Annotated in this window: 214 protein-coding genes, 9 tRNA genes, 1 other RNA gene and 1 pseudogene (1 of these 225 only partly in view); 114 read left to right on the forward strand and 111 right to left on the reverse strand. The window is 67.7% G+C overall.

The genetic code is table 11. The features are described from left to right. Positions 1 to 41 precede the first annotated feature (41 nt). Positions 42 to 416 carry a GntR family transcriptional regulator gene (locus tag B3611_RS07025; RefSeq protein ID WP_291314373.1) on the reverse strand — a complete coding sequence of 125 codons (375 nt, stop codon included), beginning with the start codon at positions 414 to 416 and terminating at the stop codon, positions 42 to 44. 217 nt (positions 417 to 633) lie between these two features. Here B3611_RS07025 and B3611_RS07030 point away from each other — a divergent pair, with 217 nt between their 5' ends. Then, on the forward strand, positions 634 to 1950 hold the full coding sequence (locus B3611_RS07030; RefSeq protein WP_291314374.1) for an NYN domain-containing protein: 1317 nt from the start codon (positions 634 to 636) through the stop codon (positions 1948 to 1950). A 49-nt stretch (positions 1951 to 1999) separates the two neighbouring features. Here the strand turns inward: B3611_RS07030 and B3611_RS07035 are convergent, their stop codons facing one another. After that, positions 2000 to 2908, reverse strand: coding sequence for a PspA/IM30 family protein (locus tag B3611_RS07035; RefSeq protein WP_291314375.1), 909 nt, complete (start codon positions 2906 to 2908; stop codon positions 2000 to 2002). 99 nt (positions 2909 to 3007) lie between these two features. Beyond that, the gene (locus tag B3611_RS07040) at positions 3008 to 3418 is read right to left on the reverse strand and encodes a thioredoxin family protein (RefSeq protein WP_291314376.1); all 411 of its coding nucleotides are present in this window, start codon (positions 3416 to 3418) and stop codon (positions 3008 to 3010) included. A 141-nt stretch (positions 3419 to 3559) separates the two neighbouring features. On the opposite strand from B3611_RS07040, the gene B3611_RS07045 reads away from it, so the two are divergent. The 4 genes from B3611_RS07045 to B3611_RS07060 all read left to right on the forward strand — a co-directional run bounded on the left by B3611_RS07045 (position 3560) and on the right by B3611_RS07060 (position 7792). After that, the gene (locus B3611_RS07045; RefSeq protein ID WP_291314377.1) at positions 3560 to 3772 is read left to right on the forward strand and encodes a copper chaperone; all 213 of its coding nucleotides are present in this window, start codon (positions 3560 to 3562) and stop codon (positions 3770 to 3772) included. A 57-nt stretch (positions 3773 to 3829) separates the two neighbouring features. Beyond that, positions 3830 to 4030 (forward strand): heavy-metal-associated domain-containing protein, encoded by a 201-nt coding sequence (locus B3611_RS07050; RefSeq protein WP_291314378.1) that lies wholly within the window; start codon positions 3830 to 3832, stop codon positions 4028 to 4030. A gap of 93 nt (positions 4031 to 4123) precedes the next feature. Continuing rightward, positions 4124 to 6403: a heavy metal translocating P-type ATPase gene (locus tag B3611_RS07055; protein WP_291314379.1), complete on the forward strand. Its 2280-nt coding sequence runs from the start codon at positions 4124 to 4126 to the stop codon at positions 6401 to 6403. A 51-nt stretch (positions 6404 to 6454) separates the two neighbouring features. Next, the gene (locus B3611_RS07060) at positions 6455 to 7792 is read left to right on the forward strand and encodes an MFS transporter (protein WP_291314380.1); all 1338 of its coding nucleotides are present in this window, start codon (positions 6455 to 6457) and stop codon (positions 7790 to 7792) included. Between the two features lie 28 nt (positions 7793 to 7820). On the opposite strand, the gene dnaB is transcribed toward B3611_RS07060, so the two are convergent. The 8 genes from dnaB to B3611_RS07100 all read right to left on the reverse strand — a co-directional run bounded on the left by dnaB (position 7821) and on the right by B3611_RS07100 (position 15709). Then, positions 7821 to 9281, reverse strand: coding sequence for a replicative DNA helicase (gene dnaB, locus B3611_RS07065; protein ID WP_291314381.1), 1461 nt, complete (start codon positions 9279 to 9281; stop codon positions 7821 to 7823). A 287-nt stretch (positions 9282 to 9568) separates the two neighbouring features. Beyond that, positions 9569 to 10021: a 50S ribosomal protein L9 gene (gene rplI / locus B3611_RS07070; RefSeq protein ID WP_291314382.1), complete on the reverse strand. Its 453-nt coding sequence runs from the start codon at positions 10019 to 10021 to the stop codon at positions 9569 to 9571. Between the two features lie 48 nt (positions 10022 to 10069). After that, positions 10070 to 10654 (reverse strand): single-stranded DNA-binding protein, encoded by a 585-nt coding sequence (locus B3611_RS07075; RefSeq protein WP_291314383.1) that lies wholly within the window; start codon positions 10652 to 10654, stop codon positions 10070 to 10072. A gap of 56 nt (positions 10655 to 10710) precedes the next feature. Then, a complete protein-coding gene (gene rpsF / locus B3611_RS07080; RefSeq protein ID WP_291314384.1) occupies positions 10711 to 11007 on the reverse strand; it encodes a 30S ribosomal protein S6 in 297 nt (98 codons plus the stop codon). A gap of 157 nt (positions 11008 to 11164) precedes the next feature. Continuing rightward, positions 11165 to 11359, reverse strand: a complete 195-nt coding sequence (locus tag B3611_RS07085) for a hypothetical protein (protein WP_291314385.1) — start codon at positions 11357 to 11359, stop codon at positions 11165 to 11167. After that, positions 11356 to 12741 carry a glycosyltransferase family 87 protein gene (locus tag B3611_RS07090; RefSeq protein ID WP_291314578.1) on the reverse strand — a complete coding sequence of 462 codons (1386 nt, stop codon included), beginning with the start codon at positions 12739 to 12741 and terminating at the stop codon, positions 11356 to 11358. Before B3611_RS07090 ends, B3611_RS07085 begins: the two co-directional genes overlap by 4 nt. Positions 12742 to 12897: 156 nt before the next feature. After that, positions 12898 to 15114, reverse strand: coding sequence for a transglycosylase domain-containing protein (locus tag B3611_RS07095; RefSeq protein WP_414646318.1), 2217 nt, complete (start codon positions 15112 to 15114; stop codon positions 12898 to 12900). Between the two features lie 232 nt (positions 15115 to 15346). Next, positions 15347 to 15709 carry a DUF5318 family protein gene (locus tag B3611_RS07100; RefSeq protein WP_414646315.1) on the reverse strand — a complete coding sequence of 121 codons (363 nt, stop codon included), beginning with the start codon at positions 15707 to 15709 and terminating at the stop codon, positions 15347 to 15349. Positions 15710 to 15897: 188 nt separating this feature from the next. On the opposite strand from B3611_RS07100, the gene B3611_RS07105 reads away from it, so the two are divergent. Genes B3611_RS07105 through B3611_RS07115 form a run of 3 tightly spaced genes read left to right on the forward strand, consistent with a single transcriptional unit; the run spans position 15898 to position 17815 of the window. Continuing rightward, positions 15898 to 16311, forward strand: a complete 414-nt coding sequence (locus tag B3611_RS07105; RefSeq protein ID WP_291314580.1) for a MarR family winged helix-turn-helix transcriptional regulator — start codon at positions 15898 to 15900, stop codon at positions 16309 to 16311. Between the two features lie 49 nt (positions 16312 to 16360). Then, positions 16361 to 17335, forward strand: coding sequence for a universal stress protein (locus B3611_RS07110; RefSeq protein WP_291314387.1), 975 nt, complete (start codon positions 16361 to 16363; stop codon positions 17333 to 17335). A 9-nt stretch (positions 17336 to 17344) separates the two neighbouring features. Beyond that, the gene (locus B3611_RS07115) at positions 17345 to 17815 is read left to right on the forward strand and encodes a hypothetical protein (RefSeq protein WP_291314388.1); all 471 of its coding nucleotides are present in this window, start codon (positions 17345 to 17347) and stop codon (positions 17813 to 17815) included. A 3-nt stretch (positions 17816 to 17818) separates the two neighbouring features. Here the strand turns inward: B3611_RS07115 and B3611_RS07120 are convergent, their stop codons facing one another. The 4 genes from B3611_RS07120 to B3611_RS07135 all read right to left on the reverse strand — a co-directional run bounded on the left by B3611_RS07120 (position 17819) and on the right by B3611_RS07135 (position 23514). Further along, positions 17819 to 18700 (reverse strand): rhodanese-related sulfurtransferase, encoded by an 882-nt coding sequence (locus tag B3611_RS07120; RefSeq protein ID WP_291314389.1) that lies wholly within the window; start codon positions 18698 to 18700, stop codon positions 17819 to 17821. A 24-nt stretch (positions 18701 to 18724) separates the two neighbouring features. Then, positions 18725 to 19603: a 3-hydroxyacyl-CoA dehydrogenase gene (locus tag B3611_RS07125; RefSeq protein WP_291314390.1), complete on the reverse strand. Its 879-nt coding sequence runs from the start codon at positions 19601 to 19603 to the stop codon at positions 18725 to 18727. Between the two features lie 105 nt (positions 19604 to 19708). Then, on the reverse strand, positions 19709 to 21202 hold the full coding sequence (locus B3611_RS07130; RefSeq protein WP_291314391.1) for a DUF1846 domain-containing protein: 1494 nt from the start codon (positions 21200 to 21202) through the stop codon (positions 19709 to 19711). Between the two features lie 116 nt (positions 21203 to 21318). Continuing rightward, positions 21319 to 23514 carry a malate synthase G gene (locus B3611_RS07135; RefSeq protein ID WP_291314392.1) on the reverse strand — a complete coding sequence of 732 codons (2196 nt, stop codon included), beginning with the start codon at positions 23512 to 23514 and terminating at the stop codon, positions 21319 to 21321. Between the two features lie 495 nt (positions 23515 to 24009). Here B3611_RS07135 and aceA point away from each other — a divergent pair, with 495 nt between their 5' ends. The 5 genes from aceA to B3611_RS07160 all read left to right on the forward strand — a co-directional run bounded on the left by aceA (position 24010) and on the right by B3611_RS07160 (position 29588). After that, positions 24010 to 25305 (forward strand): isocitrate lyase, encoded by a 1296-nt coding sequence (gene aceA, locus B3611_RS07140; protein ID WP_291314393.1) that lies wholly within the window; start codon positions 24010 to 24012, stop codon positions 25303 to 25305. A gap of 190 nt (positions 25306 to 25495) precedes the next feature. After that, positions 25496 to 25981: a ribonuclease E activity regulator RraA gene (rraA, locus tag B3611_RS07145; protein WP_291314394.1), complete on the forward strand. Its 486-nt coding sequence runs from the start codon at positions 25496 to 25498 to the stop codon at positions 25979 to 25981. An 18-nt stretch (positions 25982 to 25999) separates the two neighbouring features. Next, entirely contained in the window at positions 26000 to 26794 is a 795-nt protein-coding gene (locus B3611_RS07150; RefSeq protein ID WP_291314395.1) for an Fpg/Nei family DNA glycosylase, read from the forward strand. A gap of 39 nt (positions 26795 to 26833) precedes the next feature. Continuing rightward, entirely contained in the window at positions 26834 to 28378 is a 1545-nt protein-coding gene (locus B3611_RS07155) for a bifunctional ADP-dependent NAD(P)H-hydrate dehydratase/NAD(P)H-hydrate epimerase (RefSeq protein WP_291314396.1), read from the forward strand. Positions 28379 to 28466: 88 nt separating this feature from the next. After that, positions 28467 to 29588 (forward strand): MFS transporter, encoded by a 1122-nt coding sequence (locus tag B3611_RS07160; protein ID WP_291314581.1) that lies wholly within the window; start codon positions 28467 to 28469, stop codon positions 29586 to 29588. A gap of 10 nt (positions 29589 to 29598) precedes the next feature. Here B3611_RS07160 and B3611_RS07165 read toward each other — a convergent pair whose 3' ends face one another. From B3611_RS07165 to B3611_RS07175, 3 genes are all read right to left on the reverse strand, one after another. Further along, entirely contained in the window at positions 29599 to 31068 is a 1470-nt protein-coding gene (locus tag B3611_RS07165) for a gluconokinase (protein ID WP_291314582.1), read from the reverse strand. 145 nt (positions 31069 to 31213) lie between these two features. Beyond that, on the reverse strand, positions 31214 to 31873 hold the full coding sequence (locus B3611_RS07170; protein ID WP_291314397.1) for an ABC transporter ATP-binding protein: 660 nt from the start codon (positions 31871 to 31873) through the stop codon (positions 31214 to 31216). Continuing rightward, positions 31874 to 32845: an ABC transporter permease gene (locus B3611_RS07175; RefSeq protein WP_291314398.1), complete on the reverse strand. Its 972-nt coding sequence runs from the start codon at positions 32843 to 32845 to the stop codon at positions 31874 to 31876. It abuts the gene before it with no gap. A 122-nt stretch (positions 32846 to 32967) separates the two neighbouring features. Here B3611_RS07175 and B3611_RS07180 point away from each other — a divergent pair, with 122 nt between their 5' ends. Genes B3611_RS07180 through B3611_RS07190 form a run of 3 tightly spaced genes read left to right on the forward strand, consistent with a single transcriptional unit; the run spans position 32968 to position 35616 of the window. Further along, a complete protein-coding gene (locus B3611_RS07180; RefSeq protein ID WP_291314399.1) occupies positions 32968 to 34092 on the forward strand; it encodes a sensor histidine kinase in 1125 nt (374 codons plus the stop codon). Then, positions 34089 to 34688, forward strand: coding sequence for a response regulator (locus tag B3611_RS07185; protein WP_291314400.1), 600 nt, complete (start codon positions 34089 to 34091; stop codon positions 34686 to 34688). Before B3611_RS07180 ends, B3611_RS07185 begins: the two co-directional genes overlap by 4 nt. A 19-nt stretch (positions 34689 to 34707) precedes the next feature. Continuing rightward, positions 34708 to 35616, forward strand: coding sequence for a ribokinase (locus B3611_RS07190; protein WP_291314401.1), 909 nt, complete (start codon positions 34708 to 34710; stop codon positions 35614 to 35616). 112 nt (positions 35617 to 35728) lie between these two features. On the opposite strand, the gene B3611_RS07195 is transcribed toward B3611_RS07190, so the two are convergent. Next, a complete protein-coding gene (locus tag B3611_RS07195) occupies positions 35729 to 36928 on the reverse strand; it encodes a multidrug effflux MFS transporter (protein ID WP_291314402.1) in 1200 nt (399 codons plus the stop codon). A gap of 45 nt (positions 36929 to 36973) precedes the next feature. On the opposite strand from B3611_RS07195, the gene B3611_RS07200 reads away from it, so the two are divergent. Further along, the gene (locus B3611_RS07200; protein ID WP_291314403.1) at positions 36974 to 38047 is read left to right on the forward strand and encodes a pirin family protein; all 1074 of its coding nucleotides are present in this window, start codon (positions 36974 to 36976) and stop codon (positions 38045 to 38047) included. Here B3611_RS07200 and B3611_RS07205 read toward each other — a convergent pair. After that, positions 38044 to 38919 (reverse strand): LysR family transcriptional regulator, encoded by an 876-nt coding sequence (locus tag B3611_RS07205; RefSeq protein ID WP_291314404.1) that lies wholly within the window; start codon positions 38917 to 38919, stop codon positions 38044 to 38046. The genes B3611_RS07200 and B3611_RS07205 overlap by 4 nt on opposite strands. A gap of 121 nt (positions 38920 to 39040) precedes the next feature. On the opposite strand from B3611_RS07205, the pseudogene B3611_RS10180 reads away from it, so the two are divergent. The 3 genes and pseudogenes from B3611_RS10180 to B3611_RS07215 form a co-directional block, all read left to right on the forward strand. Continuing rightward, positions 39041 to 39571: pseudogene (locus tag B3611_RS10180) on the forward strand (hypothetical protein); the annotation flags it as partial. 115 nt (positions 39572 to 39686) lie between these two features. Further along, the gene (locus tag B3611_RS10185; RefSeq protein ID WP_414646319.1) at positions 39687 to 39935 is read left to right on the forward strand and encodes a hypothetical protein; all 249 of its coding nucleotides are present in this window, start codon (positions 39687 to 39689) and stop codon (positions 39933 to 39935) included. A 73-nt stretch (positions 39936 to 40008) separates the two neighbouring features. Next, positions 40009 to 41337 carry an IS1096 element passenger TnpR family protein gene (locus B3611_RS07215; RefSeq protein ID WP_291314406.1) on the forward strand — a complete coding sequence of 443 codons (1329 nt, stop codon included), beginning with the start codon at positions 40009 to 40011 and terminating at the stop codon, positions 41335 to 41337. On the opposite strand, the gene B3611_RS07220 is transcribed toward B3611_RS07215, so the two are convergent. The 6 genes from B3611_RS07220 to B3611_RS07245 form a co-directional block, all read right to left on the reverse strand. Further along, positions 41311 to 41655, reverse strand: coding sequence for a DUF202 domain-containing protein (locus tag B3611_RS07220; RefSeq protein ID WP_291314407.1), 345 nt, complete (start codon positions 41653 to 41655; stop codon positions 41311 to 41313). The genes B3611_RS07215 and B3611_RS07220 overlap by 27 nt on opposite strands. Beyond that, complete coding sequence (locus tag B3611_RS07225) at positions 41656 to 42033, reverse strand: YidH family protein (protein WP_291314408.1); 378 nt, start codon at positions 42031 to 42033, stop codon at positions 41656 to 41658. It abuts the gene before it with no gap. Between the two features lie 29 nt (positions 42034 to 42062). Further along, positions 42063 to 42548, reverse strand: coding sequence for a VanZ family protein (locus B3611_RS07230; protein ID WP_291314409.1), 486 nt, complete (start codon positions 42546 to 42548; stop codon positions 42063 to 42065). A 96-nt stretch (positions 42549 to 42644) separates the two neighbouring features. Continuing rightward, positions 42645 to 43541 (reverse strand): 3-hydroxyacyl-CoA dehydrogenase NAD-binding domain-containing protein, encoded by an 897-nt coding sequence (locus tag B3611_RS07235; protein WP_291314410.1) that lies wholly within the window; start codon positions 43539 to 43541, stop codon positions 42645 to 42647. After that, positions 43538 to 45217 (reverse strand): AMP-binding protein, encoded by a 1680-nt coding sequence (locus B3611_RS07240; RefSeq protein WP_349676591.1) that lies wholly within the window; start codon positions 45215 to 45217, stop codon positions 43538 to 43540. The genes B3611_RS07235 and B3611_RS07240 overlap by 4 nt, the downstream gene beginning before the upstream one ends. Before the next feature lie 40 nt (positions 45218 to 45257). Next, on the reverse strand, positions 45258 to 46238 hold the full coding sequence (locus B3611_RS07245; protein ID WP_291314411.1) for a GDSL-type esterase/lipase family protein: 981 nt from the start codon (positions 46236 to 46238) through the stop codon (positions 45258 to 45260). Between the two features lie 225 nt (positions 46239 to 46463). On the opposite strand from B3611_RS07245, the gene B3611_RS07250 reads away from it, so the two are divergent. Further along, a complete protein-coding gene (locus B3611_RS07250; RefSeq protein WP_291314412.1) occupies positions 46464 to 46883 on the forward strand; it encodes a hypothetical protein in 420 nt (139 codons plus the stop codon). Positions 46884 to 46924: 41 nt separating this feature from the next. Then, positions 46925 to 47899: an acryloyl-CoA reductase gene (locus tag B3611_RS07255; protein WP_291314413.1), complete on the forward strand. Its 975-nt coding sequence runs from the start codon at positions 46925 to 46927 to the stop codon at positions 47897 to 47899. Between the two features lie 43 nt (positions 47900 to 47942). On the opposite strand, the gene B3611_RS07260 is transcribed toward B3611_RS07255, so the two are convergent. The 5 genes from B3611_RS07260 to B3611_RS07280 form a co-directional block, all read right to left on the reverse strand. Beyond that, the gene (locus tag B3611_RS07260) at positions 47943 to 49028 is read right to left on the reverse strand and encodes a hypothetical protein (protein ID WP_291314414.1); all 1086 of its coding nucleotides are present in this window, start codon (positions 49026 to 49028) and stop codon (positions 47943 to 47945) included. A gap of 79 nt (positions 49029 to 49107) precedes the next feature. Next, on the reverse strand, positions 49108 to 49626 hold the full coding sequence (locus B3611_RS07265) for a VanZ family protein (RefSeq protein ID WP_291314415.1): 519 nt from the start codon (positions 49624 to 49626) through the stop codon (positions 49108 to 49110). Further along, complete coding sequence (gene leuS, locus B3611_RS07270; RefSeq protein ID WP_291314416.1) at positions 49626 to 52466, reverse strand: leucine--tRNA ligase; 2841 nt, start codon at positions 52464 to 52466, stop codon at positions 49626 to 49628. Before leuS ends, B3611_RS07265 begins: the two co-directional genes overlap by 1 nt. 55 nt (positions 52467 to 52521) lie before the next feature. Next, positions 52522 to 53061 (reverse strand): gluconokinase, encoded by a 540-nt coding sequence (locus tag B3611_RS07275; protein ID WP_291314417.1) that lies wholly within the window; start codon positions 53059 to 53061, stop codon positions 52522 to 52524. A 79-nt stretch (positions 53062 to 53140) separates the two neighbouring features. Then, positions 53141 to 54865 carry a dihydroxyacetone kinase family protein gene (locus tag B3611_RS07280; protein ID WP_291314418.1) on the reverse strand — a complete coding sequence of 575 codons (1725 nt, stop codon included), beginning with the start codon at positions 54863 to 54865 and terminating at the stop codon, positions 53141 to 53143. A 176-nt stretch (positions 54866 to 55041) separates the two neighbouring features. On the opposite strand from B3611_RS07280, the gene B3611_RS07285 reads away from it, so the two are divergent. Next, complete coding sequence (locus B3611_RS07285; protein WP_291314419.1) at positions 55042 to 56172, forward strand: glycerol dehydrogenase; 1131 nt, start codon at positions 55042 to 55044, stop codon at positions 56170 to 56172. An 80-nt stretch (positions 56173 to 56252) separates the two neighbouring features. Beyond that, positions 56253 to 56663 carry a YbaN family protein gene (locus tag B3611_RS07290; RefSeq protein WP_291314420.1) on the forward strand — a complete coding sequence of 137 codons (411 nt, stop codon included), beginning with the start codon at positions 56253 to 56255 and terminating at the stop codon, positions 56661 to 56663. Between the two features lie 49 nt (positions 56664 to 56712). Here B3611_RS07290 and B3611_RS07295 read toward each other — a convergent pair whose 3' ends face one another. After that, a complete protein-coding gene (locus tag B3611_RS07295; protein WP_291314421.1) occupies positions 56713 to 57390 on the reverse strand; it encodes a TetR/AcrR family transcriptional regulator in 678 nt (225 codons plus the stop codon). Positions 57391 to 57496: 106 nt separating this feature from the next. Here B3611_RS07295 and B3611_RS07300 point away from each other — a divergent pair, with 106 nt between their 5' ends. From B3611_RS07300 to B3611_RS07315, 4 genes are all read left to right on the forward strand, one after another. Continuing rightward, entirely contained in the window at positions 57497 to 58972 is a 1476-nt protein-coding gene (locus B3611_RS07300; RefSeq protein WP_291314422.1) for a flavin monoamine oxidase family protein, read from the forward strand. Between the two features lie 2 nt (positions 58973 to 58974). After that, positions 58975 to 59871 carry a universal stress protein gene (locus B3611_RS07305; protein WP_291314423.1) on the forward strand — a complete coding sequence of 299 codons (897 nt, stop codon included), beginning with the start codon at positions 58975 to 58977 and terminating at the stop codon, positions 59869 to 59871. Between the two features lie 47 nt (positions 59872 to 59918). After that, entirely contained in the window at positions 59919 to 61514 is a 1596-nt protein-coding gene (locus B3611_RS07310) for an APC family permease (RefSeq protein WP_291314424.1), read from the forward strand. A 64-nt stretch (positions 61515 to 61578) separates the two neighbouring features. Further along, entirely contained in the window at positions 61579 to 62952 is a 1374-nt protein-coding gene (locus tag B3611_RS07315; protein WP_291314425.1) for an NAD-dependent succinate-semialdehyde dehydrogenase, read from the forward strand. 82 nt (positions 62953 to 63034) lie between these two features. Here B3611_RS07315 and B3611_RS07320 read toward each other — a convergent pair whose 3' ends face one another. The 3 genes from B3611_RS07320 to gabT are packed head-to-tail and all read right to left on the reverse strand — an operon-like array spanning position 63035 to position 67074. Next, positions 63035 to 64291, reverse strand: a complete 1257-nt coding sequence (locus B3611_RS07320) for an aromatic amino acid transport family protein (protein WP_291314426.1) — start codon at positions 64289 to 64291, stop codon at positions 63035 to 63037. 35 nt (positions 64292 to 64326) lie between these two features. Further along, on the reverse strand, positions 64327 to 65760 hold the full coding sequence (locus B3611_RS07325; protein ID WP_291314427.1) for an NAD-dependent succinate-semialdehyde dehydrogenase: 1434 nt from the start codon (positions 65758 to 65760) through the stop codon (positions 64327 to 64329). Beyond that, positions 65761 to 67074 carry a 4-aminobutyrate--2-oxoglutarate transaminase gene (gene gabT / locus B3611_RS07330; RefSeq protein ID WP_291314428.1) on the reverse strand — a complete coding sequence of 438 codons (1314 nt, stop codon included), beginning with the start codon at positions 67072 to 67074 and terminating at the stop codon, positions 65761 to 65763. Between the two features lie 118 nt (positions 67075 to 67192). On the opposite strand from gabT, the gene B3611_RS07335 reads away from it, so the two are divergent. Further along, on the forward strand, positions 67193 to 68647 hold the full coding sequence (locus B3611_RS07335) for a PucR family transcriptional regulator (protein ID WP_291314429.1): 1455 nt from the start codon (positions 67193 to 67195) through the stop codon (positions 68645 to 68647). Between the two features lie 40 nt (positions 68648 to 68687). Here B3611_RS07335 and B3611_RS07340 read toward each other — a convergent pair whose 3' ends face one another. Beyond that, positions 68688 to 68882, reverse strand: a complete 195-nt coding sequence (locus B3611_RS07340; RefSeq protein WP_291314430.1) for a YegP family protein — start codon at positions 68880 to 68882, stop codon at positions 68688 to 68690. Between the two features lie 193 nt (positions 68883 to 69075). On the opposite strand from B3611_RS07340, the gene B3611_RS07345 reads away from it, so the two are divergent. After that, positions 69076 to 69828: an amidohydrolase family protein gene (locus B3611_RS07345; RefSeq protein ID WP_291314431.1), complete on the forward strand. Its 753-nt coding sequence runs from the start codon at positions 69076 to 69078 to the stop codon at positions 69826 to 69828. A gap of 127 nt (positions 69829 to 69955) precedes the next feature. Then, positions 69956 to 70603 (forward strand): lipocalin family protein, encoded by a 648-nt coding sequence (locus B3611_RS07350; protein WP_291314432.1) that lies wholly within the window; start codon positions 69956 to 69958, stop codon positions 70601 to 70603. 5 nt (positions 70604 to 70608) lie between these two features. Here the strand turns inward: B3611_RS07350 and B3611_RS07355 are convergent, their stop codons facing one another. Beyond that, on the reverse strand, positions 70609 to 71199 hold the full coding sequence (locus B3611_RS07355; RefSeq protein ID WP_291314433.1) for a sugar O-acetyltransferase: 591 nt from the start codon (positions 71197 to 71199) through the stop codon (positions 70609 to 70611). Between the two features lie 80 nt (positions 71200 to 71279). On the opposite strand from B3611_RS07355, the gene dcuC reads away from it, so the two are divergent. Both dcuC and B3611_RS07365 read left to right on the forward strand, forming a co-directional pair. Then, a complete protein-coding gene (dcuC, locus tag B3611_RS07360) occupies positions 71280 to 72692 on the forward strand; it encodes a C4-dicarboxylate transporter DcuC (RefSeq protein WP_291314434.1) in 1413 nt (470 codons plus the stop codon). A gap of 229 nt (positions 72693 to 72921) precedes the next feature. Beyond that, on the forward strand, positions 72922 to 74688 hold the full coding sequence (locus B3611_RS07365; protein WP_291314435.1) for an ATP-binding protein: 1767 nt from the start codon (positions 72922 to 72924) through the stop codon (positions 74686 to 74688). Between the two features lie 68 nt (positions 74689 to 74756). On the opposite strand, the gene B3611_RS07370 is transcribed toward B3611_RS07365, so the two are convergent. The 8 genes from B3611_RS07370 to B3611_RS07405 form a co-directional block, all read right to left on the reverse strand. Then, positions 74757 to 75980 (reverse strand): amidohydrolase, encoded by a 1224-nt coding sequence (locus B3611_RS07370; protein WP_291314436.1) that lies wholly within the window; start codon positions 75978 to 75980, stop codon positions 74757 to 74759. Between the two features lie 393 nt (positions 75981 to 76373). Then, entirely contained in the window at positions 76374 to 77288 is a 915-nt protein-coding gene (locus B3611_RS07375; RefSeq protein WP_291314437.1) for a restriction endonuclease, read from the reverse strand. Positions 77289 to 77359: 71 nt separating this feature from the next. Continuing rightward, entirely contained in the window at positions 77360 to 79246 is a 1887-nt protein-coding gene (locus B3611_RS07380; RefSeq protein WP_291314438.1) for a DNA/RNA helicase domain-containing protein, read from the reverse strand. Between the two features lie 39 nt (positions 79247 to 79285). Continuing rightward, positions 79286 to 81163, reverse strand: coding sequence for a DUF2075 domain-containing protein (locus B3611_RS07385; protein WP_291314439.1), 1878 nt, complete (start codon positions 81161 to 81163; stop codon positions 79286 to 79288). 188 nt (positions 81164 to 81351) lie between these two features. After that, entirely contained in the window at positions 81352 to 82329 is a 978-nt protein-coding gene (locus B3611_RS07390; protein WP_291314440.1) for an NAD(P)-binding domain-containing protein, read from the reverse strand. A gap of 10 nt (positions 82330 to 82339) precedes the next feature. Further along, complete coding sequence (locus B3611_RS07395) at positions 82340 to 83461, reverse strand: MFS transporter (protein WP_291314441.1); 1122 nt, start codon at positions 83459 to 83461, stop codon at positions 82340 to 82342. Between the two features lie 49 nt (positions 83462 to 83510). Further along, positions 83511 to 84947: a DUF5129 domain-containing protein gene (locus tag B3611_RS07400; protein ID WP_291314442.1), complete on the reverse strand. Its 1437-nt coding sequence runs from the start codon at positions 84945 to 84947 to the stop codon at positions 83511 to 83513. A gap of 19 nt (positions 84948 to 84966) precedes the next feature. Next, positions 84967 to 85680 (reverse strand): hypothetical protein, encoded by a 714-nt coding sequence (locus B3611_RS07405; RefSeq protein ID WP_291314443.1) that lies wholly within the window; start codon positions 85678 to 85680, stop codon positions 84967 to 84969. A gap of 142 nt (positions 85681 to 85822) precedes the next feature. Between B3611_RS07405 and B3611_RS07410 the strand changes: the two genes are divergently transcribed. The 3 genes from B3611_RS07410 (at position 85823) to B3611_RS07420 (ending at position 88741) form a co-directional block, all read left to right on the forward strand. Then, the gene (locus B3611_RS07410) at positions 85823 to 86959 is read left to right on the forward strand and encodes an ABC transporter ATP-binding protein (RefSeq protein ID WP_291314444.1); all 1137 of its coding nucleotides are present in this window, start codon (positions 85823 to 85825) and stop codon (positions 86957 to 86959) included. 130 nt (positions 86960 to 87089) lie between these two features. Next, positions 87090 to 88226: a DUF262 domain-containing protein gene (locus B3611_RS07415; RefSeq protein WP_291314445.1), complete on the forward strand. Its 1137-nt coding sequence runs from the start codon at positions 87090 to 87092 to the stop codon at positions 88224 to 88226. Continuing rightward, positions 88223 to 88741 carry a HEPN domain-containing protein gene (locus B3611_RS07420; RefSeq protein ID WP_291314446.1) on the forward strand — a complete coding sequence of 173 codons (519 nt, stop codon included), beginning with the start codon at positions 88223 to 88225 and terminating at the stop codon, positions 88739 to 88741. Before B3611_RS07415 ends, B3611_RS07420 begins: the two co-directional genes overlap by 4 nt. A 108-nt stretch (positions 88742 to 88849) precedes the next feature. On the opposite strand, the gene B3611_RS07425 is transcribed toward B3611_RS07420, so the two are convergent. Beyond that, positions 88850 to 90070: a dicarboxylate/amino acid:cation symporter gene (locus B3611_RS07425; protein WP_291314447.1), complete on the reverse strand. Its 1221-nt coding sequence runs from the start codon at positions 90068 to 90070 to the stop codon at positions 88850 to 88852. 201 nt (positions 90071 to 90271) lie between these two features. Between B3611_RS07425 and B3611_RS07430 the strand changes: the two genes are divergently transcribed. The 10 genes from B3611_RS07430 to B3611_RS07475 all read left to right on the forward strand — a co-directional run bounded on the left by B3611_RS07430 (position 90272) and on the right by B3611_RS07475 (position 99529). Further along, entirely contained in the window at positions 90272 to 90727 is a 456-nt protein-coding gene (locus B3611_RS07430) for an SdpI family protein (RefSeq protein ID WP_291314448.1), read from the forward strand. A gap of 301 nt (positions 90728 to 91028) precedes the next feature. Then, on the forward strand, positions 91029 to 92573 hold the full coding sequence (locus tag B3611_RS07435) for an anthranilate synthase component 1 (protein WP_291314449.1): 1545 nt from the start codon (positions 91029 to 91031) through the stop codon (positions 92571 to 92573). Beyond that, complete coding sequence (locus B3611_RS07440; RefSeq protein WP_291314450.1) at positions 92570 to 93199, forward strand: glutamine amidotransferase-related protein; 630 nt, start codon at positions 92570 to 92572, stop codon at positions 93197 to 93199. Before B3611_RS07435 ends, B3611_RS07440 begins: the two co-directional genes overlap by 4 nt. Next, on the forward strand, positions 93199 to 94227 hold the full coding sequence (gene trpD / locus B3611_RS07445) for an anthranilate phosphoribosyltransferase (protein WP_291314451.1): 1029 nt from the start codon (positions 93199 to 93201) through the stop codon (positions 94225 to 94227). Before B3611_RS07440 ends, trpD begins: the two co-directional genes overlap by 1 nt. Then, entirely contained in the window at positions 94214 to 95632 is a 1419-nt protein-coding gene (trpCF, locus tag B3611_RS07450; protein ID WP_291314584.1) for a bifunctional indole-3-glycerol-phosphate synthase TrpC/phosphoribosylanthranilate isomerase TrpF, read from the forward strand. The genes trpD and trpCF overlap by 14 nt, the downstream gene beginning before the upstream one ends. A gap of 16 nt (positions 95633 to 95648) precedes the next feature. Further along, positions 95649 to 96893 carry a tryptophan synthase subunit beta gene (gene trpB / locus B3611_RS07455; RefSeq protein ID WP_291314452.1) on the forward strand — a complete coding sequence of 415 codons (1245 nt, stop codon included), beginning with the start codon at positions 95649 to 95651 and terminating at the stop codon, positions 96891 to 96893. 2 nt (positions 96894 to 96895) lie between these two features. Beyond that, a complete protein-coding gene (gene trpA, locus B3611_RS07460; protein WP_291314453.1) occupies positions 96896 to 97738 on the forward strand; it encodes a tryptophan synthase subunit alpha in 843 nt (280 codons plus the stop codon). A 55-nt stretch (positions 97739 to 97793) separates the two neighbouring features. Beyond that, on the forward strand, positions 97794 to 98168 hold the full coding sequence (locus tag B3611_RS07465; protein ID WP_291314454.1) for a Rieske (2Fe-2S) protein: 375 nt from the start codon (positions 97794 to 97796) through the stop codon (positions 98166 to 98168). A 63-nt stretch (positions 98169 to 98231) separates the two neighbouring features. Then, entirely contained in the window at positions 98232 to 99206 is a 975-nt protein-coding gene (locus B3611_RS07470; protein ID WP_291314455.1) for a bile acid:sodium symporter family protein, read from the forward strand. 14 nt (positions 99207 to 99220) lie between these two features. Beyond that, positions 99221 to 99529: a hypothetical protein gene (locus B3611_RS07475; protein ID WP_414646316.1), complete on the forward strand. Its 309-nt coding sequence runs from the start codon at positions 99221 to 99223 to the stop codon at positions 99527 to 99529. Positions 99530 to 99578: 49 nt separating this feature from the next. Here the strand turns inward: B3611_RS07475 and B3611_RS07480 are convergent, their stop codons facing one another. From B3611_RS07480 to B3611_RS07495, 4 genes are read right to left on the reverse strand one after another with little or no spacing between them, the layout of a single operon-like run. Next, the gene (locus tag B3611_RS07480) at positions 99579 to 99917 is read right to left on the reverse strand and encodes a branched-chain amino acid transporter permease (RefSeq protein ID WP_291314457.1); all 339 of its coding nucleotides are present in this window, start codon (positions 99915 to 99917) and stop codon (positions 99579 to 99581) included. After that, complete coding sequence (locus tag B3611_RS07485; RefSeq protein ID WP_291314458.1) at positions 99917 to 100657, reverse strand: AzlC family ABC transporter permease; 741 nt, start codon at positions 100655 to 100657, stop codon at positions 99917 to 99919. Before B3611_RS07485 ends, B3611_RS07480 begins: the two co-directional genes overlap by 1 nt. Then, the gene (locus tag B3611_RS07490; RefSeq protein ID WP_291314459.1) at positions 100658 to 101266 is read right to left on the reverse strand and encodes a YqgE/AlgH family protein; all 609 of its coding nucleotides are present in this window, start codon (positions 101264 to 101266) and stop codon (positions 100658 to 100660) included. Then, positions 101259 to 102677, reverse strand: a complete 1419-nt coding sequence (locus tag B3611_RS07495; protein ID WP_291314585.1) for a CCA tRNA nucleotidyltransferase — start codon at positions 102675 to 102677, stop codon at positions 101259 to 101261. The genes B3611_RS07490 and B3611_RS07495 overlap by 8 nt, the downstream gene beginning before the upstream one ends. 162 nt (positions 102678 to 102839) lie before the next feature. Here B3611_RS07495 and B3611_RS07500 point away from each other — a divergent pair, with 162 nt between their 5' ends. The 7 genes from B3611_RS07500 to B3611_RS07530 all read left to right on the forward strand — a co-directional run bounded on the left by B3611_RS07500 (position 102840) and on the right by B3611_RS07530 (position 113381). Further along, complete coding sequence (locus tag B3611_RS07500; protein ID WP_291314460.1) at positions 102840 to 103829, forward strand: NUDIX hydrolase; 990 nt, start codon at positions 102840 to 102842, stop codon at positions 103827 to 103829. Next, the gene (locus tag B3611_RS07505; RefSeq protein ID WP_291314461.1) at positions 103826 to 106423 is read left to right on the forward strand and encodes a hypothetical protein; all 2598 of its coding nucleotides are present in this window, start codon (positions 103826 to 103828) and stop codon (positions 106421 to 106423) included. Before B3611_RS07500 ends, B3611_RS07505 begins: the two co-directional genes overlap by 4 nt. A 13-nt stretch (positions 106424 to 106436) precedes the next feature. After that, complete coding sequence (locus B3611_RS07510; protein WP_291314462.1) at positions 106437 to 109868, forward strand: murein biosynthesis integral membrane protein MurJ; 3432 nt, start codon at positions 106437 to 106439, stop codon at positions 109866 to 109868. A gap of 111 nt (positions 109869 to 109979) precedes the next feature. Then, on the forward strand, positions 109980 to 110567 hold the full coding sequence (locus tag B3611_RS07515; protein WP_291314463.1) for a sigma-70 family RNA polymerase sigma factor: 588 nt from the start codon (positions 109980 to 109982) through the stop codon (positions 110565 to 110567). 90 nt (positions 110568 to 110657) lie between these two features. Further along, complete coding sequence (gene trxB, locus B3611_RS07520; protein WP_291314464.1) at positions 110658 to 111686, forward strand: thioredoxin-disulfide reductase; 1029 nt, start codon at positions 110658 to 110660, stop codon at positions 111684 to 111686. A gap of 110 nt (positions 111687 to 111796) precedes the next feature. Next, entirely contained in the window at positions 111797 to 112120 is a 324-nt protein-coding gene (gene trxA, locus B3611_RS07525; protein ID WP_291314465.1) for a thioredoxin, read from the forward strand. Positions 112121 to 112196: 76 nt separating this feature from the next. Further along, entirely contained in the window at positions 112197 to 113381 is a 1185-nt protein-coding gene (locus B3611_RS07530) for an N-acetylmuramoyl-L-alanine amidase (RefSeq protein WP_291314466.1), read from the forward strand. 22 nt (positions 113382 to 113403) lie between these two features. Here B3611_RS07530 and B3611_RS07535 read toward each other — a convergent pair whose 3' ends face one another. The 9 genes from B3611_RS07535 to rpmH all read right to left on the reverse strand — a co-directional run bounded on the left by B3611_RS07535 (position 113404) and on the right by rpmH (position 120473). Continuing rightward, a complete protein-coding gene (locus B3611_RS07535; RefSeq protein ID WP_291314467.1) occupies positions 113404 to 114735 on the reverse strand; it encodes an RNA-binding domain-containing protein in 1332 nt (443 codons plus the stop codon). A gap of 58 nt (positions 114736 to 114793) precedes the next feature. Continuing rightward, positions 114794 to 115420 carry a hypothetical protein gene (locus B3611_RS07540; RefSeq protein WP_291314468.1) on the reverse strand — a complete coding sequence of 209 codons (627 nt, stop codon included), beginning with the start codon at positions 115418 to 115420 and terminating at the stop codon, positions 114794 to 114796. Positions 115421 to 115457: 37 nt separating this feature from the next. Then, a complete protein-coding gene (locus tag B3611_RS07545; protein ID WP_291314469.1) occupies positions 115458 to 116561 on the reverse strand; it encodes a ParB/RepB/Spo0J family partition protein in 1104 nt (367 codons plus the stop codon). A gap of 2 nt (positions 116562 to 116563) precedes the next feature. Then, positions 116564 to 117625, reverse strand: coding sequence for a ParA family protein (locus tag B3611_RS07550; RefSeq protein ID WP_291314470.1), 1062 nt, complete (start codon positions 117623 to 117625; stop codon positions 116564 to 116566). 102 nt (positions 117626 to 117727) lie between these two features. Beyond that, the gene (gene rsmG / locus B3611_RS07555; RefSeq protein WP_291314471.1) at positions 117728 to 118390 is read right to left on the reverse strand and encodes a 16S rRNA (guanine(527)-N(7))-methyltransferase RsmG; all 663 of its coding nucleotides are present in this window, start codon (positions 118388 to 118390) and stop codon (positions 117728 to 117730) included. 205 nt (positions 118391 to 118595) lie between these two features. Next, complete coding sequence (gene yidC, locus B3611_RS07560) at positions 118596 to 119573, reverse strand: membrane protein insertase YidC (RefSeq protein ID WP_291314472.1); 978 nt, start codon at positions 119571 to 119573, stop codon at positions 118596 to 118598. Next, entirely contained in the window at positions 119567 to 119917 is a 351-nt protein-coding gene (yidD, locus tag B3611_RS07565) for a membrane protein insertion efficiency factor YidD (protein WP_291314473.1), read from the reverse strand. The genes yidC and yidD overlap by 7 nt, the downstream gene beginning before the upstream one ends. Continuing rightward, positions 119917 to 120303: a ribonuclease P protein component gene (rnpA, locus tag B3611_RS07570; protein WP_291314474.1), complete on the reverse strand. Its 387-nt coding sequence runs from the start codon at positions 120301 to 120303 to the stop codon at positions 119917 to 119919. The genes yidD and rnpA overlap by 1 nt, the downstream gene beginning before the upstream one ends. 32 nt (positions 120304 to 120335) lie before the next feature. Continuing rightward, positions 120336 to 120473: a 50S ribosomal protein L34 gene (gene rpmH, locus B3611_RS07575; RefSeq protein ID WP_019193581.1), complete on the reverse strand. Its 138-nt coding sequence runs from the start codon at positions 120471 to 120473 to the stop codon at positions 120336 to 120338. Positions 120474 to 121356: 883 nt separating this feature from the next. Here rpmH and dnaA point away from each other — a divergent pair. From dnaA to B3611_RS07605, 6 genes are all read left to right on the forward strand, one after another. Then, a complete protein-coding gene (dnaA, locus tag B3611_RS07580; RefSeq protein WP_291314475.1) occupies positions 121357 to 123006 on the forward strand; it encodes a chromosomal replication initiator protein DnaA in 1650 nt (549 codons plus the stop codon). Positions 123007 to 123602: 596 nt separating this feature from the next. Continuing rightward, positions 123603 to 124790, forward strand: a complete 1188-nt coding sequence (gene dnaN, locus B3611_RS07585) for a DNA polymerase III subunit beta (protein WP_291314476.1) — start codon at positions 123603 to 123605, stop codon at positions 124788 to 124790. Positions 124791 to 124811: 21 nt separating this feature from the next. After that, positions 124812 to 125984, forward strand: a complete 1173-nt coding sequence (gene recF, locus B3611_RS07590) for a DNA replication/repair protein RecF (protein ID WP_291314477.1) — start codon at positions 124812 to 124814, stop codon at positions 125982 to 125984. Further along, entirely contained in the window at positions 125977 to 126579 is a 603-nt protein-coding gene (locus B3611_RS07595) for a DciA family protein (protein WP_291314478.1), read from the forward strand. The genes recF and B3611_RS07595 overlap by 8 nt, the downstream gene beginning before the upstream one ends. 132 nt (positions 126580 to 126711) lie before the next feature. Continuing rightward, positions 126712 to 128775 (forward strand): DNA topoisomerase (ATP-hydrolyzing) subunit B, encoded by a 2064-nt coding sequence (gene gyrB / locus B3611_RS07600; protein WP_291314479.1) that lies wholly within the window; start codon positions 126712 to 126714, stop codon positions 128773 to 128775. A gap of 77 nt (positions 128776 to 128852) precedes the next feature. After that, on the forward strand, positions 128853 to 129746 hold the full coding sequence (locus B3611_RS07605) for an alpha/beta fold hydrolase (protein WP_291314480.1): 894 nt from the start codon (positions 128853 to 128855) through the stop codon (positions 129744 to 129746). On the opposite strand, the gene B3611_RS07610 is transcribed toward B3611_RS07605, so the two are convergent. The 3 genes from B3611_RS07610 to B3611_RS07620 all read right to left on the reverse strand — a co-directional run bounded on the left by B3611_RS07610 (position 129747) and on the right by B3611_RS07620 (position 130881). Further along, on the reverse strand, positions 129747 to 130184 hold the full coding sequence (locus B3611_RS07610) for a DUF6918 family protein (RefSeq protein WP_291314481.1): 438 nt from the start codon (positions 130182 to 130184) through the stop codon (positions 129747 to 129749). A gap of 215 nt (positions 130185 to 130399) precedes the next feature. Then, positions 130400 to 130669: a TetR family transcriptional regulator gene (locus tag B3611_RS07615; protein ID WP_291314482.1), complete on the reverse strand. Its 270-nt coding sequence runs from the start codon at positions 130667 to 130669 to the stop codon at positions 130400 to 130402. Continuing rightward, the gene (locus B3611_RS07620; RefSeq protein WP_291314483.1) at positions 130666 to 130881 is read right to left on the reverse strand and encodes a CopG family transcriptional regulator; all 216 of its coding nucleotides are present in this window, start codon (positions 130879 to 130881) and stop codon (positions 130666 to 130668) included. The genes B3611_RS07615 and B3611_RS07620 overlap by 4 nt, the downstream gene beginning before the upstream one ends. A gap of 79 nt (positions 130882 to 130960) precedes the next feature. On the opposite strand from B3611_RS07620, the gene gyrA reads away from it, so the two are divergent. The 5 genes from gyrA (at position 130961) to B3611_RS07645 (ending at position 135469) form a co-directional block, all read left to right on the forward strand. Next, positions 130961 to 133642 carry a DNA gyrase subunit A gene (gyrA, locus tag B3611_RS07625; protein ID WP_291314484.1) on the forward strand — a complete coding sequence of 894 codons (2682 nt, stop codon included), beginning with the start codon at positions 130961 to 130963 and terminating at the stop codon, positions 133640 to 133642. 2 nt (positions 133643 to 133644) lie between these two features. Next, the gene (locus B3611_RS07630; RefSeq protein WP_291314485.1) at positions 133645 to 133989 is read left to right on the forward strand and encodes a DUF3566 domain-containing protein; all 345 of its coding nucleotides are present in this window, start codon (positions 133645 to 133647) and stop codon (positions 133987 to 133989) included. 82 nt (positions 133990 to 134071) lie between these two features. After that, positions 134072 to 134148: transfer RNA gene (locus B3611_RS07635), tRNA-Ile, on the forward strand. Position 134149: 1 nt separating this feature from the next. Next, positions 134150 to 134222: transfer RNA gene (locus B3611_RS07640), tRNA-Ala, on the forward strand. Positions 134223 to 134368: 146 nt separating this feature from the next. After that, positions 134369 to 135469: a saccharopine dehydrogenase family protein gene (locus B3611_RS07645; RefSeq protein WP_291314486.1), complete on the forward strand. Its 1101-nt coding sequence runs from the start codon at positions 134369 to 134371 to the stop codon at positions 135467 to 135469. Between the two features lie 105 nt (positions 135470 to 135574). On the opposite strand, the gene B3611_RS07650 is transcribed toward B3611_RS07645, so the two are convergent. Further along, positions 135575 to 136036 carry a DoxX family membrane protein gene (locus B3611_RS07650; protein ID WP_291314487.1) on the reverse strand — a complete coding sequence of 154 codons (462 nt, stop codon included), beginning with the start codon at positions 136034 to 136036 and terminating at the stop codon, positions 135575 to 135577. Positions 136037 to 136117: 81 nt separating this feature from the next. Further along, positions 136118 to 136795, reverse strand: a complete 678-nt coding sequence (locus B3611_RS07655; RefSeq protein WP_291314488.1) for a hypothetical protein — start codon at positions 136793 to 136795, stop codon at positions 136118 to 136120. Positions 136796 to 136929: 134 nt separating this feature from the next. On the opposite strand from B3611_RS07655, the gene B3611_RS07660 reads away from it, so the two are divergent. After that, positions 136930 to 137454: a peptidylprolyl isomerase gene (locus B3611_RS07660; protein ID WP_291314489.1), complete on the forward strand. Its 525-nt coding sequence runs from the start codon at positions 136930 to 136932 to the stop codon at positions 137452 to 137454. 54 nt (positions 137455 to 137508) lie between these two features. After that, positions 137509 to 138159: a rhomboid family intramembrane serine protease gene (locus tag B3611_RS07665; RefSeq protein ID WP_291314490.1), complete on the forward strand. Its 651-nt coding sequence runs from the start codon at positions 137509 to 137511 to the stop codon at positions 138157 to 138159. Positions 138160 to 138585: 426 nt separating this feature from the next. Here B3611_RS07665 and crgA read toward each other — a convergent pair whose 3' ends face one another. From crgA to B3611_RS07705, 8 genes are all read right to left on the reverse strand, one after another. Continuing rightward, the gene (gene crgA, locus B3611_RS07670; protein ID WP_291314491.1) at positions 138586 to 138858 is read right to left on the reverse strand and encodes a cell division protein CrgA; all 273 of its coding nucleotides are present in this window, start codon (positions 138856 to 138858) and stop codon (positions 138586 to 138588) included. A gap of 133 nt (positions 138859 to 138991) precedes the next feature. Next, positions 138992 to 140998 (reverse strand): Stk1 family PASTA domain-containing Ser/Thr kinase, encoded by a 2007-nt coding sequence (gene pknB / locus B3611_RS07675; protein WP_291314492.1) that lies wholly within the window; start codon positions 140996 to 140998, stop codon positions 138992 to 138994. Further along, positions 140995 to 142530 (reverse strand): protein kinase domain-containing protein, encoded by a 1536-nt coding sequence (locus B3611_RS07680; protein WP_291314493.1) that lies wholly within the window; start codon positions 142528 to 142530, stop codon positions 140995 to 140997. Before B3611_RS07680 ends, pknB begins: the two co-directional genes overlap by 4 nt. After that, a complete protein-coding gene (locus B3611_RS07685; protein WP_291314494.1) occupies positions 142531 to 143964 on the reverse strand; it encodes a penicillin-binding transpeptidase domain-containing protein in 1434 nt (477 codons plus the stop codon). It lies immediately after the preceding gene. After that, positions 143961 to 145316: an FtsW/RodA/SpoVE family cell cycle protein gene (locus tag B3611_RS07690; RefSeq protein ID WP_291314495.1), complete on the reverse strand. Its 1356-nt coding sequence runs from the start codon at positions 145314 to 145316 to the stop codon at positions 143961 to 143963. The genes B3611_RS07685 and B3611_RS07690 overlap by 4 nt, the downstream gene beginning before the upstream one ends. A 1-nt stretch (position 145317) precedes the next feature. Beyond that, positions 145318 to 146751 (reverse strand): PP2C family protein-serine/threonine phosphatase, encoded by a 1434-nt coding sequence (locus tag B3611_RS07695; protein ID WP_291314496.1) that lies wholly within the window; start codon positions 146749 to 146751, stop codon positions 145318 to 145320. Continuing rightward, on the reverse strand, positions 146748 to 147194 hold the full coding sequence (locus tag B3611_RS07700; protein WP_291314497.1) for an FHA domain-containing protein FhaB/FipA: 447 nt from the start codon (positions 147192 to 147194) through the stop codon (positions 146748 to 146750). The genes B3611_RS07695 and B3611_RS07700 overlap by 4 nt, the downstream gene beginning before the upstream one ends. 8 nt (positions 147195 to 147202) lie before the next feature. Further along, a complete protein-coding gene (locus B3611_RS07705) occupies positions 147203 to 148111 on the reverse strand; it encodes a DUF3662 and FHA domain-containing protein (protein ID WP_291314498.1) in 909 nt (302 codons plus the stop codon). Between the two features lie 193 nt (positions 148112 to 148304). On the opposite strand from B3611_RS07705, the gene B3611_RS07710 reads away from it, so the two are divergent. After that, a tRNA-Leu gene (locus tag B3611_RS07710) sits at positions 148305 to 148388 on the forward strand. Between the two features lie 65 nt (positions 148389 to 148453). On the opposite strand, the gene B3611_RS07715 is transcribed toward B3611_RS07710, so the two are convergent. After that, positions 148454 to 149248, reverse strand: coding sequence for a heme peroxidase (locus B3611_RS07715; protein WP_291314586.1), 795 nt, complete (start codon positions 149246 to 149248; stop codon positions 148454 to 148456). 211 nt (positions 149249 to 149459) lie between these two features. Between B3611_RS07715 and B3611_RS07720 the strand changes: the two genes are divergently transcribed. Next, complete coding sequence (locus B3611_RS07720; protein ID WP_291314499.1) at positions 149460 to 149888, forward strand: YbjN domain-containing protein; 429 nt, start codon at positions 149460 to 149462, stop codon at positions 149886 to 149888. Positions 149889 to 149891: 3 nt separating this feature from the next. Further along, complete coding sequence (locus tag B3611_RS07725; RefSeq protein ID WP_291314500.1) at positions 149892 to 150335, forward strand: hypothetical protein; 444 nt, start codon at positions 149892 to 149894, stop codon at positions 150333 to 150335. Positions 150336 to 150435: 100 nt separating this feature from the next. Here the strand turns inward: B3611_RS07725 and B3611_RS07730 are convergent, their stop codons facing one another. Beyond that, positions 150436 to 150861 (reverse strand): DoxX family protein, encoded by a 426-nt coding sequence (locus B3611_RS07730; protein ID WP_291314501.1) that lies wholly within the window; start codon positions 150859 to 150861, stop codon positions 150436 to 150438. Between the two features lie 29 nt (positions 150862 to 150890). Next, a complete protein-coding gene (locus B3611_RS07735; RefSeq protein ID WP_291314502.1) occupies positions 150891 to 152066 on the reverse strand; it encodes a zinc-dependent alcohol dehydrogenase in 1176 nt (391 codons plus the stop codon). A 198-nt stretch (positions 152067 to 152264) separates the two neighbouring features. Between B3611_RS07735 and B3611_RS07740 the strand changes: the two genes are divergently transcribed. From B3611_RS07740 to B3611_RS07755, 4 genes are all read left to right on the forward strand, one after another. Beyond that, positions 152265 to 152744 (forward strand): transporter substrate-binding domain-containing protein, encoded by a 480-nt coding sequence (locus B3611_RS07740; protein WP_291314503.1) that lies wholly within the window; start codon positions 152265 to 152267, stop codon positions 152742 to 152744. Next, positions 152744 to 153733, forward strand: coding sequence for a cation diffusion facilitator family transporter (locus B3611_RS07745; RefSeq protein ID WP_291314504.1), 990 nt, complete (start codon positions 152744 to 152746; stop codon positions 153731 to 153733). The genes B3611_RS07740 and B3611_RS07745 overlap by 1 nt, the downstream gene beginning before the upstream one ends. 125 nt (positions 153734 to 153858) lie before the next feature. Continuing rightward, the gene (locus B3611_RS07750) at positions 153859 to 154785 is read left to right on the forward strand and encodes a S66 family peptidase (RefSeq protein WP_291314505.1); all 927 of its coding nucleotides are present in this window, start codon (positions 153859 to 153861) and stop codon (positions 154783 to 154785) included. After that, a complete protein-coding gene (locus B3611_RS07755) occupies positions 154786 to 156210 on the forward strand; it encodes an MFS transporter (protein ID WP_291314506.1) in 1425 nt (474 codons plus the stop codon). 102 nt (positions 156211 to 156312) lie between these two features. Here B3611_RS07755 and B3611_RS07760 read toward each other — a convergent pair whose 3' ends face one another. Further along, complete coding sequence (locus B3611_RS07760) at positions 156313 to 156435, reverse strand: hypothetical protein (protein ID WP_291314507.1); 123 nt, start codon at positions 156433 to 156435, stop codon at positions 156313 to 156315. A 406-nt stretch (positions 156436 to 156841) separates the two neighbouring features. Here B3611_RS07760 and B3611_RS07765 point away from each other — a divergent pair, with 406 nt between their 5' ends. Continuing rightward, entirely contained in the window at positions 156842 to 157195 is a 354-nt protein-coding gene (locus B3611_RS07765; RefSeq protein ID WP_291314508.1) for a phosphatase PAP2 family protein, read from the forward strand. A 124-nt stretch (positions 157196 to 157319) separates the two neighbouring features. On the opposite strand, the gene B3611_RS07770 is transcribed toward B3611_RS07765, so the two are convergent. The 3 genes from B3611_RS07770 to B3611_RS07780 all read right to left on the reverse strand — a co-directional run bounded on the left by B3611_RS07770 (position 157320) and on the right by B3611_RS07780 (position 158724). After that, complete coding sequence (locus B3611_RS07770; protein WP_291314509.1) at positions 157320 to 157559, reverse strand: winged helix-turn-helix domain-containing protein; 240 nt, start codon at positions 157557 to 157559, stop codon at positions 157320 to 157322. 153 nt (positions 157560 to 157712) lie between these two features. After that, the gene (locus tag B3611_RS07775) at positions 157713 to 157958 is read right to left on the reverse strand and encodes a hypothetical protein (RefSeq protein ID WP_291314510.1); all 246 of its coding nucleotides are present in this window, start codon (positions 157956 to 157958) and stop codon (positions 157713 to 157715) included. Then, positions 157939 to 158724, reverse strand: a complete 786-nt coding sequence (locus tag B3611_RS07780) for a sensor histidine kinase (protein WP_291314511.1) — start codon at positions 158722 to 158724, stop codon at positions 157939 to 157941. The genes B3611_RS07775 and B3611_RS07780 overlap by 20 nt, the downstream gene beginning before the upstream one ends. Before the next feature lie 180 nt (positions 158725 to 158904). Between B3611_RS07780 and B3611_RS07785 the strand changes: the two genes are divergently transcribed. Continuing rightward, positions 158905 to 159549, forward strand: coding sequence for a DedA family protein (locus tag B3611_RS07785; protein ID WP_291314512.1), 645 nt, complete (start codon positions 158905 to 158907; stop codon positions 159547 to 159549). On the opposite strand, the gene B3611_RS07790 is transcribed toward B3611_RS07785, so the two are convergent. The 4 genes from B3611_RS07790 to B3611_RS07805 form a co-directional block, all read right to left on the reverse strand. Further along, positions 159546 to 160556 (reverse strand): hypothetical protein, encoded by a 1011-nt coding sequence (locus B3611_RS07790; protein WP_291314513.1) that lies wholly within the window; start codon positions 160554 to 160556, stop codon positions 159546 to 159548. The genes B3611_RS07785 and B3611_RS07790 overlap by 4 nt on opposite strands. A gap of 62 nt (positions 160557 to 160618) precedes the next feature. After that, positions 160619 to 162181, reverse strand: coding sequence for a hypothetical protein (locus tag B3611_RS07795; protein ID WP_291314514.1), 1563 nt, complete (start codon positions 162179 to 162181; stop codon positions 160619 to 160621). A 50-nt stretch (positions 162182 to 162231) separates the two neighbouring features. Next, complete coding sequence (locus tag B3611_RS07800) at positions 162232 to 162813, reverse strand: CAP domain-containing protein (protein WP_291314515.1); 582 nt, start codon at positions 162811 to 162813, stop codon at positions 162232 to 162234. A gap of 99 nt (positions 162814 to 162912) precedes the next feature. Further along, positions 162913 to 164178: a hypothetical protein gene (locus B3611_RS07805; RefSeq protein WP_291314516.1), complete on the reverse strand. Its 1266-nt coding sequence runs from the start codon at positions 164176 to 164178 to the stop codon at positions 162913 to 162915. Between the two features lie 130 nt (positions 164179 to 164308). On the opposite strand from B3611_RS07805, the gene B3611_RS07810 reads away from it, so the two are divergent. Continuing rightward, positions 164309 to 165940 (forward strand): glutaminase, encoded by a 1632-nt coding sequence (locus B3611_RS07810; protein WP_291314517.1) that lies wholly within the window; start codon positions 164309 to 164311, stop codon positions 165938 to 165940. Between the two features lie 30 nt (positions 165941 to 165970). On the opposite strand, the gene B3611_RS07815 is transcribed toward B3611_RS07810, so the two are convergent. Together B3611_RS07815 and B3611_RS07820 are read right to left on the reverse strand one after the other, a co-directional pair. Beyond that, positions 165971 to 166459 carry a hypothetical protein gene (locus B3611_RS07815; protein ID WP_291314518.1) on the reverse strand — a complete coding sequence of 163 codons (489 nt, stop codon included), beginning with the start codon at positions 166457 to 166459 and terminating at the stop codon, positions 165971 to 165973. Between the two features lie 4 nt (positions 166460 to 166463). After that, positions 166464 to 166673 (reverse strand): helix-turn-helix transcriptional regulator, encoded by a 210-nt coding sequence (locus tag B3611_RS07820; RefSeq protein WP_291314519.1) that lies wholly within the window; start codon positions 166671 to 166673, stop codon positions 166464 to 166466. Positions 166674 to 166853: 180 nt separating this feature from the next. Between B3611_RS07820 and B3611_RS07825 the strand changes: the two genes are divergently transcribed. After that, on the forward strand, positions 166854 to 168023 hold the full coding sequence (locus tag B3611_RS07825) for an alpha-amylase family protein (protein WP_291314520.1): 1170 nt from the start codon (positions 166854 to 166856) through the stop codon (positions 168021 to 168023). Positions 168024 to 168029: 6 nt separating this feature from the next. Here the strand turns inward: B3611_RS07825 and B3611_RS07830 are convergent, their stop codons facing one another. Then, positions 168030 to 169364, reverse strand: coding sequence for a M20/M25/M40 family metallo-hydrolase (locus B3611_RS07830; RefSeq protein WP_291314521.1), 1335 nt, complete (start codon positions 169362 to 169364; stop codon positions 168030 to 168032). 100 nt (positions 169365 to 169464) lie between these two features. On the opposite strand from B3611_RS07830, the gene bioB reads away from it, so the two are divergent. From bioB to B3611_RS07850, 4 genes are all read left to right on the forward strand, one after another. Next, a complete protein-coding gene (bioB, locus tag B3611_RS07835; RefSeq protein WP_291314522.1) occupies positions 169465 to 170508 on the forward strand; it encodes a biotin synthase BioB in 1044 nt (347 codons plus the stop codon). 4 nt (positions 170509 to 170512) lie between these two features. After that, positions 170513 to 170716, forward strand: coding sequence for a hypothetical protein (locus B3611_RS07840; RefSeq protein ID WP_291314523.1), 204 nt, complete (start codon positions 170513 to 170515; stop codon positions 170714 to 170716). Positions 170717 to 170817: 101 nt separating this feature from the next. Next, complete coding sequence (locus tag B3611_RS07845) at positions 170818 to 171084, forward strand: toxin HicA (protein WP_291314524.1); 267 nt, start codon at positions 170818 to 170820, stop codon at positions 171082 to 171084. A gap of 5 nt (positions 171085 to 171089) precedes the next feature. Then, on the forward strand, positions 171090 to 171416 hold the full coding sequence (locus B3611_RS07850; protein WP_291314525.1) for a type II toxin-antitoxin system HicB family antitoxin: 327 nt from the start codon (positions 171090 to 171092) through the stop codon (positions 171414 to 171416). Between the two features lie 60 nt (positions 171417 to 171476). Here the strand turns inward: B3611_RS07850 and trhA are convergent, their stop codons facing one another. Both trhA and B3611_RS07860 read right to left on the reverse strand, forming a co-directional pair. Next, entirely contained in the window at positions 171477 to 172199 is a 723-nt protein-coding gene (gene trhA / locus B3611_RS07855) for a PAQR family membrane homeostasis protein TrhA (RefSeq protein WP_291314526.1), read from the reverse strand. A 94-nt stretch (positions 172200 to 172293) separates the two neighbouring features. Next, on the reverse strand, positions 172294 to 173289 hold the full coding sequence (locus B3611_RS07860) for an App1 family protein (RefSeq protein WP_291314527.1): 996 nt from the start codon (positions 173287 to 173289) through the stop codon (positions 172294 to 172296). 59 nt (positions 173290 to 173348) lie between these two features. On the opposite strand from B3611_RS07860, the gene amn reads away from it, so the two are divergent. Together amn and B3611_RS07870 are read left to right on the forward strand one after the other, a co-directional pair. Beyond that, a complete protein-coding gene (gene amn / locus B3611_RS07865; protein ID WP_291314528.1) occupies positions 173349 to 174752 on the forward strand; it encodes an AMP nucleosidase in 1404 nt (467 codons plus the stop codon). A gap of 3 nt (positions 174753 to 174755) precedes the next feature. Beyond that, positions 174756 to 175700: a Sir2 family NAD-dependent protein deacetylase gene (locus B3611_RS07870; RefSeq protein ID WP_291314529.1), complete on the forward strand. Its 945-nt coding sequence runs from the start codon at positions 174756 to 174758 to the stop codon at positions 175698 to 175700. On the opposite strand, the gene B3611_RS07875 is transcribed toward B3611_RS07870, so the two are convergent. Further along, positions 175697 to 176983 (reverse strand): dicarboxylate/amino acid:cation symporter, encoded by a 1287-nt coding sequence (locus B3611_RS07875; RefSeq protein ID WP_291314530.1) that lies wholly within the window; start codon positions 176981 to 176983, stop codon positions 175697 to 175699. The two genes, B3611_RS07870 and B3611_RS07875, sit on opposite strands and share 4 nt — an antisense overlap. 184 nt (positions 176984 to 177167) lie before the next feature. Here B3611_RS07875 and B3611_RS07880 point away from each other — a divergent pair, with 184 nt between their 5' ends. After that, the gene (locus B3611_RS07880; RefSeq protein WP_291314531.1) at positions 177168 to 177692 is read left to right on the forward strand and encodes a gamma carbonic anhydrase family protein; all 525 of its coding nucleotides are present in this window, start codon (positions 177168 to 177170) and stop codon (positions 177690 to 177692) included. On the opposite strand, the gene B3611_RS07885 is transcribed toward B3611_RS07880, so the two are convergent. After that, positions 177648 to 178724 (reverse strand): ROK family transcriptional regulator, encoded by a 1077-nt coding sequence (locus B3611_RS07885; protein WP_291314532.1) that lies wholly within the window; start codon positions 178722 to 178724, stop codon positions 177648 to 177650. The genes B3611_RS07880 and B3611_RS07885 overlap by 45 nt on opposite strands. Before the next feature lie 202 nt (positions 178725 to 178926). Further along, positions 178927 to 179652, reverse strand: coding sequence for an LppP/LprE family lipoprotein (locus tag B3611_RS07890; RefSeq protein ID WP_291314533.1), 726 nt, complete (start codon positions 179650 to 179652; stop codon positions 178927 to 178929). Between the two features lie 340 nt (positions 179653 to 179992). Between B3611_RS07890 and B3611_RS07895 the strand changes: the two genes are divergently transcribed. After that, the gene (locus B3611_RS07895; RefSeq protein WP_291314534.1) at positions 179993 to 181696 is read left to right on the forward strand and encodes a DUF885 domain-containing protein; all 1704 of its coding nucleotides are present in this window, start codon (positions 179993 to 179995) and stop codon (positions 181694 to 181696) included. A gap of 6 nt (positions 181697 to 181702) precedes the next feature. Here B3611_RS07895 and B3611_RS07900 read toward each other — a convergent pair whose 3' ends face one another. Then, positions 181703 to 182725 (reverse strand): AbrB family transcriptional regulator, encoded by a 1023-nt coding sequence (locus B3611_RS07900; protein ID WP_291314535.1) that lies wholly within the window; start codon positions 182723 to 182725, stop codon positions 181703 to 181705. A gap of 72 nt (positions 182726 to 182797) precedes the next feature. Here B3611_RS07900 and B3611_RS07905 point away from each other — a divergent pair, with 72 nt between their 5' ends. Together B3611_RS07905 and B3611_RS07910 are read left to right on the forward strand one after the other, a co-directional pair. Further along, positions 182798 to 183559 (forward strand): TSUP family transporter, encoded by a 762-nt coding sequence (locus tag B3611_RS07905; protein WP_291314536.1) that lies wholly within the window; start codon positions 182798 to 182800, stop codon positions 183557 to 183559. A gap of 36 nt (positions 183560 to 183595) precedes the next feature. Then, positions 183596 to 184174, forward strand: a complete 579-nt coding sequence (locus B3611_RS07910) for a TetR/AcrR family transcriptional regulator (RefSeq protein WP_291314537.1) — start codon at positions 183596 to 183598, stop codon at positions 184172 to 184174. A gap of 6 nt (positions 184175 to 184180) precedes the next feature. On the opposite strand, the gene B3611_RS07915 is transcribed toward B3611_RS07910, so the two are convergent. Then, positions 184181 to 185620 (reverse strand): basic amino acid/polyamine antiporter, encoded by a 1440-nt coding sequence (locus tag B3611_RS07915; protein WP_291314538.1) that lies wholly within the window; start codon positions 185618 to 185620, stop codon positions 184181 to 184183. A 125-nt stretch (positions 185621 to 185745) separates the two neighbouring features. On the opposite strand from B3611_RS07915, the gene B3611_RS07920 reads away from it, so the two are divergent. Both B3611_RS07920 and B3611_RS07925 read left to right on the forward strand, forming a co-directional pair. Further along, positions 185746 to 188106 carry an MMPL family transporter gene (locus B3611_RS07920; RefSeq protein WP_291314539.1) on the forward strand — a complete coding sequence of 787 codons (2361 nt, stop codon included), beginning with the start codon at positions 185746 to 185748 and terminating at the stop codon, positions 188104 to 188106. Continuing rightward, a complete protein-coding gene (locus B3611_RS07925) occupies positions 188103 to 188801 on the forward strand; it encodes a TetR/AcrR family transcriptional regulator (RefSeq protein WP_291314540.1) in 699 nt (232 codons plus the stop codon). The genes B3611_RS07920 and B3611_RS07925 overlap by 4 nt, the downstream gene beginning before the upstream one ends. A gap of 3 nt (positions 188802 to 188804) precedes the next feature. Here the strand turns inward: B3611_RS07925 and B3611_RS07930 are convergent, their stop codons facing one another. Further along, the gene (locus tag B3611_RS07930) at positions 188805 to 191051 is read right to left on the reverse strand and encodes an ATP-dependent RNA helicase (protein WP_291314541.1); all 2247 of its coding nucleotides are present in this window, start codon (positions 191049 to 191051) and stop codon (positions 188805 to 188807) included. Positions 191052 to 191132: 81 nt separating this feature from the next. Between B3611_RS07930 and thpR the strand changes: the two genes are divergently transcribed. Beyond that, complete coding sequence (gene thpR, locus B3611_RS07935) at positions 191133 to 191660, forward strand: RNA 2',3'-cyclic phosphodiesterase (RefSeq protein WP_291314542.1); 528 nt, start codon at positions 191133 to 191135, stop codon at positions 191658 to 191660. A 191-nt stretch (positions 191661 to 191851) separates the two neighbouring features. Here thpR and B3611_RS07940 read toward each other — a convergent pair whose 3' ends face one another. After that, the gene (locus B3611_RS07940; protein ID WP_291314543.1) at positions 191852 to 192019 is read right to left on the reverse strand and encodes a hypothetical protein; all 168 of its coding nucleotides are present in this window, start codon (positions 192017 to 192019) and stop codon (positions 191852 to 191854) included. 23 nt (positions 192020 to 192042) lie between these two features. On the opposite strand from B3611_RS07940, the gene B3611_RS07945 reads away from it, so the two are divergent. The 6 genes from B3611_RS07945 to B3611_RS07970 are packed head-to-tail and all read left to right on the forward strand — an operon-like array spanning position 192043 to position 196163. After that, positions 192043 to 192690: an alpha-ketoglutarate-dependent dioxygenase AlkB gene (locus B3611_RS07945; protein WP_291314544.1), complete on the forward strand. Its 648-nt coding sequence runs from the start codon at positions 192043 to 192045 to the stop codon at positions 192688 to 192690. 10 nt (positions 192691 to 192700) lie between these two features. Next, positions 192701 to 193408 carry an SDR family oxidoreductase gene (locus B3611_RS07950; protein ID WP_291314545.1) on the forward strand — a complete coding sequence of 236 codons (708 nt, stop codon included), beginning with the start codon at positions 192701 to 192703 and terminating at the stop codon, positions 193406 to 193408. Between the two features lie 28 nt (positions 193409 to 193436). Further along, positions 193437 to 193718 (forward strand): RNA-binding S4 domain-containing protein, encoded by a 282-nt coding sequence (locus tag B3611_RS07955; RefSeq protein WP_291314546.1) that lies wholly within the window; start codon positions 193437 to 193439, stop codon positions 193716 to 193718. Continuing rightward, a complete protein-coding gene (locus B3611_RS07960) occupies positions 193719 to 194504 on the forward strand; it encodes a VOC family protein (RefSeq protein WP_291314547.1) in 786 nt (261 codons plus the stop codon). 18 nt (positions 194505 to 194522) lie between these two features. Further along, positions 194523 to 195296, forward strand: coding sequence for a hypothetical protein (locus B3611_RS07965; RefSeq protein WP_291314548.1), 774 nt, complete (start codon positions 194523 to 194525; stop codon positions 195294 to 195296). A gap of 15 nt (positions 195297 to 195311) precedes the next feature. After that, entirely contained in the window at positions 195312 to 196163 is an 852-nt protein-coding gene (locus tag B3611_RS07970) for a hypothetical protein (protein ID WP_291314549.1), read from the forward strand. Here B3611_RS07970 and B3611_RS07975 read toward each other — a convergent pair. The 7 genes from B3611_RS07975 to B3611_RS08005 form a co-directional block, all read right to left on the reverse strand. After that, on the reverse strand, positions 196160 to 196852 hold the full coding sequence (locus B3611_RS07975; RefSeq protein WP_291314550.1) for an alpha/beta hydrolase: 693 nt from the start codon (positions 196850 to 196852) through the stop codon (positions 196160 to 196162). The genes B3611_RS07970 and B3611_RS07975 overlap by 4 nt on opposite strands. After that, positions 196849 to 198756 carry a M13 family metallopeptidase gene (locus B3611_RS07980; RefSeq protein ID WP_291314551.1) on the reverse strand — a complete coding sequence of 636 codons (1908 nt, stop codon included), beginning with the start codon at positions 198754 to 198756 and terminating at the stop codon, positions 196849 to 196851. The genes B3611_RS07975 and B3611_RS07980 overlap by 4 nt, the downstream gene beginning before the upstream one ends. Before the next feature lie 133 nt (positions 198757 to 198889). Continuing rightward, on the reverse strand, positions 198890 to 202336 hold the full coding sequence (locus B3611_RS07985; RefSeq protein WP_291314552.1) for an arabinosyltransferase domain-containing protein: 3447 nt from the start codon (positions 202334 to 202336) through the stop codon (positions 198890 to 198892). A gap of 23 nt (positions 202337 to 202359) precedes the next feature. Next, positions 202360 to 204351 carry an arabinofuranosyltransferase gene (locus tag B3611_RS07990; RefSeq protein ID WP_291314553.1) on the reverse strand — a complete coding sequence of 664 codons (1992 nt, stop codon included), beginning with the start codon at positions 204349 to 204351 and terminating at the stop codon, positions 202360 to 202362. A 45-nt stretch (positions 204352 to 204396) separates the two neighbouring features. After that, on the reverse strand, positions 204397 to 205161 hold the full coding sequence (locus B3611_RS07995; RefSeq protein WP_291314554.1) for a decaprenylphospho-beta-D-erythro-pentofuranosid-2-ulose 2-reductase: 765 nt from the start codon (positions 205159 to 205161) through the stop codon (positions 204397 to 204399). Positions 205162 to 205173: 12 nt separating this feature from the next. Beyond that, entirely contained in the window at positions 205174 to 206589 is a 1416-nt protein-coding gene (locus B3611_RS08000; protein ID WP_291314555.1) for an FAD-binding oxidoreductase, read from the reverse strand. A gap of 134 nt (positions 206590 to 206723) precedes the next feature. Then, on the reverse strand, positions 206724 to 206960 hold the full coding sequence (locus tag B3611_RS08005; RefSeq protein ID WP_291314556.1) for a hypothetical protein: 237 nt from the start codon (positions 206958 to 206960) through the stop codon (positions 206724 to 206726). Positions 206961 to 206997: 37 nt separating this feature from the next. Here B3611_RS08005 and B3611_RS08010 point away from each other — a divergent pair, with 37 nt between their 5' ends. Genes B3611_RS08010 through B3611_RS08020 form a run of 3 tightly spaced genes read left to right on the forward strand, consistent with a single transcriptional unit; the run spans position 206998 to position 208912 of the window. Continuing rightward, entirely contained in the window at positions 206998 to 207528 is a 531-nt protein-coding gene (locus tag B3611_RS08010; protein ID WP_291314557.1) for a hypothetical protein, read from the forward strand. 50 nt (positions 207529 to 207578) lie between these two features. After that, positions 207579 to 208445, forward strand: a complete 867-nt coding sequence (locus tag B3611_RS08015; RefSeq protein WP_291314558.1) for a hypothetical protein — start codon at positions 207579 to 207581, stop codon at positions 208443 to 208445. An 11-nt stretch (positions 208446 to 208456) separates the two neighbouring features. Further along, positions 208457 to 208912 (forward strand): GtrA family protein, encoded by a 456-nt coding sequence (locus B3611_RS08020; RefSeq protein ID WP_291314559.1) that lies wholly within the window; start codon positions 208457 to 208459, stop codon positions 208910 to 208912. A 4-nt stretch (positions 208913 to 208916) separates the two neighbouring features. Here B3611_RS08020 and B3611_RS08025 read toward each other — a convergent pair whose 3' ends face one another. The 3 genes from B3611_RS08025 to B3611_RS08035 are packed head-to-tail and all read right to left on the reverse strand — an operon-like array spanning position 208917 to position 211575. After that, positions 208917 to 209843, reverse strand: coding sequence for a glycosyltransferase (locus B3611_RS08025; protein WP_291314560.1), 927 nt, complete (start codon positions 209841 to 209843; stop codon positions 208917 to 208919). Between the two features lie 39 nt (positions 209844 to 209882). Beyond that, complete coding sequence (locus B3611_RS08030) at positions 209883 to 210668, reverse strand: ABC transporter ATP-binding protein (RefSeq protein WP_291314561.1); 786 nt, start codon at positions 210666 to 210668, stop codon at positions 209883 to 209885. A gap of 13 nt (positions 210669 to 210681) precedes the next feature. Continuing rightward, positions 210682 to 211575: an ABC transporter permease gene (locus B3611_RS08035; RefSeq protein ID WP_291314562.1), complete on the reverse strand. Its 894-nt coding sequence runs from the start codon at positions 211573 to 211575 to the stop codon at positions 210682 to 210684. A gap of 255 nt (positions 211576 to 211830) precedes the next feature. Here B3611_RS08035 and B3611_RS08040 point away from each other — a divergent pair, with 255 nt between their 5' ends. Next, a complete protein-coding gene (locus B3611_RS08040; RefSeq protein WP_291314563.1) occupies positions 211831 to 213072 on the forward strand; it encodes an aminotransferase class V-fold PLP-dependent enzyme in 1242 nt (413 codons plus the stop codon). An 8-nt stretch (positions 213073 to 213080) separates the two neighbouring features. Here the strand turns inward: B3611_RS08040 and B3611_RS08045 are convergent, their stop codons facing one another. Continuing rightward, positions 213081 to 214037, reverse strand: a complete 957-nt coding sequence (locus tag B3611_RS08045) for an NAD(P)H-quinone oxidoreductase (protein WP_291314564.1) — start codon at positions 214035 to 214037, stop codon at positions 213081 to 213083. A 51-nt stretch (positions 214038 to 214088) separates the two neighbouring features. Between B3611_RS08045 and B3611_RS08050 the strand changes: the two genes are divergently transcribed. After that, positions 214089 to 214176: transfer RNA gene (locus tag B3611_RS08050), tRNA-Ser, on the forward strand. Between the two features lie 345 nt (positions 214177 to 214521). Here the strand turns inward: B3611_RS08050 and B3611_RS08055 are convergent. After that, complete coding sequence (locus tag B3611_RS08055) at positions 214522 to 215652, reverse strand: alanine--glyoxylate aminotransferase family protein (RefSeq protein ID WP_291314565.1); 1131 nt, start codon at positions 215650 to 215652, stop codon at positions 214522 to 214524. Between the two features lie 47 nt (positions 215653 to 215699). Continuing rightward, the gene (locus B3611_RS08060; protein ID WP_291314566.1) at positions 215700 to 216212 is read right to left on the reverse strand and encodes a hypothetical protein; all 513 of its coding nucleotides are present in this window, start codon (positions 216210 to 216212) and stop codon (positions 215700 to 215702) included. A 102-nt stretch (positions 216213 to 216314) separates the two neighbouring features. Between B3611_RS08060 and B3611_RS08065 the strand changes: the two genes are divergently transcribed. The 4 genes from B3611_RS08065 (at position 216315) to B3611_RS08080 (ending at position 218060) form a co-directional block, all read left to right on the forward strand. Beyond that, positions 216315 to 216406: transfer RNA gene (locus B3611_RS08065), tRNA-Ser, on the forward strand. A gap of 1 nt (position 216407) precedes the next feature. Further along, a tRNA-Arg gene (locus tag B3611_RS08070) sits at positions 216408 to 216483 on the forward strand. Positions 216484 to 216565: 82 nt separating this feature from the next. Continuing rightward, positions 216566 to 217918 (forward strand): magnesium transporter, encoded by a 1353-nt coding sequence (gene mgtE, locus B3611_RS08075; protein WP_414646317.1) that lies wholly within the window; start codon positions 216566 to 216568, stop codon positions 217916 to 217918. Between the two features lie 69 nt (positions 217919 to 217987). After that, a tRNA-Arg gene (locus B3611_RS08080) sits at positions 217988 to 218060 on the forward strand. Between the two features lie 154 nt (positions 218061 to 218214). On the opposite strand, the gene B3611_RS08085 is transcribed toward B3611_RS08080, so the two are convergent. Next, a complete protein-coding gene (locus B3611_RS08085; RefSeq protein ID WP_291314567.1) occupies positions 218215 to 219273 on the reverse strand; it encodes a prephenate dehydrogenase in 1059 nt (352 codons plus the stop codon). 39 nt (positions 219274 to 219312) lie between these two features. On the opposite strand from B3611_RS08085, the gene B3611_RS08090 reads away from it, so the two are divergent. From B3611_RS08090 to tgt, 6 genes are all read left to right on the forward strand, one after another. Next, positions 219313 to 219795 (forward strand): tRNA adenosine deaminase-associated protein, encoded by a 483-nt coding sequence (locus B3611_RS08090; RefSeq protein WP_291314568.1) that lies wholly within the window; start codon positions 219313 to 219315, stop codon positions 219793 to 219795. 42 nt (positions 219796 to 219837) lie between these two features. Further along, a complete protein-coding gene (locus B3611_RS08095; RefSeq protein ID WP_291314588.1) occupies positions 219838 to 220266 on the forward strand; it encodes a nucleoside deaminase in 429 nt (142 codons plus the stop codon). An 88-nt stretch (positions 220267 to 220354) separates the two neighbouring features. Further along, positions 220355 to 220564 (forward strand): CsbD family protein, encoded by a 210-nt coding sequence (locus tag B3611_RS08100; RefSeq protein ID WP_291314569.1) that lies wholly within the window; start codon positions 220355 to 220357, stop codon positions 220562 to 220564. Positions 220565 to 220603: 39 nt separating this feature from the next. Continuing rightward, positions 220604 to 220691: transfer RNA gene (locus B3611_RS08105), tRNA-Ser, on the forward strand. A gap of 117 nt (positions 220692 to 220808) precedes the next feature. Beyond that, positions 220809 to 223277: an MMPL family transporter gene (locus B3611_RS08110; protein WP_291314570.1), complete on the forward strand. Its 2469-nt coding sequence runs from the start codon at positions 220809 to 220811 to the stop codon at positions 223275 to 223277. Positions 223278 to 223279: 2 nt separating this feature from the next. Beyond that, complete coding sequence (tgt, locus tag B3611_RS08115) at positions 223280 to 224539, forward strand: tRNA guanosine(34) transglycosylase Tgt (protein ID WP_291314571.1); 1260 nt, start codon at positions 223280 to 223282, stop codon at positions 224537 to 224539. On the opposite strand, the gene B3611_RS08120 is transcribed toward tgt, so the two are convergent. After that, positions 224515 to 225177: a queuosine precursor transporter gene (locus B3611_RS08120; protein WP_291314572.1), complete on the reverse strand. Its 663-nt coding sequence runs from the start codon at positions 225175 to 225177 to the stop codon at positions 224515 to 224517. The genes tgt and B3611_RS08120 overlap by 25 nt on opposite strands. 18 nt (positions 225178 to 225195) lie before the next feature. Between B3611_RS08120 and gluQRS the strand changes: the two genes are divergently transcribed. Beyond that, a complete protein-coding gene (gene gluQRS / locus B3611_RS08125; protein WP_291314573.1) occupies positions 225196 to 226089 on the forward strand; it encodes a tRNA glutamyl-Q(34) synthetase GluQRS in 894 nt (297 codons plus the stop codon). 42 nt (positions 226090 to 226131) lie between these two features. Here gluQRS and B3611_RS08130 read toward each other — a convergent pair. Continuing rightward, a tRNA-Ser gene (locus B3611_RS08130) sits at positions 226132 to 226220 on the reverse strand. A 125-nt stretch (positions 226221 to 226345) separates the two neighbouring features. Here B3611_RS08130 and ffs point away from each other — a divergent pair. Together ffs and B3611_RS08140 are read left to right on the forward strand one after the other, a co-directional pair. Beyond that, positions 226346 to 226442, forward strand: an RNA gene (gene ffs, locus B3611_RS08135) — signal recognition particle sRNA small type. A gap of 108 nt (positions 226443 to 226550) precedes the next feature. Then, positions 226551 to 227346 carry the 5' portion of an aminotransferase class I/II-fold pyridoxal phosphate-dependent enzyme gene (locus B3611_RS08140; protein ID WP_291314574.1) on the forward strand. 488 nt of this gene lie beyond the right edge of the window, so the window shows 796 of its 1284 coding nt (coding positions 1–796); the start codon lies at positions 226551 to 226553; its stop codon lies beyond the right edge, outside the window.

The following is a 227346-nucleotide window of genomic DNA, read 5'->3' on the forward strand; positions in this document are numbered from 1 at the left end:
ACACAAATCCCCAGGAAAACACGCATAAACACCCCCTTCTTTCAGCGGTACATTCCCCTGCTTTCCGCCACCCTCTGGATCAGGTCGTGGAGTGAATCCCGGTCGTATCCGAGGCGCAGGGCCTCGTCGACAAGCGGGGCCACGAAGGCGGCCGGGAGGGCTTCCCTTCTTTCGGCGATGATGATCGCCTTTGCGTCGGGGGTTACGAAGGTGCCGATCCCCCGCCGGGTGCGGAGGATGCCGGCGTCGACAAGCAATGCGAGGCCCTTACGGGCCGTGGCTGGGTTGATGTCGTGGAACTCGGCAAGCTCGTTGGTTGACGGCGCGCGCTCACCGGGGCCGAGGACCCCGTCGATGATGAGATCCTGGACGAAGCGGGCGACCTGGGAGAAGAGGGGTTCCACTGCCGGCTTCATCTCCACTCCCATCGATGGTTCGTTACATATGTAATCAACTATACAAGTGGTTTGGGAACGCACCCGGTGATTCAACCGTTGAAACTGGTACAGGTGCCCCGCCGCGGACGAAGCGTGCTGCTCACGGCGGCCTCCGTGACTAACGGTGCGGAAGTAGTGCACACTAGGGGTGCCCAACGAAAATTTTTAGAAATAGAAGATACGGATTATAGGAGCCATGCTTGAACGCACACTCGTGTTCGTCGACACCTCATACCTGCTGGCCAGCTTTTACAACTCCTGGTCAATCGGCGCACGATCCCAATTAGAAATTGACCTCCCGGAGGTCGTGGCCACTCTCCGGGAAATGGTCACCAACCAACTCGACCAACCCCTCCACCGTCAGTACTGGTACGACGGGATCCCCGAATCCGGCCCCCACCGCTATCAGCGTGCCCTGCGCACCTGCGACGGCGTGCAGCTCCGGACCGGCCAGCTCATCGAGTGGGGCGAGCGCCGCACCCAGAAGGGCGTGGACACCCGCCTCGTCGCCGATGTCGTGGTCAACGCCATGCGCGGCCAGTTCAGCGACTTCGTCCTCGTCACCGGTGATGCCGACATGATCCCGGGCGTCGAGGAGGCCGCCAACAACGGGGTGCGTGTGCACCTCTACGGCTTCGGGTGGGATTCCATGTCCGCCGCCCTCCGCCACGCCTGCGACACCACCACGATCCTGGACCCGCGGGAGGACTTCGCCGACGCGATGCAGCTGCAGGTGCTCGAGGGGCCTCTGCCGCCGAGCATCCGGGAGCGCCCGCTCGGCGATGCCGAGCCCATCGGCTTGGACGAGGGACCTGCCCCGGTGCCTTACGGCGACCCGCTCAGGCCGGAGGACCTGCCGTCATGCGAATCCCCCGGCACGAAGCGGGGGGCCACCGAATCCGCTCCGGTTCCGGAGCGTCGGAGCCCGCATGTCGCGGGGCAGACGGTGCGTTCTTCCGCTCCCTCAGATGCGGCGGAGGATACTTCGATCCCTACACAACCCGCGCGACCCGGGTCGGAGATCCGCCACGCGGAGCGAGAGGAGTTCATCCCCGAGGAGGAGGATGATCCCAGCGAGGTGGAAGTGGAGGTCAACCAGCACACGACGACTCCCGTGCCCGGGTCAGACCCGGCCCCGGGTTCCGAACCCCGGACAGGAGCACCGAAACCAACGCCCAAGCCCTCGATGATGGCGCCCCGGCGCAAACTGCGCTCGCGCTACGTCCCCCTTCCCGAGGAAGTGTGGACATCGGCCGGGTTCCAGACCCCCTACGACGTGGGCAGGCAGTACGCCACGTGGTGGTACGAGAACGCCGCCTCATCTGAGCAGCGGGACAAGGCTCACATGCTCTCGGGTGGCGGCCTTCCCCCCGAGATAGACAGGCCTCTCCTTCAGTTCGCCTGCGAGACGCTCCACGAATACACGCTGAGTGAGAACCAGCGTGTCAACCTGCGCGACGGTTTCCACTCCGGGATCCGCGGGGTGCTCATCAACATCCGCACTTCCAACTAGCGAGGCGGGCCGGGGAATGGTTCCTCCGGCCCGCCTCTTTATGCGCCCGCTACTTCTCGGGAGCGGGGGTCTCGGGGGCGTCGTCACGCGTGTCGCCCTCGTCCCCGATGTACGCCTCGGCCTCGGCAAGCGCGTCGTTGACGCCGCCGTTCGCCGGCGCTTCGGTCTTCGTGGTTTCCTCGGGGGCCTCCTCAATCTCGGCCGGCGCGTCTTGCGCCGCCTCCAGCTCCCCGGTGGCCCCAGCCATGGACGCCCGGATCTCCGCCAGGCGGTTGGACGCGGCGACATCCGTGCCGGCAGACTCGATCTCCGCCATGCGGTCGGTCATCGAACCCTGCGCGAGCTCCTGGGCACCAAGGGCGTTCGCGTAACGACGCTCAATCTTCTCGCGCACCCCGTCGAGCGTCGGGACGTTGTCGTTGCCGCCGTTCTGGGTGATCGAACCCATGGTCTGGGCCGTCTGCTCCTGCATCTTGGCTTGGTCGATCTGACGCTCCAGCTTGGAGACCTCGTTGAGCTGCTCCTGCAGCCGGGCCTCGGACTGCTTCTGCTGGCGCTGCGCCTCGCCCGCCGCCTGCTCAGCCGCGGCGTAGGCGGCCTTCGTCTGCTCCAGCTCCTGCTCCACCGACACCAGCTGGCTGGCGATGACCTCGGCGGTGGTGTTGAACTGCTGGGCCTTTTCATTGTCCCCCGCGGCCGCCGCCTTGTCGGCCGCCTGGATGGCGGTGCGCGCCTTGTTCTGCAGATCCTGCTGGGACTTGAGCAGCCGGTCCATCTTCATCTGCAGCTGGTTGCGGTTGCCGATGATGCTCGCCGCCTGGTTCGTGATCTCCTGGTGGCGCCGCTTGGCTTCGGCGACGGCCTGCTGGACCTGGACCTTCGGATCGGCGTTCTCGTCGATCTTGGTGTCGAAGGATTGCATGAGGTATTTCCAGCCCTTGTTGAACGGGTTCGGCATGGGGCGTCCTTTCGTAAAAGCGGTCTGTGACGCCCGAGTTTACGTAAAAAAACGCCCACCTTTCGGGTGGGCGTGTGCCGGAGGGGCTGGCGCGACCGGTTACTCGCCCTGCGCCTGCTGGCCCTGCTGCTTCTGCTCCTGGTCCAGGGCCTGGTTCTGCTCGGAGATCTGCCGGCGGACGTCATCCATGTCCAGGTCCTTGACCTGCTTGATCAGGTCGTCGAAGGCGGCGGGGGGCAGGGCACCTGCGTTGCGGAAGACCATGATGCCGTCGCGGAACGCCATGAGGGTCGGGATCGCCTGGATCTCCAGCGCGGCGGACAGCTGCTGGTTGGCCTCGGTGTCCAGCTTGGCGAAGGTCACGTCGGTGTGGTCCTTGGACGCGGCCTCGTACGTGGGCGCGAAGGCCTTGCAGGGGCCGCACCAGTCGGCCCAGGCGTCGACGAAAACAATCCCGTCGGCGGTGACGGTCTGCTCGAAGGTGTCTTCGGTGACATTGATGGTGCTCATGTGGTGGCTCCCTAACTTCGTTTTTGTGCTGTCTGTTAGCTTGTCTGTGGGTTCCAACAGTACCAAGGGCCGCATCATTCCCAGGGTGCGAAGCCGGGCTCTGGCACCGGATGGCCCGAGGCAGGACACGAGGTGAGGACTATGCGGAAGAACTACCAGATCAGCGGAACATTCAGCGAGGTTGCGGTGGACTCCCTCGTGGACGAAATCAGCGTCCTGCCCGGAACGCAGGGTGTCGAGGTGGATGCCGAGCGGGGCATCATGGCCGTCACCGGGGAAAATCTCTCGGACGCGCAGATCCTCGACGCCGCCGAGGCTGCCGGTTTCACGCTGGGCGGTGACCTGGCACTCTAGCCGCGCCCGGCCACCCGCCCCGCGTACTATGGGCCGCACCGAGCGAAAGGAGACACCATGGCAACGCGCCAGTTCAACGTCGAGGGAATGACCTGCGAGCACTGCGAGGCGAGCGTGAGGGAGGAGATCTCCGCCATCGACGGAGTCACCGACGTCACCGCCGACCATAAAACGGGCCTGGTGGAGGTCACCGGCGAGGGCTTCTCGGGCGAAGAGGTGTCCAAGGCCGTCAACGAGGCCGGTTACAAACTGGCCTAACGCGGTCCCCCTTCCCGCCGCTTTGCGGCGGGTTCTTTTTTGCCCGCCCGGCACCCCTGTTCTTATACCCCCCGGGGGTATAGAGTAGGCCCCATGACCACCTCCGCCACCACACAGAAGCTTCCCGCAAGCATCGAGCACCTGGAGCTCGGCGTCACGGGCATGACCTGCACCTCGTGCTCCGCCCGGGTGCAGCGCAAGCTGAACAGGGTGGACGGCGTAGAGGCGGCGGTGAACTACTCCACCGAGACCGCCACCGTGGACTACGACCCCGCGCGCACCACCCCCGACGACCTCATCAGAGTCATCCGCGGGGCCGGGTACGATGCCTTCCCGTTATCGCCCGCGCAGCCCGGCGATGCCGCGGACTCCGCGGTGGGCACGGACGCCGCCCGCGAGCGCGAGACTTCCCGCCTGAAGCACACCGCCGCGTGGTCCGCGCTGGTGTCCCTTCCCGTCCTCCTGGTCTCCATGGTCCCCTCCTGGCAGTTCACCAACTGGCAGTGGGCCGCCTTCGCCGCGACGACCCTGGTCTACTTCTCCGCGGGGTCGGTGTTCCACCGCGCGACCCTGGTCAACCTGCGCCACGGCGCGACGACGATGGACACCCTCATCACGATGGGTACCACCGCCGCCTACCTCTGGTCGGTCCGGGCCCTGTTCCTCGGGACGGCCGGCACGCCCGGAATGCGGATGACCATGAGCCTTGTACCCACCCACGCCCGCATGGACGAGGTGTACCTGGAGACGGTCTGCGTGGTGATCACCTTTCTGCTCCTAGGCAGGTGGTTCGAATCGAAGGCGAGGGGGCAGAGCTCCCGCGCGCTTCGCGAGCTGCTGGACATGGGTGCCCGGGACGCGACCGTGCTGCGGGAGGGTCACGAGGTCCGCATCCCGATTTCGCAGGTGGAGGTCGGGGACACCTTCGTCGTCCGCCCCGGTGAAAAGGTGGCCACCGACGGGACGGTCCTTTCCGGGCGCTCCGCGGTTGACGAATCCATGCTCACTGGGGAGTCCGTGCCCCGGGAGGTCGCGGAGGGCGCGTCCGTCACCGGGGCGACGCTGAACACCTCCGGGCGGCTCGTCGTGGAGGCCACCCGCGTCGGGTCCAACACGACCCTGGCCCAGATGGGCCGGCTGGTGAAGGACGCCCAGGCCGGCAAGGCCCCCGTGGAACGCCTCGTCGACCGCGTCTCTCGGGTGTTCGTCCCGGCGGTCATCGCGGTCTCCGTTCTCAGTCTGGCCGTGCACCTCGCGCTCGGCCACGGGCCAGCCGCGTCCTTCGCCGCGGCCGTGGCGGTTCTCATCATCGCCTGCCCCTGCGCGCTCGGTCTGGCCACCCCCACCGCCATTCTGGTCGGGACGGGACGCGGTGCCCAGATGGGCCTGTTGATCAAGGGCCCCGAGGTCCTCGAGTCCACCCGCGAGGTGGACACGATCGTGCTGGACAAGACCGGCACCGTGACCACCGGCGAAATGAGCGTCGACGCTGTGGAGGCTGCTCCCGGGTACTCCCGCGGGGAGCTGCTCGCCCTCGCTGCGGCCGTCGAGGCCGGTTCCGAGCACCCCGTAGCCCGCGCCGTGGTCCGCGCCGCGGATGAGGCGGGAAGCCCGGTCCCCCCGGCAGAGGCGTTCTCCAGCGACCCGGGGATCGGCGTCTCGGCGGTTGTGCGGGGACGCACGGTGCGCGTCGGCCGCCCGGTCGGGGAGCCGGGAACCGGCGGTACCCTGCGCCGCGCCGTCACGCGCGCCGAGGAAAACGGCGCGACCCCGGTGGCAGTGAGCGTCGATGGCCGTGATGCCGGTGTGATCACCGTCCGCGACACCGTCAAACCAGATTCCGGCGCCGCTGTCTCCGAGCTGCGCCGCCTCGGGCTCACACCTCACCTGCTCACCGGAGACAACCGGGGGGCCGCCCGGGCCGTCGCCCGGGAGGTGGGCATCGAGCCGGAGAATGTGACGGCGGGGGTTCTGCCGGAGCAGAAGGTGGACGTCGTCAAGCGGTTGCAGGCCGGGGGAAGGCGCGTGGCGATGGTCGGCGACGGGGTCAACGACGCTGCAGCGCTCGCCCAGGCCGACCTCGGAATGGCGATGGGCGCCGGCACCGACGTGGCCATCGAGGTCTCCGACATCACCCTGATGAACAACTCTCTCACCTCGGCCGTCGACGCGATCCGGCTCTCCCGGCGCACCCTGGCGACCATCCGGGGGAACCTGTTCTGGGCGTTCGCCTACAACGTCGTGCTCATCCCCGTTGCCGCGGCGGGGTTGCTCAACCCACTGCTCGCGGGGATCGCCATGACCTTCTCCTCCGTGTTCGTGGTCTCCAACTCGCTGCGGCTGCGCGGCTTCCGCTCCCGCTTCTCCGGATAGATCCAGCTCATAGCGCTCGCGGACGGGGGCGCGGCTGTACGATTCCTGTCTATGCAGAAGCCTCTCTCCCCCGATCACGCCCCCACAGCGGGGCTGACGCGCACCGAGCGCCTCGACCGCCTTCCCGTCACCCCGAAGCACCGCCGGCTCCTCCTCGGTTCCGGCATCGGCTGGGCCCTCGACGCGATGGACATCGGCCTGGTGTCCTTCATCATCGCCGCGCTCGCCGTGCACTGGCACCTGGACAAGACGACTACCTCGTGGATCGCCTCAGTGGGCTTCATCGGAATGGCCATCGGCGCCTCCCTGGCGGGTCTTTTGGCCGACAAGATCGGGCGGCGCCAAGTCTTCTCCGCGACGCTGCTCGTCTACGGTCTGGCCACGGGCGCGTCAGCGCTCGCTGGTTCCGTCGCCGTGCTGCTGATCTTCCGGTTCATCACCGGGCTCGGGCTCGGCGGGGAGCTCCCGGTTGCCTCCACGCTGGTCAGCGAGTTCTCTCCCCGCCGCGTGCGTGGGCGAATGGTCGTGCTCCTCGAGGCTTTCTGGGCCGTGGGGTGGATTCTCGCCGCGCTGATTGGCACCTTCGTGGTCGCGCGCGGCGACGACGGCTGGCGCTGGGCCCTCGCCCTCGGGGCGGTGCCGGCGCTCTACGCCATCTTCGTGCGCCGCGGCCTGCCCGAGTCGGTACGTTTCCTCGAATCCCGGGGCCGCCACGACGAGGCGGAGGAGATCGTCCGCTCCTTCGAGGCGGAGGCCTCACCCGAGCTTTACGACGACTCCCCCGCCGCCCCCCACACCCCCAGCCGCGGCGGGCTGTGGGGCCCGGACCTGCGCCGGCGCACCCTCGCCTTCTGGGCGGTGTGGTTCTGCGTCTCACTGGCCTACTACGGGGCGTTCACCTGGATCCCCTCGCTGCTGGTGGGGCAGGGCTTCACGCTGGTGAAATCCTTCACCTTCACGCTCATCATCACCCTGGCCCAGCTGCCCGGGTACGCCGCGGCCGCGTGGATCATCGAGGTCTGGGGCCGGCGCGTGACCCTCACCGTCTTCCTCGCCGGGTCCGCCGTGTCCGCTTTCCTCTACGGGATGTCCGGGGCGGAATGGCAGATCATCGCCGCGGGCTGCCTGCTGTCCTTCTTCAACCTCGGCGCGTGGGGTGCCCTCTACGCCATCGGGCCCGAGCTCTACCCCACCTCGATCCGCGCCACCGGCACCGGCGCCGGCGCGAGCTTCGGGCGCATCGGCTCCATCATCGCGCCGCTCGTGGTTCCCCCCATCCTGGCGTTCGGCGGAAGGGAGGCCGTCTTCGGCCTCTTCGCCGCGGCCTTCGCCCTGGCCTGCGCGGCCGCGTTCACGCTGCCCGAGCAGCGCGGCGCCGCGATGGATTGACAGGACTGGCGGGTCGCGGCGGGCTGGGCTACCCGTGCGCCATGTTGACGAAGCGCGAGTAATGGAGCTGGTGGGCCACAGAGATCGTGTCGATGGGCCCGCCGCGGTGCTTGGCCACGATGATGTCGGCCTCACCGGCACGCTCGTCGTCGCGGTCCTGCGAATCGGGGCGGTAGAGCAGGAACACCATGTCGGCATCCTGCTCGAGCGAGCCCGATTCGCGCAGGTCAGCGAGCTGCGGGCGCTTGTCGGTGCGGGCTTCGGGGCCACGGTTGAGCTGGGAGATGGCGATGACCGGCACTTCGAGCTCCTTAGCCAGCAGCTTGAGTTGGCGGGAGAACTCCGAGACCTCCTGCTGGCGCGACTCCACCTTGCGCCCGGAGCTCATCAGCTGCAGGTAGTCCAGCACGATGAGGTCGAGCCCGTGGGTCTGCTTCAGCTTGCGCGCCTTGGAGCGGATCTCCATCATCGTGAGGTTCGGCGAGTCGTCGATGAACAGGGGCGCGTCCTGGATCTCGGTGAGCCTCTGCGTGAGCTTTTCCCAGTCCCCCTCCTGCATCTGGCCGGAGCGCATGGCGGACAGCTTGATCTCCGTCTCCGCCGAGAGCATGCGCATGATGATCTCCGAGGCGCTCATCTCGAGGGAGAAGATCACGGAGGTCTTGCCGTTGGTGATCGAGCAGGAACGCATGAAGTCGAGGGCCAGCGTGGACTTGCCGACGCCCGGACGCGCCGCGATGATCACCATCTGCCCCGCGTGCAGGCCGTTGGTGAGGTTGTCGAGGTCGATGAAACCCGTGGGCACGCCGCGCTCGAGCCCGCCGCCGGACTCGATGAGGGCGAGCTCGTCGATGGTCGGCTTGAGCAGGTCCGACAGGGCGCGGTAGTCCTCTCCGGCCTGCTTCTTCGAGACGCCGAAGACCTCCTGCTGGGCGCGGTCGACGATCTGCTCGACCTCCATGCCCTCCTCGCCCTCGTAGCCGTACTGGACCACGCGGGTGCCCGCGTTGACCAGCTGGCGCAGGATGGACTTCTCCTCCACGATCTCCGCGTAGTAGCGCGCGTTGGCGGCGGTGGGCACCTCGGAGATGAGGGTGTGCAGGTAGGGCGCCCCGCCGACGCGCTCGAGCTCGTTGAGCCGGTCGAGGCGGCCGGCGACGATGAGAACGTCGATGTCGCTGCCCTGCGCGAACAGGTCCAGAACCGCCCGGTAGATGAGCTGGTGGGAGGGGAAGTAGAAGTCCTCGGGGCTCAGCGAGTCGACGACATCCACGACGGTGTCGGGGCTGAGCAGCATCGCACCCAGCACACCGCGCTCCGCGCGCTCGTCGTGCGGCGGCTGCCGGTACTCCCTCAGGTCGTCGCGGCCCTTATTGAAGTTGCTGTAGCGGGTGGACCCGCTTCCCCGGCCCGGGCCGTCGTCGGGCTCGGGCGGCGGGACGTAGCCATCCACATCATCGAAACTCGCGGCCCCGGTTTCACCGGCCATGGTTGCCTCCCTCTACATCGGACTTCATCGTACAGCGGCCACTGTCCGAGGCCGCCCCGTGCCCAAATGAGCGCCTGCAAATGAGCGTCAGTCTGGTGAACCGCCACCGGGTGGCCACGCAGTACCAGACTGGCGCTCTTTTACGGGCGCTCATTTGGGGCGGGCAGCACCGGAAACAAAAGGCGCGGCCCCCACTCCTCACAAGTGGGGGCCGCGCCGAAAGCTGTTGTCGTTGGACCTAGTCTTGCGCGGGACCAGCGGGTCCCGGCTAGGTCGCCGCAGGTGCCTTAGGCGCCCACGACCTCGAAGTTCACCTTGCCCTCCACGTCATCGTGGAGGTTCACCTTCACCTGGTATCCACCGGTCTTGGTGATGAGGCCCTTGGGCACATCGATGCGGCGCTTGTCCAGGGACGGGCCGCCGGCGGCCTTGACCGCGTCGGCGATGTCACCCGGCTTCACGGAGCCGAACAGCTTGCCCGCCTCGGAGGCGCGGACCTTGACGCTGACGCCGGTCAGCTGGTCGAGCTGGTCGCGCAGCTCCTTCGCGTGGTCCATGTCGCGCACCTGACGCTCAGCCTGAGCGCGCTTGATATCTTCGATCTGCTTCTCTGCGCCGCGGGTGGCCGGAATGGCGAGTCCGCGCGGAAGCAGGAAGTTACGTCCGTAGCCGCCCTTGACCTCGACAACATCGCCGGGCTCGCCAAGGTTATCAACGGCAGCGGTGAGGATCAGCTTCATGAATCCTAACCTTCCTAAAGTTGAAAAATTCTGGTGTGTTGAAAACGTTTAGAACGGGGGCTCGTCGTCCATGCCGCCGAAACCGCCGGCGGGGGGAGCGGAATTCCACGGATCATTCTGGGGCTGCTGGTTGCCGCCCTGGCTGCCCTGCTGGGGGCGCGACTGCTGTCCGCCGCCGAAACCGCCCTGGTTGCCACCGAAGTCGCCCTGGGAACGGTTCTGCTGCCCGCCGCCGTATCCGCCCTGGCCACCCTGGCCGCCCTCACGCGGCGTGCGGCTGACGGATGCGGTGGCGTACTTCAGGGACGGGCCAACCTCGTCGACCTCGACCTCGAAAACGGTGCGGTTCTCGCCCTCGCGGGTCTGGTAGGAGCGCTGCTTCAGTCGGCCGTTGACGATGACGCGCATGCCCTTGGACAGGGACTCGGCGACGTTCTCCGCCGCCTGGCGCCACACGTTGCAGGTCAAGAACAGGGCCTCGCCGTCCTCCCACTGGTTGGTGTCACGGTTGAACGTGCGCGGGGTGGACGCGATGCGGAAATTCGCCACTGCGGCACCGCTGGGGGTGAAGCGCAGCTCCGGGTCGGCAACCAGGTTGCCGACGACGGTGATGGGGGTATCTCCTTGTGCCATGCTCTTTTACCTTCCTCGCAGAACGCTCGAATCTGTGGAAACGAGCCTATCCGTTCTTACTTGTCGGTGCGCAGAACCTTGGTGCGCAGGATGTTGTCGTTCAGGCTCAGAACACGGTCGAGCTCGGCCACGGTGTCGGCCTCGCACTCGAGGTTGACGACGGCGTAGACGCCCTCTTCCTTCTTGTTGATCGGGTACGCAAGACGGCGCTTGCCCCACACATCAACCTTCTCTACCGTGCCGTTCTCCTTGCGGACAATCTCGAGGAACTTGTCCAGGGACGGGGCAACGGTGCGTTCATCCTGCTGGGGATCGAGGATGATCATTACTTCGTAGTGACGCACGGACCTCATCACCTCCTATGGTCTAAATGATTATGGTTCGGCCACCGCACTGTGCGGTGGCAGGAGGGTCGTTGCGTCAAGCAACCTCACCAGCGTACCCCACCCGGTTGACGGGGCAAAATGCTTATCGGCGCCCCACCAGCACCTTCTCCCACCTCTGCAGCGGCTACTGGCCGGCGTTGGGCACAGCGATGAACACCGCGATGAAAACCGGGATGATCGTGATGAAGATGAAGGCGGCGATACCGAGGCCGAGGGCGAGGGGGATGTTGCGCCGGCGGGTGGTGGCCAGGAAGGACGCGGCGATGAGCGCGAAGCCGATCACGATGGAGACGATGCCGACGATGGTCGAGGTTGTCACTGCTTTCCTCCTGCCCCGCCCGCGGGGGCGTCGGCAAGCGGTTCCCTCCACTCGTCGGGTGTGCTCGCGAGCGGGTCGTGGCCAAAGTGCGCGTCGGCGACCTTGTCGCGGCGGCGGCCGAGAATCTGCTGGACGACGAGGACCATCATCGCGACGATGAGCGCATCGCGGGCGATGATGACCACGTTGAGGAACTCCCCCGGCACACCCTTGTTCTCCACACCGAGCAGGTACCACATGATGACGGGCCACACCATCATGTCGACCGTCATCCAGGTGAGCAGGAGCCGCCAGTTGGGCAGGGCGAGGACGGCGGGAATGACGAGCCAAAGCGAGTACTGCGGGCTCCACACCTTGTTGAAGAGCAGGAAGAATCCGACCGTGAGGAAGAGGATTTCCGCGATCCGCGGTGTGCGCGGGGCCCGCAGGCCCAGCACCAGCGTGAAGAGGCAGCCGCCGAGGAAGAGAAGGAGCGAGACGGTGTTGAGGGTGGTCGGGGTCTGGCCGGGCGCGTCGAAACCCGTCCACCCCGTGATGCGGGCGGTGACCGCGTAGATGGTGGTCCACTCCCAGCTGCGCTCGGTGTTGAGGCGGTTGAACTCTCCCCAGGCATCCGGGTCGCGCAGGTAGACGGGCGCGTTCACGACGATCCATGACACCGCGGCCGCCCCGGCCATCTTGAGGAAGGGCCCCCACTCGCGCTTGCGGATCGCCAGTGTGAGATAGGCACCGAGTGCGAACAGCGGCCACAACTTGAAGGCGGTGCCCAAGCCGATCATCACCCCGGCCAGCCAGAACTTCCGATTGCGCGCGGCCAGCAGCGCGACGACGAGGAAGAAGACGGAGGGGATGTCCCAGTTGGTGAACGCGTGCATGATCAGCAGCGGGCTTCCCACCACGAGCAGGGTGTCCCAGACGCGGTTCCCCGTCAACTCGGCGACCATGCGCGCGGTGGCCACCCACAGAACCGACATGGTCAGGGCGGTGACGTAGAAGTACCACCCGACGTCGGGCAGGACCCGGTCGGCGAGGAAGTAGGTGTGGCGGGCGATGAGGGCCATCAGGTTCTGGAACATCCCGGCGAGCACCGGGTACTCCATGTACCGGGTGACCCCGCCCTCCACCCAGGAGTAGTCGTAGACGAACCCCGGGTGATCGAGTCCCCGGCCACCGTACAGGGGGACGATGTCGTTGTAGCAGAACGAGGTGTACTGGCGGCTGCCCGACCAGTTCAGGCGCAGTACGCCGTTCTCGTCCGCGGCGCCGTCGGCACAGTTCGCCTTCGACAGGGCCCCGAGGAAGAGGAAGGTCCAGGCGACGGCGAGGATGGAGCGCAGGGGTGTCCAGAACCGGCTGCGGCCGATTGCGGCGAAGCGGCCCATGGGCCCGCCGAGGAACTCGACCCATCCGCGCGCGACGGGTTCCGTCCGCCCCGGCTGGACCCGCTGCGCGGGCTCGGGCCAGGGTGTGGCGGGCCGGGGGTTTTTCCGCCCGCCGGCCGCGGCATCCGCGGCGGGGACCTGCGCTCGCGTCACGTTCTATCCCCCGATCAAATTACCGATCGCGTTCAACGCGTCCTGCACCGGTGGTGGCGCGGGCGCCGGGGCCGGGGCGGCCGGAGCGGGGGCCTGGCCCCCGGTGCCGGTGCCGGTGCCGGTCGGTGTCGTGCCGCCACCGGTGGTGGCCCCGTAGCCGGTCCCCGTGCCGTAACCGGAGGAGCCTGTGCTGTAGCTGTAGGAGCCGCCGAGACCGGTGCCGCCCTTGTAGGGGTTGATGCCCCAGTACACCGGGGACGCATCCGGGAAGCTCTTGAAATCCTGGCCGTCCAGGGCGGTGTCCAGGACGTCCTTCCAGATCCGGGCCGGCGTGTTGGAGCCGAACATGTTTCCGCCCCACTCGTTGAAGATCGGGCTGGTGTTGTCCGCGGTGCCGACCCACACGGCGAGGGCGAGCTGCGGGGTGGAGCCGACCATCCACGCGTCCTTGTTGTTGCCGGTGTTGCCCATCTGCGCGGTACCGGTCTTGCCCGCCGCCGGGCGCCCGCCAGCGAGGGTGGCGTTAGAGTAGGGCACGACCGTCTGCATCGCCTGCAGCACGTTATCCGCCACCTGCTCGGACACCCGGCGCTCCCTGTACTCGGGGTCGACCTGGTAGAGCACGTTGCCGCGGCTGTCGACCACCTTGTCCACGAAGTGGGTCGGCTTGTAGACACCGCGGTTGGTCAGCGTGGCCATCGCGGTGGCCATGTCGATCACGCGGGACTGGTACTGGCCGAGCACGATGCCCTCGTAGGGCTGGCCGCCGTTCTCGCGCAGGGTCATCGGAATGCCGGGGATGGACTTGGCCACACCGAGCGCGTGGGCCATATCCGCGGTGTCCTGGGTGCCGTTTGCCAGCTCGTCCTGGATACGCATGAACGCGGTGTTGGAGGAGGTTCGGGTGGCCTCGGTCATGGAGACCATTCTGCCGCCGCCGCCGTCCCAGTTGGTCACGCTGATGTTGCCGGGCAGCGTCACCGGCGAGGAGTCGAACATCGCGGTCAGCGGGATGCCCTGCTGGAGCGCTGCCGCAAGGGCGAAGATCTTGAAGGTCGAACCCGTCTGCAGCCCGGCGTTGGCGTAGTCCCAGCCGCTGGCCTCGTCACCGCCGTAGTAGGCGCGCACCGCGCCGGAGTTCGGTTCCACGGCGACGACCGCGGAACGGGCGTCGTCCTGGAGGTTGGCCAGCCGGGCGTCGGCAATGCGCTCGACGTCGCCCTGGGTGTTGGGGTCGACCGTGGTGGTGATCTGCAGACCGCGGTTGGTCAGGTCGTCCTCCGTGATGCCGATGCGCTGCAGCTCCGCCATGACCTGGTTCTTGATCAGGCCGTTGGGGCCGGTCGCCTCGGTGTAGGCGGAGTAGCCCTGGGGGTCGCGGGTCTCGGGGTAGACAAGGGTTGCCCGCTGCTCCGGGGTCATCTTGCCCATCTCGACCAGACCGTCCATGACGTAATCCCAGCGGGCGCGGGAGGCGTCCGGGTTGGTCCACGGGTCAAGCTGGCTGGGCAACTGGATGGAGGCGGCGAGGACGCCGCCCTCCTCCGGGGTGAGCTCGCTGGCGGGTTTGTCGAAGAAGGCGTGCGCCGCCGCCTCGATGCCGTACGCGTTGCGCCCGAAGTAGACGGTGTTGAGGTAGGCGTTGAGGATGTCCTGCTTGCTCCAGGAGTTGGTCATTTTGATGGAGTAGACAAGCTCCTTCGCCTTGCGCTCGTAGGAGTGCTCGTTGCCCACCAGCGCGTTCTTCACGTACTGCTGGGTAATGGTCGAGCCACCGCCGGCAGAGGAGTTGCCGGTGAGCTGGCCCAGCATGGCGCGGCCGAAACCGGTGAAGGAGAAACCGGAGTTGGTCCAGAACTCGCGGTCCTCCGCGGCCAGAACAGCGTTCTGCACCTCGGGCGGAACCTGCTCCAGCGGAATCTGCACGCGGTTTCCCTCCGCGGGAACGACGCGGGCGAGCTCGGTCTGGCCATCGTTGAAGTAGAGGTTGGACACCTGCGCGGCATCTATCTCCCCGGGCTGGGGGATGTCCGCCCGCGCGTACGCCCAACCGAACCACGCCAACGGAATAGCGGCCAGAAGCAGGAGCCCCAGGAGCGCGGCAAGGAGCCACTGCATCGCGCGGCTGCGCGGCATGCGGGCGCGGACGGTGCTCCCGCGGGAGGGTCGGGCCGGCGCATCCGCGGTGCCGCCCGGGCGCTCATCCCCGGCGTCCGCCACTTCGCCGGCCTCCCCTGTGGCGCGTGCGGTGGAGGAGGAACCCTCGCTGGTGGTGCGGGCATCGTCGTCGCGGCCCGCCGCGGTGCGGTCATCTTTGTTTGTCACGAAATATCCCTGCGTCGTCCCTGCATCGTCGCAGCGCGCCCTCCCCGCCCTTGCCTCCCAAGGCGGGAAGAGCGCGGGACGCGCATGCTGGATTACTAGGTGATACCCTACTTCCTCTGACGCTGAATCATACTACTGGTGACGCTGTGACTTCCCTCAGCAGATGGTTCCACCTGCAGTGCACGCACACCTCCACCGTGTGGACGGTGATCGGCCCGACTTCCCCGACCAGCGCGTCGATCTCCTCCTCGCTGCGCGCGGTGCCCGAACGACGGCCGAGGTTGTCCCCGTAGACCCACGCGACCACACTCATCTCCCGCCCGCACACCGGGCACGGCCGGTCGGACGGGACCCCGTGGTAACGGGCGGCGGCGCGCAGCAGAAAGTCCGCGTCGCACAGCTCGTCGGCGGGCACGCGCCCCCGCATGTATTCGCGCAGCGTGGCGCGCCTTTCCCACTCATGGGAAATCTCGCAGTCGTAGGCAAACATCAGGCCCATCTTACCGGTGCAGCGCCATGTTCTCCCCACACGGAGTGGTGGTAACATTGCGGCTTAGTTTTGCAATGATAAGAAGGTAAAGAATGACCGACGCAGCAGACTCCCCCACCTCCGCCCACTCCGCAGACGGGTCGGCCGCCCCCGACCCGCACGCCATCGCCGAGCGCATCCGCCCGGCCATGACCAGCCTGTACGTCACCTACTTCCGCATCGCGGAGCATTCCGACCTGACGGGGCCGCAGCTGTCCATCATGGCCCGCCTCGAAGCCGACGGCCCGTCGCGCATCAGCAGGATCGCGGAGGCCGAGGGTGTGCGCATGCCGACGGCCTCCAACACGGTGAATCAGCTGGAGAAGCGCGGTCTGGTCCGCCGCGCCCGCGATGAGGCGGACCGCCGGGGCGTGAGCGTGGAGCTGACGGAGAAGGGCCGGGAGGAGCTCGCCCGCGTGGGCGACGAGCGCACGGACTACCTCGCCGACATGATCCGCACCCTCGATCCCGAGCAGCTGCGCAAGGCCGACGACCTCGTCGACGTGATCAACGCGCTCGCTGATGCCTACGTCAACGCTCCCGTTTCCGGAAAACGCGATTAAAAGGCGATAATGAACGGGATCTAAGTCCCCTACCCCCTTCACCTATCGCATGACTTCCGAACCTTCCCGCCCCGGGCGGCCCTTCGAACCGGCCACCTACACCCCGGAGCGGCCCCTGCGCATCGTCGTCGGCTGGGACAAGTCCGGCAGCGACGGCATCGAGCTCGCCGCGTGGTTCGGTAAGTCCCTTCCCATATCCGTCAGCGTCATCTCCGCCGCCCCGCGCACGTGGAAGAAGCCCATCTCCCGGAAGAAGCACGAAAAGTGGCTGAAAGCGGAGACGGAGAAGTTCACCCGTCTCGCCGACGGCGTTCTCAAGGAGCATCTTCCCCGCTCGCAGTGGGCCGCGGAGCACTGCACGCTCATCGACGCCCAGGATGAGGCGGCCGCCCTCACCGAGGCCGCCAAGCGGTTGAGCGCCGACATCATCTTCCTGGGCTCGGCCGCGAAACTGAAGAAGGCCCGCTTTTTGGCCTCCTCGGTCGCGGAGGCGATCATGCACTCCTCACCCCTCCCCCTGGGCCTGGCACCCAAGGGCCTGAAGCTGTCGAAGAAGGGGATCACGCGGATCAACTACGTCTTCCTCCGCCCGGACCGCGGCCAGGACACCTCAGGACTTCGTGCCGCGGCCCGTCTCGCCGCCCGTCTGGGCGTCCCGCTGCGCCTCGTCTCCCTGTCCCCGGAACTCCCCGGTGAAGCCGTCTTTGATGCCGCGATCGGCTCCCCCGAGGAGGTCGCCGACTGGCACGAGGCCTCCCTGTCGCTCCTCGACCTCGCGCGGGACGAAGTCTTCGCGGCCACCGCCTCCGAGGCATCCGCGCCCTTGGAGGTGGAGACCTGCCTGGCCAACGGCAGCGGGTGGAAGAAGGCCACCGCCTGCCTGAAGTGGAAGAAGGGGGACTTGATCTGCCTCGGTTCCCACCCCGCCGCGCCCCACCGGAGGGTTCTGGTGGGGTCGCGAGCGAGCGAGTTCCTGCGCTTCGCCCCCGCTCCGGTGGTGATTTATCCCCGGGTGGACGCATAAGCTGGAGCCATGCGCGACCACCCCGAGAACGACCTGCACACCGAGGCCGACCACTACAACCGCCCGCGCCCGGAGCCACGCAGCTTCGACGAGCTCGCCGACCAGCCCGATCCGCTGGAGGAGGCAAGGCGGAACCATCGCTCGACGCGCCAGGCTTTGCTGTACGCCGCGGCAACGGTCGCGGTGACGGCGCTCGTTGGGTTCCTCACCGCGTTCATCACCCGCAGCCAGGGAGGGCCGCTGTGCGACGCGGGCGAGGCGGCCTGGCTCTGCTCCTCCGGTTCGCGGACGTGGTGGGCCGTGGTGAACTCGATCCCCCCGGTGGTCATGCTCCTCGGCTGCGCGGTGATCATGGTGCGCAAGCTCAACCGCTACGAGCGCTGGATGCCCTGGATGGGCATCTTCTGGCTGCCGATCGTTCCTTTCACCATGTGGTGGCTGACCATCACGGTGGGCATCATCGCCCACGACACCGTGTAGGACCTAGCCGGCCGCGCACTCCGCGCAGCGCGGCTCCCGCTCCCGGCAGGCCTCGCAGCTGAGGTACTGCTCCCGGCACTCCGGCTCGTTGGCACAGTTGTAGAACTGGTTCGTTGCTTCGCCGCAGTGGACGCAGTGGCCGAGCTGCACGAAGTTCGGATCCCCGGGGGCCCCGAACTCAGTGTGCATGCGCTTGTCAAAGACGTAGAGCGAGCCCTCCCACAGCCCCTCGTTGGCGAACTTTTCGCCGTAGCGGACAATGCCCCCGTCGAGTTGGTAGACATCCTTGAAGCCGCGGTTTTTCATCAGGCTGGACAGCACCTCGCAGCGGATCCCGCCGGTGCAGTAGGAGATGACGGGACGGTCCTTCATCCAGTCGTACTTGCCGCTCTCCAGCTCGGCTATGAAGTCGTGGGTGGTCTCCACGTCGGGCACGACGGCGTTCCTGAACCGACCGATCTGCGCCTCCCTGGCGTTGCGCCCGTCGAAGAAGACGGCGTCGGGGTGGGCGTCGACAAGCTCGTTGACCTGTTCCGGGGTGAGGTGCGTGCCCCCGCCGACGACCCCGTTTTCGTCGACCTTGACCTCCTCTGGCGCACCGAATGCGACAACTTCGTCGCGCGCCTTGACGCTCAGTTTGGGGAAGTCCCCCGCCCCTCCCTCCGACCACTTAAACTCCATGCCGCGGAAGTATTCCCGAGTCCTGCGGGCGTAGGTCTTGCAGGCGGTGATGTCGCCGCCGACGGTGCCATTGATGCCGTGGGGCGAAACAATGATCCTCCCGCGCAATCCCAGCCCCTCGCAGAGGTCGCGCTGCCAGAGTCGCACGGCCTCCGGGTCCGCGACGGGCTGGAACTTATAGTACAGGAGGATCTTGCTGGTCATACCCAGCATTCTAGGTCAGGGGCGTTAGTCGACCCGCTGGCCCTTCTCGTTGTAGGTGAAGAAGCCGCGGCCGACCTCCATGCCGATGCGGCCCTCGGCGATCATTCCGGAGGCGATTTCCTGGAACTTCAGCACCCATGGTTCAGGGCTAGGCTTGAGCTGGCTGACGGCGAGCACCGTGCGCAAACCAACGCTGTCCATGACCTCGAATGGGCCGCGGGGTGCACCGGTGGAGTTACGCCAGTCCCGGTCCACTTCCACGGGCTCGGCAATATCGTTCGCCAGCAGGAACTGACCGGCCTCCAGGAACGGAACGAGCAGGGTGTTCAGGATGTAACCCGGCTGCTCCTTCTTCAGCTTGACCGGAACCATGCCGATGTTCTCGGCGAATTCAGCGACGACGTCCACGTACTCCGGGTTGGTGGAAGCCTGTGGCATAACCTCGGCAGTGTTTCTCAGCCAGATGTGGTTGGCGAAGTGCAGGGCGAGGAAGCGCTGGGGGTCGCCGGTTGATTCGGCGAAGAGGCTCGGCAGGAGCGTGGAGGTGTTGGTGGCGAAGATGGCGTCGGCCGGGGCGGCCTTGCCCGCGCGCTCCCAGACATCCTTCTTGATCTCCAGCTTCTCCGGGACGGCCTCGATGATGAGGTCGGCCTCACGCACCGCGTCCTCGAGGTCCGAGGTCAGCCGGAGGCGCGTGCGGGCATCCGCCATGGAGTCCTCGGTGACGTCCGGCAGCTCCGCGACCATCTGGCCCCCGAAGGTGTCGAAGCGCTTCGAGGCGGCCTGGAGGGCCTCGTCGTTGATGTCCCACGAGACAACGTTGAAGTCGTGGTTTGCGGTCACTAGCGCGATCTGGGCACCCAGCACGCCGGCACCCAGCACGGTCACATTCTTGATAGCCATAAGCCCGACTATAGGCCCGCCAATAGGTTTTCGCCGGGTGGGCACGAGCGGCCCCGGGGCCGGGGGCCGGTCCGGGGCCGCTGCGGGCGGGGGCGAATCCCCGGGTCAGCGCTTGTGGTACAGCGCCTTCTTCCAGTACTTCGGCTCGGAGGTCACCATCACTCCGAGGTTGCGGAAGATGCCCTCGTCCACCGATCCGAGGATGGTGGTCGCGTGTGCGTCGCAGCCGCGCAGCTGCGGCAGCTGCTCCAGGGCGCGCGCGGCGTCCGGGTTGTCGGCCGCGGAGGCGGACAGCGCAATGAGGACCTCGTCGGTGTGCAGGCGCGGGTTGGACGAACCCAGGTACTTCGTCTTCAGCGACTGGATCGGTTCGATCGATGCCGGGGAAAGGAGGTGCACGTCGTCCGGGATGCCGGCAAGCAGCTTGAGCGCGTTGAGCAGCACCGCAGCCGAAGGGCCGAGGAGGTCGGAGGTCTTCCCGGTGACGATGCGACCGTCGGGAAGCTCAAGGGCGACGCCCGGCTTGCCGCTCTGCTCCGCGACCTCGAGGGCGGGCTTGACGACGACCCGGTCCTCGACGCTGCACTCCGCCTTGCGCATCACCGTGGAGATGCGGTCGGAGATGGTGGAGTCCGCGTCGGTGCGGCGCTCGTCGACAAGCGCCTTGTAGTAACGGCGGATGATCTCCTGCTTCGACGCGTGGCGGCAGGCCTCGTCATCCGAGATGCAGTACCCCGCCATGTTCACGCCCATGTCCGTGGGCGACTGGTAGGGGTCCTCCCCCGTGACCTCGCGCAACAGCGCCTTGAGCAGCGGGAAGACCTCGATGTCGCGGTTGTAGCTGGTGACCTGCTTGCCGTAGGCCTCCAGGTGGTAGCTGTCGATGACGTTGATGTCGTCGAGGTCGGCGGTGGCGGCTTCGTAGGCCAGGTTCACCGGGTGGCTCAGCGGCAGGTTCCAGATCGGGAAGGTCTCGAACTTGGCGTAACCGGTCGGGATGCCGCGCTTGTGCTCGTGGTAGATCTGCGACAGGCAGGTGGCCAGCTTGCCGGAGCCGGGGCCCGGGGCGGTCATGACGATCAGGTCTCGGGTGGTCTCGGCGTACTCGTTGAGCCCGAGGCCCTGCTCCGAGACGATGAGCGAGGTGTCGTTGGGGTAGCCGGGGATGACGCGGTGGCGCGCCACCTTCAGTCCCAGGCGGTGCAACCTGTCGATGAACGCCTCCACCTGGGGGGTGCCGTCCTCGACCTGGGTGACCACGACGTTCTCGACGAGGAAACCGAGCTCGCGGAACGCGTCGACGAGCCGTAGGACATCGTCTTCGTAGGTGATGCCGAGGTCGGCGCGGACCTTCTGGCGAAGGATGTCACCGGCGTTGACGCACACCATGATCTCGACTTCATCCTTGATGCGCTCGAGCATGGCGATCTTGTTGTCGGGCGTGAACCCGGGCAGGATGCGGGAGGCGTGGTGGTCGTCGAAGAGCTTGCCTCCCATCTCCAGGTAGAGCTTGCCGCCGATCTCGTTGCGCCGTGCACTGATGTGCTCCGACTGCATCTCGATGTACTTCTCGCGGTCGAATCCAGTGGTATACGGCATGGGGCCTTCCTTTCGCGTGCGAACGAAGAAAGTCTAGCGCGCCCGCGCCGGAATTCACCGGCGCGGGCGCGCTACCAAAAGGCTTCTAACCTACCCCCAGGATTCGCACGGAAGTTCTACAGGTTGTGGGCCTGCTTGAACTCGCGGCGGCGGGCGTGGAGGATCGGCTCGGTGTAACCGGAGGGCGAGGACGTCCCCTGGAAGATCAGGTCCTTCGCCGCCTGGAAGCCGATGGAGCGGTCGTAGTCGGCGGCCATCGGCAGGTAGTTGGCATCGCCCGCGTTCTGCTCATCGACGACCTTGGCCATGCGCTTCAGCGACTCCAGCACCTCATCCTCCGAAACCACGCCGTGGGTGATCCAGTTGGCGAGGATCTGGGAGGAGATGCGCAGGGTGGCGCGGTCCTCCATCAGGTCGACGTTGTGGATGTCCGGCACCTTGGAGCAGCCGACACCCTGCTCGACCCAGCGGACCACGTAGCCGAGGATGGACTGGCAGTTGTTGTCCAGCTCCTCTCGCTTTTCCTCGTCCGACCAGGTGTCGCCGTCGGCCACGGGCACGGTGAGCAGGTCCGCCAGGGAGTCGCGGCGGCCCGCGGTGCGCAGCTCCTCCTGGACGGCGGCGACGTCCACCAGGTGGTAGTGCGTGGCGTGCAGGGTCGCGCCGGTCGGCGAGGGTACCCACGCGGTGTTCGCGCCCTCCTTCGGCTGGCCGATCTTCTTCTCCACCATGGCGGCCATGTGCTCGGTCTCCGCCCACATGCCCTTGCCGATCTGCGCGCGGCCCGGAAGGCCGTGCTCGATGCCGGCGTCCACGTTGTTGTTCTCGTAGGCCTGCTTCCACGGCGCGGTCTGCAGGTCCGCCTTGCGCACGAAGGGGCCGGCGTACATGGAGGTGTGGATCTCATCGCCCGTGCGGTCGAGGAAGCCCGTGTTGATGAACACCAGGCGATCGGCCGCATTGGCGATGCAGGCATCGAGGTTGACGGAGGTGCGGCGCTCCTCGTCCATTACGCCGACCTTGACGGTGTGGCGCGGCAGGCCGAGGATCTCCTCCACGCGGTCGAAGATCTCGTTGGTGAAGGCGACCTCGTCCGGGCCGTGCTGCTTCGGCTTCACGATGTACATGGAGCCCGTGCGGGAGTTGCGGTGCGGGTTGTTCTCGCGCAGGCCCGGGATGGCGGCCGCGGCGGTGATGAGGGCGTCTAGAAGCCCCTCGGGGACCTCCTCCCCGTCGACGAGGATGGCGGGGGTGGTCATGAGGTGCCCGACGTTGCGGCACAGCATCATGGCGCGGCCGTGGAGGCGCACCTCGCCGCCCTCGCGCGAGGTGTAGACGAGGTCGTCGGCCTGCTTGCGCTCGAAGCTCTTCTCCCCCTTGGAGACGGTTTCGGAGATGTCACCCCTGTTCAGGCCGAACCAGGTGGCGTACGCGGCGGCCTTATCGGCACCGTCGACGGCCGCCGCGGAGTCCTCGAAGTCCATGATGGAGCTCACGGCGGATTCGAGCAGAACGTCCTTGACGTGGGCCTTGTCCGTCTTTCCCACGGGGTGCTCCGCGTCGATCTGGATGATGACGTGCAGGCCGTTGTTCCGCAGTACGATGCCCTCGGGGGCGTCCTGGGAGCCCTGGAAGCCGACGTACTGGGCCGGGCCCTTCAGCCCGTGCTCGGAGCCGGCCACGGTGGCCTTCAGCTCGCCGTCGGCCACGGAGTACTTATCGACGTCCGCGTGGCTGGCACCCTCGAGCGGGACCGCCTTATCCAGGAAGTCGCGGGCCCAGGCAATGACCTTGTCGCCGCGCACCGGGTTGTAGCTGGTGCCCGGCTCGGCGCCGCCCTCCTCGGAGATGACGTCGGTGCCGTAGAGGGCGTCGTAGAGCGAGCCGTAGCGAGCGTTGGCGGCGTTGATGGCGAAGCGGGCGTTGGTGATGGGCACCACCAGCTGCGGGCCGGCGACCTCGGCGAACTCGGAGTCGACGTTCTCGGTGCGGATCTGCGCGTCGCGCGGCTGATCCACCAGGTAGCCGATCTCGCGGAGGAACTTCTCGTGCTCGGCCGGGTCGGGCTGGCCCGGGTTGGCGCGGTAGTAGTCGTCCATCTGCTTCTGGAATTCGTCGCGGCGCGCGAGGAGCTCCCTGTTCTTCGGGGTGAGGTCCGCGAAGTACTTCGCGGCGCTCTCCCAGAAGGTGTCGGCGTCGAGGCCGATCTCGGGGAGGAGCTCGTTGGTGACGAACTCGTGGAGCGGCTGGGCCACCTTAAGGCCGGCCACCTCAACGCGTTCCGTGCGGTCTTCGAAGTGAGGTGTGGTCATAGGACACAATCCTTTCGGTGAGGGTGTTTCGGTTTCGGCCCAGCCCCGCTGTTCCCGCCGGGGCGGGTGGGGGACGTCGCCAAGCACCACCTGTGTTAGGTGGGCTCCTGCGATTGAGATTAGTGATGGCGGTCACGGAAGTAAACGGATTTCTCAATCAACCCCGCCCGGTTACCCCCTTGCGCCACATTTTCGCGCGCTGAATTCCCGACTTTTTACCCCTTCTACCCCCTCGCGCTCTCGCCGGGTTTGCAAAGAAATGGCACACGAGCAGGCACGGAGTGTGTCATTGCCCACAAAAGCACTTCATTTTTATTTGCAAAATTAGCAATTGCTTGCCGCCCCCCCGCGCGAAACCTTGCAACCGGAAGGTATTGACGTACTGCGGGTCCGTAGCGATACTGGCAACTATCGCCAAGACATCGTGGCGTAATTCACACCGATGAATCTAAGTGCATCCACGCACGGCAGTCCACCGAAAGGGGCTAGTTCACTATGACGACCAACACCGGCAAGGCACGCACCGCCGCGGAAATCCAGAAGGATTGGGACGAGAACCCCCGCTGGGCAGGCATCAAGCGCGAGTACACCGCCGAGCAGGTCGAGGCACTGCAGGGCACCGTCGTCGAGGAGCACACCCTCGCGAAGCGCGGCGCCGAGATCCTCTGGGAGGGCGTCTCCAAGGGCGACGGCAGCTACATCCACGCCCTCGGTGCGCTGACCGGCAACCAGGCCGTCCAGCAGGTCCGCGGCGGCCTCCAGGCCGTCTACCTCTCCGGCTGGCAGGTCGCCGGCGACGCCAACCTGGCGGGCCACACCTACCCGGACCAGTCCCTGTACCCGGCGAACTCCGTGCCGAACGTCGTGCGCCGCATCAACAACGCACTGCTGCGCGCCGACGAGATCGCCCGCGTCGAGGGTGACACCTCCGTGGACAACTGGGTCGTTCCGATCGTCGCCGACGGCGAGGCCGGCTTCGGCGGCGCCCTCAACGTCTACGAGCTGCAGAAGGCCATGATCGCCGCAGGCGCCGCCGGCACCCACTGGGAGGACCAGCTGGCCTCCGAAAAGAAGTGCGGCCACCTTGGCGGCAAGGTGCTCATCCCCACCCAGCAGCACATCCGCACCCTGACCTCCGCACGCCTGGCCGCCGACGTGGCCAACACCCCGACGGTGGTCATCGCCCGCACCGACGCCGAGGCCGCCACCCTCATCACCTCCGACGTGGACGAGCGCGACCAGCAGTTCCTCACCGGCGAGAAGTCCGCCGAGGGCTACTACTACGTCAAGAACGGCATCGAGCCCTGCATCGCCCGCGCGAAGTCCTACGCCCCCTACGCGGACATGATCTGGATGGAGACCGGCACCCCGGACCTCGAGCTGGCCAAGAAGTTCGCCGAGGGCGTCAAGTCCGAGTTCCCGGACCAGCTGCTGTCCTACAACTGCTCCCCGTCCTTCAACTGGTCCAAGCACCTCTCCCCGGAGGAGATCGCGAAGTTCCAGAAGGAGCTTGGCGCGATGGGCTTCACCTTCCAGTTCATCACCCTGGCCGGCTTCCACGCCCTCAACTACGGCATGTTCGATCTGGCCCACGGCTACGCACGCGAGGGCATGTCCGCCTTCGTCGACCTGCAGAACCGCGAGTTCAAGGCTGCCGAGGAGCGCGGCTTCACCGCCGTGAAGCACCAGCGCGAGGTCGGTGCCGGTTACTTCGACCGCATCGCCACCACCGTGGACCCGAACACCTCCACCGCGGCTCTGAAGGGCTCCACCGAGGAGTCCCAGTTCTAAAGGTTCCAAGGACCGGCTCCAACGCTTGACGACGGCGCGCCCGCCGTGGCGTCGTCAAGCGGGCGACCGGGTGACCGGGCACCGCGCGAGGGGAAACCTGCAGTTCGGGTTTCCCCTTTTCTCGTACCCGGGTCCGTGCCCCCCACCTCGACCATCGACGCTCACGAGGAGAAATCTCATGCCTTCCTGCATGGCGACAGCAGACATCGCCGACCTGTACGGCGACCAGGAGCAGCTGGCCAGCTGCGACACCCAGTTCAACAACTACGGCGGCAACACGGCGTTCTGCGGTGAGATCGTCACCATCACCTGTTTCCAGGACAACGGCCTGGTCAAGAAGACCCTCAACTCCCCCGGCCAGGGCAAGGTCCTGGTCGTGGACGGCCACGAGGGTCTGCACACCGCGCTGATGGGTGACATGATCGCCCAGGCCGGAGTGGACAACGGATGGGCCGGGGTGGTCATCAACGGCGCGATCCGCGACTCCGCCGCCGTGGCGAAGATGCCCTTCGGCTGTAAGGCGCTGGGCACGAACCCGCGCAAGTCCGCCAAGGACGGCGCGGGCACCCTCAACGCCCGCGTGGTCATCGGCGGGGTGGAGTTCCACCCGGGGCACTTCCTCTACGCCGACGAGGACGGCATCGTGGTCACCCCGGAACCCATCGACCACGACTAGGCGGTTTATGGTGGGGATATGCCCGAAGGACACGTCCTCCACCGCCTCGCCCGCGAGCTGAACGAGCGCTACCGCGACACGCCCCTGGAGATCACCTCGCCCCAGGGGCGTTTCAACGTCTCCCCCATCGCCGACGCGTCCCTGGTGCGCGCCGAGGCCTTCGGCAAACACCTCTTCCTCACCTTCGGCACCGGCCACACCGTCTACATCCACCTCGGGCTGATCGGCTCCCTGCGCTTCGAACCCGCCGCCGAGCTGCGGGGGCAGATCCGCCTCCGCCTCAGCAACGGCACCGAGGCCGCGAACCTGCGCGGGCCGCAGTCCTGCCGCCACGTCTCCCCCGCCGAGGTCCAGGCAATCCTCGACCGCACCGGTGAGGACCCGCTGCGTGACGACGCCCACCCCGACGCGCTCTGGGAGCGGGTCCACGCCTCCGGGCGCGCCATCGGTTCGCTCATGATGGACCAGCACCTCTTCGCCGGCGTGGGCAACATCTACCGCGCGGAGACCCTCTTCCGCCAGGGAGTCTCCCCCTTCGTGCGCGGCGACCGGCTCAGCCGGGAGGAATTCGACGCGCTGTGGGCCGACCTCGTCCAGCTCATGGACTACGGGCGGGAGCACGGGCGCATCGACACCGTGCGGGAGGAACACTCGCCGGTTGCGATGGGCCGCGACCCGCGCGCGGACGACCATGGTGGCGAGGTTTACGTCTACCGCCGCGCGGGCGAGCCCTGCCACGTGTGCGGGGTCCCGGTCGCCGTGCGCAAGGTGGAGGGCCGCAACCTCTTCTGGTGTCCCGGCTGTCAGGAGTGATCCCCGCGGGGACGGAGGCCGCGCGGGTAGCATGACACCATGTCTGACCCCATTTTCGAGGCACACACGGCCGCGCGGATCCGGGCGGCGGAAGCGCCGCTCCTGGACGCGCAGGATTCCCACGACGAACTGATGAAGTCCGCGGCCCACGCGGTCTTTCTCGCCGCCGAGTCCATGCTGGGTGCCCCCGGTAGCGTTCTGATTCTGGCGGGCAAGGGCGGCAACGGGGGCGACGCCCTCTACGCCGGCGCGGAGCTCGCCATGGCCGGCCACCGGGTGGATGCCTGGTGCGTTTTCGGCGGCGCGCACTCCCCCGCCCTCGAGGTATTCCGCACCGCGGGCGGCACCGTCCTCGACGCCGCTCCGGAGGACGCCGGCGCCTGGGACCTGACCATCGACGGCATACTCGGCCTGGGCGGGGCGGGCGGCCTGCCCGCCGAGCTCGGCCGGGTGTGCGGTACGGCCCGCACGGTGCTGGCCGTCGACGTTCCCAGCGGCGTGGATGCCGACACCGGCGAGGCCGGCGACGTGCACGTCACCGCGGACGCCACCGTGACCTTCGGCGGTTGGCGCCTGGCCCACGCCCTGGCCCCCGAGTGCGGGACGCAGCTGCTCGCGGAGATCGGCCTGGGCGGGCGCACCCTCGACGCGGAACTGTCCCGCACCGAACCGGCCGCCCACGTTTCCCGCGCGTCCGGTTTCTCCGGGGTCGACTGGCCCCCCGAGCTGCGCTGGCTCGAGCCGTTGCGCAGCGGCTCCCTCGAGCCCGGCGCGCGCGACGACAAGTACACCGGCGGGGTCGTCGGCATCCGCGCCGGCAGCGACATGTACCCCGGCGCGCCGATCCTGTGCACCGCGGGCGCGGTGACGGCCACCCCCGCGATGGTGCGCTACACTGGGCCGCAGGCCGTGGAGGTCGTCCGCGCCCACCCCGAGGTCATCGCCGCCGAGGCGCTGGAGGAGACCGGCCGGGTGCAGGCCTGGGTGTTCGGCCCCGGTGCGGGCACCGACGGGGCCGCCGCGGGCGAGTTGGCGTGGCTGCTCGCCCGGGAGGAGCCCCTGCTCGTCGATGCCGACGGGCTTACGCTCCTGGCCGAGCACGAGGACCTCCGCGACGCCCTTCGGGAGCGCACGGCTTTCACCGTCCTCACGCCCCACGACGGGGAGGCGGGCCGCCTGCGCAAGGCGGTCGGCGTGGAGGAGTCGGACCGTCTCACCGAGGCCCGGAAGCTCGCTGATCAGCTGCAATGCACCATCCTGCGCAAGGGCCGCGCGAGTATCGTTGCGCCGCCCAACGGTGGGATCCCCTGGATCGTTGATGCCGGGAACTCCTGGGCCGCGACCCCTGGCTCGGGCGACGTGCTCGCCGGAATCGCCGGTGCCCGTCTGGCTCGGGTCGCCGACGGGCTGGACGGGGAGACGGCGGCGCGGGAGATCGCCCGGGCGGTCACCGTCCACGCCCTGGCGGCCAAGCTCGCGGCGGGGACCCGGTTCGGGGAGGCGGCGACGTCGGCAAGCGATATTGCGGCCCACGTCCGGGAGGCGAGCGCCTGGCTCACGGCGGGCGTGACTGAGCGGGCGTGACTGAACTGGTGTGAGCGGGCCGGCGCGCGGGGTTTAGGTTGTCTCTGTGACCCAACAGCAGACCTTCCCCGCCCTCCGCCTGGCCGCGATGAGCTTCGCGGCCTTCGTGTACGTCACCTACGAGATGTTCGCCGTGGGCCTGATCACCCCGATGGCCGCGGATCTGGGGGTGACGGAGGGGAGGATCGGACTGCTGACGACGGCCTACGCCGGCGTAGTCGCCCTCGTGACCATTCCGCTGGTGGCGTGGACGCGCGGGTGGGACCGCAAACCCGTCTTCACCGCGACGCTGTTCTTCCTGCTTGCCGGGGTGGCGCTCCAGGCGACGGCCGTGAACTACGCCATGCTCGCCGCGGCGCGCATCATCGCCGCGCTGACGCACGGGCTGTTCTGGTCGCTGGTCAATCCCATGGCGGCGCGCCTGGTGCCAGCGGGGCAGACGGGCAGGGCGATCGCTGTGGTCTCCCTGGGTTCAACCATGGCGCTGGTGCTCGGCTCGCCCGCCATGACCTTCATCGGCGGGCTGGCGGGGTGGAGGGTCTCCACCTGGGTGCTGGGGGCGGCGGTACTCGCTTCCCTGGCGCTGCTCGTTCCCACGCTGCCTTCCATGCCCGCCGTGGAGCCGGACACCGGAGCGGACGCGGGCCAGCGCCGCTCCGCGATGGTGTCCCTGGTGGTGTTCCTCACCCTGGCCGTGACCGCGGCCTTCACCACCTACACGTACCTGGGGCTCATCATCGAGGTCACCTCCGGGCGCGGTCTGGTGGCGGCGGGGCTGTCGCTCTACGGGGTCTTCGGCATCCTCGGAGTGCTGCTCGCCGGCCGGCGCGTGGACGCCCGCATGCTGCGGCTCAACGCGTTCCCGCAGTTCATGATGATTGTGGCGGCCGCCGCAGGCCTGGCCGCGCTTGCCGCCTCCGGCCCGGCGGCGGTGGTGCTGACGCTGCTGCTCGTGGGGGTCTTCGGCATCGGCGAGGGGGCCCTGCCCACCGTGGCCACCACGCTCTTCCTCTTCGCCGGGCGCGCGAACCAGGACCGTGCCTCCGCGATCTACGTGGTCACCTTCCAGGTGGGCATCGCCGCCGGTTCCGCGCTCGGCGCCCTCGCGGTCGATTCCGGCCACCTGCCGGGCACCCTCATCGCCTCAGCTATCCTCGCCGCCGCGGCAGGCGCCACGCTGGCGCTGTGGACGCGGCCGCTGCTGCGCTGACGGGTCCCGGCTAGACGAGTTTGGCGTAGAACTCGCCGAAATCCACCCGCAGATTCTCGAAGTACCCCTGGTGCTCCGAGACCGGCTGCACGGCCTCGCCGAAGGGCGGCTCTGCCCGGGCACCGCCCGGCTCCAGCTGCTCCAGCGCGATGAGCGCGGTGCCGCGAAGGGTGGTGCGCTTCATCTCCAGGGGGACGACGGCCACGTCCGTGGCGTCGGCGAGGGGATAGAGCCACTCCGGGTAGTCCGCGGTGACGCGCCCGGAGGCCACCACCCGCTCGGGCTTCGCGCCGGCCTCCGTGAGCTGGTCCAGCACGCGGTCGTAGGAGAGCGCGATGCCGTCGATGATGCCGCGCCACAGCTCCAGCGGCCCCGTCGAATCCGTCACGCGCGTGAAGCTCGCCGTCGCGCCCGTCGCCCAGCCCGTGGCGCGCTCGCCCGAGAAGAAGGGCAGCACGAACGGCGCGTTGGACGGGGGAGTGCGCAGCATCTCCTCCAAGTCCCGCTTTTCGACGCCCACCAGCACGTTCTCGGCCCACGTCACGGCGCGCCCGACGTCGTTGAGCGCCCCGCCGAGGATGGCGCTGTCGCGTGCGATGCGGTAGCACCACAGCCCGTGCGGGATTTCCTCCGGCACCTCGCGGACGATCACGCGCGCCGCGCCCGAGGTCGACGCCGCGACCGCCACGGCGGTCTCGTCGACCCCGCCGACCCCGACGTTGGAGGCCCACCCGTCCGGCACGCAGTGGAACCAGGGAACGCGGATGAGCGCCTCCCACGGGGTGGATTCCGGCGTGGCGGGCTCGTCGGGGCAGCGCAGGGTTTGGAACATGCCGGCCGGGGTGCCGGCCGCGGCGAGGATGTCGGCGTCGAGCTCGCCGGTGTGCGCGTCACAGATGCCGGACCACGCGGCCATGGACACCGCAAGGCCCTCGATGCCCGCCAGGCGCATGTAGACGTACTCGCCGATGGTCATGACCTTGGCCGCCCGCTCCCACTCCGGCAGGGTCCGCGCCCAGAGCAGGCGCGACGGGTGGTAGCTCGGGTGCAGGCGCACGCCCGTGCGCTGGTGGTAGGTGGTCTCATCCACGCCCGTGCGCACCAGCTGCTCGACAAACGAGCGGCTGCGTGAGTCCGCATAGGTCGCGCAGGGGGTCAGGGCGTCACCGTGGGCGTCGACAAGCAGGAAGCTGGAGGCGAAGGAGTCCATCGCGACGGCATTGATGGGGAGGTTCTCGCGGGCAGCGAGGTCGACGATCCCCGAGATGATTTCCCGGCATTCTTCGACGACCTGGTCGGCATCAATGGTGCTCTCGCCACCGGGGGAGACCCTGAACTCGTGGGCGACGCGCTGCTTGGAGCCCTTGACGGGGCACCCGGAGGCGTCGTAGAGCCCGCCGCGGCTGGCGGTGCTGCCCACGTCGAGGGCGAGGACGTACGGTCCGCGCGACTCACCGGGGCGGACGGACATCGTAGGCATTTTCCGTGCGGTGCTCACGCCTGCCCAGTGTATCGGGGCGGTGCGGCGGTCCTTCCCGGGGCGTGGGGCGGCGGGGAACAGGCAGGCGGAGCAGCGAAAACGGCGGAAACCACCGGAAGGGGTTTCCGCCGTCGTGGCGCGGGGCTTACACGCGCGCGGGTTCGCGGAGGTTGGTGACGTGGCCGTCCTTGACCTCCACGACATCGTCCTCCGAGGAGATGAGGGAGCGGTCGTGGGTGACGAAGGCACCGGCGATGTTGTTCTCGGTCACCAGGTTGCGCAGGAGGGAGACGATCTCGTGGGAGCGGTCGGAGTCGAGAGCCGCGGTGGGCTCGTCGGCGAGGATGAGCGAGGGCTCGCCCATCAGCGCGCGGGCGATGCCGACGCGCTGGCGCTGACCGCCGGAGAGCTGCTGCATCTTGCGGTCCCCGAGGCCGCCGAGCCCCACGGTGTCCAGGAGGCGGTCGGCGCGGTCCCTGCGGGGCTTGATGCCGCGGATGTGGTCGGTGACCAGGAGCTGGTCGCGCACGTTGAGGGAGCCGATGAGGTTGGCCTGCTGGAAGATCATGCCGATCTTGTTCAGGCGCACCTCGTCGTTGACGCGCTCGCCGTCGACGGTGATCTCGCCGGAGTCGGGGGTGAGCAGGCCGGCGGCCGCCGAGAGCAGCGTGGACTTGCCGGAACCGGACTCGCCGACGATGAAGGTGAGCCGGCCGGGCTGCGCCTCGAAGTTGATGCTGTCGAGGGCGGTGAGGCGGTCCTCGCCGTCCGGGAAGGTGACGGTGACGTTGTTCATGGTGAGCATTTAGGCGATACCTCCGAGGGCGAGCTGCGGTTCAACGTTGGTGATGGAGCGGGTAGCCAGCCAGGCGCCCGCCATGCCGAGGACCCAGAGGATCAGCGGCGGACCGACGATGGAGAGGACGCTGAGGCTGAAGGGGGCGAACTTGGCGGCTGCGAGGCCCAGGCCGAGGGCGACGAGGGCACCGGCGGCGACACCGACGAGGAGGATGATGGCCGCCTGGCCAAGCGCGTCCTTACGCAGGTAGGAGTTCGAGGCGCCGATGGCCTTGAGGATGGCCAGGTCGCGGGTGCGCTGGATCGTCCACACAGTGAGAAAGGCGACGGTGACCAGCGCGGCGATGGCGTAGAGAAAGCCCTGGATCATCTTCAGGGAACCCTGCTCGGACCCGTAGGCGGGGAGGCCGGAGAAGGACTTCTTCAGGGGCATGCCCGAATCGTCGGTGTTGAGCAGCACGGTTCCTTCGGCGTCGGTGTGCACCGCCTTCTGCCACGTCGCGGTGGGGACCCAGATGACGGGGGAGTGGGAGTAGTAGAGGTCGTCGGTAAGCGAGCCGACGCTAATCGACGCCCCGCCGATCGTCACCTCATCGCCCTCGCTGACCCCGAGGGCGCGGGAGGCGACGGCCGTGTCGCCGAGCTTCTCGCCGCCCGGGAGGACGGTGCCCTCCGGCAGGCCGAGCACCGCGACGGACTCGTCACTGCCGTCGGCCTTCTGCATGAGTGTCTGGCCGGTGCCGAGCGGGGTGGAGCCCTCGCGCGCATCGACGCGGGAGGTGGTGTACGACGGGTCACTCTGGTGCTGGAACGTCACCGACGTCGGGTCAAGCGCCTCGAGGGCGGACGTGTTTTGTTTACCAAGACCGGCGGTAAGCCCGGTGAGCATCACGACGAGCAGCGTGATGAGCCCGACCACGCCCACAATCAAGCTGAAGCGCCCCTTGGCGGCTGTGATTTCCCTGATTCCTACGAACATGAGTCAATTGTGGCCCTGACCTGGGTCTGATCACATCGGGTGCGCGGTTGAACCTCCCGTCAACCGATCGGTTGATCGGGACCCCACCGGCAGGCGCGGACGCCCCGCTAGGTTGGGTAAGCGTGAAGCAAACCAGCCGCATCCTCATCTTTCTCCGCGTGAGCCTCCACGTGCTGGTGGCTCTTCTGCTCGCCATCGGCATAGCCGGTGTGTGGCGGACACCCGGCGTCCTGGCCCTGGCCGCCCTGTTCGCCGCGGTGTACATGGCCGGCACGGTGTGGCACAACGAGGGACGCCCCTACTCCCGGCGGCTGGCCTGGGTGTGGCTGGCGCTCGTGTGTGTGACGTGGGTGGCGCTGGCATCGCTCTCCCCGGTATTCGTGTGGCTGGAGTTCCCTCTGGTCATCCTCACCATCTACCTTTTGCCCATCGGCCCCGGCCTGGCGGTCTCGGCGCTCATCCTCGCCTTCACCCTCTCGATCACATGGCCGCTGAACGGCCCGGGGGGAATCATCGGGCCGAGCATCGGCACCGCCCTGGCGGTGTTCATCGTGCTGTCCTACAAGGCGCTGCGCGGCGAGGCGGAACACTACAAGGAGCTCGCCCACAAACTTCAGGCGGCGCAACTGGAACTGGCCGCCGCCGAGCACGAGGCCGGGGTGAGCCAGGAGCGCACCCGGCTCTCGCGCGAGGTGCACGACACGATGGCGCAGGGTCTGAGCTCGATCGTCCTGCTCGGCCGCGCGCTGGACAAGCAGATCACCGACGAGTCCGCGCGGCGCACCCTGGACATCATCCGGCAGACCGCGTCCGACAACCTCGCCGAAGCGCGGCGTTTCGTGGCGGTCAACGCAGGTCCGCGCGAACCGCTCCCGGACCGGCTGGCCGGCTTGGCGCGGTCGGCGGAGGAGCGGCAGCGGGCGTTGGGGGCGCAGCTGAGCGTGCGCGTCAGCGCCGCGGACGTGGCGGAACCGGCGGCGTCGATATGCGAGCGCGTGGTGCGCGAGGGTCTGAGCAACGTGGTGAAGCACGCCAACGCCACCGAGGCTGTGGTGACCGTGGATATGCTGGGCGACGTCGTCACCGTCGATGTCTTCGACAACGGTCGCGGCATCAGCGGACCCGAGGGCTTCGGGCTGCGGGGGCTGCGGGCGCGCGTGGAGGAGGCGGGCGGCGAACTCTCGGTGGAGGGCAACGTCCTCGCCGCGACCATCCCCCTGAAGGAACCCCGAAGGAGCGCTGAATGATCCGCGTCATGCTCATCGACGACCACCCCGTCGTCCGCGCCGGTCTGCGCGCCGTGCTCGACTCCTTCGGCGACATGGAGGTCGTCGCAGAGGGCGCGTCCGGTGACGTGGAGGTGCCGGGTGATGTGGACGTGGTGGTCACCGACATCCAGATGCCCGGCGCCGACGGCATCGAGGTCACGCGCCGCCTCGCGGCCGCGGGCGGGCCCCCGGTGCTCATCCTCACCACCTACGACACCCAGGCCGACGTCGTCGCCGCCGTGGAGGCCGGGGCGCTGGGTTACCTGCTCAAGGACGCCCCGGAGCAGGAGCTTCACGACGCCGTCGTGTCCGCCTCACGCCGCGAGCGCGTCCTCTCACCCCAGGTCGCGGGCGTGTTAGCCGAGCGGGTGATGCGCCCGGAGGAGGCCTTGTCCGCCCGCGAGATCGAGATCCTCCAGGCACTGCAGACCGGTGCCTCGAACCGGGAGATCGCCAAGCGGCTCTTCATCTCGGAGGCGACGGTGAAGACGCACCTCATCCACATCTACTCCAAGCTGGGCGTGGACAACCGCACGGCGGCCGTCGACAAGGCCCGCGAACGGCACATCATCTGAACGCGGTTATCCTGGGGACATGGGCACAGTAACCGTAGTCGGCTCGATCAACGCAGACCTTTCCGTGCTGGTGGAACGCCACCCCCTGCCCGGTGAGACGCTCCTGGGCACCGACGGGGGAATCTCCGCCGGTGGAAAGGGCGCCAACCAGGCTGTGGCGGCGGCCCTGCTGGGGTCCGAGGTGCGCATGGTGGGCGCGGTTGGCGACGACGCTTACGCCGGTGCCGCGCTCGAGCACCTCCGCGCCTCCGGCGTGGACCTGCGCACCGTGGAGGTGGTCCCGGGGGCGAGCGGCCTGGCCGTCATCACCGTCTCCCACGACGGGGAGAACACGATCATCGTCGTGCCCGGTGCGAACTCGGCCGTGGACGGGGGCTACGTCGCGGGGCACTCCGACGTGGTCGCGGACGCCGACGTGGTCCTGCTGCAGGGCGAGATCCCGGCCAGCGGCTTCTCCGCCGCGGTGAAGGCGGCGACCGGGCGCGTGGTGGTCAACCTCGCCCCCGTGGTCCCGGTGCCGCTCGAGGACCTGCTCGAGGCCAACCCCCTGGTGGCCAACGAGCACGAGGCGGGCCTGGTCCTGGAGATGCTGGGCGCGCCCGTTGCGGCCGGGGCCTCGGAGGAGGAGATGGCGTCCGAACTGGTCAAACGCGGTTTCCCGTCGGTGGTGGTCACCCGCGGCGCGCGCGGGGCCGTGGTGGCCGACGGTGCGGACGGGGTCGTCGCCGTGGAGACGCCCGCCGTGGAGGCCGTGGACTCCACCGGCGCCGGCGACGCCTTCGTAGGGGCGCTGGTGCACCGGCTCGCGGAGGGCGACACCCTGCTCACGGCCGCGGAGTACGCGGCGCGCGTGGGCGCGTTCGCCGCCACCCGGCGCGGGGCGCAGACCTCCTACCCGAGCGCGGTGGACGGGCTGCCCACGGTCTGAGGCTTGTTGTCGGGTGCCTTTCCGCGCAAATGAGCGCCCATAAATGCGCGCCAGTCTGGTGAATCCGAAGTGCCGAACAAAAACCACCAGACTGGCGCTCATTTATGGGCGCTCATTTGGAATCATCCCCCGTCAGCACCGTCACCGCCACCAGGGCCACCGCCGCGCACCCCATGACCGACAGCGACATGGTCTGTATGTGGTTCGCCCCCAGACCAACGACCGGGGCCGCGGTGCCGCCGACGACGAACTGGAAGAACCCCATCGCCCCGTTGCCCGCCCCGGAGCCGATGTCCCGGATGGTTTCCACGCCCAGGGAGGTCGCGTTGGCCACGATGAACCCGGCCATGAGCGAAAGCAGCGCCAGCACCGGCACCACCAGCACCAGCGGTGGGTGCCCCTGGGACAGCGCGAACAGCCCGATGCCCGCGAGCAGGTCCACCGCCAGCGCGGCGCGCAGCAGCGAGCGGGGGTGGAAGCGCCCCACCGCACGCATGTTCACCGCGTTGGAGAGGGGGATGAGCAGCGCCATCGAGCCGAAGAGCACGGCGTAGAGGGTGGGGGAGGCCCCAAGCTGGGACTGCAGGACCAGCGGCGACGCAGAGATGTAGGAGAACAGTGAACCGAAGCCGAGGCCGGAGGCGAGCATGTAGCCGATGAAGGCGGGGCGGCGCAGGCAGCGGCCGATGCGGGGGAAGAGGCCCCGGAGCGCGCGGTCGGAGCGTCGGGAAGCGGGGAGCGTCTCCCTGAGAACGGTGAGCCCGATGAAGAACTGGGCCACGTTGATGATGGCGAGGACCCAGAACACACCCCGCCACCCGAAGGCGGGCAGGAGGATGCCGCCCAGGACGGGGGCGATGGTGGGGGCAAAGCCCGTGATCGCCATCAGCCCGGAGAAGGCGCGCGCGGCGGCGCGTCCACACGCGACGTCGGGGATGACCGCCCTGGCCACCACCATCGCCGTGCCGCCGGCCAGCCCCTCGACAAGGCGGGCGGCGATGAGCAGGTGGATCGTGGGAGCCACCGCGCAGAGCACCGAGGCGACGAGGAACACCGCGGAGGAGACGAGGATGGGCTGTTTGCGGCCGGTGGAGTCGGAGATGGCGCCGAACAGCAAGTTGCCCACCGCCATCCCCACCATGAAGGCGGTGATGGTCAGCTGCGCCATGGCCGGGGTCGTGCCGAGGTCCTCGGTGAGGGCGGGCAGGCCGGGCAGGTACATGTCGATGCCCAGGGGAGCGGCGGCGGTCAGCAGGGCGAGGGCGAGGAGGAGCCCACCGGAAAGGGTGTTCACCTGTCCATTCGTAGCCATGCCAACAACCAAAGGCAACATGCACGCGGCGTGTACCCTTGCCCCATGAGCAACACCGAGGCCCACCCCGCGGAGCTCGTGCTCGCCGACGGCGGTTGCGCCCGCCCGGCCACCCCCTGCCCGGGCGCGGACGTGGAGATCATCACCCCGCGCGACGTTCCCCTCGGTGGACCCCGCGCGATGACCGTGCACCGCACCCTGCCGCAGCGCCAGCGCACGATGATCGGCGCGTGGTGCTTCGCGGACTACTACGGCCCCGATGATGTCACCGCCACCGGTGGCATGGACGTCGCCCCGCATCCGCACACGGGGCTGCAGACGCTGTCGTGGCTGTTCGAGGGGGAGATCCGCCACGTCGACTCGGAGGGCAACACGCGCCTCATCGAGGCGGGCGAGGCCAACCTCATGACCGCGGGCGACGGTATCGCCCACTCCGAGACCTCCACGGATGCCACCTCCACGCTCCACGGTGTCCAGCTCTGGATCGCCCTGCCCGAATCCGCCCGCCGCACCGCCCCTCCCGGCCTCGCACACTTCACGCCCGAGCCCTTCCGGCTCACGGGCCTGAAGCCGCCGGCCTCCGCCGGCGAGGCGCGCGTCTTCGCGGGCACCCTCTTCGGCCGCACCAGCCCCCTGACCACCCACACCCCGCTCGTCGGAGCGGAGCTGCGCGTCGCCCCGGGGCAGGAGTTCGTCATGTGGGTGGACACCTCCTTCGAGCACGGTCTGCTTGTCGACGCCCCCGGCCTGCAGCTGGAGGGCATCGACATCCCCGCCCGCGCCATCGGCTACACGGGCGTGGGGGAGCAGACCCTCACGGTGACCAACACCACCGACCGGGAGATCCGCGCCATCCTCCTCGGTGGCGAGCCCTTTACCGAGGAGATCCTCATGTGGTGGAACTTCGTGGCGCGCGACTACGCGGAGATCGAGCAGGCCCGCGCGGACTGGCAGGGGCGCCCCCGCCGCTTTGGGGAGGTCGAGGGGTACGTGGGCCGCGGCGGACCCGGCCGCAACGCCGAGGGTCAGGGCTGGCTCCCCGCCCCCGAGCTGCCTCACGCGCGGATCAGGCCGCGGCACAACCCCGCGCCCACCGCCCGGCCGGACGCGGGAGCCTAGGCACCGGCGATCGTGATAAGGGCCCGGGCCTCGGCACCGGGTTCGCTGCCGCGGCGCCACACCGCGCGCAGCTCACGGGCGAATGTGAGGGTGTCCACCTCCACCAGCTTGCCCAGCTTGAGGTGGTCGGCGACGGCACCGCGGGCGATCACGCCGGGCGCGCCGAGGGCCACGATCCCGGCGCGCTGCGAGGCGAGGGAGCCGAACTCCCCGGCCGGCTCCGCCAGTTCCCCGAGGGCCGTTTCCACCACGTCGCGCGTCCCCGATCCGTGCTCGCGCATCACGAGGGGAGTGTCGCGCAGCTCCCGCTCGCTCACCCGGCGGGTCGCCCAGCCGTGGCCGGGCGGAACCACCACGATGAGCTCGTCGGTGCCCACGGGGGCGGCCGCCAGGTCGCGGGGTGTGTCCCCGCCCTCCACGAAGCCGATGTCGGCCTCCCCGGAGGAGACCGCCGCGCGCACGCCGTCGGAGTTCTCCTGGATCATGCGCAGGTGGACGGCGGGGAAGCGGAGGTGAAAAGTGGCGGCCCAGCCGGGGTAGTGCAGCTCCGCGACGGTATTGGAGGCGGCGACGCGCAGCTCGCCGAGGGTGCCGGGTTCCGCCAGGGCGCGGGCGGTGGTGAGGAGGCCGGAGGCGGCCCGGGAAAGCGCCGGGAGGGCGTCGAGAAGCGCGGCACCCTCGGGCGTGGGCGTGATGCCGTAAGGGGAGCGGGTGAAAACGCGGACGCCGAGGGCGCGCTCGGCACGGGTGATGCGCGCCGACATCGTCTGCTGCTGGGTGGCGGCCTCCCGCGCGGCCGCGGAGATGGAGCCTGTGCGGGCCGCGATGGCGAGGGCTTGGAGCTCCTCCCACGCAGGTAAGCGGGGGTACATGTGGTGATTGTACCCCCTACGCCTTCCACCGGTAGCCCCACCGGGCCAGCGCGGCGATAGCGTTTCCCGCATGACGCGCACCTCCCTTCCCGCACCCGGGCCGGCCTGGGCCGGCACCCTCATGGGCACCTCCATTGCCGCCACGCTGACGCACGCCCACGGCGTGCCCGTGCTGCCGTGGTTCTTTGGTGTGGTGGCGCTGGGGATCCTTGCCGCCATCACGGGCGGGTGGCTGCGGCACCGCGAACCCGGCTTCACGCAGAACGCGATGGGCCCGTGGGGCATGGTCTCGATGGGCGTGCTGGCGTGCGGGTCCGCGTGGACGGCCCTGACCGGTTCGGACGTGCCGCAGATGACGGGATTTGCGGTGGGCGCCCCGCTCGCGCTCGTCGTGGCGGCGAACCAGCTGCGCGGCTTCTCGGGGGCGCCGGCCTTCCCGTGGGGGCTGGCGCTGGTGGCCCCGAACGTCGCGGCCACGACTGCCGGCCAGCTCGCCGCGCACGGGCACGGGGAGGCGTTCCGGTGGTTCGGAATCTTCTGCTTCGTCCTGGCTCTGTTCACCGCGGTCCCCGTTTTCCTGCGCTGCTACCTCGCCGTTTTCCGCCGGGAGACGGAGCTTCCGTTCCCCATGGCGGGGACGGCCTGGATCCCGGTGGGCGTGCTCGGCCAGTCCACCGCGGCGGCGCAACTNNCCTCAACTGCTGTTCGGCAGCGGCGCCGCCACCGCCTGCGGGTGCGTCCTGCTCGCGGCGGCCCTGCCGGCCGCGCTGTGGGCGGCCGCCCGGTTCTACCCGGCGGTGGCCGCCTGGGCGAGCTACACCCCCGGGTGGTGGTCGTCGACGTTCCCCATCGGGACGGTGTCCCTGGGCTCGCACCTCATGGCCGGGGTAACCGGGTGGGGTTGGTTGGATGGGGTGTCGCGCGTCTGCCTCACCGTGCTGGTGGCCAACTGGCTCATCTGCGCGGTGCGCTTCGCCTGGTGGCTGCGCGAGCCGGGGCTCACCCGCGCCGAGTGAGACTGCCCTCCTGTGCGGCGGCCGGTCCTGCGGTCGCCCTGCGCGCAGCCGCCTGACCAGTATTGTTTAGGCCATGATCGTGTCGCTTCTCATGACAGTCGAAGAATCCCGGCCGCTGATGTCTCGACTCGTCAACGTGGAGGATTCGATGCACTTGGGGGAGCTTTCGCAGGTCATCGACGCCGCTTTCGGCTTTTCGGGCACCGAGAGCCACCTCTACATGGGCCCCGGGACCCGGGGCTCCCAGCGCGAGGTCTACACCGCCCTCCCCGGTCCCGGGGAGCGTCCGGAGGGTGGCATCACCGTCGCGCAGGTGCGGGAGCTGACCTACGTCTACGACCCCAACGCCGACTGGAACATCCACCTCGAGGTACTCGGCAGCTCGCGCCTCGACGGCCCCACGCCGCTGCTTATCGACGCCCTCGGCCCCGACGTCGTCGAAGCCTGCAACGGCCCGGCCATGATGAGCCGCTTCCACGCGGAGGCGCGCCGCATCACCGCCGGCCTCGACCCCGACATGGACGTCGCCCCACTGCTGCTGAGCTTCCTGCCGGTGATGAGCCCGGAGCGCCTGCTGCAGCGCCTCTCCCAGGCGGACCAGGTGACCGTGAGCGAGCGGATCAGCTTCGTGGCGGAGGACCTCTTCCTCGACTCCGCCGACTCCATGGCCGAGGACCCGCGCGGCCCCCGGTTCGCCGCGGAATTCGAGGACTTCCTCGATGCCCGCCCCGACCTGCGCGATGTCCTCTCCCTCGACCCCAACCCGGAGCGCAACCCCACGCTCATCGCCGCCATGGCCGAGTTTTTCGAGGGCGCGCTTGGCGACGCCCCGGTGGACGCCGCGGGGGAAAGCGACTCCATCGGCGATGCCCTCGCCGCCGTCATCCACAAGGTGATCACGCAACCGGGCGGGCACGTCCGGCTCACCCCCTCCGGGGCGCTGCCGTCGCGGGTGGTCGCCTCCCTCGCCGCCGAGCTGGGCCTCGGGTCCGTCCTGCCCCGGCAGCGGGAGGGTACCGTGCCGGGGCTGACAACCATCCGCCGCGTGCTCACCGCGGCCGGCCTGCTGGAGGAGGTGGATGGCTGGCTGGAGGTCACCGACTCCGGGTTCGCGCTGGCTGGGGGCTCCCGCGGGGTTGCGGGCCTGGACGAGGCACTGCGTACCGGGTTCGAGAAGGTGCTCGGGAAGGGGCGCTGGGGGGCCGTCGTGAAGTGGGTGGCGGCGGACCACGGACTCATCTCCGTCGGCCCGCAGGCGGTTCCGCGCGACATGGATTCCGTCTGCACCCTGCTCAGGGCGACCGGGATCGTGGAGGAGGTGCCCGGGGAGGGCCTACGCCTCACCCCCGGCGGGGAGCGGTTCATCCGGCGGGCGCTATTGGCCCACGAGAACGAGGTATAGGCCGATCCCGCCGAGCGCCAGCATCATCGCCGTGGTGAGCGCGACGGCACCGGCGTTCGCCTCCGCGCGCCCACGGTCCAGGGCGTGGGCCCGGGTGCGGTAGATGCCCCTGTTCAGGGAGATGATGCCCACGCCCAGGGCCGCCAGCAGCGCGATTGCCGTGAGCACCACCGCCGGGTAGGAGGCGGACCAGCGGAGGAGGGTCATCGATGCAACCAGCATGGCCAGCGCCGTGCGCGTCCACGCGAGCGACGTGCGCTCCGGCTGGAGGCCGGCGTCCGCCACCGGAATGGGCGGGCGGCGCGGGCTGCGGCCCATCTACCGCAGCCCCAAGAAGACGACCACCGCGGCAATGAAGATGCCGATGCCGAGCAGCGGCGCGATCGCGGGGGCGGGGAGGGGGTCCGAGTGGCGCATGGCGCGCTCGATGCGCACCCAGCGGACCAGGGCGCCGAGCGAGATGGCCATGGACGTGAGGATCACGACGGCCGCGGCCGCGGTGCGCAGCTCCGGCCGGATCCCCGGCACCGCAAGGGCCTCCAGCGCGATGCCACCGGCGAGGAACGCCAGCGACGTGCGCGTCCAGGCGAGGAAGGTGCGCTCGTTGGCCAGGGTGAAGCGGGGATCGGGCTCCTCGCCGTCGGGGAAGACCGACCGGGTGAACCAGCTACGCTCCGGGCCACTGCGTTGAGACATGGTTGCCCAGTTTAACGGGGGTGCACCTCTCACCGGAGCTGGCGCAGCCACAAACCGGTGAAACCCGCAACGATGACGAGAGAGCCGAGAGCGAGCACCCTCGCCACCTTCCGGTGTTCGCGCTCCAGGTAGCGCGCACTGGCCCACCCGCCCAGGGCGGCACCGAGGGTGTTGAACATGAGGTCATCCACGTCCGAATACCCCGAGGCCGTGAGGTACTGCGTGACCTCCACCAGCGCGCTCAGCGCGAACCCGAGGGGGATCGCGCGCCGCCGGGCGAGGAAACCCACCGGGGCGAAGAGAGCGACGTTGCCGAAAAAGTTGAGCCAGGGGCCGTACCAGATGCGGGGCCGGTAGAACTCCTCCAGGGGTATCAGGCGCACCTGGCGCAGGGCCTGGACGGGCTCGCTCCACAGCGGCCTTCCGTCGACGTGCGCCTTGCCGATGGTGATGCAGAAGACGGCGGCGAGGACCAGTATCCACGCCACCGACTCCGAACTTTCCCGTCCTCGCACCGCACCGACCTTAACCGGGGGCCCTGTCGGGCGGGTGTGTGGGCACTGGGAGGTTGGTGACTGCACTTCCCGGCTCGGGCCGGAACTCAGGTGTATTTACTGGGTTCCGTCGAGATGCCACGCCGGGTTCGGACCGACGATGTCACCGTTGGCGTCGTAAAGGTAGAAGCCAACGCCATCGCTCATTCCGGAGCGGCCCTGTTCGATCTCCGAGGCGAATTTAGCCCCCAGCGCCCGCAATTTCTCGTCCGGGTTAGCCATGAGGGTATGAGTGACAACCTTGAAACCAACGATATCGATCGCTTGAAACGGCCCGTAGGACGAGCTGGTGGAGATGCGCCACACATTGTCGATGTCCTCGGGATTCGCGTAACCGCCGGTAAGCAGTCTGAGGCCGGAATCTATGAAGGGAATGAGCATCGAGTTGAGGAGGTAGCCCCGAAGCGGGTTTTTGATGACGACGGGAACCATCCCGAGGTCTCGGGCGATGACCTCACCCTTCTGGAGAAGCCCCCCGCTGGTGTTCTCGCTTCCCATAATCTCGACGATATTCATCTTCCAGATCATGTTGCCGAAGTGCATTGCTGTCAGGCGGGATGGGTCGGTCATGAGGGCCGAGATCTCAGTGGGCAGAAGAGTGGAGGAGTTGGTGAAAAAGAGGGACCCGGCCGGGGCGGCTTTTTCAACCTGCTTGAAGAGCTCCTGCTTCACCGCCAGATCCTCCACGGCGGACTCAATGACAATGTCCGCACCTTGCACGGCCGCGTCGAGGTCACCGGTTCGGTTCACGGCACCCAGCCGCACATCGAATTCCGCTACGTCAAAGCCCTCGAAGAACTTCGCGTACTCCCCTGTCACCCATCGGCAGTACTTGTCGAAGGATTCGAAGTTATTGCGGTGGTTGTACACCGTAACGTCGAAACCGTGGTTTACAGCTTGTGCTGCGATCTGCGTTGCCAGAAGGCCGGAGCCAATGATGGATAGCTTGGTCACTGGGAAACGTCCGTCGCTTTCTCGTCGGTGGGGTCCGGAAGATGTCTTGGGACGACCTTCCCGGCGTCGTTGCGGGGCAATTCCTCCATGCACACGATGTGGTCGAGCGCCGCGAAATCGCTGACAGCGTTGACGATCTTCGCGTTGATTTCATCCCGGTCGATATCGCTGTTGGGCACGACGTATGCGGTCAATTTCGCCATCAGGTCGCTTTGCTCCCCCATGACATAGACATCGTCGACCTCGGGGAGGGTGTAAAGGAATTCCTCGATCACGCGCGGGTAGATGTTTTCCCCGCCCCGAATCACCATGTCATCCGCGCGGCCACCGATGTAGAGGCGCCCGTTGTGGTCAATGTGCCCTTTGTCACCGGTGGAGAGCATCCCGTCGACGACGTGCGACGAGTCCTTGTCGGAGAGGAATCCCATCGAGGTCATAGAGTTGGAGGAGAAGATGACTCCGGTGCGGCCGGGAGGCAGTGGCTCACCGTCCTCGGAGAGGATGGCCAACCGAACGCCCGGCCCCGGCTGGCCCGCGGTTGTCGGGTCCTCCGCCATGTCTTTGGCCGTGGCGATGCTGATCTGGCCGTGCTCGGTAGAGCCGTAGAAGTTGTGCACGACGGGATCTCCGCTACCGAAGTACTTGTTGAGCTCGATCACCAGCTCCGGGGGAATGGCGTTGCCCGCAGACACAATGAACCGCACAGATGAGGTGTCCAGGCTTTCGCGCTTTACCGTCTCAAGCATCTGCCGGAGGTAGACGGCTGCGGAGATGATGCCCGTCACCTGGTACTTCACCACGTCGTCGATCTCGCGGTCTGCATCGATCCACCGGTGGGTGATAAGGGTGGATCCGTTCGCGACGGCGATCTGCAGGTTCAGCCAACCCCACGCGTGGAACATGGACACCGACAGCTGCAGGACATCACCCGAGCGGAAGGGGATCTTCTCCAGAATCCCGCCCAGGACCTTGGGGGTCCGGGGAACCGGGAGCACCACTGCTTTGGGGACCCCGCGGGTTCCCGAGGACATGATGACGGTCGGTTTCTGCTTCGGGCGCCGCGGAAGGGCCACGTGCCGCAACTCACCGGATCCCCGCTTGATTAGTTCGGTGACCGTTGTCCTATCTGAGTCGGGCCCGGACCACTCCGCAGCCACCACGAGGTTATCGACGTCAAGCTGCTCGATAACTTCTGTGAACTCCGCATCCACGAAGGTGACGTTGCTCGGGTATTCCACTGAGATGTCGCGGAGCTGTGAGAGTGAGGATGCCGGGTTGAGAATCTGGATCTGCACGCCCAGGTACGATCCCGCGATCATTGCGAGCAGCATGTGATGGCTGTTGCGGGTAATGAGGGCGATCGATTCCACCTCCCCGCCATCACCTGCCTGCAAGGTGCGAAGGCTCCGCGCCAGGGCTCGGCCTTGATCCCTCATCTCCGTGAACGTGAGCGCACCGGAGTCGTCGATGATTGCAGTGCGATTGGGAAAGGACCCCGCACTGGTTTCCACAAGGGAAGCCAGGGAAATCCCGAGCTTTCCCATCGTACGCACCCGATCCAGGGATTCCCTGGGACCGGACTTGCGGAGCACCCCCGCCTGAGCAAGGGGTTTGAGGGATTTGACCATCTGGTCAATTTGGGTGCCGACCGGAACATGGGTGTTGTGTTTGCGCATGGTGAAACCCGCCCATTTCTAGGAGTAGGTGGAAACGTGGTTAGAAAGTGGCTGCAATCACGTTTGCAGCATGGTTGACACCCCAGTGCGTCATGTGAACCGGGAGGTTGTAACCGGTGCGGTTGGTGGTATCGATAACACCCGCGATCATGCGGCTGTCGTCCGGGGCACACTCCCCGGAGCCTGCGGTGGCATCGCGGAGGTTTGCGAAGACCACGTTTTCACCGGACCGGCGGGCCGCGAGCTCGGCGGCCCAGTCGTGGATGTTGACCTCTGCGTCACGGATCCAGAATGCGGGAATGCCCACGTCACCCGGGAGCACCTCCACGTGGACGAGGCACTGCTCGGCGGTCTCGGTCTTGGAGATCGTCGGGTAGTCGGCGACGGTGATCCTTGCATTCGGCGCGGCCGCCTTAATGCGATCAATTGCAGAGTTCATCGCGTTGTCCCAGAGCACCTTCTGCTCCGCGTAGCGGGCACCGAGGTTGTTGTAGGTGTTGGGCAAGCCATCCTGAACCACCTTTCCCAGCAGCCAGCTGTAGGAGTCGTTGAAGCCGAACTGAATGACGACATTCGAGGTGTTCGCGTCCAGGGCCCCATCGGCGAGGGCATTGTTAATTTCCCCGTGCAACGTCATGGACTGACCGTTGGGAGCGTAAGCGAGAGCACCGGGGCAGGAGTAGTCCCGCACCTCGAGCCCCTTCATCTGACCCATTTGCCGGGGAGCGTTGGTGGGCGACTGTCCACAACCGTGGCGTGTGAACTGGTTGAGCGGTGCCGCAACTGGATTGTCCAGGGGAACACCCGCCCTTTCCGCCTCAAGCCGGACCCGGCTACCGACCGCCTCGGCGGGAAGAGGGTTGGAGAGGTAGGAATCACCGAACGTCACGAGGTTTCGCCCCTCCGCTGCGTCTGCGGGGGTCGCGGTGACGATGCCACCAGTGGCAGCGATGGCGAAAGCAGCTACTGCGGAGCAAACAGACTTACGGAAGTTGTGCCCTCGGTGCCTCAGGTTCGGCATGGTTTTCCTTTCAAAATACAAAATGCACCTACGGTGCAGTTCTCTTAGACGTTGACCTCACTGGCGCGGCGCGGCCGTTCTCCCGCGTGCCACCGAGTTTGGATTACATAGGATATCGAAGTGAATTTCCTTTTCGTTACCTGTGGAGAGAAACTTACTTAAACGCCACAGTTTGGTCAAGCAAAGTTCCTGCAGTTGATTTTGCGCTCCAATACACTCGGAGCCATGACCGCCCCGCGCGTAATCCGCACCCACGCCACCGCCGCCGTCGCCCTCGCGGCCGCGTGGCTCGCCGCCGCGCTCATCCTCTCCGGTACCCCCTCGGTGCCGTTCAGGGCCTTCAACGGCGTCCTGATAGCGATCGGTTCTCTCGCCGTGATGGCCTCGCTGCTTAGCGTGATCGCGTACTGGCGCGCCCGCCGCTCGGACGGGGCAGCGTCGGGTGGGATTCTTTTCGTGGTGTCCGCGCTCTGTCTCATTGCTTCCTGGGGCTCCAGCGTCATCGGGTGGGCCGAGGAATTCCGCGCCGGGATGTCCCTGCCCATCATCAACCTGTTATTCCTGCTCCTGCCGGTGGGTGTCATCCTCTCGCTTGCCGCGGCGTGGAGGGCCGCGCCCTCCTCTTCGGCACCCGGGCGTTCCTGACACCCACCCCACCCCGAACCGCCGCACGTACCCTGGGGCACATGGCTCACAACACAACTCTCATCGTCACCGACTCCGGCCCCGATCTCGTCGAGGCCGCTCCCGAGCACGCGGGCGAGGGTGACACCCTCATCCAGGTCAGCCACTCCTCCGTGAACTACAAGGACGCGATGGCCCTCGACGGCAACCGCGGGGTACTACGCGAGCTGCCCACCGTTCCCGGCATCGACGCCGTCGGCACCGTCGTTTCCTCCCCCTCGCTCGCCGAGGGCACGCTTGTCACCGTCAACGGCTGGGGCATCGGCGAGCGCCGCCACGGCGGGTTCACCCCCCAGATGCGGATCGACGCCTCGAAAATCACGCCGGTTCCCCCGCTTTTCGACGCCCCCACAGCAGCCGCCATCGGCACCGCCGGCTACACCGCGGCACTGTCCGTCGCGGGCCTGGAGCGGGCACTGTACCCGTCGGAAAGCGGGCGCGGCCCGGTTCTGGTGACGGGCTCGACCGGCGGCGTGGGCTCCATCGCGTTACAGCTCCTGGCGGCGCGCGGTTTCGAGGTGCACGCCCTGACCGGGCGGGCCGAAGAGCACGGCGAATGGCTGCGTTCGCTGGGCGCTGCGCAGATCGTGGACCGCCAGGAGCTCGCCGAGGCGGGCAAGCCGCTGCAGAAGGCGCGCTACGCCGGTGTGGTGGACACGCTGGGTTCCGTACCGCTGGCCAACGCGCTCTCCCAGCTCGAGTGGGGCGGCGTGGCCACGGCCTGCGGGATGGCGGCGGGCAACGATCTGCCCGCAAGTGTCCTGCCGTTCATCCTGCGCGGGGTGCAGCTGGTCGGGATCAACTCGGTGGATGCGCCGAACTCGCTTCGCGACGAGGCGTGGAACCTCCTGGCCGAGTCCCTCGACGTGGAGGCCCTCCGCCGCGCGACGCGCACCGTCTCCCTCGAGGGGGCGATCGACGCGGGCAGGGAGCTGCTGAACGGCTCCGGCCACGGGCGCACCGTCGTGGAAATCTAGGCCCTCCGGGTAAACGAAAAGCNNGCTTTCTCGTGTTCCGGGGTTAGTTCTCCGTGGGGACGGGGCCGCCGGACACCTGGCGGTAGGCGAAGGCCGTCGCCAGCAGCGAGGCGGGCGCGACCACGATCAGGCCGAGGCCGAAGATCAGAAGGCCGACCACGGAGACGACGAGGCTGATGAGGGAGAACAGCAGCAGCTGGCCGTAGTTGCGCGCGCCGGCGGAAAAGCCCTCGCCGATCGAGCCGCTGAAGTCCGCGGCGTTGTCCGCCGCGTACCAGGCGGGGAAGACGAAGAGCGGCCCGACGAAGAACATCACCAGCGAGGTCAGGCCGATGATCTTGGCCACGGGACCGAGGACCGCGAGCATCGCGTCCATGTCCTCGTCGGACAGGTTTTCCGTGTCGGGGAGATCCAGGCCGTCGAGCGTCGCGGCGAGCGAATCCCCGAAGAGCATCATCGAGAGGAAGAAGACGACGATGCCGATCAGCACCGCGATGGCCCCGGTGGCGATGAGCGTCCCCAGCGTCACGCCGTAGCGCGGCGCGCTGAAGCCCGTGAAGTTCCAGCGCTTCTTCAGGGTGCTCATCAGGGCGAAGGAGTAGAGCACCGGGTAGAGGAAGAGGAGCGCGAAGCTCGCGAGGTTGCCCAGCAGCGGGACAAGGAGGGAGAGCAGCCCCAGGCCGAACACCATGACGAGGCCGTAGGTGATCCACACCTTCGGGTTGGCGAAGGTGGCCCTGAATCCGAAGCCCCACGCCTGCATGGCGTTCATCTTGCCGGTGCCCTTGTGGTGGTACCAGCCGTTCGTGGCGGGGTCGTTCACCGGGTGCGGCTGCATGCCGTCCCCGTACGTCCCGTCGACGAGCCGGGTGCCGTGGTAAGCGAGGGCGCCCTCACCCGGGTACGCACCCTGCTGCGCTGCGGCGTAACCGTCGGCCCCGTAGTAACCGGGGGACGCGTACCCGTCACCGCCGAAACCGTACGGCTGCTGGCCATAGGGCTCCTGGCCGTACGGCTGCTGGGCGTAGAGTTCCTGGCCGTACCCACCCTGCCCGTGGGCGTTGCCGGGGTTGTTGAAGTTCGGGTCGTCCTCCGGGTGGCCGGATCCCCCGTTGTAGCGACTAGTCATGTGTTTTACCTTTGTGCGACAGCATGGACACTCCGATGGTATCAGCGCGTCCAACCCCCGGCCGGGGTGTTTGCCCCGCTCAGTAAACCTCGCGGACCTTGGATGGGTCGCCGAGGCGCTCCCCCGCGAGCACGAGCCCCGCGAAGACGAGGGCGACGGCGTAGCCCAGGGTCACCCACAGCGGGTGGAGGCGGGGGCCAGTGAGCTTGGCGACGCCCACCCCCAGCGCCGCCCCCAGCGTGTTCATGATCAGGTCGTCGATGTCGCTGAGCCCGAGGGCGAAGACGTACTGGCCCACCTCCATGGCCAGGCTGAACAGGGCCGCGAAGGCGATGGCCCACCCGGCGCGCCCGAAGACCACCCAGGCCAGAATGCCGACGGGGACGAAGAAGGCGATGTTGCCGCCGTACCCGAAGACGGGTGCGAAGACGGACTGGGCGTCCGCGAGCTCGTGGAAGGGCACGAGCGAGAGCCCGCGGCGCGACTGGTTCGCGGGGTCCCAGAGGTAGCCGATGCGGTAGAAGGACTTGAGCATGGTCAGCGCCACGACCACGCAGCCGTAGGCCGCGAGTGACCCGGCCGCGGCGCCCCTGGGCATTACTTGACCACCAGGTTGACCATGCGGCCCGGGACCACGATCACCTTGACCACGTTCTTGCCGTCGGTGAGCTCGGCCACGCGGGCGTCGCCAAGCGCGAGCTTCTCGATGTCCTCCTTGGAGGCGTCTGCGGGCACGTTGACGCGGGCGCGGACCTTGCCGCTGATCTGAACGGGGATCTCGACGGTGTCGTCGACGAGCAGAGCCGGGTCGAAGGAGGGGAAGGGCTCGAAGGTGACGGTGTCCGCGTGGCCGAGCTTGCGCCACAGCTCCTCCGCGATGTGCGGGGCGAGCGGGGAGACCATCTGCACCAGCGGCTCGACGGCGGCGCGGGGGACGGTGCCGGAGTACGTCTTGGTCAGGTAGTTGACGTACTCGATGAGCTTGGCCACCACGGTGTTGTCGCGCAGGTTCTCGTAGTCCTCGCGCACGCCGGCGATGGTGCGGTGCAGCTGCTTGGCGTCCTCGGCGGAGAGCTCGGCATCCGCCGCGCGGATCTCCCCGGTCTCCTCGTCGACCACCAGGCGCCAGAGGCGCTGCAGGAAGCGGTGCGCCCCGACGACGTCCTTGGTGGCCCAGGGCCGCGAGGTGTCCAGGGGGCCCATGGCCATCTCGTAGACGCGGAGGGTGTCGGCGCCGTAGTCGTGGGCGATGTCGTCGGGAGCGACGGCGTTCTTCAGGGACTTGCCCATCTTGCCGTACTCCTGGCTGACCTCCTCGCCGTCGTGGAAGAACTTGCCGTCCTTTTCCTCCACCTCGGCGGCCGGGACGTACACGCCGCGCGAATCGGTGTAGGCGAAGGCCTGGATGTAACCCTGGTTGTAGAGGCGGCGGTAGGGCTCCGGGGAGGTGACGAATCCGAGGTCGAAGAGCACCTTGTGCCAAAAACGCGAGTAGAGCAGGTGCAGCACCGCGTGCTCGACGCCGCCGACGTAGAGGTCGACGCCGCCCGGGTCGTTGGCGGAGCGCGGGCCCGTCCAGTAGCGCTCGTTCTCGATGTTGCAGAACTCGTCGTTGTTGGTCGGATCGATGTAACGCAGCTGGTACCAGGAGGACCCTGCCCACTGCGGCATGACGTTGGTGTCGCGCCAGTACTTCTTCGTGCCCTCACCGAGGTCCAGCTCCACCTCAACCCAGTCGGTGACCTTGGCCAGCGGGGGAGCGGGCTCGGAGTCCGCGTCGTCCGGGTCGTGGGAGACGGGGTTGTAGTCCTCCACCTGCGGCAGCTCGACGGGCAGCATGTCCTCGGGCAGGCTGTGGGCCTGGCCGTTCTCGTCGTAGACGATGGGGAAGGGCTCGCCCCAGTAGCGCTGGCGGGCGAAGAGCCAGTCGCGCAGCTTGTACTGGACCTTCTCCACACCGGCTTCCTCCTCGGCAAGCCAAGCGATCGCCTTCTCGATCGCCTCCTCCTTGCCCAGGCCGTTCAGGTCCAGGCCGGAGGCGTTAGCGGAGTTGATGTGGGGCCCGTCGCCGGTGAAGGCGGCCTCGGTGGTGTCCCCACCCTCAAGGACGGGGACGACGGGCAGGCCGAAGGCGGTGGCGAACTCGTGGTCGCGCTCGTCGTGGGCAGGCACGGCCATGATCGCGCCGGTGCCGTAGCCGGTGAGCACGTAGTCGGCGATGAAGACCGGCACCTTGTCGCCGTTGACGGGGTTCGTGGCCCAGGAGCCGAGGAACACGCCCGTCTTTTCCTTGTTCTCCTGGCGCTCCACGTCGGACTTCGCGGCGATGGAGGCGCGGTAGGCGGCCACGGCGGCGGCCGGGGTGTCCTCCCCGCCGGTCCAGCGCGCGTCGACGCCCCCGGGGTACGCGTCGGCGACTAGTGCGTCGACAAGCTCGTGCTCGGGGGCGAGCACGACGTAGGACGCACCGAAGAGCGTGTCCGGGCGGGTGGTGAAGACCTCGATGTCGCCGGCGTTCGTGCCGAAGGCGACCTGCGCGCCGCGCGAGCGGCCGATCCAGTTGCGCTGCATGGACTTGACCTTCTCCGGCCAGTCGAGAAGCTCGAGGTCGTCGAGGAGGCGGTCCGAGTAGGCGGTGATGCGCATCATCCACTGGCGCAGGCGCTTGCGGAAGACGGGGTAGTTGCCGCGCTCGGAGCGCCCGTCGGCGGTGACCTCCTCGTTGGCCAGCACGGTGCCCAGGCCGGGGCACCAATTGACCATTGAGTCGGAGAGGTAGACCAGGCGGAACTCGTCGATCGCCCTGTGCTTTTCCTCGGTGGTCAGCGAGAGGAAGGGGCGACCGTCCTTGCAGGTGCGCGCGCCCGTCATGAGCTCGCGGACGAGGTCCTCGATCGGGCGGGCCTTCTGCAGGTCCTCGTCGAACCAGGCGTTGTAGATCTGCAGGAAGATCCACTGGGTCCAGCGGTAGAACTCGGGGTCGGTGGTGGCCACGGAGCGGCGGCGGTCGTGGCCCAGGCCCAGCAGGTCGAGCTGGCGCCGCATGTTCGCGATGTTGGCCTCGGTGGTCGTGCGCGGGTGCGTGCCGGTCTGGATGGCGTACTGCTCGGCGGGCAGGCCGAAGGCGTCATAGCCCAGGGTGTGCAGGACGTTCTTGCCCAGCATGCGGTTGTAGCGCGCGAACACGTCCGTGGCGATGTAACCCAGCGGGTGACCGACGTGCAGGCCGGCACCCGAGGGGTAGGGGAACATGTCCTGGACGTTGAGCTTGTCCTCCGGGAGGGGCTCACCGGTGGCAAGGTCCCCGACCGGGTTCGGGGCGTTGAAGGTGCCGTGGTCAGCCCAGTAGCGCTGCCACTTCTGCTCGATCTCGTTGGCCAGCTCCGCGGTGTAGCGGTGCGCTGGCGCCCCGGCGCCGTTCGTCCTCGCGTTAGTCATGGTTAGACAGTGTAGTGGGGCGCCGGGTGGGCCGGACACGCCCGCCGGGGGCGGGCTAGCCGATCGCCGCGGCGTCCCGGCTCCGGGTGGCTGCCGGCACCACGGCCTCCGTCTCCCGCAGCCACTGCGCGGCGTCGCGCACGATCTTCTGCACCGGGTCGGCGACGTCGAAGGCCCGGCCGAACTCGTCCTGCTGAAGCGGCTGGAGGGTGGCGAACTGGCTCTCCAGCAGCGCCGGGGGCATGAAGTGGCCGGGGCGGTGGAGCATGCGCTCGTAGAGCAGCTCGAAGGAGCCTGTGAGGTGCACGAACGCGACATCCGGGCAGTAGAGGCGGATGAGGTCGCGGTAGGACCGCTTGAGGGCGGAGCACCCGATCACGAGCCCGCCCGGCGCGGCCGCCAGGTGCTGGCCCACGGCTTTGAGCCAGGGCGCTCGGTCGGCGTCGTCAAGCGGCTGGCCCGACGCCATCTTCTCCACGTTCTCGCGCGGGTGGAGGTCGTCACCGTCGAGGAAATCCATCCCCAGGGCGGCCGCGAGCGCCATGCCCACGGTGGTCTTGCCGCAGCCGGACACCCCCATGACAACGATGTTCATTGTGGCTCTCCTATGTGTCGGAAGGTGATTACCCCCCACCCTAATAGCCGGTCACATTTATTTGAATAGTTATTTCCGATTAGCGGGGGGAGGCACCCCCGAACTGACGGAAGGAATCCACACCCCCCGAACCGCCGAAGAGCCACGTCACCAGGATCGCGCCGGGGTCCGGGACGTCCTTCGTCGAATCCCCCAGGTAGGAGGCCCGTCCCTTGCGCGCCGAGAGCTCGCGGGTTGCCCGCACTCCCTCCTCCGCCGCCTCGCGCGCCGCGGCCAGGGCGTCCTCCACCGGGGCGGAGGCATCAAGCTTTGCGACGGCCTGCGCCGCCGGGTACAGGGCATCCACCATCGTCTTGTCGCCGTACTCCGCCCCGCCCAGCTCATGGATCGCCTCGTAGGCGTTGCCCAGGCCCGCGGCGAGGGAGCCGGTGGCTAGGTTTCCCTCGGCGGCGTTGGACAGCTCCGTGAACAACGTGCCGAACACCGCGCCCGACGTTCCCCCCGAGCGCACCAGGCAGCGGTGCGCCAGGCCTTCGAGCACATCGTGATCCGCCCCGTGCAGCGGGAGGTCGATATCGCCGAAGGCGGCGTGGATGTTGGCGCCGAAGTCCCCGTCACCGGCAACGCGGTCGAGCTCCGTGAGGTCATCCACGCCCGCCTGTGCCCGGCGGATGAAGTCGCTCAGCCAGGTGTTGTCCGCGCCATCTGCGGGGAGTTTGTCCTCGAAGCTCATCTCCGCCGGGGCGTAGGCGGACTCCACCCCGATGACGGTGGGCCAGGCCGGGGCGGAGGTGGGGGCGTTGAGAAGCTCGGCGATCTCGTCGTTGCACCGCGCGAGGGTGAGGGAGACCCCGTGCATGTTCACTGAGGTGACGAAGGTGCCGTTGAGGCTGCGGCGCACGCGGATGCCGCGCTCGGCCAGCCAAGTGAGCACCTCGCCGAAGATGAGGTGGATCTCGAGCAGCGTCGTCCCGCCGAGGCCGTTGGTCAGGCAAACGACCTCGTCACCGTCGGACAGTCCAAGGGCCTCGACGATGCGCGGGAGGATGGCCTCGACGATGTCGCGGGCGGATGTGATCTTCTCGCGGGCCACGCCGCGCTCGCCGTGGATGCCCACGCCAACCTCCATGTCCCCGCTGTCGAGGTCGAAGGTGTCCCGGCCCGAGGTGGGCAGGTAACCCGGCGCGAGGGCGACGGCCATGCTGCGGGAGTTGTCGGCGACCCACTGGGCAATCGCGCGCACGCCCTCGAGGTCATCGCCGCGCTGGGCAGCGGCACCGGCAACCTTCTCCACCAGGATGGTGGCTGCGGTGCCGCGGCGGCCCGGTCCGTCGTCGTTGCCGGTGCCCTCGGTCTCGGTGGCGATGTCCTCCTTGACCACCACCGTCGCGGTCTCCACCTCGGGGTTCATCCTCCGGGCGACGGAGAAGTTCATCACGTCGCCGGTGTAGTTCTTCACCACGTGCAGCACGCCGCGGCCCTGGTCCGCCCACTTCGTCGCCTCCGCGATCTGGACGGCGTTGGGGGAGGTGAACAGGTGCCCCGGGCAGGCCGCCGCGAGCATTCCGCGGCCGATGAATCCGCTGTGCATCGGCTCGTGGCCCGATCCGCCGCCCGAGATGACGGCCACCGCGGGATCTCCATCGGCGGTGACGACGGGGGAGGCCTGGTGGATGAAACCGGAGGGGTTCCACTCGGCATCCGGGTGGGCGGCGACGGTTCCCCCGATCGCCTCCGCGGAGAAGTCGTGGGGTGCGTTGCGGAAGGAGCGGAGGGACGGGGAGGACTGTGCTGGCTCGGACATGGGACCCACGGTAGTGAAACGCACCACCGACTTTCACCGCCCTCCGTTCAGGGGCCCCTCAACCTACGGTTCCACCCCCGCGGGCAGTAACGCTCCTACGGTGGGCTGGGACGCGGGGCGCCACGCAGGCGGCACCCCCGACGGACCATTGCCGCCAACCACAAGGGAGGACCTCCATGACCACGAGCCACACCCAGGACAAGATGTACACGGGCCCCTCGCGCTACGTGCAGGGCATCGACCTCATCGACCGGGCCGCGCACTACCTGGCGCCGCTCGGTTCGGTACCGCTCATCATCGCGGACGAGGTCGTGTGGGGCATTGCCGGTGAAAAGCTCCAGGCCAGCCTGCGCCGCGACGGCATGGAGGCCACCCACCAGGTCTTCGGCGGCGAGGCGTCCATGAACGAGATCGCCCGCATCGCCGAGAGCGCGGGGGAGGGGGACACCGACGTCATCATCGGCCTCGGTGGTGGCAAGACCATCGACACCGCCCGCGCGGTGGCGGACAGGATGGGCGCGCCCGTGGCCATCTTCCCCACAGCCGTCTCCGCCGATGCCCCCACGGCACGCGTTTCCGTCATCTACACCGACGAGGGCGTGTTCGATTCCTACCTTTTCTACGACCGCAACCCCGATCTCGTCGCCGTGGACACCCGCGTGATTGCCAACGCACCGGTTAACACCCTGCGCTCCGGACTCGGCGACGCGCTGGCCACCCTCGTCGAGGCGCGCGCCGTGAACAGGGCCGACGGGCGCCGAATGGATGATTCCTCCCGCCCCACCCTCGCGGGCCTGGCGCTGGCCGAGAAGTGCGAGGAGGTCCTCTTCGCCTACGCCCACCAGGCGCTCAAGGACAATGAGGAGCACATCGTGTCCCCGGCGCTGGAGGCGATCTGCGAGGCGAACACGTTGCTTTCCGGGCTGGGCTTTGAAAACGGTGGCCTGGCCGCGGTCCACGCAATCCACAACGGCTTCACCGCCCTGAAGGGCGACATCCACCACATGTCCCACGGTGAGAAGGTCGCCTTCGGCGTCGGCGTGCAGCTCATGCTCACCGCCGCCCCGCGCGAGGAGGCGGACCGCTACTTCGGCTTCCTGCAGTCCGTCGGGCTCCCGACCACCCTGGAGGAGATGCACCTGGCGGACGCCACCGAGGAGGACCTGTACAAGATCGCCGAGCTCGCGTGCTCCAGCGAGGAAACCCTGAAGCAGATGCCGGGTGAGCACACGCCGACCGACGTCGTCCAGGCGATCCGCGCGGCGGACCGCTACGCCCGGTCCTTCCGGGAGCGTGACGCCCGGTAGCATCCGCGGGCGGGTCCCGGATACTTTGGCAAGGCTGCCCTTACTTTCCGGGGGCGAGCCGTGTACGGTGAACGGCAATCATGAGATACCTCCACATCGCAGCCGGCATCCTCGCCGTGACCCTCGGAGCCCTGGGAGCCGTGCTCCCGCTCGTCCCGGCCACCCCATTCCTCCTGGCCGCGCTGTTCTTCTTCACGCGCAGCTCCCCGGCGCTGGAGCACAAGCTGCTGCACCACTCCGTCTTCGGCGAGTACATCACCGACTACTACATCGGCGAGCTCAGCCGGGCGCGCAAGGTGCAGATCATCGGCCTGATGTGGACCTCGATGATCATCTCGATGTTCATCGTGGGCAAGCTGTGGTTCGTGCTCATGCTCACCACCATCGCGGTCGGGGTTGCGATCCACATCGCGCTGCTCAAGCCCAACCCGGCCAGGGCGGCGAAGTTCCGCCAGCGATACGGCCGCACGCTTTACGACGTCCCCGCCTAACCCGCCGGAGGCGTAAGCCCCCGCAGCCGCCAAATCCCCCCCGCCACCGCTACGCCCCGAGGATTCCCCCGACGAGGAGCTGCAGCCCCCATTCGAACGGCGGGTCGGCGTAGGGGTTGACCCCTCCCCCGGAGTCATGTCCGCGCCGTCGGGAGAGCGCCTCGCGCAACCCGGGGGCCTCCACCCCCTCCGATGCCCCACCCTCCGGGACGGCGAAGATATCCGCGGGAGCTCGTACGTCGTACGCGGAGCCGAAGATGAAGGACTCCAACGCCACAACCGCGTCGATGGCCCTGTCGGGGGCCACTCCGGCTGAGAGCAGCACCTGCACGACGAGTTCGTACATCTCCACGGTTTCCCGCGCCCCGAAAATGGGCATGGTGGCAATCTGCTCGATGAGAGGGGTATGGCGGGAGAACACATCCCGGTAGGAGCGCGCCCACTCCAGGAGGGCGGCGCGGGCACTCGTGCCACCCCGCAGACAGGCCGCCAACGGGCGTGTGTCCACCTGCGCCATCAGGGCATCCTCGACGAGGTAGAGCAGCTCCTCCTTTCCGGACACGTGGTTGTACAGCGCGCTCGGGGCGACTCCCAGGTTGCGGGCAACGGCAGACATCGTCAGCTTCCCGTAGCCCGCCTCCGCGACGATCGCCAGCGCCGCATCCGCAATTTTCCGGGGGGTGACCACCGCTTTCGGGGGCCGCCCCCGGGACCGTTGCTGAGCCATTGATGTTTACCCCGTATCTCCCAGACGAAAAAGCATGTATTGTGACCCACAACGCATAATGAATATCGTTCATTTTGCATCACGAACAAACCCGAAGGAGTCGGATATGGTCCAGAAACTCGAACGTGACGTAGTGATTGTAGGCGCGGGCCCGGCCGGGCTCATGGCCGCCCGCACCCTCAAGAAGCATGGACTGTCGGTGGCCGTGCTGGAGGCGCGCGACCGCGTGGGCGGACGTACCTGGAACGGCAAGGTCCGTGATGCCGACGGCAATGAGCACTTCATTGAGCTGGGCGGCCAGTGGATCTCCCCGGATCAGACCCGCCTGACGGAACTCGTCGATGAACTGGGGCTCAGTACCTTCCAGCGCTACCGCCAAGGCACCTCGATCTACGTTTCCCCGGACGGCACCCGACACGAGTACGAGGGCACCACCTTCCCCGCCTCCGAGACCACCATCGCCGAGATGGCCAAGCTCACCGAAACCCTTGACACCCTCGCTGCAGAGATTGACCCATCCGCCCCGTGGGAGCACCCCCGCGCCCACGAGCTCGACAAGGTCTCCTTCCGCTCCTGGCTCGAGGAGCTTTCCGACGACCCGGAGGCCATCGACAACATTTCCATTTACGTTGCCTCCGGCATGCTGACCAAGCCCTCCTACACGTTCTCGGCGCTTCAGGCCCTCCTCATGGCGGCCTCCGCCGGGTCCTTCAGCAACCTCGTCGACGAGGACTTCATCCTGGACCGCCGCGTCGTGGGTGGCATGCAGTCGGTCTCCCTGACCATGGCGAAAGAACTCGGTGAAGATGTCTTCCTCTCCAACCCCGTCCGTTCAATCGACTGGGCACAGCCGGATGCGTCGACCGGCGACGAGCTCAACAACGTGAGGGCGGATGTCCGCAACGGCGTTCCACACAACGGGGAGGCGGGTGATGTAACTGTCCACACCGACGAACTCGAGGTGCGCGGTCGATTCGTGGTGCTTGCCGTTCCACCGAACCTCTACAGCCGTATCAGCTACAACCCGCCGCTGCCGCGCGAGCAGCACGTCGCGCACCAGCACATTTCGATGGGTCTGGTGATCAAGGTCCACGCTGTGTACGAAACCCCGTTCTGGCGCGAGGAGGGTCTCTCGGGCACCGGCTTCGGCGGGGGCCGCCTGGTCCAGGAGGTCTATGACAACACCAATTACATGGAGGAGGGTGAGGATCCGTACGGCACCCTCGTCGGTTTCGTCTCCGACGTGTACGCGGAGCAGATGTGGGCCCTCGACCCGGAGGAGCGCAAGGCTGCCATCCTCGATGCAATGGCTGACTACCTCGGCCCCAAGACGAAGGAGCCCATCGCCTTCTATCTCTCCGACATGGCGGCCGAGGAATGGACTCGCGGCGCCTACGCCACGAGCTACGACCTCGGGGGCCTCTCCCGCTGGGGCCACCTCCAGAACATGCCGACGGGCCCGATCTACTACGCCTGCTCCGACATCGCCGGAGTGGGCTACCAGCACGTGGACGGCGCCATCCGCATGGGTGAGACGGTTGCGCTGCAGATCGCCTCGCGCGCCGCGGGGAAGCAGGCCTAGTCATGGCGGAGAAGACGCACGGTTCGGTTCCCTCCGGCCGTATCCTGGTCTCCTACATCGCCACCGACGGCGGCATTGACGCGCTGCGGCTCGCGGTGGCCTTGGCGAAGGGCCGCGGCCTGGCCATCGACATTGTGATGGCCATGACGGGTCGCGATGCCACCCCGGGCCTGTACCCGCACGACCGCGGCTACCACTCCATTCTGGAGCAGCAGGTCGCTGGGTGGCTCAAGGACGCCCGCGCGGAGATACCGGCCGGTATCGGGGTAACGACCCGTGTCGCTACGGGGGATTCCGTCCCGGACATCATCGTCGCCCAGGCGACGGAGCTGGGAAGCACCATCGTCGTGGTGGGTTCGCAGGGCGGGGGCATCTTCAAACGGCTTAGTCTCGGAAACGTGGTCAACACGCTGCTGCACAGCTGCCCGGTGCCGCTCGCCATCGCGCCCCGGGGTTACAACCACCCCGGCCCGGTGGAGCGGATCACCGTGATGTTCGGAACGCGCCCCGGCGCGACGGACATCATCTCGCTCGGTCTCGAGCGCGCCGAACAGCGTGGCGTCCCGCTCCGCTTCGTCTCCCTGAACATCAAGAACGAGCAGCCGGACGCGTCCGATGCGATCGCCGCCATCGAGCGCACCGCCAGCCCGGAGCTCGCCGAACAGGCACGCGCGCTCGTTCGCGCCGGCAGGGCCACCGCAGAGGTGGTTTCCGCCTCCTCCATTGAAGAGGCGACGGGCTCCCTCGACTGGCTGCCCGGGGAAGTCGCGCACATGGGTTCCTCACGCGTGGCACCGGAGGGTCGGCTTTTCCTCGGGACCACGGCCACCCAGATCGTGCGTTACATCCCCGTTCCGGCGATCGTCATTCCCAACGGGTACATGCACCGTGCCCGCTAACACCCGCCATCGGCCGACTACATCACCCCACAGGAGGTGAAACGCTCATGAGCAGTTCCGCTACGCACCCCGCGACAGGCGGGGATCCGACACTCGGTGAACACACCGCCCCGGTCGAGGGCGTCACCGCCGGCATCTCGGCGTCCAAGGGCCTGCAGGCAGGAAGCGTCGGCCTCATCGGGGCCGTCGTCATCGGGGTCAGCTGCATTGCCCCCACGTACACCCTGACCTCGGGGCTCGGCCCCACCATCTCCGCGGTGGGGCAGCACGTGCCCGCCATCCTCATCCTGGGATTCATCCCAATGCTTTTGGTTGCCTTCGCCTACCGGGAGCTCAACAACGCGGTGCCCGACTCCGGCACGAGCTTCACCTGGGCCACCAAGGCCTTCGGGCCCTACGTGGGATGGATGGGGGGTTGGGGTCTGATCACCGCGACCATCCTCGTCCTGTCCAACCTTGCGGCGGTGGCGGTGGATTTCTTCTACCTGCTGCTGGCGCAGATTCTCCGGCGCCCGGATATCGCGGACTGGACTTCGAACCTGTGGATCAACATTCCCACCACGATCGTGTTCCTCGCGATCGCGGCGTGGATCGCGTTCCGCGGCATGGATTCCACCAAAAACCTGCAGTACGTCCTGGTGACGCTGCAGATCGTCGCCGTGGTCGTCTTCGACGCGGTGGCCCTCCACCGGGCCTACAACGGCCAGGGCTTTGATTTCACCCCGTTCTCGTTCAGCTGGTTCAACCCCTTTGGGGTGGGCAGCTTCTCATTGGTCGCCGCGGGCATCTCGCTCTCCATCTTCATGTTCTGGGGATGGGACGTCACCCTGACCATGAACGAGGAGACGACTGACCCCGAGCGCACTCCGGGCCGCGCCGCCACGATCACGGTTCTCATCATCATTGCCCTCTACATCCTTACGGCCGTCTCCATCGTCGTATGGGCGGGCACGGGTGACACCGGGCTCGGGGCGGGCAACCCGGACAACCAGGAGTCGATTTTCGCCGCTCTGTCCTACCCGGTGCTGGGGCCGTTTGCCTTCCTCATCTACTTTGCCGTGCTGGCCAGCTCCTTCGCCTCCCTGCAGTCGACGATGGTCGGCCCGGCGCGCACCCTCCTCGCGATGGGCCACTACAGGGCGCTGCCACCGGCCTTCGCGAAGATCTCCCCGCGCTACCTCACTCCGAGCACGGCCACGATCGCCTCCGCGATCGCAGCGGGGGCGTTTTACACCGTTACCCGCCTCGTCTCGGAAAACGCGTTGTGGGACACAATCACCGCGCTGGGTCTGATGATCTGCTTCTACTACGGGATCACCGCGGTGGCCTGCATCTGGTATTTCCGTGACGACCTCTTCTCGAGCGCACGCAACATTCTCTTCCGCTTCGTCTGCCCCGCCCTGGGCGGCGGGTTCCTACTCGCGATGTTTGCTGTCACGGCCATCGATTCACTCGATCCGAGCTACGGTTCCGGCTCCTCCATCCTCGGCGTGGGCTCTGTCTTCGTGCTGGGTATGGGCATCCTCGGCCTGGGCCTCGCTCTCATGATGTTCACCCGCGTCGCCCACCCGGAGTTCTTCCGCGGCGAGACGCTGCCCCGCAACACCTCGTCGCGCGACCGCCAGACCCCGCTCGTCGACTAGAACCCCCGCCCTCATCCCGGGGACGTAGCATCGAATCAGAACCAAACCGCAAAGGAGAAACACAATGTCTCTTGAGTACCGCGTTCAAAACCCCGCGACCGACGAGGTCGTGGAAACGTTCGAGCAGGACTCGGACCAGGACATCCAGGGGGTCATCGCCAAGGCCGTCTCGGCTTTCGACGAGTGGTCCTCGCGTTCCCTCGAGGAACGGGGCCAAGCCCTCAACCGCCTCGCCCAGCTCTTTCGGGACAACAAGGAGGAGCTGGCGAAGACCTCCTGCCTCGAGATGGGCAAGCCCCTCCGCGAGATGATCGAGGAGGCTGAGTTCTCCGCTGACATCATCCAGTACTACGCGGACAACGGCACCGAATTTGCCAAGGACCAGCCGATCTCCACCCCCGATGGTGAAGCCGTGATCCGTCGCAAGCCCATCGGGCCGCTGGTGGGGATCATGCCGTGGAACTTTCCCTACTATCAGGTCGCGCGCTTTATCGGGCCGAACCTGATGCTGGGCAACACGATCATCCTCAAGCACGCGGAAATCTGCCCGCGCAGTGCGCTGGCCGTCGAAAAGCTCGTGCTCGAAGCCGGTATTCCCGAGGGTGTCTACAACAACGTTTTCGCGGGACACGACCAGATCGCGGATATCATTGCGGATGAGCGCATCCAGGGCGTGTCGCTGACGGGCTCCGAGCGCGCCGGGTCCGCCATCGCGGCGCAGGCGGGCACCCACCTCAAAAAGGCGGTTCTCGAGCTCGGTGGCACGGACCCGTACATCGTGCTCGATACCGACGATGTCGCCGCTGCGGCGAAGCAGGCGTGGGACGTGCGGATGGTCAACACCGGCCAGGCGTGCAACTCGAACAAGCGCCTGATCGTCATGGATGACATCTACGACGAGTTCGTCGCGGAGCTCGTGAAGCTGGCGGAGGGCATGAAGCCGACCACGTGGGACGCGTACTCGGAGGGAACCTACTGCCCGCTGTCCTCGCGCAGCGCTGCGGAGAACCTCCGCTCGCAGCTCGACGACGCCGTCGCCGCCGGGGCCAACCTCCGCGTCGGCGGGGAGCTCGCCGACAAGGGTGCGTACATTTCCCCGGCTGTGATCACCGACATCCCGCGCGGCAGCGAATCCTTCTACCAGGAATTCTTCGGCCCGGTCGCAGAGGTGTACCGCGTCAGCAACGACGAGGAGGCCGCCGAGCTGGCGAACGACTCGCGCTACGGGCTCGGCGGCGCCGTGTTCGCGCAGGACGAGGCGCGTGCGCGGGCCGTCGCGGACAAGCTCCAGGTGGGTATGGCCAACGTGAACACCCCGGCGGGGGAGGGTGCCGAGCTACCCTTCGGTGGCGTGAAGCGTTCCGGTTACGGTCGCGAGCTTGGCCCCCTGGGCATGGACGAGTTCGTGAACAAGCAGCTTTACTACGTGGCTAAGTAACCGGAAAACAGCCCGGATAAACAAACTCCCCCTCGCCCAATAACCGGGTGAGGGGGAGTTTCTCCGTCGGGGGAGCGGGTGTTTACTGCCACCCGGCGGGCACGATGCCGAGGATCGTGCCCACGGAGTAGAGGCCCGCCAGACCGTAGGCGATGATGATGAGCCACTGCACCACGGGGTGCGACGTCCAGCCCACGGTCCACGCCGGTTCGCGCTCGCCCCGCTTGCGGGAGATATTGAGCAGGAGGACGGGAACGATGGACATGATCACGCCCGCGATGCCGCCCGCGTAGCTCAGCGCCGAGACGAAGCCGCCGAGGCCGGCGAAGGAAATGGCGAGCGGAATGAGCACCGTGATGGCGACGGCGACACCCCGTTGCCATCCGTGCTGGGGCCAGTGGCAGATGTCCAGTACGTTGCGCATCGTTGTGTACCCGATAGCCATGAATGAGGTGAACATGGCCAGGAGGGCGAAGATGTTCGCCATGTAGTAGGCCGCGCTGCCGAGCTCCTCGCCCCACGAGATAGTGACCACCTCGGAAACGTTTTCACCGAGCAGGCCCAGGGCGGCGAACGGAACGAGCGCCAGGGTGAAACCTGTGATGGCCATGCCCGCGATGATGGACTTGGAGATGGCGGCGGTGTGTTCGCGCTCCATCCCTCGGGCGAGCTCGGGAACCACGTACTGCGCCATGAACGTAAACACCGCCAGGTTCATGATCGGGATGATGAAGTACGGGTTGAGAACCCAAATATTGCTCAGCGAGATGCCCGGGCCGACAAACGTCCACCCGCACAGGATGAGGATGATCGCGGCCATCGCGGCAGTGATGAGCATTTCGGAGATACCCGTGGCCTCCAGGCCCTTGTACATGATGAAGGTTCCGAGGGCGAAGAAAACCAGCGTTCCCACCATGGGCGGGAGACCCACCAGATTGTTCAGCAGCTGCCCCGACCCCGCCGCGTAGGCGATCAGGGCCCCGGTGCCGTTGACCATGATGGCCGCGAAGACGGCCCACCTGCCCCAGTTGCCCAGGTACTGCTCGGCCAGGCCGGACAGCTGGAGGGGCCGCCTGGTGCGCAGTGACACCTCGGCCACGTAGAGCATCGAGATGGTCGTGAGGACCCCCGCGATGATGAGGGCGAGAAGAAGGGCGAGGAACCCGCCGTTGCGGCCCGCATAGGGCAAGCTCAGGATCCCGGCCCCGATGTTGGTGCCGAAGATGAGCGCGACGCCCTGAAGCGGGGTGATGCTACCCTCCGTGTCCCCGCTGTTCGCTCCGTCCCCGCCGCCCGAGGCGGGCGGCACAGTCGCGGCGCGGTCATGGATTGTGGTCATGGTGAACCGTCCTTTTCCGTGTGTCCGTGAATCAACTACAGCGCCACGTAGCGCACGTCGAGGTACTCCTCGATTCCTTCGCTTCCGCCCTCGCGGCCGAACCCGGACTGTTTCACGCCGCCGAAGGGCGCGGCGGCATCCGAGATCACCCCACGGTTGATACCCACCATGCCGGCCGTTAGCTCGCGTGCGAATCGCCGGCAGGTATGGACGTTCTCGCTGAATCCGTAGGCTGCGAGGCCGAATTCGGTGTCGTTCGCCATCGCGATGCCCTCGTCAAGGTCCGCGAACGTGGTGACGGTGGCGACGGGGCCGAAGATCTCCTCATGCAGGATCCGCGCACCCGCAGGGACATCGGCCAGAACCGTGGCGGGGTAGAAGTACCCCGCGCCCTCGGGAACGCACCCGCCGGTGAGCACTTTTGCCCCGCCGTCGCGCGCCTCGTCCACCAGCTGGGCAATCCGGTCGCGCTGCCGGGCGGTGATGACGGGACCGAGGGTTGTACCCTCGTCAAGGCCGTGCCCCATTCGCACGGCGGACATCGCGTCCGCCAAGCGGCGGGTGAATTCCCCCGCAAGCGCCTCATGCACCAGGAAACGGTTCGCGGCGATGCACGCCTCCCCACTGTTGCGCATCTTCGCCTGCATCGCGCAAGCGAGCACGAGGTCGAGGTCCGCATCCGCGTCCACGACGAACGGGGCATTGCCGCCCAGCTCCATGGAGGTGCGCAGGAGGTTGTTTGCCGACTGGCGCACGAGAAGCTTCCCGACGTCCGTCGAACCCGTAAAGGTGATCTTGCGCAGCCTGGGGTCCGCCATGAGCACGGTCGACAACCCGGCCGCGTCGGTGGTGGGCAGGATCTGCACCAGGTCGCGCGGTGCCCCCACCCTGTCGAGGACATCGGCGATGATCTTGCCCAAGAGGAGCATGGTCAGCGGCGTTTCCTCCGCGGGCTTGACCAGAACGGGGCACCCCGCGGCCATGGCCGGCGCGATCTTGCGTGTGGCCATGGCCAGGGGGAAGTTCCACGGGGTAACGGCCAGAACGGGCCCCACAGGGGTGCGCGTGACCAGAATGTCACCCGCACCCGACGGGGAGGAGGACACCCGGCCGGGCAGGCGGACAGCCTCCTCCGCGAACCAGCGGAAGTACTCGGCACCGTAAACGACCTCACCCCGCGCTTCGGCGAGGGGCTTGCCCATCTCGAGGGTCATGGTGCGGGCGAAGTCGTCGGAGCGGGCGGTCACGGCCTCGAACACCGCGCGCAGCACCTCCGCACGCTCGCGGTGGGTGAAGCGGGCCCACTCTTCCTGCGCGGCGACCGCACGGCCCAGGGCATCGAGCCATTCCGCCTCTCCCGTGTCCCGCACCCGGGCGATGGTTTCCTCCGTGGCGGGATCGAGAACGTCGAAAAGCGGGCCCCCGTCGGACGCTGGGATATCGGAGGGGAGGGTGTCGGAAAGGATCATTTAGGCGAGCTTCTCCTTGATGGCGCCGGTGAGGATCTCCAGCCCCTCGACGAGGAGGTTCTCGGGGATGACCAGCGAGGGGAGAAGGCGGATGACGTTGCCGTCCATGCCGCAGGTGAGTATGAGCACGCCCTGCGCCTTGCAGGCGGCGGCGACGTCGGCGGTCACGGCGGCATCTGCAAGCTCGACGGCGACCATCGCGCCGCGGCCGCGAACCTCCCGCACGCCCTCGAGCTCGAGGAGGGGTTCGAGGTGGCTGCGGACGATGCCCTCGATCTCCCGGGCCCGGCCAGGCAGATCGTGGGCCTGCATCTCTTCGATGGCGGCGAGCGAGGCGGCACAGGCGACCGGGTTGCCGCCGTAGGTGCCGCCGAGGGCGCCGGCGATGGGGGCGTCCATGATTTCGGCCCGGCCGGTGACGGCGGACAGCGGCATACCACCGGCGATCCCCTTGGCGGTGGTGACAACGTCGGGGACGACACCCTCGTGGTTCACCGAGAACCACTCACCGGTGCGGCAGAAGCCCGCCTGGATTTCGTCGGCGACGAAAACGACGTCGTTGTCGCGGCACCACTTCGCGATTGCGGGGAGGAACCCGTCGGCGGGGACGATGAAACCACCCTCGCCCTGAATCGGCTCGATGACCACGCAGGCGAGGTTTTCCGCACCCACCTGCTGCTCCAGGACCTTGATCGAGCGCTCCGCGGCCTCCTGGCCGGACAGGCCGTCGCGCAGCGGGTAGGAGCCGGGCACGTGGTAGATGTCCGAGGCGAAGGGGCCGAACTTGGTCTTGTAGGGCTTGTTCTTCGCCGTCATCGCCATGGTGAGGTTGGTGCGGCCGTGGTAGCTGCGGTCGAAGACCGCCACGGCGGGTTTCCCGGTGTAGGAGCGGGCGACCTTCACGGCGTTCTCCACCGCCTCGGCACCGGAGTTGAACAGAGCGGATTTCTTCTCGTGGTCGCCCGGGGTGAGCTCGTTGAGCTTCTCGCACACGGCAACGTAGGACTCGTAGGGGGAGACCATGAAGCTGGTGTGGGTGAAGTTCGCGGCTGCCTCGGCAACCGCCTGCGCCACGCGCGGGTTGGAGGCACCCACCGAGGTCACGGCAATGCCGGACGCGAAGTCGATGTAGGAGTTCCCGTCGGCGTCGACGAGCACGCCGCCGTCAGCCGCCACGACGTAACCCGGCAGGCCCGGCGCGAGCGCTCGGGCGACGGCGTTCTGACGGCGCTGGTCGATCGCCGAGCTGGTGGCGCCCATACCCTCACTTGCCAGGCGGCGCTCCTGGGGGAGGTGATACTCGAGGTCCTTCATGTTCTGCTCCTTCAACGGTGGGCGATGTGTCCGCCACAGTATGAAACCCGGGGTGTGTCCAGGGCCATGTACGCTAGGGCGATAGTTTTGGTCGTGTTTGTACATGGGGGCGAGTCGGGTGGAGTTGAATTTCGGGTGGCTGCTGAACAAGCGCTCCCTGGCGCTGCGGCAGATCGTCCCTCCCTCTGCCCCCGGGTTTACCGTGGTGCAGCCGAGTGAGCTTGAGGACGCCTCCGAGTTCATCCAGCCACACGCGCTAGTTCTCACGGTGGGCATCGCCTTCCGGGACCGGGAACCGGAGCTGGGACGCTACATCGACCACCTCGCGGATGCCGGGGCGGTTGCAGTCGGGTTCGGCACGGGGCTGACCTTTTCCTCGGTCCCGCCGATCGTGGAGCAGACGGCCCGCCGGCGGGGGATCGGGCTTTTCGAGGTTCCCCGCCGCATCCCCTTCATCTCCATCGTCACCGCCGCGCACCAGGAACAACGCAGGCGCGCCTACGCGGAACAGCAGAAGCTTTTCGACGCCCAGGAGCACCTCACCCACACAGCGACCGCGGGCTCCCTCGATCTGCTTCTTGAGGCCGCAGCGGAGCACCTGGAGGCCCGGGTGAGCATCAGCACCGCCCAGGACACGGTGGTGGGCAAGGCCAGCTCACCGAGGGCGGTCGAGCGGGAGAAGGCGGGGGAGAGGCTGCACTACTCCTCCTACAGAATGTCCGACCGTGCCGGCAGGCATCACGTGATTGAGGTCCACTCGGTGGATCCGCTGACGGCGGAGACACGCTCGCTCGTGCGGCACTGCGCGGGCCTCGCCGACATGCTGCTGGCCCGCCCGACCGAGCTCAGGGCCGCCCGAAACGACCTGAATTCCTTCGCCCTCTCCCTCCGCCTCGGCCTCGGGGCGGATTCAGCGCTGCTCCCCGCAGTCTTTGACTCGCCGACTGATGAGGACGGATTCACCCGGCCCATCGTCATCGCCGCCGACAACCCCCGGTCCCTGGACCGGGCCCGCGCCGCACTCGATGCGGCCGCGGAAGCGGACGGCCACTTCCTCTACGCGGCGGCGGTGGATCACACGACGCTTCTCCTGCTCGTCCGGGCCGACCAGCCCGTGGACGAGGTGCTGGGGGCGTTCGGCTCCGCCGGGCGGCGCGTCCGGGTGGCCGTGGGGAGGTGCGTGGCCGCGGCTGACCTGACCGCGCCCCACGTGGAGGCGTTGAAGACCCGGGCGGGCCTTCTCGCCCCGGGGGAGCACTCACTTCCGGAGGCCGTCCACGTGCCGTGGCTGGCTGAGCCGGCCGTCGCGACGGCGCTCGCCGCGCGCCACACGGAGCTGTTCGGGCGTCTGCGGCGGGAGGATGAGCTCCACGGAACGGACTACGCACGCACCCTCACGGTGTTTGTGCGCCACGGAGGCCAGCTCACGCACACGGCTGAGGCGCTGGGCATTCACCGCCACACGGCCCGAAACCGAATGGCGCGGATCCAGGACATCTGCGAGATCGATCTCTCCGACCCCGCAACGTTCGCCGAAACCTTCTTTTCCAGCCTGGTGAAACCGGAGGCGTGAGCGCCCTGCCCCCAAGGGCCCCCGAACCCCCGCGCGAGACCTAGGCGGACTTCTCCGCGGTGAGGTCCACCAGCTTGGCCTCCTCGGCCGCGCGCTGCACAGCCTGGGTGCCCTTCACGGCCGCGGACTTGCTCTCGTAGGCCTCACCGGTAGCGACAACCTCGCCGTTGCCCGCCTTGAGGCGGAAGCGGAACTTGCCGGCCTTGTCCTCGTACACTTCAAACTTGCCTGCCATGTCGGCTCCTTACGTAGGGGTGAAGTCGGTTAAACGTCCACGCTACGCCCGCACCGGGGCCGGGTAGAAAGATATTTCCCCAGGAAATTCCCGCCAAAAAGTTGGACAGTTGCTGGAAGAACGGTAGGGGCCCCGCCCCCGCGCGCGCCTACATTTGCCCCCAGCCCGCACCCGCACACGCTCCGGAGGCCCCATGCGCCAGCGCATCTTCGACTCTCACCTGCACATCATCGATCCGGCCCACCCCCTCGTGGAGAACAACGGCTTCATGCCGGACCCCTTCACCGCCGCCGATTACCGCGAGCGCATCAGCGGGCTCAACATCGCCGGGGGAGCGGTGGTCTCCGGCTCCTTCCAGGCCTTCGACCAGGGTTACCTCGTCGAGGCCCTGCGGGCCCTCGGCCCCACCTACGTGGGTGTCACGCAGATCCCGACCGCCACCAGCGACGCCCGTATTCGCGAGCTTGACGACGCCCACGTGCGCGCCGTCCGCTTCAACGTCGCGCGCGGCGGCTCCGCCGACCTGGACGACCTGGAGCGTCTCGCCCGGCGCGTCCACGACCTCGCGGGCTGGCGCACCGAGTTCTACATCGACGCCCGCACAATCGACGATGAGCTCTCCCGCCGCATCACCGCGCTGCCGGCCGCGATCATCGACCACCTGGGCATGCACGAGGACGGCCTGCCGAACCTCCTCCGCCTGGTGGAGAAGGGTGTGAAGGTCAAGGCAACCGGCTTCGGCCGCGTGGAGCTCGACCCCGCCAGCGCCATCCGCGCGATCATGGATGTCGACCCGACGGCCCTGATGGTCGGCACCGACTTGCCGTCGACACGCGCGCGCCGCCCCTTCCGCGACGAGGACTTCGATGTGATCGAAGCGGCGCTGACCCCCGACGAGGTCTCGGCGGTGTTCTGGGACAACGGGGAGACGTTTTACCTGCGGTAGGTGACCTGAAGGCTCAAGTTCACCTGTCCAGCCTTTCGTGTTGTTCGGAATGGAAAACAAAAGTACATCTACACCCGTAGCATTCAGGTAGAGCCCGTATCAACAACCCTCGACCCGAAGGACCACCATGCACCGCGCCATCACTTCCCTGGCTACCCTCGCCACCGTCGCCACGCTCGCGCCCCCGGCCGCCCATGCCCAGGACATCTTTGACGGTGGCCGCCTGGCCGGCGGATCCTCCCAGCTTGTGCCGCGTGGTTCCTCAACCCCCGGGGGAGAACTCCCCGAGGTCGCCATCCCGGTGGACCTGGAGCGCTACGCCGGCACGTGGTACCAGGTCGCGGCGCTGCCCCAGCCGTACACGCTGCAGTGCGTGCGCGACACCACCGCCGAGTACGGGGTCATCGACGCCACTACCGTCTCCGTGCGCAACACCTGCGGTACACCCCTGGGCCAGAAATCCGCCATCGAGGGCACGGCGACGGCGCTTTCCGACGCCTCCCTGCGCGTCACCTTCCCGGGGGTGCCCTTCCAGGACCCCAACGGCCCCGCGAACTACCGCGTGACCTACCTGGCGGACGACTACTCCCTCGCCATCGTGGGTGACCCCAACCGCCTGTCCGGTTTCGTGCTCTCCCGCACCCCGGACCTCACCGCGGAGCAGTGGAAGCAAGTGCGCAGCGTGGTTGAGTCCCGCGGCTGGTGGTCGTGCGCGTTCCTCACCGTGCCCATGGCCGGGGGCCGCCAGGACATCGCACCCCTCTGCACCCAGTAACCGGACTAGGAGTCGATCTCCCCACGCTCCGACGCGCCGCCGCCCAGCGTGCGCACCACCCTGCCGGGCACACCCATGACCAGGGAGTCGTCGGGGATGTCCTTGGTCACCACCGCGCCGGCCGCCACAACGCAGCGGTCGCCGATGGTCACCCCCGGCATCACGTGCACACCGGCGCCGAACCAGCAGTCATCGCCGATCGTGATGGGGGTGCCCTTTTCCCAGAGGTCACGGCGCATCTGCACGTCGTTGACGGGGTGGCCGACCGTGATGAGCTGGCAGTTCGGACCGATCAGCGTGTTCGCGCCGATGCTGACGGGGGCGGTGTCCAGGATGGTGGTGCCCGTGTTGACGAAGCACCCCGGCCCGAAGCTGGTGTTCACCCCGTACTCGATGAACAGGGGCCCGAAGACCTCCGGGGCGTACGAGCCCGGCGCGAGAATGGAAAGCAGCTCATCCGAGTCCAGGACGGCCAGTTTGTTGATCCTGTTGAGCACCTCCCAGCACTGCTCGCGCTGCACGTCCTGCCCGGGGCCGGGGATGTACCACCTGCCAGAGGTCATGCGTTCGAAGGTCTGGTAGCTCGGGTCCGTCATGGGGCCATTATGGCGGAGGTGTCGGGTAGACCTCACCCGAAAGCCCTGGGAGACGCGGACTAACCCGATAACCTGAGATTATGTTGTACATAGGCATCTCTGTCCTGGCGGTTATCGCCGTCGGTTACTTCATCTACAAGCGCGTCCATGCGGCCTCAGCAATCTTCGCCGTTGGGGTCCTTCTACTCATGATCGCGGCCGCCACGGGCCGCGTCGACCACACCACCCTGGACATCAAACCCAGCGGCAACGCCTTCTATGACGAATTACTGGTGGTGGAGAGCCTGTTCAAGTCACGCTTCGCTGGCACGGGCATGGCCATCATGGTCCTGTTCGGCTTCGTCGCCTACATGCGCCACATCGGTGCCGACGCGAAGACGGTGGTGGTGCTGTCGCGGCCCCTGCAACGGTTCAACGGGTCCTACTGGCTGGTTCCCCTGGGGTTCGTGATCGGGACCCTGCTGTCGCTGGTGGTGCCCTCGGCAAGCGCGCTCGCACTACTGCTTGTTGCGACCCTGGTCCCAGCGCTCATCGCCGCGGGCCTGACGCCCCGGACGGTGGGCGCGATCGTGGCCACCTCCTCGACCATCGTGCCCACGCCGCTCGAGGCCGGTCTGATCCAGGGAGCGAGCTTGGCGGACATACCCGTCTCGGAATTTGTCTTCCACAACGTGGCCAAGGCGACGGTGCCCGCCCTCGTCGTCGCGGCCTTCGTGCACATGTGGTGGCAGTGGCGCTGCGACAAGAAAGACGCGATGCGCGAGGAGGCACGCCCGCTTAACGACACCCCCGCAGCCGCTGGCCCCGACCCCCGCGTGCAGGAATCCGTGGAGCGGGCCCAAGGCCTGCCCGGGTATTACGCGCTCCTGCCCCTTCTTCCGCTTCTGCTGATCATCATTTCAGCGCTGCTCAAGAGCCTTGGCCTGGTCAGCTTCGAGGCGGACATCCTTCCCGTTACCGTGGTGTCGCTGATGGTGACGATGTTCATCGAGGCCATCCGCCACCGCGACCTCAACGCGGCGATCGAGGATCTCCAGCATTTCTTCACCGGCCTCGGTGAAGGGGCGGGCGGCGTGGTGGCGCTCATCGTTGCCGCGGCGGTCCTCGTGGAGGGCATCACCCAGATGGGTGTCATCGACGGTCTCACGTCACTTGCCGACGGCTTCTCAGGTGCCGCCGTGGTTATTGTGCTGATCTTCGTCCTCGCCACCGCCCTGATGGCACTACTGACCGGCTCAGGAGTCGCACCCTACTTCGCATTCTCCGAGATGGTTCCGGGCCTGGCCGCGAAGTCCAGCATCCATGCACCCCAGATGCTTACCGCCATCTGGTCTACCTCCAACTCTATCCGGCAGGCCTCACCCGTCAACGCGGCAGTGCTCATCGTCGCCGGCGCGCTGGACGTAAACCCCATCGAGATCGTGCGCCGCACCGTCGTGCCCATGGCCGCCGCCGCGGTGGTGTCGGTGCTGTGCGCGTTCCTGTTGATCTAGGGGAGGGTGGGATCCGGTTCCGGGGTGACCTTGGGCCGAGTACGCGGTGGCAACGGATTCGCGACTCCCAGTGCGATACCGCGGTCCCGACTGGTGCTCCAACATTCAGATCCGAGATAGCTTTCGGATCGCGAAGAAAGGTGATACTTCTTGGCCTTGGCACGCTTTCGCAAATGAGCTGCTGTTATATATTCTGAAATTGATATCACTTTAGATATATAATTGCCGCATGGTTGCTGTAGATGTGGGTTCGCTGGTGACATTGCTCCGCGAGGTGGGTAACGACACTTCTGGCATCGAGGCCAAAGACGCTTCCGGGGGCGTTCCCAGTTCGCTGGATGAAACACTGTCAGCATTCGGTAACTCACCCGAAGGCGGCGTCCTCCTCCTCGGCGTGGCAAAAAACGACGGGGCCTTTGACATCACTGGGGTGAGCGACAGCAAGACGATTGAGGGCACCCTGGCCGGTAAGGCCCGGAACAAGATCGTCCCACCCCTCCAGCTGGGTGCGGTGGAGACAGTGGGCTACGAAGGGAAAAAGGTTGTCGTTTGTGTCATTCCCCCTCAACCGAGTGACCGACGACCGTTCCGGGTCGGGAGGGGCGGGCCAGCGTATATCCGCGCTGCCGACGGGGACTACCGCTTGGATGAGAATGAAGAGCAGCTTCTCGTGAATCAGCGGACGCCTCCACTTCATGAGAGGACACCGGTAGAGGGCGCCACTGTAGAGAGGGACCTTGATGAGGGGCTTCTCCACCAGTACCTCGAATTCCAGACCAAATCTTCCCCTCGGCTCGCCAGGCAGAGTTTCGACGATCAGCTCATCCGCACCAACGTCATTGACGGTGATTCGGGCTTCCCGACACTCGCCGCCGTTTATGCATTGGGGATCCATCCCCAAGAGTTTTTTCCGGCATTAGCGGTCAAGGCTCGCGTCACCCCCCGCAGCGGCGACCCTTCCTCGGTCCGTTTGCGGGATTCCTCTCAATTTGCGGGGCCGTTACCAGACCTGCTCGACCAGTCCTTCCAGTGGGTAGAAAAGCAGCTAAATACCACCATCATCTTTTCTGGAGGTCAAGGCCGTGACACCCCCGAGCTCCCTGCCGTCGCGGTACGTGAGACGCTGGCGAACGCACTCGTGCACCGCGACCTTTCAGCTGCGAGCATGAGCATGTACGTCCAACTCATCAAAAAGGAAGACCGCTTGGTGGTAACTAACCCCGGAGGCTTGTGGGGGCTAACCGAGCGAGAACTGGGCCGCACAGGACCACGGGCCCGGAACCCCGTGCTCTACGACATGTGCAACGCGATTCACACAGCTGGGGGAAATCGGGTTATTGAAGCAAGCGCGACGGGCATCCCCGCAATCCGGCAATCGCTTCACGACGCCTTTCTGCCCGCCCCGTATTTCAGGGACAACGTCATCAGTTTCGATGCGATCCTCACCGCCTCGTCAATGCTCTCGGACGCGGATCTCAACTGGCTGCGCACCCTCCCCGGGGAGGAGAAACTGTCGACCGCACAACGTCATGCACTCATCAAAATGCGTGGCGGGACCAGCATCACAAACAGGTCCTACCGAGACGAATTCCCCATGGATTCCACCCAGGCCCGGGCAGAGTTGCAGCAGCTCGTCGAATTTGGGCTTGCTTCAGCGGTGGGTCAAGCGGGCGGGACCGGTTACACACTGGCAAAACGGCACTCCTCGCCACGTCCGGATGAGTTATTAACGAGCCGGGATGCATCCGCACAAAACGATGACGGTGTCAAGCGAACCGGGAAACGGCCGTATGTTTCCGCAGAAGCCAAGGTTGACCTAGTGATTGCGACGCTCACGCGTTCCCCAGAACCATTGACCCGTGCTGAAATCGCTGACGCCACGGGCCTAACCACCGGCCAGCTTGCGCCCACGATTCGAAAGATGCGCGAAGAGAATTTGCTTCAGTTTACAAACCCACATTGGAATGCGCACGACCAAAGGTATTCACTGATGTGATATTTAATTTGATATCGATTCCGATAATTATTCTTCGGAAGCGACATCGCAATGAGGACTCCGCTCCGTTAGGCATCACGTGGAGCTAGGTACGCCAGCGCCGCTGCGGCCAGCGCTTTCGCCCCGGCCTCCAGCGTCGGCTGCACGTTGGGGGCGAAGCGGGGGTTGTGGTTGGGCACCTCCTCGCCCTCGGCGCAGCCTCCCAGGGCCCAGTAGCAGTAGGGCACCCCGAAGGCGCGGGGAATCGTGGGGAAGTCCTCCGAGGCGGTGAGCGGCTCCACCTCGTGGACGCGCTCCTCTCCGAACGCATCCGCGAACGCCCCGGCGACGCGTGCAGCGACCTCCGGGTCGTTCTCCGTCACCGGATAGTGAGCAGAGGTGCGGATCTCCGGCTCGCGTGGACTGCCGGCCGCTACAGCTTCACCCCGGACAATCCTCTCGATGGCCGCGAGGATCTGCTCCCGCACATCATCCGAGTAGGCGCGCACGTTGAGGCCCAGGGTCGCCTGCTCCGGGATCACGTTCGGCCGGGTGCCGGCGTGGATGGTGCCCACGGTGACCACCCCGAACTCGTTCGGGCTGAGCTCGCGCGACACAATCGTCTGCAGGCGCCCGACTACCGCCGCCGCCAGCACAACCGGGTCGACGCTCAGGTGCGGCATGGAACCGTGCGAACCCTTGCCGTAGAGCGTGATGTCCACATTCACCGACGTGGAGAGGAACGGCCCCGGCACGACCGCGAGGTGGCCCGCCGGTACCGTGCCGCACAGCACGTGCTGCGCGAACACGACGTCGGGGCGCCGCACCTTCTCCGCCAGGCCGGCGTCCACCACCGCCCGCGCACCCTCGGCGGTCTCCTCCCCGGGCTGGAACAGCAGCTGCAGGGTGCCGGACCACGCGTCGCAGTTGGCCTGCATCATCTCGCCCATCGCCACCAGCGACGCCACATGCACGTCGTGGCCGCAGGCGTGCATCACCGGGATGGTGTTGCCGTCCGCGTCGGTGGCTGTGGCGGTGGAGGCGTAGGGCAGGCCCGTCTCCTCCTTCACCGGCAGCGCGTCGAAATCCGCGCGCAGCATCACCGTCGGCCCCTCCCCGTTGTCGAGGGTGCCCACGACGCCACCGCCGATCTCGAGGACCTCGAACCCGGCGCGCGCAAGCTTCTCGACGATCACCCCCCGCGTCCACACCTCATCCATGCTGAGCTCCGGGTGGCGGTGAAGGTCGTAATACAGCTCCTCCTGCGCGTGCTGGACGGTGGGGTAGTGGGCGAGGACGGGGTTTTGGGGCATGAAATCCGCCTTCTGCAGGGGGAAGTTTCACGTGAAACACGGTAAAACCAGTTTAGGTCTGCTGGAATACCTCCCGGGCCCGGGAGAAGTCCCGTTGCGCCAGGTCGTCCTTGTGGGCGATGCATTAGAGGTCACCCTCTGCCTGGCCGTTGATTTGCCACGTCCCCCAAGGGATCTGAAGGAGGAGAATTCAGCCGAACTGGCCATCGGTGGTGCAACCCGTTGGCGTCCAAGCACGGATCCGGCTGGATCGGATACAAAAAACCTAGAATGTGATATCGCTTCCACTCAGCCATTGTTCGCTTCCCTGGCCGGGCAGTTCCACCTTTTGAAGGTGCCGGATCGACGGTGTGCTGCCTCCCGGCCGAATCGTTAACCCCACGACCCGCCCTTCTACTCGAAATAGTCCTCGTCGATCTCGACTATCTGGACGTTGCGCTTCACTTGCACACCCACTCCGTAACGAATCATGAGCTGAGTCAGGAGCGCGCCATCGATGAGGACCACCCGGGTAGGAACGTTCTCGGCGTACCCGATGGCATCAGAACTGAATGAACTCGTGGTGAGGAACACTCCCTGTGAAGCTTGTGCACCATGAAGGGCGCCCACGAATCCCTGCACGTCCGGCCTGCTGATTTTGTTTTCGGGGGCGTACCGCTTCGCTTGGACATATACGCGCGATAACCCGAGTGCGTCCTGGTCAATTACACCGTCAATTCCCCCGTCCCGGGAGAGCTGGGTGCGGGTAGCGCTGCCAAACGAACCCCCGTAACCCATGGCCATGAGCAAATCGAGGACAGCCTGTTCGAAAAAAGCGGGCTCCCGCTCGAGAAGGCGCTGGAGCAGGTCCTCTGCGACGAGTTCCTCGTTGCGTTGCTGGCCCGCCTCCACCTGTTCGAGCGGGGTCAGCGCCGCGGATTCCTCCGTGGGTACGACGGGTTGCATCTGAACCAGCGAAGTGTCCGTCTGAATGAAGTGAGCGTACTCATCGCCACTTTCCCGCCGGAGATTTTTTTCGCTCAGTCCCAGAGGGTATTGCGCCAAGAGCCGACGCCCTTCGTCCGTGATCTGCCATTGACCGCGTGCGGGAGAGGAGACCGCGGCTGCTTTGCTCAGGTGAGTGATTGCCCAATGCGCTCTGTTGAGGAACCGGGGTTCACCGGATTGCACCAACTCTTGGCGGTCCACTTCCGAAATCCCCATGAGATCGGCCGCTCCAATGGCAACGTCCCTGCGCCTGTGCACCTGCCCATCCGAAAGGACCTGCAGGGAGGGGATCAGGTATTTGTCCCACGTTGGTACTGCCACGGCAACCGCCTTTTCATATCGGAGAAACTTGCTTATCGGAAAAACTCGCTTCGCTTTAACCTAAAGCGTATTCACATCGCATGCTCCTGCGCATCCAACAGAGCTTTCCTCAGCTCGTGATCAACCGCGTAAATATACAAACCCTTAGTACCTCGAGTGAGAAGAACATTTAACTCGTTATTAATGAGCTGCTCACCGAAAGATGCTTTGCTGCCGTCCGCGAGCGTGCGGCGCTGGCGCGCTTTTCCGTGGGCTGATTTGGAGGGGTCAATTGCGATTCGCCCGTCCCTGTAAGTAACGGAGGGGCCCAGTATGACACCGGCATAATTCAAATCGAAGCCCTGGATCGTATAGGTCGAACCCACCTCATCGATGGTGATCGGCCTCTCGGACCAGGCCTTCGAGTACGCGAGACGTCGTTCCCGGTCCTTTTCCTGCACTTGGAGATTCCAAAGACGTTTGAACGGCTGGCCTGCGTACATGAAGTCCACGTACCACCGCCCATCGGACTCACCTTCATTCTGTTTTTGCGCGCTGTAAGCCCAGTCGTATGTCGCCAAGAGCCGTGAGAGGCTGTTTTCGACTGCAGAATCCTTTTCGCGAATCGCATCTTCGAGGGTGCGCGGGTTGTCGAAGATCTTGAGATCATATCCTCGCCGGTCCCGATGAATCGGTCGAATCACTCCCTCGTCGATCACGGAGCGGATCCACGACAAGGTGTCCTCGTCTGCCTGCAGGCGCATCTGGTTAGTGAGGGGGATCGGGGGTTGAGCCAGTCGATCGGCGAAGTATTCTTCAATTGGGGTTTCCCAGTGCTGGGGCGTTTCCAATGTCTGCTTTGGGTCGAATACCGCAATCACAATCTTCGCTCGGTTCAGAATCGCCTCGATTTGAGGAATATTTTCCGTGTAGCCCTGGGATCGCTGAGTTAGAAGGAGGTGGGCCTCATCGATGAGGACCACGTCTGCGGGATCATCTTCGGAAAATTGATTCACGAAAGACGTCGGGCTGTATACCCTGCTTCTTCGTTCTCCTTTACGTGATGAGGGCATTCCGGACTTTCGCACGATTTCCTCGTATACCTTCAGCTGACCACCCTCATTTTTGTGCCCGGAGACCAGGTATCCGTCAATACCGGTGCCCCGGTTGTCGGGGTCTGCAATAAGGTAGCGGAATCGTTCGTCCTCTTCTTCAACACCCATCATGATTCCGTTGAAGATGCTGCTTATCAGGACCGTCTTTCCAGAACCTGCCTCCCCCGAGACGAGAATGAGCCGATGGCCACCCTCGGGATCAGCTAGGGCGGCATCAATAGCGGCAAAAATGTTGTTCTGGGCCTCTAGCTGTTGCTCGTTGAGTTTCTGAAAAGGCGATGCCTTATAAATTGCAGACGACACGATCTCTTCTTGGGGTTCGAAGAGCTCGGGTTCTTCCTCATGGAGTTGCTTCCACACCGCGTCGAAAAGCGGGTCTAGATGCTCCACCGTGTAATAGCTGCGCTGCTCATTCGTACGGCGATTATTGCGCCGCTCCACGGATTTGCAAGATTCTAAGTAGTGCAAGAAGCGGTTTTCGATATCTAATGTCAGGGATTTGTTGAAGTACTCGTGCCCAATGACGTACATCTCAACGTCGTCATGCTGGAGGAACTCAGCCCAGTCCTCGCGATTCACGGGATCTTGGGTGAGGTGCTGCCGGGTGCGTTTCCGGATGTCATTCGTTTCACCCACGTAGACCCTGTAGCGCTGCCCGTACTTGAGTAGACGCTTGCTGCGAATGACGTAGACGGTGGGGTACTGCAGAAGCTGCGTTACAAGGGCCTCTTTCTCTTCGGGGGTTGATCGTTCTTCAAGTAGCTCCCCCATGAATTCGGGTCCGTAGGAAACGCGCCTGACTATGGGCTGAGGAAAGTCACTCATTTCGCAATTCGCAATCTGCTCGGTGCGGGGTGAGGACATGTCCTTGGAGGCGGAAGTCCGTTGGGCCCGAAGGGGTGGTTATTTCTGGGTGAGGGTTCGAAGAGCTTGACGGGTCTGCTCGTCGGGGGAGTAAAGGATAGTTCCGATCATTCCCCGAGTCAGCAGCACTTTATAGATGTGCCTTACTAGGGTGTCGAAATCACTGTCCGGTACCCGCGACGCGTACTTAAAATGAGGATCTCTGTTCATGCGTCGAACGGTCTGGAATCTGCCATCCCTCCACACAAGGTCGGGGCCAATGATCACGCCTGCCCAGTCAAATTCAAATCCCTGAGCTGTGTAAACGCAGCCAACTTGGTTGAAACCCCCGCTCTGAGTAGCCCAGAGGGCGGACGGCGGAGCATCACCCACCCGTCGCTCCTGTTTGTTGTTCCACGGTCGTGACCAATCATCGATAACGACGTCATCGATTAAACGGCCTCCCACTGGATCGGACCAGGGCCAGCAGAACCCAGCCGCCATCCTCGCGGAATAACCTTGCTGCACTTTTTCCGCCAAACGACGTTCTAAGTCCCACGGGGTATCCACCACATCCACCTCTAAGGTGTCATCCGGTGGCAGGGCAGCCTCTACCGGGGCATCATCTGACAACCCCAGAATCTGCTCGACCCACTCGACATACCCTGCCGATCCGCCGCACCGGAATTGTTCATCCAGTTCAACGTGCACAACTTCATGCCCACGTGATCGTGCAAACGCGGTAATTTCACGCACCGACCCTAGCTCGCCCTTACGCACCACTTGTTTGTCATCGAGAAGAAAAACCGGGACCTTGGCCGCTGAGATCAGCTCATCGATTTGTAGACGATCGCTCCGCGCCGAGGCACGTGTGAACCTGTTGTTGGAGGTTTCCCTAATCCGATGCGCCTCGTCAGCAATGAGTACGTCGATTCCATCGGGTTCTGCCCGCGTGAAATTATTGAAATACTTGAAAAGGCTCTGGGTATCGCGACTGCGGTACCCGGCAACGCTACGCATCGTTTGGGTGAACGACCGCGATCCAGTCGCGTGAAGGGCACTGTAACCCCGTCTTCCGAGGTCCCCCAACAAACTAAGCGCCACTACGGACTTTCCACTCCCCGGGCCGCCTGACACCACAATCACTCGCTTGTTGGGGGCAGTTTTGGCTTTCTCCACCTCATGGCGCACAAGGTCCACGACCAGCTGCTGTCCCCCAAGTAGGACAAACTGCTCGCGGTTTCGAACCTCCTCGGCCGCTGCCTCCATCAACTTCGTCGATGGCCGCACTGGCGAATTCAAGAGAACATCAGCCGTCCCCGAAACCTTCTGCGCACTCAACTTCGATGCCAGGAAGTCTCTGAATTGATCTCGGTTTCCCCGGGTGAAAAGTGGTGCCTCCGGAATGGATGCGAGGCCGGCAACCGACCCGTCGTTCGGTGCCTCATGGAGGTAGGCAGTGGTGCTCACCCACTCTTCGTGGCCATCTAACGCGGATAGATATTGAGAAAGGTAGCGCCCGTATCCCATGACTTGTCGAGACGGATGCGCGCGTGGCTCCGCAATTCCAGGGACCCTAACGAGGTTTTCGTCATCTTCGAAAGGGTGAGCCTCAGACCATTGTTTCAATTCGACCACCACGATGGATGGGTCACCGGTATCTGGGTGGTGACCTGCCAAGACAGCATCCGCTCGCTGCGAGGTGAGGGGAAGCCCGTATTCCAGCAAGACGTCCACATTTTTCAATCCGACTGCCGCCAGATCCTCCGCCAGGACGGGCAAACTGTGGCGCCACGACCGCTGTTCGGACAAACCCGCGTGTTGGCGGTGTTCTTCGAGGAGATTTCGGAGCATTGTTGTGACCAGGGAATCGGCATCGGTTACGGACTCGATAAATTCTTCACCAGTCATCCGCAAAACGGTCACGGTCTCCTCCATGCACGAAAAATCGTGCGACATGGAGGCCTATCCGTCGAGCGGATTCAGAATGCGCGGAAGCCTGTCGGGGTCGCTACTTCTCGGTCGATGGTAGCAAGGGTGGGGGCTGGAAATTTGTGTTTTTGCCGTGGCATGCGATCGGTGACGTGCCCCTCTGACCTGATTCGGAATTGGACGCTGAAAGCGTTTCACCCGAGTCGGTGAGTAACCCACCCCACAACCCCCTCCGCCGCCCGCTTCGCGTACGGCCCCACGCCCGTGATCGTCGCGGCGCCCGGACCCACCCAGTCCCCGTAACCAACAAAGAACAACCCCGGCATGTTGTTCCCCATCAGACCCCGCACCGGCCCCAGCGCAGGACGGAAGCCGGTGCACCAGATCAGGTGGTCCGCGTCCACCTCGTCCAGCGAGTGGAACATGGGCGTCGCAACCAGGCGGCCCGAGTCGCGGGCGGCACGCACCGCGGGCAGCGCCACGATGTCACCGAGTTGCGTGTCGGCGCCCGGGTCCGGTTCACCGCGCAGGAGCGCCAGCGCCCGCCCCCGGTTGCGGTGGAAGAGCACGCGGCCGTCCACGTCGTCGGGCATCCAGCGGGGCTCGCGACGCGTGTACCAGGTCACCTCGGCCGCCTCCGTCAGCTCCGCGGCGATCTGCGCCCCGGAGTTTGCGGCACCCACCACCGCCACCTTCGAATTCCGGAAGGGTTCCACGCCCGGGTACCGCGCGGAATGCCACTGCCTGCCCCGGAAGGTGCCGGGGTAAAAGGGAACGAAGGGCGCGGACCACGTCCCGGTCGCCGCCACCACCGCATCGGCGGTCCAAAAGCGCTCCCCGGAAGAGACCACGAACCGGCCGTCAGCCCAATCAACCCGGTCCACGCGCACCGGGCGTTCCACGGGCATGTTGTAGCGCTTCTCGTAGGCCGCCAGGTAGTCGATCACGTGCTGCGCGGGCGGGAAGCCGTCGTGAGGCGGCATGGGCCAGCCGGGCAGGTTGGAGAACTCGGACGTGGAGAACAGCGTCATCGAGGGCCACACGTGCCGCCAGGCCCCGCCCGGCGCGTCCTGGTCGTCGAGGATGACAAAGTCCACCCCCGCCTTAAGCAGGTAATAGGCGGTGGCCAGCCCCGATTGGCCACCGCCCAGCACAACCGCCTCGTAATGCACGGAAGCGAGCCTACCGCGCCGCCTTCACGTTCAACCCGGCCGCAACCACCAACAGCGCCGCCGCCAGCCCGAAGCCGGCCAGGTGGTTTCCGGAGTACACCGGCAGGATCACCAGGGGTGTCAGCGCGTTGCCGAAGAAGCGGAAGGCCTGCACCGTGGACAGGATCTGCCCGCCCACGGGCGAGCTGAGCACCAGCATGTTCACCGCCACCTGCACGCCCTGGGCGGCGAGCACCGCCACGCCCCACAGGATGGCCAGGGGGATCATCCAGCGGCTCAGCCCCATGCCCACCAGGGCCAGCGCTGCCACGAGCAGCGACCCGAGGATCAGCGGGCGGGCGCCGTGTGTGTCGGCAAGCCCGCCGACGGGGCGCGCCAGGATGAAGGACGTCAGCCCGCCGGCCATCACGATGAACCCGCGCGTGAGGGGGGAGGCGCTGAAAAGCTCGCCCACGTGGATGGAGACGAGGAAGCCCATTCCGACCACCGCCGTGCCGATGCTCAACAATGTCAGGCTGGCGCGGATGACGGGCCAGCCGAGCACGCGCGCGGGTGCGCCCTCCCCGGCCGCGCGCCGCTGCGGGGGCACCGCGGGCAGGCCGACCACAACGATGAGCACCGAGAACGCCATGAGGATCACGTACATCCAGCGCCAGGACGCGAAGGTCACCATCGCACCGGCGACGAGCGGGGCGGAGAAAAGGCCGAAGGACTGCATCGCCGCGTACGTGCCCAGCGCCCGGCCAAGCTGCTCGCGCGGGGTGATGTGGCGCAGGATCAGCTGGAGCAGGGGAGCGGTGAACGCGTTGGAGATGGCCGCCGCGACGTACGCCACGAGGAACACCGCCCACACCGGTGAGAACACGAGCGCCACCGAGGCGAGCGCGATGACCGTGTACGCGACGCGGACCACCGCGGTGGGGGAGAGGTTGCGCACGAGGTAGGTGGAAAACAGCATCATCACCGCGAAGGGCAGCATGTAGGCCGTCATCGTCAGGGAGGCGAGGTGCAGCGAGATACCGAAGTCATCGGCGAACTCGGGGAGCACGACGGAGAGCGACTGCCCGGCGAAGGGCCCGAGGAAGCCGCCCATCATGATGCACAGATACCGCAGTCTATCCATTTTGGGCATAGCTCAATGATAGGGCAGCCCCACGGGACCGCCACGGGGGACTGACGCCTTAGTAGCTGCTCGAACCGCCCGCACCGGAGAAGCCAGAGCTGAAGGAGCTGTTGGTGCCGGAGGACGCCGACTGCTGGGCGGCGCGCTCGGCCTGCACGTTGGAATTGTGCCAGCTGCTCAGCATCACGTAGGGGACGTAGCTGGGGTACCAGTAGTTGTTGTCGTACAGGCGCGGGCGCTGGAGCGGGTTGCGCTCCTTCACGTCGCTGAATTCGCGCTCCTTCACCTCGTCGAGCACCAGGCGGTAGTCCTCGAGCACCCGCACGAACTCGTCCACGAAGCCCGGGTCGGCGGGGTTGCGGTCCAGCCAGTCGATGCGGCCCTCCAGGTCCGCCAGCCGCCCGCGCAGCGCGGGGGAGCTCACGCCTCGGTTCGCCTTCTTCACGTCCTTGCGCAGCTCGGTCAGCCCGGCGCGGCGCGCGGCGGCGTCGCCCTGCTCCATGGCGAAGAGGCGGTTGATGTTGTCCTCGGCGGTGGAGACGTGGCGCACCGACTCCGCGGCCTCGGCGATCTGCTTGTGGTGGTCCCACACCTGCTTGTCGTCGTTGACGTCGACCGACCCGAAACCGTTCGCACCGGAGACGGCCTCGTGCATGCCCAGGAAGCGGTCGCGCACCTCGGCCCACTCCTTGCGCAGCTCGCGGTCCGCGAACGCCGAGCTCACGGAGTTGGCGCGCACATCCACTTCGTCGAGGCGCTGGCCCAGCTCCGCGTACTCGCGGGTGACCAGCTCGTAGTCCTTCCGGCCCTGAGCAATCGCTTCACGACGCTTCTTCTGCCGCGCCACCACAAGGCTCCCGCCCGCGAGGGTGGCGGCACCGGTGCCCACGCCCGCAACGGTGGCGTTGGTGATGCGCGCGGACGTCCCCTCGCCGGCGGCGTAGTCTTCGATCTCCTGCGCGTCGGTGGCCTTACTGGCCCCGGCGAACAGCGCGGCGGGGATGTTGTTGTCGCGCATCCCGGGCTTGATGGCGTCGTTCACCGGCTCGGCCCGCTGGCCCTTACGCAGGTAGAGCTGGTTCGCTACGTCCTCCCCGGCGAAGGCGAACACCTTCCGGTTGTCGGTACCCGCGCCGATGATGAGCACACCGTCGGCGAACTTGTCCCTGCCGATCTCCTCGGGTCGGTTCACCCGGAGGTACTCCTCCACGGAGTCGTTCACGTTCTCGCGAGTCTGGCCCAGCACCAGATAATGCAGGGTGTGCACCGTGTCGGGCACGTCTAGGCGCCGGGCATCGGACTCCAGGCGCGCCTCGTCCTCGGGGGTCAGCACGTCCTGGGGGTCGTCGACAAGCACGCGCGGCGCGCCGGTGGTGGCCACGGCGACCTGGTCGCGGCCGGGTACATCCGTCATCGCCGCCGCGGCGCCCCCCACACCGAGCGCGACGAGGCCCGCGACGCCTGCCACCGTGCTGTACTTCCATGCGGATGCCATGCGGTGGAGCCTATCGGGGTTAGAAGGGTTCCGCTATCGCACGGGCAATGATCACCGCCGCGGGATCGAACTGCTCCACCATGCGGCCCTCGACCTCGTCGAGGGTGTTGGGCGTGAGGAACCAGCCGGACCACGCGTCCTTGGCGGGGGAGAAGCCTCCGTCGCCGCGGCCGATGAGGTTGAGGGTGGCGTCGCGGATCCACAGGGGCCCCACCAGGTCGGCGTTCTCGCTCACGTCCACCAGGGCCGTGTCCTCCTCGTAGGCCACGACCGTGCAGCGCTCAAGAAGCTGGGTGAAGAGCGCCTGCGCCTGTTCCTGGGCGCCCTCGGAGCCGAGGTAGACCACGCTGACGAGGGAGAGCTCAGCACCCGGCTGGACGTCGTCGCGGCTGAGCAGGCCCGAGATTCCGCCGATCTGGGAGGGGAAGCGGGCGGGGGTGAAGGGGTCGTCGATGAAGAAGGTGTCTATCTCCGTGTCGCGGTCCACGCCCGTGAAGTCCACGAGCGCATTGGCCTCGTAGAGCTGCATCTCCTCCGGGGCGGCGAGGTTGCCGTACGCGGCCTCGGTGCGCAGGTCCCACAGCGCGTAGGGGGCGTCGATCGGGTGCGGGCCGGGTGAGACCGCCAGCACCGTTGCGGGAGACTCCCGCACGCGGCGCGCGTAGACCGAGTAGGCCTCCTCCGCGTCGGCGGGGTGGGCCAGGAACAGGGTGGTGACGATCTCCGCGCTCATTCCCCCAAGGATACGGGCGGGCGCAAATGCCATGTTTCACGTGAAACATCGCGTTCCCCGTATCGCACCCCACCTATACTGTGCGGGTACATCCCATCCCCACTACGGATCGTTCGGCACGTTCCTGCCGATGGAGGAAATCATGGCAACAGTGACCTTTGACCAGGCCACCCGGGTCTACCCCGGGGCGGAAAAGCCGAGCGTCGACAAGCTCAGCCTGGAAATCGCGGACGGTGAGTTCCTCGTCCTCGTCGGGCCCTCGGGCTCGGGCAAGTCCACCGCGCTTCGCATGCTCGCGGGGTTGGAGGAGACCAACGAGGGCCGCATCTTCATCGGCGACCGCGACGTGACCACGATGGAGCCCAAGGAGCGCGACATCGCCATGGTGTTCCAGAACTACGCGCTCTACCCGCACATGTCCGTGCGCGACAACATGGGCTTCGCCCTCAAGCTCGCGGGTATGGGCAAGGCGGAGATCAACGAGCGCGTCGAGGCCGCCGCGAAGACCCTCGACCTCACCGAGTTCCTCGACCGCAAGCCCAAGGCCCTGTCCGGCGGCCAGCGCCAGCGCGTGGCCATGGGCCGCGCCATCGTGCGCGAGCCGCAGGTGTTCCTCATGGACGAGCCGCTGTCCAACCTCGACGCGAAGCTGCGCGTGCAGACACGCACGCAAATCGCCAGCCTGCAGCGCCGCATGGGCGTGACCACCCTCTACGTCACCCACGACCAAACCGAGGCGCTGACCATGGGCGACCGCATCGCCGTACTCAACTTCGGCGTGCTGCAGCAGGTGGGCACCCCGCGCGAGCTCTACGACCACCCGGACAACGTCTTCGTCGCCGGCTTCATCGGCTCGCCGGCCATGAACCTCTCCACCTTCCGCGTCGAGGGCTCCGGGGACGCGGCCGTCGCGCGCCTCGGCTCCGCGGCCATCCCGCTGCCCCGCGAGTACGCCGACGCGCTCACCCCGGCGGACAACGGCGAGATCATCCTCGGCTTCCGCCCCGAGGCGCTGCGCCTCGTCGGCGGGGAGGTCCAGCACACCATCCCGGTCGAGGTGGAGTTTGTCGAGGAGCTCGGCTCCGACTCCTACCTCTACGGCCAGCTCGCCGGCGGCGGCTGGGCGGCCGAGGGGTCCAGCCCCGAGTCCACCGGGCACATCGTCGTGCGCACGCCCCCGCTCTCCGGGGTGCAGCCCGGTGACGTGATCCACGTCCAGATCGAGGAGGGCGGCCTCCACGCCTTCTCCAAGCAATCCGGAATGACGTTTGAAAGGTGACTAGACCGCGATTGTCGCACCCGTGATTACCGTGCCGGTCTTTACAATCAAAGCGATACATCACCGACTTAGCATTCGATCCTAAACCACTTCACCAACACGAACCGATTAAGGAAAAGGTGTCACCTGCATGAAAGAACCTGGCCAGGACACGATGGATTTCCATTCTTTGACAGAGGATGACCAGCTAACTCTGACGCGCGAAGAGATCGAAGATCTCGAATTTCCCGCAGCGCAGCCGCCCACTGTCACTTATGCCGGGCAAGATTTTGATGTTGAAGGGCTGGTGCGCAGACTCGACCGCGGCGACATTGTTATCCCTTCTTTCGGTGAAACCGCAGATGACATCGAAACCGCCGGCTTCCAGCGAGGGTTTGTCTGGCGAAAACCACAAATGGATAGGTTCGTTGAATCTCTCCTGCTCGGTTTCCCAATCCCAGGAATTTTTCTTGTCAGACAAGGCGATGGGCGGATGCTAGTACTTGACGGCCAGCAACGCCTGCGCACTTTGTCCCACTTCTATGACGGATTGTTCTCGGGCAGGGAATTTTCTTTGAACTACGTTTCCGAGACGTTTAGGGGGCTCACCTACAGGAACCTCCCAGCAGAGTTACGACGAAAGCTAGATAACACTTTCATGCAGACCGTTATTGTTACGGCGCAGCCTGATGCGGACAATATGGACGCTATCTATCAAATTTTTGAGCGGCTGAACTCTGGTGGCACCCAACTAACCGCTCATGAAATTCGTGTGGCGCTGTTTGCCGGGCCCATTATCGAGTACTTGGAGACGTTGAACCGGAGCCCCGATTGGCGCCAGTTATACGGGCGAAAAAATAAGCGAATTAGAGACCAGGAGTTGGTCGCCAGAATCCTCGCTCTTTTCCTACATTCAGACGAATATTCCCGGCCCCTAAAGACTTTTATTAACAAGTTCTTGGAAGCCAATCGTAACGGAGTAAGAGACGAAACACGGCAGGCGGGAGAATTGTTCTTGCAGGCCTCGTCCTTACTGAGCGAAAACTTTGGTGAGGACGCTCTGCGGAGGGCATCTAAGCAAGTCAACAACGCCTGGACAGACGGTCTTTACTTCGGGATCATGAAGAGATTGTCGCAAGGCCCGTTGGATGTAGAGGAGTTAAAGTCAGGTTACGACTCGCTCCGCAAGAACGAGGAATTTCAGAGATTTTCTACGAGTTCAAGCGCTGACGAGCAGCAAGTTAAGCAACGTTTACAGATTGCCGAAGAAAGTTTCGGCACTAAATGACACCTGAGAAAGTTATGTCATGGCCCTCCGTCGAAATTATCAACAGCCGTAATGACATTCAATGCCTGCGCGCCGAATTAGATTCACTCAGTGCCGACAATGACACAATTGAACGGGCGATGTGTCGATTCTTGGTGATTCGCTCGTGTGGATATATCGAATTGTGCGTGGAGCGCGGATTGTTGGATACCTTGGCATACGAAGCATCTCCTTCCGTGCTTTCGTATGTCGAGTCAGGTTTTTTCAAAGGTCGGAATCCTAAACCCGGGAAAATTGATAGCCTTCTACGGAGCTTTCGAGTTGAATGGGCAGAAGAAGTTGCTGATCTTTTGGGGAAGGATGACGAACTCCTAAAACGGGAGCTGGAGTTCTTAGTGTCGAAGCGCAACAGCATCGCTCACGGCCAAAGCGATAGTTTAGGTCGGCGGAAAGCTCTCGACTTGTGTGACTACGCGATTATGATTGGGGATGGCATTCTTGAAATCCTCATGCCACAGAAGGTCAAACCAGTCTAGTAGGTAATTCATTGGGAATCGATGCTGGATTTGGCGTCCGCCAGAAATCATGTGCCCCGTATCTCAATGCCGAGATACGGGGCACATGGATGTGCAGGGTGGGCTGGTTTACTTAGAATTGCCCTCGTCCTCGCGCTCCTCCTCGAGCTTGTAACCCTCGATGGAACCCGCGGCGAAGCGGTTGACGATCATCGCGATCGCGCCGTCACCCGTGACGTTGGCGGCCGTGCCGAACGAGTCGATGACGATGTAGGCGGCGATCATGAGCGAGACCATCGAGTCGTCGAAGCCGAGGTTGGACTGCAGCAGGCCCACGGCCGCCATAATCGCTCCGCCCGGCACGCCCGGGGCGGCGACCATCATGATGCCCAGCAGGAGGATGAAGCCCGCGATCTGGCCCGGTCCGATGGGCAGGGAGCCCATGTAGACGATGGCGAGGGCGTAGAGGGTGATCTTCATCATCGAGCCGGAGAGGTGGATCGTCGCGCAGAGCGGGACCACGAAGCCGGCGACGTTCTCGTCCACCTTGTTCTTCAGCGTGGACTCGTAGGTGACCGGGATGGTCGCGGCGGAGGAGGAGGTGCCCAGCGCGGTGAAGTAGGCGGGCAGCATGTTCCTCAGCGAGGTGAAGGGGTTGCGGCCCGCGACCGCGCCGGCGACGAGGTACTGGAGGATGACGATCACGATGGTCATCGCCACCGCGAGGACCAGCACGCGCCCGAAGGCGGACATGGTGGAACCGAGGTTGTCGTTCATGCCGAGGTTAAGGAAGGTGCCGAAGATGAACACCGGCAGCAGGGGAATGACGAAGACCTTGACCACCTTCATCACCACCGATTCCAGCTCGGTGAAGAACTTGTACATGGTGTCGGACTTCACGGCCGTCATGCCCAGGCCCACCACGAAGGCGAGCAGCAGGCCCGCCATGACCTCGAACGGCGCGGGCATGTCAACCTCGAAGAACGGGCTGAGCCCACCGGCCTCCGGGTCGTCGACGGTGGTGATCAAGCTGCGGTCGCCGAGCAGCGAGGGGTAGAGCGCCGAGGACAGGCCCCAGGCGATCATGCCGGAGATAATGGTGGAGCCGTAGGCCAAGCCGGCGGTGAGCCCGAGCCACTTGCCGGCACCGCGGCCGAGCCCCGCGATGGCCGGGGTGATCAGCGAGAAGATCAGGACAGGGACGAAGAATCCCAGGAAGTTGGAGAACAGGCCGTTGAAGGTGATGAACACCCGGGCCAGCCAAACGGGGAAGAACATGCTGCAGAGGATGCCGAGCAGAATTGCCACGACGATCCAGAAGAGCAGCGAGTTCAAGACTTTCGATTTCATGTACGAGCCTTTTCACTCGACCCGGGTCCGGGTCATTTACAAAGGGGACAGTCTGAATAGACAACCCTAAACCTATACGTCAGGGGTACCCGCCGGGCCGATTACCTCACGGTTTGTGTGCGCCGGTTCAGCTTTTTGCGCGCCGATGGGCTCCCCGGAGCGCTTTCGGGGCCGCGATGAGCCCGGGTTATGCTGATGTGCATGAGTGCAGCAAACCTCGTCGCCGGCATCCTCCTCCTCGTTCTCGCGCTCGCCCTGATCGTCCCGGGCGCGATGGCCACCGCAGGCAAGCTGCCGGGCAACTCCGTCTTCGGGCTCCGCGTGCCGGAGGTTCGCAAGGACAAGGCGATCTGGGACCAGGCGCACCGGGTCGCGGGCCCGATCTGGCTCTTCTCCGGCGTCGCGCTCGCTTTCGGCGCCGCCTTCGCCTTCCTCGCCAACGGCTGGATGTGGGTCGTCCCCGCCATCTTCGCCATCGCGGCGGTGGTGGGCTTCTCGGTCGCGGGTAACTTCGGGGCGCGCGCCGCCGCGCTTATCGACGCCTCCCGCGATACCCAGGCGAACCCGGAACCCGCCCCCGGGGCGCCCTCGCCCCAGGTTGACCTCGGCGCGCTGCGCAAGGCGGCCGGCCGCGCCGACGAGGGTGGCGCCCGGTGATGTTTCACGTGAAACATTGAGTTTCCGCTGCGCCCTCCGCCCTCCGGCGGGGGGTGTTTTTTCTGCGCGGGGCGGGTGGGCGTCGAAAAGCCTTGCGCGGCCGTGTGATGCCCGCTACTCTTTCCCCTGTGACTTCCACCATCTTGAACGCAACCGCTGCGCCCGCGCAGTGGTGGTGGCGCGCGTAGACGGCGTGCCACCCATTTAGTCACACTCTCGGCCCGCCGGCTTGGACCACCAAGCACCGCGGGTCTTTTTGTTCCCAGTACCCCGGTGAAGGAAACGACACAAGGACGTACGAATGAGGAACCCCCACCCCGCGACAGCCCGCGTGGACGTGAAGTACCACGCGGACGCGTCGAGCTTGTTCGCGCACCTCGGCGGCCCCCGCGCCACCGATGCGGTGCTACTCGAGTCGGCGGACATCACCACCCGCTCGGGACTCCAGTCCGTGGCCGTGCTTGCGGCGTCGCTGCGCGTCACCTGCAACGGGCCCCACGTAACCGTCGAGCCCCTGACCCCCTCCGGTGAGGTGCTCGCCGCCGACCTGGCCGAGCGCCTGGGTGACTACGCAGCGGGGGAGAACACCTTCGACTTTCCCGCCTCCACCGCCGCCGACGAGCGCGAGCGCCTCACCGCCACCTCCAGCGCCGAGGTTCTGCGCGCGCTCAGCACCGGGGCCGGGTACCGCGAGGGGGACTTCCCGTTCCTCGCGGGTGGAATGGCCTTCGACTACCTGGCCACCTTTGAGACGCTGCCCGGCGTGGGGGAATCCGCCAACACCTACCCGGACTACCAGTTCGTGGTCGCGGAGACGCTCCTGCGCATCGACCACCGGGAGCGCACCGCCTACCTGGCGGGAATTTCCCTCGACGGAACCACCCCGGACCTCAACGCCCTGGCGCGGTGCATCGACAACGCCGATCCCGCCCGGCCGGCACCCGCCGACGTGGCGGAGACGCTCACCGTCACCGCCGACATCTCCGACGAGGAGTTCCGCAGGGACGTGGACACGCTCAAGGGCCACATCGAGAACGGCGACATCTACCAGGTGGTGCCGGCCCGCACCTTCACCACCGCGTGCCCGGACGCCTTCGCCGCCTACCAGCGCCTGCGCGAGACCAACCCCTCGCCCTACATGTTCTACGTGCGCGGGTTGGACCGCGCCGGCGAGCCCTACGAGCTCTTCGGCGCCTCCCCTGAATCGAACCTGAAGTTCAACTCCGCGACCCGCGAGGTGCAGCTCTACCCGATCGCAGGCACCCGCCCGCGCGGCCTCAACCCCGACGGCAGCGTGAACCACGAGCTGGACACGCGCATGGAGCTGCAGCTGCGCACCGACGCGAAGGAGGTGGCGGAACACACGATGCTGGTGGACCTCGCCCGCAACGACATGGCCCGCGTGGCCGTGCCCGGCAGCCGCCGCGTCGCCGACCTGCTCCAGGTGGACCGCTACTCCCGCGTCATGCACCTGGTCTCCCGCGTCACCGCCACCCTGGCCCCGGACCTGGACGCCCTGGACGCCTACCGCGCCTGCATGAACATGGGCACCCTCACCGGTGCGCCGAAGCTGCGCGCCACGGAGCTCATCCGGGAACTCGAGGGAGCGCGCCGCGGCTCCTACGGCGGCGCGGTGGGCTACCTCACCGGCACCGGGGACATGGACAACTGCATCGTCATCCGCTCGGCCTACGTCACCGGCGGGGTCGCGGCCGTGCAGGCCGGCGCCGGTGTGGTGCGCGATTCCGACCCACAGGCCGAGGCCGACGAGACCCTGCACAAGGCGTACGCGGTGCTCAACGCCATCGCGCTCGCCGCCGGAGCAACCCTGGAGGTGGTCAAGTGACCCGCCGCGGCCCGATCGTCCTGCTGGATAACCAGGACTCCTTCGTTTACAACCTCGTCGACGCCCTCAGCGCCCACGAGACGGTGGTCTACCGCAACACCGTTGCGGCGCAGCGCGTGCTTGACGCGGGCCCCAGCCTCATCGTGCTCTCGCCCGGGCCCGGGTACCCGGGGCAGGCGGGCTGCATGATGGAGCTCATCCGCCTTGCGCAGGGCAGGGTGCCCATCCTGGGCATCTGCCTGGGCTTCCAGGCGCTGGTCGAGCACTTCGGGGGGCGCGTGCAGCCCTGCGGGGCGGTGCATGGGGCGTCGATAAGCATGGAGCTCGAGCCCGCCGGGCTGGCCTCGCCGATCTTCCGCGGCCTCACCGTGGGCGGCACCCCGGACTCGCCCGGCCGCGAGGTGCCAGTCGCGCGGTACCACTCCCTGGGGGCCATCGAGCTGCCGGAGGGCTTGCACGCGCTGGCGCGCACGGACACGCAGCTTGGCGACGTCATCATGGCCGCGGCCTCCGACGACGGCATGTCCCTGGGGCTGCAGTTCCACCCCGAATCCATCCTCACACCCGGCGGCCCGCTGATCCTGGAACGCTGCGTGGACGAACTGACACAGAAAGGCGCGAACTGATGGCGAGCGACAAAGCCCTGGAGATCCTGAGGCGCTTCCTGGACAACCCGGAGCCCACGCTGGAGGAGGCTATCGAGGCCTTCACCCCGCTGACCGTCGGGGACTACGACGACGTGCACATCGCGGCGCTGCTGGCCACCGTGCGCACGCGCGGGGAAACCTTCGCCGATGTCGCCGGAGCAGCGCGGGCGTTCCTGCGGGCGGGGCGGCCCTTCCCGGTCACGGGGGAGGGGATCATGGACACCGCCGGCACGGGCGGCGACGGCGCGAACACCATCAACATCACCACCGCGGCCTCCCTCGTGGCCGCCGCCGGCGGGGTGAAGATGATCAAGTGCGGCAACCGCTCCGTGTCCTCCAAGTCCGGGTCGGCGGACGTGCTGGAGGCGCTGAACATCCCGCTCGACCTGGACCCGGAGCGCGCGGTGCGCCAGTTCGAATCGTCCAACTTCACGTTCCTCTTCGCCCCGGCCTACAACCCGGCGATCGCCCACGTCCAGCCGGTGCGCAAGTCGCTCGGCATCCCCACGCTGTTCAACACGATGGGGCCCCTGCTCAGCCCGGGTAGGCCGGAGTTTCAGATAATGGGGATTGCCAACCCTCGGCAGGGCCAATTAATTGCCAGCACCATGAAGGAGCTGGGGCGGGGCCGCGCACTTGTCGTCCACGGGGCGGGGACCGACGAGATCGCCCTGCACGGGGAAACGCAGATCTGGGAGCTCGGCCGCGACGGGTCCATCGAACACTACACCATCACGCCGTCTGATCTGGGCCTGCCCACCCACGCACTCGAGGAGCTCCGCGGGGGGAGCGGGGAGGAGAACGCCGCGATGATGCGCGCCACCTTCGCGGGGCAGGGACCCGACGCACACCGCGATGCCGTCGCCGCCGCGGCCGCGGCGATGTTCTACCTCTACGGCACGGCGGACACGATGCGGGCCGGGGTCGAACACGCGCTCGGGCTGATTGCAGACGGCACCGTCTCACAGTGGCTCGCGACACACGAGGAGGCCGATTACAGTGCCTAACATGCCCACGGTCCTGGAGGGAATCGTCCAGGGGCGTTTACGTCACATTGACGAAATAAAGGGGCGTATTTCCCACGTGGACCCCGCAACCTTGGCCCGCTCCGAGCGCTCCCTCTACGACAACCTTGCCCGACCGGGTGCGCAGTACATCATGGAGTGCAAGTCCGCCTCGCCTTCGCTGGGGACGATCCGGGCGCACTACGAACCGGGGGAGATCGCCTCCGTCTATTCGCGCTACGCGGCCGGCATCTCAGTGCTGTGCGAACCCGACCGCTTCGGCGGGGACTACGACCACCTGGCCGCCGTCGCCGCGACGACCCACCTGCCGGTGCTGTGCAAGGACTTCATCGTCGACGAGGCCCAGATCCACGCGGCGCGCTACTTCGGCGCCGACGCCGTCCTGCTCATGCTGAGCGTGCTTGACGACGCCACCTACGCCGCCCTCTCCGCCGAGGCGGAGCGCCTGGGCATGGACGTGCTCACGGAGGTCATCGACGAGGAGGAGGCTCGACGTGCGACGGCGCTGGGGGCCCGGATCTACGGGATCAACCACCGAAATCTCCACGACCTCTCGATCGACCTCTCCCGCTCCGCCCGCCTCGCACCGCTCGCGCCCGAGGGCGCTCTGGTGGTGTCCGAGTCGGGGATCCGCGATGCGGAGACGATCCGCCGCCTCGGGGGCCATTCGGACGGGTTCCTGGTCGGTTCGCAGCTCACCGGCCAGCCGGACGTGGACCTCGCAGCACGGGAGCTGGTCTACGGGCCGAACAAGGTCTGCGGGCTCACGTCAACCTCCGCGGCGCAGGCGGCCCGGGCGTGCGGTGCCGTGTACGGCGGGCTGATCTTCGAGGATACGTCGTCGCGCAATGTTTCACGTGAAACATCGGAGAAGATCATGGCTTCCGAGCCCCACCTGCGGTACGTCGCCGTCTCGCGGCGCGCAGAAGGCTGGGCGGAGCTTGCTCTGGAGGGGGTCCACGCCGTTCAGGTTCACGCCCCCTACCAGGGGTCCATCGCCGCCGAAACCGACCTCGTCCGCCGGGTGCGCGACGAGGTGGGGGAGGGCGTCGAGGTCTGGCGCGCGGTGTCCATGAGCCGGCCGGAGGGACCGCAGGTGGCCACGGCGCTGCTCGGGGACGTCGACAAGCTCGTGCTCGATGCCCACGACGGCGGTTCGGGCGAGGCCTTCGAGTGGGCGCAGGTGCCGGAGGAGGTCAAGGGCATGGCTCTGCTCGCGGGGGGACTCGGACCGGACAACGTGGGCGGCGCGCTCCGCGTCGGGTGCGCGGGCGTGGACCTCAACTCGGGCGTCGAGTACCCGGCCGGCGCGGGTGCCTGGGCGGGCGCGAAGGACGCGGGCGCCATGCGACGGACCTTCGAGACAATCAGAAACTTCCACTACTAAACGCAAGGACGCGAACATGACCGACTACACGCACGGCGGGAGCACGCTCCTGCCGGCCTACTACGGAGAATTCGGCGGGCAGTTCGTCCCCGAGTCGCTCCTCCCGGCGCTCGACGAGCTCGAGCGGGCCTTCGTGGCCGCGTGGGGGAGCGAGGAGTTCATGCAGGAGTACCGCGCGCTCCTGCGCGACTACCTCGGCCGGCCCACACCCCTCACCGAGTGCCGCAACCTCCCGCTGGGGGACACGCCCGCGAGGATCTTCCTCAAGCGCGAGGACCTGGTGCACGGCGGCGCCCACAAGACCAACCAGGTGATCGGGCAGGCGCTGCTGGCCAAGAAGATGGGCAAGACCCGCATCATCGCGGAGACCGGTGCGGGCCAGCACGGCACCGCCACCGCGCTGGCGTGCGCGCTGCTCGACCTCGACTGCGTGGTCTACATGGGCGTGGAGGACATGGCCCGCCAGGAGCCCAACGTCTACCGCATGCGCCTCATGGGCGCGGAGGTCGTGGGCGTCGACTCCGGCTCCGGCACCCTGAAGGACGCCGTGAACGAGGCCCTGCGCGACTGGACCGCCACCTTCCACGAGTCCCACTACCTGCTCGGCACGGCGGCCGGGCCGCACCCCTTCCCGAAGATGGTGAAGGAGTTCCACCGCGTCATCTCCCAGGAGGCGCGGGCCCAGATGATCGAGCGCACCGGGGCGCTGCCGGATGTGGTCGTCGCCTGCGTCGGCGGCGGCTCGAACGCAATCGGCATGTTCGCCGACTTCATCGACGACGAGGGCGTCCAGCTCGTCGGCACCGAGCCGGGAGGCGAGGGCGTGGGCGTGGGCAAGCACGGCGCCGCCATTGCCGCCGGGACCGTGGGCATCCTCCACGGTACCCGCTCCTACCTCATGCGCAATGACGACGGCCAGGTGGAGGAGTCCTACTCCATCTCAGCGGGCCTGGACTACCCGGCCGTCGGCCCCGAGCACGCCCACCTGGCCAAGACCGGTCGCGCGCAGTACGTGCCCGTCAACGACGAGGACGCCCTGCTGGCCTTCCAGCTCCTGTCCAAGTACGAGGGCATCATCCCCGCCCTCGAATCCTCCCACGCGATGGCCTACGCCCTGAAGCGCGCCGAGGAAGCCACCGAACCCGTGAACATCCTGGTCTCCCTGTCCGGCCGCGGCGACAAGGACGTCGCCCACGTGCGCGCCACCCTGGACCAGCACCCCGACTGGGTGATCACCAAGACCCACGAGAGGGAGAACTAACCATGTCCCGCTACGACACCACCTTCGCCGCGCTCAAGGAAAAGGGGGAGGGCGCGTTCGTGTCCTTCGTGATGCTGGGCGACCCGAACCCCGCCGATGCCCTGGAGATCATCCGCACCATCGTCGACGCCGGTGCCGACGCCCTCGAGCTGGGCGTGCCCTTCTCCGACCCCGTGGCCGACGGCCCGACGATCCAGAAGGCGCACATCCGCGCCCTGGACGGAGGGGCGAGCGTCGACAAGGCCCTCGAGCAGGTGCGCACCATCCGCTCCGAGTACCCCGACCTGCCGATCGGCATGCTCATCTACGCCAACGTCGCGTACGTGCGTGGGGTCGAGGACTTCTACCGCGAGTTCGCGGAGGCGGGCGCCGACAGCATCCTGCTTCCCGACGTCCCCGTGCGCGAGGGCCGGCCCTTCAGCCAGGCCGCCGAGGCCCACGGCATCGCGCCGATCTACATCGCCCCCGCCAAGGCGTCCGCGCAAACCCTCGAGGGGGTCGCGGCGCAGTCCCGCGGCTACATCTATGCCATTTCGCGCGACGGGGTCACAGGCACCGAACGGGAGTCCTCCGTGGAGGGGCTCCGCGACGTGGTGGAGAACGTCCAGCGCTTCGGCGGCGCCCCGGTGCTCCTCGGCTTCGGCATTTCCTCCCCCGAACATGTCCGCGCAGCCGTCCAGGCGGGAGCGGCGGGCGCGATCACCGGTTCCGCGATCACCTCCATCATCGACCGCCACACCGAGGGGACGCACCCGAGCCCGGGGCGGGTGCGGGACATGGGGGCGCTCAAGGAGGAGCTGAGCAGCTTTGTCTCCCGCATGAAGGCCGCGACGCGCGGGGAGTGAGGCCGGGTGGCCGGGTTGGGCCTTCGGGCTGGACCGCTGGGCTAGACTCTGACGCATGACCTGCTCACGACGCCTTTTCCTGCTCGGTTCCGCCACCACCTTCGCGGGCGCCTTCCTCGCCGCCTGCGGCAAGAACCCCTCGGAGGACGTGGCCAAGACCGAGGTGCCGGTCGGCAGCGCGGTGATCCTGGACAAGGTGATCATCGCCCAGCCCACCGAGGGCCACTTCGTCGCCTACTCCACCACCTGCCCCCACGAGTTCAAGAAAATCACCCAGGTGCAGGGTGACATCGTGCGCTGCACCGCCCACGGCTCACGCTTCAGCATCGCCGACGGCTCCGTTGTCAACGGCCCCGCGGTGCGCGGGATGCGCCAGGTCGAGCTGGCCGAGCAGGGCGACCGCCTGGTGGCCACGGACTCCGAGAAGTAATTCACGTCCCGCCCGCCGCGGGGGAGCGGGGACGGGGCGCCCGGAGGTTCGTAAACTGGGCGCATGCCCGTTCCCTCCTTCCTCAAAGACCCGCTGATCCAGGGGATCCTGGCAGCAGTCGTGCTGGCGGTGCTCCTTCCCGCGCACGGCACCTTCGCGGCCGTCTTCGGCACCGCCACCAAGCTCGCCATCGCGCTGCTCTTCTTCCTATACGGCGCACGCCTCTCCACGCGCGAGGCCCTCCGGGGCCTGACGCACTGGCGGCTGCACCTCACCATCCTCCTGTTCACCTTCGTGGCCTACCCGCTCGTCGGCCTGGCCCTGCGGCCCATCACGGGATTCATCTCCGAGGAGGTCTACCAGGGCATTCTCTACGCCATGCTGGTGCCCTCCACGGTGCAGTCCTCCGTCGCGCTGACCGGCATCGCGCGCGGCAACGTTTCCGGGGCCGTCGTCGCGGCCAGCCTCTCCAGCCTGGTCGGCGTGTTCGCCACCCCGCTGCTCGTCATGCTGCTCATGGGCGCCGGTGACGGCATACACATAGACAGCGGTGTTTTCGTTGACATCGCCCTGCAGCTGCTCCTGCCGTTCATTCTGGGCCAGCTGGCGCACAACTTCGTTCCCCGGGTGAAGGACGTCGCCGGCGCAAAGGCGACCAAGCTGGTGGACCGGGGCTCCATCTGGATGGTGGTCTACTCCGCCTTCTCCCGTGGCATGGTCGCAGGTGTGTGGGGCCAGGTCTCCCCGTGGGAGATCGTCTTTCTGGTCGCGCTGGCCGCCGCGCTGGTCATCTCCATGCTCGCCATCACGAATGCGGTCCCCAAGGCCCTCGGATTCGGCTACGCGGACCGCGTGGCCATCCAGATGTGCGGCACGCAAAAGTCGCTTGCAGCCGGCCTGCCCATGGCCTCGGTCATCTTCGGCGGGGCCTCCCTGGGCATCCTCATCGTGCCGCTGATGATCTACCACCTGATCCAGCTGATGATTTGTTCCTCGCTCGCCGCGCGCTACGCTCGGGTAGCACCCGCCGAGGCCTGAAGGAGTTGTTTCACGTGAAACATTACGTACGCATCCATTACGAGGTGCCCGAGCTCGGGGGACAGCTCCTCAACATCGCCGAGCTCGAGGAGGTTTCGCCCACCCAGTGCACGATGGTCCGCATGATCGAGCTCACCCCGGAGGAGACCATCACCGGGGTCTACGCCGACGGGCGCGTCACCGGCCAAGCCAACGAGCCCACGGATGTTGTCCCGCACCCCGACAGCTACGCCCAGTTCGAGGGCATCACCGCCACGTCGCTCACACCGGAGGAGTTCGAGGGCCTCTGGGAGGAGGCCAGGGCGAAGTTCCCCGAGCTCTAAGCCGCGCTTGTCGACGCCCCCGCGCACCGCACGGGGGATTTTTTCTGCCTCAGAACGCCAGGTTGACCAGGACCATGTAGAGCGCGGTGCCGGCGAGGATGGACAGGACCGCGGAGCGTCGCCACGCGTGGAGGCCCAGGGTGAACAGCGCCGCGGCGAGCGCGGCCCACACCCCTCCCGGGGTGTCGCGTGCGCCGGCGAGGGTGTAGACCACGAGGACCGTCAACACCCCGACCGGCATGGCGTTGCCGAGAAACTCCACGAACGGGCTGCCCTTGAGCAGGCGCAGGAAGGAGAAGGGCAGGGCGCGCAGGATGAGGGTTACCACCGCGATGGGGAGCAGCACCGCCGCCACGTGCGCGGGGGTCACACCCGCGGGCAGGCCCACTACGGTGCCTCCCGGCGCAGCGCGGTGTCGAGGCGCGGGTTCCAGAAGCGGAGGAGCAGCACCGCGAAATAGGCGACGAGGGCGATCATGAGCATGTTCGCCGGTGCCGCGAGGGCGGCGAGAACGCCGATCCCGCCGGCGATGACCACGGCGGACCAGTCGCGCGAGGCGGCGAAGGCCTCGTAGGCGAGGACGACGAAGAGGGCGGTGAGCGCGAACTCCATTCCGCGCACGCCCGCGGGGATGACCTCCCCGGCCAGCGCCCCGACGATGCCGGGAAGAACCCACAGGGCCTGACAGAGGAGCTGGATGGTCAGCACCCGCGCCCCGGAGCGGGGGCGTGTCGCAGAGGCGATGGCGTAGGACTCGTCGGTGAGCGCGTAGGTGGAGTAGGCCCGCCCCGCCCGCGAGCGCACCAGGTGGCGGGGGAAGGTCAGCCCGTAGAAGATGTGGCGGAAGTTGACCATGAACCCCGTCACGGCCGCGGATACCGGGCCGATGCCGGCGGTGACCATAGTGATGGCCAGGAACTCCATGGACCCGGCGTAGATGACGAGGGAGAACACCGGCGTCCACCACCAGGCGAAGCCGGACTGTGTCATGAGCAGGCCAAAGGCGAGGCCCAGTGGGATCAGGCCGAGGCCGACGAGGGCGGTGTCACGGGACCCCTGGAGAATCTCGGCCCGCGTGGAGCCCGAGCCGCCCACCCCGGAGTTCGATGTTTCACGTGAAACATTCATCTAGTTCTGTTCAATGTCCTCGGGGAACGTGGCAAAGAGGGGCAGGGGCATCGCCTGGCGCCGCATGACATCCCCCCACAGGTCCGCCGAACCCGGGGCAATCACGTCGCCGGGCAGCGCGGGTGCGACAAACCAGTCGCCCCGCTCGATCTCCTCCTCAAGCTGGCCGGCCTCCCACTGCGCCGTGCCCACGAAGATGCGCACGCCCTCGAGGAGCGGCTCGAGGTCCCCGGGCTGGGCGTGCAGGTCCAGATGGACCAGGCGGTTGGCCAGGCGGGTGAACTCCGGGTGCTCCTCGATGGCGACGCCGTTCCTGGTCACGCCCACGGCCACCCCCGCCTGCGGGCCCACGGGCCCACCCACGTAGAAGGCCTGCGGTTTGGCCACGAGGGGCAGCCAGTCGGGAAGGACGTTGTACACGGCCGTCTCGCTGCGCCGGTTGATGATGATGCCAAGCGTTCCGCCGGCGGTGTGCTCGAGCACGAGCACGACGGTGCGCGCGAACTCGGGGGAGACCATTCCGGGCGCCGCCACCAACAGGGATCCCGCCTCCGGCTCCGCGCGCTCCAGAGCGTTGAACAGGCGGTCGGCGTAAAAGTACTCAGGCATTTTCGTTCTCCCACCACTTCTTCAGTTCCGCAACGGCCTCGTCGTGGTCCAGCTGGCCGCGCTCGAGGCGCAGCTCCTTCATGTACTTCCACGCCCGGCCCACCTCGGGGCCGGGGGAGAGGCCGAGGATCTCCATGATCTCGTTGCCGTCGATGTCCGGGCGAACCTTCGCCAGGTCCTCCTTCTCGGCCAGCTCCGCGATGCGCTCCTCCAGGTGGTCGTAGGTGCGCTGGAGCCGCCGCGCCTTCCTGGGGTTGCGCGTGGTGCAGTCCGCGCGCACGAGCTTGTTCAACCGCGGGAGGAGCTCACCGGCATCGGTGACGTAGCGGCGCACCGCGGAGTCCGTCCACTGCCCCTCGCCGAAACCGTGGAAGCGCATGTGCAGGTACACCAGCTGGCCCACATCCTCGATGACGTGCTTGGGGTACTTCAGCTGCCGCATCCGCTTGCGGGCCAGCTTCGCGCCCACCACCTCGTGGTGGTGGAAGGTCACGCCGCCACCCTCCTTGGGAGCGCGGGTGTCGGGCTTGCCGATGTCGTGCAGGAGCGCCGCCCAGCGCAGCTCCAGGTCCGGGCCCTCTTCCTCCAGCTCCGCCGCCTGCCGCAGCACCGTCAGGGAGTGGCGGTAGACGTCCTTGTGCTGCATGTGCTCGTCGGTCTCCAACTGCAGCGCGGGAACCTCGGGCAGCACCACATCGGCGATCCCGGTGGCCACCAGCAGGTCCATCCCCTCCCAGGGGCGCACGCCGAGCATGAGCTTGTCCAGCTCCGCCTGCACGCGCTCGACGGTGATGCGCCCGATCTCACCGGCCATCCCGCTCATCGCCGCGTAGACGCGCTCGGCGACGGTGAAGCCCAGCTGGGAGACGAAGCGGGCGGCGCGCAGCATGCGCAGCGGGTCGTCGCGGAAGGAGACCTCCGGTGCCTGCGGCGTGTCCAGGCGGCGGTGCAGAACGTCATCCAGCCCGCCGACGGGGTCGTGGAAGACGGGCGCGAGGGAGCCGTCGGAAAGCGAAAGCTCGATGGCCATCGCGTTGCACGCGAAGTCGCGCCGCACGAGGTCGCCCTCGAGCGAATCGCCGAAGGTGACCTCCGGGTTGCGGGTCACACCGTCGTAGAGGTCGGAGCGGAAGGTGGTGATCTCCACCTGCTGGCCGTGCTTGACCGCGGACACGGTGCCGAACTCGATGCCCGTGTCCCATGTCTTCTCACCCCACGCGCCGAGGATCTCCGCGATGACCGCGGGCCGCGCCGAGGTGGTGAAGTCGAGGTCGTTGCCCAGCCTTCCCAGCATCGCATCGCGCACGGGCCCGCCCACAAGGTATAAGGACTCACCCCGCTCAGCGAAGAGGGCCGCCAGGGGCTCCAGGAGGGGAGCGAGCTTCTCGACGGCCCCCTGCGCCCGCGCCATCAACGCCACCGGCGCGGCGGGATCGGCGGGGTCGGGCAGGTCGAACAGCGGTGCGTAATTCTCAGGCGTTGTCACCCGTACCAGGATACCCGGCGGAAAGTGCGGCTCCCGGCGGCCCTGTTAAGTACCACAAAGCCCAGCCGGGCGGATACGATAATGCGGATGACTAAGGACACTCGGCCCGGCTCGGGCGACTCTGGAGGCCCCAAGGGCGAGGGTCACCGCAGGCGCGGACGGCGCCGGCGCGGGTCCCGGCCTGCCGGAAACCCGCAGCAGGGCGGGGCGGGGGACAACCCCGGCCGGGGCGGGGGTGCCGGCGGCGGCGACGGCCGGGGCGCCGAAGCCAAGCCGGGCGGCCCGCAGGGAGGCGCACAGGGAGGCGCCAAACCGGGACCGAACAAACCCGGAGGGGCCAAACCGGGCGGAAACAAGCCCGGCGCGCACGCATCCGGCGGCGGCAAGCAGGGTGGAAGCAAGCAGGGCGGGAACAAGCCCGGCGCCAAGAACTCGGGGCGCAACCGTAAGGGCCGGGGCGGTTCCTCGCGCGGGCGCGGCAGGGGCGGCCGCCCCTCGGGCGGCTCCCGCGGCGGGGGGCGCTACCGCCAGAACCAGCGCAGCCCGCGGCACTCCCACTACGCGGATTCCTCCATGGAGCTGCGCGACGAGACGTCGGCGGGCGGGCTCGTCGTCTCCGGCATGGCCGAGGCCGTGGCCCCGAACGGCGACGTGGACCTCTCGCGCATCTACGTCGCGCTCATCGGCCGCCTCGACCGCCGCGGCCGCCTTTTGTGGTCCATGCCGAAGGGGCACGTCGAACCCGGCGAGCACCAGTGGACAACCGCCGAGCGCGAGGTATGGGAGGAAACCGGAATCTCGGGGGAGGCCTTCGAGACCCTCGGGGTGATCGACTACTGGTTCGTCTCGGACGGTGTGCGCATCCACAAGACCGTGCACCACAACCTGCTGCGCTTCGTCGACGGCATCCTCAACGACGAGGACCCGGAGGTTACCGAGGTGACCTGGGTGCCCATGAGCGAGCTGATCGAGCACCTCGCCTACGCCGACGAACGCAAGCTCGCCCGCATCGCCTACGACCGCATGCCCGAGCTCGCGAGAAAGGAAGCGGAAGCCGGAAGGGCCACTCCACGATGAGACCGGTCAACCCGCTGGGTGCGTTGCGCGGGGGGTGGCGCCGTGCGGTGTCGGCCGCCGCCGCCGCGGCCCTCGCGGGAACCACCCTGGCCCCGGGTGCGGCATCGGCACAGACGGCGAGCCCCGCCGACCCGTCCAACCCGTCGCGCTCCATCGCCATCCCCACCGACCCGGACAACCCCTACGTCTCCGGGCAGTGGGCCAACTCCGACATCCGGGACGGGGAGGGTGAGCGCGCCACCGTCGAGCTGGTCAATGGCCCGGAGGTCATCGGGGCGCACGACCCGGTGCAGGTCACGCTGCGCATCACGAACACCTCGGGTGAGACGCTCGAGGGCCTCAGCGTCACACCCCGGCGCGGGCCAGCCACCGGCTCGCTGTGGGACCAGCGCGTCGCCGCGGTCGCCGACCTGGGGGAGTACTCCGTGGTGGGGCGCACGAGGAACGTCGACAAGCACCTCGCCCCGGGGGAATCCACCGACGTGGCCCTGCAGGTCCTGGAGGACGAGCTGCCCCTGCCCGGGCTGTCCACGTACCCGCTGATGTTCGTGCTCGCCGAGGACGGCGCGGTGCTCGACACCGAACGTTTCCACCTCTCCGTGCGCGGCGCGGGGGAGGGCAGGGCGCCCGGGCTGAGCGCGCTGTACCCCGTCTCCGCGCCGGTGGACATCGTCCCGGGTGAGACGGGCGAGGCGCCGGACACCCCGCCGCTCATCCTCTCCTCGGAGAACCTCGCCGATCAGCTCGCCCCCGACGGCCGCCTCAGCAAGCTTGTCGACGTCTACTCGGCCGCCACCACCCAGCCCGCCGTGGCCCAGGCGTCCTGCATGAGCCTGGACCCGGCACTGGTGGACACCGTCGCGCGCATGGCCAGGGGCTACACCGTGTCCCAGACCCGCCCCGACGTGGTGGAGGAACCCAAACGCCTGCGCGACAGCTGGGGCACGCAGGATGACACCCCGGCCGGATCACCGGGGCGCGGCAGCGAGGATGCCCGGAAGTGGCTGGACGAGGTCGGCGACATCGCCTCCTCGGGCTGCGTCGTCGCCATGCCGTGGGCCAACGCGGACCTCAACGCCGTGGCGCGCACCGGCGACGTCTGGCTCATGCGCGAAGCCGTCGAGCGCGGCCCCTCCACCCTGGCGCGCGTGCTGGGCCAGGCCGGGGTGGCCAACGCCGTCGTAGCCCCCTCGGGGTATCTCGGGCCCGGTGCCGCGGCTGGCATGGGCTGGGCGGACAGGGCCAACGCGGCCGGAGCCGGGCTGGACGGGGCGTGGGAGGAGGCGCAGCTGGCCGCGGGACAGGGCGCCAGCGGGCGCCTCGAGGGGGAGGGGCGAGCCACCCTGGAGCGTCCGGACCTGCCGGGTGTCGGCGGTGTGGCCGCGCCGGCTCCCGCGTCCACCGTGCGGGTGCTGGTGGCCTCCAACACCGTGCGGCACGACCCGGTCGGGCAGCGCTTCTCCTGGGTCGCGCCCGGGGTGCAGGCGGTGGAGTACCAGGATTCCCTCGCCTCCACGCTGGCGGCGGTGGGGCCCCACCCCGAGACCACCGGCTACTCCGCCGAGGGCCTGCGCTACAACCTCACCGATGACTCCACCCGCGCCCGCGCGGTCAACGCAGCCTCGGCGGTGCGCCTGGCCGCGCAGCAGGCACGCGGCGCGGGCGGCGAGGAGGAACCGGCGCCGATCCTGGTCAATCCCCCAGCGGCCTGGGACCCGGACTCCGCCGCCACCGTGATGCGGGCGGTGGGGGACACGCTGGCCGACTCCGCCCGCCCCATGACCCTCGACGCCTACCTCACCGCCCCGGCCGATGCCCGGATTCCCCCGGCCGAATGGACGGGCACCCCCAACGCCGACCCCACCGTGTACGCGGACTCCGAGGTTCTCACCGCGGGCCAGCAGGCGCGCTTCGCCAACGACCTCTCCGCGCTCCTCGTGGCGGATCCCGCCATCGCCCTGACCCGCTACGGTTTCACCCTGCCGCTGCGCCGCGATCTTCTGGTCTCCCTGTCCTCCACGGGTCGGCGCGCGAAGGACTCCTACCGCGATGCCGAGGAGGCGACGCGCAGCCGCCTGGCCGGAAGCCGCGACATGATGAACGGCCTGCGCTCCTCCGTCGCCCTCATCCCGCCGGGGAATGTCTACACCCGCGCCTCCGCGTCCTCGCCGCTGCTCATCGTGGCGGAGAACGGCCTGCCGCTGCCGGTGGACTCGACCATCCTCTACACCGGCCCCGAGGGAGCGCGCCTCAACGTCCCCGGTGACCTGCGCATCCCCGCCCACGGCTCCGTCACGGTGCAGATGACCGCGGACCTGCCCGACAACCGGGACACCGACCTGCAGCTCTTCCTCGCCTCACCCCAGAAGGTGCCCATCTCGCAGCCGGTGGACATCTCGGTGCGCACCGCCGGCATCGCCCTGCGCGGCTGGGCGTTCATCGCGGCGCTGGCGGTGTTCCTCGCGCTGCTGCTCCTCTTCGGGGTCGGACGCCACCGCCGCGCGCGCGGCCCCACACGCCCGACCCCGACGCAGGCCCCACCCGATTCCGCAGCTGACCCCAGCGACGAGCCCCGAGGCTCGGCGACCCGATAGGAGAACCCCCCACGTGACCCACCAGGAACCGCTCCAGCAACCAGCTGGCCTGAGGAGCCGCATCGTCACGCCCGCCCCTCCCGCGCCGGTGCCCGCGCCGCGCGAGAAGAAGCCGACCCCGGAGGAGCAGGTCGCCGAGGACCGCTCGGCCCTGACCACAAGCCCCTCCGGGGAGACGCTGGCCACGCCCGCCGACGCCGACACGGCCGCGACCGGCCAGACGAGCAACTCCGATGTGGTGCGCTCCACCGGCTCCATGGCCGTGGCCACGCTGATCTCGCGCATCACCGGCTTCCTGCGCACGGTGCTGATCGGCGCCGCCCTCGGCGGGCCCGTGGCCTCCGCGTTCAACACCGCGAACACGCTGCCGAACCTCATCACGGAAATCGTGCTTGGCTCCGTGCTCTCCGCCCTGGTGGTCCCGGTGCTCGTGCGCGCCGAGAAGGAGGACGAGGACCACGGCACGACGTTCATCCGCCGCCTGTTCACCCTCACCCTGACGCTGATGACGGTGGTCACGCTCCTCGCGGTCGTCGCCGCACCGCTGCTCACCCGCCTCATGCTCAAGGACACGGGCCGCGTCAACGTGGTCCAGTCCACCTCCTTCGCGTACCTCCTGCTGCCGCAGATCTTCTTCTACGGGATGTTCTCCCTGTTCATGGCGATCCTGAACACGAAGGAGCATTTCCGGCCCGGCGCGTGGGCGCCGGTGGCCAACAACGTGGTCTCCATCGCGGTGCTGCTTCTGTACATGCTGCTGCCGGGGGAGCTCAACCCGGCCGCACCCGCGTCGGTGGCCAACCCGCACGTGCTGCTTCTGGGCCTGGGCACCACGCTGGGCGTCGTCACGCAATGCGTGATCATGATGCCGGCGCTGCGCCGGCTCGGCATCGACCTGCGCCCCCTGTGGGGCATCGATGACCGCCTGAAGGCCTTCGGCGGGATGGCGCTGGCGATTGTCGCCTACGTGGCGGTGAGCCAACTGGGTTACGTGGTGACCACCCGCATCGCGTCGGTGGCGGACAGCTCCGCGCCGTTCATCTACCAGCAGCACTGGATGCTGCTGCAGGTGCCCTACGGCGTCATCGGTGTCACCCTGCTCACCGCGATCATGCCCCGCCTGTCCCGCAACGCGGCCGACGGTGACCACCAGGCCGTGGTGCGCGACCTGACCCTGGGCACGCAGCTGACGTTCATCGCGCTGATCCCGATGATCGTGTTCATGACGGCGCTGGGCCCCGACATCGGCCACGCGCTGTTCGCCTACGGCAACTTCGACCCCGACCTCGCCCGCACCCTGGGCCTGACGGTGAGCTTCTCGGCGTTCACGCTCATCCCCTACGCGCTGGTGATGCTGCACCTGCGCGTCTTCTACGCCCGCGAGGAAGCCTGGACGCCGACGTTCATCATCGCGGGCATCACCGCCACCAAAGTGGTGCTGAGCTACCTCTCGCCGATTGTTGCGTCCTCCACGCAGACCATCGTCGTCCTGCTCGGCGCGGCCAACGGATTCGGTTTCGTCGCCGGCGCGATCATCGGCGCCTTCCTGCTCAAGCGCAAGCTGGGCACCCTCGAATCCCGCGCCGTGCTGCGCACCTCCATGTGGGCGCTGGGCTCCTCGGTGGTCGGTGTCGCCGCCACCCTGGCGCTGCGGTGGCTGGTGCGCGACGCCCTCGGCCTGGACTTCGCCGTCGGCTTCGGCAAACTCATCGGTGCGCCATCCGTGGGCTTCCTCGTCGAGATCATCGTCCTCGGGCTGATCTTCCTGGTCATCACCGGCCTGGTCCTCTCGCGCTCCCGCCTGCCCGAGGTGCAGAACCTGGGCCGCGCCCTGACCCGCATCCCGGGCGTGGGCCGCCTGATCAGGTACGACGAGGACAAAGCCATCGAGGTCGGTGAGGTCGACCCGCGCGACCTGTCGCACCAGTTCCTCGCCTCGGACACCTTCAACGCCTCCCCGGTGCCGCCGCCCATGTCCGCCGGCGTGGTGCGCGGCCCGCGCCTCGTTCCCGGCGCCTCCGTCTCGGACGGCCGCTTCCGTCTCATCCGCGACCACGGTGCCACCACGGGTGCCCGCTTCTGGCAGGCCCGCGAGGTGGCCACGGACCGCATGGTCGCGCTCACGTTCGTGGACACGACCGGCTCCGCACCCATGGCCCCGGCAACCCCGCGCCAGGCCGCCATCGACGCCGCAGGCGTGGCGCGGCGCACCCGCAAGCTCGCCGGCCTGGGCCACCCCGCAGTGGCGGACAACATCCAGATCCTGTCCTACCGCTCCGGCGCCCTCGTCGTGGCGGACTGGATCCCCGGCACGACGCTGAAGAACGTCGCCGAGTCGGGGCAGACGCTCCACGCCGAGGCCGTCGCCCACGCCCTGGCCCCGCTCGCCAGCGCCATCGGCACCGCCCACGATGCCGGGGTGCCCCTCGGCCTGGACAACCGCAACCGCCTGCGCGTGTCCACCGAGGGGATCGTGCGCCTCGCCTTCCCGGCGGTGCTGCCGGACGCCTCCACCGAGGAGGACGCCGGGGCCCTGGCCTCCGCGCTGACCCTGCTGACCACCAACGTCAGCTCCGACGCCCTCGACGGCGTCACCGCGGAAACGCGCAAGCTTGCCGACGCCCCCTCCGCCGAACCGGGGGAGTTCCGCTCGATTGCCACGACGCTGGAGGTCATCGGCTCAGGGGAGGAGGAGCGTCCCGCCCAGGTCTCCGGCACCCCCGGGGACGATGCGGACGACGCGCGCGGCACGGACGAGCCCGAAACCCCCGAGGGCACCTCGCACCGCGTGCACGACCTCAGCGCGGCCGTCGCCGCCGGGCGGCGCGCGCCCGAGCCCGACCCGGAGGCGCTCAGCGGCGGTTTCGGGCGCAAGGCCTACCGCCCCGCCTCCCTCGTGCTCATCCTCTCGCTGGTCATCGGCGCGGTGGTGCTCATCGCGGTGCTCACGGCCTACCTCGTCGGCGCCCTTGGCGGTCACGGGCCCAACGCGCCCGTGACCTCGAGCTCCGTCGAGGAGGGCGCGGAGAAGATCGGTGAGACCGCCGCGGCGGGCCCGGCCGTGATCATCGGGCCCATGACCGCCTCGCAGTGGGACGGCACCGGCACCGGCGGCGCCGCCCTCGCCGCCGACGGCGACCACGCCACCACGTGGGCCCCGGTGGCCGGCCAGGCCCTCACCCTTGAGCCTTCGAGCGGCACGGAGTTCACCCCCTCGAAGGTGAGCGTGGACACCGCCGCCGGGGGAGCGTTCACCGTGTACGGGGTGCCTGAGGACGCGCCCCGCGACCTGGGCGCCCTGCCCGAGCTCGGTTCGGGCACCCTGCGGGAGGGTGAGACGGAGCTCGACGTGCAGTCCCACCAGCACCTCACGGCGCTGGTGGTGCGCTTCGACGCGCCCGCCGAGGTGCGCGAGGTCGCGGTGGCGGGCCGTACGTTCCCCTAGGCGGACCCACTTAAGTGTGCGCCCCCGCCCGGGGAGGTCGGCGGGGGCGGGGCACACTGAGGGGGTCAGTTCAACGGGGGAGCACCCCTTCGGAGCATTCGGGGGAATGTCATGGCGGGCGGTATTTCGGGGCAGAGGTCTGACCAGCAGCTTGTCGAGGCCTACATGGGCGGCGATCCGCGCGCCTTCGCGGCGATCGTGCAACGCCACAAGACGCGTCTGACCTACGTGGCCAGGCGCTACTCGCGCAACGAGAACGACGTGGAGGACATCCTGCAGGAGGCCCTCTTCAAGGCGTCGCGCAACATGCACACCTACCGCGCCGAGGCGACGCTGTCGACGTGGCTTCACCGCCTGGTGATGAACACCGGTTTCGACCATGTCCGCGCGTCGCACAAACGCCGGCGCGACGTGAGCATCGACGACGACGAGCGGGTCTCGGCCGACGCGAACCCGGCCCTCGCGCACGACCCCACCGCACACCTCGACCGCGCCATCGTGGTGCGCCAGGCGCTCGCCTCCCTGCCCGAGGCCCAGCGCCGGGCTCTTCTGCTCATCGACGTCGCCGGCCTGACCATCGACCGCGCCGCCGCAGAAATGGGGGTCCAGCCGGGGACGGTGAAGTCGCGCCGGGCGCGGGCGCGGGTGGCTCTGACCCGCGCCATGGAGCCGGCGGAGGCGTCGAAAAACATTGCCTAGCTCGGCAATCAGCGGGGTGTGGGGGCCCGAAGTAGACTGGCCCAACGTACAAGAACGCCCCGATTGCCTAGTTGGAAGATGTAGGACAGCATGACGAACCCCGGCTTCAACTTTGTTGTGCCCAAGCAGGACCTCACCTCCGAGCCGGAGGCCGACGCCGCCGTCGAGACCGCAGGTACCGGGGGTGAAACGGAGGTCCGCGACCTCATCATCGTCGGCTCCGGGCCCTCCGGATACACCGCGGCTCTCTACGCCGCGCGCGCCGAGCTGAACCCCCTGGTCTTCGAGGGTTACGAGTTCGGCGGCGAGCTGATGAACACCACCGAGGTGGAGAACTACCCCGGCTTCCAGAACGGCATCATGGGCCCGGACCTGATGATGGAGATGCGCGCCCAGGCCGAGAAGTTCGGTGCGGATCTTCGACCCGACCTCGTGGAGAGCGTGGACTTCACCGGCGAGGTGAAGAAGGTTGTGGTGGCCGGCGAGGAATACCGCGCCCGGGCCGTGATCCTCGCCACCGGCGCCGCGCCGCGCCACCTCGGTGTCCCGGGTGAGACGGAGCTGACCGGCCGCGGCGTGTCCACCTGCGCCACCTGCGACGGGTTCTTCTTCAAGGACCACCACATCGCCGTGGTCGGCGGCGGTGACTCCGCGATGGAGGAGGCGATCTTCCTCACCAAGTTCGGCTCCAAGGTTTCGCTCATCCACCGCTCCGAGAACTTCCGCGCCTCCAAGGTCATGCTCGAGCGCGCCCGGTCGAACGAGAAGATCGAGTTTGTCACCCACACCATCGTCGAGGAGGTCGTGGAGAAGAACGGCAAGGTCGCCGGGCTGAAGGTGTTGGACGTGCGCGACAACACCGAGTCCGTCCTGGACGCCACCGCGATGTTCGTCGCCATCGGCCACGACCCGCGCTCCGGGTTCCTCGCCGGTCAGGTGGCCACGGACGAGAAGGGTTACGTCCTCGTTGACGAGCCCTCCACCCGCACCAACGTCGAAGGAATCTTCGCCTGCGGTGACCTGGTGGACACCACCTACCGCCAGGCCATCACCGCGGCCGGCTCCGGCTGCCGCGCCGCACTGGACGCGACCCACTACCTCGAGGCGCTCGGCGCGTAACCGCCCCGCGACACCTGCCGTCCGGGGTTTCGGCGCGGGCCACGCCCGGCACTAGTGTTAAACCTGTTAACTGAAGTTGCACCCCGCCCCAGACAAAGTCAGGAGAACCCATGAGCGCCCCCATCGACGTCACGCAGGCCACCTTCAAGTCCGAGGTCATCGAATCGGACATCCCGGTACTCGTGGACTTCTGGGCGCAGTGGTGCGGCCCCTGCAAGAAGCTTTCCCCGATCCTCGACGAGGTCGCCGCCGAGATGGGGGAGAGGGTCAAGGTGGCCAAGGTGGACGTGGACGCCGAGCGCACCCTGGGCGCGATGTTCCAGGTCATGTCGATCCCGACCGTCCTCATCTTCAAGGGCGGCGAGATGGTGGATCAGTTCGCCGGTGTGCAGCCGAAAGAGGACATTGTCGCCCGCGTGGAGAACCTGCTCTAGGGCCCCGCGCCGGTACGATTAGATCCGTTCACCCTTCGTTCACAAACTGCGTTTCATCGGTCCAGGAAGGTACCCAGTGACAGAGACTCTCCGTGTAGGCGATTCGAGCGCTCGCGTGGCCGAGGTCCGCTCGACCCTTGCGCGGCTGGGCATGCTCGACGACTTCGGCGGCCACGTCAGCGACTGGAACAACCGGCAGTTCTCGCGCGAGGACCTGCTTTTCGACGACTCCCTGAGCGAAGCGCTCAAAGCATTCCAGCAGTCCCGGGGCATCGTGCCCACCGGAGACATCGACACCGTCACCCTCCGCGAGCTGCGCGAGGCCTCCTACACCCTGGGTGCCCGCGTCCTGTCCTACGAGCCGAGCCAGGTCTTCGTCGGCGACGACGTGCGCCAGCTGCAGCAGCAGCTCCAGGACCTCGGGTTCTACGCCCACCGCCTGGACGGGCACTTCGGCCCCCGCACGCACGAGGCCCTCGCGTCCTACCAGCTCAACTACGGGCTGCAGGATGACGGAGTGTGCGGCCCCGACACCCTCCACGCCCTGAGCCTGCTGGGCCGGCGCATCACCGGCGGCTCCGCCCAGGCCATCCGCGAGCGCGAGAACGTGCGGGAGGCGGGCCCCCGCCTGGCCGGCAAGCGCGTGGTCATCGACCCCGACCTGGGCAAGGACGACCGCGGCATGACGGTCACCGGCCCCTACGGCGACATCACGGAGGAGGAGATCCTCTGGGATCTGGCCCAGCGCATCGAGGGCCGCATGATCGCCGCCGGGGTGGAGACCATCCTGTCCCGCCCGCGCGGTGACAACCCCTCGACCAAGTCCCGCGCCGACCTCGCAAACAGCTTCAACGCCGATCTCCTCATCTCCCTGCAGCTGGACCGCTATGAAAACGACAAGGCCAACGGCGTGGCCTCCTTCTACTTCGGCTCCGAGGCCGGGGCCTCATCCATGACGGGTGAGACGCTCTCCGGTTACATCCAGCGAGAGATCGCGGCCCGCACCAGCCTGCGCAACTGCTTCAACCACGGGCGGACGTGGGAGCTGCTGCGCATGACCAAGATGCCCTCCATCGAGGTCGTCCTGGGTTACCTGACCAACCCCGGTGACGTCGCCGTGGTCACCGACCCACGCCAGCGCGATGCCATCGCCGAGGCAATCGTGGTGGCCATCAAGCGCCTCTACCTGCTCGAGGAGGACGACATGCCCACGGGCACCTACACCTTCTCCGAGCTGCTGCGCGAGGAGGGCGCAAGCTAACCGACTCCCCGCAGCCGCGGAATCATGACACCGAGTAGCGCGTCGTCCGCGTCGACCCCCGCCGCGTGACCTCGCCCTTCTCCACCAGGTGGCGGAGGGCCCGGTACGCCTGTTGCTGGCTCACCCCGGCCCTCTCCGCTACCTGTGCGCTGGAGGCTTCCCCGAGATCGCGGAGCGCGCCGAGCACATCCCCCCTCACCGACGCCGCGCGGCCGGCGGGCACCGCAGCAATGGTGACGGTGACCGCCTGCGAGTGCGTGCCCGAGTACGAGGGGGCGGCGAAACCCCGGGCCAGCATCTCGCGGGCCGCGTCCGCGGCACCAGTACCCGCGCCCCTGGTCACACCGGTGTGGGCAATGGCGGTGGTGAGGTGCAGCGAGCGCGGTGCGAACGACGGGGCCCCGCCCAGAACGTCCTCCGCCGTAATCCCGCGCGGCAGCGGCCCGGGGCTGGTCACGGTGCGGCGGTCCTCGTCCACGTGGACGTAGATGGCGCCCGGGAGGGTGTAGTCCCGGTGCAGGAGGGCGTTCAACACGAAGGGCAGGGCGTTGCCCACCGTCTCGGCACCCGGCGTGGCGCCCGTGAGGCGCTCCACCAGCACCGGCAGGGCCGCCCGGCTGCGCCACGTGGAGCGCGGGGTACGCGCATCCGCGACCACCACCTGGTGGAAAGGCAGGTGGCGCGTTATGGACTCCTCCGTGCCGAAAAGCAGAATGGCGCCCAGGGAAAGAGGCTCGCCCGAATCGTTGCGGAACCCCAGGGCCCGCACAAGCGAATCGTCGCCGCGCTGGGCCAGGGCTGAGTTGCCCCCGTGGGAGGCGGTGAGGCGCCGGTAGGCGGCGAAGGCCCCGGGGTCAAGATCGGAGGGCGAGGCTCCGGCTGCGGGGGAGGTCGCCCAGTCGACACCGTTGGCGTCCCGGTAGCGGGTGAAGAGCTCCGCCGGGGGCAGGCCCTCGTCCACGGCTACACCGGAGGAGTTCAGCGAGCGGGCGCGGTAGACACCCCATGCCGTCGCAACGGGTGTCGGGCTCGCGGCGACGGAGAGGGCCACGACCGGCTGGCCCTCCACGGCGGCCACTTCCACGGCGACATCGAGGGGAGGAGCGGTGTAACGGCGGATGGCCGCCGCCAGCTGAACCGGGTCGGTGTGGTCGCCGTGGAAGGGGTGGCACCCGGAGATCGAACCGTCCCCGCCGACCCCGACCAGGAGGGTACCGCCCCGGCTGTTGGCCAGGGCCGCCATTCGCTCGATCACCGCACGCTCGTTGATGTAGGCGGAGGAAACCCGACGCGCGAATGAAACGTCGATACCTTCCCCGCGTGCAATGATCTGCTGAATTTCCCCGGGTCCCATGCCGACAGATTACATCATTGTGAGCCGCGTGACTGAATGGTTGATTGAATTGATTGATTCAGCTGGCGGGTGCCCAAGCGAGAAGGTCCTCGACTTCCCGGGCGCTGAGGAGATCGCGGTCGGGCGGAAGCGGGAGGCGCAGACGGGGAACGACGGGATGGTCCTCCCGCACCTGGAAACCCGCCGACTCCAGGATGGCGGCATCCACGAGACCGATGCGCGCCGCGTTCCGCAGTACGGAGGCGGAGAGTCCCGTGCGCGCATCACCCTCGGGCCTGAGCCCGAAAACCTCAAGTGCATCGGCTCCGGCCTCTGTTGCCGCCATAATCACGGAGTCGAGGAGGACGGCCTCCCAGCCGCGGTGCTGGGCGGTGGAGTCCAGATGCATGCTTGTGATCAGCCACGCGTCCCGTGACGCCGGGGCGGTGGGCATGCGTACCGCCCCCGGGGCCTCGGCGGCGGGGCAGAAGAGAACGGTGGCGAAAGCCCCGACCGATGAATGCCCCTCGGCGATGCTGAAGCCCGCCACCGCCTGCTCACGGGCGCGTCTCTCCAGCCAGACGCTTTTGTCTAATTCCGACACAGTGTCGAAATACCGTTCCCCGAGGGGGTCCACCTCCCAGAACACGCTTTCGGCGGTGAGCCGGTGCATCCGGCCCAGGTTGGCGGCGGTGAGAGGGACCACCCGCACCCGCTCGCCCGGCCCACCCACAGCGTGAGCCCTAGTCCGCGCCCTGGATCAGGGACATGATGCGCTCGAAGTCCTCCCGGTCCCCGAACTCCACGACGATCTTGCCCTTGCGCTTGCCCATGGTCACCGAGACGCGGGTGTCCCAGACGTCCGCGAGGCGCTCGGCGGCGGCGCTGACGAACTCCGGTTGTGGCTGCGGCTCACGCTTCGGGCGCTCCGGCACGATGCCGTTGTTGTTGAGCAGCGTCACGGCCTCCTCGGTGGCCCGAACGCTCATGCCCTCGGCGACGACCCGGTCGGCGAGGTTCTCCTGGGCGGTGGCGGTGGCGTCGCCAAGCTTGATGCCCATGAGGGCGCGGGCATGGCCCGCGGAGAGGACACCGGCGGCCACGCGGCGCTGCACGGGAACCGGGAGGTTGAGAAGCCGGATGGAGTTGGTGATCACCGGGCGGGAGCGGCCGAGCCTGTCGGCGAGCTGCTCCTGCGTTACCCCGAACTCCTGGAGCAGCTGCTGGTAGGCGGCGGCCTCCTCGAGGGGGTTGAGCTGCACGCGGTGGATGTTCTCCAGCAGCGCGTCGCGGAGCATGTCCGCGTCGTTGGTTTCGCGGACGATCGCAGGGATCTGCTTCAACCCCGCCTTGGACGCGGCGCGCCAGCGGCGCTCGCCCATGATGAGCTCGAAGCCCTCCGCGGTCTCGCGGACGACAATCGGCTGGAGCAACCCGAACTCGCGGATGGAGTGCACCAGCTCGGACAGCTCGTCCTCGTCGAAGACGCGCCGCGGCTGCTTCGGGTTCGGCTGGATCTGGCCCAGCGGCACCTCCTGGTAGCGCGCGCCCATCGGCACCGGCTGCTTCACCTTCTCCGTGTCCGCGACCACGGTCGGGGCCCCGGGTATGGAGGGGGCACCCGGGATGCGCGGGCGGCCGCGGGGCGGGAGCTTGTCGCCCGGGACCGCCTGGGCGGAGGGCTTTTCCGCGGGAGTGTCCCGCGCACCCTTCGAACCGCCGATGATCACGTCGGCGGCTCCGTCCCCGAGCCGTCCGGTCTTCCCGGTCTTGTCCGTCGCCTCGGGGTTGGAGGGGATGAGGGCCGCGAGACCCCGGCCGAGACCGCCCTTACGTTCCTGCGCCATGGTTACTCTCCATCCTCCTGGACTGTCTGGTGATCATCGATGCGGGCCGCACCCGCCTCTGGTTCGACGTCGGGGGCGTCCTCGACATCCGCCGCGTCCGCCCCGTCGAGCTGCCTCGCCACCTCGGGGCTCACTCCGATCGGGCCCGTCGTCTCATGCGGCTGGTAGTCACCGCGTTCCGCCAGCTCGCGCGCGGCGTCGATGTAGGCCAGCGCGCCGCGCGAACCGGGGTCGTAATCCACAACGGTCTGTCCGTACCCGGGGGCCTCCGAGACCTTCACCGACCTGGGAATGACGTTGCGCAGCACCACCTGGCCGAACTGGTTGCGCACCTCGGAGGCGACCTCCTCCGACAACTTGGTCCGGGCGTCGAACATGGTGAGCAGGATGCCCGAGATGTGCAGGTTGTGGTTCAGGTGCTCGCGGATCATCCCGATGTTGCCCAGCAGCTGGCCCACGCCCTCGAGGGCGTAGTACTCGCACTGGATGGGAATCATGACCTCGTCGACCGCGGTCATGGCGTTGATGGTCAGAAGGCCCAGGGAGGGCGGGCAGTCGATGAAGACGTAGTCGAAGCCCTCCCGCTCGAGGAAGCCCCGGCGCAGGGCGTCATGCAGGCGATATTCGCGGCGCACGAGGCTCACAAGCTCGATCTCCGCGCCCGCGAGGTCGATTGTGGCGGGGATGCAGAAGAGGTTCGGGTTGCCCGGGCTCGCCTGCATCGCCTCCGCGGCCTGTGCCTCGCCGATGAGAATCTCGTAGCTGGAGACGGTGCCGGCGCGGTGCTCGGCACCGAGGGCGGTGGAGGCGTTGCCCTGGGGGTCGAGGTCGATCACGAGGACCTTCAGGCCCTGTCGCGAGAGCGCCGCCGCCATGTTCACGGAGGTGGTGGTCTTGCCCACGCCGCCCTTCTGGTTGGCCACGGTGATCACACGCGGCTGCGCCGGCTTGGGTAGCTTCTTCATGCCGGAGCTGAAGCGCGCGGCGCGGCGCGCCGCCGCCGCGATGGGGGTGTCATCCCACTGGTTGCTCTCGTCCACGGGACCGTCCATCTGTCCGTTCATCTATCCGCCTAACCCTGCCTGCCTCGGTACCGCGTGTGCTCCGTCCACCCCGGAGACAACTCCCTTAACCCCATTAACCCTAGTGTGTCCCAGCCACATCGGTTAGCGCCGCCGGGGGATTCGGATCAGGGTCGTCGGCTCCTCCAGTACAGAGGCGCCGACCGTGAAAACCTCCGCCTCGCCACCGCGCGCCCGGGCAATCTGGGCGCGGTCACGCTCGAGCTCCTCGGCTACGCTCGCGCCCTTCATCGCGATCATCGACCCGCCCACCTTCACGAGCGGCAGCGACCAACCGGCCAGCTTGCCCAGCGGGGCGACGGCGCGGGATGTCACGACGTCGAAAAGCGACTTCTTCTGTTCCTCCGCACGGCCGCGCACGACGGTGACATTGTCCAGCCCGAGCTGATCCTTCACCTCGCTGAGGTACGTGGAGCGCTTGAGCAGCGGCTCGATGAGGGTGATGTCCAGGTCGGGCCGCGCGATGGCCAGCGGGATGCCGGGGAGGCCGGCCCCGGAACCGATGTCGGCAACCCGCAGCCCCGAGCCCTCAACCGCCTCGGAGAGGACCGCGCAGTTGAGGATGTGCCGGGACCACAACCGGGGAACCTCCTTCGGGCCGATGAACCCGCGGATGGAGGCCACCTCCGCGAGGGAGCGGTGGTATTCGCGCGCCAGGTCCAGCCGCTCCCCGAAAATCTCCCCGGCGGCCGCGGGAACGGGCTCGGGGGCGGAAGACGCCCCGGGATCGGGTAATTCGTCTGACACGGCTGTGCTCTCCTTCGGCTGGGGTCCGGAGGCCTGCCGCGCGGCGGGCCTGCCTCGTGCCCTCCGACTCTAGTAAACAGCCCCAACACCGGCCCAATGCGCGGCCAACGGTGCAGCGTACGTCGGGGGACCGTGCAAAAGAGCCGCGGCCCGGGATACGTGGAGGGTATCCGGGCCGCGGCGGTGGGGCGCGGAAAAGCGGGGGCTAGCTGCCCTGGCGGCGTTGCTTCTTGCTGCGCTTGTCCACGCGGCGGGAGCCGACCTGCGGAGCGAGCGCGGCCTTCGCCTGACGCTTCTGCTCCTCCTCGAGGGCCTCCTCCTTGTCCATCTTGTCGTAGACGATGCGGGTCTGGAAGAAGGTCCACACGTTGTTGGCCAGCATGTAGAACAGCAGGCCGATGTGCCAGAGCGCACCGGACGCGAGGATCATGAACGGGAAGACCCAGAGCATCATCTTGTTCATCATCTGCATCTGGTTTTCCATCATCGCCGCGTTGTCGCTGGCGGGCGCGGCCGTCTTGCCGGAGGCGCGACGCTCGTTCTGGCGGTCGATGGACAACCGGGCGTTGAGGTGGGTGAACACCGCGGAGATCAGCAGCAGCGGCAGGCACACCATGATGATGTTGGTGCGGGTGAAGTCCAGCCCGGTGAAGGCACCGAAGGCGCTTTCCGGCATGGACATGTAGGCCGACAGCGGCACGCCGAAGAAGTCGGCGTCGAGGAAGGAGCGGACGTCATCCGGGGAGAAGATGTAGTTCGCGGTGTTGCGGTTGTCCTCCACGCTCATCCCGAGGGAGCCCGGGCCGGTGCCGGTGCGGTTGAAGGAGCGCAGCACGTGGAACAGACCCAGGAACACGGGCATCTGCACCAGCGGGACGATGCAGGAGGCCAGCGGGTTGGTGCCCGCTTCCTTGTAGAGCTTCTGCGTCTCCTCCGCCATCTTCTGCTGGTCGTTCTTGTACTTGGCGCGGATCTCCTGCATCTTCGGCTGCATCTCCTGCATCCGGCGCATGGACCGCATCTGGTTGACCATCGGCTTCACCAGAAGCACGCGGATGGTGAAGGTGAGGAAGACGATCGCGAGGATCCACGAGAACCCGGAGTCCGGGGAGAAGAGGTATCCGAAAATCTTGTGCCAGAACCACAGCACTGCTGAGATCGGCCAGTAAATGAAATTCAGCACTTGGGGGGGTTGCTCCTAGTCGGTGAAGTGGGGGCCGCTTCGCCACCGGCCGCGTCAGAGGCGTCCGGTGGAACCACGCTGCCGGGGACAGGGTCGTATCCGCCCGGGTGCCACGGGCCGCACTTGCTGATGCGGGCCGCGGCGAGAAGGCTTCCCTTCACCGCCCCGTGGCGCGACACTGCTTCGAGCGCGTAAGCGCTGCAGACAGGCATGAAACGACACGTTCCTGCCATCTTAAGGGGTGAAAAGTACTTTTGGTAGAGGCGCACCAGCCCCACCAGCACTTTCGCGGCGGGTCCCCTCGGAGCGGGGATTTCCGCACCGAGGAAGTTGCGGTACGCCATCACGCCTTCCGCGCGGGCGCGGCGGTCTGTTTCTGCCGGGCCTTCTCCAGCGCCCTGCCGAGCGCCGCGTGAAAGTCCCGCTCCAGCTCCGCGCTGGTCGCGGTGGCCGAGGCGGGCAGCGCGCGCACGACCACGTCGTGGGAGCGCCCGAGCTTGTCGACGCCCCCGCGGCAGACGTGCCGCAGTTTGCGCGACACCGCGTGCCGCGTCACGGCGTTGCCCACCTGCTTAGAAACCACGAGCCCGAACCGGGGTCCGCCGGTGATGGCGGTTCCGGTTCGGGTCGAAAGGTGCACCACCAGCGTCCGGGCGCCGGCGCGACTGCCCTTCCTCATCACGCGGCGAAAATCCGCGGAGCTGGAGAGCTTGTGCGCCTTGGGTAGCACTGTGGCTGGTGGGGCTTGTGGAGGGCGGCGAACTACGCGGTGAGCTTCGCGCGGCCCTTGCGGCGGCGCGCGGAAACGATGGCGCGGCCGGCGCGGGTGCGCATGCGGGTGCGGAAGCCGTGCTTGCGGGCGCGGCGACGGTTGTTGGGCTGGTAGGTCCGCTTGGACACGGGAGACTCCTTGAGGGTTGCGACGGCCAGCGGCTCCGCGCCTGGGGCGCGGAAAGCCTCCCGGGGTAGAGACCGTCCCAGTATAGAAAGCTTTCCGAGATGCGGGTGCGCCGCGACCTGGGAAGGGTCGGTGGTGCGCCTCGCGTGCAACTCCTGCGCCGACTCGCCCTGACGGGCGGCCCGGTGCACCGCGCGGGTGTTGCTCTCAAGCACATCGGGGAGGTAGCGGCACCTGATCAGCCGCGCTACTCGATGTGGCAGACCATGCCAGGTTACGTGAAATTCAGGTGCGCGGCCAAATCGACACGCGGCCCGAAAACCGGAGCGGCGGCGGGTACCCCCGGAATTACAGACCTGTGTTTTTTTGCAGGTGGACGGGCGAATCGCCGGTGCACCCTGCGCTTCGTCTCCCGGGCCCGTGCCGCGACGGCAGGCCGAAAAGTTATCCACAGGGGAGGCGGCGCTAAACGCGTGGACACAGGGCCATCCCAGCGGGTACCAATGATTCATCACCACAACTTCACACAGAGAACTACACACAGCCCTGTGGATAACTCTCAACTTCCGGTTGAGAGTTTTGCTCGGTATTTTGTGTTTTTGCAGGTGAAAAGCATAAATATTCTTTCACGTTTTTATCCACAGGTCCCTGGCCAATTGTGGAAAAGGGCTGGTGAAAGATTTGTCCACACCTGTGGATAAAGTTGTGGAACTGGAGGTCGGAGCCACCATGAATGGTGGGGAATTTGTGAATGCAGCGGTGAATCACACGCCGCCGCGCGACTCCCCGGACCGTGGCTCCCGATGCCGCCCGTCCGCAGTACACGGGCGGCGCGCGGGGGCCGGGGTGGAGGGACAGATGACAGAAATCGAGGATTGGTAAAACGTGGTGGACCAGAACATAGAGGCGCTCTGGCGCGACATCGTCTCCGAGCTGCTCGCGCTCTCGGAGCGGCCCAGCTCACCCATCCCCACCCTCACGCACCAGGAGCGCGCCTACCTGCAGCTCGTGCGCCCCGTGATGCTGGTCGACGGCTACGCGATCCTCTCGACACCCCACGCGGCCGCCAAGGCTGTTATCGAGGACAATCTCGGCACCCACATCGCCGCCCTGCTCACCCACCACCTGGGCCGGCCCTGCAGCCTCGCGGTGTCCGTGCAGCAGCCGTCCGCCCCCTCAGAGCTTGCGGAGCAGCCCTCCCTTTCCGGCCGCGACGCCAGGGAGGCCCCTGCCCCGGCGCAGCAACCCGGCTTCCCGGGTGAAGCGGGTCAGCAGGCCCCGCAGGCCGCCGCCGACGAGTGGTACCCCACCCGGAGCGGGGCTATGCACGGCAGCGCCGGCACCCGCCCCGGGGAGCAGATCCCCATGGGTCTCGACGAGCTCGCGCGCATCCACTCGCAGCAGCAGGTGGAGCGCCAGGGGCGGCGCCAGGCGACGGCCCACCCGACCGTGGCGCAGCGCATCCCCCGCGAGAAGCCGGCCCACGACCCGGACCGGGAGACTTCGCTGAACCCGAAGTACACCTTCGAAAACTTCGTCATCGGCTCGTCCAACCGCTTCGCCAACGGCGCGGCCGTTGCGGTGGCGGAAAACCCCGCGCGGGCCTACAACCCCCTTTTCATCTGGGGGGGATCCGGACTGGGTAAGACGCACCTGCTCCACGCTGCGGGCAACTACGCCCAGGTGCTGCAACCGGGTCTGCGGATCAAGTACGTCTCCTCCGAGGAATTCACCAACGACTACATCAACTCGGTGCGCGACGACCGGCAGGAATCCTTCAAGAGGCGCTACCGCAACCTCGACATCCTCATGGTGGACGACATCCAGTTCCTGGAGGGCAAGGAGGGCACGCAGGAGGAGTTCTTCCACACCTTCAACGCGCTCCACCAGGCGAACAAGCAGATCATCCTGTCCTCCGACCGCCCGCCCAAGCAGCTCACCACGCTCGAGGACCGCCTGCGCACCCGCTTCGAGGGAGGGCTGATCACCGACGTCCAACCGCCGGACCTGGAGACGCGCATCGCCATCCTGATGAAGAAGGCGGCAGCCGACGGCACCCACGTGGACCACGCTGTCCTGGAGCTCATTGCCACCCAGTTCCAGTCGTCCATCCGCGAGCTCGAGGGAGCCCTGATCAGGGTCTCCGCATACTCCTCCCTGATCAACGAGCCGATCACCATGGAGGTCGCCCAAGTGGCTTTGCGCGACATCCTCCCCGACGAGGGCGACGTGAACATCAACGCCTCGACCATCAAGGATGCCGCGGCGGAGTTCTTCGGAGTGACCAACGAGCAGCTCACCGGCGCGGGGAAGACGCGCCAGGTGGCCCATGCCCGCCAGTTGGCCATGTACCTCTGCCGGGAGCTGACCGATCTGTCCCTGCCCAAGATCGGGGACGAGTTCGGGGGCAAGGACCACACGACCGTGATGTACGCCGACCGGAAGATCCGCAAGGAGATGACGGAAAACCGTGGCACCTACGACGAAATCCAGGAACTTACCCAGATGATCAAGAACAGGGCGCGAATGCGTTAACCGCGCTTGCCCGATCCCCGGCGCCGGTCCAGCCCCACCAGAAAGGTGGCTGGACGGGCGTTTTTGTCTGCCCGGCGCCGTTCTCCACAGCGTTTTTCACAGTTGTGTAATTTCCCCCATGTAATTCAATGATGTCGCGCACTATGTGCCCCACGCCACACATGCCGCCACCTGTGCACAAAGCGCGAATTCGTGTGAGTCCCCGGTGGAGAAACCCGGCCGTAGTGTGGACAGCATCCGTCCGCAAGAATCCATCCACAGGGGAGGCGGACTATTCACAACAAACCCACATCCCGAATCACATCCGTGTTTTCCCTCCTGAACACGGCAAAGAGCCCCGCATCCACAGAGTGCACAGGACTTACTGTTCTTCCCGTCTTTTACTTTGTAATTCTTCCAAGAGAAACAGAGACTGTGGACTCCCGTGCTGGCTCGCCCGGGCGGGGCGGAGGGGCGCGTCGATAAGCGGGCGGCTGCCCCGCCCCGGTAAATGACAACAAACCGCGCTGCGCCTAAGGTGGAACCAAATTACGTAATTTCGCCTTTCGCGTTCTCTGCGGGAGCGCGTGTCGACGTGCAAGGAGCCGCTCGCCGCTATGGATGACAACCGCGTGTCATTTCGCGTTCACAAGGATGACCTCTCCGACGCCGTGGCCTGGGTTGCGAGGAGTCTGCCGACGAAGAACACGCAGCCGATCCTCCGGGCGGTCGTGATCACCGCTGACGACAACGGGCTCGAGTTCGCGGGCTTCGACTACGAGGTTTCCTCACGCGTGCGGATCGGCGCGGAGGTGGATCAGCCGGGCCGCGTCGCCGTGGCCGGCAAGCTGCTCGCCGACATCGTCTCCAACATGCCGAACAAGCCCGTCGAGGTTTCCACGGACGGTTCGAAGATGCTGCTCCAGGGCGGATCGGCGCGCTTCGAACTGCCGCTGATGCCGTTGGATGACTACCCGCAGCTGCCGACCCTCCCCGAAGTCACGGGCACGCTGTCCCCGCGCGACTTCGTCGGAGCCGTGACTCAGGTGGCCTCCGCCGCCGGCCGCGACGACACCCTGCCCATGCTCACAGGCATCCACGTGGAAATCGAGGGCTCCCGGGTGCAGCTCACGGCCACCGACCGTTTCCGGCTGGCGCTGCGCACCATTTCCTGGGACCCCGTGGCGGGCGACGTGCAGGCGAAGCTGCTAGTCCCGGCGAAGACGCTGCTGGACAACGCCCGCACGCTGGACACGCAGATCGACAACCCCGTCGAGATCGCGGTGGGCAACTCCGACAGCATCGGCGGCGACGGCCTCTTCGGTCTGCACTCCGGCAACCGCGAGACCACCACGCGCATGCTCGACGCAGACTTCCCGAACATCCAGCCGCTCCTGCCCAAGTCGCACACGTCCATGGCCAGCGTCGCCATCGCCCCGCTGGTCGAGGCCATCCGCCGCGTCAGCCTGGTCGCGGACCGCAACGCGCAGATCCGCATGCACTTCCGCGAGGGCGAGGTCACCCTCTACGCCTCCGGCGCCGACTCCGGCGAGGCCACCGAGACGGTCCAGGCGTTGTTCACCGGGGCCGAGGAGCTGCTCATCGCCTTCAACTCCGGCTACCTCAAGGACGGCTTGGCGGTCATCCCCACCGACAACGTGGTGTTCGGCTTCACCGAGTCCTCCCGGCCGGCGATCATGATCCCCGCCCCCGAGGAGCTGCCCGAGGCGCAGCCGGACGGATCGTTCCCCACCCCGGAGACGGACTTCACCTACCTGCTCATGCCGGTCCGCCTCCCGGGCTAGGCCGGCCCGCACACCTCCGACGTGTACGTACGCGAACTCGACCTGCGCGATTTCCGCTCCTGGCCCGCGCTCACCCTGGAGATGCAGCCGGGTGTGACGGTCCTGTCGGGGCGCAACGGGCACGGCAAGACCAACGTGGTGGAGGCGATCCACTACAGCTCGGTCCTCTCCAGCCACCGTGTCACCGCCGACGCCCCGCTGATCCGCGCCGGGGCGCGCGACGCCCGCGTCTCTACCACAACGGTCAACGAGGGCCGCGAGCTCACGACACACCTTCTGCTCAAGGCCTCGGGGGCGAACCAGGCGCAGATCAACCGCACCCGGCTGAAATCCCCGCGGGAGATCCTCGGGGTGCTGCGCACCGTGATGTTCTCACCGGAGGACCTCCGCCTGGTCACCGGTGAGCCACACGAGCGGCGCCGCTTCCTCGACGAACTTGCCGCGCTGCGCACGCCGCGCCTCGGCGGGGTCCGCGCCGACTACGACAAGATCCTGCGCCAGCGCAACGCCCTCCTGCGCAGCTCCGCCATCGACCTGCGCCGCGGTTACGGCGACGCCAACGGTGCTTCGGCCCTGACCACCCTCGACACCTGGGATTCCCAGCTCGCACACGCCGGCGCGCAGGTCATCGCTGGCCGGCTTTCGCTTCTCGACGCCCTCGCAGCCCCCCTGACCGAGGCCTACGCCACGGTCGCGCCCGAGTCCCGGCCGGCCTCCGCGCACTACAAATCCACCGTCGAGGACGCGGTGCGCCAGCTGCTCGGCGAGCCGACGCGGGACCCGGAGGTCATTGAGGCCGCGATGCTTTCCGAGCTGGGCCGGCGGCGCAGGGAGGAGATCGAGCGCGGCATGACGCTCGTCGGGCCGCACCGCGACGACCTCGTGCTCATGCTGGGTGAGCAACCCGCCAAGGGTTACGCCAGCCACGGTGAGACCTGGTCCTTCGCCCTCTCCCTGCACCTGGCCGAGTACTCCCTGCTCGCGAGTGAGGGCACCGGCCCCGTGCTCATCCTGGACGACGTCTTCGCCGAGCTCGACGCGAAGCGCCGGGAGCGCCTCGTCGCCGTGGCGGGGGGCGCGGAGCAGGTGATCATCACCGCCGCGGTGGGCGATGACCTGCCGGCCAACCTCTCCGACGCAGTGACGGGGCGCCACAGCGTGGTCATGGAGGACGGTGAATCCCGGCTTGAGTGACCTGGTCAGGAGCACGTTCGACAATCTCCGCGAGACCGCCCGGCGCCGGGGCGTGCGGCTGCCGGACCTCACGCGTCAGGGGACGGGCGTGGTGCCGCGCTCCAGCGCGGGAAGGGGGAGCCTGGGCGGGGCCGGGGCGTCGATAAGCGTGCCCGGGCTCGACCTGGACGAGGAGAAACCGAAAACCTGGCGGGGCCGGGGGCGCCCCACCGGCCCGGACGGGCGCGCGAGGCGGCGCGGTTACGACGTGAAGGGTTTCGGCGCGCTGGTGAGCAGGGAGATCCGCGCCCGGGACTGGACCGAGAACATGGCCTACGGCTGGGTGATGGGCAACTGGGAGGGTCTCGTCGGGGAGAAGATCGCGCAGCACACCAGCGTGGAGATGATCAAGGAGGGCGAGGTCTTCATCTCGTGCGACACGACCGCCTGGGCGACGCAGCTGAAGTACATGCAGTCGACGGTTTTGTCGGAGATCGCGAAGAAGGTCGGGCCCGGGGTGGTCACCAAGCTCCACGTGTATCCCCCGAAGACCAAGAATTGGCGTTACGGACCGCTCCACGTGAAGGGCCGCGGGCCGCGCGACACCTACGGCTGAAAAGCGCCACACCCTCAAATCCGCGCGAGAAACGCCCTCTCGCTGGAGTTGCACGTTCCGTGGGTGGGACCCGCGGGGTGTAGGATGAGACGGGTTAAGGCCCAAATAGCGCAATAGGAGAGTCCGTCAAACGTGGCTACCAACGAACCGCATTATGATGCGTCATCCATCACCATCCTCGAGGGGCTCGAGGCCGTGCGCAAGCGACCCGGCATGTACATCGGCTCGACCGGCGCCCGCGGCCTGCACCACCTCGTCTGGGAGGTAGTGGACAACTCGGTGGATGAGGCGATGGCCGGTTACGCCGACCAGGTTGACGTCACCCTCCTCGCGGACGGCGGCGTGCAGGTGGTGGACAACGGCCGCGGAATCCCCGTGGAGATGCACCCCTCCGGCGCCCCCACCGTCCAGGTGGTCATGACCCAGCTCCACGCCGGCGGCAAATTCGACTCCGAGTCCTACGCCGTTTCCGGCGGCCTGCACGGCGTGGGCATCTCCGTGGTCAACGCGCTGTCCACCCGCGTGGAGGCGGACATCAAGCGCGACGGCAAGCACTGGTTCCAGAACTTCACGGGAGCGGTGCCCGAGGAGCTGCAGGAGGGTGGCAATGCCCGGGGAACCGGCACCACCATCCGCTTCTGGCCGGACGCGGAGATCTTCGAGACGGTCGAGTTCGACTACGACACGATCTCGCGCCGCCTCCAGGAGATGGCCTTCCTGAACAAGGGCCTGACCATCACCCTCAAGGACGAGCGCGTCTCCGACGAGGAGCTCGAACTCGAGGCCATCGCGGAGGAGGGTGACACCGCGGCGCTCGTCGAGGGCGACTCCTTCGACGACGTGGTCGTCACCGAGCCCGAGGACGCCGGTGAAGAGGTCGCCCCGGCGGTGAAGAAGAAGCGCGAGAAGAAGGTCACCTACCACTACCCGAACGGCCTGATCGACTACGTCGAGTACCTCAACCGCAGCAAGAACGTCATCCACCCCTCGGTCATCGGATTCGAGTCCAAGGGCAAGGACCACGAGGCCGAGGTGGCGATGCAGTGGAACGCTGGCTTCAAGGAGTCCGTGCACACCTTCGCCAACACCATCAACACCCACGAGGGCGGCACCCACGAGGAGGGCTTCCGCGCCGCGCTGACCTCGATCATGAACCGCTACGCGCGCGAGCACAAGCTGATCAAGGACAAGGACCCGAACCTCACCGGTGACGACTGCCGCGAGGGCATCTCCGCCGTGGTCTCCGTGCGCGTGTCCGACCCGCAGTTCGAGGGCCAGACCAAGACCAAGCTCGGAAACACCGAGATCAAGGGCTTCGTCCAGCGCGCGGTGAACGAGAACCTCTCGGACTGGTTCGACGCCAATCCGGCCGAGGCGCGGGTGATCATCAACAAGGCCGTGTCCTCCTCCCAGGCCCGCCAGGCGGCCCGCAAGGCCCGCGACCTGGTGCGCCGCAAGTCCGCCAACGATATGGGCGGTCTGCCCGGCAAGCTCGCCGACTGCCGCTCCAAGGACCCGAAGAAGTCCGAGCTCTTCATCGTGGAGGGCGACTCCGCGGGCGGCTCCGCCAAGCAGGGCCGAGACTCCATGTACCAGGCGATTCTCCCGCTGCGCGGTAAGATCCTCAACGTGGAGAAGGCCCGCATGGACCGCGTGCTCAAGAACGCCGAGGTCCAGGCCATCATCACCGCCCTGGGCACGGGCATCCACGATGAGTTCGACCTGGCCAAGCTGCGCTACCACAAGATCGTGCTGATGGCCGACGCCGATGTGGACGGACAGCACATCGCGACGCTGCTGCTCACCCTCCTCTTCCGCTTCATGCCCGACCTCATCGAAAACGGGCACGTCTACCTGGCCAACCCGCCGCTGTACAAGCTCAAGTGGGCGAAGGGGGACCCGGGTTACGCCTTCTCCGACGCCGAACGCGACGCCGAGCTGGCCGCCGGCCTCGAGGCGGGCCGGAAGATCAACACCGACGACGGCATCCAGCGCTACAAGGGTCTCGGCGAGATGAACCCGGGTGAGCTGTGGGAGACCACCCTGGACCCCGAGTTCCGCATCCTGCGCCGCGTGGATCTCGAGGACGCGCAGCGCGCCGACGAGCTCTTCTCCATCCTCATGGGTGACGACGTCGCGGCCCGCCGCTCCTTCATCACCCGCAAGGCGAAGGACGTCCGCTTCCTGGACGTCTAGGTTCCCCGCGCGTTTATCAACACGTAAACGTTTCGTTTTACGCGCGGTGTGGCGCTCGTCCGTCTAAACTCTGGACAATGACGAGCATCACACCCACGGGGCCGGAATCGGCCACCATCACGCTTCCCGACGGCTCGACTACCACCGTCCTCCTCTTCGCCCCGCGCGCCCCTGAAGGCGAGGTGCCGGACAAACCCCTGGTGGTCATCTGGCCCGGCTTCGGCATGGGGGCCCGCTACTACAAGCCCATGGCCCGGTGGCTGCGCGACCACGGGTTCCCCACCGCGATCGGGGAGCTGCGCGGCCAGGGCACGAGCACCGCGGTTGCATCGCGCAAGCGCCAGTGGGGGTACCACACCATGGTCACGGAGGATTACCCGCTGACCATCTCCACGGCCAAGGAGGTCCTCGGCCTACCGCGCGAGCACCCCGTCATGCTCCTCACCCATTCGATGGGCGGACAGATCGGGGCGCTGTTCCTGGCCAGCGCGGGCGCGGGGGAGCAGAACGTCGTCGGAATGATGGGCGTGGGCACCGGCAGCCCATACTGGAGGGCGTTCCACGGCAGGACGAAGGCCACCGTCGGGCTGGGCGCACCCCTCATGGCCGGGGTGGGCAAGGTTCTCGGTTTCTGGCCCGGCGGCAAACTCGACCCCGTGGGCTACGGGCGGCAGTCGGGCCGCCACGTGGGGGAGTGGTCGAAGCTTTCGCGCACGAACAGCTTCAGCCACATCCGGGGCGCGGACTACGAGTCGGCGCTGACGGAGGTGAAAGTCCCCGTGCTCCTCACGCGCTTCTCCAACGACACGGACTGCACCTACAAGTCGGCCCAGTCCCTGGGCCTGCACATTCCCGCGGCGCACCCCGACGTGGAGCAGCTGCGCGGCGAGCTGGGGCACAACAAGTGGGCGCGCAACCCCGGGATTGTGGGGCGCCGCTTCGTGCGCTTCTACGAGGAGAAGGTGAAGTAACTACCCCGCGTTGCGCTCGACGATGTCGCCCAGTTCCGGCAGGGCAGGCCCGACGATCTTGCCCGCCTTGCCGCGCAGACCCGAGTACGCCTTCGCGATTGCAGCCGGCCCCTGATCGGCGAAGCGGTCGCCGAGGCTGAGCAGGGAGGCGGTGCCATCGTCCTGCCGGGAGGCGAGGTAGTTGCCGAACCCGGCGGAGGCGGCTGGGTCGTAGTCCTCCCAGTAGGGGGTGAGCTCCCTGACAATTTCCGGCAGGAACCTGTCCACGCCCTTGCGCACCGCGTCCGCGTCGGCCTTCTTCACCGCGGCGACGGTGGACTTGACCGCCATGCCGGTCAGCCCCGACTGCCCGGCGACGGTGCTGTCCACCAACTGCGACAGCTCCGCGACGACGGTGGGGCGGGTGGTGTCTTTCAGTAACGCGCTCAGTTCATTCATTCGCCCAAGCATAGCTTTTCGACGACCCGCCCGGCCGCCCGGCCACGTGCCCGAAAACGAGAAAAAGACCCTCGCCGATGGGGGTCTTTTCCGTCCGTTGGGGCTCTTCCGCCACAGCCTCGCGAGAGCTCTCCAGTCACACGTTTCACTGCAGCCACAACAGGAACAAACTTAACATGGGCGGAAAACAGGCGCCAACCGGGTGCGCGGCCGGGTCACCGGTCTTCGGCCCATTCCGCGTAGACCGTGGCGGCCACCCGCGAGAAGCCGTCGTTTTCCCCGGTCAGCGGCCGCAGGACAGAGATGGTGCGGGCCAGCTCCGCCGCGGCCGCCCCGGCTGTGTCGGAGACGGGCACGCCGTGCACCCGGGCCCCGGGCACGGCGGCGCAGGCCGACAACGCGGCGAAGGAGCGCACCCGCACCCTGGTGAGCGCGCAGAACTCATCGGCCACCGCCAGAAGTTGCTCGGTACTCAGGGGCCTCACCTGCCGCGCGCCTGTCGGATCCGGGCCTCGGTGGCCGCGTACTCCTCCACGCGAGAACGGGCCAGAGCGGTCACGGTGGCGTCGTCAAGCATGCGCGCGGCCGCGGTGACGATCGCGCGTCGCGCGGCCTCCTGTTTCGAACAACCCCACGCGGAGGCGAGGAGGACGAGGGCCTTGTCCTCGTCGGTGCTGAGACGAAGCGTCATAGCCATACCACTTTGATACCAGCTGCCGGCACGGTGATCGCCCCTGGGCCGGTTAGAATGGCCGGAGACGACAGAAAGGCATTCCATGAGTGATGACACCCTGGGCGGGGACGAGTACGACCGCATCAAACCCATTGACATCAATGAGGAGATGCAGACCAGCTACATCGACTACGCGATGAGCGTGATCGTCGGGCGCGCCCTGCCCGACGTGCGCGACGGCATGAAGCCGGTCCACCGCCGCATCATTTACGCGATGTACGACAACGGCTACCGCCCCGAGCGTTCCTACGTGAAGTCCGCCAAGCCCGTCGCGGACACGATGGGCAACTACCACCCGCACGGTGACTCCGCCATCTACGACACCCTCGTGCGCATGGCGCAGCCGTGGGCGATGCGCTACCCGCTGATCGACGGCCAGGGCAACTTCGGCTCCCCGGGCAACGACGGCCCGGCGGCCATGCGCTACACGGAGTGCAAGATGACCCCGCTGGCCATGGAGATGGTCCGCGACATCCGCGAGAACGCCGTGAACTTCTCGCCGAACTACGACGGCAAGACGAAGGAACCCGACGTCCTGCCCTCGCGCGTGCCCAACCTGCTGATGAACGGCTCGGGCGGCATCGCCGTCGGCATGGCCACGAACATCCCGCCGCACAACCTGCGCGAGCTGGCCGAGGCGATCTACTGGATCCTCGACAACCACGAGGCCGACGAGAAGACCACCCTCGATGCGGTCATGGAGCGCGTCAAGGGACCGGATTTCCCCACCTCGGGGCTCATTGTGGGCGACCAGGGCATCCGCGACGCCTACACCACCGGCCGAGGCTCCATCCGCATGCGCGGCGTGACGGAGATCGAGGAGGTGGGCAACCGCCAGACCATCGTGATCACCGAGCTGCCCTACCAGGTCAACCCGGACAATTTCATTGCCGGCATTGCCGAGAACATCAACAACGGCAAGATGCCTGGCGCGGCCCGTATCGAGGACGAGTCCTCGGACCGCGTCGGCATGCGGATCGTCGTCACTCTGCGCCGCGACGCCGTGCCCCGCGTGGTGCTGAACAACCTGTACAAGCACTCGCAGCTGGAGACGAACTTCTCCGCGAACATGCTCTCCATCGTCGACGGAGTGCCGCGCACCCTGCGCCTGGACCAGATGCTGCGCTACTACGTCAAGCACCAGATCGAGGTCATCGTCAGGCGCACGCAGTACCGCCTCGACGAGGCCGAGAAGCGCGCCCACATCCTGCGCGGCCTGGTGAAGGCTCTGGACATGCTCGACGAGGTCATCGCCCTCATCCGCCGCTCGCCGACGGTCGACGAGGCGCGCACCGGCCTCATCGGGCTTCTCGACGTCGACGAGATCCAGGCCGACGCCATCCTCGCGATGCAGCTGCGCCGTCTGGCCGCACTGGAGCGGCAGAAGATCGTCGATGACCTCGCGGCGATCGAGAAGGAGATCGCGGACTACAAGGACATCCTGGCGAGCCCCGAGCGGCAGAGGGCCATCGTCGGCGACGAGCTGCGCGAGATCGCGGACAAGTACGGCGACGACCGCCGGACCCAGCTCGTGGCCGCCACGGGTGACGTCACCGAGGAAGATCTCATCGCCCGCGAGAACGTGGTGGTCACCATCACCTCCACCGGTTACGCCAAGCGCACGAAGGTGGACTCCTACAAGTCGCAGAAGCGCGGCGGCAAGGGCGTGCGCGGCGCCGAGCTGAAGCAGGACGACGTGGTGAAGAACTTCTTCATCTGCTCCACCCACGACTGGATCCTCTTCTTCACCAACTTCGGCCGCGTCTACCGCCTCAAGGCCTACGAGCTACCCGAGGCCGGCCGCACCGCCCGCGGGCAGCACGTGGCCAACCTCCTCGAGTTCCAGCCCGAGGAGAAGATCGCCCAGGTGATCCAGATCCAGTCCTACGAGGATGCCCCCTACCTGGTCCTGGCCACCCGCGAGGGCCGCGTGAAGAAGTCGCGCCTGACCGATTACGAGTCCGCCCGTTCCGCAGGGCTGATCGCCATCAACCTCAACGAGGGCGACTCCCTGATCGGCGCCGTGCTCGCGAGCGAGGAGGAGGACATCCTCCTCGTCTCCGAGCAGGGGCAGGCGATCCGCTTCACCGCCGACGACGAGCAGCTGCGCCCGATGGGCCGCGCCACCGCCGGTGTGAAGGGCATGCGCTTCCGGGGCGACGATCAATTGCTGGCGCTGACCGTGGTCCACGACGACGAGTACCTGCTCGTGGCCACGTCCGGTGGTTACGGCAAGCGCACGGCCATCCAGGAATACACCCCGCAGGGCCGCGGCGGCCTGGGCGTGATGACCTTCAAGTACACCCCGAAGCGCGGCAAGCTCATCGGTGCCCTCGCGGTGGAGGAGGAGGACCAGATCTTCGCCATCACCTCCGCTGGCGGAGTGATCCGCACCGAGGTCAAGCAGATCCGCCCGTCCTCGCGCGCGACCATGGGTGTGCGCCTGGTCGACCTCGCCGACGACGTGGAACTGCTCGCCATCGACAAGAACGTCGAGGACGAGGGTGAGGAAGAGGCCACCGCCGTGGCGAAGGGTGAGAAGACGCTTGAGGAGGCCATGGAAGCCACCTCGTCGGCGCCCGGCCACTCCGGGGCGGCAAAGTCCGTGAACGTCAACAGCGTGGAGGCCGACAACGTCGGATCCAGCTACGATTACGGGACCAACAGCAGCGTCCCGGCTGAGGATGGTTCGGACGACTCGGACGACTCGGACGGCGAGGAGTAAGCATGGCCGCACGGAAAGTGACCGTCACCTACCTGAGCCCGGTCTCGGTGTTCAAGGTCGCCTCGATCCTCGGGGCGATCGGGTTCATCGCCTGGATGATCGCGGCGACGCTCCTTTACCTGGGTCTGCAGTCCGCCGGTGTGATTGATTCGGTGAACTCGCTCGTCAGCGGCGTGGGGGGCGACCAGGTGGTCGACTTTCCCTTGCTCATCTCCGCGGCGGCCCTGCTCGGCCTCGTGGGGGTGGTCTTCGTGGCCATCATGGCGCCCCTGACGGCCATCATCTACAACGCCGTGGCCAATCTGGTGGGCGGGGTCAGCCTCCGCATGTCGAACAGGCAGCGGTAGGGGTAAGACGGGATAAAATATGCCTTTGTACTGGCGATTTGTTGAAGAAGCCGGTCGTGGGTAATGTTCTATCTCGTTCCCAGGGCCTATAGCTCAGTCGGTTAGAGCGCATCGCTGATAACGATGAGGTCGCAAGTTCGATTCTTGCTAGGCCCACCACGGGGGATTAGCTCAGTTGGTAGAGCACCTGCTTTGCAAGCAGGATGTCAGGAGTTCGATTCTCCTATCCTCCACATTTGAGGCACTCGGTTTCCACCGGGTGCTTTTTGTGTTGCGCGGCATGTATTCCGCGCGATGGGCTGCGACCGGTGGCCTGGTCCCGTGCCATGGGAGTACGGTTCGTGGGGATGCAGCCATCCACGGCTGAAAGGAGCGCCACATGAAGAAGATTGTCGTCCTCGGGGCCACGGGTTACGCCGGAGGCCTCGTCCTCGAGGCACTGATCCGACGGGGCGTGCGCCCCGTCCTGGCTGGCTCAAGCGAGGAGAAGCTTGCCGCGCTTTCAGCCGCGCACGGCGACCTCGAGTACCAGGTTGCGGATGCCACCGAGCTCGACTCCGTCCGCGCGCTGGTTGATGCCGGCGGCGTCCTGGTCACCACCGTCGGGCCCTTCAACAGCCTTGGCCTGACCGTGGCGCGTGCGGCGGCGGAGCAGGGAGCGCATTACGTCGACTCCACGGGCGAGGTCGGCTTTGTCCGGACCCTCCGGGAGCGGCACGATGCCCAGGCCCGATCTGCGGGCGCGGTGATGCTCCCCGCTTTCGGTAACGATTACGTGCCGGGTTTCCTGGCTGCCGGACTCGCGATGCGCGACGGGGGTCAGGAGGTGCGCAGGCTCGACGTGGGTTACTTCGTCGATGGTTCCCTGCGCGGCGGGCGCGGGATGAGCCAGGGCACCCGCAAGACGGCGATTGAGGGCATGACGCTTCCCTCCCTGGAGTACCGGTCGGGAAACCTGGTGGAGCGCCGCACCGCCGAGACAACGCGGCTGTTCCCCGTGCGCGACGGATCCAAGCGGGCCATCCTCGCCAGTGGTACCGAGGTGCTCTTCCTCCCCGGTGATTTCCCGCAACTCGAGTCGGTCAGCGTCTACAACGGGTGGATGCCCCGCGGAAGCAGGATCATGCCGGGGGTGTCGAGGCTGCTCAACGCGGTGTCGAGCACTGAAATCGGTTCGCGGATCATCTCCGCGGCGGCGTCCCGTCTCGTCGGTCCCCCCGGTGGGCCCGACGCCGTCGAGCGGGAGAAGACCGCCGCGCGGGCGGTGGCCGTGGCCACGGATGCCGGGGGGCGGGTGCTGGCGGAAGCGCAGGTGAGGGGACCCAGCCCCTACGACCTCACCGGCGAGCTTATTGCCTGGGCGGCTCGGGAGCTCGCCCAGGGCAACCCTGCCCACCCCGGGGTGGTGGGTCCGATCGAGGCCTTCGGGCTCGACGGGCTGATAGCCGCGTGCGACGGGCTGGGTCTGCGCCGGGGTTGATGCCCAGGGCGGTGAAAGCACCTGCAGCGCGCAATCCCGGACGGTAATAGACCCGGGCAGCAAGAACCCCGGGTGCCGCGGCACCCGGGGAGAGGCGAGAAGGCCCTACTTCTTCGGAAGCGCCAGCAGAGCGGCGCCGATAGCGGCCAGCCAGGTGTTCTTCGACAGGTCAAGGCCCTCCTGGGTCGGGCGGATGCCGTCGGACTGCGTCATGGCGGGGTTGCGGAAGTACATGCTCAGCAGGCCCGCGGCGAACGTGCTCAGGCCGAGCCCGGCGAGGCGGTTGGGCACGAACGGCAGCAGCAGCGCGGCACCGAGGGAGGTCTCGGAGGCGGCGATCAGCTTGGCGAAGTTCTCCGCGTCCATCTCCTTGACGAAGGGAAGCCCGGTGGAGGCCATGTTCTGCAGGAACTCCGCCGTTGCCTTATCCGCCTGGAACTTCTCCAGGCCGGTGTTCAGCATGAACAGGCCGATCGGTGCGCGCAGCGCAATCGAGGCGACCTTCGTGTCCGCCTTGTCCTTGGCGGTGGTGATACCGGTCGGGATGAGCTTCAGGGGGTTGAACATGGTGACTCCTTCTACGTTTTGGTGACGTATCAACATTAACCCGTGCTGACCTGTCGCGCAAGGGGTAACGGGCGGAGGGGTTTAGTGGGTTGCGCGCCGCTGGTCGTCGTCAAGCGCGTCGAGCGTCGAGAGCTGGGAGTCGATGGAGCTGAGGAGCTCCTCGTCGCGCACCGCGGGCTCCTCCGCGAGGGGACCGGCAGAACCGGCCCGGGCCTCGCGGTCGTCCTCCGTGGCGGTGGAATAAACCAGGGTGGTGTTGCCCCGGGAATCCGTCTCCTCCCGGGGAGCCATGGGGCGGTACGTGACCGTGTCTTTCTTGTCCAGCCGGTCCTTGAGGAGGAAGGTGTACACGGCCCAGGCGATTCCACCCGTGGCGGCCGCGGCGGCGAGGAGACCGATGGCCCGGCCGGCACCGGAATTCCTGCCCTTCTTGCGGGGCTTCGTGTCCTTCGCTTCTGCCTTCAACAGGGCGCGACGCTCGGCGCGGTCGGGGGCCGCGGCCGCGAAGGCCGCGCGGCGGCGGTCGAGGCGGGCGTGCGAGGCGCGGGGGACGTCCCCGGCCTGGGCGCGGGCGGCGCCGTAAAGTTCCTCCAGCTCGTCAATGCCTGCGAGGTCGTTGAGGTCGTCCACCTCGTCGTTCTTGATGGCTTCCACGACGGCGTCGTAGATGTCGCGCTGCTTTTCGTCGTCGAGCTTGCGGAAGTAGTTGTACGCGCCGGTCGCGCCGCGCAGCGCCAGGCGCAGTGTGGTGGGGTTCATGGGTGCTCCTTCATCGTGACGTGCAGTTTCGCGCTCCAGCCTAGTCGCGGTTGCGGCCCGGGTGCCCGTGCGGCGGCTCCGGGGGAGGGTTGCGGCTCCGCCCGCCCGCGCGCCAACCGCGTACCCTGTAACCCATGACCATGAAGACACAGACTGCAGTCCTGCACACCAACCACGGCGACATCAAGATCGACCTCTTCGGCAACCACGCGCCGCAGACGGTGGAGAACTTCGTCGGGCTCGCCAACGGCGAGGGGGAGTACTCCACGAAGAACGCCGGCGGCACCAACGAGGGCCCGTTCTACAACGGGGCCATCTTCCACCGCATCATCCCCGGTTTCATGATCCAGGGCGGTGACCCGACCGGCACCGGCACCGGCGGCCCGGGTTACCAGTTCGCGGATGAGTTCCACCCGGAGCTCCAGTTCGACCGCCCGTTCCTGCTGGCCATGGCCAACGCCGGCCCGGGCACCAACGGTTCGCAGTTCTTCATCACCGTCGCCCCCACCCCGCACCTGAACAACCGTCACACCATCTTCGGCGAGGTGACCGACCCGGAGTCCCAGAAGGTTGTGGAGGAGATCTCCAACGTCCGCACCGGCCGCATGGACCGCCCGGTCGAGGATGTCGTCATCGAGTCCATCGACTTCGAGCAGTAGACCGACCGCCCCCTCACCGGCCCCCGCGCATTCCGCGCCGGGGGCCTTTTGCGCATGAACATCAGAAAACTCTTCTCGCACACCCCCGCCACCGCGGTCGTATGCGTCGCCTGCCTGGCGGTTTTCGTCGTATCCGCCCTGCAGGCGCGCTCACTCGGCAACACCATCGGCCACTCGCGCCTGGGAGCGGACATGGTGCTCTACGGGCCCTTCGCCGCCAGCGAACCGCTGGGTTGGACGCGTGCCCTCACGGCGGGGTTCGCACACCTCGACGTCACCCACATCAGCGTCAACCTGCTCATGCTCGCCCTCGTGGGAACGGAGGTGGAGCGCTTCGTGGGCACGGGGCCCTTCGCCCTCGCGTACGCCGGCGGCCTTCTCGGGTCCTCGGCCGCGGTGCTCACCATGAACTTCACGACACCCACCGTGGGTGCCTCCGGGGCGCTCTACATGCTCATGGCGCTCCTCGCCGCCATCGCCTATCGACGCCACACGGACCTGCGGGCCCCCTTCGCGTTCGTCGCACTGAACCTGCTCTACTCCGTGATCACGCCCCAGGTGAGCCTGTGGGGCCACGTGGGCGGGTTGCTCACCGGGATGGTGGTGGCGTGGCCGCTGACGCACCCCGACACCCGGATCCGGTGGGCGGGTGCCGCGCTCGGTGTGGGCCTCGGGGCGGCCGCCGTCGCGCTCCCGCTCCGATGAACTTCGGGGAATAGTGCCCCTGTGGAGGAAACGGGGGTTTCTCCACCCTTTATCCCCAGCCCCGACGAGCGGCGAGTTACCCACAGAGGTTACCCACAATGTGGATAACCACAGCGGTGTCATTCCTAGAACAGCGTGGCGAATCTTCGCTTTCCACACCGGCTTCACCTGCGTTTAAGCAGTTCAGAGCAGCGTGGTGTTCGCATGTGCGGAAGTAGTTCACAGAGTTATCCACAGGTGGGGATAACCCACCCATCCACAGAATCTTCCACATCCTGTGGATAACTTCGACCCCCGTAAATCAACAAGCTGGGCCGCGGCGTGTCGCCCTGCGAAAGCACCGAACCGGTGCTACCTTGAACCGTTTCCCCGCGCGCAAAAGCACCCCCCGGAACGATTTTCCGGGGGGTGCTTCGGGTCTGCGCGTCAGCGCCAGCCCATGGTCATCAGCAGGCCGAGGATGAGGCCGGTGAAGCCGATGAGGTAGTTCCACGGACCCAGCTGGGACAGCAGGTGGATCTGGGAGCCGGCGATGTAGAAGACGATGAGCCAGGCCAGCCCGAGGATCATCAGACCGAACATGATGATCTTGTACCAGAGCGGGGTGCCGCCGGTGTTGATCTTCACCGGGGTGCGCGACGAGCCGGTGGCGGTCGAGGGAGCCGGGCGGCTGTCCCTGGTTACTTTTGCCTTAGGCATTGTGAAAACCCTTCGCTTTTCGGGCACGGGCGGTGTGGAACCGACCGCCGCCCGCAGGTGGTGCTGTATTGGTGTCTCTGTGCCCCGGGGCGGGGCGGGTGCTGGGCAGTGACTTTACCACCCGGCACCGCGCCTAGCGGGGGACGAGCTGGCGGGGGTCGAACTCCCACAGGTTGTACCCGATCTGCTGGTCCTTGCGGATCGTCTGCCCCGCGTCGACGGACTGGTGGCCGATCAGGCCCTGGTCGATCATCGCGCCCGTGGGGACCGTGGGCCCCGCCACCAGGCTGCCGGACCACCCGGCCTTGCGCAGTGCGGCATCGGCCTGGGAGGGGTTCATCCGCCCGATGTTGATCATCTTCATCAGCATCCCGTTGCTCACCCGCAGCTCCACGGTGGTTCCGGTGTCCACCTCGGTATTCTCACCGGCCGCGGCAATGACCTCTCCCTCGGCTTTCTCGGAGTCCACCTGCGTGACCGTCGCCTTGAGGTTCATGGACGACAGAAGCGCGGTGGCCTGGTTGACGTTCATCCCCACCAGCGTGGGCACGGTCACCTTCTCGCGCCCGGAGGAGACCACGACCGAAACCTGCGAGCCCTTGGACAACTGGGAGCCGCCGGCCGGGTTCTGGGAGATGATCACACCCTCCGGAACGTCCTCGCTGTGCTCCTTCCGGATCTGGGTGCTCAGCTCGAGGTTGGCGTCGGCAAGCGCTTGCGCGGCCGCCTGGGGGGTGAGCCCCGTGATGTCCGGGACATCGGTGAGCTCGCGGCCCGAGGACACCGAAACGGTGACGAGGGTGCCGGGGCGCAGCTGGGAGCCGGCCGTCGGGTTGGTGCCCAGGACCTCACCGCGCGGGACGTCCGGGCTGGGGGTGTCGTTGACCGCGACCTGCAGGCCCATCCTTTCGAGGGTGGAGACGGCATCCTCGCGGGTCTTGCCCTTCAGATCGGGCACCTCGACCATGGTTTCCTGCGCCGGGGCCTGAGTTTGGTCACCACCCTTGTCACCGGTGAAGTAGTTGTACGCGAGGAGGGAGGCGGCACCGACGAGGACGAGGCCGAGGATCACGGCCACCCACTTCATCCAGGCGGTGTTGGAGCGTTTCTCGTTGGCCCGGCGGTGCTCCTCGTACCTGCTCGCGCCGCCGGGGGCGGGAGCGTTCGGCTGGTCGTTGACGGGCAGTATCTCCACGGGCCGCGCAGCGACGGTGGAGCCGGCGACGATTGTCGCGTCCTGGTAGTTGCCGTACTGGGGTTCGCTGTATGCGAGGTGGTTGCGCGCCGCCTGGGTCACCGCGCCGCGCTCGAGGAGCTCGAGGTCGTGGCCCATCTCGGTGGCGGTCTGGTAACGGTCGGCGGGGTGCTTGGCCATGGCGGTGAGAATGACGGCGTCGACGTTGACGGCCTCGTTCTCCGTCAGGCCGGCGATACGGGTGCTCGGCGGCTCCGGATCCTCCTGAACGTGCTGGTAGGCGACAGCGAAGGGGGACTCGCCCTCGAAGGGCGGGCGACCCGTGACGGCCTCGTACATCACGCAGCCGAGGGCGTAGACGTCGCTGCGGCCGTCGGCGGGCTTGCCCCGCGCCTGCTCGGGGGAGAGGTACTGCGCTGTGCCGATGACCGCGGAGGTCTGGGTCATGGCGGAGGTGGAGTCGTCGAGGGCGCGGGCGATGCCGAAATCCATCACCTTCACCGCGCCAGTGTTGGTCACCATGATGTTGGCGGGCTTGATGTCGCGGTGGATGATGCCTGCGTCGTGGCTGGCCTGGAGCGCGCGGGTGACGGGGAGGAGCAGCTCCGCCGCGGCGCGCGGGGTGAGCGGGCCGTCCTCGCGGACGATGTCGCGCAGGTTCCGCCCGTGCACGATTTCCATGACGATGAATGGGACGGCGACACCGTTGATGTCCACCTCACCCGTGTCGTAGACCGAGACGATGTTCGGGTGGTTGAGGCGGGCGGAGTTCTGGGCCTCCCTGCGGAAGCGCTCACGGAAGTTCTCGTCGCGCGCCATGTCGATCTTGAGCATCTTCACGGCCACGGGGCGGCCGAGGACGGTGTCGGCCGCGGCGTAAACGTCGGACATGCCGCCGGTGCCGATCGGCTCGCCGAGCTCGTATCGGTTAGCGATCAGGGTCATGGGGTACCGCCAATCTGGGGAGTCGTGGTGAGCTTCGGATCGGGCAACGACACGGTTGCGCTGCTCTGCGGCTGCGTCGCGGGCGCGGGCACCGAGGGGCGCTGGGTGGGGGCGGGCGCCGAGGGCGTCGGCACCTCCCGGGTGGCCGGGGGCTCCGCCGGCTCGGAGGGCTCCGGCTCCGGAGCGTCGGTGAAGCTGACGGTGCCGGGGGCGCTTTCGCTTCCGGTCATGCGCTCCCGGGTGCGGACGGTCGTGGTCGCTTTCTGCGGCTTCTCCGTTGTGGGCTGTGCGCTGGGCGAGACGGTCTGGGTCTGCGTCACGATGCTCGGGGTCGTCGTGGTCGCGGGCTTCTTCTCGTCCCCGCTCAGCGGACCCGATGTCAGGGCCCACGCCAACGCTCCACCGGCGAGGAGGACCAGCGCCGCGATGCCCAGGCCGAGTCCCACACCGCCCTTGCGGTCCTCACCGCGCTTGCCCGCGTCCCCCCTCCGCGCCGGGTCCCCCTGGCCTCCGCGCAACGCCGGTGCCTGATGCTGGGGCAGCTGACCGCTCGGGCGGCGCTGCTGCGGCTCGGCCGGGTGGGCAGTGGTGGGTTGCGCCACGGAGGCGAGCATGGCGGTCGAGGCCGTCGGTGAGGGTTCGACCGCGACCTGGGTGCCGGTCCCCCCGCGCGGTTGGGCGGGGCGCAACCCCTGGCGCACCTGGGCGATGGCCAGCTGCATCTCGTTGCCGTCGCGGAAGCGCATGGCGGGGTCCTTGCGCAGGGCAATCTCGATGAGCTCGCGGGCGGGGGCGCCGACGGACGTCGACAAGGCGGGCGGCGCGGAGGAGACGTGCGCGAGGGCCACCGAGACCGAGGAGTCACCGCTGAAGGGGCGGGATCCGGAGAGCATCTCGTAACCCACCACACCCAGGGAGTACACGTCGCTGGCCGCGGTGACCCGCATGCCCTGCGCCTGCTCCGGCGAGACGTACTGGGCCGTGCCCACCACCATGCCCGTGCGCGTCAGGGGCACGGCGGCGGCCGCCTTGGCGATGCCGAAATCGGTTATCTTGACCTGCCCGTTCTGGGTGATCATGAGGTTGCCGGGTTTGATGTCGCGGTGCACGAGCCCCATGCGGTGAATCACGGCCAGCCCGTGGGCGGCCTGCTCCAGGACGTCGAGGGCGAGGGCCTCGTCCAGCTTGCCTTCGCGGGTGATCATGTCCGCCAGGGACTCACCGCGGATGTACTCCATGACGATGAAGCACATGGAGTAGCCGGCGCCGGTTTCCACCTCGCGGTAGTCGTAGGTGGCCACCACGTTCGGGGAGTTGATGCCTTCGGCGGCCAGGGCCTCGTTGCGGAAGCGGGTGAGGAACTCCTCGTTGGAGGAGAACTCGGGGCGCAGGACCTTGACGGCCACCTCGCGGTCGTTGGACCTGTCGTCGGCGAGCCACACGGTGGACATGCCGCCGTGGCCGATGATCCACTGCAGGCGGTAGTCGGGCCCGACGAGTTTCTGGAGGTCGTCCCTGTTATCGGTGTGCATCTAGTTTCCTCCTCCGGGGGCGGCGTTCAGGATGGCGCGTCCGATGGGCGCGGAGACCTGGCCGCCGGTGGCGCTCATTCCGAGCCCGCCGCCGTCCTTGACCACGACGGCCACGGCGACGTCCTTGGCGGGGTCGAAGGCGACGTACCAGGTGTGCGGCGCCGCACCCTCCCCGTGCTCGGCGGTGCCGGTCTTCGAGGCGTAACCGTTGCCGTTGTAGCCGAACGTGGAGTGCTCGGAGCTGAACATGAGGTCGCGGATCGTGCCGGCCTCCTCGGGGGTGATGGCCTCGTTGAGTTCGTGGGGGCGGTTCTCCGTGAGGGTGGTTAGGTCGGGGCGCACCACGCGCGAGACCACGTAGGGCGCCATGCGGCGACCGTCGTTGGCCACCACGGACGCCATCACGGCGGCTTGCAGCGCGGTCATGGTGACGTCGCGCTGGCCGATCGCGGACTGGCCCAGCTCGGAGGGGCCGGGCAGGTCGCCGAGGGAGCCCGAGGCGGTGGGCAGGCCGAGGTCGTACTGCTCGCCGACGCCGAAGGCGGTGGCGGCCTCGCGCAGGGGCTCGGGGCCGAAGCTCAGGGCCGTCTGAACGAAGGCGGTGTTGCAGGACAGCGAGAACGCGGTGCGCAGGGTGACGGTGCCGCCGCCGGCGCAGGGCTGGCCGTTGTAGTTGGTCAGCGGGACGGTGGTCTCCGGCAGGGTGATCTGGGGCTCACCGGTGACGGGGGAATCCGGGGTGAAGCCGTGGCGCAGGGCGGCGGCGGTGGTGATGATCTTGAAGATCGACCCGGGGGGCAGCTGGTCCTGCGTGGCGTGGTTGAGCAGGGGGTTTGCGGGGTCGTCGTTAAGCTGCTGCCACGCGGCGTCCGCCGTGTCGGGGTTGACCAAGGAGTTCGGGTCGAACGACGGGGTGGAGGCCATCGCGAGCACCTCACCCGTCGAGGGGCGCATGGCCACCACGGCACCGTCGTAGTTGCGGTTGCTCAGCTGATCGTAGGCGAGGGCCTGCAGGTTGGGATCGATGGTGAGCTCAAGGCTGTTGCCGGTGGGCGAGGCCTCGTGCCCGGTGCGCAGGAAACGGTCGCCCTTGACGCTGCCCTCGCCGGTGAGCTGGGCGTTGTAGCCGGACTCGAGGCCCGCGGTGCCGAACTGGTCGGAGACGTAGCCCACGATAGGCGCGAAGGAGAACGGCATGTTCGGGTAGGAGCGCTGGTAGAACTCGTTGCTGTCCTTGTAGGACTGGGCGAGCACCTGACCGCCGGCGTTGATGTTGCCGCGGTTGATCTGCTTGAGCTCCACGAAGGTGCGGGCGTTGCGCGGGTCCTGGGCGTAAGTGTTTTCGCGGAAGCCCTGGATCACCGTGAAGTTCACCAGCAGGACGAGGGTGAGCAGCAGGGAGACGAGGGCGCCGAGGCGGATTGCTTTGTTCATCGGGCGGCCCCCACGAGCTCGGGTTCGGCGGCCGGATCCGCGGCCGCGTCGAAGTCGGTTGGCCTGTTGGCGCCGTTGGAGATGCGCAGCAGCAGGCCGAGCAGGATGTAGTTCGCCATGATGGCGGACCCGCCCGCGGACATGAAGGGCGTGGTCAAGCCCGTCATGGGCAGCAGCGCGGAGATGCCGCCCGCCACCACGAAGATCTGGATGACGATGGTGGTGGACAAACCGGCGGCGAGGAGCTTGCCGTAGGAGTCGCGCACCTGCAGCGCGGCGTGGAAGCCGCGGGTGGTGAAGATGGCGAAGAGGACCAGCACGGCGGCCAGGCCCACGAATCCCAGCTCCTCGCCCAGGGCGGCGAGAATGTAATCGGAGTGCGCGACGGGGACCATGTCGGGGTGCCCGTAGCCCAGGCCGGTTCCGGTCACCCCGCCCCAGCTCAGGCCGAACAGGGCCTGGGAGGGCTGGTAACCGGTAGTGTCGTAGTGGGCGAGGGGGTCGATGAAGTTGTTCACGCGCTCCTGAATCTTCCCGGAGACCTGGTAGACGGCGTAACCGCCGACCGCGACAAGCCCCGTGCCGATAATGAGCCACGAGGTGCGGCTGGTGGCGAAGTAGACCATGCCCAGCACGGTGGCGAAGAGCAGCAGGGCCGGGCCGAAGTCGTTGGAGATACCCATGATGAGGATCGCGATGGCCCACACCACGAGGATCGGCGCGAGGTCACGCAGGCGCGGGAAGCTCAGGCCGAGGAAACGCCGGCCCGCGACCGTGAACAGGGAGCGCTTCTGCGCCAGCAGCTGCGCGAAAAAGATCAGCAGCAGGATCTTGGAGAACTCACCCGGCTGGATGGAGAAGGGCCCGAGCCAGATCCAGATGCGGGCGTCGGCGAAGTCCACCGGCTGCGGCCACACCAGGGGCAGCGCAAGCAGGACCAGACCGGCCACGCCGAGGAGGTAGGAGTAGCGCGAGAGCGACTTGTGGTCGCGCACCGCGACGAGGGTGAGCACGAGCATGACCACGCCGGCCAGGGACCACAGCACCTGCCGCTCGGCGAGCGGGCCGTAGCCGGGTCGCTCGGCGAGGTCGAGGCGGTAGATCACCACCAGGCCGATGGCGTTGAGCGTGGACACCACGGGGAGCAGGACCTGGTCGGCGTAGGGCGCGGTGAGGCAGATCGCCAGGTGCGCGATGGCGTAAACACCGATGAACCCGCCCACCAGGTAGAGCATCTCGGTGGACAGGGCGCGGCCCTGGGACATCTCCAGCCCGAAGAGCATGAGGAGGAGCAGCAGCGCCGAGCAGATGAGCAGCACCAGCTCGCGGGTGCGGGAAAAGAGTCGGGACATGTCACTTCACCGTCCTGCAGTTGTCGCCGGAGGGGGACTCGGGTTGCGCGCCCTTGTCCTCCCCGGCCTTCGCGGGGGCATCGGCGGGCTTATCGACGCACACCGGCAGCGCCCTTTCAGCCAGGCGGTTCATCAGGGCCACGGCCTCCTCGTAGGATCCGCCCTGGAAGTCCTGCATGGCGGACTGCTCGGACGGCGGGAGCGCGTCGGTGGTGAAGACGGTGCACCCCTGGGGGAGATCCGTCGTGCCGGTGATGCGCAGCTCGTTCTTCTCGTTGATGCAGGCGAGCTGGAAGTCGTTGCGCTCCCTGGAGCCGAAGAGCGAACCGGGCGCCTGCTGGATCGCCACGCGGTTCCCGGCGTCGGCGGCGACGTAGTAGGTGTCCTCCGCGCGGCTGTTGAGCCAGGCCAGCGTGCCCACGCCGGCGATGGCCACCGCGAGCAGGGCTACCAACCAGGGCCAGAAGGTGCGGCGCGGGTGGGTCTCCTCGTCGTCGGAGGGGGCGTCGCCAAGCGAGGTGCTCCCGGCGTCCCCGCTTCCGTCGCGCTGGCCCTTGAGGGTGGCCTTGTGCACGGGCGCGGCGGGCACGTCCGTATCTGAGGCGCGCATCAGTGCGGCGGCCCGGCTGGCGGAGGAGTCCGGGTGCGAGGGCTCGTAGTCGGGCACCAGGGCCCCCGCGATGGCGGGAGCGGTGGGAAGGCTCGGGGCATCGGGGCCGTCGGTCTCGACAACGTCGGCGATGACGACGGTGATGTTGTCGGGCCCGCCCGAGCGCAGCGCCAGCTCGATGAGACGCTGCGCCGCAACCTCCGGGGTGCCCTCGCGCAGGGTTTCCTCGATGGTGGAGGCGGTGACGGGGTCGGAGAGCCCGTCGGAGCAGAGCATGAAGCGGTCCCCGTCGCGCACGGGGATCATCTCGAGGTGCGGGTCGACCGGCCGGCCGGTGTAGGCCTTGAGAATCAGCGACTTCTGCGGGTGGGAGGAGACGTCCTCCGGGTCGAGCTTGCCCTCCTTGACCAGCGACTGGACGAAGGTGTCGTCCTCGGTGATCTGGGTGAGGGCGGTGTCGCGCAGCATGTAGCCGCGCGAATCGCCGACGTGGATGAGACCTACCTCGGTGCCGTTGAACATGAGCGCGGTGAGCGTGGTGCCCATGCCGTCCTGCTCCGGGTTGTCCCGGACCGACTGTTCGATGGAGGCGTTGGCGTCCTCGGCGGCGGCGCCGAGCAGCGCGAGGATGTCGGCGTCGCCCGGGTCCCTGTCCAGGTGCTCCATGTGCTCGACCATGAGCTGCGAGGCGATTTCGCCCGCGGCATGGCCGCCCATGCCGTCGGCGAGCACGAGCAGGTGCGGGCCCGCGTAGGCGGAGTCCTCGTTATTGCCGCGGACGAGGCCGCGGTCCGACGCGGCGACGAAGTTCAACTTCAGGCTCATGGCATCAACCTCACAATCGTGCGCCCCATCTTGATGTCGGTACCCACGGACACCCGTTCCGGTTGGTCAATGCGGTTACCCTGCACGAAGGTACCGTTGCGCGAGTCGAGGTCCTCGACGAACCACTCGCTGCCGCGGCGGAAGAGCCGCGCGTGGCGCGAGGAGGCGTAGTCGTCTCCCAGCACAAAATCGCTCGATTCCGCGCGACCCAGGGTGAGGTCCTCCACGCTCGAGATGTCCATGTGTGAACCCTTCAGCGGGCCCTCGACCACCATGACCTGGCGGGCCTTCTCGCGCTTGACGGGTGCCGAGGCAGCCGCTTGCCGACGCACCCCCGACGCCGCCACGATATCCCGCCGCATCACCCAAATGACGAAGAGGATGAACAGCCAGAGCAGGATGAGCAGTCCGAAGCGGGCCCCGAGGATGATCGCGGAATCCATGCGGCTCCTTAAAATTCGCGCTCGGCCGGGCGCTGGCCCGGGAAAAATTCGGTCTGGGGGCGGGCGACGTCGTCGGGGTTGCGGCCAGCGTCGGAAGTAAGTCCACGGGGCTCGACGATGCGGACCTCGATGTGGGAGTGGCCCACGGTGATGACGTCGCCGTCGGCGAGCATCCAGTTGTCCACCGGCTCGTCGTTGACTGTCGTGCCGTTCGTGGATTCGAGGTCGACCAGCACGGCGACTTCGCCATCCCACGTGATCTCCGCGTGCTGGCGGGAGACACCCGTGTCCGGCAGGCGGAAGTCCGCGTCGTTGGAGCGGCCGAGAATGTTCGAGCCCTCGTGGACGAGGTAGGTGCGCGACGAGCCATCCTGGAGAAGCAGGCTGACCGTCGGTTCGCCGCCGGTGGCGGAGACGGCGGTGGTGGGCTCGGACATATCATCCTCCTGGTCGCGGCCGCGCGCCGGGCGCGCACCCGCGGTGCTTTTCGGTGTAGTGGGTTCCGCATAGATCGCGTCGAAGCCGCTGGCCACATCGGGGTTCGGGTCGATGTACGACGACGCGCGGAGCTGCCCGGTCCGCAGACCCGACTCCTCCGCGACGCGCACGACCACCGGCCCGTCCAGGAACCAGCCCTGGTTGCGGGCGTAGCGCCCCAGCTGGTCGGCGAACAGGGAGGGCAGGTCGCGGTTCTGCGACAGGTTCTCCAGGTCCTTCGACGACACCCCGACCGCGTACACGTTCGGGGCAACCAGCTCGTCCCGGTCCGTCATCACAATGCTGTCCTGGGCCTCCTGCTTGAGGAGCTCCTCGATCTCGGCCGGAACAACCTTGCCGCCGAAAAGGGCGGCCATGCTGTTGTCCAGGCCGCGTTGCATCGAACTGTCCAGCTTGGCCAGTCTGTCCATGAACGCCATTCGCCCGCACCTCCCTTCCTCTTCCATCCGAATCAGCTGCGCGTGCGGTAGATAACTAGGACAGTATATGTGGGGCCGCGCCATTGGCCTAGATGTGAACGCCCCGCGCACGGCTTCCCGACGCCCAATTCGGCCCCCAGGCTCGGGATTTGGTGCTCCACCCGAGCGCGGTGCTATATTAGTCAAGTCGCCCGCCCGGGTGGCGGAATTGGCAGACGCGCTGGCTTCAGGTGCCAGTGTTCGCAAGAACGTGGGGGTTCAAGTCCCCCCCCGGGCACAGATATGAAGGCTCGAGACATCGATCGCACGGTGTCTCGAGCCTTTTGTGTCGAATGTTCTGCTTCATTCGAGGGCTCCACTCACCCCCGCCGTGGGTACGAGATAGGGGCGCCCAGATTGGAACCGCCAGATGGTGTGGTCGAGGTGGATGTAGTTGACGCCCAGGATGTCCGCAGCCGCCTCAACTAGCCGGGAGGCTTCCTTCGTGGAAACGCCACGCTGAAGCACCTGCGAAACGAAACGGATCACCATGCGGTCTGCTTTTACTCCAGGGATACCCACGAGCATGAGAAAGTAGTTCCAGGTCAAGCCGCTGCTTTGGCCACGTATCGCCAACCACTCCCTGGCTGTGTCCGAGCGCTCACGGCTTTCCCGCGAATTCAACCTGTCCTTGGCATCGCTCACAGCCTGGATGGAGTGACGCTCAAGAACTCTTGCGGCCTCCAGAGCGGCGTACGCCTTGTAGGGGGCGGAAAGCCGGGACGAGGTTCTCCAGCGGTTATTCGTCTTGTGGACGAACTCATCGACTCCTCCCCAGCGATGGAATGCGTCGACGAGGTGAGTGGCGGTATCGGTTTGCGGATCGGCTTTCTCCGCTATCCGCAATTCTCGGTATCGGTTCACCAGGTTGATCACGCCTGTGTACCGGTTGCCCGTGGAGTAGATGGCGTCAAGAACGGCTAGGGCGACGCTCTGATAGCCATCGGGGTGAAACCACCGGTTTGGGTCTGAGCCGAATTGGGTGGTCACGCGGGTCAAAAGTTTCTGGACATCGCAATCCGCAATCATTTTCCGCTCCATGTTGGCGCTGGGTCGTTGGGGCGCAAGCTTCTCTTTGCTTGGGAGGTGAGAATCCACAGTATCCAAGGACCGGAGGGTATACGTCCGATCGTCTTATAAAGACCTCCTCGCCCCCGCCCTGACCGCCGGCTGCGCACTCGCGGCAGCCAGGCAACGGCCGACGGAGAGGTTGCTGAATCGATGATTCCGCGTCACCGCGGTGCGCCGAGCTGGTAGTTTGGACGTCGATAAGCCATTCGCCGAACGACGCGCCTGACAAGGACGACTCATGCCACTTGCCCCCATAACGAAGCCCCGGCTGGACGAGGCTCTCGCCCAACTGGGCCTGCAGACCGGGCGGAGCGATGACGGCGATGTCGTTGCCGCGTTCGAGAACGTCGAAGTCTTCTTCATCCTGGACGAGGCGGTGACGACGGTCCGGGCCTACTGGCTGGGCATCGTCACCGGTGAGGGGGAGCAGGACAGGCTTCGGGAGGTGGTCAACGCCTTCAACTCGGAGATCCCGTTGGGCAAGGTCTCGCGGGTGATGGCTCCGGGCGGGATGTCCGTGGAGTTCCGCCACCACTTCCTAAATGCCACCGGTGTTTCCGACGAGCAGCTGCACCAGATGCTGGACCTGTTTTTCCAGGTCGCCTTCTACATCATCGAGGGTGTGGAAGCGGCATTTCCGGACGTCTACGTGGGCGGGGAGGAGTAAACGATGAAACTTTTCGGCGGCAGGAAGCCCTCGGACGCCACGGCCCCGGCAACCAGCGACCGGGCCATCAAGGTGCTCAAGGAGCGCGACTACGAGGCGGAGACGAACGAGCACGACGTGATCACCGTGCCGTTCAACGGCGGGATGTGCGTGGTGCGCACAAACCCGGACTACCTGGAGATCGGCGCGCGCATCGCGGGCGAGCAGATGGAGGGTGCGAAGCGCTCCGAGGTCCTGGATTGGGCGGAGAACTTCAACCGGAACAACTTCGTCCCCACCCTCTTCGTGGCGGGGGACGGCGAGGGCAACGGCCTGGGCCTGCTGGCGGTTTACCGCATCCCCACGGCGTGGGAGTACACCGACGAGCAGTTCGAGGAGCAGCTCTTCCGGGGCCTCGACGCGGTCTCCCAGGTGCTGCGCGGCTACCTCGCCGGCTACGAGGTCTAGCATGAGATCTAGGACCCGCCCGCTTGACGACGACCCGCGGCTGAGAACGTAGAAAAGGTGCGCCCCGGATGGGATGCGCACCTTTTCTTTGAACCAGCTTTTACTTCTCCGGGTACCCCGCGGCCCAGAGCGCGGCGGCGATGAGCGCCGGCTGGCCGAACAGACGCCCGAGGCGCCGGCCGTCCGTGTCCAGCCCGAAGGCGTCCTTGCCCTCGGCGTACTGGCCGATGTTGCCGGGGAAGATCGCCGCGTAGAACGCGGCCAGGGCAACCCCGGTCAAACGTCGCTGCTTCGGCAGCGCGAGAAGGGATGCGCCGAGAGCGATCTCCGCAACCCCGGAGCCGAGGACCACGAGATCCTTGTTCATCGGAATCCAGTCGGGCACCTGGGCCTGGAAGTCGTTGCGGGCGAAGGTGAGGTGGCTGGTGCCGGCGAAGCTCATGAAGGTGCCCAGCGCGAGGCGGGCGACGTTCTGCGAGGTCGAGGCCTTGCCGGGGTTCTTTAAACGCGGGAGAAGGTTTGCCATTGGGTGTCCTTTCGGCATAGACGGTTGGATTACGGCTTGAGCACGACCTTGATGCAGCCGTCCTGCTTCTTCTGGAACTTCTCGTACATCTCGGGGGCGTCGTCAAGCGGCGCGGTGTGCGTCTTCAGGTCGAGCACGCCGAGCGGATCCGAGGGGTCGTCGACGAGCGGGAGGATGTCGTCGGTCCAGTTACGCACGTTGCACTGGCCCATACGCATCTGGATCTGCTTGTCGAAGAGCGTCATCATCGGCATCGGGTCCTTCATCCCGCCGTAGACACCGCTGAGTGAGATCGTTCCGCCGCGGCGGACGGCATCGATGGCGGTGTAGAGCGCGCTGAGGCGGTCCACCCCCGCGTTCTCCACGGCCGCGCGGCCGAGGGGCGAGGGCAGCAGCCCCGCGGCGGCTTGGGCGACACCGACGACGGGGGAGCCGTGGGCCTCCATGCCGACGGCATCGACGACGGAGTCGGGCCCGCGGCCGTCGGTGAGCTCTCGCAGCGCGTCCGCGACACCCTCGCCGTCGTCCATGACCTCGATGCCGTGGCGCTCGGCCATGGCGCGGCGTTCCGCGACCGGGTCGACGGCGACGACCCGGTAACCCAGGTGCTTACCGATGCGCGCGGACATCTGGCCGATTGGGCCGAGGCCTAACACGGCGAGGGTGCCCTCCTGCGGCACCGCGGCGTACTGCACGGCCTGCCACGCGGTGGGCAGGACATCCGAGAGAAAGAGGAAGCGCTCGTCCTCACCGACGTTGGGAACCTTGATCGGGCCGTAATCCGCGTGGGGGACGCGCAGGTACTCGGCCTGCCCACCGGGCAGTGAGCCGTAGAGGCGGGAGTAACCGAAAAGGGTGGCACCCGAGCCGTACTCGTGAACCTGCGTGGTCTCGCACTGGGACTGCAGGCCGTGGCGGCACATCCAGCAGTGGCCGCAGGAGACGTTGAAGGGCACGACAACGCGGTCGCCCGGCTTGAGGTTGGTGACCTCGCTGCCGACTTCCTCGACGATGCCCATCGGCTCGTGGCCGATCACGTCGCCCTTGTCCATGAAGGGGCCGAGGACCTCGTAGAGGTGGAGGTCGGAGCCGCAGATGGCGGTTGAGGTGATGCGGACGATGGCGTCAGTGGGTTCGAGGAGGGTGGGGTCGGGGACCTGCTCCACGCTCACGGAGCGCTTTCCTTGCCAAGTGAGGGCTTTCATAAAGATCCTTTCATATGAACGGGATAGTGCCGATCGTAGTGAAGCCACTCACACCCCGCCAGAACCGGAATGCGGAAACCGGCAATCCTGCCAATGTGATGCCAGAAAGTTGGGAAATGCGCTATACACAAGCTGTAAACACGCAGCCATGCGTCCGGTTCGCGGGCGCGGGCTCCCGGACAGGCAAAGGCGGACGGATTGCGACATCTCGCATGGGCCGCGGCGCTCCCACTCAGCGCTGCGCTGCTTACCGGCTGCGGGGCGATCCCCGCGGACCCGGAGGGCACGTACAACAGGGCAAAGGACGGCACCCTTGTCGTGGGAGTCTCCGAGCACGAGCCGTGGACCTCGGTGGACGAGTCCTCGGGGGAGGTCACGGGAACGGAGGCGGACCTGGTCAAGGGTTTCGCCGACTCCATCAACGCCGACGTGGAATGGAAGGTCGCCCCGGAGAGCGTCCTCGTCGGGTGGATGGAGGACGGTGAGGTCGACGTGATGATCGGCGGGCTCACCGCGAAGTCGCCCTGGGCGAAGGACATCGCCCTGACCCGCCCGTACACCACCGTCGAAAGCGGGGACGGCAACAAGGAGAAGATGGTCATGGGTGTCCCCATGGGAGAAAACAAGCTCCTGGTGGAGCTCGAGCGCTACCTCCCGCAGGCGGAGGGGGAGATCTGATGGCGCAGGTGGACGAGGCGAGCACCGGTTCCGGCATCGACGCGCTGCCGGAGGACCACGGCAGGTTGCTGCGGCGCGCCGTGCGCCTGGAGTGGATCACCCTGGCCACCCTGGTGGTCACGGTGGCCATCGTCGGAGTGGTCTCCGGGCAGTCCCAGGCCATGAAGACGGCCTGGTACGAGGACCTGTTGTCCTTCCTCCCACCGCTGGCCTTCCTCGCGGCCACGCGTGTGACCCGGAAGAAACCGGACGCCAAGCACCCCTACGGCCACCACCGCGCCATCGAGGTCGGCCACCTCGTGGCGGGCTCAGCCCTGCTCGCCATGGGTGCCTTCCTGGTCATCGGGGCGGTGCTCAACCTCGCCAACCGGGAGAAACCGCCGATCGGCACCGTCGTCCTCTTCGGGCACAGCATCTGGCTGGGCTGGCTCATGGTCGCTGCGATGACGGTCACGGGCATCGCACCCGTCATCCTCGGCCGGATGAAGATGAAGTTGGCCGACCCGCTGCACGACAAAGTTCTCTACGCCGACGCCGACATGAACAAGGCCGACTGGATGACATCGGTGTCCACCATCGTGGGTGTGCTCGGCATTGGCATCGGCCTGTGGTGGATGGATGCGGTGGCCGCGATCGTCGTCGCGGTCTCCATCGTGTGGGACGGTATCACCAACGTGCGCACGGCCGTGCGGGACCTCACCGACGCCCGCGCCACCGACCTGAAGCGGAAGAAACACCCGCTGATCGGCACAATCGAGCTGACGGCGGAGAAGGAGCCCTGGGTGCGCGAGGCGGCGGCGCGGGTGCGCGACGAGGGCCACGTCCTTCACGTCGAGCTCTTCGCCATTCCCCACCCGGGGCAGGATCCGGACGTCGAAAAGCTTCGTGAGCTTCGCGACGCTCTCCACGCCCTCGACTACAAGGTCCACGACGTGGTGGTCACCGCCGTGCCCGCGATCCCCGCGTACCTGACGGAGGAGCAGCGGTAGGCGTGGACTAAGCTTTCCAGGTTAACCCCTTCCCCGACCCGCCGAGAAAATGACTGTCTACCCCGCCCCGCTCGAACCCGGCTCAACCATCCGCGTGGTCACCCCCTTCGCTTTCCCTGCCCTTCGTGGTGGACAGGGGCACGGGCGACTACCTCGCCCGGCTGGCGACGCAGCGTCTGACGGACCTGGGGCTCAACGTCACTTTCGGTGCCCACGTCAACGAGTCCGACGAGTTCTACACCTCGGAGGTGGAGTCGCGGGTGCGCGACATCCACGCGGCGTTCCGCGACCCGGAGGTCGACGGCATCCTCTCCGTCATCGGCGGGTTCAACAGCAACGAGCTCCTGCCGTTCCTCGATTATGACCTCATCGCGGCGAACCCCAAGTTCCTCTGCGGGCACTCCGACATCACCGCTCTCCAGAACGCCCTGTTCGCGCGCGCCGGGCTGGTGACGTACTCGGGGCCGCACTGGTCCACCTTCGGCATGCGCGACCACAGCGAGCTGACCCGGCGCTCCTTCCGGCACGCGGCGTTCACGTCCGAGCCGATCGAGTGGGAGTCCAGCCCGTGGTACACGGACGACGACTGGTTCCTCCACCAGGACAACCGCGTCACCGAGCCCACCACGGGCTGGTGGGCCATCCAGGAGGGCGAGACCGCGGGTACGGCGATCGGTTCCAACCTGAGCATCTTCACCCTCCTGCACGGCACGGAGTACCTTCCGGAGCTCGCCGGCAGCGTCCTCTTCGCGGAGGTGACCATGAACTCGGACATCACGGAGTTCCGCCGCCGCCTCATGTCCGTGATCCAGCAGCCCGGCGGGGAGGGCATCCGCGCCGTTGTGATCGGCCGCTTCCAGAACGGCAGCGGTGTCACCCGGGAGGACCTCGAGTCCACCATCGAGTCCATTCCCCTGCTGGAGAACATCCCCGTGGTGGCCAACGTGGACTTCGGCCACACGAACCCCCTGCTCACCTTCCCGGTGGGCGGGCGCGTGGAGCTGTCCGTCCACGAGGGGGCCACAACGATCCGCTTTCCCAGGGAGGCATAAGTGTCCCGAGAACTCACATCCCCGGCACAACGTTGGGGATTTTTTGCCGTTATCTCTCTCGGGCTGCTGATGATCGGTTTGGACAACTCGATCCTCTACACCGCCCTGCCCGTGCTGGAGTCCCAGCTGAACACCACACACACCCAGGCCCTGTGGATCATCAACGCGTACCCCCTGGTCATCGCCGGCCTGCTGCTGGGTACGGGCACGCTGGGTGACAAGATCGGCCACCGGCTCATGTTCACCCTTGGGCTGGCCATTTTCGGCGCGGCCTCAGCCGCCGCGGCCTTCGCCCCCACCGCCTGGGCCCTCGTGGCCGCCCGGGCGGTCCTGGGGGTGGGCGGGGCGACGATGATGCCGGCCACGCTCGCACTGATCCGCCTGACCTTTCCCGACGAGCGCGAGCGAAACACCGCCATCGGTATCTGGGGCTCGGTTGCCGTGGTCGGGGCCGGCATCGGGCCCGTCGTGGGCGGGCTGCTCCTGGAGAAGTTCTGGTGGGGCTCGGTGTTCCTCATCAACGTGCCCATCGTTGCCGTGGCGCTCATACTCACCCTCGCGCTGGCGCCGGAGAACCTCCCCAACCCGCGGCAGCACTGGGATGTCGTGTCGTCGGGGTATGCGCTGCTGGCACTTTCGGGTCTCACGATGACCATCAAGGAAACCGTCAATCCCGCCCGCACGCCCGCCCTTCTCGCCGCGGCGATGGTGGCGGCGGTGGTGGGAGGGGCGCTTTTCGGGCGTCGTCAAGCGAAGCTTGAGCAACCCCTGCTGGCCTTCGACATCTTCCGCTCGCGGCTGTTCACGGGTGGGGTCGTCGCCGCGGCGGGAGGTATGTTCGTCGTCGCGGGCGTTGAGTTGGTGACCACCCAGAAGCTCCAGCTTGTCGACGAATTCTCACCCCTTCACGCCGGAGCCGTCGTGATGGTCATGGCCCTCACGGCGATTCCCACCTCCACACTCGGGGGCGCATTCCTGCACCGGGTGGGTTTCCTGCCGTTGATCGCAGGCGGGTTTGTCACGGGTGCAGTGGGCGCCGCGGTCCTGCTCTGGGCTTCCCAGGCGGGGTCCATGCCGGGAATCCTGTCTGCGCTGGCGCTGCTGGGCATCGGCGACGGCGCGGTGATGTCCGTGGCCTCCATCGCGATCATCGGTGCCGCGCCGTTGTCGCGCTCCGGCATGGCGGCCGGCGTGGAGGAGGTCTCCTACGAGTTCGGCACGCTGCTGACCGTGGCCATCACGGGTTCGCTGCTCCCGCTGTGGTTGACCCGCAACCTCGATCACGCCACCTACAACGAGGCGTACACGTCGGCGTACCACTCGGTTGTGGCCCTTCTCGGCTCCGCCGCCGTGCTCTTCGCCCTCGTCACGTGGTGGTGCTTCCGCGACAACCCGAAGTCGGGGGAGCGCACGGCTGCGCACTAGATCGCGCTTGGGGCTGTGCCCGCGTCGGAGCGAATACACAAAAATCGCCTCCCCGGAGGGAGGCGGTTTTAGTTACCCAGGATGCCCTGGGCGTTGGAACTCTTACTTGCCGAGAGCGCCGATGAAGTTGGAGGAGAGCTCCTGAAGGCCGTAGAACGGAACCTGGATCAGGGAGCCGAGGGCGGAGATGAACTGCTGGATGGTGGTGAAGATGGTGTCAATCATTTTTGACCCTTTCGGTTGAGTTTGTGCTTACGAGAGAGACTTTATGGAAAATCCGGACCCAACAAAACCCCGGCCCCCGATCCCGGTACGGAGATTCGCAAAATAAAGTGGAAATCTCCCTACAGGTGTAACGCTTTCCAATGGCAAAATTTTTGATTTGTCCACGTCGTGGGACGGCGGGCGGGGGTAGTGGGGGTGGCAATAACGCCGCCAGCTAAGTGAAGTAGATCACATGTGCATCCGTTCGCCACGTACCCCATAATGGGGGTAAGACGACCCTGCCACAACGAAAAAGCCCGGACCCTGATCACAGAAAGGGGCCATGAACTGCGTTTTTTAAGTGACTTTTCCGCTCCACACGTTTGCTTAGCTGATGCTTGGAGGGTCGTTCGTACCCTCCCTCGACATGAACGAATTGCTTCTCACCGTGTGGGCGAACGACTCCCGCTCACCGATTACGGACGCGATCTACTACGGGTTCGAGCCAGCCTGGGCCACGCTCTGGGTGGTCTTGGCTGGCCTCGTGCTCGCTTCACGGCGTCACGATTACCGGTCCTTCTTCACTTTCGGCGCCACCGTCGCCCTGACCTGGGTGCCGGTGGTGGTGCTCAAGGTCATCGCCCACCGGCCCCGCCCCAGTGCCGCGCTCCCGCCGCACCCCGCGGCCACCCCTCCGGGGGACAGGTCCTTCCCCTCGGGCCACGTCGCCTTCGCCACCGCCCTCGCCGTGGCCGTTTTCCTGTTCACCCGAAACAGGTGAGCCCGCGGCGCCGCCGCGGCGCTCGTGCCCGTGATGGTGGCCACGGTCCTCGTCACCGGGGTGCACTACCCCTCGGATGCGCTCTTCTCCGTGGCGTGGTCGCTTCTGCTGGGTCCGGTGCGGTTCAGGCTGGTGTGCCGAGCCGGTAGCCTTCTCCCCGCACCGTCTGGACCAGGTCGGGCTCCAGCTTCCGGCGCAGGTAGTGCACGTACGTGTCCACCGCCGACTCAGAATCCCGGTGCTCGAACACGGCAGACAGCAGCTGTGCGCGGCTGAAGGCCCGGTCGGGTTGTTGCGCCAGCACTGGGAGCAGCGCGTTCTCCTTCTCCGTAAGGGCGATGTGCCCCGTGTAGGAGGACTCCACCCACTGTCCGTCGGGCCAGCTACCGATCCCGATTTCTCCGCCGTCGAAGATCCGGGTCAGGGCGCGCAGGCGGGCATCCAGCTCCTTGAACTCGAAGGGTTTGATCAGGTAGTCGTTTGCCCCCGCATCGAGGCCGCTGACCCGGTCGTGAAGCTACCCGAGGGCGGTGAGCATGATCACCGGGGTGGCATTCCGCCGCCGGCGCATCCACTCCACCAGTCCGGTGGTGTCCCCGTCGCGGAGGGCCCGGTCGAGGACGCGGGCGTCGAAAAACTCGCGCGAAAGGGTGTCGCGCGCCTCGGCGAGAGTGGTCACCCAGGTCACGTCCCACTTCAGGGCGAGGAGGTCGCGGGTAGCGGCGCCGAGCCGGAGGTCGTCCTCAAGCAGCAGCAGCTTCATGGAGCACAAGCTTAACGACGGTCCCGTTGCCACCCGTCGACCCCACCTCCACGCTTCCCCCCGCCGCGGTGACGGTGTCGCGCAGCAGCGCGAGGCCGATGCCGTGGGAGGGCTGCCGCCCGGGGGCACCGTGGGTGAAGCGTTCGACGATGCGCTCGGGCGCAATTCCCGTGATTCCCGTCCCGGTGTCGCGCACCCGCACGACCACACTGCCCCTGCCGCGTTCCCCGGTCAGGCACACGGTCCCTCCCTCGGGCGTATGGCTCAGGGCGTTGGCGAACAGGGCGGTCAGGCAGCGCTTCAGGGCCACCTCGAAGAGGTTGGCACGGGCATCGGGTGGATTAGCGACGAGGGTGACACCCAGCGCCTCCACCTGCGGTGCGAGGTCCCGGGCGGCGGCGGTGGTGGCGTCGACAAGCGATGCCGAGCCCCCACCTCGCTCGGCGGAGGCGAGGGACAGCAGGTCGCCCACGATGTCGACCATCCCCGTGGTGTCGCGGCGCAGCTCCGCGATGACCGGGCGCAGGGTGTCATCGTTGTTGAGCATCTGCAGCTGCTGCACCCGCATGTGCATCGTGGACAGGGGAGTGCGCAACTCGTGGGAGGCGTCGGCGATGAAGGTGCGCTGGCGCTCCATGGCCAGCTCCAGGGGTTTCGTCGCCTGCCGGCTGAAGAGGAACGCGGCCCCACCCTCCGCCGCCACCGCAAGAACACCCACCGCCGCGAAGGCCACCGCCAGATCCACCACGTCCAAGGTGAGAGTCACGCTCGGAACGGACTTCGGCTCCTCGGGGCCGCGGAGAAGAGCACGGCGCCGACGAGGACCATCGCACCCGACAGCGCGGCCATCCTGACACCGATGGTGAGGGCGCTTTTTTTGAATTGCCGGTCCACCCAGGGCCCTCCTTAGAGCATTCTTGGGACGCTTCCCCTTACTCTATGACCCATGCATAATTTTTCGGGCCTGAGTTCCCTCATGGATGCGGGAACCCTCCTCGCCGGTTTCGGCCCCTACGTCCTCGCGGGGCTCGCCGTCGTCGTCTTCATCGAGTCCGGCGTCCTGTTCCCCTTCCTTCCGGGTGACTCCCTCCTGGTCACCGCCGCCATCCTGCGCGGCGAGCTGAACCTGAGCGTGTGGCAGCTCGTTGTGGTGGCCATCATCGCGGCCGTCCTCGGTGACCAGGTGGGCTTCTACCTCGGACGCACCTTCGGGCGGCGGTTGTTCAAGGACGACGCACGCATCCTCCGCACCGACCGTCTCGTGGCGGCGGAGGAGTTCTTTGCCAAGCACGGGCCGCTCGCCCTGGTTCTCGGGCGCTTCGTGCCCATCGTGCGCACCTACGTCCCCTTCGCGGCGGGCACCGCGGACATGAACTACCGCAACTTCGTCGGGTGGAACGTCACGGGTGCCATCGGCTGGGTGGGCCTGATGGTCGCCGTCGGTGTGCTCCTCGGCGGCATCCCGGGCGTGGCGGACTCCATCGACATGATCGCGATCATCATCGTCTTGATTTCCGTGCTCCCGATGGTGATCAGCTGGCTGAACAACCGCCGGAAGGGGAAGAAGCAGGGGACAACCGGGAGTGTCTAGCTGACGCTCTTTACGTCGACGATGTGGAGCTGCCCGAGGGGTATGTCGGTGCCGGACGGGAAGGACATCTTCTTGTCCTCCACCACAACGGTGACGTGCTGATCCAGGTAGCGCTCCCAATTCATCGTGGCAGCCTGGTCACCGAATGTGACGGCCCAGGACTCCTGGGTCTGCATCGACCCCGCCTTGTAGGCGGTGAAGGTCTGCGGGGTGTCGAGGACCAGGATGATTTTCGTCTTGCCCGCGGGCTCACCGTTCGGAGTGGGCTTGCCCTCCATCATCTCCCCATAGGTCATCTCTTTGACTGTGCCGATCAGCGCCGTCTCACCCGGTCCGGCGGCTTGTGCACCCGCAGCGGGGGCGGGTCGGGGAGCAGGCATGTCCGGGTAAAGGAGTTGACGCGTCGCGGTGTCGAGCCACGCAACTTGCACGGCATCGGGGATGTCCTCCTCGCGCATGTACGTGGATTTCGGACCGGCCACCAGGCTCACACCCTGCACGGCCCACTGCGAGACTTTCCGCTCAGGCTGCACGGACTGGTAATCCACCTCGTAGACGCCCTGGCCGGATTGGGAGGCCATGACCTGCGCCCGGGACCCGCCGGCGCTGGAGGCGCCGTCGACAAGCACCTCGTTGCTCGGCGTGTAACCGCCCTTGCCGTCGGCGGTGAGGACCACGACGGGCGAGAACTCCTTGCTGTTGACGCGCAGCAGCATGTCCTGCACCCCGTCGGCGTTGACGTCCGTGAAGGCGTAACCGTAGGAGCCGTCGGGGTCGTAGCGCGCCGAGGGGTTGACGGGGACGGAGCCCGGGTTGGCCAGCACGTCCGCGAAGGTCTGCTCCGGCCCGGCCGACCCCGAGGGCTGGGGCTGGTCGGGGGAGCCCGGGTCCACCACCACGCCCTCGGTGGAGGTCACCGTCGAGGACGCCTCCCCCGAACCTCCCGCGGAACACGCGGACACCACCAGCGCCGAACCGGCGCACACAACGGAAATCACCCTGCGCATGGACACCCTTCCAAAAAGTCGTTTTGCCGAGCATATCGTGTGTCCGCGCAGCTCGCAGGGGTTTAGCGCAGCGCGAGCTGGCCGACCTCGCTGCGGCCGAAACACGCCTCCACATCGGGGCGCACGCTTATCGACGTCCCCCCGCCGCTCACCCTCACCCACACCTGGTTCAGGCCGGGTCGCAGGTCCACCCGGGTCGGGGCACCGTCCAGCGCCACCTCCGCGGTGCCGGCGGTGCCGGCGAAGTAGTTGAGCAGCACGGTCCACTCCACGTTGTAGAGCGGCCCGTCGAGCGCCAGGCGCGTCTCACCGCAGCCCTCGGCGCTGGTACGGGACGTGACCAGGGCCGCGGGGTGGCGGTTGCCCCGGGCGTCGATGAGCGTGGGCGAGGTGGCGGAGCCGGTGACCAACCATGGGGCGAGGTGGTCGAGGCGGTTGTGAGGGTTAGCCACGGGCAGGAGCACCTCGGCGGGCACGTCCTGGTTGAGGCCGGGTTCCCGCAGGTTGGTGAAGTACTCGCGGGCGGGCTGGTCGGCCCACGCCTGGGAGTAGGTGAAGCTGGAGACCAGCGAGGACGCCACGACGGCCGCCGCGATCGCCGGCCGTGGCGTGAGGCGGCGCTCCAAAACCGCGAGGGTGAGGGCAACGAGGACGGCGGTTTCGGAAAGGTGGCGCAGCGTGAGCACGATCTCGACGGCCGTGTCAGCCCCCGAGCGCAGCAACCACAGGCCGAGGATGGGCAGCAGAGGGTAGAGCGCAACCGGCAGCCAGGCAACGAGGAAGCGCCGTGACCACACCACAACTACCGCCACGACGAGCGCCCCGAGCAGGATCAGGGGCAGCGGGGCCTGCGCGAACGGCGGGGAGGGTTGCCACCGGTCCCACAGCCAGGGCCCGCCCGCGGCGGTGGGCAACAGGCCCTCGACGTACCCGCGCCAGACGAGGGTGCCGAGGGGGAGGCGGGCATCGCCGCCTGCCGACGGCCGGACCAGCGCCAGGTAGAGCCCGGCCCACGCGACGGTGGGCACCGCGAGTACGGCGGCGGTGCTGCGCGTTCGGGCGCGGTGCCCCCAGCAGGCCAGGGCGGCCAGAGCGAGGGGGGCGATGAGCAGCGCCCGCTCGTTGAAGGCGAGACCCACCAAAAGCCACGCGGCGGCTCGCACCGGGTCCCCCCGGCGGCCGCGGGCAGCCAACCCGATGACCATCGCCAGCGCCGCGTGCAGCGGGAGGGCGTTGATGCCCGCGGCCAGCCACGTGGTCACGGGGAGCGTCAGGGGGGAGGCCAGGTAAATGGCCACGGGGAGGGGAGCCCACCTGCCAGCGAGCTGGCGGACGGCCCACGCGACCGCCACCGCGGCCCCGAGCTGCAGACCCGCCAGCACGGCCAGGGCAGCGGGCCAGTTGAGCGGGGCGAACCGGGCAAGCGCCCACTCCACCACCCATGCGGCCGGCATGAGGTGGCCGTCGTGAGGCTGCAGCAGCGAATGCCAGAGTCCGGCCTCGCGCACCTGGGACTGCAGGATGAGGTCGTCCCAGTACAACCACCCGCGCGCGGCGATGCCCACGCGCAGCGCGACACCGATGAGGAGGACGGCGAGGGTGAGGCGCTTCTGAAGCTGGGGCACGGGGGATACCTTAGTGGGGCCGCTTACGCGTCACCCGCGCCCCCGTGCATCTAGTACTGGCTGTAGAAGCGCTCCACCGACACCAGCTGGCCGGCGTGGGGGCCGGTCTGGAACACGGCCTCACCGTGGCCGACCTGGATGGCGTTGGGGCGCAGCATGTTCACGCGGTGGTGCTCGGAGTTGTACCAGCCGTCGACCACCTGCTGCGGGGCGTAACCGGCGCCCACAGCGGCAATGTTCTCCGAGAGACAGATGGTGCCGTTGCAGCTCATCGTGTCGTGGTCGAACTCACCGGTGGTGGCCATGTGGTCCGCCCACGCCTGCGCTTGGGCGTTGAGGTCCTCGGACTCCGTCACAGCCGGGAGGCCCGCCTGGGCGCGGTAGCCGTTCACACCGTCAACGTAGGCTGACAGGCGTGCCGCACGATCCTGGGTGGCGGGCTGCGGGAGTCCGGCCTGGCCGGCGGCGGGGCCGAGGAAACCCTGGATGACGGGGCCGGGGTTGAAGGGGCCGGGGATGAACCCGACGCCGCTCGAACCGGCGGGCAGCTCGAAGGCGCTGGCGCTGGCCGCGCCGAGGAGGCTGGCACCCATCATGGCTGCGGCGGCGAGTTTGGCGGTGGTGGATGTCATGTGGACTGCATTCTCTTTCGATCGGGAACACCTATTTTTCACAACGGTACCCGCCTGGTGGCGTTTCCGCAGGTGGGGACACCCGGTTACGGGGCGTCGCTAAGCGCAGATGCCTTCATCGAGCAGCGCGAAGAGATAGCAGTTGCTCGGCGCTATGTCCTCAGCCTCGAGGAACGGCTCCACGCGCTCCACGTGGCAGGGAGGGCCGCCTAGACCGGGCGCCCCAGGTGTCACGAGCACGAAGTCGGAGATCTCCCCGGTCAAACCCCACAGCAGCTCGTCGGTCACCCCCGGGAAGCGGGCGAAGTCCCAGTTCGCGGGGAAACGTTCGCGGTAGTCCTCCGGGAGCCAGGCGCGGATCGCATCGGTGAGCATTATCGACGCCTCGATGTCCAGCCTGTCGCACGCCTCCTTCGCGATTCCCGTCAGCGTCCGGGCGTACCCAAGTTCCGGGTTGCGCCTCCTCGCCTCCGAGAGGGAATCATCCAACTCGGTGAGGAGGATGAGCCGGTGCTTCAGATCCGTCCGGGCCTCGTGCGTCGCCTGCAGCAGGCTGAGGCAGTGGTGCGAGAACGCCAGGTGGTTGTAGTACTCCACCAGGCTCACCTCAATTTCCTGGCTGTGGGAGAAGTGGGCGTCGAGTCGGCGGCGCAGGCCACGCAGCGCCGCGTGGGCAGCGGGGGTGGGGGGATCAATGCTCACGGAGAGGGTGAGCTCACCGCCTTTGAGCAGGCGGTCGACACTCAGGAAGGCGACGGGGTCGAACACGCCGCGGGGAAAGACCATGCGCCCGGGTACGAGAAACTCCTCGTCGTCGAGCTCGTGGGTCAGGTCGATTCTTAGCTGGTCACGCGACGGGAGCATCGTCTCCGCAAAATCCTCGTTGGACTGCAGGTCGTCGATGACCACGTATGGGCCGGATTGGTCCGCGCGGGTCAACGGGAAGGGCAGGGCACCCTCCAGCTCGGTCCAGAAGTCCATCGCCGCCTCGACGTCGAGCTCCCCCGCGTACTGTGCGGCCGTGACCGCCAGGGAGTGCGGGTAGGCGAAGCGCGGGTCGGATTGCTCGAGCTTTGCCAGCGCCACCCGCAGGCGTTCGAGGTAGTAGTGCACCACCGTGGGTGATTCCTCCCGCGCGTTGCCGGCGAGCTCGAAACACTGGAGCGCGTAGAACAGCTCGAAGAAGTCCTCGAGGTGGAGCTGGGCCGGCTTGGTGCCTGCCTTGGACGAGGGGCCGAGGAAGAAGCACTCCACCTCGTAGTGGATCCCGTCGACGACGGGTGAGGGCAACCCGTCGCCCTTCACGTTCCAGGTGACATCAAGGCCGTCGAGTGTCGCGGTGCCGCGGTGCAGGGTTTCTGGCATGACCCCAGTGAAGCAGGCGGGCCCGACACTGCGGAGGGGTGTTCGAACGGGTTTGTGGGGGCATCCCGGCGCTCATCTGGAGCAAACCGCCCCAAAACCGCCCCCAAAACCGCCCCGTAGACTGGCCCGCATGCCGACACCCGTGCCCGAGTACCTCGACCGCATCCTCAACCTCGTCCGCGACGAGGACGGGGGCGCGGTGGCCGACTACATCGAGAACCTGAGAAACGCGGACCCCGACAAGCTCGGACTCGCCGTGTGCACCACCACAGGCCACCTCTACGCGGTGGGAGACGCGGACGACGAGTTCTCCATACAGTCGATCTCCAAACCGTTCGTCTACGCGATGGCGCTGGAGGAGCTGGGACCGGAGGAGGTGCACAAGACGGTTGGCGTGGAACCCTCGGGCGAGGCCTTCAACGCCATTTCGCTGGACGAGGTCACCCACAAACCCGCCAACCCGATGATCAACGCGGGCGCGATCACCGTCAACCAGCTGATCAACGGCGCGCACTCCACGGTGGAGGAGCGGGTGGAGAAGATCCGGGCGTTCATGTCGCGCCTGGCGGGGCGGGAGCTGCGCATCGACGGGGACATCGTCACCAACGAGCTGGCGACGGCACACCGCAACCTCGCCATCGCCCACCTGCTGCGCGAGCACGGCATGGTGCAGGACGCCGCCCACGACGCCGTGAACAGCTACACCCAGCAGTGCTCGATCATGGTCACGGTCAACGACCTGGCGGTGATGGCCGCAACCCTGGCCAACGGCGGGGTGCAGCCCGTCACGGGTGAGTGGGTCCTGTCGGCGAAGTCGTGCCGCGTCACGCAGGCCGTGATGACGTCGGCGGGCATGTACGACGGCTCCGGCCAGTGGATGGTCAGCGTGGGCATCCCGGCAAAGTCCGGGGTGGCCGGGGGTTTAATCGGGACGATGCCGGGGCAGTTGGGGATGGCGTCGTTTAGCCCGCGGCTCAACGAGCAGGGCAACTCCGTGCGCGGGGTGAAGATCTTCCGCGAGCTGTCGAACTCGCTGGGGCTGAACCTGATGTCCTCGGATTACTACGCCGCGCCGGGCATCAAGTCCGTCGACCGCGGCGAGGAGCGCACCGTGGTGGAGCTGCAGGGCACCATCAACTTCACCGCGGCCGAGAAGATCCTCCACGATCTCACCGACATGAACCTCGTGGGCGAGAACCTGGTGCTCGACGTGTCGGGGGTGACCAGCTTCAACAAGGCGGGGCGCATGCTGATCAAGGAGGGCTTCCGGGAGTTCCGCGACGCGGGCTGCGACGTGAAGATCTACGACCCCGACGGCGCCATGCCGGACTACGAGTTCTCCGACGGCACCTACGTGGAGGCCATCAAGGACTTCTCGGCATCCTTCGAGGTCCCGGCCACGCGCGAGGAGGTCTACCGCGCGATCTCCAACCCCGGGGAGTGGTGGGACGAGCCGGTCGAGGGCGACGCTTCTTTCCAGCTCAGCACCGAGGACCACAGCGAGTTCACCGTCGAGGAGGCGAAGGAGGGCGAGCGCCTGGTGTGGCACGTGGAACCCTCCGGCCACGGTGACGAGGACAACGGGTGGCGCGACACCGACATCATCTGCGAGCTCGAGGACGGCGATGACGGTGAGACGCACGTCCGCTTCACCCACCGGGGCCTCAAGCCCCACGAGGAGCACTACTCGGAGATCACCGAGGGGTGGAGGAGGCGCCTCGCGGGCCGCCTCCAGCCGCTGATCAAGCGGTCGGAGAGCTAGCTTCCCGCTTGTCGACGCCCTCCGCGGGCGTCAATCCTCCAGCTGGGCGTCGAGCCGGTGCTCGTCCTGCTGACGCCGCTTCGCGGCGGTCCTGGGGCCGAAGACCAGGAGGGCCACGGTCGCCGCGACCGCACCGACGACCATTCCGAACGTGGCGCTGGCGCTGCTTCCAAACGCGTTGTAGGCGATGCCGCCCATGCCAATGATCCACAGCAGGAAGAAGGGCGCGTTCGCCCGGGTGAGGAGGCGCCGGGCCCGGGGGCGCGGGGCGTAGTTGCGCAGCCAGGACTGGGCGACGAGCTGGGCCCACACCGTGGGGAGGATAACGAGGACGGAATAGAGGGAGTCGTACCCGGGGAGCACCCACGCCAGAAACGCGAAGGCGAGCGCGAGGACGAACGGCTCCGCCTCCACCGCCACCGTGTTGGCCTTGTGGAGCATGGTGCGCTGGTATTCGTCGTCGGCCGTGGCCTCCGTGGTGCGGACCGCGTAGTCGCCGAAGTTTTTCAGTGCCTGCATTGTTCTACCCTTCCTGTTCGTCGCCGAAGATCTCCTCGACGGTTTTTCCGAGGACCCTGCAAATGTCGAGCGCCAGGTGGACCGAGGGGGAGTAGTTGCCCCGCTCGATGTTGGCCACCGTCTGCCGCGAGACCCCGACCCGATCGGCGAGGTCCTGTTGCGACATCTCGTGCCACCGGCGCCATTTCCGGACCATGTTGTCGTGTTCCGTCATGAACGCTCCTTATCAACGCGTGTAGTCACACCATAAACAAAACGCGACTAGGTGTAAAGGATAATTGTCAAAATAGGTAAGGGGGTGGTCACGGGTACGTCGAAAAGCGGAGACCTGCCGACAACCGCGCTACGGGAACGTAGCCTGGCTATGACCACTTCCGTCGGACAAGGAGTAGCGATGATCGACGACACCATCTGGTGGCACGTGTACCCCCTCGGGGCGACCGGCGCGCCCGTGCGCAACCGTGAGGAGGTCGACGCCGGCCACCGCCTGCGCCAGCTCGGCCCCTGGCTCGACTACCTCATCGAGCTCGGTTGCAACGGTTTGCTGCTCGGCCCGATCTTCGAGTCGGTGGGCCACGGGTACGACACCCTGGACCATTACGCCATCGACTCGCGCCTGGGCGACGATTCGGACTTCGACTGGCTCATGGAGGAGTGCAACGCCCGCGGCATTCGCGTCATGCTCGACGGCGTGTTCAACCACGTCGCCGCGACGCACCCGGCCGTGGCGGAGGGCCTCGCCGGTGAGACCAGCTGGGAGGGCCACGACGAGCTGGCCACGCTGCACCACTCCGACGAACGGGTGGTGGAGATGGTCGCCGACATCATGAAGTACTGGCTTTGCCGCGGCATCGCGGGGTGGCGCCTGGACGTGGCGTACGCCGTTCCCGCCGAGTTCTGGCGCGAGGTGATCGGCAGGGTGCGGGAGGAGTTCCCCGGGGCGATGTTCCTCGGTGAGGTCATCCACGGCGACTACGCAGGCATCGCCGAAGCCGGGACGATGGACTCGGTGACGCAGTACGAGCTGTGGAAGGCGCTCTGGTCCTCGATCCACGACGTGAACTTCTGGGAGCTCGACCACGCGCTGGGCCGCCACCAGACCATCGCGGAGAGGATCCTGCCCAACACGTTCGTGGGCAACCACGACGTGGACCGCATCGCCAGCAAGGTCGGCCAGGGCGGGGCGATCGTGGCCCTGGCGATCCTCATCACGGTCCCGGGGATGCCGAGCATCTACTACGGCGACGAACAGGGCTTCGAGGGCCTGCGCACGGAGGGCTTCGAGGCGGACGACGCCGTGCGCCCCGCCCTGCCCGCCACGCCGGAGGATCTTTCCCCGCTGGGGCACTGGGTCTACGAGCAGCACCAGGCGCTCATCGGCCTGCGCCGCCGCCACCCGTGGCTCACCCGCGGGGCGGTGGAGGTGTTGGACAAGACCAACGAGACCATCACGCTGCGGGCTTTCGCGGGGGACGAGGAGCTGCTCACCGACGCCTGGCTCACCCCGTCCCCGGGGGTGCGCATCCGCACCCGGGACGACGAGACCCTCTACGAGTGGCAGTAGGCGGGACTACACCCCCAGGAATCGTCGCACCAGCGAGCGGTACGCGCGGGTGGTGAGCTCCACGTCGGCCACCTCCACGTACTCGTCGTGGCTGTGCAGCAGGTCGAGCACCTCGCCCAGCGTCCGCTCGCGCGCGTGCAGCGCGAAGCCGTAGCCCACCCCTCCCTTCTTCCGGGCGAAGCGGAGATCGGAGCCCCCGGCGGCGATGGTCGGCACGACGGGGACCCCGGGGAAGAATTCACCGAAGGTATCCACGATGGCGTCGTAGAGCGGGCCCGAGGTGGGGGAGACGGTGGCGTCCTCGGTGATGAGGTGCTCGATCTCGACGCGGTCCGCGAGGTCGCCGAGGGCCGAGCGGAGCAACTGGTCGATCTCCTCCTGCGTCTGCCCCGGGAGGGGCCGGATGTCCAGCTCCAGGTGGGCGGAGGAGGGCAGGACGTTGATCGCCGAACCGGCCTTGAGCACCGTGGGCGCGATGGTGAGGTGGCTCATTGCGTGGGAGTAGCGGGCGAGGTCGCCGAGGGCGGGGTAATTCCGGCCGTCGAGAAGCGCGCGCTCCGTCTCGGGGTCGAAGCGGAAGGCGCGCACGTAGCCCTCCCACAGATCGTCCGAACGCACCTCGGGTTCGAGCGCCGCTACTCGACGCGCCACCTCCGCGATCAGGGCCACCGCCGAGTCCCGGCCGTAGGGTGCGGAACCGTGGCCGGTGTCGCCGTGGACCGTGAGGCGTCGCTGGGCGGCGCCCTTCTCACCCACGACCACGATCAGCGCGTCGGAACCGTCCCGGACCGGGAGGTGGGAGCCGCCCTCCTCGGAGAGGCAGTTGCGCCAGCTGAAGGCGTCGGGGGTGTTTTCCGCGAGCCAGCCGGCACCGAACCCTCCGCGGGCCTCCTCGTCGGCGCAGCCCACGAAGGTGAGGGTGCCCCTCGGTTTCAGGCCTGAGGCGGCGACCCCGCGGGTCACGGCGGCCATCGCGGCGGTGATGTAGAGCATGTCGGTGGTGCCGCGGCCGTAGATGCGCCCGTCGCGTTCCTCGGCACCGAAGGGGTCGGTGGTCCACTTCTCGGCGTCCACGGGGACGACGTCGGTGTGGCCCAGCAGGGTGAGGGGTTCCGCGCCGGGGTCGGAGCCCTCGACGGTGAAGGCGACGGAGACGCGGCCCGGGCGGGGTTCGAAGCGCTGCACCGTGACATCCGTACCGGCGAAGAAGCGCTCGAGCGTCTCGGCGTTTCGGACCTCCTGGCCGGAGTCGGGAGTGAGGTCGTTGACGCACCCGTTGCGGACCAGCTCCTTCAGCAGGGCGATCGCGGAATTGGTGAGTGAGTTGTCGGTGGTGGGCATGGGAAAGACGTTACCCACGGAGGCGGTTTCCGGGGATTTGCTGAACACTGTTCAATGGCTGGGTTATAGTGTCCCCACCTCGACTGAACGGAGTTCAATTATGTCTGCACCCACCACCGCCCCGATCCTCGACATCACACGCGAGAAGGTCCTGGAGAGGGGGGAGGGCCTCAACGAGGCCGAGCTGCTCGAGGTGCTCACCCTCCCCGACGAGCACCTGCAGGATCTGCTGGACCTCGCACACCAGGTGCGCATCCGCCACTGCGGTGTGGAGGTGAGCCTGGAGGGCATCATCTCGCTGAAGACAGGCGGCTGCCCCGAGGACTGCCACTTCTGCTCCCAGTCCGGCCTCTTCGAGTCCCCGGTGCGCGCGGTCACCCTCGACATCGCCGAGCTGGTCGAGGCCGCGAAGCAGTCCGAGAAGATGGGCGCGAGCGAGTTCTGCATCGTCGCCGCCGTGAAGGGCCCGACGCAGAACCTGCTGGACCAGATGCGCGAGGCCATCACCGCCATCAACGACGAGGTGGACATCTCCATCTCCGCCTCCCTGGGCATTCTCACCCGGGAGCAGGCGAAGCAGCTGCGCGAAATGGGTGTGAGCCGCTACAACCACAACTTCGAGACGGCCCGCTCCTTCTTCCCCAACGTGGTGACCACCCACACCTGGGAGGAGCGCAAGAACACCCTCGAGTACGTTCGCGCCGAAGGCATGGAGACCTGCTGCGGCGGCATCATCGGCCTCGGTGAGACGCTGGAGCAGCGCGCGGAGTTCGCCGCCCAGCTTGCCGAGGTCGAGCCGCACGAGGTGCCCATGAACTTCCTCGACCCCCGCCCCGGCACCCCCTTCGCCGACCGCCCGCTTGTTCCCCAGGGCGAGGCATTGCGCGCCGTTGCGGCGTTCCGCCTGGCCATGCCCACCGCGCAACTGCGCTTCGCGGGTGGCACGGAGCTCGCGCTTGGCGACGACGGCACCGAGGCCGGCCTCCTCGGCGGCGCGAACGCCATCATCGGCGGCAACTACCTGACCACCCTCGGCCGCCCCATCGAGCGCGACCGCGACCTGGTCGACAGGATCGCGCCGGGCCGCAACCTCGGCATCACCCCGGTTGCCACGAGCGTCGAAGAAACCCTGAAGGCGCTGTAGGGCCGTGCGGGTTCCCGACAGCACCGAGCTCGCCGATGCGATCCTCTCCGGTGAGACCGCCTTCCGCCTGAACCCGGAGCGCCCCTACGACGCCCCGCGCATCTGCCCGCTGTGTGAGCGGCGCATGGTGGTGAAGATCAACCCCTTCGGGTGGGAGGCGGCGTGCTCGCGCCACGGGGTGTTCCGGTCGGAGTGGCTGGAGCGGTAGGGGTCGGCACCGCCGGACCGGTGTTGGGCGGCGACTCCCCTGCTCCCTGCCCCGCTACTGATGCTGGCCCGCATGGTACCGCCCGTGGTACTATTTGCAGAGTGGGTGGCAACATCGATTCCATCGTGGAGAAAATGAGGAGGGCTCCAGCCAACATCTCTTTTTCCGAGTTGGAAAAGGTGTGTGACCACTACTTTGAAAGCCGTAAATCAAGGAAGACGTCGCATAAGACTTACAAGACTCCGTGGCCGGGAAACCCGCGCGTGAACATCCAAAACGCCAACGGCAAAGCGAAGCCATATCAGGTGGGTCAGGTGTTGCAGGCCATTGACAATCTCATGCGCATCGCCAGGGAAGAAGAGGAGTAGCGTCAATGGACATCAACAAGTACACCTACCAGGTGTCCTGGTCCGAGGAAGACCAGGAGTTCGTCGCCACCGTCGCCGAATTCCCCTCCCTTTCATGGCTGGCCCCCGGCCGCCAGGAGGCGGAGTCGGGGCTATTCGACCTCGTCTCCGAGGTCGTCGAGGACATGGAGCAGTCCGGGGAGGAGATCCCCGCCCCTCTCGGTGGGCGCACCTACTCCGGGCGGTTCAACGTCCGCACCTCTCCGTCGCTGCACCGGAAGCTTGTGATCATGGCCAAGACGGAGGGGGTTTCCCTCAACACCCTGGTCAACCAGAAGCTCGCGTCCGCCTAGCGAGATCCTCGAGAGAATCCCGGGCGGCGCTGAAGCTGGGCCGTTACCAGAGGACCTGGGTTACACACCGGTAGAGGTGACCGTCAGCCAGATCGCCACCTGGTGCAGCACCGCCGCAATGATCGTCGCTGCGTGGAACACCTCGTGGAATCCGAACACGCGCAGCGACGGGTTGGGCCATTTCAGCGCGTAGACCAGCGCGCCGAGTGTGTAGACGAGGCCGCCGGCCCCCAGCAGAAGCGTCACCGCGGGGCCGACGCCAGCCCACAGATCGGGGATCTCCCAGATGACCAGCCACCCGAGGATCAGGTACACGGACACGCCCAGCCATCTGGGGTGATGGACCCAGACCACGTTGAGCAGCACCGCGAACAGCGCGCCCGCCCAGCACAGGCCCAGCAGAAGCGTCGAGCGGCCCGGGGGTAGCGCGGTGACCGCCACGGGCCCGTAGGTGCCCGCGATGAACACGGCGATCATGGCGTGGTCGGCACGGCGCCACATTAGTACCGAGGACTCACTGCGCCACGGGCCCAGGTGATACAGCGCCGAGACGCCCATCGACCCGATGAGGCACAGGGTGTAGAGCGCCGTCATCCAGGTGACGGTGGCCGCCCCGTGCAGGTGCGCGGTCACCGCGATCAGCGGGATGCTCGAACCGATGAACGCCCACGTCGATCGTTCGTGGAGTATGCCGCGTAGCAGCGGGCGGGGGCCGCGGTCGAATCGGGGGCGGTGGGGCGCAGGCGCTTCCGCACCGGGGTCATGGACGGCGTCACAACGCATGACCGAATTCTACATTCGGGCAGCCGGCCAAACTCCGGATTACGGGGGGAAACGGTTGCGCGCCGCGCCTCACCCCGGCCCGCGTCCGAAGCCCCTACAGCCCCTCGTACTCCCGCAGCAGCTCGTCCCCGTCCTTGCCGAAGATCGCGGGGATCTCCCAGTAGTCACCCGGCTGCTCGATGGTGCGGGCGGTGCCGTGCGCAAGGATGTGCTCGGAGGGGGTGAGCTCGCGGATCGCCACAAGCTTGACCCGGTTGGGGTGCTCGAAGACGACGTCGGAGTAGATCATCGGGTCGTGCTGGCCGTTGTCGCCGACGAGGGTCCAGGTGATGTGGGGGAAGTCGATGAGCAGGTTGCGCAGCTGCACCCGCTTGTGTTCGGGTCCGCTGCGGAAAAGGGCGGTGGGGGTCGGGCCCCAGTCGGTGAGGAGCATCGGACCGGCGGGGAAGCCGTGGCGGCGCATGAAGTCGCGCAACATGTCGTAGGTGTTCCACGCACCGGTGGAGAGGTAGAACACCGGCTCCTCTGGGGCGCGGATCTCCCTGAGGAAGCGGGCCATCCCCGCCACGGGGCGGCGGTTCTCCGAGCGGATCACCCAGGAGTTCCACACCGCCATGACTGTGCGGGGCAGCTGGGTGATCATGATGGTGTCGTCGATGTCGGCGATAACACCGTGGGTCACGGAGTCGGGGATGATCTGCACCGGGGCGTCGGAGGTGCCGCCGCCAAGCGCAACGCTGATGCGCGCGTCGTGCCAGCCCGGCTCGAGGCCGTGGTCCTCGATGAGGACCTCGATGTAGCCCTCCTCGTTGGCCCGCGTCTGGACAGTTTTCTCCCCGAGGGTGACGGTGACGGGGATCCACGGCACGGGGGTGGTGAGGAACTGCCGGTAGCCGCGTTGGAGGGTGGAGGAGGGCTCCACGCTCGCGGGGTCCTCCATGAGCACCCGGCCGACGACGCGGGCGCGCTCCGGGCTGCCGTAGCCCGTGAACCCGGTGACGGTGGGCACGCACGACGCGCCCGCTTTACGACGCACCCCCGCGCGCCGCATCCGACCTTCCGCCCACCGGGCCACATCCGCGATTCCCATGGGCATCCAGTCTAGTGGGGGGCGGGGGAGCACCAATGCTTTCAGTAGGGTGGGGAGGCATGGAAAGAGCGCGTAGCGGGGAGACAGTGGACGGGGCCGTCGACAAGCTGATCGAGCTGTACGAGGCCTCGTGCGCCCTGGCGCGCGATGTGATCGCGGGCGAGGACTACTCGGCGTACCGGGACGTGCTGTACCCGAAGATCAGCGTGGACATCCGCGAGTGGGCCCCGGTGGACCGCACCGAACCCTTCGGCTACGTCGACGAGGCCGGGGTGTACTCGGCCGTGGTGTCCAAGCCGGGCCTGATGGCGGGTTACCTGCGGGCCCAGCTCGGGGCACTCTGCGCGAACTACGACGCGGAGATTACCGTCGGGTACTCGGACACCGCCATCCCGCCGGAGTACATCCGCGGCATCGAGGGGCTCAGCGAGGTGCGGGCCTCGCGCTCCGACTCCGTTCCCCGTCCCACGCTGGATTCGGTGCACGACGCGATCGTCGACGGGCACTGGGAGGCCTTCCACGGCGCGGAGAAACCGCTGTTCCACTTCGGCCCGCAGCGCTTCGACCTGGCGTGCGCCCGCCTGGAGCACTACACGGGCATCGAGGTGGACTCGCTGCAGAAGTACATCCTGTTCACCAATTACGCGATGCACGTCACCGAGTTCGTGCGCTTCGGCCTGCGTGAGCTCGCCCGGGAAAAGACGCGCTACACCGCGCTGCGCCTGCCCAACGGGGAGACGGTCTCGGACACCGTGGCCTTCGAGGACCTCGACCTCGCCTCGCGCTACCAGATGCCGCGATACGACCTCATCACCGACGACGGCGACGGCATCACCATGATCAACATCGGCGTGGGGCCCTCGAACGCGAAGACCATCACGGACTCGCTGGCCGTGCTGCGCCCCGAGGCGTGGATCATGATCGGCCATTGCGCGGGCCTGGACGGGCGGATGCGCATCGGCGACCTCATCCTCGGCAACGCCTACGAGCGCCACGACCACGTGCTGGACGAGAACATCCGCCCGGACTCGCCCATACCCGCGGTTCCCGAGATCCAGCGGACCCTCGAGAAGGCCGTGCAGAAGGTCTACGGGGAGGACACCGAGCTCATGCGCACCGGCACCGTCCTGTCCACGGCCGACCGCAACTGGGAGTGGAAGACGCCGCGCGACCTGTGGGAGTGGCTGCGCGGCTCGACGGCCGTCGCGGTGGACATGGAATCCTGCGCCCTGGCCGCCAACGGATACCGCTACCGCGTGCCCTACGGCACCCTGCTCGCCGTGTCCGACCTGCCGCTGCACGCCGTGCCCAAACTCCCGGCGGCCGCGCAGGCCTTTTACTCCAACTCCAAGGAGGCGCACGTGATGTGCGCGGTGCGGGCGATGGAGCGCCTAGCCAAGAACCCGCAGCGCCTCCGCACGCGCAAGCTGCGCCGCACCATCGGCGAAGTGCCCTTCCGCTAGACCATGGACGACAGAACGCGTTTCGACGACCCCGCCATCGCCATGGCGCACCGGAGCGCCGTGCGCTCCATCGAGCGGGTGGTGGAGGAGACCGCCACCCCCACTGACCCGGCGGTGGCGCTGCGCAACGTGGTGGCGCAGCTGCGCGACCCGAAGGTGCTGGTCATCACCGGCGCCGGGATGTCCACCGAGTCAGGCATCCCCGACTACCGCTCCGAGGGCGGCCGGCTGACCAAGGGCCGGCCGATGACCTACCAGGAGTTCGCCCACGCCCCCGAGCAGGTGCGCCGCTACTGGGCCCGCGCGTTCGTGGGCATGCGCCACATGCGCGCCGCGGCGCCGAACCGCGCCCACTTCGCCGTCACCGAGCTCGGGCGCGCCGGGCTACTCACCGGCGTGATCACGCAGAACGTCGACGGGCTGCACACGCAGGCCGGCACCGGGAACGTGCTCGCGCTGCACGGTGACATGGAGCACGTCGTGTGCCTCGACTGCGGCTTCGAGGAGGAGCGCCCGCTTTTCGACGCCCGCCTCGCCGCCGCCAACCCCGGTTACGTCGAGTCGGTGGAGGTGACGGGATCCATGATCAACCCGGACGGCGACGTGGAGCTGCGCCCGGGCGATGTGGAGCGTTTCCACATGATCCGCTGCGTGCGCTGCGGCGGGCAGCGCCTCAAGCCGGACGTCGTGTACTTCGGCGAGGCCGTGCCCCGGGCGCGCCGGGCGGTGGGGGAGGAGTGGCTGGGGGCGTCGACAAGCGTGATCGCCCTGGGAACCTCCCTGGCGGTGATGAGCGGTTACAAGTTCGTGCTGGATGCGCTCAAGCAGGGCAAACCGGTGGCCGTGATCAACGGCGGGCCGGGGCGCGCGGACCCGAAGGCGACCACTCTGTGGCGCTCCCGGGTGGGTGATGCCCTCGACCAGGTGCTCGACGAGCTGGAGCTCTAGGCGGCGTGCGCCACGGCGGGCTCGTCCTGCCAGGCGCGCTCGTCGATGATGTGCTCGCGCTTGGAGACCACCGCGGCGACGAGCGCCTGGCCGGTGACGTTGACCGCGGTGCGGCCCATGTCCACGATCGGCTCGACGGCCAGGAGTAGTCCCACGCCCGCGAGCGGCAGGCCCAGCGTGGAGAGGGTGAGGGTGAGCATGACGGTCGCGCCGGTGGTGCCGGCCGTGGCCGCGGAGCCCAGCACCGAGACGAGCACGATGAGGGCGTAGTCGGTGAAGTTCAGCGGGATGCCGTAGAACTGGGCCACGAACAGCGCCGCCACGGCCGGGTAGATGGAGGCGCAGCCGTCCATCTTGGTCGCCGCGCCCAGCGGCATAGCGAAGGAAGCGTACTCCGGCGGCACGCCCATGGACTCCTCGACGGTGCGCTGGTTGACGGGCATGACGCCCATGGAGGAACGGGTGACGAAGCCCAGGGTGGTCACCGGCCAGACGCGGCGGAAGAAATCCGCCACGGGGATGCGGTTGAGCGCCAGGATGGCCGGGTAGAGGCCGAAGATGACCAGCGCCAGGCCCAGGTAGATGGCCAGGACGAACATGCCGAGGGAACCGAGGGCGTTCCACCCGTAGGTGGCAACGGCCTTGCCGATGAGCGCCGCGGTACCGATGGGGGCGAGGCGGATGATCCACCACAGCACGACCTGGATGACGGAGAGGAAGGACTCGGCGAAGGCGATGAAGGGCTCCGCAGCCTTGCCGGCCTTCACTGCCGCGATGCCGATGAACAGGGAAAGCACGAGGATCTGCAGCACGTTGAAGTTCAGGGCGATGGCGCCGTCCTCTGCGGCCTTCGCACCCAGGCCGAGAATGTTGGCCGGCACGACGGACTGGAGGAAGGCCAGCCACGAACCCGTGGTGGATGGGTCCGCGGCGGAAGACGCGTCCACGGAGGAGTGGGCGCCCGGCTGCAGGACCGCCCCGACGACGATGCCGATGACCACCGAGAAGAAGGCGGTGACGGCGAACCAGATCAGGGTGTTCACCGCCAGGCGGGCGGCGTTGGTCACCTTGCGCAGGTTGGCCACGGAGGTGACCACGGCCGTGAAGACCAGCGGCGGGATGAGCAGCTTGAGCAGCTGGACGTAGGTGGTGCCCACCCAGGCCAGGGTGCCGGTGAGCCAGCCGATGTCCGCCTCGCGGGCGATGAAGCCGAGGAAGAGACCGACGACGAGGCCGGCGATGACCTGGGCGCCGAATCCGGTGGCCCACTTGGGTAGGTGCATGATGCTCCTTCTTGTCTAGACCAATTGGTCTATTCTCGCTGAGGTTCCACAGGATAGTACACCGTACTGGGCCGGTTTATTCCCGGCGCGGGACGTGGTTTAAATAGACTGGTCTGTACGACATGGCTCGGGGGATAGGCTGGGCACGTACACCACCCGCCACCCGCCGGACCAGGAGCCGACCATGATCTACGCCTTCGAGGGCACCCGCCCCACCATCCACCCCAGCGCCTACGTCGCCCCCGAGGCCACGATCATCGGTGACGTGGTCATCGGCGAAGACTGCTCCGTGTGGCCCGGGGCGGTGATCCGCGGCGACGTCGGCCCCATCAGGATCGGCGCACGGGTGAACATCCAGGACGGCGCTGTCCTGCACGTGGACACCGGGGGCGAGACGGTACTGGGCGACGACGTCACCGTGGGTCACCTGGCCATGGTGCACGGCTGCCACGTCGAACCGGCCTGCCTTGTCGGCATGAGCGCTACGGTGCTCTCCGGGTCCCGCGTGGGCGAGTGCAGCATCGTGGGCGGGGGCGCGGTCGTGCTGGAGGGCCAGGAGATCCCCGCCTTCAGCGTCGCCGCCGGGGTGCCGGCGAAGGTGCGCAAGACGCTTGAGCCGTCCACCCGCGCCGACCGCCTCGCCCACGCCGCCTCATACGTCGAGCTAGGGCGCCGCCACCGCGAGGGGCTCACGCAGCACAAGGTCTAGCGCCACCGCGCGGGCGATGTCGCGCACCATCTCCCGGTGCGTGGGGATCATCCGCAGGTTCACGCCGCCGGGGATCTTGTCGCGCACCGCGCGGGCGAAGGGGGCGGGCGCGCCCGGGTCGTCGATGAAGGCCGATCCCGCCACCACCACGGTGGCGGGGGAGTGCTCGGCGTGCAGCCGGGCCGTCAGGGCGCCGAGCCGGCAGGCGCGGTGGTCGAGGGCCGCGCGGGCGGTGGTGTGGTGCTCGGGGGTGGTAAGGGCGTCGTGAAGCGTGCGGATGCCGGGGATGGCAATCTCATCGACGAGCCCCTGCGTGGTGAGGTCCTCGCGGGCGACGGCGACGGGGCGCACGCCGCCGCCCGAGGTGACGGCGCAGGCGATCGAGTCGTCGGCGAAGAGTGCCATGACGCTGCGCGTGTCCAGGTCGTCGCGCGACTGCACCTCGCTGCCGACGATCGCCGCGGCGGCCGATGTGACCACCACCGGGACGCCGAACTGCGCGCGCATCTGCGCGCCGATGTCCACGCCCCGCCAGCCGAGGTTGGGGGCGTGGACCTCGCCGGCTTCGGTGACGGTGCCGGAGGTGGTCACCCCGATCGTGGCCAGCGGCCTGTCCAGGCCCGCGCGCAGCCGGTTCAGGCCGGCCATGATGTGCTGGATGAAGTCGTCCTCGCTCAGCTCCGCGACGGGAATGTCAATGTCCACCGCGCGCAGCGCGCGCCCCTTGAGGTCGAACAGGGCGACGTAGGTGGACATGGTGCCCACGGAGACCCCGGCGTGGATGGCGCGCGGATCGCCCAGCTCCAGGGGCACGACGGGCCGGCCCCGCCCCCGGGCCTGCGCGAGGTCCGGGCGCTCGGTGACGTAACCGGACCTGCAGAGCGCGGCGACGGCACGCGTCACGGTGGGTTGGGACAGCCCGGTCGCCTCCACGAGCTCGCTTCTCGACGTCACCTCGCGCAAACGCACCACATGCAGGCACTTCGCCGCCGGTGTGCGCGGGGCGGCGAAGGCGGGACCTGGGGCGGGCATGGCCACATCGTAGCGGTTTTGTAGACCGCTTTGTCCAGTTTCAGCGGAAGATTTGGGACGGGGCTGTTCGTTTTTGTGCTGGGGGGCGGCCCGGTGCGCCGCGTGATATCACGTTGTGGGAGGGTGGGCCGGCGTTTTCCCAGGTCGCGTTCCGCTCTCCGGCGCACATCGTGATATCACGCTTCAGGCCGGCAGGGCCCGGTTACCGCACGCCGCTCAGTTCGAGCGTCGCGGCGCTGCCGTTCAGTTCCGCGGGCAGGGTGTTGTCGGACACCGTGATCCGCGCGCCGTCCCAGTGGAAGGTGGCGCTGCTGGGCGCCGTGTCGTTCACCGCGGCGGGCTGGTCCGTGGGAAACGCGTAGTTCACCCGGATCGTGGCGGCATCGATGCGCTCCACCGACTCGATGCGCCGCGCGAGGATGGGGGCCGGGTCGGAAACCAGGGCACCGTCGCCGAACAGCGCGACGGTCTCGGCCGAGCTGCCCGCCGTCGCGCCGGGGCCGGACCCCTCCTGCCCCTTCGTCCCGGACAGCTTGACCCAGCTCAATGGGGTGCAGGAGTCGGGCGCACCCCCGGACGGTGCGTAGAAGAAGCGCCCGTCGGTGGAGGGACTGTCGGCGTACGTGATCGGGATCGGCTGCTCCCCGGTCAGCGGGTTGACGGCCGGCGCGTTCGTGCAGGTCGAGGGTTCCCCGCTTGTCGACGAAACCGGCGCCGCGCTCGGCGCCTCACTTGCTGTCGAGGAAGCCTCCCGCGTCGATGTCACCGTTTCCGTGTCCGTGCCCGCCGCACCCTGGCCCCCGGAGGCGCACCCGGAGACCGCCAGGAGCGCTCCGGCGAGCAGCGGCAGTGCGATGCCAGCTCTCATCCTCGCCTCCTTCTGCAGGGTTCTGCCGCGGAGGGTGCCGATGGCGGAGGTTTCGCCCATCCTGAACTCCTTGGTTGTGCGTCCAGCGGATGCGTCCACGTTACGTCTGCGGTGGCGGTGAGTGCGGGGGGCGTGCGGGGCGTGCGGGGCACTCAGCGGGGCGTGATATCACGTTTCTCGGTTGTCGGCCGGCGTTTGCCCAGGTGGCAAGACGGCTACGTGGGTGAAACGTGATATCACGCCGGATGGCAACCGCGCAGCGCCCGCACCGCACTCCGCACCCCGCATCACACCGCACTCCGCATCACAACCGCAGCGCCGCACCCACCGCACCCCGCGGGGCGTCGGCAAGCACCCGCCAACTGGGATTGCGGGGGCGTGTTCACTACACTCACCGCTCATGAAGCCAGACATGGGCGTGCCCACGTCCCTGAAGGACACGCAGGAGACGGAGGACAGGCCGCCCTCGCTGCTCGACGCCACCTGCGAGGACTTCGTCTACGACCTCGCCGCTCTGTCGCCGACCCTGGCCACCGCGGTGGGGGTCGACGGCCACGACCACGAGCTGCAGGACTTCAGCCCGTCGTACTGGGACGCGGTGGCGGACCGGATCCGCGACCTGGTAGCCGACGTCGACGCGCTGAACGACTCCACCGACGAGTCCGACGACGAGGACGACTTCGACGCCGTCGACCACCTCACCGCCGCGATCCTGCGGGAGCGGATGACCCTCGAGCTGGACCTGCACCACCGGGGCGAGTACATCCGCATGCTCAACAACATCGATTCGCCCGTGCAGCACATCCGGGACGCCTTCACCCTCATGCCCAAGGTGACCGAGAGCGACATCGAGCACGTGGAGTCGCGCCTCGCGCAGGTGCGCGCCTCCCTGCACGGCTACCGCGAATCCCTGGCCGAGGCCGCCGCGCAGGGCAACGTGGCCACCCACCGGCAGATCGACGCGGTGATCAACCAGTGCGAGGCGCTCGGGGAGGACGAGTCCCTCCTGGAGACGCTGGGGGTCCCGCCCGAGAGCCCCGTCGTGGAGGAGGCGAAGGATGCCTTCCAGGAGATGGCGGACTGGCTCTCCACGGAGCTCTCGCCGCAGGCCGCCTACGAGGACGGCGTGGGCCGGGAGCGCTACGAGCTGTTCTCCGAGTTCTTCCTCGGCGCGAAGGTGGACCTCGACGAGGCCTACACCTGGGCAATCGAGGACCTCCGCGAGACGACCGCGAAGCAGCGCGAGCTCGCCCACGAGATGTACGGTGCCGAGTGCACGGTGCAGGGCGCCTATCGACGCCTCAACGAGGACGAGCGCTACATCGTCCGCGGCACCGATGAGCTGCTCGAGTGGATGGCCCGGACCACCGACGAGGCGATGGCCGTCTTCGGCGGCGAGTGCTTCTCCGCCCCGGAGGAGGTGGGGCGCATCGACTTCGCCATCAACCGCGGCGGGACGGGCGGGGTGTACTACACCCCGCCAAGCGACGACTTCATCCGTCCCGGAATCATGTGGTGGTCCGTGCCCGAGGGCCGCGAGGTGTTCCACACCTGGCACGAGAAGTCCCACATGTTCCATGAGGGCGCACCGGGCCACCACATCCAGCACGCCACCGCCCTGACCCAGCGCACGGAGCTGAACCTGTGGCGCCGCGCGGTGAACTGGAACGCCGCGCACGGGGAGGGTTGGGCGCTCTACGCAGAGCAGCTCATGGCCGAGTTCGGGGCCTTCGAGGACCCGGGGATGCGCATGGGCCTGCTCGCGTCGCGGCGGCTGCGGCTGGCCCGCACCGCCGTGGACATCGGGGTGCACCTGCGCAAGAAGACCCCGGACAAGACGGGCACGTGGGACGCGCAGTACGCCAAGGCGTTCCTGCGCGACAACGCCGCCCTGCCGGAGTCCAGTCTCGCCGTGGAGCTCGACCGCTACATGGGGTGGCCGGGGCAGGCGCCCTCGTACGCCGTGGGCTACCGCGCGTGGATGCAGCTGCGGTACGACGCCCTCGCCGCCGGCATGACGGTGCGCGAGTTCCACGACCGCGCCCTGCGCCTCGGCTCCATGCCGATGGGGCTGCTCGAGCACGAGATCCTGGGCACCCGCTAGGACCGGCTACGCCCCGCGCGTGAACCGGCCCAGGATGCGGGGCAGATACCCCGCGATCAGCATCACGGTGATCAGGCGGATGAGCTGCAGCGCGATCACGGCCGGGCCCGCGCCGCCCTCGGCCGAAAGGGCCAGCACGGTCTCCAGCGCGCCGGGGCTGGTGGCCAGGTAGCCCTCGAAGAAGGTCACGCCCAGCCACTTCGAGATCACCCAGCCCATCGAGGCGCAGGCGGCCATGATGGTGACGATGCAGACCACCGTCAGCGGCAGCTGGCGGCTGAACTGCTTGAGGGAGGGCACCGACAACCCGCCGCCGCACACCCAGCCGATGGAGAGGAAGGCGAGCACCGCGAGCGGGCGCGGCATGACCACGGGGGCGGGCAGGAAACCGGCGACCAGGACGGTGACCAGCAGGGGCCCGAACACGCTGGGGACGGGGACGTGCAGCTTCTCGGCCGCCGGGCCGGCGGCGACGGCGATGGCCAGCACGAGCGCCCACATCCACCAGGTGGGCGCGGTCTCGGGTGGGGGGCTGGCGGAGGGCGTCGTCAAGAGCGATGCGACCAGCGGGAGGGTGACGGAGACGGTGAGCAGGCGCAGATACTGGGTCAACGCGACGTAGCGCATGTCCGCGCCGAGGTCCTCGGCGATTGCCGGCATGATCGACGCGCCACCGGCGAGCATGGAGAGCACCCCGGTCTCCCGGGTCACCTCCCCGCGGCGGGCGAGGAGGAACCCGCCCGCCATGCCCACGCCGGTGGTCACGGCCGCGGCGGCCAGGCCGGGGACGAGGTAGTGCAGGAGCTGGTGGACGGGGATGCCCACGAGGGGGACTGCGGCGAGGATGCCGATGATGCCGCGGCACACGCCGTAGAAGCGGCGGTTGACCTTCAGGTCCCGGCCGGTGCCCAGGGCCATGGCGCCGGAGGCGAGGATCGCGCCGAGGATCCACGCGGCGGGCACGTGCAGCCGGTTCAGCAGCCACCCCAGCGCCACGGAGGCGGGGGCGACCACGAACCAGCGATTCATGCTGGGTCATGGTACCCGCCGTGTACTCTCAGGCCCCATGGTGCCCGAGATGCCGCGCACGGTGGTGAAGCGATGACGTATGTGTTCCTGCTGGCCGCCGCCATGCTGGCAGGGTGGGTCGACGCCGTCATCGGCGGCGGGGGGCTGGTTCTCATCCCGGTGCTGCTGTCCACCACCGGGCTGACCTCCGCGGCGGCGTTGGCGACCAACAAGGTCGCCGCGTTCACGGGAACCGCCTCCGCCGCAGCCACCATGGTGCGCCGTGTGGGCATTCCCCGCCGCACCTGGGTCTATGCGGCGATCGCCTTCGCCCTTTCGGCGTGCGGCGCGCTGGCCGTCTCGCTGGTGTCGGATTCCGTGATGCGCCCGGCGATCATCGTCCTGCTGCTCGCCGTGGGCACGTTTGTGGCGCTGCGCCCCACGTTCGGCGCAGAGGTGGGTGAGGCGACGGTCACGCGCCGCCGCGTCCTGGGCGGCGCCGGTGTTGCCGCGGCCGTGGGGTTCTACGACGGCATCTTCGGCCCCGGCACCGGCATGTTCCTCATCATCGGCCTCACCGCCGTGTTCTCCCAGGCCTTCCTCAAGTCCGCGGCGATGGCGAAGGTGATCAACACCGCCACCAACCTCGGCGCGCTCACGGTGTTCATCGCCGGCGGTTTCGTGCAGTGGAAGCTGGCGCTGGCGCTCGCCGTGGCCAACGTGGTGGGCGCGCAGATCGGCGCCCGCACGGTGCTCAAGGGCGGCTCGAACCTGGTGCGCTGGGCGCTGCTCACCCTCGTGGTTGTGCTCTGCGCGCGCCTGGGGTGGCAGGAGTGGGCAAGTTTGCGCAACTGACCCGTACGCCGGAAGCGAATGTGAAATAGTGGGTCAATGGCACGCGAGACGAAGAGCACCGCTGGTCAGCGACCGAAGCGCCGGCAGGCAACCGAGGAGAAGATCTACCGCTCCGTCTTGGCACTGGCGCGCGAGCGGGGTTTCAACGCCGTCACCATCGACGCGGTCGTCGCGCACTCCGGGGTGGCGAAGACGACCATCTACCGCCGCTACGGCGACCGCAGGGACATGCTTGCCGACGCCCTCTCCAACGTGGTCATCCGCATCCCGCAGCAGTACCCGGCCACCTACGGGGAGTTCGAGTCGTTCCTGGCCCAGTTGCAGGAGCACCTGGAAAACGAGATCGGCATCCGCCTTATCGGCTCGCTGCTGGCCAGCCGGGAGGAGTACGTCAGCGAATGGGCCGACAGGCTGACGGACGAGGTCCTCAGCGGCCTGGAGGTCTACGTGCGCAAGGGCGTGGAGCGCGGCATGTTCTCCGCCGATGTCGACGCCCGCACGATCGTCTCGATGGTGGTGGGCAGCATCCTCGTCCGCTCGGCCTTCGAGTTCGGGGACCCGAAGGCCCACGCCCGGCACCTGGCCGCGCTCGTCTGGCCGATGCTGCGGGCCTGAGGCGGCTCAGCCCAGGCTGAGGGAGCCGTCGGCGAGCCCGGCCACCGCGAACGCCGCGCCCACGACGACGAGGGCGACGACCACCCACTCGAACGCGTTGAACAGCCGCTGCCGGGCGGCGAGACGCGTCCACACGTAGGCGATGAGACCGGGCACCACGGCCAACGCCCCGAGGAGGACGTAGACGGGGTCGGCGGCGTAGATGAGCCACAGGGAGTACACGAGGGCCAGGGCGCCCACGGCGAGGTGGCGGCGGTTCTCCCGGGGCGTAGCAAAGCGGATGCTCCCGCCGCGGGACGCGCGGGCGGCGAGCAGCACGAGGTAGAGGGCGGTGAAGATGTAGGGCAGCAGGTACATGATCGTGGCCAGCTGCACCATCGCGTTGTAGGAGGTCTCGCTGGCGAAGAAGATGATCACGAAGAGCTGGATCACCGCCGTGGAGACCAGCTGGGCGAGCCACGGCGCGCCCGCGCGGTTGGTCGCGGCCAGCCGGCGGGGCAGCAGGCCGTCACCGGCCATCATCACCAGGGGCTCAGCGCACAGCATCTGCCAGGACACGTAGGCACCCAGCACGGACAGGCACAGGCCGAGCGAGATGAACGCCCCGCCCCAGGGTCCGACGACGGCGTCGAGGACCGCGCCCATGGAGTTCTCGGGCAGCGCGGCAAGCTCCTCGCGGGTGAGCACGCCGTAGGAGAGCGTCGACACGGCGACCAGCAGGAAGAGCACCGAGAGGAAGCCGACGACGGTGGCGCGGCCGACGTCGGTGCGCGTCTTCGACTGCTTCGAGTACACGGACGCGCCCTCGATGCCGATGAAGACCCACACCGTGAACAGCATGATGCCCTGCAGCTGCCGGCTCAGCGGGATGCCTGAGCCCTTCCCCCAGAAGTCCAGCGTGAACCGGTCCCAGGAGAAGCCGAGGAAGGCGACCAGAACGATGAAGCTCACGATGGGCACGAGCTTTGCGACGGTGGTGACCAGGTTCATCACCGCGGCCTCCCGAATCCCGCGGGACAGGCCGAAAAAGATCAACCACGTCATGGCGGAAACGGAGACGGCGAGGACCCACCTGTTGTCGAAGGCGGGGACGTAGTGGCCGAGGGTGCGGAAGAAGAGGGTTGCGTAACCGACCTGCGCCATGACTGATCCGAGCCAGTAGCCCAGTCCGCTGGTGAAACCGATGAAGTCGCCCAGGCCCGCCCGGGCGTAGCAGTACACCCCGCTGTCCAGGTGCGGTTCGCGTCGGGCGAGGATCTGGAAGACGAAGGCGATGGACAGCATGCCCACCCCGGCGATGACCCAGCCGATGAGCATCGCGCCGGGGCTCGCCACCGAAGCGATGTTTTGCGGCAGGGCGAAAATGCCGGAGCCGATGGTCGATCCGATGATCAGGGAGACCAGGGTCCACATGGTCACCGTGTGCGTCTGGGGCGCGGTCGTCATGCAGCTAAAGATACGTGGGTGTTCCCCAATTATTAAATGCGGGGGAGCGGGTATTTCAGGCGGAGGCTGTGCCTAAAAATGCGTTCGATGTGCATGATTGCACAACGAGTGCAAGAATGTCCGGCATGGCTAAATTCCTCTACCGGATCGGACGATCCGCTTACCTCCACCGTTGGCGGTTCCTCGCCGTGTGGCTGCTGATTCTCATCGGCACCGGCACCGCGGCCGCCACCATGATGAAACCGACCACCACCAACATGACCATTCCGGGGCTGCAGTCCCTGGAAACGAATGACCGCATCCAGGAAATTTTCGGCGGCGAGGACGTTATGCAGGCGCCCTCCGGCAGTGTGGTCGTGCGCGCGGCCGACGGCAAGACGCTTTCCGACGCCGATGTCAAGGCCGACCTGGACAAACTGATCAAGGACGTGCAGTCCAAGGACTACCTCAAGGGTGCGGACACGATCGTCGACCCGGCGACGGCCGCCGCCGGCATGGAACAGCAGTTCACCGCACAGAAGACCCCGCAGCTCCAGGCGCAGGGTATGACGGAGGAGCAGATCCAGCAGCAGATCGCGAAGGATTTCGCCGACGTTTCCCCGCTCAGCGAAAACGGCCGTACCGGCACCTTCCAGGTCACCTTCGACTCGCCCACCACGCAGGATGTCGCCCCGGCGGATCGGGACGACTTCACCTCCACCGTGGAAAACGACGCCACCGGCAACCTCGAGGTGGCCTACAACGGAAACGTCTTCCAGGCCCAGGAAATCGGCGGCGCGTCCGAGATCATCGGTCTGCTCGTCGCCGCCCTGGTCCTCCTGATCACCTTCGGTTCCCTCATGGCTGCCGGCCTGCCCCTCATCTCCGCCATCGTCGGCGTGGGCACCGGCATGGGCCTCATCTTCGCCGGCACCGCGCTGACGGACACCATCAACTCCATGACCCCGACCCTGGCCACGATGGTCGGCCTGGCCGTGGGCATTGACTACGCCCTGTTCATCGTCTCGCGCTTCCGCAACGAGATCATCGCCCACATCGGGCGGACCGACCTCACTCCGAAGGAGCTGGCCGCCGAGGTGAAGAAGCTCAGTGCCCGCGAACGCGCCCACCTGGCCGGCCTAGCCGTGGGCAAGGCCGGGTCCGCCGTGTGCTTCGCGGGCCTGACCGTCCTCATCGCTCTCGCGGCCCTGTCGATCATCAACATCCCGTTCCTCACCGCCATGGCCCTGGCCGCGGCGCTCACCGTGGCCATTGCCGTCCTCGTGGCCATCACCCTGCTCCCCGCCGTGCTCGGCGCCTTTGGCACCAAGGTGTTCTCCGCACCCATCCCCGGTGTGAAGGCCCCCGACCCGGAAAACGAGCAGCCCACAATGGGCCTGAAGTGGGTCCGCCAGATCCGCGCCCGGCCCCTGGTGTTCCTGCTGGGTGGCGTGCTCGTTCTCGCCCTGCTCGCCCTGCCCGCGCTCCAGATGCGCCTGGCCATGCCCACCGACAGCTCCTCCGCCCTGGGCACGCCGACCCGCACCGCCGCGGAGTGGGTCGACGAGGACTTCGGCCCCGGGCGCAACGCCCCGATGACCGCCCTCGCCGAGGCCGGCGACGGTGCCACGCCGGAGCAGGCGCAGCAGGCCTTCGCCACCGCGGTGAAGGACATCAACGACGTCGACGGCGTGAAGAACGCCCAGATCGTCGGGATGACCGAGGACATGCACGACGCGCAGCTGCTCATCACCCCCGAGTACGGCGCCACCGACGAGCGCACCAGCGACACCCTGCAGGCACTGCGCGACGCCGCACCGGCGTTCGCGGAAGAGACCGGCGCGTCCTACGAGATCACCGGCACCACCCCGATCTACGACGACATCTCCGAACGCCTCTCCAGCGTGCTGGTCCCCTACGTCGCGATCGTCGTGGTGCTCGCGTTCCTTCTGCTCATGGTGGTCTTCCGCTCCATCTGGGTGCCGCTCATCGCCGCGCTGGGCTTCGCGCTGTCGGTCGCAGCCACCTTCGGCGTCACCGTCGGCATCTGGCAGGAGGGCTGGCTGGGCATCAACAAGGACCCGCAGCCGCTGCTGTCCTTCCTGCCCATCATGCTCATCGGCATCGTGTTCGGCCTGGCCATGGACTACCAAGTCTTCTTGGTCACCCGCATGCGCGAGGGCTACGTGCACGGCAAGACCGCCGGCAACGCCGTGTCCAACGGTTTCAAGCACGGTGCCCGCGTGGTCACCGCGGCGGCGCTGATCATGATCTCCGTCTTCGCGGCCTTCATGCTCATGGACGAGCCCTTCATCAAGGTGATGGGTTCCGCCCTGGCCATGGCCGTGTTCCTGGACGCCTTCATCGTCCGCATGACCATCGTGCCCGCCACCCTCTTCCTCCTCGGCGACCGCGCCTGGAAGCTGCCGACGTGGCTGGACAGGATCCTCCCGCGCGTGGATGTCGAGGGCGAGGGGTTGAAGGGCATCGAGGCTCCGGCGCGATGACGGACGGCCCAGGCACCGCGCTCACCCACCGGGAGCGCAAGAAGGAGAACACGCGGCGCTCCCTCGCCCGGGCCGCCGCGGAGCTGCTGCTCACCGAGGGCAACGAGGGGATGACCGTTGCCGCCATCGCCGAGCGCGCCGGGGTCTCGCCGCGGACCTTCCACAATTACTTCCCCCGCCGCGAGGACGCGCTCATCTCCTTCCTCGAGGCCACCGTCGCCGAGCTCGCGGACAAGGTCCGCCGGGCACCGGAGGGGGAGACCCCGCTCGCGACCCTGCGCCGGCTGATCACCGAGCGCGTCGTGCACACGGAGTCGGCGGGGTCGGCGGGAACGGGTGGCGCAACGGAAGCTCCCGACACGCTGCTGAACCTCATGACCATCGGCGGCCACCTGAGCTACGTCACGGGCCCCGAGGACCGGGAGCGCGTCCGGCACATGCTCGACGACCTGCTCGAGGCGCTCTACCGCCGCGGCGGCGGGACCCTCACGCGCCAGGCCACCGCCCTGCTGCTCATTTCCAGCCTCACGGCGGGCGCCATCGCGGTGGAATCCGCCCAGCGGCGCGCGTCCGGGCCGGCTGCGGCGGAGTCGGCGTGCCACCTCTCGCCGTGGGTGCTCCAGGACGGCTCCCCGGAGGCGACGGAGCTTCTCGACGCCCAATTCACCCTCCTGGCCGGGGGCTTCGGCGCCTAGCGGTCACATCCTGTTCTTCGTCCGCGCGGTCGCCACCGCCGCCCACGGGTCCTCGGGCCACGGGTGCTTCGGGTAGCGGCCGCGCATTTCCCTGCGCACTTCCTGGTAGGGCCCGTCCCAGAAGCTGCGCAGGTCGTCGGTCACCGCCAGCTCGCGCCCGGCGGGGGAGAGCAGGTGGAACAGCACCCGCACGCCCGCGGCCTCGGGGGAGGCCGCCAGGCCAAAGCATTCCTGCAGCTTGACGCGCACCACGGGGCGCCCGTTGGCGTAGCTCACCCGCGGGTGCGAGCCGCTCGGCACCGCCAGGCGCTGCGGCGCGAGCTCGTCGAGGCGCGAGGCCTCGGGCCAGGGCAGCTGCCGCATGAACGCCGCGCGCATGTCGAGCCCGCTTATCGACGCCCCCCTGGCCACCTCGGCGACCTCGGGCGAATAGTCCCCTTCCGCGACGTCCGGCCAGGGGTCGCCCAGGGTGTGGTGGAGGAAATCGAGGCGCTCCTTGAGGCCGCGGGCTGCGTCGTCAAGCGTGAATGCGTCGAAGGTGAGCCCGGCAAGCGCCTCCTCCGCCTCGGCGGGGGAGAGGCGCACGGGTGTGGAGGTCAGCTCGATGGCACCGACCGCCGTCACCCTGCGGCCGCGGACCTTCCCGCCCGCCAGCGTGGCCCGCGTGTGCGTGCGCACCCTGTCCTCCGGGAAAGGGATGGGGGCGGCGGAGCGGATGACGGCGCCGCCGCGGGTGAGCTGCACCTCCGAGGCGGCGATCCACTCGGGAGCGCCCATCGGGATGCCAAGGCGGGCACGCGTGCCGCTGGCCAGCAGGTATTCCTCGCCGGTGCGCCTGGCCACCCACTGCGGGTAGGCCACCGCGAGCACCTCACCCGCCGGGACGGGATCGGTCCGCGGCACGAGGCGCGCCAACCGGTCCACCTGGCGCTTCGGGGGGCGGGCGGAGGAGAGGTCACCGCCCATGCCCTCCGCGAGGGCCGCGACGGTGGGGGCGGCGCCGGAGCCGAACCTGACGAGCGCCGCGCCGAGGCGGGGGTCGACCGGCATGCGCGCGAGCCTGCGGCCGAGGTCCGTGATTGCGCCGTCGGAGCCGAGGGCGCCGAGGAGGCGCAGCGCCTCGTGGGCGTCGGCGAGTGCCTGGGCCGGTGGCGGGGTGAGAAGCGGCAGGTCCGGGGAGGCCCAGGCCGCCATCGTGAGGGCCGCGCCCGTGAGGTCCGAGGTGGCGATCTCCGGGGTGATGTCGGGCTGGAAGTGCTGGTAGTCCGCCTGCGAGTAGGCGCGCACGACCTCGCCCGGGCCGAGGCGCCCGGCGCGGCCGGCGCGCTGGTCGGCGCTGGTTTTCGCGGCGGAAACAGTGACCAGCCCCGTCATGCCGCGGGCGGCGTCGCGCCGGGGGACGCGGGACAACCCGGCGTCGACGACGCGGCGCACACCCGGCACCGTGAGGGAGGATTCGGCGATGCTCGTGGCCACGACCGTGTGTGCGTCACCGTTCAGGGCGCGGTCCTGTTCGGAGCTGCTGAGCCGGCCGTGCAGGGGGGCGGCGTCGGGCAGGTGGGAGCAGACGAGCTCCACCTCGCGCACACCGGGAACGAAGACGAGGGTGCGCGCGTCACCTGCACCGGCGAGGTCGGCGACGTGGCGGTAGAACTCGTGCGTGCCCTCCACGCGGCCCGGGTGCGGGTCGTAGGTGACATCCAGCGGGTGGGTGACGGCCTCGGTGCTGAGGATGCGCGCGCCCATCTGCCCGGCGAGGGCGCGCGCGTCGAGCGTGGCGGACATGGCGGCCAGGTAGAGGTCCTCGCGCAGGACCGCGAGTTCCATGCACATGGCCAGGACCAGGTCGGTGTCCAGCTGGCGCTCATGGACCTCGTCGACAACCACCGCGCCCACGCCCCCGAGCTCCGGGTCGGCGAGCAGGCGGTTGAGCAGCACGCCAGGGGTGACAAACTCCACCAGGGTGCCCGGGTGGCGCTCCCCGCGGATGGAGTATCCCACCCTGTCGCCGAGCCGGGAGCCGTCGAGCTGGGCCAGGCGCTGCGCCGCGGCTCGCACCGCCACCCGCCGCGGCGCCGTGACGAGGGTCTTCCCCGCGACGTTCGCGATCGCCGGGGGAAGCAGCGTGGTCTTGCCGGTGCCGGGCGGCGCCTCCACGACAAGCGGTCCCGCCTCCGGGAGGTCGGCGATCACCCGGCTGACGGGCAGGCCGCGGCCGATCTTCTCGAGGTTGAACGCCGGTGTGACCATGGCCAACAGGGTAGCGGGGCGGGTAAGGTGCCGGGGCATGGTGTGGATGGGTGGAGCGGGGCGCGGGGGCGTCGGAAAGCGATGAGGCGGCTGTTCGCGGCGGTGATGCTTCCCGACGCCCCGCGGGAGCACCTGGTCACTGCCCTGCGGCCCCTGCGCGGGCCCGAGCTGCGGTGGACCGATCCGGACAACTGGCACCTCACGCTGGCCTTCTACGGCGACCAGCCCAACGACGCCGCCGCCACGACGGCGCTGGTGGCGCGGGCGGCGGGGCTGCACGGGCCGCTGCGACTGAACCTGAGCGGGGCCGGGTCCTTCAGCAGGCGCACGCTGTGGATCGGGGTCGGCGGCGACACCACGGAACTGCGGGCGCTGATGGGGGACTGTGCCGCGGAGCCGGACGAGCGCCGCCGGGCCCACCTGACGGTTGCGCGGGCGGGCGCGCGGACGCGGGATTCATGGCTGGTCGCCGACCACGCCCGGGCGCTGAGCGTGTACCGGGGCCCGGAATTCGCGGTGGAGGAGGTGCAGTTGGTGGAGTCGCACCTCGGGTCGGGGCGCGGGGGCGGCCCGCGCTACGAGGTGGTGGAGAGCTTCGCGCTGCAGTAGGCGGCGGGTGTTGTGGTAGGTGGCGAGTGCTGCCGCAAACCGGCAAAACTAGATCGGTAAAACTGCAGGTCGCGTTTTGGGCGCGTTTCGTCCACCAGGGCTTTTACCGGTTTGGTTTTACCGGTTTGTGGCGGAGACGGCGGCGACGGCGGAGGCGCACCCCGCCCCGCAGAAAACGCCGCCCAGGGCACCTACCGAACCGCCTCCGCAGAAAATGCCCCGTCCCGCCGCGACGCGAACACCGCGAGCAGCGATGCCGCCAGCACCACCAGCGGCCCGACCCAGCGCCCCTCCGCGAGGAAGTAGGCGGCCACCACGAGCACGGCAATGACGACGGCGAGGATCACGTTCCGGTTCATTCGCTTCAGGGTAGCGTGTGGGCATGCTTTTCGACGCCGCCGAGCTGCCCCGCGCCCCGCAGCGCGTCATGCCCGGCGTGGTGCACTTACCGGGCTTTCTCTCCCCGGACCAGCAGCGCGGGTTGGTGGAGCAGGCGCGCGGGATCACCCGGGACGTGGCCGGGACCCCCGTCGCAATGCGTCGCCCGCAGGTGGGGCGCAACCAGATGAAGGCCCACCTCATGTCCCTCGGCTGGTTCTGGGCCACCAACCCCTACCGCCTGGTCCGGGAAGTCGACGGCACCCCGGTCCCGCCGGTCCCGGAGAATTACCAGGCCGTCGCGGACACGGTCGTGGCGCGCGCGAACGCCCTCGACCCGGCCATCACCCCGATGAAGGTGGAGACCGCCCTGGTGAACTACTACCCGCCAGGCGCCGGCATGGGCGAGCACGTGGACGCCGAGGAGGAGGCCGACAACCCCGTGGTCAGCCTCTCCATCGGCGACGAGACGGTGTTCCGCATCGAGGGGCACAAAGTGGTCCTCATGTCCGGTGACGCGCTGGTCTTCGGGGGTCCCGCGCGCCGGGCCCGCCACGGGGTCACCCCGCCACGTCCCGGCACCGGCCCCGGATACACGGGGTTGAGGGAAGGCAGGATCAACATCACCATGCGGCAGGTCGTCCCCACCTAAACTTGTGCCCATGGACAAGATTGCTGTGGTGACGGGCGGATCGGCGGGCATCGGCGAGGCAGCCGCGCGGGCGCTGGCCGGTGACGGATGGACCGTGTACGTGGCGGCGCGGCGCATCGAGCGCTGCGAGCCCATCGCGCGCGAGATCGGGGGTGTGGCGGTGGAGCTCGATGTGACGGATCAGGAGAGCGTCGACAAGCTTGCCGCACAGCTCGACCGGGTGGACCTGCTGGTGAACAACGCGGGCGGGGCGCGGGGTCTCGACTACCTGCGCGACGCGAGCGAGGAGGACTGGCGCTGGATGTACGAGACCAACGTCTACGGCACCGTGCGCGTCACCCAGGCGCTCTACCCCCAGCTCAGGGCCGCCGAGGGGTTGGTGATCAACATCGGGTCGGTGGCCGGCACCGACGCCTACAGGGGTGGTTCGGGCTACAACGCCGCGAAGTACGGCCTGCGCGGGCTCACGCGCGCCCTGCGGCGCGAGGAGGCGGAGAACCTCATCCGCGTCACGGAGATCGACCCCGGGCGCGTCAAGACAGACTTCTCCCGCAACCGCTTCGCCGGCGACACCGAGCGTGCAGACGCCGTCTACGAGGGCAAGCTCAACCTCAGCGCCGAGGACGTGGCGGAGGCGGTGCGCTGGGTGGCGAGCCTGCCCGCGCACGTCAACATCGACACCCTCAACATCATGCCGACCGACCAGGCGGAGCGCTGACCTTGCGCCGCGGTTAGGCTTGTCCTCCATGGACGTTGGAATCACCGGAGATTCGATCAAGCTGGGTCAGTTCCTCAAGCTGGCCAACCTCGCCGAGACCGGCGGGCAGGCCAAGGAGCTCATCGCCGGCGGAGAGGTGCTGGTCAACGGCGAGGTAGTCACCTCCCGCGGGCACATGCTTGCCGACGCCGACGTGGTCACCGTCGCAGGCACCTCGGCGACCGTCGTCACCGGCGGGGAGGATTCCGACTACTTCGACGAGCGCACCGCCAACGACGACTTCGACCCCGAAAAGTGGAGGAACCTGTAAATGCCGGCTTTCGAGGCGATGGAGGGCATGCCGTACTGGCAGGACCTGGCCACCACGGACACCCAGAAATCCACCTACTTCTACTCCCGCGTCCTCGGCTGGGAGGTTTCCGCAGATGCCTACCGCGTCGCCCGCAAGGACGGCCTGCCGGTGGCCGGTTTCATCCCGCAGCTGGACGACCCCACGATGACCGACGGGTGGGTCACCTACTTCCTCACCCGTGACCCGGTGCGGGACCGCGGAAACGTCGAGAAGCTCGGCGGCACCGTCCTCGCCTCCGCCGAGGTTTCGCTCGGCGAGATGTCGCTCTGCGTCGACCCGGCGGGGGCGGTGTTCGGTCTCATCGCGCCCGCGGGCGAGGACCAGTTCGTCGCCGCCGGTGAGCCCGGCACCCCGGTCTGGCACGAGTACGTCGCCGTGAGCAGGGGCAGGGAGTGCATCGACTTCTACGCCGAGCTGTTCGACTGGGAGGTGCGCGTCGACGACGGGTACTACACGGCGCTTCGCGACGGCGCGCCCTTCCTGGGCATGCGCGACGAGTCGGGCCGCGACGAGCTGGAGGGCATGGCCGGGTTCTGGGAGACCTACCTGGGGGTGGCCGACACCGCCGCCGCGGCGCGGCGAGCCGAGGAGCTGGGCGGGGAGCTCCTGCTCGGCCCGGAGCAGCATCCCTTCGGTCTCCTCGCCGTCATCGCGGACCCGACGGGCGCGACAGTCACCCTCTGCGAGGTGGAGGAGCCCAGCTACGAGGAGTACAACGAGGCTGACTCAATCCTCGACCTCTAGGGTGCCATAATGTGAAGCGTGAAAAAGCTGGTGTCGGCGCTGTGCGCCTGCCTCCTCGTGTCGGCCGCGCCGGCCCAGGCCTACGAGATTGAGCGGTCGTACGAAAACAACCGCACCGCCATTGTGGTGTACCACCCGGACGGGCGCTGGTCCGGCACCTCCGACGCGCTCGAGCCCCGTCCGGCACTCTCCCTGGCCAAGCTCTACCTCGGCTACTACGTGCTCTACCACGGCACGGACGAGGAAAAGGACCTGGTCAAGGATATGATCCGCATGTCCAACAACTCCTACGCCGAAAAGCTCGACGAGGCCCACCCCGAGGCGATCCGGGATATCGCGGCCGAGTTCGGCCTGCCCCACACCGAGCGCAACGGCGCGTGGGGCTGGACCACCACCTCGCCCTACGATGTGGCCAAGTTCCTCGCCTCCATCGTCTGGGACCCGCAGGCCAAGCCGCTTCTCGACGGCATGCGCAGCGTCCCCGACACCGCCGACGACGGCTTCCGCCAGGTCTTCGGCACCGCGAAGCTGGACCACGTGGAGGGCTTCAAGACGGGCTGGTCCAACGACGAGAAGTCCCAGACCGGCAGCGTGGCCTTCGGCGAGATCGGCGACGAGACCTGGGTCGCCGCCGCCCTGACCAATGGCGACGCCTACGACAACACCACCGACACGATCCGCGGCATCCGCCAGATCGACGAGACCAAGCAGCGCTCACCCCTGCTGCGCCCCCTCCGCAACTGGCGGTTTGGGGACGGTTTCCCAGCGCCCTTTAAGAAATTAGGCAGTTAGGTTCATAATGGAGGGGTGAAACGTTTCCTCCCCCTGCTCCTCGCTTCCGCCGTGGTCTTCACCGGCGCGCCGGCCCACGCAATGGACGTGCGCGGCGGCTGGTCCGACCCACGCTCCGCGGTTGCCGTCTACCACCCCGGCGGTACCTGGACCGGAACCCCGAACGCCGCCGAGCCCCGCCCGGCTCTGTCCCTGGCCAAGCTCTACCTGGGCTACTGGGTGCTGCGCTACGGTGCGCCCGAGGACCAGTGGCGCGTGGAGGACATGATCCGCCGCTCCGACGACGGGACCGCCACCGACCTGGACCGCCGTTACCCGCAGGCGATCGACGAGACCGCGCGGGATTACGGGCTCGGTGCCACCCACCGCGTGGGCAGCTGGGGCAACACCACCACCTCAGCCCTCGACGCAGCGAAGTTCGTCAGCGACATCGAGCCGGATCCGGCCGCGGGTCCCCTGCTCACCGGCATGCGCACCGCCGCGCCCGTCGCCGCGGACGGCTTCGTGCAGAACTACGGCACGTCGCAGCTCCCGGGCGCCCAGGGCACCAAGTACGGCTGGTCCGACGACTTCGCCACCGAGACCGCCTCGGTCTCCTTCGGCGACGGCTGGTCCGCCGCGGCCCTGACCTACGGCGGGGCGCAGGCGAACACCGATGACGCCGTCGCCGCGGTCGAACCCGGCATCACCGACGCCAACGGCGGGTGGACCAGCTCGGCCGGCCCCGTGTGGGCCCCGGCAGTCCCGTTGCGCAACGTCCTTGCGCCCTACCTGCCGATGAACATGCTCACCCTCATCCCGGCGGATGTCCTCGTGCCGGTCGGAGCACCCCACGTGGACATCCCCGGGTTCCAGCTGCCTTTCTAGGCGCGCAGGAAGGCGGCGACGTCCCGGACCCGGCGGCGCGCCTGCGCCGGCGTCGAGATACCGGCGCGCGTGTAGTACGCGGCTTCCGTCTGGACCAGGTCGGCGTCGACGTCACCGGCGGGAAACGTGACCACCCGGGCATCGGCGTCCGCCTCCGGCAGCGCGCCCAAGCCCCACAGCGTCACACGCGTTGCCCCCCGTGAGCGGGCGTACTCGACGGCGGCCGGGGCCTCGGCGGGGTCGGTGACGTCGATGATGGTCGTGCCCGACAGCTCCGCCGCCCCCGCCACCTCCGGGCGCCAGGCGTGCTCGCGCGCCTCCGGGCCGAGCGCGGGGGCGCAGGACACCACCCACGCGCCACCCGGCTCGGAGGGGGTGAACAGCGTGCCCCACTCCACCTCGGAGGCGGCCACGCCACCCGGAAAGGCCACGCCCGGCATGGTGTGGTCCACGGCCGAGCCCAGCATGAGCATCGCCGCGTGCGTCAGGCGGTCGGGCAGGAGAGCCAGGTACTTGTCCGAGGGGTCGCCCTCCACCGGGTAGGTGGCCTCCATGTAGGAAAGCAGCTGCTCCAGTTGCAGCTCCTCCGGCAGCAGGCGCTCCACGCCCCCGACGTTGAAGGAGGGGTCGCCCTGGATGTTCTCCGGGTAGGCGTCGTCGGGCGAGCCCTGCTCGAGGGGCTTTCTCACCAGATCACCACCCGGTCCTCCGGTTCCACCCAGACCCGGGAGCCCGGTTCCACGTCGAAGGCCCCGTAGAACTCGGGGATGTTCGCGGCGATGACGTTGCAGCGGAACTCGTTGGGGGAGTGCGGGTCGATGGCCAGCAGCTGCGCGGCCATCTCCGGGCGAACCTTGGAGCGCCACACGCGCGCCCAGGCCAGGAAGAGGCGCTGGAAGCCGGTGAACTCACCCTCGAGGCCGTCGACGGGCAGGGAGGGCCCGTCCTCCATCCCGTGGTCCTCCAGGTAGAGCCTGTAGGCCACGACGGCGATGCCGAGGCCGCCCAGGTCACCGATGTTCTCGCCCAGGGTGAACTCGCCGTTCACGCCCGAGATGTCCTCCCGGCCGTCCAGGACGGCCGGGATGAGGCCGGTGAACTGCTTGACCAGCTTGGCGGTGAGCTCCTCGAAGCGCTCGCGGTCCTCGTCGGTCCACCACGACTGGAGATTGCCCAGGCCGTCGTAACGCGAGCCCTGGTCGTCGAATCCGTGCCCGATCTCGTGGCCGATGACCGCGCCGATCGCGCCGAAGTTCTGGGCGGCGTCCGCCTCGGGGTCGAAGAACGGCGGCTGCAGGATCGCTGCGGGGAAGGTGATGTCGTTGACCACCGGGTTGTAGAACGCGTTGACGGTCTGCGGGGTGGTCACCCACTCGTCGCGGTCCGTGGGTTTGCCCACTTTGTCGATCTGGTACTCGTGCTCGAAGGCCGCGCCCCGGCGCACGTTGTCCAGCAGGTCCGCACCGCTCGGGGAGAACTCCAGCGCGGAGTAGTCGCGCCACCGGTCGGGGTAGCCGATCTTGGAGTTGAACTGGGCGAGCTTCTCCAGGGCGCGCTCGCGGGTGCCCTCGCCCATCCACGGCAGGGTGGAGATGCGCTCCCGGTAGGCGCGCACCAGGTATCCCACGAGCTCCAGCATGTGGTCCTTCGAGGAGGCGGGGAAGTGCTCCCGGACGTAGACCTGCCCGATTTCCTCGCCGACCAGGGACTCCGCCAGGCCCACGCCGCGCTTCCACCGGTCGCGCTGCTCCGTGGCCCCGGACAGGGCGGTGCCGTAGAAGTCGAAGTTCGCCCGGCCGACCTCCTCCGGGAGGACGCCGGCGCGGGAGCGGAGGACGTTCCACACGCCCCACAGCTGCCAGTCCGCGAGGGTCTCGGGGCGCAGCATGCCCGCCAGATCGGCGGTGAAGGAGGGCATCATGTTGATCACCCGCCCGTCGCCGAGGCCGGAGGCGCGCAGCAGAGTCTGGATGATGGCCGGAAGCTCCTCTAGCTCCACCGGGTTGTAGGTGGCCATTGCGTCGCGTGTGGCGACGACATCCCAGTGGCTGTGTGCGAGCTGCGTTTCCAGGTTCACGATGCGCCGGGCGGCGATCTGCGGGGTGAGCCCGAAGAGGTAGGACGGGTCGACGAAACCGAGCATCTTTTCGACGTGCCCCACGTACCGCTTCAGGGTCTCCGCGTGCTCGGGGGAGCGGTAGTAGGCCTCGTCGGGCAGACCCAGCCCGGACTGGAAGAGGTACGGTACGGCATCCTCGCCCTGTGAGTCCTTCTCCACCCAGTAGGTCAGCGGGCCGCCCACGCCGTCGCGCTCGAGGAGGCCGAGGTTGTGCACGAACTCACCGATGTCCGAGGCGCCGAGGCGGTCCAGGTCCTTCTTCAGGGGCTCCATGCCGGCGGCGTTGACCCCGTCAGTGTCCATGAAGGAGAGGAAGAGATCACCGCCGCGGCCGGCACCGTCGCGCAGGAGCGCGTGCACGTCCTCCTCCGACTTGTCGCGCAGGGCGTAGAAGGCACCGTCGATGCCGCGGTCGGCGGGGATGGTGTGGGTCTCCACCCAGTGGCCGTTGACTAGTTCAAACAGGTCTTTCATGCCACCACCTTAACGCGGCAGCCGGCGCCGCCGCGGGGGGCGGGCGCCGGCTGCCGGTGGGCTGGGTGCGGGGGTTGCTCGGGCGGTGTGCGGGGCGGGGCCCGCTACCGGGGCCGGGCGGGCCCCGGAAACGCTACTGCGAATCCTCCTCGGGGTCGCGGACCTTCATGTGGCCCGGGCTCCACCAGCCCGTGCGGGTGATGTCCTCGTGGTTGATCTCGGCCACCTTCGGTGCCTCACCAACGGAGTTCGTGCGGCGCTCGTACTTGGCCACCGAACCCCAGTCACGCTGCCAGTCGTGGTTCATGTACCCCGGAATCTCGTAGGAGTAGTTCACCGCCTCGGCCGTGGCGAGGGAGCCGCCGCCGAGGAAGTCCATGAACGCGGAGAGCTTCTTCTTGCCCGGGGCGTCGGGCATGATGCGGAACTCGGGGATCTCGGCCACGCCGGCGTAGTGGTTGAACGTGCGCTGGCACGGGTACTGGAACGCCACGGACCAGTCGAGCAGGCCCGGGGTGTCCGGGTGGAGGACCTCACCCAGCGGAGCGAGCGTGGGGGCGCGCAGCGGGGTCACGGCCATCCAGTCCTCGGCCTTCAGCGACGTGTCCTCGCCGACGAGGCGGGCCACGTTGGCCTCCCCCGGCAGGTCCGCGATGGGGTAGCGCAGGTTGCGCCAGGAGGGGGTGGGGCCCTGGTCGAGCATCTCGACGTCGCCAAGCACCTCGACCTCGCCGTTGTCCTTGCGGGTGCCGTACTCGAGCTTGAGGTCGGTGCCCTCCTGTTCGACACCGTTGATGTCGTGGTGGGCGATGCGCCCGGCCACCGATGCGACCACGAGCGGGGCGTCCTCGCGGGCCGCGGGGAGCTCGTACCAGGAGGTCTCGAGCTTTGCGGAGCCCTCGGGGCTGTCGGAGAAGCTGCCCAGGACAGGCACCTTGTTGTAGTCCAGGTTGAACGGCAGGCGCACGGTGGAGCCGTTGATGCCACGCAGCTCGGGTGCGCGGTTGCCCTGCGTGTTGGTGCGCGAGGTGGACTGCTCCTGCTCGGAGGCGTCACTGGACTTCGCGTCGGGCGTGGCGTTTCCGCTGCCGCTGGACCCGTTCGCGTCGTTGGCGTTGGAGTTGCCGGAGGCGTCGCCCGTGCTGGATCCTGTGGTCGCGCCGGTGTTGGTGTTGTTGACTGGGGCGGCCGCGGCGGTGTTGTCGGAGTTGGTGCGCGAGTCGGCGGTCGCGGCGTTGTCACTTTCCGAGGTGATGTAGGCCGGCACACCCTCTGGGTTGAACCCCCGGTGCTCGCCGGCGTCGAGGGAGCGCCCGAGCGGCACGCCGCCGACGGGGGTGAGGAAGGACTCGTTCGTGTCGGTCTCCAGCAGGACGTCCCCGCCGAGGGCGCAACTGTTGCCGGTGAACGTCTTCACGTTGCCCATGCCCACCGAGTAGGCGGGGGCCTGCGCGACGAAGGCCTTGAGGAAGGTGAGGCAGGAAAACGCCACCATGAGCACCGCCACGACGGCGATGGGCGCGGACATGATGCCCGCCCAGCGGCCGCGGTCGGTGATCGGCTCGGTGTCCTGGTGCCGCAGCCCCTGCACGACACCCAGGAGAAGCACGGCGAGGGTGATCACCAGCATCACCGTGTTCGCCTCCACACCCTTGAGCTGGACGGTGCGGTCCCACCACGGAACGCCGAAGGAGGAGACGTACCACCAGGCGTTCCAACCGGCCAGGGTGAGCGACATGAGGAAGAGCACCGCGGCGATGGCCAGGGTGCGGTTGCGCACCGAACGCAGCGCGACCTGGCTGAGCACCACCGCGCCGACGGCGGCCGCGGCACCGCCGATGCCGGCGTAGATGCCGAAGTGGTGGGTCCACTTCGTCGGCGTGAACATGAAGAAGAACGTGGACAGGCCGATGATCATCACCAGGCGCTGAACGGGCCCGGACTCGGCGCCGTTGATGCGCCCGTAGCGCGCCAGCGCCCAGAGGATGAGGATGACGCTGAACATGAAGACGAACATGGGGAAGCGGCGCGACATCGAACCATCCACCGACTGCTGGAACAGGGTGGAGTAGCGCGTCCACTCCGCATACCACTCCAGCGCGGGCCCGACCTTCGAGCGCACGGCGGTGGCCTCCAGCACGGCTGCCATGGTCTGGTCGTGGAACACCGGGATCATCACCGCGGTGCCGGCACCCAGGAAGGCGGCGACGTAGGCCAGCGCCGGGGCAATGTCCCGGCGGCGGTGCATCGTGCGCAGCAGGGCGGGCAGGCTGACCAGGAACACACCCACCGCGGCCAGGCCGGTCGGTCCGCACGCCAGGGTGAACGCGGCGATGACGGTGCCGAGGGCGGCCGGGAACAGCCGGTCCGTGGCGATGGCCCGCTCGAAGGCGGCCCAGGTGGCGATCAGCCCGAGGGCGATGACCGGCTCCGGGCGCGTGCCGTTGTCGTAGGGCAGCCAGAAGGCGAGGAAGACGAAGGCTGCCGTCCAGTACGCCACGCGGCGCTGCGCGATGGCGCTGCCCAGGCGCGGCAGGATCGCCCGCGAGAGGATCCACCAAATGAGCAGGCCCGCGATCAGCGTGGGCAGGCGCATCCACATGGAGGCGGTGGACACCTTGGCAAAGAGCGAGAGCAGGTCGTAGAACGGGGAGCCGAAGGGGGACTCGGGGACGCCGTACCAGCGGTAGTAGTTGGCCATGTAGTCGGAGTGGTTGGCCACCCGCGCCATGGTCAGCAGGTAACCGTCATCCGAGGTGTTGGCCCCGAAGACGTGCCAGAAGGCCAGGACGGCCACGACGACGCCGTCGAGGGGCTTGACGCCGCGCCACTCCTGGCGCAGCCGCGGGATGCGGCGACCGTCGCAGCGGTCCAGCCTCCACAGGCTGTACAGGGCGGTCAGGGCGGAGAGCGCCCCGACGACCATCGCGAGCGTCTTCGCCAGGGTCGGGGTGGAGGTGAAGCGCGAGTTGATGTCCACGTGGGCGCTCAACCCGGCGTCGACAAGCTTCGCGGCATCCCCGTCGAGCTCGGTGTAGATGCCCGTGATCTGCGGCCGGAGGTCCTCGTCGCTCTCCTCCCTGAAACCGGTGCCCGGCACCTCGACGCTCGTGCCCTCGCTGTCCGCGCGGATCCGGATCCTCGCGTCACCCGGCAGCGACTTCACCTCGTCGCGCGTGAGCTCGAAGATGACCTTGTTCACGGAGTTGACCACCACGCCGCCCCCGGGCGCGGTGACGAACATGCCACGGTCGTAGGCCTCGCTCGACGAGTCGGGGAGCGTGCCCAAAACGGTCGTCTGCCCGCTGCGCAACGACGCGATCGCGGAGACCGGGACGGTCACCTCGATGTCGTCGGGCGCCAGCGAGATCAGCGGCGCGTTCACCGAGTTCAGGGAACCTTCCTGCGGCCAGTTCAGCGAGGACTGCACCTGGCTGACCGGAAGCAGCGGCGTGAGGACGAAGCAGATGAACGCCAGCAGGCCGGACACGGTGGCCAGCCGCACGAGGCTTTTCGACGCCCGATCGTGCGCCACCACGGTCGAACCCTCCTGCTGAGTGGGTTTTTCTGGAGCTGTCACGTCGTGTAACTCTACTTTCCATCTCACTTGTTACGAACCGCCACAACGAAGGGGCCGATCTGCTTCACGTCCCACGCGGGCGAGTCGAAGGCCGCGGGGTTGAACAGGATGGCGTCGTAGCGCACGTTGGGCTGGTTGGGGAAGATGTCGTGGGAGATGTGGCTCTTCCAGGGCTCGTCGGGATTGTCCAGGTCGCCGCGGAAGATGAAGGCGTCCGGGGCGCGCCAGCGCGAGGAGTCCATCGCCCCGGTCAGCTTGGCCGGGTCGGAGAGCTCGCCGAAGGACCCCTCGGCCCAGGCGGCAAGGTCCTCGTTGCGCAGGTCGAACTCGCCGAGCGGGTTGGCGTAGTGGCTGGTGATCGCGTTGAACCCGTAGAAGGGGTGGTAGGCCATGAAGTTGACTTCGTCGGTGTAGACCACGGTGTCGGCGGGGGCCCGCCCGTGGTCCGTGATGAAGGCGGCGACGTCGTTGTAGTAGCGGCCGGCATCGGCGGGGCGCTTGTCCGCGCGATCGCCGTTGCCGTCGGTGTCGCCGTAGGCCTGGTCGATGTGCGTCTCGTTCTCCCCCGGGATCTGCTGGACGAGTGTGAGTACGGAGGCCGCGGCCAGGACAGCGGCGGAGGCCGCGACGACCCTCCGGTTTCCCTCGCCCATGCGGGGCAGGAGGTCGGTGCCCGCGCGACCGCTGACGGCCTCGGCCGCGCCCAGGGCTCCGGCGGTGACGAAGAGGAGGGTGATCAGCACCTCGACCCGGAAACCCAGCAGGGACGTGCCCGCCAGCGGGGCCACCATGGACGCGAGCGCCCAGAAGTAGCAGACGGCCAGCGCGACGAGCAGGCCCGAGTAGCGGGCGTCGCGTGCCCGGGCGATGAGGAAGACCACGCCGGCGAGGCTGAGCGCGCCGATGACGGAGAGGGAGAAGAAGGGCAGCGGGAGGACCGTGCCCTCGTTGGGCAGGAAGTGGTTCGCCGTGCTGCGCACCGCGTATCCGCCGAACACCCGGCGGTACAGGTAGGGGCCCCACGTGATCAGGGCGATGACGATCGAGCCGGTGCCGATGGCCAGAAGGTGCTTGACGGGCGTCCATTTCCGGCCCTCCGCGAGGAAGATCACTGCGGCGAGGACGACGACCGTCAGAGCCGAGATGGCGGTGTAGAGCGTGTAGAACGTGGCAGACAGGCCGAGGTAGACGGCCAGGCCCGCGGTGGCGGACTGAGAACCGCGCAGGGCGCGGGCCGAGGCGACGGCCGCCGCCGGGACGAACATGGCCACGATGGCGGCGTAGGGCTCGTCCGCGGTCTTCGTCAGGATCACGGCGATGGTGATGCCCGCGATCGCCGCGGCGAGGGGCAGCGAGGAGGTGAGTTTGCGCCACACCGGGGTCAGGGCCGAACCCGCCGCGGCGAGGGAGACGATGGCCCACGGCTGGTAGACCTCCCAGCCCTGCATGTGCAGGACGTTGGCCATCCGTCCGCCGAGCCAGAACCAGCCGAGCGGGTAGAACGTCGGCAAGCCGAAGTAGTTCATGTCGTGGTTGCCGAGCTGTTCCGTCATGCGGTTGAGGAACTGGGTGCGGAAGCCCTGGTCGACCTGGATGCCCCAGAGGTAGAGCTTGGTTGCGCTCAGCGGGACACCCAGCGCGGTGACAACCAGGCCCGCGGGCATGAGGGTGGCCGCAATCTCCGTCAGGGCGGCGCGCCAGGCTGGCCGGGTGCGCCCCGCGCGATCGTCGCGCATCCACAGCCAGACGAGCCACGCGGTGACGAGGATGACCGCGAAGGAAAACGCGGTGGCCAGCGCCGGCGTCACGGTGGAGGTGTTGAACGCCGGGAGGGTGACCGAGTGGAGGATGAACCAGGAGAGCAACGCGAAAACACCCCCGCCGACCAGGGCGGCGGGGATGCGCCACAGCGTGGCGGGCACGGTCAGGGCATCTCGCCCGGCCGTGCCCGCGCGGGAGGCGGCGGTGGATCCGCCTCCGGTGGTCGGTGGTGTTTCCGGGTGAAGAACTCGCATGGATATCAGTTTGTCACACGGCACCGGCAATCCCGTTTTGGAAGGTTAGAAGTTCAACCGCCTCATGATGGACGCGGGAACGTGCTGGAGAACAAAGGAAATGGGGCCGAACAGCTTGTGCACGAACACCGTGCGGTCGCCCTTGAGCGCGGCCTCGGTCGCCGCCTGGGCGACATCCTCCTTGTTCACGGTCAGCGGCGCCTCGTCCAGGCCCTTGGTCATCTTCGTGCGCACCTGGCCGGGCCGCACCACGGTCACCTTTACGCCGTCGGCGCGCAGCGCCTCCCCGAGCTGGAGGTAGAAGGCGTCCATCCCGGCCTTGGCGGAGCCGTAGACGAAGTTGGAGCGGCGCACCTTCTGGCCCGCGACGGAGCTCATCGCGATGATGGTGCCGTGCCCCTGGGCCTTCATGGCCTGTCCGAGCAGGACGCCCACGGACACGAAGGCCGTGTAGTTCGTCTGCGCGGAGTCCACGGCGAGGGCCTGGTTCTGCCACAGCTCCTCCTGGTCGCCGAGAGTGCCGAACGCCACGACCGCGACGTCGATGTCGCCGTCCGCGAAGGCGGCGTCGATGACCCCGGGGTGGGAGCCGAAGTCGGTGGCGTCGAAGTCGATCAGGCGCACCCGACCCGCGCCCGCGCGCTGGACCTCGGCCACGGCGTCGTCGAGACGCGGGGAATCCTGGCGGGCCGCGAGGGTGACCGTCGGGGCGCCGCCGCGGGCGAGGAGCTCGCCGACGATGGCGAGTCCGATCTCCGAGGTGCCGCCGATGAGAAGGATGTTCTGGGCTTGGCCTACTGCGTTAAGCATGGGTGTTCTCCTTTAGCTGAGCTCGAGGCGGCGGGACATGTCGGAGGCGAAGACGCCGGTGGGGTCGATCTCGCGGCGGGTGCGCAGCCAACCCTCCATGCCGGGGTACATCGCGTGGAACTTCTCCGCCGAGGTACGCGATTCCTTGGCCAGGTAGAGGCGCCCGCCGAACTCCATGACCTGGTCGTCCAGGCGGTCGAGGAACTCGTGGAGGCCCGGGCGGATGGGGAAGTCCACGCACACGTTCCAGCCCTTCATCGGGTAGGACAGGGGAGCGCGGTTGCCCTCGCCGAAGAGCTTGAACACGTTCAGCGCCGTGTAGTGGCCGCTGGACTGGATCTGGTAGATGATGTCCTTGAACGGCTCCACCGCGTCGGTGGGCACCACGAACTGGTACTGCAGGAAGCCCGCGGAGCCGTAGCCGCGGTTCCACTCCCCGATGAGGTCGAGCGGCTGGTAGAACTGCGTCAGGTTCTTCACCTGGTTACGGGCGGGCGCGCCCATGAGGTAGTAGGCCTCGCCGATGGCCATCAGGGAGAGCTTGTTCATCGTCCATGAGGGGAAGATGTCCGGCACCGTCATCAGCTGCGGGGCGTTGAACTTCAGGGGGTCCTTCGCCAGCTTCGGCGCCAGCTCCTCGAGCTGCGCCAGGGTGGCCAGCGAGCCGCGGGAGATGGTGGAGCGGCCGGTCTTCGGCGGCCCGGAGATGGCGTCGAACCAGGCGGAGGAGTACTCGTAGTTCACCTCGGAGCCGTCCGAGTGGGCGGCGATGGTCTCGTCGAGGGTGTCCGTGCGGTCCGTGTCCGCCACGAAGTACGCGGTCTCCGTCTTGGTCATGCGGATCTGCGCGCGCAGGATGATGCCGGTCAGCCCCATGCCACCGACGGTCGCCCAGAACAGGGTGCCGTCCGGGTCGTCGGTGCTGCCCTCGGGGGTGAGGTGCAGGACGCGCCCGTCGGCGACGAGGAGTTCCATGGACACCACGTGGTTGCCGAAGGAACCGGCGGTGTGGTGGTTCTTGCCGTGGATGTCGGGGCCGATGGCGCCGCCGATGGTGACCTGGCGGGTGCCGGGCAGGACGGGGACCCACAGGCCGTACGGCAATGCCGCCTTCATCAGCTGGTCGAGGGTGACGCCGCCGTCGACGTCGACGATGGCGGAATCGGGGTCGATCGAGTGAATCTCGTTGAGCGCCCGCATGTCCACGACCAGACCGCCGCCGTTCTGGGCGGGGTCGCCGTAGGAGCGGCCCATGCCACGGGCGATGACCCCGCGGCGCTGGCGCTCGGGGAGGGATTCGTTGTCCGCGGCGACCCGGGCCACCGCCTCCCTGATCACCTCGACGTCGGGGGTGGACAGGACGTGGGCCGTCGAGGGTGCTGTGCGGCCCCAGCCGTGGAGGGATTCAACGGTTGTGTGAAGTTCCATGTTCTAAGAGATCTCCTTAGTAGGCATACGCGGACAAGCCTAGCCCGCACCCGCCGAAAGTTGGATACGAACACAGCGATACGTGCTGGTAATCACCGCCCGCGCCCACCGCGCCGACCGCGCCGCTGCGGACCCTACAGGTCCATGATCTCCCGGATCTCCGCGGGCAACTCCTCCTGCGAGGTGATCACCGGGCGCCCCGCCGCCTTGTGCTCGCGCAGCAGGGCGTAGACGCGGGTGCGCGACTCGGAGTCCAGGAAGGGCAGCTCCTCGGCGAAGAGGCGCGCCATGAAGTCCGACAACGGGGCCTCAATGCGCTGGGCCGCCTCGTGGGTCGCGTTCGGATCGTCGCCCTTGTAGTGCTTTCTCATGACCGCCCAGCCTAGTGCGCGTCTACCATGGGCCGACATGGACGCACCCATGGACGCACCCCGGGACAACACCCGGCACGGAGAAGACCACGCTCCGAAGCACGCTGCCCCCGAGCCGCACGCCGGCGAGCACAACGAAGCACCCGAGAAGATCGACTACAACGCCCTCGACAATACCTTCGGGGGACGCCTCATCCAGGCCGGCTTCATCACCGGGTGGTACGCGCTCGGCGACATCACCGAGCGCACCGCCGCCGCCCGTACCGCCCTGGTGGCCGCCAACTTGGCCACCATCGCCGCCTTCAACGCCTTTGACGAGGATCCCGCGAACGATCTGACGGCCACGGTTCACGGCGAGGGCAGCCCCGCGAAAACGTGGGCGGTCATTAGTGGTCTGGGTGCCACCGCAGCCGGTGTCACGGCCGCCAGTTCCGTCCTGCACCGCTCCGCCGCACAGGCGCTGCGTCGGCGCGGCATCTCCCGGCCGTGGACCCTGATGGGGGTCGTTGTCGCCGCCGGGTACCTCGCCGTCGAGGCGGCAAAACCGGGGAAGACGGGCACCCGGTGACATGAACCGGGTTGCCGGGCACATCGGGTGAACCGGGAAGCGAAACCGACATGAGCGAGCTCTCCGGCCAGCACCGCGCGCCGGTCATCGACCTGGCCCTCGCGCGGGCGCGCCGAAGCGGTGCGCCGCCCCGGCGGCGCACTCTGGTGGTCCGGGTGGCCACCATGAAATCCGACGAAGAGGTGTACCGCTACCTCGGCTTCGCCGACGACGCCCGTCTTCCCGAGGTCCAGCACGCGATCGCCGTCGCATTCTCGCTTCCCGACGCCCAATCGGCCCCCGCCCGGTTCAGCGGCGCGCCGGGGGACACGCTCGGGGAGGCCCTGGGCGACGGCCGCTCGCCCTTCACCTTCACCTGGGGTCTGTGGCGCTTCGACCTGCAGCGTGTGGAGGAGTACCCGCGCGATCGCTCGACACCGGCCGCGGTGTGCCTCGCCGGCTCCGGGGATTTCGGGGACACCCCCTTCGACATCACCGGCATCAACCGCCGCCTCATCGGCGACGACCGCGCCGACGATGTCCTGAGAGCGGCCCGCCCCGAGGTGCGCGACGTGATCACGCGCTCGCGCATGTTTGACTACGTCCTGCTCGTTCAAGCGCTGGACCTCGGGCGCGGGGGCGTCGACAAGCGTGCCCGTGAGGCGGCGGAAACCCTTCCCCGGGAGCGCGGGGCCGAGGGGCGAGACGCCTACTGGTGCGTGGTGCTCGGGCTGGCGTGCTTCGCGGACGCGGAGACCACCGACGCGGTGATCGAGTCGACCTTCGAGGCCCTGGGGTGGCCCCGGCGCACGGCGGACGAGGTGCGTGACCTGTGCTCGGGTTCGCTGGTCCGGCTCGCGGCGCTGGGGGTGTTCGGCCCGGGGCGCACCTCCCCGGTCGAGCGCGTGGAAGTTCTGCGGGAGCTGCTTCGGCGGTAGACTGTGCGCCCGTGTCCAAGGTGTCCCAGGAGTACAGACAGTCAGTGCTGCGGCAGCTCGTGCCGTTCGTGATCATCGGCGTCGGGTGCGCGGTGATCGATTTCGGCATCACTTACTCCCTGACGGAGCTCACGGGGCTGTCGCGCACCGGCTCCAAGGCGGTCGGCTGGGTGTTCGGCACCCTGGTGGCGTACCTGCTGAACTCGCGATTCGCGTTCCAGTCGCAGGTCAGCGCGAAAAAGGCGGGGGCCGTTTTCCTGCTCTACGCGATCACGTTCGCCGTTCAGGTGTTCCTCTACGATGTCACCGACGAGCCGCTCCAGGCCCTCGGCCTGGTCGAGCCGTGGAAGGATATCGTCTCCTTCACCATCGCACAGGGGGTGGCCACCGTGACCAACTTCGTGCTGCAGCGCCGGGTGATCTTCCGGGAGGAGACGAAGATCGTCGCGCAGGCGGACCCGGCCTGAGGGGTCAGCCGCGCGGGCCGGGGCGGCGGAAATCCTCCCGCGCCCCCATCTGCAGCAGCGAGATCCAGCGGACGAACTCGCGGGGGTTTTTCTTTTCCACCAGGAAGAACCACGCGAACCTGACCACCTCCTGCAGTTTCATCTTCCGCATGCCCTGCTGGTTCATGATGTAGCCGCGGTTGCGGTAGGTGAAGTAGCGCTTGGTCTCGTTGTCCGGCCACTGCGCGTGGGCGCGGCCGCCCATGATGGGCTGGAACTCCCCGGAGCCGTCCGGGTGCAGGTAGGACGTGGTCAGGGCGGTGCCGTAGGCCAGACCGGAGCGCGAGAGGCGTCGGTGGTACTCCACCTCGTCGCCGCGGATGAAGAGCCGGTAGTCCGGCACCCCGATGCGCTCCATCGCCCCCGCCGAGATGAGTGCGCCGTTGAACAGGGAGGCGTACTGCGGCAGGAAGTCGCCCTCGAGCTCCGCGGTGGTGCGCTTCCAGGTCACGCCCTGGCGCAGGGGGAAAGCGAGCTTCGCGGGGTCCTCCAGGCTGACCACCAGCGGGCTGACCTCCGCGAGGCCGTGGCGCTCCGCGGCGGCGTACAGAGAGGCCAGGACGTTCCCGTCGGCGGGGCGGCCGTCGTCATCGGCGCACCACACGGCATCCGCCCCCAGCGCGAGGGCGTGCAGGAAGCCGTAGGCGAAACCGCCCGCCCCGCCCAGGTTGGTGCGCGAGGGCAGGTACACGCCGCGGTCCCCGGCGAGCTCCGCCAGCAGGTCGCGGACGCCGTCCTGCGCCGCGTTGTCCACCACGATCACCCACGTCACCGGGTGAGTTTGGCTGACCACCTGCTCCAGGGAGTGGCGCAGGAGCTCAACGCGGTTGTGGGTGACGATCACCGCGGCGGTTTTCCCGCGCGGGTTGAGGGTGGCAGTCATGCCCACCATTGTGCCCGAGCGGCCGCGCGGTCCCGGGCAGCGACCCCGCTACCCCTGGAAGCGCTGGACCAGGTCGGCCACGTAGCGCCCGGCCTCCGGGCCTTCGTAGGCCGCGACCACGTCCGAGACCTCGCCCGCCTTGCGGATTTCCCCCTTGTCGATCCACAGGCCGGTGGTGCACAGCTGCGCGAGGAAGTCGTTGGAGTGGGAGGCGAAGACGAGGATGCCGGAGCGCTGCACCATCTCGGCGAGGCGCACACGGGCCTTGGCCATGAAGGCGGCGTCCACGGCTCCGATTCCTTCGTCGAGAAGCAGGATCTCGGGCTCGATGGAGGTGACCACACCAAGGGCGAGGCGGATCCTCATGCCGGTGGAGTAGGTGCGCAGCGGCATGCTGAGGTAGTCGCCCAGCTCGGAGAACTCCGCGATCTCGTCCATCTTCCTGCGCATCTGCCTGCGGGTCTGGCCGAGGAAGAGCCCGCGGATGATGATGTTCTCGTACCCGGAGATCTCCGGGTCCATGCCCACGCCGAGGTCGAAGACCGGGGCGACGCGCCCGCGCACGTCCGCCACGCCGCGGGTGGGTTCGTAGATCCCGCTGAGCAGGCGCAGAAGCGTGGACTTGCCGGCGCCGTTGTGGCCCACCAGCCCCACGCGGTCGCCCTCTCGCAGGTGGAGGTTGATGTCGCGCAGCGCCTCGACGACGACCGTGTTCGAGGCGTTCTTGCCGATGGCACCGCCTGCGGTGGAGACCACGGCCTTCTTCAGCGAGCGCGACTTCGCGTCGAAGATGGGGAAGTCGACGCAGGCGTTGTAGGTGTCGATGGAAACCATGGTGATAAGTCCTTTACACCCAGTAGGGGACGCGGAAGCGCAGCTGGCGCATGACCAGGAGCGTGACCAGCAGCCCCGCCACCGTGCAGGCCCCGACGATGGCCCAGTGGTAGGCGGCCACGTCCTGGCCGATCAGGGGCGCGCGGATGATCTCCAGGTAGTGGTAGAGCGGGTTGAGCTCCGCGATGCGTGCGCGCCGGGCGACCTCCCCGCCCTGCTCGCGCAGGGTGGAGGTGGTCCACACGATCGGCGTGACGTAGAACAGCAGCTGGACCAGTGCCTCGAGCAACGGGGCTACATCGCGGAACCGGGTGGCGATGATGCCGAAGAGCATGGTCACCCACACGCCGTTGAGCACGAGCAGCAGCAGCGCCGGCACGGCCAGCAGGGTACTCAGGGTGAGCGGGATGCGGAAGATGACGATGAGCACCAGCCAGATCACCATGTTGTGGGCGAGGAAGAGCAGCTGGCGCCACACCAGCCTGTAGACGTGCACCGACAGTGCGGAGGGCAGCTGCTTGATCAGGCCCTCGTTCTCGATGAAGACGTTGGCGCCGTCCTTGATGCAGCCCGAGATGAATCCCCAGATGACGAAGCCCACCGTGACATGGGGGAGGAACTCCCGCACGGAGATCTGGAACAGCATGGAGTACAGCAGGCCGAGGGCGAGGGCCATTACGCCGGTGGCGATGGTGATCCACAGCGGGCCCAGCGAGGAGCGGCGGTAGCGCTGCTTGATGTCCTGCCAGCCGAGCTGCAGCCAGAGTTCGTGCTGGTTCCACCCGCGCACGAGGTCCGACCACGCGCGCGAGAAGGTCTTGGACTGCGACTTCGGCGTCTCATCGGTGGCGGTCGACGTCATGCGGGCGACGTCGGCGCGCAACTGCTGCTTGTCCATCACGCCCATTACCCTAGCGCCCGGGCCGTCCCGACCCGTGTAGGCCTGCGACGACTCCGTCCCGAAGGCCCCGGCGGGCCCCGACGCATTCGAAAACTCTTACTAATCGGTCGGGAAAAGTCCAGCGAGAACCCCGTTGTGCGCGGCGAGCAGGCAAGTGTGCATCGCCGCGCGGGGGTGTGCATAATTGGGTGCTGTATTTCGTTCGTCCTACATCTTTCGGTTTATCCGGATTCGGCACACCAACCCTGGGAGGTTCATCCAGTGGCCTATGACGTCGCGAGCGTGCGCGGGCTCTACACCTCCCTCTCTGACGGCTGGACGTACCTCAACGCCCACGACTGCCCGCAGATCCCCGAGCGCGTCTCCGCCGCGGTCGCCCGTTCCTTCCGCATGTCCACGGCCGTCTCCCGCCCCGAGCCCGTGGCGGGTTCGCACTCCCGGCACAACGCCGGGAGGCCCGAGGGGCTCGCATTGCTTAGCGACGCCCACACCGCCGTCGCCGACCTTGTCGGCGCCACCCCCGAGCGCGTTGTCCTGGGCCCGAGCCTCCACGCCCTCTATGCCGCGCTGGCGGCGGCGATGCGCCCGCTGCTGCGCCGCAACTCCACCGTTGTGCTGAACAACGTCGACCGCCCCGACCTGACCGCGGCGCTGAGCCGCGTGGACGCCGGGGTGCGCTGGGCGCAGGCGGACCTGGCCACCGGCGAGCTGCCCTCGTGGCAGTACGACGACCTCGTCGACGGCTCGACGCGGCTCGTCTCCGTCCCCGCGGCGCACGGCCTGCTGGGCAACGTCGCCCCCGTCGCAGAGGTGGTGGACAGGGTCCGCGCCCGCTCCCGCGCGTGGGTCATTGTCGACGCCTCCGCCTACGCCCCGTACCGGGCCATCGCCTTCGACGACTGGAACGCAGACGTCGTGGCCGTCGACCTCGCTGAGATGGGCGGGCCGGAGATCGCGGCGCTCGTCTTCCGCGACGAAGCCATGTTCGGGCGTCTGGACGCCCTCGGCCACCCGGACGTAACCGGGGCGGCGAAGCTTGCGCAGCGGGTCTCGCCGGGTCTTGCGGGCGGCGTTTCCTCCGTGGTCGAGCACTACGCGTCGCTGGCGGAGCGCCCGGCGCACGGTCGCAGCACCCGCCGCACCCGCCTGCTGGCCTCGATGGATGAGGCCAGCACCTACCTCAACGGGCTTCGCGACGACCTTCACACCTTCCTGGGCACCCTGCCCGCCGTGCACATCGTCGGCGTCTCCGGCGAGGCGGCCGACGGCGCGACGATCGACCGCGTGCCCCGCCTGAGCTTCGGGGTGATGGGGGTGCCCTCGGCGATGGTGAACCAGCGGCTCTTCGACAACGGCATCGTTGCCACCGAAGCCCCCGCCAACCAGCTGTTCACGGACATGGGTGTCCGCGACATGGGGGGCGCGGTGACGGTGTCGCTCGGCCCGTTCAACACGCCGAACGACCTCGACCAGCTGATCCGCGCCGTCGCCTCCCTAGCCTGAGGTTCGACCTACACGGTCAGGACGATCTTGCCGGTGTTGTCGCCGGAGTCGAGGTGTTCGTGCGCGTCCGCGGCCTCGGCGAGCGGGAATGTCCGCGAGATGCTGTGCGTGATGGTGCCGTCCTCGAGCAGGGGCCAGACGTTCTTGACGGTGTCCGCGACGATGTCCGCCTTCATCTCTACCGGCCGGGCGCGCAGCGTCGTGGTGTGCACGGACTGGCGCCGCGCCAGCATGCGCCCGAGGTTGAGGGTGCCCTTCGGTCCGCCCTGCAGCGCGATGACAACCAGGCGTCCGTCGACGGCCAGGGATGTGATGTTGTCCTCGAGGTAGGGCCCGCCGATGACGTCGAGGATGACGTCGCAGGAGCCCTTCAGCTCCTCGGCGAAGTTCTGCTCCTTGTAGTTGATGAGGATGTCGGCGCCCAGCTCGCGGCAGTAGTCCAGCTTCTCCGCGCTGCCCGCGGTTGTGGCCACCTCGCAGCCGAGGGCCTTGCAGAGCTGGATGGCGAAGGAACCGACTCCGCCGGAACCGCCGTGGATGAGGACCCGGTCGCCCTCCTTTACCCCGGCAACCATTCCGAGGTTCGACCAGGCGGTCGCGGCTGCTTCCACGATCCCCGCGGTGTGCTCCTGGCTGAACCCCTTGGGTACTGGGGTGAGCTGGCCCTCCGGAACCGCGACAAGCTCGGCGTAACCACCGCCGGCGAGGAGACAGCCCACCTCTTCGCCCATGGTGCGGCCGGTGCTGCCCGCGTCGGCGATGACCCCCGCGCACTCGAGGCCGATGATCTCGGACGCGCCCTTGGGCGGGGGGTACATGCCCTGCGCCTGGGCGAGGTCCGCGCGGTTGACCCCTGCCGCCTTCACCCGCACGAGCACCTCGCCGTCGCGCAGCTGCGGGTCCGGGACGTCGGTGAGTTCAAGGGAGCGGGGGTTATCGGGATCGGTCTGGGTGATTGCCTTCATGCCGTCCCAGATTATCCAAGTTTTCCGGTTCCGGGCTAAGATCGTGGCGCTGGAGACGTGGCAGAGCGGCCGAATGCACCGGTCTTGAAAACCGGCGAGGTTCACACCTCCGGGGGTTCAAATCCCCCCGTCTCCGCCAAACAGGATCGGACGCTGTGCGGGGAATGCACCACGGTACGGCGGGTGGGCGCGGGTCCGGGTGCGCGAAAGGCGTGATATCACGGTTTGCGTAACTTAGCCGGCGTTTCCCCAGGTGACTCGCGGCGGCAGGGCCTGAAACGTGATATCACACGGGGCGGAGTCAACACGCACCCCGCGAGGTGATGAATGATCTCCGCGGGCACCCGCGCTCGGTCGAGAACCCGGCGCACGGCGGACGGGCTGGGCCCCGCGGTGGCGGGCGATCCGTGCCGGACCCCGACGGCGGGTGACGCGCAGTCTAAAGATGCGGTGCTCGGTGCACGCCGGTGTTTCTCCCGGGGTGTTAGCCCACCCGATCCAGGACCTCGATGAATCGCTGGGCCGCGGCCTCCGGGTCCTCCCACTTGTCCAGCCCGAACAGGCCGATGCGGAAGGTGGAGAACTCCTCTCCCTCGTCGATCTTCAGCGGAACGCCCGAGGCGATCTGCAGGCCGTGCTCCTTGAACGCGGCGCCGGACTGCTGCTCGGGGGTTTTCGCGTAGAGGACCACCACCCCGTTGGACTCGTAGCCCTCGGCGGCGACGGAGGAGTAGCCGCGCTCGTAGGCGGCCTCGCGCACGAGGCGGCCGAGGGTGCGCTGGCGCTCAGCCAGGGCATCGAGACCCTGCGCGGTCGACTCCTTCATGATGCCGAGGTTGCGCACGATGGCGTCCGTCGGCAGCGTGGAGTGGTACGCGGCCTTCCCGTCGCGGTAGCCGTCGAAGATCTCGAGCCACTTCTTCAGGTCGAGCGTGAAGGAGGTGCTCTGCGTCGCGGCGACGGCCTCGCGGCCCTTCCCGCTGAGCAGGACGTAGCCGGTGGCGGGGGAGCCGGACCAGGACTTCTGGGGTGCGGAGACAAGCACGTCCACGCCGGTCGCCTTCATGTCGGTGAAGGCGGCGCCGGCGGCGATGCAGTCGAGGACGAACAGTGCGCCCGCACGTTCGGCGATGTCGCCGAGGCCGCGCAGGTAGTCGTCGGGAAGCGTGAGACCCGCGGCCGTCTCGGTGTGCGCCGTGACGATCACGTCGGGGGAGAACTTTTCGACGGCCCCGCGGACCTCGTCCAGCGACGGCGGGGCGAAGGAGGGGTTCGCTCCCCCGGAGGTCGGGGCCGCGTTGAGCACCTTGACCTGGTCGGTGATGGAGCCGGTCTCGATGATCTGCGACCACCGGAAGGTGAACAGCCCGGAGCGCAGAATGAGCACCTTTTTGCCGGTGAAGAGCTGGCGGGCCACGGCCTCCATCGCCGCGGTGCCGCCGCCCGGGATCAGGGCGGCGCCGTCCGCGTTGTAGGTGGAGGTGAGAATCTCCAGCATCCCGCGTGCCGCAGCGATGAACTTCTGCGACATGTGGTTCAGTGAGCGGTCGGTGAAGACGACCGAGTACTCCAGCAGGCCGTCGGGGTCGATGTCAGTGCGTGGCAGTGCAGTCATGCACTTCAGGGTAACGCGCGTCACCCTCCGGCGCGCCGGTTTGCGGGCTAACCCTCGGGGAACAGCTCCGGCATGGTGTAGAACTTGCGCTCGCCGAAGGGGGCGGCCATCCCGCGGAAGACATCGAGGGCGCGCTTGGTGGTGGGGCGGTCCTGGCCGGCGACGATCTGGACCTTGTCCAGGGTCAGCGGCCCCGCGATCTCCACGGCCGAGCCGGAGTTCGGGGTGTCGGTGTGGTGGGCGAAGCGGGAGACGTCGAAAAGCGATGCCGCCTCGTCGAGCGTGGTGGCGCTGGCGCTGCCGCCGTCGTTCAGGCGCCAGTCGCCCTCGAGGTCGCCGAGGGGGATGCCGAGGAGGACCACGTCGCGGGAGAACTCGGGGGTGGTCAGCGCGGAGACCTTGGGGGCGAGGTAGAAGGTGAGGGGGCCCTGGAGGGCATCGGCGGTGAGCTCGCTCACGCGCACGGGGTGCCAGACGATCCAGTCCTTGACGTTGGAGGATGAGGGGGCCTCGTCGCCGCGGGCGGCGAAGCCGGATGTGAGCCAGGAGTTGATTTTCATGCTGTTCAGTTTACGGAAATGTGGCCGGGGCAACAGCGCCTGAGAACCGGGCGGGCGCATTTTGTTGGGTGCCGTGTCCTTGGGTACTATGCAACATGGTCCGGAGACGTGCCAGAGTGGCCGAATGGGGCTCCCTGCTAAGGAGTTGCCCTCTTTGCGGAGGGCCGCAGGTTCAAATCCTGTCGTCTCCGCCACGCGCCCGTAGCTCAACGGATAGAGCATCTGACTACGGATCAGAAGGTTGGGGGTTCGAATCCCTCCGGGCGCACCAGCACAAACCCCGTTTCGGCGGGGTTTGTTTGTGTTTGCGGCCGGCCGGGCAGGGCGGCGGCGCGAGGTAAGGCAGGTGCAGGGTGGCAAAGACCGGTGTGAAGCTGTTCCAGGGGCTCGGCAGGCGCCGCGATGTCAGCGCAGAAGAGCTGGAGCGGATGCAGTCGCAGCTCGACGGCATGACGCTGCGCGAGATCACCGCCCTCGTGGAGCGCAGGTCGCCGGTGGCGGGCGCGAAGATCCTGCGGATGCTGCCGCCCGAGCGCTCGCTCGCGGTGTTCAACGTGCTCAACCCGCGCCACCAGGCGGACATCGTCAGCGCGCTCGGTGACGACACCGTGGTGGACTACTTCGGCTCGATGGGGGCCGAGGACCGGGTGGCGCTGCTGGACAACCTGCCCGCCCAGATCGCCGAGCGCCTCATGCGCGACCTGGACGAGGACGACCAGCGCGTGACCAACGTGGTGCTGGGTTACCGCAAGGGGACCGTGGGGCGCACCATGTCGCCGGCGGTGCCCGAGGTCACGCCCGGGATGCGGGTGCAGGACGTCCTCGCCATGCTGCGCGGGGGCGTGGAAAAGCTGGAGACGATCTACACCGTCCCCGTCGTCGACGAGGACCGCGTGCTCGTCGGCGTGACCAGCCTGCGGACGCTGTTCCGCAGCCGGGGCGACGATCTCATCGCCGACGTGCTCACGGACCCGACACCCGTGGGCGCGATGGACGAGGTCGAGGGTGCCGCCCGCTGGCTGATCTCCACCCATCTGCTCGCCGTACCCGTCGTCGACGAGGACGGCCGGCTCGTGGGCATCTTCACCTACGACGAGGCCCAGGACGTCGTCGAACACGCGGACACGGAGGATTCCGCCCGCAGCGGCGCCTCCGAGCCGCTCGGCCGCCCCTACCTCTCCACCCCGGTGCTCACGCTGGTGCGCAGCCGTATCGTCTGGCTGCTGGTCCTGGCCGTTTCCGCGATCCTCACCGTGCAGGTCCTCGACATCTTCGAGAGCACCCTGGAAAAGGCCGTCGTCCTCTCCCTCTTCATCCCCCTGCTCACCGGCACGGGCGGCAACACCGGGAACCAGGCCGCGACCACGGTGACGAGGGCACTCGCGCTTGGCGACGTCCAAAAGCGCGACATCGTCGAGGTGATGTGGCGCGAGCTGCGCGTGGGCATGACCCTCGGTGCTGTGCTGGGAACCCTCGGCCTGGCGGTGGCCACGGTTGCCTACGGCCTCCACATCGGGGTGGTCATCGGGGCGACGCTGTTCCTCATCTGCTCCATCTCGGCGACGGTAGGCGGGATGATGCCGATCGTGGCGAAGGCCGTCGGCGCGGACCCGGCCGTGTTCTCCAACCCCTTCATATCCACCTTCTGCGATGCGACGGGGCTCATCATCTACTTCTTCATCGCCAAGGCGGTTCTGGGAATCTAGCCGTGTACTGGCGTTTTGGCGGCTGTACCGTCGCGGTGTAATGTTTCACCTCGTTGCACACAACATAGCGCGCCCGTAGCTCAACGGATAGAGCATCTGACTACGGATCAGAAGGTTGGGGGTTCGAATCCCTCCGGGCGCACGTTTAACTCCCCGGGACAGTTATCTTGTCCCGGGGTTTCGTGTTGCGGAACGGGGAGGTGATCCCCGCCCAATGATTCCGCCGAACAACTCCCTGCTGCGCAGCGTGCGGGGTATCAGGCATCGGGGCGTCGCGAAGCGGCGCGCCCGTTGTCCTAGAAAACCTCGACCCGGCCGCCGAGTGACTCAATCTGGCGCAGGTGTCCCACCCAGCCGGGAGCGCCGAGGTGCACCCGCATGACGGGGCGGGAGGAGATGCGCACGGGGGACACGGATTCTCGGCGCGCCCCGGTGCGGGCGTTGAGGCGCGTGTAGGCGCGGTTGCCGCTTTCCGCCAGCTCCTTCATGGACGGCCGCTCGGCTGAGAGGGTGTCGCGCGCGCTCTGGAGCAGCGCGATGAACTCGTCGAGGGTGGGCACGAGCGCGGCGGCGTTTGTCTCCACCATGTTGCGCACCAGCTCCGGGTCGGTTCCGGCGACGCGGGTCGCCCCCTTGAAGGAGCCCGCCGCGAGGGACTGCGCGAGGGTGCCACCCTTGTCGCCGACCACCGAGAGCGCCTCCGCCACCACGTGGGGCAGGTGCGAGACGCGTGCGACCGCTTCGTCGTGCCGGGACACCGACACGGGCACGGCCTCCGCACCCGTCAGGGCCGCGAGCCGGCAGACCTGACCGAACAGCTCGGCCCACTCGGCGGGCACGGGGTGGCCCGCCTGATCGAGCTGCACGGCCCAGTCGTAGGTGACGGCCCAGGCGGCGTGGTTGAACAGGCCCTCCTGGGATGCACCCCACCCCGAGTTTTCCGTGCCGGACATGGGGTGGCCCCCGACGTAGTGGCCCTCCAGCCCGCGCTCGAGGATGAGGTCGTAGACGGGCTGCTTCACGCTCACGACATCGGTGATTCCGCAGGTGGGGGCGTATTCAACCACCGCGTCGAGGATATCCGCCACTGCGCTCATCGGGGTGGCCACGACAATCAGCGCGTTCTCCGTGGCCGCGCGCTGCAGAGTCTCGGTGAGGTCGTGGGAGACGTCGAAGCCGTCGCGCTGGGCCTGCCGCGCCCCCGAGCGGGCCAGCGTGTAGCCGAACACCGCGGCGCCGGCGGCGACGGCATCGCGCATGATGGAGCCGCCGATGAGCCCCAGCCCGATGATGCAGAGGGGCCGGAGCGGTCGCGGGTGCTGGGCTGTCGCGGGGGTTGTAGCGGAGGCTGTCACGGTGACAAGTCTTGCACAACGTCGCTATCCTCACTAAGCATGAGCCAGGATTACGAGGATGGATTCGCCGTCACCGTCGCCGCCCGCGACGGCGGGTGGGTCGTGCGGGAATTCGACGACGATTTCACCGCCCTGGACACCTCCGTGGCAGCCGTACGGGCGCTGCGCAGCGAAGGTCCGGCCTTCGCCCTGCTGAACGTGGAGGACGAGTACGCCGTCATCGTCCGGCCGGGTCCCTCGCGCACCCGCCTGCTCCTCTCCGACGCGACGATGGCCGTCGACGACGACTTTGCCGCGGACATCCTCGACGAAGCCGGCATCGACGTTCCGGACATCGCGCCCGAGGACCTCGACGATGTCGATGGCTGGGCCGACGGCGATTTCGCGCTCCTGGAGGATCTCGGCCTGTCGGAGCAGGTCCTAAGCGTGATCATGGACAGTGGCGACGAGCCGGGGGAGATCATCGAGCGCGTCGCGGAGGTGCTCGGTTTCTCCGACGAGCTCGCGGACTGCCTGGACTGAGGCGTGAGCCCCAGCGGGCCGGAGCGCCGCGCCGACGCCCGCATGGCGCGCGCCATCGAGGTGGCCGGGCAAACCCCGCCCGGTGATGTTCCCGTCGGGGCAGTCGTCTACGACGCGCTCGGGAGAGAGGTGGGGCGCGGGGTGAACCGTCGTGAAGCGAAGGGCGATCCCACCGCCCACGCCGAGGTCGAGGCGATCCGCGATGCCGCCCGAACCCTCGGCACATGGCGCCTCGACGGCTGTGAGCTCGTGGTCACGCTCGAACCGTGCACGATGTGCGCCGGGGCGATCCTCGGGGCGCGGGTGAGCAGTCTCGTCTTCGGGGCATGGGAGCCGAAGACGGGGGCCGTGGGCTCGCTTTTCGACGCCCTGCGCGATCCCCACCACCTCCACCGCGTGGAGGTGCGCGGCGGGGTGCGCGAGCAGGAAAATGCCATCCTGCTGCGGGCGTTCTTTGAGGAATTTAGGTGAAACGAAATGAAATTGTTACCCGCGTCACGGTGGCCCGTGGCTATGGTGGGCGTTGTTAGTTATTCCCAACGTTCGTAAGGAGTACACCATGGCACTTGAAGGCAAGGGCGATCAGCTCAAGGGCAAGGTTAAGGAAGCGGCCGGCGACCTTACCGACGACCGCAAGCTTGAGAACGAGGGCAAGGCCGACCAGCTCGGTGGCGATGTCAAGGAAAAGGCAGCCGACGCCCGTGACGCCGTGAAGGACAAGGCCAACGAGGTTGCCGGCAAGGTCCAGGACCGCCGCGAGCAGCAGTAAATTTGGTCTCGCGGGCGCGCAGCCGTTAATCTGATTCGCGGTAGCGTGTCCGAGCGGCCGAAGGTGCTCGCCTCGAAAGCGAGTGAGGGTAAAACCTCCGCGGGTTCAAATCCCGCCGCTACCGCCAGGTAACGCAAAGCCCCTGACCTGCAGGTCAGGGGCTTTGTCGTACCCGCCCTATAAGATGTGCGGGGATTGATTCACGTGAAACATGAAACTGCCCGACTACTGATTGCGGAAGCTGATGGCGAATTTCCTTTTCCGGCTCGGACGATGGTCCTACCTGCACAAGTGGCGCGTGATTGTCGCCTGGCTGCTGTTGCTTGCCGCGGCCGGTGCCGGAGCGGGCACACTGTCCAAGCCCTTCACCTCGGAGTTCGCGATCTCCGGCACCCCCTCCATCGATGCACTCTCGACCTTGGACGAGAACTTTCCGGGGCAGGGAAACATCGCGCGGGCACCGACGGTCAACCTCGTTTTCGCCGCCCCCGAGGGGCAGACACTCGACCAGCCCGCCAACATGCGGGCGATGGACGAGACGGTGGCCTACATCCGCGACAATCTGGGCGATATCCAGAACACCCAGCGCTTTGGCAACCCCGTGGTGGTCAACGCGGACGTGAGTAAGCAGATCATCGGGCAGATGACCCAGATGGGCATGCCCGAGGAGTCCGCCCGCCAGGACGCCTACAACGTGCGCACGCTCTCGGACGACAAGCGCATCGGATACACCTCCTTCGACTTCGGCGCGGAGACCTCGATGTCCGTGTCGGATGACGAGCGCGGCGTGGTGAACAAGGCGATGGAGATCGGGCGCAGCGCGGGCCTCGAGGTCGAGGCCGGGGGAGCGGGTTTCGGCGACCCGATCGAGATCAAGACGGGCAGCGAACTTGTCGGCCTGGCCGTGGCACTCGTCGTGCTCCTCATCACGTTCGGTTCCCTGATCGCCGCCTCCATGCCGGTGATCACCGCCGTGATCGGGGTGGGCATCGGCGCGCTGTCGATCCTCATCGTCACCCATTGGATCGAGCTCAACAACGTCACCCCGGTCCTGGCGGTGATGATCGGCCTTGCCGTGGGCATCGACTACGCCCTGTTCATCCTCTCCCGCTTCCGGCAGGAGAGGCACACCCTGGACGGGCCGGACGCGGCGGGTCTGGCCACCGGCACCGCAGGTTCCTCCGTGGTTTTCGCCGGGACGACCGTCTTCACCGCTCTGGTGGCGCTCTCGCTCGCGCAGATCAAGTTCCTCACCTGGATGGGCCTCTCGGCGGCGGCCACGGTGTTCATCGCCGTGCTCATCGCCCTGACCCTCATCCCCGCACTTCTCGGCGCGTGGGGGGAGCGGTCCTTCGGAGTGCGCATCCCCGGTATCGCGGGCCACGCCGGGCCGGGGTCCCGTCCGGCAAAGGATCTCACCCGCCACTCCCTCGGCCGCAGCTGGGTGCGCTTCGTGCGGCGTTTCCCGGCCCTGGTCATGGCCGTGGTCATTCTGGGGCTGGGTGCGCTGTCCCTGCCGATCCTCAACCTGCAGATGTCACTGCCCTCCGACACCACGGCGAACCACGACACCACCCAGCGCAAGGCGGCGGACCTCATCTCGGAGGGCTTCGGCCCGGGCGTCAACGGCCAGTTCATGGTGGTCGCCGACGCGCACCACGTGAACCCGGACGCGGAGATCCTCCAGCCGTACATGTCCGCCATCCCGGACGAGACGGGTGGGGCCGCGACCAAGGCCGCTCTCGCCTCCTTCCTCTACACGGTCAACGAGGCCGGCAGCGTCAACGGCATCCGCCACGCGCAGCTGATCAACGTCAACGACGATTTCACCGCCGCCCAGATCGTCGCCACCCCGGAAACCGGCCCCGAAGAGGAGCGCACCCTCGACGTCGCCCACGGCCTGCGGGCCGCGACGGCGCAGGTGGAGGACGCCACGGGCGTGAAAATCGGTCTGACCGGCCTCACCGCCGTGCAGATGGACATCACAGAGGAGCTGGCTGACGCCATGCCCCTCTACCTCTCGATCGTCGTCGGCCTCGCCATCCTTCTGCTCATCCTCGTCTTCCGTTCCCTCCTCGTGCCCCTGGTTGCGGGGCTGGGCTTCCTGCTCTCGGTGGGGGCCGCCTTCGGGGTCACCGTCGCCGTGTTCCAGATGGGCTTCACCGGCTTGGTGAACACCCCGGGGCCGATCCTGTCCTTCATGCCCATCTTCCTCATCGGCGTCACCTTCGGCCTGGCGATGGACTACGAGGTCTTCCTGGTCACGCGCATCCGCGAACGCTACCTCGAGGCCCGCCGGGCCGACGACCCGGAGGCGGAGGTCACCGCCGTCGAGGACTCCACGGTGGAGGGTTTCACCCAGGGCGCGCGCGTGGTCACTGCCGCGGCGATCATCATGATTTCCGTGTTCGCCGCGTTCATCGATCAGCCGCTGCCCTTCATCAAGATCTTCGGTTTCGCCCTCGGCGCGGCCGTGCTTTTCGACGCCTTCTTCGTCCGCATGGCCCTCGTTCCCGCGACCATGTTCATCCTCGGCCGGACAACCTGGTGGATGCCCCGGTGGCTCGACCGCATCCTGCCCGACGTGGACATCGAGGGCACTGGCCTGGAGAAGCGGTTCGAGGGGCGTCGCGGGCTCAGCCAGGACGCCGCCGAACCCGTCCGGGACCCCGGAGAGGGCCGCCACGCGCGGCAGGAAGGCGCGGTGGTTTAGTCATGGCGCAGGACCTCAGCTTCGACGTCGCCACCACCCTCTACGACGCCCCGGGCAAGCACGGGCGCACGGGCGTGATCCACACGCCGCACGGGGACGTCGCCACGCCGGCGTTCATCCCGGTGGCCACGAAGGCCACCGTGAAGACGCTGACCCCGGAGCAGATCCGAACTACGGGCGCGCAGGCGATCCTCTCCAACGCCTACCACCTCTACCTCCAGCCGGGCCCGGACATCGTGGACGAGGCGGGGGGAGTGGCGGCCTTCGAGAACTGGCACGGGCCGACGTACACCGATTCCGGCGGTTTCCAGGTGATGAGTCTGGGCGTGGGCTTCAAGAAGGTCCTCGCCATGGACACCGCGGGGCTCACGGACACGGACATCCGCGCCGCGAAGAAGGACCGCATGGCGCGCGTCGACGAGGACGGTGTGGACTTCAGGAGCGTCATCGACGGCTCCTCCCACCGCTTCACCCCCGAGGTGTCCATGCAGATCCAACATCAGCTGGGCGCCGACATCATGTTCGCCTTCGACGAGCTCACCACCCTGGTGGACACCCGCGCCTACCAGGAGGAGTCCGTGGAGCGCACGCGCCGCTGGGCGCGGCGCTGCCTGGAGGAGCACAACCGGCTCACACTGGAGCGCGCGGCGCACCCCAAGCAGTCGCTGTGGGGTGTCGTGCAGGGTGCGCAGTACGAGGACCTGCGCCGCACCGCCACCCGCGGGCTCCTGGAGCTGGACGCGCGGGCCCGCGAGGCGGGTCGGCGCGGTTTCGGGGGTTTCGGCATCGGTGGCGCCCTGGAGAAGGAGAACCTGGGCACCATCGTCGGCTGGGTCACGGACGAGCTGCCCGCCGGCAAGCCCCGCCACCTGTTGGGAATTTCCGAGCCGGACGACATCTTCACCGCCGTCGAGGCCGGCGCGGACACCTTCGACTGTGTCGCGCCCACCCGACTGGGCCGCCGGGGCGGGGTGTACACCCTCGACGGGAGGATGAACCTCACCGCGGCGCGCTTCCGGCGCGACTTCGCCGGGGTGGACGAGGAGTTCGGCGGCTACGTCTCCGAGAACTACTCGCGCGCCTACATCCACCACCTGCTCAAGGCCAAGGAGTTCCTCGCCGGCACGCTGTGCACCATGCACAACCTCGAGTTCATGGTGCGGCTGGTGGATAACATCCGTGTCTCCATCGACGAGGGGCGCTACGAAGAATTCCGCGATGAGTTCCTGGGGCGGTATTACGGGGCGTCGACAAGCGCGTAGTTGGACTCCTCGGTGCGGCGCACCCAGGCGATGGTCGGGTAGGTGATGGGCAGCAGGACGACCTCCATGAGCGTCTTCCACACGAAGCCGACGACGACGTAGTTGATGAACTGCCCCGCCGTCTCGATGCCGATGACACCCGCGGCGATGACGCAGAAGATGAGGGTGTCCGCGAACTCGCCGACGATCGTCGAGCCGATCAGGCGCGTCCACAGGTTGGCGGGGCCGAAGCGGTCCTTCATTTTCTGCAGGACCCACGCGTTGAGCAGTTGGCCGACCACGTAGCCGGACAACGAGGCCAGCACGACGCGGGGAACGAGGCCAAGCACCGTGGCGAAAGTGTCCTGGGCATCGTAGAAGTCGGCGGCGGGCAGCCAGATCGCGGCGTAGAAGGACGCCACCCCCAGCACGGCGACGCCGAATCCCGTGAAGACGGCGCGCCGGGCTGCACGGAAGCCGTACACCTCGGCGAGCACGTCGCCGATGACGTAGGAAATGGGGAAGAGGAAGAACGCGCCGTCGGTGATGAGCGGGCCGATCTGCACGCCCTTCTGGGCGGTGATGTTGGACAGCAGGAAGACCGCGCAGAACACGGCGACGAGAGTCGGGTACGGGGAGCGGGCGGAGGGGTGAGTCACGCGTCATATCCTAGAGCCATGAACGCGGGCAGATACGCACCTTCCCCCAGCGGGGACCTTCACTTCGGCAACCTGCGCACGGCGGTGTTGGCGTGGCTCTTCGCGCGGCAATCGGGGCGAAACTTCTACCTGCGCGTGGAGGACATCGATTCGGAGCGCTCATCCCGTGAGTCCGCGCGGCGCCAGATCGCGGACCTGGAGGCAATCGGCATCGACTTCGACCCGCCGGTGGTCTACCAGTCGGAGCGCGGTGCCTTGTACGAGGCCGCGCTGTCGCGGCTGCCGGTCTACGAGTGCTACTGCACCCGCCGCGACATCCGCGAGGCCGCCGGGGCGCCCCACGCCAAGCCCGGCATGTACCCGGGTACGTGCCGCGACCTCAGTGAAGAGCAGAGAGCTTCACGACGCTCCGAGCTCGCCGCCCAGGGCCGCCTCCCCGCGCTGCGCCTGCGCGCCGACGCGCGGGGGTGGGCTGTGCGGGACTTCTACCGGGGTGATGTGATCGGGCCCGTGGACGACGTGGTGCTCCGGCGCGGCGGGAACGTCAACCAGGCGCAGGCGGGGGACTGGGCGTACAACCTGGCTGTGGTGGTGGACGACGGTGACCAGGGCATCGACCAGGTGGTGCGCGGAGACGACCTGCTGATGTCCGCGCCCGCGCAGGCCTACATGGCGCACCTGCTGGGGTACGCGGAGCCGTTGTACGTGCACGTGCCGTTGGTGGTCAACGCGGAGGGGAGGCGGCTGGCCAAGCGGGACGGGGCGGTGACCCTGCGGCAGATGGGGGAGGTCCGCGCGGCGGTGGGGAGAATCGCGGTGTCGGTGGGGTGCGCCGGGGTGGCGTCGTTAAGCGAGCTGCTCGGCGTGTTCGATCCGGAGGCGCTCCCGCAGGAGCCGTGGGTGTGGGTATGACCCACGCAAAAACCCGCCCACTGTTTCCAGTGGGCGGGCCCGTGGCGGAGGATGTGGGATTTGAACCCACGAGGGTATTGCTACCCGCACGCGTTCCAGGCGTGTGACATAGGCCGCTAGTCGAATCCTCCATAGAAAAACGCTGCTTGCGTCGGGGGATTACTTTAGTCCACCGCCCGTGCGCAGACAAAACGGCAGGTGGGCGGGCATACCCAGCGCCTTTTTGTGCGCGTCCGCCCGACGGGCTACAGTGTGGGTCAGGATCTCACGCGGTGCTTATCTTGTGAACTCCCCCAGGGCGGGAACGCAGCAAGGGTCAGCGAGCTCTGGCAGGTGCGTGGGGTCCCTTTAGTTTGCCCGCGAACGGGGTGTCGGGTGTGGCAGGTATCATATCGGGGACAGCGTTCCTCGGCGCCAGGCGCCGGGAAAAGCCCAGCCCAACCGACGGAAGTGATGCACCCATGTCCCTGCTTGATCTTGAGCCGAACGAGCTGGAACAGCTCGCTGCCGATGTCCGCGCAAGGTACGACTCGCTGAAGGCGAAGAATCTCAACCTGGACCTCACCCGCGGCAAGCCGTCGAGCGAGCAGCTCGACTTCAGCAACGAACTCCTGGCGCTGCCGGGGCGCGACACCTACCGCGACAACACGGGTGCCGACGTGCGCAATTACGGCAAGCTCGAGGGCATCCCTGACATTCGGGAGTTGTGGGCAGAAGTCCTCGGGGTGGACCCCGCCAACGTTATCGCAGGGGACTCCTCCTCCCTGAACATCATGTTCGACCTCATCTCCTGGTCCTGCATCTTCGGCAACAATGACTCCCCGGAGCCGTGGAAGGACCTCGTGGCCCGCGGTGAGACTCTCAAGTGGATCTGCCCGGTCCCCGGCTACGACCGCCACTTTGCCATCACCGAGAAGTTCGGCTTCGAGATGGTCAGCGTCCCCATGCTCGAGGACGGCCCAGATGTCGCCGCGATCGAGAAGCTCGTGCAGGACCCGCTGGTCAAGGGCATGTGGGCCGTGCCGATCTTCGGAAACCCCACCGGCGTGGTCTACTCCCGCGAAGTCACGGAGCGTCTCGCGGCGATGGAGACCGCGGCGCCCGACTTCCGCATCGTGTGGGACAACGCCTACGCCGTGCACACCCTCACCGGTGAGTTCCCCGAGAACCCGGATGTCATCTCCCTCGCAGCGCAGAAGGGCCACCCGAACCGCTTCTGGTACATGAGCTCCACCTCCAAGATCACCTTCGCGGGCG

Source organism: Corynebacterium sp. UBA2622, assembly GCF_002339505.1.
GTDB lineage: Bacteria > Actinomycetota > Actinomycetes > Mycobacteriales > Mycobacteriaceae > Corynebacterium.

Bases quoted from the DNA above. Each gene is read 5' to 3' on its own strand.
- B3611_RS07025 (WP_291314373.1), bottom strand. From the start codon at position 416: ATGAAGCCGGCAGTGGAACCCCTCTTCTCCCAGGTCGCCCGCTTCGTC.
- B3611_RS07030 (WP_291314374.1), top strand. From the start codon at position 634: ATGCTTGAACGCACACTCGTGTTCGTCGACACCTCATACCTGCTGGCC.
- B3611_RS07035 (WP_291314375.1), bottom strand. From the start codon at position 2,908: ATGCCGAACCCGTTCAACAAGGGCTGGAAATACCTCATGCAATCCTTC.
- B3611_RS07040 (WP_291314376.1), bottom strand. From the start codon at position 3,418: ATGAGCACCATCAATGTCACCGAAGACACCTTCGAGCAGACCGTCACC.
- B3611_RS07045 (WP_291314377.1), top strand. From the start codon at position 3,560: ATGCGGAAGAACTACCAGATCAGCGGAACATTCAGCGAGGTTGCGGTG.
- B3611_RS07050 (WP_291314378.1), top strand. From the start codon at position 3,830: ATGGCAACGCGCCAGTTCAACGTCGAGGGAATGACCTGCGAGCACTGC.
- B3611_RS07055 (WP_291314379.1), top strand. From the start codon at position 4,124: ATGACCACCTCCGCCACCACACAGAAGCTTCCCGCAAGCATCGAGCAC.
- B3611_RS07060 (WP_291314380.1), top strand. From the start codon at position 6,455: ATGCAGAAGCCTCTCTCCCCCGATCACGCCCCCACAGCGGGGCTGACG.
- dnaB (WP_291314381.1), bottom strand. From the start codon at position 9,281: ATGGCCGGTGAAACCGGGGCCGCGAGTTTCGATGATGTGGATGGCTAC.
- rplI (WP_291314382.1), bottom strand. From the start codon at position 10,021: ATGAAGCTGATCCTCACCGCTGCCGTTGATAACCTTGGCGAGCCCGGC.
- B3611_RS07075 (WP_291314383.1), bottom strand. From the start codon at position 10,654: ATGGCACAAGGAGATACCCCCATCACCGTCGTCGGCAACCTGGTTGCC.
- rpsF (WP_291314384.1), bottom strand. From the start codon at position 11,007: ATGAGGTCCGTGCGTCACTACGAAGTAATGATCATCCTCGATCCCCAG.
- B3611_RS07090 (WP_291314578.1), bottom strand. From the start codon at position 12,741: ATGGGCCGCTTCGCCGCAATCGGCCGCAGCCGGTTCTGGACACCCCTG.
- B3611_RS07100 (WP_414646315.1), bottom strand. From the start codon at position 15,709: ATGTTTGCCTACGACTGCGAGATTTCCCATGAGTGGGAAAGGCGCGCC.
- B3611_RS07105 (WP_291314580.1), top strand. From the start codon at position 15,898: ATGACCAGCCTGTACGTCACCTACTTCCGCATCGCGGAGCATTCCGAC.
- B3611_RS07110 (WP_291314387.1), top strand. From the start codon at position 16,361: ATGACTTCCGAACCTTCCCGCCCCGGGCGGCCCTTCGAACCGGCCACC.
- B3611_RS07115 (WP_291314388.1), top strand. From the start codon at position 17,345: ATGCGCGACCACCCCGAGAACGACCTGCACACCGAGGCCGACCACTAC.
- B3611_RS07120 (WP_291314389.1), bottom strand. From the start codon at position 18,700: ATGACCAGCAAGATCCTCCTGTACTATAAGTTCCAGCCCGTCGCGGAC.
- B3611_RS07125 (WP_291314390.1), bottom strand. From the start codon at position 19,603: ATGGCTATCAAGAATGTGACCGTGCTGGGTGCCGGCGTGCTGGGTGCC.
- B3611_RS07130 (WP_291314391.1), bottom strand. From the start codon at position 21,202: ATGCCGTATACCACTGGATTCGACCGCGAGAAGTACATCGAGATGCAG.
- B3611_RS07135 (WP_291314392.1), bottom strand. From the start codon at position 23,514: ATGACCACACCTCACTTCGAAGACCGCACGGAACGCGTTGAGGTGGCC.
- aceA (WP_291314393.1), top strand. From the start codon at position 24,010: ATGACGACCAACACCGGCAAGGCACGCACCGCCGCGGAAATCCAGAAG.
- rraA (WP_291314394.1), top strand. From the start codon at position 25,496: ATGGCGACAGCAGACATCGCCGACCTGTACGGCGACCAGGAGCAGCTG.
- B3611_RS07150 (WP_291314395.1), top strand. From the start codon at position 26,000: ATGCCCGAAGGACACGTCCTCCACCGCCTCGCCCGCGAGCTGAACGAG.
- B3611_RS07155 (WP_291314396.1), top strand. From the start codon at position 26,834: ATGTCTGACCCCATTTTCGAGGCACACACGGCCGCGCGGATCCGGGCG.
- B3611_RS07160 (WP_291314581.1), top strand. From the start codon at position 28,467: ATGAGCTTCGCGGCCTTCGTGTACGTCACCTACGAGATGTTCGCCGTG.
- B3611_RS07165 (WP_291314582.1), bottom strand. From the start codon at position 31,068: ATGCCTACGATGTCCGTCCGCCCCGGTGAGTCGCGCGGACCGTACGTC.
- B3611_RS07170 (WP_291314397.1), bottom strand. From the start codon at position 31,873: ATGCTCACCATGAACAACGTCACCGTCACCTTCCCGGACGGCGAGGAC.
- B3611_RS07175 (WP_291314398.1), bottom strand. From the start codon at position 32,845: ATGTTCGTAGGAATCAGGGAAATCACAGCCGCCAAGGGGCGCTTCAGC.
- B3611_RS07185 (WP_291314400.1), top strand. From the start codon at position 34,089: ATGATCCGCGTCATGCTCATCGACGACCACCCCGTCGTCCGCGCCGGT.
- B3611_RS07190 (WP_291314401.1), top strand. From the start codon at position 34,708: ATGGGCACAGTAACCGTAGTCGGCTCGATCAACGCAGACCTTTCCGTG.
- B3611_RS07195 (WP_291314402.1), bottom strand. From the start codon at position 36,928: ATGGCTACGAATGGACAGGTGAACACCCTTTCCGGTGGGCTCCTCCTC.
- B3611_RS07200 (WP_291314403.1), top strand. From the start codon at position 36,974: ATGAGCAACACCGAGGCCCACCCCGCGGAGCTCGTGCTCGCCGACGGC.
- B3611_RS07205 (WP_291314404.1), bottom strand. From the start codon at position 38,919: ATGTACCCCCGCTTACCTGCGTGGGAGGAGCTCCAAGCCCTCGCCATC.
- B3611_RS07215 (WP_291314406.1), top strand. From the start codon at position 40,009: ATGATCGTGTCGCTTCTCATGACAGTCGAAGAATCCCGGCCGCTGATG.
- B3611_RS07220 (WP_291314407.1), bottom strand. From the start codon at position 41,655: ATGGGCCGCAGCCCGCGCCGCCCGCCCATTCCGGTGGCGGACGCCGGC.
- B3611_RS07225 (WP_291314408.1), bottom strand. From the start codon at position 42,033: ATGTCTCAACGCAGTGGCCCGGAGCGTAGCTGGTTCACCCGGTCGGTC.
- B3611_RS07240 (WP_349676591.1), bottom strand. From the start codon at position 45,217: ATGCGCAAACACAACACCCATGTTCCGGTCGGCACCCAAATTGACCAG.
- B3611_RS07245 (WP_291314411.1), bottom strand. From the start codon at position 46,238: ATGCCGAACCTGAGGCACCGAGGGCACAACTTCCGTAAGTCTGTTTGC.
- B3611_RS07250 (WP_291314412.1), top strand. From the start codon at position 46,464: ATGACCGCCCCGCGCGTAATCCGCACCCACGCCACCGCCGCCGTCGCC.
- B3611_RS07255 (WP_291314413.1), top strand. From the start codon at position 46,925: ATGGCTCACAACACAACTCTCATCGTCACCGACTCCGGCCCCGATCTC.
- B3611_RS07260 (WP_291314414.1), bottom strand. From the start codon at position 49,028: ATGACTAGTCGCTACAACGGGGGATCCGGCCACCCGGAGGACGACCCG.
- B3611_RS07265 (WP_291314415.1), bottom strand. From the start codon at position 49,626: ATGCCCAGGGGCGCCGCGGCCGGGTCACTCGCGGCCTACGGCTGCGTG.
- leuS (WP_291314416.1), bottom strand. From the start codon at position 52,466: ATGACTAACGCGAGGACGAACGGCGCCGGGGCGCCAGCGCACCGCTAC.
- B3611_RS07275 (WP_291314417.1), bottom strand. From the start codon at position 53,061: ATGAACATCGTTGTCATGGGGGTGTCCGGCTGCGGCAAGACCACCGTG.
- B3611_RS07280 (WP_291314418.1), bottom strand. From the start codon at position 54,865: ATGTCCGAGCCAGCACAGTCCTCCCCGTCCCTCCGCTCCTTCCGCAAC.
- B3611_RS07285 (WP_291314419.1), top strand. From the start codon at position 55,042: ATGACCACGAGCCACACCCAGGACAAGATGTACACGGGCCCCTCGCGC.
- B3611_RS07290 (WP_291314420.1), top strand. From the start codon at position 56,253: ATGAGATACCTCCACATCGCAGCCGGCATCCTCGCCGTGACCCTCGGA.
- B3611_RS07295 (WP_291314421.1), bottom strand. From the start codon at position 57,390: ATGGCTCAGCAACGGTCCCGGGGGCGGCCCCCGAAAGCGGTGGTCACC.
- B3611_RS07300 (WP_291314422.1), top strand. From the start codon at position 57,497: ATGGTCCAGAAACTCGAACGTGACGTAGTGATTGTAGGCGCGGGCCCG.
- B3611_RS07305 (WP_291314423.1), top strand. From the start codon at position 58,975: ATGGCGGAGAAGACGCACGGTTCGGTTCCCTCCGGCCGTATCCTGGTC.
- B3611_RS07310 (WP_291314424.1), top strand. From the start codon at position 59,919: ATGAGCAGTTCCGCTACGCACCCCGCGACAGGCGGGGATCCGACACTC.
- B3611_RS07315 (WP_291314425.1), top strand. From the start codon at position 61,579: ATGTCTCTTGAGTACCGCGTTCAAAACCCCGCGACCGACGAGGTCGTG.
- B3611_RS07320 (WP_291314426.1), bottom strand. From the start codon at position 64,291: ATGACCACAATCCATGACCGCGCCGCGACTGTGCCGCCCGCCTCGGGC.
- B3611_RS07325 (WP_291314427.1), bottom strand. From the start codon at position 65,760: ATGATCCTTTCCGACACCCTCCCCTCCGATATCCCAGCGTCCGACGGG.
- gabT (WP_291314428.1), bottom strand. From the start codon at position 67,074: ATGAAGGACCTCGAGTATCACCTCCCCCAGGAGCGCCGCCTGGCAAGT.
- B3611_RS07340 (WP_291314430.1), bottom strand. From the start codon at position 68,882: ATGGCAGGCAAGTTTGAAGTGTACGAGGACAAGGCCGGCAAGTTCCGC.
- B3611_RS07345 (WP_291314431.1), top strand. From the start codon at position 69,076: ATGCGCCAGCGCATCTTCGACTCTCACCTGCACATCATCGATCCGGCC.
- B3611_RS07350 (WP_291314432.1), top strand. From the start codon at position 69,956: ATGCACCGCGCCATCACTTCCCTGGCTACCCTCGCCACCGTCGCCACG.
- B3611_RS07355 (WP_291314433.1), bottom strand. From the start codon at position 71,199: ATGACGGACCCGAGCTACCAGACCTTCGAACGCATGACCTCTGGCAGG.
- dcuC (WP_291314434.1), top strand. From the start codon at position 71,280: ATGTTGTACATAGGCATCTCTGTCCTGGCGGTTATCGCCGTCGGTTAC.
- B3611_RS07365 (WP_291314435.1), top strand. From the start codon at position 72,922: ATGGTTGCTGTAGATGTGGGTTCGCTGGTGACATTGCTCCGCGAGGTG.
- B3611_RS07370 (WP_291314436.1), bottom strand. From the start codon at position 75,980: ATGCCCCAAAACCCCGTCCTCGCCCACTACCCCACCGTCCAGCACGCG.
- B3611_RS07380 (WP_291314438.1), bottom strand. From the start codon at position 79,246: ATGTCCTCACCCCGCACCGAGCAGATTGCGAATTGCGAAATGAGTGAC.
- B3611_RS07385 (WP_291314439.1), bottom strand. From the start codon at position 81,163: ATGGAGGAGACCGTGACCGTTTTGCGGATGACTGGTGAAGAATTTATC.
- B3611_RS07395 (WP_291314441.1), bottom strand. From the start codon at position 83,461: ATGCCCAAAATGGATAGACTGCGGTATCTGTGCATCATGATGGGCGGC.
- B3611_RS07400 (WP_291314442.1), bottom strand. From the start codon at position 84,947: ATGGCATCCGCATGGAAGTACAGCACGGTGGCAGGCGTCGCGGGCCTC.
- B3611_RS07405 (WP_291314443.1), bottom strand. From the start codon at position 85,680: ATGAGCGCGGAGATCGTCACCACCCTGTTCCTGGCCCACCCCGCCGAC.
- B3611_RS07410 (WP_291314444.1), top strand. From the start codon at position 85,823: ATGGCAACAGTGACCTTTGACCAGGCCACCCGGGTCTACCCCGGGGCG.
- B3611_RS07415 (WP_291314445.1), top strand. From the start codon at position 87,090: ATGAAAGAACCTGGCCAGGACACGATGGATTTCCATTCTTTGACAGAG.
- B3611_RS07420 (WP_291314446.1), top strand. From the start codon at position 88,223: ATGACACCTGAGAAAGTTATGTCATGGCCCTCCGTCGAAATTATCAAC.
- B3611_RS07425 (WP_291314447.1), bottom strand. From the start codon at position 90,070: ATGAAATCGAAAGTCTTGAACTCGCTGCTCTTCTGGATCGTCGTGGCA.
- B3611_RS07430 (WP_291314448.1), top strand. From the start codon at position 90,272: ATGAGTGCAGCAAACCTCGTCGCCGGCATCCTCCTCCTCGTTCTCGCG.
- B3611_RS07435 (WP_291314449.1), top strand. From the start codon at position 91,029: ATGAGGAACCCCCACCCCGCGACAGCCCGCGTGGACGTGAAGTACCAC.
- trpD (WP_291314451.1), top strand. From the start codon at position 93,199: ATGGCGAGCGACAAAGCCCTGGAGATCCTGAGGCGCTTCCTGGACAAC.
- trpB (WP_291314452.1), top strand. From the start codon at position 95,649: ATGACCGACTACACGCACGGCGGGAGCACGCTCCTGCCGGCCTACTAC.
- trpA (WP_291314453.1), top strand. From the start codon at position 96,896: ATGTCCCGCTACGACACCACCTTCGCCGCGCTCAAGGAAAAGGGGGAG.
- B3611_RS07465 (WP_291314454.1), top strand. From the start codon at position 97,794: ATGACCTGCTCACGACGCCTTTTCCTGCTCGGTTCCGCCACCACCTTC.
- B3611_RS07470 (WP_291314455.1), top strand. From the start codon at position 98,232: ATGCCCGTTCCCTCCTTCCTCAAAGACCCGCTGATCCAGGGGATCCTG.
- B3611_RS07485 (WP_291314458.1), bottom strand. From the start codon at position 100,657: ATGAATGTTTCACGTGAAACATCGAACTCCGGGGTGGGCGGCTCGGGC.
- B3611_RS07490 (WP_291314459.1), bottom strand. From the start codon at position 101,266: ATGCCTGAGTACTTTTACGCCGACCGCCTGTTCAACGCTCTGGAGCGC.
- B3611_RS07495 (WP_291314585.1), bottom strand. From the start codon at position 102,677: ATGGCGCGGGCGCAGGGGGCCGTCGAGAAGCTCGCTCCCCTCCTGGAG.
- B3611_RS07500 (WP_291314460.1), top strand. From the start codon at position 102,840: ATGACTAAGGACACTCGGCCCGGCTCGGGCGACTCTGGAGGCCCCAAG.
- B3611_RS07505 (WP_291314461.1), top strand. From the start codon at position 103,826: ATGAGACCGGTCAACCCGCTGGGTGCGTTGCGCGGGGGGTGGCGCCGT.
- B3611_RS07515 (WP_291314463.1), top strand. From the start codon at position 109,980: ATGGCGGGCGGTATTTCGGGGCAGAGGTCTGACCAGCAGCTTGTCGAG.
- trxB (WP_291314464.1), top strand. From the start codon at position 110,658: ATGACGAACCCCGGCTTCAACTTTGTTGTGCCCAAGCAGGACCTCACC.
- trxA (WP_291314465.1), top strand. From the start codon at position 111,797: ATGAGCGCCCCCATCGACGTCACGCAGGCCACCTTCAAGTCCGAGGTC.
- B3611_RS07535 (WP_291314467.1), bottom strand. From the start codon at position 114,735: ATGGGACCCGGGGAAATTCAGCAGATCATTGCACGCGGGGAAGGTATC.
- B3611_RS07545 (WP_291314469.1), bottom strand. From the start codon at position 116,561: ATGGCGCAGGAACGTAAGGGCGGTCTCGGCCGGGGTCTCGCGGCCCTC.
- B3611_RS07550 (WP_291314470.1), bottom strand. From the start codon at position 117,625: ATGAACGGACAGATGGACGGTCCCGTGGACGAGAGCAACCAGTGGGAT.
- yidD (WP_291314473.1), bottom strand. From the start codon at position 119,917: ATGGCGTACCGCAACTTCCTCGGTGCGGAAATCCCCGCTCCGAGGGGA.
- dnaN (WP_291314476.1), top strand. From the start codon at position 123,603: ATGGATGACAACCGCGTGTCATTTCGCGTTCACAAGGATGACCTCTCC.
- B3611_RS07605 (WP_291314480.1), top strand. From the start codon at position 128,853: ATGACGAGCATCACACCCACGGGGCCGGAATCGGCCACCATCACGCTT.
- B3611_RS07610 (WP_291314481.1), bottom strand. From the start codon at position 130,184: ATGAATGAACTGAGCGCGTTACTGAAAGACACCACCCGCCCCACCGTC.
- B3611_RS07620 (WP_291314483.1), bottom strand. From the start codon at position 130,881: ATGGCTATGACGCTTCGTCTCAGCACCGACGAGGACAAGGCCCTCGTC.
- gyrA (WP_291314484.1), top strand. From the start codon at position 130,961: ATGAGTGATGACACCCTGGGCGGGGACGAGTACGACCGCATCAAACCC.
- B3611_RS07630 (WP_291314485.1), top strand. From the start codon at position 133,645: ATGGCCGCACGGAAAGTGACCGTCACCTACCTGAGCCCGGTCTCGGTG.
- B3611_RS07645 (WP_291314486.1), top strand. From the start codon at position 134,369: ATGAAGAAGATTGTCGTCCTCGGGGCCACGGGTTACGCCGGAGGCCTC.
- B3611_RS07650 (WP_291314487.1), bottom strand. From the start codon at position 136,036: ATGTTCAACCCCCTGAAGCTCATCCCGACCGGTATCACCACCGCCAAG.
- B3611_RS07655 (WP_291314488.1), bottom strand. From the start codon at position 136,795: ATGAACCCCACCACACTGCGCCTGGCGCTGCGCGGCGCGACCGGCGCG.
- B3611_RS07660 (WP_291314489.1), top strand. From the start codon at position 136,930: ATGACCATGAAGACACAGACTGCAGTCCTGCACACCAACCACGGCGAC.
- B3611_RS07665 (WP_291314490.1), top strand. From the start codon at position 137,509: ATGAACATCAGAAAACTCTTCTCGCACACCCCCGCCACCGCGGTCGTA.
- crgA (WP_291314491.1), bottom strand. From the start codon at position 138,858: ATGCCTAAGGCAAAAGTAACCAGGGACAGCCGCCCGGCTCCCTCGACC.
- pknB (WP_291314492.1), bottom strand. From the start codon at position 140,998: ATGACCCTGATCGCTAACCGATACGAGCTCGGCGAGCCGATCGGCACC.
- B3611_RS07680 (WP_291314493.1), bottom strand. From the start codon at position 142,530: ATGCACACCGATAACAGGGACGACCTCCAGAAACTCGTCGGGCCCGAC.
- B3611_RS07685 (WP_291314494.1), bottom strand. From the start codon at position 143,964: ATGAACAAAGCAATCCGCCTCGGCGCCCTCGTCTCCCTGCTGCTCACC.
- B3611_RS07690 (WP_291314495.1), bottom strand. From the start codon at position 145,316: ATGTCCCGACTCTTTTCCCGCACCCGCGAGCTGGTGCTGCTCATCTGC.
- B3611_RS07695 (WP_291314496.1), bottom strand. From the start codon at position 146,751: ATGAGCCTGAAGTTGAACTTCGTCGCCGCGTCGGACCGCGGCCTCGTC.
- B3611_RS07700 (WP_291314497.1), bottom strand. From the start codon at position 147,194: ATGGATTCCGCGATCATCCTCGGGGCCCGCTTCGGACTGCTCATCCTG.
- B3611_RS07705 (WP_291314498.1), bottom strand. From the start codon at position 148,111: ATGGCGTTCATGGACAGACTGGCCAAGCTGGACAGTTCGATGCAACGC.
- B3611_RS07720 (WP_291314499.1), top strand. From the start codon at position 149,460: ATGCCACTTGCCCCCATAACGAAGCCCCGGCTGGACGAGGCTCTCGCC.
- B3611_RS07725 (WP_291314500.1), top strand. From the start codon at position 149,892: ATGAAACTTTTCGGCGGCAGGAAGCCCTCGGACGCCACGGCCCCGGCA.
- B3611_RS07730 (WP_291314501.1), bottom strand. From the start codon at position 150,861: ATGGCAAACCTTCTCCCGCGTTTAAAGAACCCCGGCAAGGCCTCGACC.
- B3611_RS07735 (WP_291314502.1), bottom strand. From the start codon at position 152,066: ATGAAAGCCCTCACTTGGCAAGGAAAGCGCTCCGTGAGCGTGGAGCAG.
- B3611_RS07745 (WP_291314504.1), top strand. From the start codon at position 152,744: ATGGCGCAGGTGGACGAGGCGAGCACCGGTTCCGGCATCGACGCGCTG.
- B3611_RS07760 (WP_291314507.1), bottom strand. From the start codon at position 156,435: ATGATTGACACCATCTTCACCACCATCCAGCAGTTCATCTCCGCCCTC.
- B3611_RS07765 (WP_291314508.1), top strand. From the start codon at position 156,842: ATGAACGAATTGCTTCTCACCGTGTGGGCGAACGACTCCCGCTCACCG.
- B3611_RS07775 (WP_291314510.1), bottom strand. From the start codon at position 157,958: ATGAAGCTGCTGCTGCTTGAGGACGACCTCCGGCTCGGCGCCGCTACC.
- B3611_RS07785 (WP_291314512.1), top strand. From the start codon at position 158,905: ATGCATAATTTTTCGGGCCTGAGTTCCCTCATGGATGCGGGAACCCTC.
- B3611_RS07790 (WP_291314513.1), bottom strand. From the start codon at position 160,556: ATGCGCAGGGTGATTTCCGTTGTGTGCGCCGGTTCGGCGCTGGTGGTG.
- B3611_RS07800 (WP_291314515.1), bottom strand. From the start codon at position 162,813: ATGACATCCACCACCGCCAAACTCGCCGCCGCAGCCATGATGGGTGCC.
- B3611_RS07805 (WP_291314516.1), bottom strand. From the start codon at position 164,178: ATGCCAGAAACCCTGCACCGCGGCACCGCGACACTCGACGGCCTTGAT.
- B3611_RS07810 (WP_291314517.1), top strand. From the start codon at position 164,309: ATGCCGACACCCGTGCCCGAGTACCTCGACCGCATCCTCAACCTCGTC.
- B3611_RS07815 (WP_291314518.1), bottom strand. From the start codon at position 166,459: ATGCAGGCACTGAAAAACTTCGGCGACTACGCGGTCCGCACCACGGAG.
- B3611_RS07820 (WP_291314519.1), bottom strand. From the start codon at position 166,673: ATGACGGAACACGACAACATGGTCCGGAAATGGCGCCGGTGGCACGAG.
- B3611_RS07825 (WP_291314520.1), top strand. From the start codon at position 166,854: ATGATCGACGACACCATCTGGTGGCACGTGTACCCCCTCGGGGCGACC.
- B3611_RS07830 (WP_291314521.1), bottom strand. From the start codon at position 169,364: ATGCCCACCACCGACAACTCACTCACCAATTCCGCGATCGCCCTGCTG.
- bioB (WP_291314522.1), top strand. From the start codon at position 169,465: ATGTCTGCACCCACCACCGCCCCGATCCTCGACATCACACGCGAGAAG.
- B3611_RS07850 (WP_291314525.1), top strand. From the start codon at position 171,090: ATGGACATCAACAAGTACACCTACCAGGTGTCCTGGTCCGAGGAAGAC.
- trhA (WP_291314526.1), bottom strand. From the start codon at position 172,199: ATGCGTTGTGACGCCGTCCATGACCCCGGTGCGGAAGCGCCTGCGCCC.
- B3611_RS07860 (WP_291314527.1), bottom strand. From the start codon at position 173,289: ATGGGAATCGCGGATGTGGCCCGGTGGGCGGAAGGTCGGATGCGGCGC.
- amn (WP_291314528.1), top strand. From the start codon at position 173,349: ATGGAAAGAGCGCGTAGCGGGGAGACAGTGGACGGGGCCGTCGACAAG.
- B3611_RS07870 (WP_291314529.1), top strand. From the start codon at position 174,756: ATGGACGACAGAACGCGTTTCGACGACCCCGCCATCGCCATGGCGCAC.
- B3611_RS07875 (WP_291314530.1), bottom strand. From the start codon at position 176,983: ATGCACCTACCCAAGTGGGCCACCGGATTCGGCGCCCAGGTCATCGCC.
- B3611_RS07880 (WP_291314531.1), top strand. From the start codon at position 177,168: ATGATCTACGCCTTCGAGGGCACCCGCCCCACCATCCACCCCAGCGCC.
- B3611_RS07885 (WP_291314532.1), bottom strand. From the start codon at position 178,724: ATGCCCGCCCCAGGTCCCGCCTTCGCCGCCCCGCGCACACCGGCGGCG.
- B3611_RS07890 (WP_291314533.1), bottom strand. From the start codon at position 179,652: ATGGGCGAAACCTCCGCCATCGGCACCCTCCGCGGCAGAACCCTGCAG.
- B3611_RS07895 (WP_291314534.1), top strand. From the start codon at position 179,993: ATGAAGCCAGACATGGGCGTGCCCACGTCCCTGAAGGACACGCAGGAG.
- B3611_RS07900 (WP_291314535.1), bottom strand. From the start codon at position 182,725: ATGAATCGCTGGTTCGTGGTCGCCCCCGCCTCCGTGGCGCTGGGGTGG.
- B3611_RS07905 (WP_291314536.1), top strand. From the start codon at position 182,798: ATGACGTATGTGTTCCTGCTGGCCGCCGCCATGCTGGCAGGGTGGGTC.
- B3611_RS07910 (WP_291314537.1), top strand. From the start codon at position 183,596: ATGGCACGCGAGACGAAGAGCACCGCTGGTCAGCGACCGAAGCGCCGG.
- B3611_RS07915 (WP_291314538.1), bottom strand. From the start codon at position 185,620: ATGACGACCGCGCCCCAGACGCACACGGTGACCATGTGGACCCTGGTC.
- B3611_RS07920 (WP_291314539.1), top strand. From the start codon at position 185,746: ATGGCTAAATTCCTCTACCGGATCGGACGATCCGCTTACCTCCACCGT.
- B3611_RS07925 (WP_291314540.1), top strand. From the start codon at position 188,103: ATGACGGACGGCCCAGGCACCGCGCTCACCCACCGGGAGCGCAAGAAG.
- B3611_RS07930 (WP_291314541.1), bottom strand. From the start codon at position 191,051: ATGGTCACACCGGCGTTCAACCTCGAGAAGATCGGCCGCGGCCTGCCC.
- thpR (WP_291314542.1), top strand. From the start codon at position 191,133: ATGAGGCGGCTGTTCGCGGCGGTGATGCTTCCCGACGCCCCGCGGGAG.
- B3611_RS07940 (WP_291314543.1), bottom strand. From the start codon at position 192,019: ATGAACCGGAACGTGATCCTCGCCGTCGTCATTGCCGTGCTCGTGGTG.
- B3611_RS07945 (WP_291314544.1), top strand. From the start codon at position 192,043: ATGCTTTTCGACGCCGCCGAGCTGCCCCGCGCCCCGCAGCGCGTCATG.
- B3611_RS07950 (WP_291314545.1), top strand. From the start codon at position 192,701: ATGGACAAGATTGCTGTGGTGACGGGCGGATCGGCGGGCATCGGCGAG.
- B3611_RS07955 (WP_291314546.1), top strand. From the start codon at position 193,437: ATGGACGTTGGAATCACCGGAGATTCGATCAAGCTGGGTCAGTTCCTC.
- B3611_RS07960 (WP_291314547.1), top strand. From the start codon at position 193,719: ATGCCGGCTTTCGAGGCGATGGAGGGCATGCCGTACTGGCAGGACCTG.
- B3611_RS07980 (WP_291314551.1), bottom strand. From the start codon at position 198,756: ATGAAAGACCTGTTTGAACTAGTCAACGGCCACTGGGTGGAGACCCAC.
- B3611_RS07990 (WP_291314553.1), bottom strand. From the start codon at position 204,351: ATGCGAGTTCTTCACCCGGAAACACCACCGACCACCGGAGGCGGATCC.
- B3611_RS07995 (WP_291314554.1), bottom strand. From the start codon at position 205,161: ATGCTTAACGCAGTAGGCCAAGCCCAGAACATCCTTCTCATCGGCGGC.
- B3611_RS08000 (WP_291314555.1), bottom strand. From the start codon at position 206,589: ATGGAACTTCACACAACCGTTGAATCCCTCCACGGCTGGGGCCGCACA.
- B3611_RS08005 (WP_291314556.1), bottom strand. From the start codon at position 206,960: ATGAGAAAGCACTACAAGGGCGACGATCCGAACGCGACCCACGAGGCG.
- B3611_RS08010 (WP_291314557.1), top strand. From the start codon at position 206,998: ATGGACGCACCCATGGACGCACCCCGGGACAACACCCGGCACGGAGAA.
- B3611_RS08015 (WP_291314558.1), top strand. From the start codon at position 207,579: ATGAGCGAGCTCTCCGGCCAGCACCGCGCGCCGGTCATCGACCTGGCC.
- B3611_RS08025 (WP_291314560.1), bottom strand. From the start codon at position 209,843: ATGGTGGGCATGACTGCCACCCTCAACCCGCGCGGGAAAACCGCCGCG.
- B3611_RS08030 (WP_291314561.1), bottom strand. From the start codon at position 210,668: ATGGTTTCCATCGACACCTACAACGCCTGCGTCGACTTCCCCATCTTC.
- B3611_RS08035 (WP_291314562.1), bottom strand. From the start codon at position 211,575: ATGGGCGTGATGGACAAGCAGCAGTTGCGCGCCGACGTCGCCCGCATG.
- B3611_RS08045 (WP_291314564.1), bottom strand. From the start codon at position 214,037: ATGAAGGCAATCACCCAGACCGATCCCGATAACCCCCGCTCCCTTGAA.
- B3611_RS08055 (WP_291314565.1), bottom strand. From the start codon at position 215,652: ATGACTGCACTGCCACGCACTGACATCGACCCCGACGGCCTGCTGGAG.
- B3611_RS08060 (WP_291314566.1), bottom strand. From the start codon at position 216,212: ATGAAAATCAACTCCTGGCTCACATCCGGCTTCGCCGCCCGCGGCGAC.
- B3611_RS08090 (WP_291314568.1), top strand. From the start codon at position 219,313: ATGAGCCAGGATTACGAGGATGGATTCGCCGTCACCGTCGCCGCCCGC.
- B3611_RS08095 (WP_291314588.1), top strand. From the start codon at position 219,838: ATGGCGCGCGCCATCGAGGTGGCCGGGCAAACCCCGCCCGGTGATGTT.
- B3611_RS08100 (WP_291314569.1), top strand. From the start codon at position 220,355: ATGGCACTTGAAGGCAAGGGCGATCAGCTCAAGGGCAAGGTTAAGGAA.
- B3611_RS08110 (WP_291314570.1), top strand. From the start codon at position 220,809: ATGGCGAATTTCCTTTTCCGGCTCGGACGATGGTCCTACCTGCACAAG.
- tgt (WP_291314571.1), top strand. From the start codon at position 223,280: ATGGCGCAGGACCTCAGCTTCGACGTCGCCACCACCCTCTACGACGCC.
- gluQRS (WP_291314573.1), top strand. From the start codon at position 225,196: ATGAACGCGGGCAGATACGCACCTTCCCCCAGCGGGGACCTTCACTTC.